The sequence below is a fragment of the Leifsonia araucanica genome, from assembly GCF_051161895.1.
GTDB lineage: Bacteria > Actinomycetota > Actinomycetes > Actinomycetales > Microbacteriaceae > Leifsonia.
Map to the genome: position 1 here is coordinate 2,368,994 of NZ_JBMBTW010000002.1, position 224,122 is coordinate 2,593,115.

Consider the following 224,122-nt stretch of genomic DNA (forward strand, 5'->3'; position numbering starts at 1 on the left):
CGGAAGGTGCCGGCGGGGTCGAACGAGGCGGCGAGGTCGCGGAACGCGTCGAGGCGCGGGTAGAGCCCGGGCACGACGCCGTCGACGTCGAGGTAGAGCTTGCCCCAGTGCGGGCGCGCGCCCAGCGGCAGCAGCGCGGCTTCGAGCGCCGGCAGGATCGCCTCGACGCCCTCCTGATCGCGCAGCCAGGTGAAGTGCAGTCCGACCGCGTCCGTGCCGGACGCGCTCGACAGCCACAGGTCGTCGGCCGCGACCGTGCGGATCTCGCTGATCTGCAGCAGGGGCGCTATCAGCGGACCCAGCTCGCGCACGGCGGCGATCGCGGCGACGGCGTTGGCGCGCGGCACCAGGTACTCCGACTGGATCTCCGCACCGTTCGACGGCGTGAACTCGAACCGGAAGTGCGGCAGCCGCTCGCTCCACGGGCCGAAGACGCCGAGCTGCTCGGTGGTGTTGCGCACATCCATCGTCGCGATCATGTGGCGGGCCTCGGTGAGCGCCGTCGCTCCGAAGAAGTCGTCGCCGATGTCGGTCTGATCGTCCGCGCGCTCCTTGAGCCAGGCGAGGCTGACCGCGTCTTCCGCCCAGTCGGTGAAGAGGGAGACGCTGTATGCGGCCGAGGTGACCTCGTCGAACCGGTCGAGCACCGCATCCCAGGGCAGCCCGCCGAACAGCCGCTGCCGCACGTCGAACGTCGGCCGGATGTCGATGGTCACCTCCACGACGACGCCCAGGGCGCCGAGCGAGACCACGGCCCCATCGAATCCTGGGTCGCCTCGACGCAGCTCGACCAGTTCGCCGTCCGCCCGCAGAATGCTCAGGCCGCTGACGCCGGTGGCCAGGTTCCCGTTCCTGTCGCCCGAGCCGTGCGTCGCTGTCGCGATGGCGCCTGCGACGGAGATGTGTGGGAGGGACGCGAGGTTGTGCAGCGCCCATCCCGCGTTCTGCAGTTCGCGGGCGAGGTCGCCGTAGCGCACGCCGCCGCCGACCGTGACCGTGGAGGCCGCCTCGTCGATCCGGATCGCGGACGGCAGGCCCGCCGTGCTCACGAGCAGACGGTCGTCGTCGGCGAGGTCGTTGAAGGAGTGGCGGCTGCCGAGGGCGCGCACCGAGTCGGCGCCGAGCACCAGTTCGCGCAGTTCGTCCAGAGAACGTGGATGCGCGATGCGCTCCGCCCTGTACGTGTAGTTTCCTGCCCAGTTCTGTTCGGTCACCGTGGTCCTTCCTCGCACCGTCTCGTGTACAGCGTTGCCCAGTCTGACACCGATGCGAACGTCGCTTCTGCGAAAGATGCCGCTAGCCGAGAAGAAAAGTTTCCAATCCGGAGCGCACTACCCGCCTTCCGCGGAAAAGCCATCATTGTGCCGCTCTCACCCCCGCGAGTAGCGTGACGCCTGTCGGGATGATCCGGCACGGAGGGAGTACAACGTGACCGAGTTCGAGTACGGCCCCGCTGAGTTCATCGTGGCGCAGTTCGACGGCGATCGGCCGTCGCCCGGCGTCGTGCAGGCCATCGTCGACCTGATCGGTTCCGGAAGCGTCCGCATTCTCGACCTCGTCTTCGTCTCGCGCTCGCTGAGCGGCGAGGTCGACATCGTCGAATTCGAGGACGTCGGCGACGAGTACGGCCTCACCGAGATCACGCTCGAAGCGAGCGGGATCGCGGGCACGGAGGATGTCGACGACATCGCCGACCTGATCGAGCCAGGCACCTCCGGCGCGATCCTGGTCATCGAGCACACCTGGGCGAAAGACCTCGCCAGCAAGTTCTTCGCCGCGGGCGGCAGCGTCGTCCACGCCGAGCGCATCCCCGCTCCCGTGGTCAACGCCGTTCTCACCGAAGCGTCGGAAGAGTAGGAGACATCATGCCATTACGTCGAGTAGGCCGTCCGGGACTCCTCGGGCTGGCCGCACGCACCGCCGTCGTCGCAGGCACGGCCACCGCCGTCAGCGGCGGAATGCAGCGCCGCCAGCAGGACAGGGCGATGGAAGATCAGCAGGCCGCCGAGTACCAGGCCCAGCAGCAGCAGGCGCAGATGGATGCGGCCGCCCAGCAGGCCGTCGCGCAGCAGCAGGCTCAGCAGCAGGCCCAGTGGCAGGCGCAGCAGCAGGCAGCGCCCGCCGCACCAGCCGCGCCCGCCGGCGGTGGCGCCGGCGGCGACATGATGGCGCAGCTGCAGCAGCTCGCAGCACTGCACGCGCAGGGCATCCTGTCGGACGACGAGTTCTCGGCGGCGAAGGCCAAGCTGCTGGGCTGACCGAGCGCGGGATTCGGGCCAGCCCGTACGATGGACGCGTGACATCCTCCGCCTCCCTCGCCGACTGGTCGCACGTCTACTCCGGCAAGGTCCGCGACCTCTACGTCCCCGCCGGGCGCTCCGGCCTCGACGACACGGACGCGGTCCTCGTCGTCGCGAGCGACAGGGTCAGCGCGTTCGACCACGTGCTCGAGCCGGGCATCCCCGGCAAGGGCGAGTTGCTGACCACGCTCAGCCTGTGGTGGTTCGACCAGCTGACCGAGGTGCCGAACCACCTGATCCCGGACCATGTCCTCGACGGCGAGAAGGCGATCGAGCGCATCCCGGCCGAAGTTGTCGGGCGGGCGATGCTGGTGAAGCCGCTCGACATGTTCCCGGTGGAGTGCGTCGTGCGCGGCTACCTCACCGGCAGCGGCTGGCTGGAGTACCAGCAGACCCAGAGCGTGTGCGGTGTGCCGCTGCCCTCCGGTCTGACCGACGGCGACCGCCTGCCGGAGCCGATCTACACCCCGGCCTGGAAGGCGCCACTTGGGGAGCACGACGAGAACATCAGCTTCGAGCGCACGGTCGAGCTGGTCGGCGCCGAGGTCGCGGAGGAGCTCCGCAGGCTCTCCCTCCTCATCTATACGGGCGCGTCCGAGATCGCCGAGAAGCGCGGCGTGATCATCGCCGACACCAAGTTCGAGTTCGGCGCAGACCGCGACACCGGCGAGATCACGCTCGCCGACGAGGTGCTCACCAGCGACTCCAGCCGGTACTGGGATGCGGTGGCATACGCCTCCGGCACCACCCCGCGCGAGCGCATGGCCAGCTTCGACAAGCAGATCGTGCGCGACTGGCTCAGCGCCAACTGGGACAAGACGGGAACGCCGCCCGAGCTTCCCGCCGACATCGTCGAGCGCACGGCCGCCCGCTACCGCGAGCTCCTCGAGCGGCTCACGCGGGCGTAGCCGCCGCGCGCCTCGCGACGAGATGCCAGTATCTGTCGCGCATCCCGGGCGTTTCGCGACAGTTAGTGGCATCTCGCCGTGGGGTGGGTGTGGCGCGGGCGCAGCCCAGGGCCGCCCAGGACCAGGGCCAGGGCCCGGGCCGGCGCGTCAGCCCGCGGCGCGGACGGGGCGCGGGTCGGCCAGGGAGGCCGTGACGGGGGCCGCGCGCGCGTCCAGGCGGCCGCCGATCGCGCGGAGCGCGGCGAGGATGGTGGCGAGGTCGACCACCTCCTGGATGAGCGCGCCCGCGGTCGCCGGGATGAACCCGAACGCCGCGATCAGCATCAGCACCACGGAGACCGCGATGCCGAGCCAGATGCTCTGCAGCGCGATCCTGACCGTGTCCTTCCCGAACTGCACCGCGCGGGCGACGCCGGAGATGTCGTCCACCAGGATCACCGCGTCCGCCGACTCGCTCGCCGCTGTCGCCCCCTTCGCGCCCATCGCGACGCCCACATCCGCCGCCGCCAGCACCGGGGCGTCGTTCACGCCGTCTCCGACCATGATCACCGGGCGTTCCGCGATGGCGGCCACCTCCGCGACCTTGTCGGCGGGCAGGCACTCGGCGCGCACCCGGGTGACGCCGAGTTCTGCGGCGATGTGCGACGCCGTCTCCTGCGCGTCGCCGGTCAGGATCATCGTGCGGGTGACGCCCAGCTCGGCGAGCCGGGCGATCGTCGCCTTCGCGTTCGCGCGCAGCCGGTCGCGGGCGAGGATCGCGCCGGCGTATCGGCCGTCGATCGCCACGTACACGGCCAGCTCGCCCGGCGCGATGTCCGTGCGGCGCGCATCCGGGGCGTGGGCGGCGACGAACGCGAACTTGCCCACCACCACCTCTCGACCCTGGATGCGCGCGACCACCCCGTTCGTGGCCGCCTCCTCCGCCGACTCCGCCTCGTGCAGCGGCAGCCCTCTCTCCCTGGCGGCGTCGATCATCGCTGCTGCGAGGACGTGCGACGAGTACTGCTCGGCGCTCGCCACCGCGCCGAGCACCTCGGCGGAGGTGAACGGCGCCTCGACCCTGACCTCGGTGAGCGCGGGCGTCCCGTAGGTGAGCGTGCCCGTCTTGTCGAACACCGCCGTGCGCGCCCGCGACAGCGACTCCAGCACTCCGCCGCTCTTGACGATGATGCCGTTGCGCGCCGCCCTGCTCATCCCGCCGATGAACGCGACAGGAGCGGCGATCAGCAGCGGGCACGGCGTGGCGAGCACGAGCACCTCCGCGAACCGCACCGGATCCCCACTGACCGCCCAGGCGATGGCGCCGAGCGCGAGAGAGAACACGGTGAACGGCACGGCGTAGCGGTCGGCCAGCCGCACGACCGGCGCCTTGCTCTCCGCCGCCTGCGCCACGAGCGCGACGATCTGCTGGTACTGGCTGGCCGATGCGGTCTCCGTCGCACGCAGCTCGACCGCCGCGTTCCCGTTGACCACCCCGCTGAGGATGGTGTCGCCCTCGTGCTTCTCGACCGGGATGCTCTCCCCCGTGATCGACGACTCGTCCACCGTGGTCTCCGCCGAGAGCAGCACGCCGTCCACCGGCACGATCTCGGACGGACGCACGAGCAGCACGTCCCCGGCGCGCACCTCGTCGATGTGCACGTCCTCGTACCCGCCGCCCTGGACAGCGCGGTGGGCAACCTGCGGCGCCCTGGTGAGCAGCGCATCCAGTTCTCGCTTGGCCCGCTGGTTGGCGTAGTCCTCCAGGGCGTCGCCGCCGGTGAGCATGAGCACCACGACCAGGGCAGCGACGTACTCGCCGACGAGCACGGTGGACACGATGGCGGTCACGGCGAGGATGTCGAGCCCGAACTCGCGCCGCAGCATCGCGCGGACCATCCCCACCGCCTGCCACGCGGCGATCACGAGCGAGTACGCGCTGAACAGCCACTGCACGGTCCAGCCGGCGCCGGTCGCGGCCAGCACGATCCCGACCACGCCGATGACGACGGTGAGCGTGACCACCCAGTAGCGCCGGGCGAGACCGATGACGCGGGACATGCGGCCAGTCTTGCCCACGATCCGCCGCCGCGCCAGGGCCGGTGGTCGCACGCGTCCATGCCGCTGCCCGCATACGGACGGGACTAGGTTCTGACGCATGGACATGGACGAACTCAGCGAGCCGCTCCCCACCGCCGCCATCGCGGACGCCGCCGTGCGGCTCGGAATCCGGGTCTCCGCCGCCCCGGCGGCCCTGCTCCCGCTGCTGCCCGGCACGGCGTTCGCCGGACCGGCGGCCCCCGTCACGCACCTCGGCAGCGTGGACGTGCTGCTCGAGGCCATCGACGACGCCCCGCCCGGCGCTGTGCTCGTGGTCGACAACGGCGGCCGGCACGACGAGGCCTGCGTCGGCGACCTCATGCTCCTCGAAGCCCGGGAGGCCGGGATGCGCGGAGCGGTCATCTGGGGACGCCACCGCGACACCGCGCAACTTCGCGAGATCGGGCTGCCGGTGTTCAGCCTCGGTGCATACCCGTTCGGACCGCGGCGGGTGCCGCCCGCCGGCCGGGCGATGCGGAGCGCGTACCTCGACGGCGTGCCCGTCGGTGCAGGCGACTGGATCGTCGCGGACGACGACGGCGTGCTGGTGGTGGGGCGGGACCGGCGCGAGGAGCTGGTGGCGACGGCGGTGCGCATCCAGTCGGTGGAGGGCGAGCAGTCGCAGCGGATGCGCGCAGGGGCGTCGCTGCGCGACCAGCTGGACTTCGCCGAGTACCGCCGCAGGCAGGCGGCCGAGCCGGAACTGACGCTGCGGCGCTACCTGCAGGAGACCGGCGGCGCGATCGAGACCTGACGTCCGCCTGCGTCAGCGCGCAGGCTGGCCCGTGCGCTTCTGCTCATCCGCGCCCGGCCAGATGGTGTAGCTGATCGGCCAGATCGCCGCGATGCCGAGGATCAGCGTCAGCGTGCCCAGCCAGGCGCTGAGCGCGGCGGTGCGGGCCTCGTCGCCGACCACCAGGATCGCGGCGAGCAGCAGGGCGCAGGCGATCGCCCAGGCGATGACGGTCTGACCGAACACCTTCCACTCGTGCAGCACGCGCCGCCGGCCGCCTTTCGGGATGCGCTCCGGCGCCGGGGCGCCGTCGTAGCGGTGGGCGAACCGCGCATCCATGCGGCTGATGATGCCGTGCCCGAAGGCCACGGAGAAGCCGAGGTATGCGGCGGCGAGCCCGTGCGCCCACTCGGCGGTCGCGCCTCCGGCGAGGTCGGCGACGGTCGCGGCGAGCAGCACCAGGTCGGCGACGGGCACGAGCACCAGGAGCACGGAGCCGAGTCGGCGACGGCGCAGGGCGTAGCGGGCGAGCAGGCCGCCGAGCAGGAAGACCCAGAACAGGATCTCGCAGGCGATGATGACGAAGACGAGCATGGGTCCATGTCTAGCACATTTGTACTAGAGTGGGGTCATGCGGACCACAGAGACCCCGGACGAACGCCGCCGCGACATCGGTGAGGCCGTCTGGCGCATCATCCGGCGCGACGGCATCAACGCCGTGAGCACGCGCACCGTCGCCGCGGAGGCCGGGATGGCCCTCGGCTCGCTGCGGCACTACTTCCCGCGGCAGCCGGAGGCCGTCGCCTTCGCCATGCGACTCGTCATCGAGCGCGCCACCGGCCGCATCCAGAGCATCATCGCGGACGCCGGTGACGCCGGACCGGACGGGCTCGCCCTGCTGGAGCAGTTCCTGCCCCTCGACGACGACCGAGGGAGGAGATGGAGGTGTGGCTGGTCTTCGCCGGGGCGGCCATCGCCGACGACCAGCTCGCGCCGGTGAAGCGCGAGTCCGACGCCGCGATGCTCGACCTCATCCGGCAGGTGGTGGCGGCGAGCGCTCCGGACGACGTTGCCGCCGCGCGCATCCAGCGGGAGGCCGACCGGATGCGGGCATTGATCGACGGCCTGGCCGCTCACCTCGTCGGGCGGCACCCGGCGCTGACGCCGGAGTCGGCCCGCTCGATCCTGGCCGAGGACTACCGACGACTGTGGGAGCGACCGCGCCCCGGGGAGTGAAGTTCTGAAATATATTCAGGCCCGCCAGCGTTGTAGAACGCCATGACCGACCTCCTTCCCGCCGACTCCGCGATGGGTGCGGTGACGCTCCGCGTCGCCGACCTCGACGCCATGACCACCTACTACCGCGACGCCGTGACCCTGAGCGTGCTCGCACAGGAGGGCGGCAGGACCATCCTGGGACGCGGCAGCACCCCCGTCGTGATCCTGGAGCACGCCCCCGAGCTGCGCCACGCAGGGCCGCGCGACGCCGGGCTGTTCCACACGGCCATCCTGTTCGACACGGAGGAGACGCTCGCCGCCGCCGTGTACTCGGTCGCCCGCCGCGCGCCGGGCACGTTCACCGGCAGCGCCGACCACCTCGTCAGCAAGGCCTTCTACTTCACCGACCCGGAGGGCAACGGCGTCGAGCTGTACTGGGACCGCGACCGCAGCCAGTGGAGCTGGACCCACGGCCAGGTCGAGATGGCGACCCTCTACCTCGACCCCAACGGCTTCCTCGGCGAGCACCTCACCGAGCGTGCTGCGACTCTGGCCGACGCGGCAGGAGACGAGCGCATCGGCGACGCGGTCGTCGGCCACGTGCACCTCTCGGTCGGGGATGTGGCCTCCGCTCGCGCGTTCTACGTCGACCGCCTCGGCTTCGAGGCGACGGCGACGCTGGGCGACCAGGCGCTGTTCGTCAGCGCGGGCGGCTACCACCACCACATGGCCATGAACACCTGGAACAGCAGGGGCGCTGGCCCCCGACGCCTCGCACTCGGACTCGGCGAGGTCGAGATCCACGTGCCCACCGCCGACGACCTCGGCGAACTCACCGAGCGGATGCGGCACTACGGCGTGCAGACCCGCGACGACGGGCGCTCCGTGGCGTTCGACGACCCGTGGGCCAACGCCGTGCGCGTCGTCGCCTGACCCGTTAACGGCGCAACCGCCCGCCCCGGCGTGGGGCGAGCGGCTGCGGGATGCGCGGTCGGCGTCAGTCGACGACGGGCGCTGCGTGCGCTCCGTGCGGCGGTTCCTCGCCGGAGGCGAGGCCGGTCACGGGAGGGACGTCCGCGGCGTGCGAGCCGTGCTGGACGGCATCCACCGGCACCGGCGCGGCGTGCGAGCCGTGCGATGCAGCGCCGACAGGAGCAGGAGCCTCGCCGGCCGCGCCGGCCGCAGCAGCGGCTCCCGGACCCCACGCCGGCGGCTTGGGCCGCTCCCACCACACGACGATGAGCGCACCGAGGAATGCGACGATCGCCGGCAGCAGCAGCGCCTCCGACATGGCCTGGGTGAACCCGGCGTGCAGGAAGGTCGGAAGCTCGGTTCCCGCACCAGCCTCGGTCGGCGTTCCGCCCGGCGCCTTGGGCAGGTCGACGGCGAGGCGGCTCGAGATGAGGGCGGCGATGGATGCGCTGCCCAGCACCGCGCCGATCTGGCGGGTCGTGTTGTACACGCCGGAACCGGCGCCGGCCTGGTTCATCGGCAGGTTGCGGGTGACGGTCGTGGAGATCGGACCCCAGACCCCCGACATCGCGATGCCGAGCGTGGCGCTCGGTGCGAGCAGCCACCAGATCGACACATCCGGTGTCAGCAGGCGCGAATACCAGAACAGCGACAGCGCGAACAACACGAGTCCGGTGGTGGCGAAGTAGCGCGGGTTGATCCGGTCGATCAGCTTGCCGACGAACGGCGCGAGCACACCGGAGAAGACCGCCATCGGGGCGAGCATCAGAGCCGACTGGGTCGGGGTCAGACCGCGGACCGTCTGGAAGTAGAACACCAGGGGCAGCGCCATGCAGGTCACCGCGAAGCCGACGGTGGTGATCGCCGCATTCGAGAGCGAGAAGTTGCGGTCGCGGAACAGCTTCAGCGGCAGCAGCGGCTCCTTCTTGTTGAACGCCTGCCAGACGACGAACGCGATCAGCACGACGATGCCCGAGATAATCAGGCCCCAGACCGTGATCGGGCCGGTGATGGTGCCCCAGTCGTACGTGCCGCCCTCCTGGATGCCGAACACCAGCAGGAACATGCCGACGCCGCTCAGGACGACGCCGAGGATGTCGAAGCTGTGCGAGTGCGTCGGCAGCTTCGGCACGAGCCGGGCGGCCAGGATGAACGCGACGACGCCCACGGGCACGTTGATGAAGAAGATCCACTCCCAGCCGAGGCCGTCGACGAGCACGCCGCCGAGCAGCGGGCCGATCAGGGTGGCGACACCGGCGACGGCGCCCCACAGCCCCATCGCCGCACCGCGGCGGTCCGGCGGGAAGATGCGGGTGATGACGGCCATCGTCTGCGGCGTCATCAGCGCCGCGCCGAGACCCTGCACGACCCTGGCCGTGATGAGCATCCCGATGCCGCCGCCCGGCATGACACCGGAGAAGCCGCACCAGGCGGAGGCGAGCGTGAAGATCACGAGGCCGATGAGGTAGAGGTTCTTCGGGCCGAAGCGGTCACCGAGACGACCGGTAATGAGCAGAGGGACGGCGTATGCGAGGAGGTAGGCGCTGGTCACCCAGATGACCGCGTTGTAGTCGGTGCCGAGGTCGAGGCCCTTCATGATCGCCGGGTTGGCGACCGACACGATGGTCGTGTCGATGAGGATCATGAAGAAGCCGATGACCAGGGCCCACAGTGCGGGCCACGGCTTCAGTTCTTTTTCCATGGAAGTGTTCCTGTCAGTGATGCTTCTCCTCGGACCAGGACAGTTCGCCTGATACGAGGTCGTCGATGAGGGATTCCAGCCAGGTCGCTTCGACCTCGCTGATGGCCCTGCTGTACTGCACGTTGATCCAGTACTTGCGCGGCAGCCGCTTGGCCTCCAGGTCGGCGATCCCCGCATCCATCGCCGCCAGGTCGGCGCGGATGAGCGCGACCCTGTTGCGAAGGAGCTGGATGACGGACTCGACGGGAAGGTTGTGCGACTCGCCCAGGGCGAGCGGGAACTCCGGGTATTCGTTGATGGGCGTCGCGAGGATTTCCGCGACCCGTTCGGTGAGCACGAGATAGCCGTTCTCGGTGATCTCGTACGTGGTGCGCTCCGGCCTGTTGCCTTCGCGCTCTGTTCCGATCGCACGCACCAGCCCCTGCCCGGCGAGCCGGTCGACGGTGTGGTACAGCGAACCGGGCCGCACCTTGACCACGCGTTCCTCCGAGCGCTGCACCAGAGTCTGGTACATCTCGTACGGATGCATCGGTCGCTCGACGAGCAGCGCGAGGGCTGCGACGCCGAGCGGCGTGAGCGTGGTGGTGGGGGGCATGTGTGGTGGGATCCTTGGTATTCCTGGCTGATTATTCCTTGAGGAATATACGGCGTGGACTAAGGCAATGTCAACCCCCGCCGGCCGGACAGGCGAGCTAAGGTCATACGTATGGCGCTTGACTCACATTCGGCGGCCCGCCTCATCCCGCAGCGACTCCCCGCCGCCCGGCTCGGCGTGGCCGTGGTCGCCGAGCTGGTCGAGCTGATCGTCACAGGACAGCTCAACGAGGGCGACCTCCTGCCGCCCGAGGGACCGCTCAGCGAGCACTTCGGCGTGAGCCGCACGGTGCTGCGCGAATCGGTCAAGCGGCTGGAGGAGAAGGGCCTCGTGATCGTCTCCCAGGGGCGGGGCACGCAGGTGCTCGCTCCCGGGTACTGGAACATGCTCGATCCCGTGGTGCTGTCCGCGCTGATCGACAACGACGAGAGCGTCGGCGTGCTGGACGAGCTGACCGTGGTGCGGGCGAGCCTGGAATCCGCGATGGCCGGCGCCGTCGCGGAGACGCACACCTCCGAGGAGCTGCGCCGGCTGAACAACGCGCTCACGGCGATGCGCGAGAGCGAGTCCGAGACGGACTCGTTCCGTCAGGCCGACGTGGTCTTCCACTACGCGCTGATGGAGATCTCGGGGAACCGGCTGGCGGAGAACATCGCCAAGCACCTCTACAAGCGCGCCGTCGAGTCCAGCCGATACCAGGGCATCAACCCCCCGGATGCTGTGGCGCTGACCCTGGATGAGCACGCGGCCATCGTCGAGGCGATCGAGCGCAAAGACGTCCAGGGAGCGCAGAAGGCGATGCACGACCACATCCACATCTCGTGGGAGCGCCGCCGCCTTCCCGACCACGCACCGCGCAGCAGGGCGAGCCAGAAAGGGCAGCCGGGCAAAGGGCAGCCGGGCAAAGGGCAGCCGGGCCAGAAGGCGCAGCGCGCTCAGCCGAGCGAGTAGGCCTCCCGCGCCGTCCCACCGAACACGCGGTCGCGCTCCGCGGCGGAGAGACCGTCGAGGAGGGTCTCCACCGCGGCGATCCACGCCGGGGCTCCCCCGCCGAGCTCGGCGAGCGGCCAGTCGGAGCCATACATCAGCCGGGAAGGGCCGAAGGCGTCGAGCGCGACATCGACCACCGGAGCGAGGTCGCGCGCCGTCCAGGATCCTGCCACGAGCCCGGAACTGAGCCCGGACAGCTTCGCCGTCACGTTCGGACGCCGGGCCAGCTCGCGCAGCCCGGCGGCCCACTCGCCGAGGTCGCCTCCCGGAGCAGGAGGGCCGCCGAGGTGGTCGAGCACGAACCGCATCCCGTCGTGCCGCTCGGCCAGCCGGGCCGCCTGGCCCAGCTGCCAGTCGCGCACCACGAGGTCGAAGTTCAGCCGCTCGGATTCGAGGGCGGCCATCCCCCGGCCGACCTCCTCGCGCGACAGCCACTCCGGGTCCGGGTCGATGTGCGCGAGGTGCCTGATCCCGACCACGCGGGTTGCACCGCCCATCCGGATGCGGTCGAGCTGCTCCCGGACGTCGCCCGTCAGGTCCGCCCAGGCGACGAGTCCCGCGATGGCGGGCGAGGCGAGCCGTGCAAGCCGGACGCTCTCGTCCAGGCTGTTGCTCGCCTGCACGACGATCGCGCTCCGCACTCCCGTGCTCGCGAGCATGGCGGTCAGCTCGTCCGCACCGAAGTCGCGGTCGATGGCCTGCATCGTCTGCGGGTCGATCCAGTCCTGCGGGTCGGTCGCCCGATCCCACAGGTGCACGTGCGCGTCGATGCGACCGCTCACGCGAGGTGCCAGATCTCGTCGATGGGCTGCCACAGTGCGCCCTCGGTGCGCTCCTCCGCGATCCTCACCTGGCACGGGTCGGTGTGCGTCCACCACTCCTGCGAGACGGGATCGGCGGCGATGCGCTCCATATCGGCGTCGTGGTCGTCCCCGACGTACTCGTAGTACGCGAACAGCGTGTCTCCGAAGAGGAAGATGCTGTAGTTGCGGATGCCGCACTCCGTCAGTTTCGCCTCGACGCCCGGCCACACGGCGCGGTGCAGCTGGAGGTACTCCTCGCGCTTCTCCGGCCGAACCCCGACCACGAACGCCCTGCGCTCCGGCACGCCGCTCACGAGACCGGCCTCAGCGGGTTCACCGGCACGTCGATCACGTCCGGTTCGGCGACGAGCCGCAGCGCTGCCCGTTCGGGCCGGATGTGCGGACCGGACGCCGACGAGAGCACAGGGCTCGGAACGGAGGACGTCAGCAGCGCCTCGTCGACGATGATCCCGATGCCCGGCCGGTCGCCCAGCACGATCCCGCCGTCGTCGAACTCCTGATCGACGTCCAGGCCGACCGGGAAGTGCAGATCCTGCACCTCGTGGGTCAGCAGGTTCGGGATGGCCGCGGCGGCGTGCGCGGCCGGGTTCGCGTTGTACGCGACCGGGCTCACCGGCAGATCCCGTCCGTGCGCCAGCGTCGCGACGCGGAGCAGGTGCGTGATGCCCCACACGTTGCCCACCTGCACGATGTCGACGGCGTTCGCGTCGAGCAGCGGCCGGTACTGTTCCAGCCCGGTGAGGTTCTCGCCGCTGGCGATCGCCGCGCGGACTTTGCCGCGGAGCGCCGCCATCCCGGCCGCGTCCCAGCGCCGCAGCGGCTCCTCCACCCAGGTGAGGTCCATACGCTCCTCGATCGCCGACAGGAACCGCGCGGCCTGCGCGTGGTTCCACGACTCGTTCACGTCGAACATGATGGCCGGCCTACGGGAGTTGCGGCTGAGCGTGTCCCGCAGGATCTCCAGGCGGGGCAGGTCGCGGTCGAGGTCACGGCCGCCCTTGAGCTTGCCTGCCTTGAAGCCGCGGTCGGCGAACTGCTCGTAGAGAGCGGCGACCTCCTCGTCGGACAGGCCGTACTCCAGGCCGGAGGCGTAGCCGGGCACGAACCGCTCGCGCGCGCCGAGCATCCGCCAGAGCGGTTCGTCGGCCGCCTTCGCCTTGAGGTCCCAGAGGGCCATGTCGATGGCGCCGATCGTGCCGAAGGTCGAGCCAGAGTGACCGGCTTTGAACACCCAGTCGAGCATCCGGTCGTAGAGGGCGACCACCGAGCGGGGGTCCTCTCCCTCGACGGCGGGGAACACGCGGGCGATGTCGCTGTGCGCCCCGAGGCCGACACCCTCGATGCCCGCGTCCGTCTCGATGATGAGGACGGGGACGGGTGTGGTGTTCCCGCTCTGCACGCCGTTGACGTCGCCGGTGACCCTCCCCCAGTCGTGGACGGTCGAGAGGCTGCGATATCCGGTGATCTTCATCGGTGGTACTCCTTGATTTCTGGCGCGGTCATTCCTTGGTTCCTCCCGCCGTCATGCCAGAGACGAGGAATCGCTGGGAGAAGAGGAACACGATCAGGACGGGCAGGATCGACACGATGGTCGCGAGCGCCAGGGTCGGCAGCTGCACCGAGTCCGAGCCGGCCGAGCTCGGGTTGAAGGCCGGGGTGGCCGAGAGCAGCGAGGTGAGCCCGACCTGCACGGGGTATCCGTCACTCGACGGCAGCATCACGAACGGCAGGAAGAAGTTGTTCCAGTTCTGCACGAAGCTGAAGAACGCGACCAGCGCGACGATCGGCGCCGCCAGCGGCAGAGCCACCCTGGTGAACACCTGCAGCTCCGAGCATCCATCGATGCGGGCGGCGGCGAGCAGATCCCTCGGGATGCTCGTGGAGAAGTAGATGTACGTGAGGTAGACCCCGAACGGGAAGAACGACATCGGCAGGATCACGGACAGCGGGCTGCCGATCAGACCGACCGCGTTGAGTTCGAGGAAGATCGGGAGCACGAGCGCGGTGCTCGGGATGAGCATGACCACCAGGGTCAGCACGAGCATCGCCTTGCGCAGCCGGAACTCGGTGAGCGCGAGCGCGTATCCGGCCGGGACGCTGACGATGAGGGTGATGACCAGGGCGCCGATCGAGTACATGGCCGAGTTGCCGATCCACGTCGTCACCGCGCCGCCCTGGAAGGCGAACAGCTGGTTCCAGTTGGCGACGAAGTCCGACCACGAGCCGAGCGCGAACGGGTTGGACAGGATGAGCGCCTTCGACGACTTGGTCACGGCGAACAGCAGCCACACGATCGGGATGGCGAAGAACAGGACGAAGACGGCGAGGACGACGGCCGCGATGGAGCGCCCGCTCCAGCCGCGGAGGGCCGAGCCCAGTCCGCGGCGTTCGCTCGGGAGTGCTGTCATGGTCATTCCTTCTCGAAGAGGCCGCCGCGGGTGACGAACACCCACGAGAGGAGCAGCGCGACGACCAGCAGGATGAGCGAGATCGCGGCGGCGCCGTTGAAGTCGTTCTGCTGGAAGGCGTATTGGTACGCGAGCTGGTTGAGCGAGTAGTCGTTGGGGACGATCGCGTTGCTGGCCTGACTGAGCAGCTGCGGCTCGACGAAGAGCTGGGTGCCGGCGGCCAGCGACATGACGCCCATGTACGCGATCCACTTGCGGAGCATCGGCAACTGGATGCGCAGGGCGATCTGGAACGCGTTCGCTCCGTCGATCCTGGCCGCCTCGAGGATGTCGGTGCTGATGTTGTTCAGCGCGCCGTACATGATGACGATCCAGCCGCCTGCACCCGTCCAGAACGCGATGATCGCGAAGATCGCCGGCAGGTTTCCCGGCTGGATCACCTCGACGAAGCTGTTCAGCCCCAGGAAGCGGAGGATGCCGCTGACCGGGCTGGCGGTGGGGTCGAGCACGAAGAGCCAGAGCAGGACGCTCGACGCTCCGGCGAGCGCGCCGGGCAGGTAGTAGATGAAGCGCAGGGAGGTGGCGGCCCAGCGCGCGCGGAGCGAGTGGACGATCAGCGCGAGCACGACCACGAAGATCACGAGGCTGATCAGCCAGATCACGAGGTAGACCGTGACGTGGAGCACGGCGGGCCAGAACCGGAAGTCTGTGACCACCGTCACGAAGTTCTGGAACCCGGCGAATCCGCCGTCGGCCGTGGTGAAGGCCAGGAGCACCGCATAGAGCGCCGGGAGGACGCCGAAGGCGATCGTGAGCAGTGCGTAGAGCGAGATGAAGACGTAGCCGATCGGGGTGCGCCCAGGTGCCCGGCCGCCTGGCCGGGCTGACCGCCGGCGCCCGGAGGCGCCGACGGTCAGCTGGTCGCTCGGGGGAGCGAGTGTCATGTCAGTTCACCGTGTATCCGTCGACCTTGGCCTGGTTCTCGATGGCCGTCTGCCAGGTCGGCAGCAGGTCCACGATGGACTTGCCTCCGGTGATGGCCGGGGTCATGGTCTTCGCCCAGACGGCTTCCTGGCTGAAGACCGGGTAGCCCCAGCCGTCCCAGACCTGGGAGGCGGCGGTCACGATGGGCTTGAGCGGCGTCGCGAAGTACTTGCTCGACTCCTGCTTGGCGATCCACTTCTCCGCGGCCGGCGCGTACGCCGGGTATCCGGGGGCGAGGGCGACCTGGTAGTCGTCCGCCGTGGTGACGAACTCCGCGAACTTCGCGGCCGCCTTCAGGTTCTTCGAGTGGCTGGAGATGAACCAGGTGCCGCCTCCGACGTTTCCGGTGACCGCCTTGTCCTCACCCTTCCAGGTGGGCGGCTCTGCGACGCCGAGCTGTCCGGCCGGCACGTTCAGCGACTGTGCGTTGTTGAAGATGGCGCCCGCGTACCAGGCCGGGCCGGGCATCATCAGGACCTTGCCGCTGTAGTTCTTGACGAACTCCGGGGTGAAGACGCTCACGACGGGGACGGTCTTGTTCTCGCGGAGCGTGTCGAGCATCGATGCCGCCCGCTTGCACTCCTCGCTGTCCGTCTTGACCGTGACGGCTTTGGGACCGGTCACGTCGTTCGCCTGGCACTTGCTCGCCCACATGAAGACCTCGGGGGTCCAGGCGTCGCCCGCCGTGCCGACGATGTAGCCGGGGTGCTCCTTGGCCACCTTCTCGCCGAGGGCCTGGTACTCCTCCCAGGTGGTGGGGACCGTGTAGCCGAACTGGTCCATCAGGGACTTGTCGAACCACAGCACCGCCTGCGCGAGGTCGTTGCGGAGGCAGTAGACCTTGCCCTCGACGGTGCAGGGGTTCAGGGCCCCTCCGGTGAACTTGCTCAGCGTGTCGCTGGGGACGAGCCCCTTGTCGAGCACAGCGGCGAAGGCCTGTTTGCCTCCCGACTTCTGGCTGGCCCAGGATGCGTCGCTGTTCTGGCTGGAGAAGACGACGTCCGGCCAGCCGCTGCCCGCCCTGTCGAAGAGTTGCATCTTCGTGCGGAACGAGTTGGAGCCGTTCGCCGATCCGTCGTACGTGACGACCTTGATCTTCGTTTCGGGATTGGCCTTCTCGAAGGCCTTCGCAGCGGACTGGCGGTCCGCGTCCACCCAGACGGTGATCGTCGAGGAGGTGTCCTGCTTGGCTTCGGGAAAGCCGTATGAACCGTTCGTGGTGCTTCCGCCGGTGCTGCAACCGGTGAGGGCGATCAGTGCCGCTGCGGCTCCGATCGCTGCCACCGTCAGCGCGGGCCTTCGGCTCGAACGCACCACAGTGTGGATTCCGACCATGAGATGTCCTTGTCTTGTCGACTTCGTTGACGACGCCGAGGAGGCGTAGTGCGAGCATAGAGCATACGTATGATGTTTGCCAAGAGGCAATCGCCTACCGGCCGAGCCAGCCCCCGTCGACGGGCAGAATGGCGCCCGTGACGTACGCCGCAGCGTCGGAGGCGAGGAACACGGCGGCCCCCGCCACGTCCTCCGCAGCGCCCCAGCGACCCGCGGGGATGCGCTCGATGATCGAGCGCGACCGCTGCTCGTCGTCCTGCAGGGCCTGGGTGTTGTCCGTCGCGATGTAGCCGGGCGCGATGCCGTTGACGGTCACACCCCTCCCCGCCCACTCGTTGGAGAGTGCACGCACGAGCCCGGCGACACCGGACTTCGCCGCCGCATAGCCCGGCACGTTGATGCCGCCCTGGAACGAGAGCAGCGACGCGGTGAAGATGACGCGCCCCCGGCCGCCGTCGAGCATCCGGCGCCCGAGCACCTGGCTGAGCAGGAAGCCGCTCGTCAGGTCCACCTCCAGCACCTCGTCGAACCACTCCATCGGATGCTCGGCGGCGGGCGCGCGGCGGATGACGCCCGCGTTGTTGACCAGGATGTCCACCGTGCGATCCCCGGCGACCAGTCCGTCGGCGAACGCCGCGACCTGCGCCCTGTCCGCGAAGTCGACCCTGTGCCCGGTGAAGGAGCGCCCCATCCCGCGCACCCGGTCGGCGATCGCAGACGCCTCCGGGTCGAGCGTCGCAGAGACGCCGACGATGTCGGCCCCCGCCGCGGCGAGCGCCTCGGCCATGGCGAACCCGATCCCGCGCTTCGCGCCCGTGACGACGGCCAGCCTCCCGGTCAGATCGAACGGGTTCATGCTCCGACCTCCACCAGCAGCTTCATGGCCTGGCCAGCTTCAAGCGCTTCGAACGCTGCCGCGACCCCGGCCAGCGCGACCACGCGCGTGATGAGCTTCCCAGCCGGAATGGTGCCACCGGCCACCAGCTCGACCGCGCGCTCGAAGTCCTGCCGCTCGTAGACCCGTGCGCCCAGGATGGTGAGCTCGCGCCAGAACACGCGGTGCAGGTCGAGCGGCCTCGGCTGCGAGTGGATCGCGACCAGGACCACGGTGCCGCGCACCTTCGCCAGCCCGGTCGCGCCGAGCACGGCGGCCGCGGCGCCGGAGACCTCGAAAACCACGTCGGCGCCCGCATCCCCGGTCCACTCGTTGACCCACGCCACCTGGTCGACCCCGGACGGGTCGATGGTGCGCAGCCCCATGTCCTCGGCGGCCGCCCTGCGGTTCGCGTCGATCTCCGCGATCACCACCTCGGCCCCGGATGCGGTCGCCACCGTCGCGATGAGCACGCCGATGGGTCCTGCGCCGATCACGACGACCTTGTCCCCAGCGCCCGCGCCGGAGCGACGGACGTCGTGCACGGCCACCGCGACCGGCTCGACGAGCGCGGCATCCCGCAGCGACACGCCATCCGGGAGCCGGACGAGGGTGCGGGCCGGCACGTTCCAGTACTGCTGGAGCGCTCCGGGGCTGTCGATCCCGATGAAGTCGAGGTTCTGGCAGATGTGCTGGTTTCCGGCGAGGCAGGCCGGGCAGGTGCCGTCCCAGTCGAGTGGCATCACGGTGACGAGGTCGCCGACCGCCCAGCCGTCGACGCCAGGGCCGAGCTCGGCGATGGTGCCGGACATCTCGTGGCCGATGGTCGCCGGGGTGGTCACCCGCGCATCCATGTCGCCGTGGTAGACGTGCAGGTCTGTGCCGCAGATGCCGACGTACGCGACGGCGATCCTGACCTCCCCGTCGCGCAGAGCCGCCGGCTCGCGCTCCTCGACCGTGATCGTTCGTGCCCCTGTGTACTCTGCCGCCAACATCGCCGACTGCTCCTCTTCTCTGCGTTTACGCCTCGTCGCGCCGCTTCGACCCCTGGCGGGATGCGGCGACCACAGCTTAGATCAGAATGTCCGCAAACATAATACGTATGCTGAGTTATCATCACGGTCATGGAGAAGCGATGAATCCACGAACGAGCATCCCGGCGCGCACCCTGCGCACGGGAGCAGCGGTGACGGAACTCGGCCTCGGCGCCGCCCAGTTCGGCAACCTCTTCCGCGAGACCACGGACGAGGAGACCGAGAGTGCGGTCGCCACAGCGCTCGGCGCCGGCATCCGGTACTTCGACACGGCCCCGCACTACGGGCTCGGGCTGTCGGAGCGGCGGCTCGGTGCCGCGCTGCGCGCGAACGACGCGAGCCGTGACGAGCTCGTGCTCTCGTCGAAGGTGGGCAGGCTGCTCGTCGACAGCCCGGAGACCGCCGACCGGCTCGACGACGACGGGTTCGTCGTGCCCGCCGACCGCAGGCGCGTCTGGGACTTCAGCAGAGACGGCATCCTCCGCTCGGTCGAGTCGTCGCTCGAACGCCTCGGAACGGACCACCTCGACATTGCGTACCTGCACGACCCGGACGACCACTGGCCGGAGGCGTCGACCACCGGCATCGGGGCACTCGTCGAACTCCGCGACCAGGGCGTCGTGCGCGCCATCGGGGCCGGGATGAACCAGTCGGCGATGCTGACGGCGTTCGTCGAGCAGACCGACGTGGATGTGGTGATGGTCGCCGGCAGGTTCACCCTCCTCGACCAGTCTGCGCTGACCGACCTCCTTCCCGCGGCGCTGCGCCGCAGGGTGTCCGTGGTCGCTGCGGCGGTCTACAACTCCGGCCTGCTGAGCAGCCCGACCGTCGACAGGGCCGCGCACTTCGACTACGGAACGGCCCCGGCGGCCGTCGTCGAACGCGCGGAGGCGCTGGCGGAGGTGTGCGCGCGGCACGGCGTGAGCCTGCCGGAGGCGGCCGTCCAGTATCCCCTGCGGCACCCGGCCGTCGTCTCCGTGGTGACCGGGATGCGCACCGCGTCCCACGTGCGGAGCACGGCGGAGCGGTACGCGGCGACCATCCCGGATGCGCTCTGGGAGGAGCTGGACGCGAGCGGCCTCGCGGCCGATCCGGCGCGCATCCACTGATCGCGCTCCCCGCCGCCCTCTGCCGCCCCTCCGTCGCGCCCGCGCCGTTGTAGCATTCCAGGGGACCGCTCCGGGGTGGCTCGGGAAGGATTCGACTGTGGCCGTGACGCTCCGCGAGGTGGCTGCGGCGGCCGGCGTGTCCATCAAGACCGTCTCGAACGTGATCAACGGCTACGCGTACATCAGCGACGCAACGCGGGCGGCCGTCGACGCCGCCATCGCCGAGCTCGGCTACCAGCCCAACCTGTCGGCGCGCGGCCTGCGCTCCGGGCGCACGGGCGTGATCAGCCTCGTGATCCCCGACCTCAAGAACCCGTACTTCGCCGAGCTCGCCGACTCCGTGATGCGCGAAGCCGCCAAACACGAGGTCGCGGTGTTCATCCAGCAGAGCGGGGGCGACCGCGACAGGGAGCTCGCGATCTTGCGCGGCCCGCAGATGCGGATGGCGGACGGCATCCTGTTCAGCGTCGCCGGCCTCGGCCAGGAGGACGCCGCCCTCGTCGACGTGCCAACCCCGATCGTGCTGCTGGGCGAGCGAATCTTCCACGGTCCAGCCGACCACGTCACGATGATGAACGTCGCGGCATCCCGGGCGGCCACGGAGCACCTGCTGTCGCTCGGGCGTCGCCGGATCGTCGCGCTGGGCGCGCATCCCGGGGAGGTCGTGGGTTCGGCCGGGTTGCGGCTGGCCGGGTACCGGGAGGCGCTGGAGGCGGCCGGGGTGGAGTACCGCGACGAGCTGGTGCTCGAGGCCGGGGAGTGGCGCAGGGTCGACGGCGCGCGCGCCGTGCGGACGTTCCTCGAGACCGGCTTCGACGTGGACGGCGTCGTGGCCTTCAATGACTCGCTGGCGTTCGGCGCGATGCGCGCCATCGAGGACCGCGGGTTCCGCATCCCGGACGACGTGGCGGTGATCGGCTTCGACGACCTCGACGAGACGAGGTACTCCATCCCGACCCTGTCGTCGATCGAGCCCGGCCGCGACGACATCGCGGAGACGGCCGTGCGCCTGCTGCTGGCGCGGATCGGCGGCGACACCACTCCGTTCCAGGAGCACGAGGCGCCGTTCCGGCTGGTCGCCCGCGAGTCGACCGCCCGCTGACCGCGCGTCTCCGAGCCGGGGTTGACAGGGCGCCCCCGAATGTCGGATAGTCCTCCTACAACGTTATAGGTAAACGTTGTACTACGACGAAGGAAGCCAACGAATGTCTGACTCCACGATCATCCTCGACCGCGCGAACACCGTCGGCCCCGTGCGCCGCCGCACCTTCGGCGCCTTCGTCGAACACCTCGGCCGGTGCGTGTACGACGGCCTGTACGAGCCCGGCCACCCGACCGCCGACGCCGACGGCTTCCGGCGGGATGTGGTCGACCTCGTCAAGGAGCTCGGCACCAGCACCGTCCGCTACCCAGGAGGCAACTTCGTCTCCGGCTTCCGCTGGGAGGACTCCGTCGGCCCGCGCGAGAGCCGCCCGGTGCGCCGCGACCTCGCCTGGCACTCGCTGGAGACCAACCAGGTGGGACTCGACGAGTTCTCCCGCTGGCTCAAACTGACGAACTCCGAGCTGATGCTCGCCGTCAACCTCGGTACCCGCGGCATCGAGTCGGCGCTCGACCTGCTCGAATACGCCAACCACCCGTCCGGCACGGCGCTCAGCGACCAGCGCATCGCCAACGGAACGCCCGAACCGCACAACATCCGGATGTGGTGCCTCGGCAACGAGATGGACGGCCAGTGGCAGACCGGCTACCTCACGGCCGACGACTACGGCAAGCTCGCCGCCAGGACCGCCGCGGCGATGAAGATGGCGGACAAAGACCTCGAACTGGTCGCCTGCGGCTCCTCCGGCTCCGGGATGCCCACCTTCGGCGAGTGGGAGCGCGTCGTCCTGGAGCACGCGTACGACCACGTCGACTACATCTCCGCGCACGCCTACTACCAGGAGCGCGGAGGTGACCTCGGGTCGTTCCTCGCCTCGTCGGTGGACATGCAGTACTTCATCGACACGGTCGTCGCGACCGCCGACCACGTCGGATACCGCAAGAAGAGCACGAAGAAGATCAACATCTCGTTCGACGAGTGGAACATCTGGTACCTCGACGAGCACCAGGCCTCCGACGAGATCAACGACGAGTGGCGCATCGCCCCGCGCCAGCTCGAAGACGTCTATTCCGTCGCGGACGCGGTCGTGCTCGGCAACCTGCTGATCACCCTCCTCAAGAACAGCGACAGGGTGACCTCCGCCTCCCTCGCCCAGCTGGTTAACGTGATCGCCCCGATCATGACCGAGCCGGGCGGGGACGCCTGGCGCCAGACCACGTTCTTCCCGTTCTCGGTCACCAGCAGGCTGGCGCGCGGCACGGTGCTGCGCCCGGTCATCGACTCGCCGACCTACGCCACCGCCGTCCACGGCGATGCAGCGGTGGTGGATGCCGTCGCCACGTTCGACGACGAGACCGCGACCGGCGCGGTGTTCCTCGTGAACCGCGACCAGACCGCATCCCGGACCGTCACCATCGACGTGCGCGACCTCGGCGCATCCCGGATCGACGAAGCGGTCACGCTGGCCGACGACGACGTCTACGCGAAGAACACCCTCGAGAACCAGACGCGCGTCGGCCTCACGCCGAACACGTCGGCGGCGATCGAGGACGGCCGCCTCACGGTCGTGCTGCCGCCCGTGTCGTGGACAGCCGTGTCGTTCGGCTGACGCCGCTCACTTCGTCTTCGACAGCTTGTCGATCCAGGCCAGCGCCACGGCAGACAGGATGAAGACGCAGTGGATGACCACCTGCCAGAAGACGCCCTCGCTGGTGTACTTCTCGCTGCCGAGGACGCCGCCGTTGGCTGCTCCGATATCGGCGACGGCGATGAACGTCTTCAGCAGGTGGATGGAGGAGATGCCGATGATCGCCATCGCCAGCTTCACCTTGAGCACGTTGGCGTTGACGTGCGACAGCCACTCGGGCTGATCGGGGTGTCCCTCCACGTTCACGCGTGAGACGAACGTCTCGTAACCGCCGATGATCACCATGATGAGCAGGTTCGCGATCATCACCACGTCGATCAGCCCGAGGACGGCGAGCATGATGTCCGCTTCCTTGATGTGCGACGGGTCGGCGATGACGTCCTCGGCGATGTGCCACAGCTCCACCATGAAGACGTAGACGTAGATCAGCTGAGCGACGATCAGGCCGAGATAGAGCGGGGCCTGCAGCCACCGGCTGGCGAAGATCAGCGAGCTGATCCCGCGCTGCGGAGCGTTCGGACGGCGCGGCGACGGCTGCTCTGCCTGGGTGGGGGCGACGACGGGTGGGGCAGTCTCTGACACGGGGGCTTCCTCACGTATTCGGGAGGGAAAGCCTAAACGGGCATTTATGTGAGAACGCTCAGGATCGGGCATTCAATGCCAGCACCTGCTCGGTGAACGCCCGCGCGCCGCCCTGGGCCGGGTGGCGCACGGCGGGCGCATCCACCCCCTCCGCTGCGAGCGCGCCCTGCGCCTTCCTGCCGACGGCGACGATGGTCTGGATGCCGAACGCCCTGGCCAGTTCGAGGGCGACGGGTGTTCCGTCGCGCACCTCGGCGGGCCGCGGAGTGCGGTTGGTGCGCGGGTCGCCGGCGACGAACGGGTGGTGCGGGTAGATCGGCCAGGTGAGCGGCAGCGGCCCGTGCCAGTCCGCGAGTGCCGCCCAGACCACCCTGCTCGACGCCTCCCACAGGGCCTGTGGATGCTCGGGCAGCTCCAGCCCGGGAACGGCGCGCGCGGCGGGCCCGCCCTCTCCGGCCTCGCGCGCGGAGACGAACGGGACGCCGGTGACCGTCATGCCGCGCCAGCCCGGCGCCTCGGCGAGGAGCAGCACGGTGGTCCCGTGCACGGCGGCGAGGTAGCGGCGGAGGTTGCGCTCGCGCATCCGGCCGAGCTCGTCGTCGCCGTAGAGGTACTCGGCGTCCGGCGGCGCCGGCACAGCGCCGAGCAGGCGAAAGAAGGTGTCGAGCATCCCTTCATGGTCGCAGACAGGGCAGAATTGTCCCACCTCGCGCCGCGGGGCCGAGAGTCGGAGCGAAGGGTCCCGGATGCCGACCATCATCCTCGTGGGGTTCGCCGCGATCGTGCTGTGGTCACTGGTCGCTCATCGGTTCGAGCGCAGCGGGATCGCCGGGCCGCTGGCGCTGGCCCTGATCGGTTCGCTGGTGGTGCTCATCGACATCCCGGCGTTCGTCGAAGCCGTCGACAGCGATGTGGCCGAGCACGTGGTGGAGCTGATCCTGGCCGTGCTGCTGTTCGTCGATGCCTGCGAGGTGAAGGGCGGCGTCTTCGGCGGCGAGGGCAAGATGATCGCGCGGCTGGTGCTGATCGCGCTCCCGCTCTCGCTCGCGCTCGTGGTCGTCAGCGGGCTCTGGCTGCTGCCCGGCGTGAACCTGTTCGTGCTCATCGTCATCGCCTGCGTCGTGATGCCGACCGACTTCGCGCCGGCGACGGCGCTGCTCCGCTCTCCGAGGATCCCGGCCAGGGTGCGCCAGATCCTCAACGTGGAGAGCGGGTACAACGACGGCCTCATCTCGCCGATCTTCGGTATGTCGCTGGCTATCGCGGTGGTCCTGCCGACACTGATCAAGGTCGCGGACAGCGGCACGGAGCCGTCGCACAGCACCGAGACCGAGCTGGAGAAGAACGTCGAGGACTTCATCAACGCGTTCTTCGGCGCCGTGCCGGCGACCATCGTCGCCATCCTCGTCGGCGTGCTGCTCGGCGGCGCGATCGGTCTGCTCACCCGCTGGGCGTCCGGCCGCGGCTTCGCCAACCCGACCGGCGTGCGCATCGTCATGCTGGTCACCCCGCTCCTTACCTATGGGATCGCGACGATCCACGGCGTCGGCGCCAACGGTTTCGTCGCCGCCTTCGTCGCCGGGGTGATGTTCCGCTTCACCCGCACACGCAAGACCGAGCAGCTGTCGATCGCGCACGACGAACTCGTGCTGGTGGAGGAGGTCGGCGTCCTCGCGACCAACTTCGTCTGGTTCGTCCTCGGCGCCATGACCACCGACATGATCGTCAGAGGCGTCGACTGGATGCTCCTGCTGGTCGCGCTGCTCGCGCTCACCGTGTTCCGCGCCGTGCCGGTCTACCTGGCCACGCTCGGCTCATCCATCTCGTGGCGCGACCGCACGATCGTGGGGCTCGTCGGGCCGCGCGGAGCCGCATCCATCGTCTTCGGCCTGCTGGCGTTCAACAAGCTGCCCACCGGCGCCGGAGACGACGTCTGGGATGTCGCGGTGCTGACGGTGGTCTCGAGCATCATCCTGCACGGCCTGGTCGCGCCGTACATCGTGAAGCGGCTGCCCAGCCGGGTCTGATCCCGTCAGGCGAGCTCCACCAGGCGGGCGTGGGCGTACTCGCAGACGAGGGCGTGCAGGTAGACGGCCTGCGGCACATCCACGTTGGAGTCCATGCGCAGGCTGAGCGCGCCCGTCTTCCAGTGCCGGAACGTGTCGTCGCCGCAGACCACCGCGAGCAGTTCAAGGAGCGAGTCGTCGAACCGGATGGAGTGGATCGCCCTGCGGTACTCCTCCAGGGTGAGCGCCATCGAGAACGGGATGTTCATGAAGCAGAGGGCGGTCTGGATGTCCAGCCGCAGCAGCCGGCGGCGGCCGCGCTCCGGGTCGATGGCCGGGATGTCCAGCTGTTGCAGGTCGAGGGGTTCGCGCCGGGTGACCGGAACGCCGTCCAGCGCGATGAACACGTCGTAGACGTTCACGTCGTGCTCGACGACGGCGTGGTCGCCGAGCCCGGCGAGCGTCACCGGCCGCAGGGTCACCGGATCCATCGCGGCGGGCGTGTTGCGGATGAGGAAGTTCACGAGGTTCGTCTCGACCACGAAGTGCCGGATCAGCAGCTCCACCGCATCCGGATGGACGAACCGGCGCAGGAACCAGACGCAGAGCACATCCATCGTGCCGAGCGACATCCAGCGGAACGGCAGCACCCGCTTGACGACCGAGACCAGGGCGACGATCACCCGGGACAGCACCCGGGCGACCGGGTAGAGCCAGCGCCGGGACAGCCGTCGCTGATCGTCCAGGATCTTCCGCACCAGCGCGCGGTCGAGCGGGATGGACGGGTCAGCGGAGATCGCATCCCACATGCTCGGGTCGGACAGCCCTACCTCCGGCATGTCACTGATCCAGTTCCTCGAGCTGCAGCACGTACAGCCTGGCGACCACCTGCGCGCAGCGCACGATGTCGTCCGCCGCAGCGTCGTCGATGATGCCGGAGGTCAGGATCGCCTCCAGCGCCCCGGTGTGCTCGGCGTCCGCATCCTGGTGGTAGCGCATGAAGTGCACCTGATTGTCTGCCAGGCCGAGCACCTCCTGGAACCGCGCAGCCCAGCCGGCCGCCCGCTTCGCGCCGAGCCCCTCGATGATGAACATCGCACCGAGCAGGCCCACCGGGTTCGGTCGGTCGGCGTAGTGGAACATGTAGCCGGACAGCGCCTCGGAGCCGAGGTTCTTCCTGCCGGCGCGCAGCTCGTCCAGCGATCCGCCGATCGCCACGTAGTCGCGTTCCAGCATGAGGTAGTCGCGGTGCTCCTCCTCCGCGTGGCGGATCGCCGCCGACCGCAGGGTGAAGTGGTCGACGTCGAAGCTGGATGCCGCGCGGGAGATCCACGGCGACCCGTCGACCACCTGCTGCCGGAGGTTGAAGAGCAGCCTGCTGTAGTCGTCGATGGTGACCGTGCCCTCGGCGAGCCTGCTCAGGATGGGGACCCGGTCCAGCCGCTCCTCCAGGTCGGCCCACACCTCGGTCAGTCGGGTGAAGAGGGATTCGGCGACGGCGGTCGCGTCTGGCGTGGCTGTGGCTGTCGTCATGTCACTGCTCCTTGGTGGTGTTCTGCGTGCTGGTGTTCTGCGGGGCTCCCGGCCCCACGACGGTGAGGTGGGCGAAGGCGAAAGAGAACCGGCCGGACTCCGGCACGGCGAGAAGCACGGTGTCCCCGACGGCGAACCGTCCGGTGCTCCACGCCTCCTCCAGCGCGATGAAGATGCTGGCGGAGCCGGTGTTGCCGCGGGTCTCCAGGTTGGAGAACCATCGGTCGGTGTCCAGGGTGGGCAGGCGGCGGCGCAGGGAGTCGAAGGCGAGGTCCCTGAACGCGTTGGTGCTGTAGTGGCAGATCACGTGATCGAGGTGCTTCACATCCACCAGGCCGATATCGACCAGCTCCTCGAACTGCTTCAGCCCGGCCTCCGCCAGCTCGTCGAGCACGCTCACGTCCTGCCGCAGCAGGAACATCCCCGCCGCATCCGCCTCGGGGACGCTGACGTCCTGCCAGGTGCTCCCGACGCTCGCCTCCGTGCCGTCCATCCCCGCCCGCATGCACACCGGATGCTCGTGGGCGAGCGACACCTGCCGCACCCAGTCGAGCCGCAGCGACGGCCTGCTCGGGTGCGGCTGGAACTCCAGCACCACCGCCCCGGCGCCGTCGGAGAGCATCCAGCGCAGGAAGTGCGAGTCGAGCCCTGCGCGCTTGCCGTCGAACCGGCGCTGCCGGAGGCTGCGACTCGGCAGCTCCGAACCGACGACGGCGGCCCGTGGATGGTCGCCCAGCCGGATCTTGCTCGCCGCAGCATCCAGGGCGGCGAGGCTCGACGCGCAGACGCCGGAGGCGGACAGCACCTGCATGGGTCCCCCGCCGAGCCTGCCGTGCACCATCGACGCGAAGCCGGGCACGAGTACGTCGCCCATCGTTGTCGCCGTCGCGAGCATCCGGAGGTCGGAGGCGGCGATCCCGCGGTCGTCCAGGGCAGCCTGCAGCGCCTTGACGGCGAGCTCTTCGTTGAGCTCTGTCGGCTCGCCGTGCTCGTCGAGCGCGTAGTGCCGCTTCCGGATGCCGTTCGCGGCCAGCACCCGACGGCGGATGCGCTCGGTGACCGGGTCGTCGCCGCCGAGCCTCGCAGCGATGCCGTCGTTGTCGACGGGCTCCCCGGGGAGGTAGCTGCCGAAGCCGGTCAGGTATGCGCTCGCCGTCATGGCGCGATTCGTGTCATCGGAGGGCGTCCTTTCGGTCACGCAAACATACCTGACACCAGTTTTCGGCCACGCGACGATCGAGGCTACCCCCCTTTCAGTCGTCGACGGCCACTCCGGCGCACACGCGTCGTCGAACGTATATCGGATATTTCCTTTTGAATATAAATCCCGGTAGCCCCACAGGTGTGAAGCTGGCGCCCTAGGGCTGGCCCTCCGTGGCACGTCACACGACGTGTCCAGTGAGAACAGAGAAAGGAATCGCATCCCCCATGCGAATCAAGAGATCACATTCACGCGCAGCAGCCACGAGGCTCTGCGCTCTCGCAGCGTTCGGCGCATTGACCGTCGGGTCCGTCGGGCTCGCCGCGCCAGCGAGCGCGACGACGGTCCCGGAGACGGGTTCGGCGCCGACCACCATGCTCGGATGGTCGGAGCGGACCGTCGCCAGCCACGACGAGTGGCGCGGCGACTTCACCGTGCGGGTGAAGGCCGGCACGGTCCCGTCGAAGATCGAGTGGAACCGCACTCACAGCGCGCCGACCACGTGGACCGCTCTGACCAAGGTCGCCTCCATTCAGGCCTCCGTTGCCAGCGTGTACTCGATCGTGCAGACCGTCCAGGACGGCGATGAAGACGTGCTCTCCATCAGCGCCCGCGGCGACTCAATCGTGTCGACGGTCGCGCAGTCGACCACGTACCAGGTCGGCATCCGCATCACGATGGCGGACGGAACCACCACCACGCGGCACGCCGTAGAGAACGTCAGCAGGAACACATCCACCGGTCGTCCGGTGCCGATCCAGGCGTGGGGCACGACCACCTCGCCCCTCCCCGGCTACTACGGCCCGAACTCGGAGACCGGCTGGGGCAACGTCGTCGCCGCCGACAGCTCCGAGTCCCTGCTCGGCGTGAAGTTCCACGTCGATGCGATCAATTCCGGTCGCTCCGCCACCAACGGCTGTGACGTGACGGACTCCCTCTACTACCAGTTCGTCCGCGGCGACGACGGGACCCCGGCGTCGATCACTCCGATCCCGCAGCTGATGAGCATCGCGAACCACCCGTCCGGCGTCAAGGGCGCTGTGCTCGTCAACGAAGGCCGCTTCTCTCTCGACGCTCCGGGCTACTACAAGCTGGTGATCTGGCCGCAGGCCTCCAGCTCGAAGGCCACCGCCCCGCAGGACTGCACCGGCGTCTCGTACGACCCGGCCGTGCCGAGCGAGAGCACCCAGGTCGGCAGCGTGTTCTGGAAGATGCCGACCACGTTCGCGCAACCGGAGCCCGTCACCCCGGTGACGGTCGCGACGCCGGCAGGCAGCGAGGTCGTCTCGACCCCGAAGCCGGTCTTCTCCGGCACGGGACACCCCGGCGCCACCGTCGAGGTGAAGGCCGAGGACGGCACGCTGCACGGCAGCGCACTGGTGGATGCTGACGGCCAGTGGTCGGTCGAAGCTGCGAACGACCACGCTGACGGCGATTACTCCGCCACCGTGACGCAGACCGCGGGATCCGACGTCAGCTCGGCGTCGGTGGCGTACAGCGTCAGCACCGTCAAGCCGGTCGCCGCCGTCAGCCTCGCCTCCCCTGCCGACGGCGAGACCGTCACGGTCGCGCGACCGGTGTTCTCCGGCACGGGGCACCCGGGGGCGAGTGTCGTCGTCCGCGGAAGCAGCGGCAAGGTCCTCGCGATCGCCACGGTCGACGCCACCGGCGCCTGGTCGGCGACGTCGACCCTCGATCTCGGAACCGGCAGCTATGTCGGCGTGGTCGAGCACACCTTCGGCGAATCCTCGTCGACCGCTCCGCTCCGCTACTCCGTCGCGCTCACGCCGGATGTTCCGGCCATGCCATTCGCGGTCACCAGCCCGGCGGTCGATGGCACGCTCGCCAGCACCATGCCCATCTTCCGCGGCACCGGCACCCCCGGCGCCACCGTCGAGGTGCGCGGCAACAGCGGTCGCGTGATCGCCAGCGCGGTCGTGGATGCGAGCGGAAACTGGTTGGCACAGTCGACCGTCGAGCTCGCCTCCGGCCAGTACCTCGGCTCCGTCCACCACTCGATCGGCGGCGCGCTCACGGTCAACCCGATCAGCTACCGCATCGCGTACGGCCTCACGATGACGAGCCCGGTCGCCGGCGGCACCGTGTCCGGTCCGATTCCGACGTTCCGGGGCACGGGAGAGGCCGGTGCCACGGTGCTGGTCCGCGGGTCCTCCGGCCGCACGGTCGCGACAACGACGGTCGGCGCTGACGGCACCTGGTCGGCCGATGCGCTGTTCGAGCTGAGCACCGGCGGCTACGTCGGCTCCGTCGTCCAGATCATCGACCGGGTCGAGACCCACACCGCTCCCATCTCGTACACGGTTTCGTAACGACCGTCTGCACGACGCAGGGACACCAGGCGTGACCCGCTCATCGCGGGCGGGTCACGCCTGGCTGGTCTCTACGGCCGGAGCCCCACCCGCGGGTGCTGTCCCGCCGCGGCGAGCGCCGCATCCACATCGGCCAGCCGGAAGGTCTCTCCCACCTGCGCCGCGAACGGGTAGCGCTGCCACGCGCCGGCGAGATACCGAACAGCCTCGGCCAGGTGGCGAGGGGCGTAGTTGTGGACGCCGCGGATGGTGAGCAGGCGGCGGACCAGCTGCTCGGGGTCGATGGCGAGGTCGGGCCCGGGGGAGACCGAGCCGACCAGCACGAGCACGCCGCCGACGTCCACGGCGTGGAACAGCGAGCGCACGGCCGCCGGTGCGCCGGAGAGTTCCAGCGCGATCGTCGGCGCAGCACCGCGGCCGCCCGCTGCGGCGAGAGCGGCATTGAGTCCGCCGGGAGCGTCGATGGCGACCCGGGGGTCGGTGACGGCCGCCGCGCCGAACGCGAGCGCAGCATCCCGGCGTTCGGCGATCGGGTCGCTGACCACGACGCGCGCGCCGGCGTCGGAGGCCATCGCGGTCGCCGTGAGGCCGAGCATGCCCGCCCCGGCGACGAGCACGAGCGCGCCCTCCAGCGGCGTGATCCCGGCTGCGGCCTCCAGCGCAGCCGCGACCGTCGCGGTGGCGCACGATGCCGGCGCCAGCACCTCGGCGGGCACGTCCTCGGGGACCGCGACCATCGGGGTGCCGTCGAGGATGTGGCCGTGTGTGGCGAAACCGCCGGACAGCTCCCAGCCCCTGCGCATGCGCTCGTGACCGTACTTCTGCAGGTTCGCGCATTTCTGCGGCAGGCCGCGACGGCACCGGCTGCACCGTCCGCACGGCACCGCGACCGACCAGACGATCCTCTCGCCGAGGCTCACCCGGTGACCGTCGATCGTCTTCGCTCCGCCGCGGCCGAGCGCGACCACCCTGCCCACCTGCTCGTGCCCGAGGATGAGCGGCGTCGGCGCCGACCGGTGCCCGAGGACCGTGTGCACGTCCGAGCCGCACACCGTGGCCAGCTCGATCTCGACCAGAGCGTCCCCCGGCGACAGCCGCACCCCCGGCACAGCCACCGCCTCGTGCAGATGACCCTCCCCCGGCCACACCATCGCCGTCGCCGACGGATAGACGCTGACCCCTTTCCCCAGGCGCGCTGGTGGTTCCACCACGCGCGGGGTCACCGCCCGCACGGTCATCGTCCGGCGGTGTCGTCGAGGCCGAGCAGCTCAGCGAGGTCGGCGATGCTCGGGATGACCGCGTCGGCCCCCGCTTCGGTCAGTGTCTCCTCGTCGTGGGCGCCGGTGAGCACGCCGACCACGAGGCCGGCCCCTGCGGCGATCCCGGATGCGATGTCGCTCGCCGTGTCTCCGACCACGACCATGCCCTCCACGCTCGTGCCGCCCGTGCGCAGCAGTGCCGTCAGCGGGAGGTCGGGGAACGGACGGCCGCGACCGGCCTCCGCCGGGCTCAGGGTGAGGTCTGCGAGGTCGCGCCAGCCGAGCGCGTCCAGCACGGCATCCTGGGTCGGACGGGAGAAGCCGGTGGTCAGCGCGACCTTCACGCCCAGCTGCCGCAGGTGCCGGATGAGGTCTTCCGCACCAGGCACGGCGCGCAGCCCTTCGCTCGCCGCGAGCTCGCCGTACGCGGACTCGAACAGGGCGTTGGCGTGCTGCGCCTGGTCTTCGTCGTCGGTGAGGGCGCGGAACACGGCGATCTTGGACTGGCCCATCGTCTCGCGCACGTAGTCGAGCGCCTGCTCACGCTCCTCCGGGGTGCTGCCGATGCCCGCCGCGTCGGCGGCGCGCTCGAAGGCGCGCTCGACCAGGCCGTCATCGACGACGGTGGTGCCCGCCATGTCGAGCACGACGAGTTCGAGGTCTGCGTCGAGGTCGTCGGCGTCGTCGAGGTCGTCGTCGCTGAACTCCTCGTCGTCCTCCCAGTCCTCGTCGGTCGCGTCGTCGGCGGCGTGCTCGTCGACCGCCGTCCCGGTGGATGCGCGGCCGAAGTCGTCGAACTCGCTGGTGATGATTCCGTCGTCAGTGCTCATGGTCGGTGCCCTTCTGTGGTGGTTCAGGTGAAACGGGTGGAGGTGGGGTCTCAGCCCACGCGCGCCGCGCCGGGTGCGCCGGCTGCGCCCGCGGTGGCGAGAACACCGGACGCCGAGGAGAACAGCTCGTCGACCACCCGCTCCGCGAGGCCGAGGCCGGTCGTCATCCCGATGCCGGTGGTCACCGAGACCACGCGCACTTCGGGGGCCGGCGCGGCGACGAGGAACTCGTCCGGTGCGGAGGCATAGACGCCCTGCCACCGCTCCCTGACCCGGATGCGGTCGGTGCCGAACAGCAGCCGCGCCTGTTCGAGCAGCAGGTCGTACGCCGCCTCCGACTGGAACGGAGGCACATCGGCCCCTCGGTAGTGCGTGTCGCCGACGATCAGCCCGCCATCCGGCCGCTGCGTGTACATCTGGTTCAGGTCGAGTGCCGACAGCTCCGGATGCTCCTCCGCCAGCCGCTCGCGCAACGCCGCTGCGCTCGGCGTGTGCGCGAATCCGGCGTACCGCACCAGGGACCAGCCCGTCAGCAGCGGTGCGCTGAGCGGCCGGTCGAGTTCCGCATCCACCAGCATCATGTCGAGTCCGCAGCGTTGGATGCCGTGCGCCTCGGCGAGGCCGGGGAAGAGGTGGTCGACGTCGTGATTGACGGCGACGACGACCGCGTCGGCGGACAGCGTGCCGCGCGTGGTGTGCACGGCCCCGGTCTGCACGCCGAGGACGGTGGTCTGCCAGAAGAAGTCCACGCCGTGTGCATCCAGCCAGCGCACGATCGCCGGGGCGGCCTCGCGCGGGTCCACCTGCAGGTCCCGCGGCAGCCACGCGCCTCCGATGGCCACACCGTCCGCGACCGGGATGCGCTCCCGCACTTCCGCCGGCGTGAGCAGCCGCACGTCGGAGCCGCCCCTCCTCTGCCGGAACTCATCGAGCACGGCCAGCTCGTCCTGCGCCTGCGCCACCACGACGGTCCCGCTCTCCCGCAGCCAGAACCCCGCCTCGGGGGCGAGCGTCAGCCAGAGCTCCCTGGCCAGCTCGGCGTACGCGCGCGCCTCGCCTTCCTGCCCGGTGATGCAGAGGTGCCCGAAGTTGCGCACGGACGCCCCGACGACGCTCGACGCCCTGTCGACGACGGCGACGGTGAGGCCGCGCCGCAACGCGGCGACCGCGTGCCCGAGTCCAACGATGCCGCCGCCGACGATGGCGAGGTCGTAGTGTCTGCCCATCCCAGTGCCCTTCCTGCCCGAGGCGCCGCTCATCGCAGCGCCTTCCTCATCCAGACCGCGATCCCCTCCACGATGAAGACGGTCGCCATGATCACGAGCACGAACGCGAAGACCTCGTTCCAGGCCGACACGCGTGCCGCGTTGTTCAGGTAGAAGCCGATGCCGCCGCTGCCGACCACGCCGAGCACGGTCGCCGCACGGATGTTGCTGTCGAACAGGTAGAAGCTGTGGCCGACGAACGCGGGAACGCTCGGAGGAACGGTGGCCGACGTGTACACCTGCAGGCGGCGAGCGCCGACCGCGGTGAGCGCACGCTGAGGCCCGCCCGGCACCTCCTCGATCGAGTCGGCGAACAGCTTGCCGAGCAGCCCGACGCCTCCGAACGCCAGAGCGAACACCGCAGCGGTCGGACCGAGCCCGGTGATGATGATGAGCACGATCGCGAGCACCAGCTCCGGGACGCCGCGCACGGCGACGAGGATCACGCGGAAGATGTTGCGCGTTGCAGCGTTCGGCGCGACGTTCCTCGCGGCGAGCGAGCCGACCACGAGCGAGAACAGCAGACTGACCACGGTCGCGGCGAGCGCGATCAGCACGGTGTCCCGCATGGCGACCGCGATCTGCTCCACCGAGTACGGCTCGAAGGTCGGCGGCCAGAACTTGATCAGCGGCAGGTTGCGCCAGAACGTGAGGAAGTCGCCCCAGTGCACCTGGGCGATCAGCAGGGCGCCGACGATCACCACGCCGGTGAGCACCCAGGTGACTGTGTTCCGCAGGCGGCGGGCACCGAGGCTGCGGGCGGCGCCGCCTCCGAGCATCCCGCGCCGGACGGTCGAGGAGACGACCTCCATCAGCACGCACAGCGCGAACATGACGAGCGCGAGCGCCATGGCGGTGCGGTAGTCGAGGGTGGCGAGTGCCTTCCACATCTCGTAGCCGAGCCCGGCTACGCCGACGTAGCCCAGGATGATCGACCCGCGCAGGTTGATGTCGTTGCGGTGCAGGACGGTCGCCACCCAGCTGGGTGCGACCTGCGGCACGATGCCGGAGAAGAACTCCTGCGCCTTGCTGCCGCCGGCAGCGCGGATGGCGAGCCTCGGCCCTTCGTCGATCTGCTCGATGGCGTCGGCGAACAGCTTCGAGATCATGCCGACCGAGTGGATGCCGATGGCCAGGATGCCCGGAAGCGTGCCGAGCGTGAACAGCACGGCGAAGACCATCGCGAGGACGACATCCGGGATGGACCTGGTCATGACGGTGATGAACCGGCCGGCCCACTGCGCCGCCCTGCTCGGACTCGTGTTGGCGGCGGCGAGGTAGGCGACGGGCACCGAGATGATCGCGGCGAGCAGGGTGCCGAGCACGACCATCCCGAGCGTCTGGCCGATCGCGGGCCACAGCACGTCGGGCGCAGGAAGACGGAGCGGAACGATCCGGCCGAAGAACGCCTCGGCCTTCGGGATGCTGCGAACGACGGTGTCGAAGCTGACGCCGAGCACGGGGAACGCGATGATGCCGGTGGCGAGCAGCGCGATCAGGACGACGACGGCGGCGACCCTGGACGCGGGCGGCCGTGGGCGGCGGAGCGCAGCAGTGGATGCGCGCGCGTCGGCGAGCGGGACGGTGGCCATCAGGCGCGCGGGGCGGCGAGGTCGGACGCGGGTACCGCTTCTGCTGCGGCGACGGGTGCGCCGGGGCCGCGGACGGCGGCGGCGAGTTCGAGCTCGGCAGCCGCATCCACGTCGGCGGCGAGCTCGTCGTCGATGACGGTGAGCTCGCGGGTGGTGGCGGCGACCCTGCCGTAGATCTCCATGACCTGCGCCTTGTCGAGTCCTGCGGTGGGGGTGTCGAGGACGACCTTGCCGTGGCGGAGGCCGACGATGCGGTCGCCCCAGCTGAGGGCGAGGTCGACCTGGTGCAGGCTGCAGATCACGGTGAGGCCGTTGTCGGCGGCGATCTCGCGGATGAGGGCCATCACCTGCTCGCTGGACTCGGGGTCGAGTGAGGCGACCGGCTCGTCGGCGAGCAGGACCTCCGGGTCCTGCATGAGCGCGCGGGCGATGGCGACGCGCTGCTGCTGGCCGCCGGAGAGCGTGTCCGCGCGCTGGTACGCCTTGTCGGCGAGCCCGACGCGGTCGAGGTGGGCGATGGCCTTGCGGCGCAGGGCGGCGGGGTAGCTGAATGTGCCGAGGCGCGGTCCGCGGAGGGTGGCGAGCGCCCCGGTGAGGACGTTCTCGAGCACCGTCAGCGGCCCGACCAGCTCGAACTGCTGGAAGATGAAGCCGATGCGGCTGCGCAGGGCCCGCAGCGGTCGCGCGCCGAGCTGCGGCACCGACTGGCCGAGCACCCTGACCTCACCGCTCGTCGGCCGCTCCAGCCCGTCGATGTGGCGGAGGAGCGTCGACTTGCCGGAGCCGGACAGGCCGAGGAGTACGACGACCTCGCCCCGCGCGACGCTCATCGTCACGCCATCCAGCGCCGTCGTCTCCGCGAATCTCTTGGTGACCCCGGCCACCTCGACGATGCGTGCTGCCTCGCTCATGTTCCTCAACCTGTCCCTGCCATCCGAAACCTGCGGCAACAGTAGGAGCCGGGTGCGTCCGACGCCGCAACGCCCGGTTACCGCCGGGTGAACGGCGGGCGGCGTCGAGGGGCGGCAGCGGCATCCACTGGCCGGATATGCGAGACCGCCGCCCGCCCGGTGAGGGCGAGCGGCGGCCGTGGTGCGCGTTAGTGCTGGTGCGCCAGCTCGTGCGTTACTTGACCTCGCACTGCGCGGCCTTGGTGACCTTGCAGATGTCGCGGATCTGGTCGTAGTACTTGTCGTCGACCGGGCTGAAGGCGAAGAAGGTCGCCTTGAAGCCGCCCGAGTCCGCGTTCTTGATCCCGGCCTTCTGGATGTCGGCGATCGTCACGGACGAGAGCTTGTCGCTGAGGTCCTTCTTGATCTCGTCCGGGAGGGTGTTGGAGAACACCATCGGAGCGCCGGGGACCATCGTCTTGGCGACGACCTTGAGGCCGGGCTGCGCTTCGACGGCGGAGTCCTCAGCGAAGCCGGCGTCGCACTCAGCACCCTGCGAGACCTTCAGCGCGGACGCGTCGTGCTTGCCCGCGAACACCGGCGTGATGTCCTTGGCCGGGTCGATTCCGGCCTTCAGCAGGTTGTAGGTCGGGAAGAGGTAGCCGGAGGTCGAGCTCGGGTCGACGAAGCAGACCTTCTTGCCTTTGAACTCTTCGAGCTTGGTGATCGACGACTTCTCCGGCACGACGGCCTCGGAGTAGTAGCCGGGCTTCTGCCCTTCCTTGGTGATGATCGACGCGAACGGCGTGATCTTGGCGCCGCCGTTGGTCGCGGTGACGTAGGTGAACCCGGAGAAGCTGGCCACGTCGATCTGCCCGGCGATGGCCGCCTGGATCAGCGCGGTGTAGTCGCTCGACTCGCGGTACTCGACCTTCTTGCCGGTGATCTTCGCGATGTAGTCGGCGATCGGCTGGTAGTTGGACTGCGTGTTCACGGTGTCGGGAACGACACCGAAGACGAGCGTGCTCGAGTCCTTCGCGAAGGTCGCGGCCGACGCGCCGGACGATGCGCCGTCGGTCGAGCTGGCGTTCGCGGACCCGGTGCAGGCGGCGAGGCCGAGGGAGAGGACGAGCGCTGCGCCGACGGCGAGCGTCTTGGAGATGGACAGTTTCATCGAAGACCTTCCTGGTGTGGTGCGTGGTCTGAGGCATCTGCGCCGGACGGCGCTGCTGTGGGACGTTGGAACGGTACGGTCGCCATGCGACGCGCCCGGCAACCTCCGGTTACGGCTCGATGAACGCGCGGAGGCGGATCGGCGGGCCCGGCACGCTCGACCCTCTCGCCGATATCGGCGGGCCCGGCGCATCCACCTGTTGCAGTTTCGTGACGACCGGTGCAATATTGCAGCATGACCGTCGACGACAACACGCGCGCGTTCGATCCGGGGATCGTCACCGACTTCCGAAAGCGGATGTCGTACGGCTCCTATCTCGACCTGGAAACCCTGCTCAGCGCCCAGAAACCGGTGAGCATGCCTGAGCATCACGACGAGCTGCTGTTCATCATCCAGCACCAGACGACGGAGCTCTGGCTGAAGCTCGTCCTCCACGAACTCGAGTCGGCCCGCGACCTCCTCCGCGCCGACCAGCTCGCCCCCGCGCTGAAGCGCATCGCCCGCGTCAAGCACATCCAGAGGACCCTCACCGAGCAGTGGTCGGTGCTCGCCACACTGACGCCGACCGAGTACGCGGAATTCCGCGGCTTCCTCGGCAACTCGTCCGGCTTCCAGTCGTACCAGTACCGCGCCGTCGAATTCGTGCTCGGCAACAAGAACCGCCGGATGCTCAGCGTCTTCGAGAACGACCCCGTCGCGCACGCCCTCCTCGCCCAGCTGCTGGAAGCGCCCAGCATCTACGACGAGTTCCTGCGCTACCTGGCCAGGGCAGGGTTCGGCGTGCCCCAATCCGTGCTCGACCGCGACGTGACGGAGGCATACGTCTTCACTCCCGAACTCGTCCCTGTCTTCCGCGGCATCTACGAGAACGCCTCGGACAACTGGGCGGAGTACGAGGCTTGCGAAGAACTCGTCGACCTGGAGGACAACTTCCAGCTCTGGCGCTTCCGCCACCTCAAGACCGTGCAGCGCACGATCGGCATGAAGACAGGCACAGGAGGCTCGACCGGCGTCGGCTTCCTGCAGAAAGCCCTCGAACTCACCTTCTTCCCCGAACTGTTCGCCGTGCGCACCGAGATCGGCGCCCCGCAGTGAGCGCGTCCGCGCAGCGGTACACGTTCGACGCGGTCTGGGACGGCCACGCCTTCCGCGGCCACGCCACCTACGAGGTCGACGGCAACCTGCTCCGCGCCGTCACGCCCACGCCCACCGCCACCGCCACCGCCACCCCGGCGGCACCAACCACGGTCGCGGCACCTGCCCCAACCACGCCCGCCACCTCCACCCCCATCCACCTCGGCGGCGCCCTCATCCCGCACCTCACCGACCACCACACGCACCTCGGCCTCACCGACCAGCGCGCGCTCTTCGCCGCTGGCATCACCGACGCCGTCGATCTCGGCTGGATCCCCGAGGTCGCATCCACCTGGCTGGAGGGCGATCTCGACCGGCCGGCGGTGGCGATCGCCGGGGCCCTGCTCACCTCTCCGGGCGGATATCCGGTCAACGCGGGCTGGGGACCTCCCGGGTCGAGCGCCGAGCTGACGGGGCCGAGTGCTGCACGGGATGCGGTTCGTAAACAGGTCATGCTGGGAGCCTCTCGCATCAAGGTCGCCCTCAACACCGACGCGGGAACAACGGTGGATAACTCCACGCTCGCCGCGATTGTGGAGGAGGCAGCGGCCGCCGGAGTCCCCGTCACGGTCCACGCGCAGGGCGAGGGTCAGGTGGCCCGCACCATCGCAGCCGGCGCCGATCAGCTCGCGCACGCGCCCTTCTCCGAACGCGTCGACGACGCCGACCTCGTGCGCGCCGTCGACGCCGGGATGTCCTGGGTGTCGACCATCGACATCCACGGCTGGGGAACGCCGACGGCCGACTTCGCGGTGGCGCAGGACAACATCCGGCGCTTCGTCGCTCTGGGCGGCCGGATGCTCTACGGCACCGACCTCGGAAACGGCCCGCTGCCGGTGGGCGTCAACCAGCGCGAGCTCGAGGCGCTCTCCGACTGCGGGCTGGACGACGCAGCACTGCTGACGTCGATCGCCACAGCCCCTGCGGGCACAGCGCCCGCACCGTCGGCCGCCGAAGCGCACACCCCCACCTCTCCCACCGACCTCATCGGCCCACGCTTCGCGTGGCTCCCGACCGTCCTCCCGCCGCTCACCGCATCCACTCCCGGCACTCCCTCCCGCGTCCCCGCGTGGCTCGCCACCGCTCGCGGCTGCACCGTCGCATCCCTCCGCACCCACACCCAGGAGCCCGCATGACCGACCAGACCGCACCCACCCCGGGCTCCCCCGCCACACCCACCCCGCCCCCGTTCACCGCCGCCGACCTCCCCACCCCATCCACCCCGTCCGACTTCGCCGACCCGAGCGCCATCCCCGACCCGCTCGCCACGGCACGCGCCCTCGACGCCGCCGACCCGCTCGCCGCATACCGCACCCGGTTCGCGGGCATCGACGACGACACCAGCAGCGTGGTCGCCTACCTCGACGGCAACTCGCTTGGACGTCCGACGCGGGCGAGCGTCGAGCGCATCCATCGTTTCCTGCTCGACGGCTGGGGCGGGCGGCTGATCCGCGGCTGGGATGAAGAGTGGCTCGAACTGCCGTTCACCATCGGCGACGCCATCGGCCGTTCCGTGGTCGGGGCGGCGCCCGGGCAGACGTTCGTCGGCGACTCGACCACCGTCATCCTCTACAAGCTGGCCCGCGCGGCAGTGGATGCGCAACCAGAGCGCACCGAGATCGTGCTCGACACCGACAACTTCCCCACCGACCGCTACGTGCTCGACGGGATCGCGCGCGAGCGCGGCCTCACCCTGGTCTGGATCGAGGCGGACACGCACGCGGGCGTCACCCCCGAGCAGGTCGCCGCCGTCGTCGGGCCGCAGACCGCGCTCGTGGTGCTGAGCCAGGTCGCGTACCGCTCCGGATTCCTCGCCGACGTGCCGACGATCACGCGCATCGCCCACGACGCCGGCGCTCTGGTGCTCTGGGACCTCTGCCACTCGGCGGGCTCCGTGCCGGTCGAACTCGACGCCTGGGGCGTCGACCTGGCGGCCGGCTGCACGTACAAGTATCTGAACGGCGGCCCAGGCGCTCCGGCCTTCGGCTACGTGCGCGCCGGGTTGCAGGACAGCCTCGTCCAGCCGATCCAGGGCTGGATGGGCACCGCCGACATGTTCGCGATGGGTCCGGAGTATCAGCCGGCCCCGAGCATCCGGCGGTTCATCAGCGGGACGCCTCCGATCGTCGGGATGCTCGCCATGCAGGACACCATCGCGATGATCGCCGAGTGCGGGATCGACGCCGTGCGCACCAAGTCGGTCGCGCTGACCGAGTTCGCGATCGCCCTGGCCGACGAGTGGCTCGCGCCGCTCGGCGTCACCGTGGTCAGCCCGCGCGACGCCGAGCGGAGGGGCGGGCACGTGACCCTCGACCATCCGGCGATGCGTCAGGTGACCGCGATGCTGTGGGAGCGCGACGTGATCCCCGACTACCGCGACCCGGACGGCCTCCGCCTCGGCCTGTCCCCGCTGAGCACGAGCTTCGAGGAGACGTACCGCGGAATCGTCGCCGTGCGGGATGCGCTCGGCGAGCTCACGCATGACTGACCTGCCGACGGCGGCAGTGAGAGCGACAGCAGGCACACCACCGCCAGACATCCCGCGCGAAGACCTCGAGGCGAGCACCGGCAGTTCCACTGCGCTCCTCCGCACCATCGTCGGCAGCGTGCTGCGCCCGATCGGCGGCTGGATGAGCGCATCCGGGGCCGTCGAACTGCTCGGCGCCCTGGGCATACCGGCCAGCACTGCCCGGTCCAGCCTCGCCAGGCTGTGCGCGCGAGGTGTGCTGGAGCGCCGGTCGCTCGGCGACGCGGCCGGCTACGCGCTCGACCCGGGCGCGCTCCCCATGCTTGAGCGCGGGGACGCCCGCATCTTCACCGCAGTGGATGCCGACGCTCCGGCCGCCTGGTGCCTCGTCTCGTTCTCCCTCCCCGAACACCAGCGCGCACGCCGCCACCAGCTGCGCCGCCGCCTCTCCGCGCTCGGCTGCGGCACCGTCGCCGACGGCCTCTGGATCGCGCCCGCCAGACTCCAGGCCGAACTCTCCGAGACCATCGACGAGCTCGGGATGCGCGACCAGGCCGTCCTGTTCACTCAGGCCATCGCACTCGGCGACCTCTCGGATGCGCTGCCACGCTGGTACGACCTGGCGGCCATCCGCGCGGCGTACGACGGATTTCTGGCGCGCCACGCGCATCCGGTGGCCGACCTGGACACGACCCCCCGCAATGCGTTCGCCCGCTGGGTGCGCGCCCTCGACGAGTGGCGCGTGATCCCCTACCTCGACCCCGGGCTGCCGCTCGCCGCCCTACCGTCCGACTGGCCGGGCGCAGCCGCCTCATCGGCGTTCTCCACCATCCGCGCACGACTCGAACCGGTCGCCATCTCCTACGCGTCCGCCGTCGCGGCGCCCGACTAGCCGCGCCTCCTCCCGCCCGCGCGAATGAGCGCGCCGCAGCACGGTAGAATCGTCGCATCCCCCGGACCACGCGAGCGGAGTGAAGCCTTGCCAACGATCGTTGTAGAAGTCATGCCGAAAGCCGAACTGCTCGACCCGCAGGGCAAGGCCGTCGCCGGCGCTCTCGCGCGCACCGGCAAGGGCCAGTTCACCGGCGTCCGCGTCGGCAAGCGGTTCGAGCTGACCGTCGACGGACCGATCGACGACGCTACGCGCGCCGCGGTCGAGGAGATCGCGGGCGAGATCCTGTCGAACTCCGTGATCGAAGACGTCGTCGGCATCCACTACCCCGCAGAGGTCGACGCCTGATGCGCATCGGCGTCGTCACCTTCCCCGGCTCCCTCGACGACCGCGACGCCCTGCGTGCGATCCGTCTGGCCGGTGCAGAGCCGGTCGCCCTCTGGCACGGCGAGCACGACCTGCACGGCGTCGACGCACTCGTCCTTCCCGGCGGTTTCAGCTACGGCGACTACCTGCGCTGCGGCGCCATCGCCAGCCTGTCGCCGATCATGACCGAGGTCGTGGATGCCGCAGGCAAGGGCATGCCCGTGCTCGGCATCTGCAACGGCTTCCAGATGCTCGCGGAGGCGCACCTCGTCTCCGGCGGCCTGATCCGCAACGACCACGGCAACTTCATCCGCCGCGACCAGCACCTCACGGTCGAGAACGCTGACACCCCGTGGACGAGCGGGTTCGAGGCCGGCCAGGAGATCGTCATCCCGCTGAAGAACGGCGAGGGCGGCTTCATCGCGTCCGCCGAGGAGCTGAAGCGCCTCGAGGGCGAAGGCCTGGTCGTGTTCCGCTACAAGGGCGTCAACCCGAACGGTTCGCTCGACGACATCGCGGGCGTCCGCAACGAGCGCGGCAACGTGGTCGGCCTCATGCCGCACCCCGAGCACGCGGTCGAGCCCGGTTTCGGCCCGGACACCGACGCGGCGATGCGTTCCGGCATCGACGGTCTCACCTTCTTCACCTCGGTCATCCGCTCCACCCTCGTCGAGGCGTAGGCAGCACCAGGGGGGTTTCCAACTTTCGGACGATTCGGGATGCACGCCGAACCGTCAGGCTGGAAGCATGACCCCTCGTGTGCTGTACCGGACGCTCGCGATCGCTGAGGCGATCACCTGGACCCTGCTGATCGCCGGGATGCTGCTCAAGTACGTGGCGAAGGTCGGCGACTGGCCGGTGCTCGTCGCCGGGTCCGTCCACGGTCTGGTGTTCATCAGCTACGCCGTCGCCTCCGTGCTGGTCGGTGTGAACCAGCGGTGGCGCGTCCCGGTGGTCGTCGTGGCGGTGGCATCGGCGATCGTGCCGTACGCGACCATCCCGTTCGACGTCTGGGCCGACCGCACCGGCCGCCTCGACGGCCGCTGGCGCACCACCCCCACCGACGACCCGCGCGACCACACCGCCATCGGCCGCCTGTTCCGGTGGATGCTCAACCACGTCCCGGTGCTCGCCGTCACCCTGGTCGTCCTCATCGCCGCGATCATGGGCACGCTGCTGATGATCGGCCCGCCGAAGCTGAGCTGAGCTGGTGCAGGCCACCCGGCGGGCCACTCCGTGCGTCGATTGCTTTCGCCGCACCGAGGTGGAACGCTGAGTCCATGCATCGTGCCGGCTGGTCGTCTCTCGCTTTCCTGGTCGGCGCGCTGACCCTCCTGATCGGGGCATTCACCACGCACCTGCCGATCGAGCTCCTCGTGCTGAGCGGTGCCGCGACGCTCGCCGGACTCAACAACCTGCTGCGTGCGACGGTCAGCCGCGACGGCGAGGAATCGAAAAGTGCCGCAGCCGCCGCAGAGACCGGCTCCCGCAGCTAACGCCTCGTCGACGGAAAGAGCGACGGCCCCACATACTCGTCCAGCCACTCCCCGAGCACCCGGGATGCGCGCAGCGCGTCCGCGACGTGCGCCACGACCGCTCTCGACCTGATCCAGTCCGTGTCAGCGGGCCACTCGCGCCAAGTGGCGAGGTTTTTGCGGCGGAGGAGTTCGATCCGCGGGTGCTCCTTCGGGTATCCGCGCGGCGCGGTCTTCAGCGTGTCGTGACTGACCACCGTCAGGTCGCGCGCCTCGACGGCAGCGATCGCCTCCTCCAGGGCCGGACCGCTGTCGTCGTTCGCGACGGCCGCGCGGAAACGGTCGAGCTGGTCCGGCGCCATCGTGTGATATCCCGCCGCCACCCCGAGCCCTGAGGCGGAGAACTGCACGTAGCCGCGTTCGAGCAGCGCGCCGATGTGCGCCTTGTACGGGGACTTGTCCTGGCTGAACCGCACATCCCGGTACGGCCGGAACACCTTGCCGTCGCCGAACTCGTCGGCCAGCTCGGCGATCAGGGCCAGCATCGGAGCGAGCACCTGCGTCTCGTACAGCTCTTTGTGCGACGTCCAGTACGCCTTCGAGTTGTCGGCCTCGAGGCCGAGGTAGAAGTCGGCCGCTGCGGGCGACCAGCCGGTGAACTCCTCCCCGGTCATCGCTTCGCCCATTCCCTCGAAATCTGCATCCCGGGTCCTTTCGACACGACCATCCTGGCACCGCCGCGACGGCGCAGGCCACCCCGCCCTCCGCACCCCTCCACCCCCGGTAGACTGGTCGCATCCCCGCCACCGTCTCCCCTCTTTGGAGTGCCAGCGTGACCGACACCACCACTACGCACGTCGTCGACACCGTCGAGAATGCGATCGCCACTCCCGAGCGCGAGCAGCCGTATGCGGCGCTCGGCCTGAAGGAGGACGAGTACGCGCGCATCCGGGAGATCCTGGGCCGGCGTCCGACGAGCGGCGAGCTCGCCATGTACTCCGTCATGTGGTCGGAGCACTGCTCGTACAAGTCGTCGAAGATGTACCTGCGCCAGTTCGGGCAGAAGGTCACCCCTGCCATGAAGAAGAACCTCATGGTCGGCATGGGCGAGAACGCGGGCGTCGTGGATGTCGGCGAGGGCTGGGCGGTCACCTTCAAGGTCGAGTCGCACAACCACCCCTCGTACATCGAGCCGTTCCAGGGCGCTGCGACCGGCGTCGGCGGCATCGTCCGCGACATCATCTCGATGGGCGCGCGTCCGGTCGCGGTCATGGACCAGCTGCGGTTCGGCGCCATCGACAACCCGGACACCGCGCGCGTCGTGCACGGCGTCGTCTCCGGCATCTCGTTCTACGGCAACTGCCTCGGCCTGCCGAACATCGGCGGCGAGACCTACTTCGACCCGGTATACCAGGGCAACCCGCTGGTGAACGCCCTCTCCGTCGGCGTCCTCCGCCACGAAGACCTGCACCTCGCCAACGCGTCCGGCCTCGGCAACAAGGTCGTCCTGTTCGGTGCCCGCACGGGCGGCGACGGCATCGGCGGTGCGAGCATCCTGGCGTCAGACACGTTCTCGGCCGGCGGCCCCACCAAGCGCCCTGCCGTGCAGGTCGGCGACCCGTTCGCCGAGAAGGTGCTCATCGAGTGCTGCCTGGAGCTGTTCCGCGACAAGCTGGTCGAGGGCATCCAGGACCTGGGCGCTGCCGGCATCTCCTGCGCGACGAGCGAGCTGGCGTCGAACGGCGACGGCGGCATGTTCATCGAGCTCGAGAAGGTGCTGCTGCGCGACCCGACGCTCACCGCTGAGGAGATCCTCATGTCGGAGAGCCAGGAGCGCATGATGGCCGTCGTCAAGCCGGAGCTGCTGGACGCGTTCCTCGCCGTCACCGCGAAGTGGGACGTCGAGACCAGCGTGCTCGGAGAGGTCACCGACACCGGCCGCCTCGTGATCAACTGGCACGGCGAGGAGATCGTCAACGTCGAGCCGCGCACCGTCGCCGTCGACGGCCCGGTCTACGAGCGTCCCGTCGCATACCCGGCGTGGATCGACGCCCTGCAGGCCGACAGCGCCACCCGCCTGGCCCGCCCGGCCGGCGGCGACGAGCTGCGCGACCAGTTCCTCGCCCTGCTCGGCAGCGCGAACCTGGCCGACAAGGGCTGGATCACCGACCAGTACGACTACTTCGTCGGCGGCAACACCGCCCTCGCCTTCCCGGACGACGCCGGCATGATCCGCGTCGACGAGGAGAGCGGACTCGGCTTCGCCATCGCCACCGACGCGAACGGCCGATACTGCCAGCTCGACCCGAAGCAGGGCGCCGTGCTGGCGCTGGCGGAGGCGTACCGCAACGTCGCGTCGTCCGGTGCAGTGCCCGCCGCCGTCACCGACTGCCTCAACTTCGGCAGCCCGGAGAACCCCGAGGTCATGTGGCAGTTCTCGCAGGCCGTCGAGGGCCTGTCCGACGCCTGCCTCGAACTCGAGATCCCGGTCACCGGCGGCAACGTGTCGTTCTACAACCAGACCGGCACCAAGCCGATCTTCCCGACCCCGGTGGTCGGTGTGCTCGGCGTCATCGACGATGTGGCCCGCCGCATCCCGAGCGGGTGGCAGGACGAGGGCGACAACATCTACCTGCTCGGCGTCACCCGCGAAGAGCTCGACGGCTCGGCCTGGGCCGGCACCGTGCACGGGCACCTCGGCGGCCGCCCGCCGGTGGTCGACCTCGCCGGTGAGCGCAACCTGGCGGAGCTGCTGCACGCCGCCTCGCTGGAGAGCCTGGTCGCCTCCGCGCACGACCTCTCCGACGGCGGCCTCGCGCAGGCTCTCGCCGAGTCGGTCATGCGTTTCGGCGTCGGCGCCCGCGTGTGGCTCACCGAGATCATGGAGCGCGACGGCGTGGATGCGGCGACCGCACTGTTCAGCGAGTCCACCGGACGCGTTCTCGTCTCCGTCCCGCGCGAAGACGACGTGAAGTTCCGTGGCCTCTGCGACGGACGCGGCATCCCCGCACTGCGCATCGGCGTCACCGACGCCGAGGTCGGGGCGCAGCCGGTGCTCGAAGTGCAGGACCTGTTCACCGTCGGCCTCGAGGAGCTGCGCGGCACCCACCGCTCGACCCTCCCCGAGCACTTCGGCCCGGTCGTCGCGTAGTTCGAACGGAGTTCTGGCGCGACTCGCCGCTCGTTTCTCCGTCTGAACGGAGCTGCGGGAGGCGAGGCGCCGCGTTTTCCGCGTGAGCGGAGCGGAGCGGAGCGCGCCGGCTAGGCCGGCTCGTCCACGAGTTCGGCCTGCCTGCGCGTGAACAACCGCACGCGCTGCTGCGTCAGCAGGATGCCCGCGAGCACCACCACGGCGCCCACCGGCTCGTTCCAGCTGAGCGTCTCGCCGAGCACCAGGATGCCCAGCGCCACCCCGACCACCGGCGTCACGTACGTCACCCCGGAGGTCGCGGTCGGACCCCACGCGCGCAGCACGTTCATGTTCCAGATGTAGACGACGCCCGTGCCAAGCGCGCCGAGCGCGAGCAGACTGAGCAGCACTGGCCAGCTGAACGTGATCGGGCCCCAGGCGATCACTGGCGTCAGCACGAGCATGATGGCCGCCGCGACCCCGATGTTCATCACGGCGATGGTCGTCGCCGGCATCGCCCTGTGGCTGATGAACCGGCGGATGTAGCCGAAGCTGAATCCGTAGCAGGTGACGGCGCCGAGGCAGGCGAGCTGCCCCCAGACGCTGCCGGAGAGGGCAGCGATCTGCCACGGACCGACCACGATCACCACGCCGAGCACGCCGATCAGCACCCCGAGCACCTGGTCGCGGTTCAGCTTCTCCACGCGGAACGCCGCCGTGACCAGGATGGCCGTGGTGATCGGCGTGACCGCGTTGTAGATGCTCGCCAGGCTCGACGACACGTACTGCTCCGCCCAGGCGAACAGCAGATACGGGATGACGCAGTACGTGATCGCCACCACCAGGAAGTGCAGCCACACGATCGGCTCGCGCGGGAGCCTGCTCCTGGTGATGATCGCGATCACCGCCAGCGTCACCGCGCCGAAGACCAGGCGCGCCCACACCACCTGTCCGAAGCTCACACCCTCGAGCCCCACCTTCATGAACAGGAAGCTGGCTCCCCAGACGAGACCCATGGCGATGAACTGCAGTGCGACCTTCACGGTCTGACGTTATCGGTCCCCACTGACGTCCGCTCGCACGAATCGGACATGGCGCAGCATCCCGCCGCATCCCGCAGCCTCCCGCATCCCGACCGGTCTGTCTCCTGTTGGTATCGTTGGCCGTCGAAGGGGAGGCATTCATGGACGTGGTGGCTGTATTGCAATCGATCGGCGTCTGGGTCTGCCTGATCCTGGCGTTGACCGGCCTCATCCCGGTCATCGCAGCAGCGGCGACGTTCATCGTCATCCCGTTCCACGCCTTCATCAACCACTACGGCAAGGCCAAGCCGTACCTCCCGCGCGTCGCCATCGTGGTGCCGGCCTGGAACGAGGGCGCGGTGATCGGCGCATCCATCGACCGGCTGATGAAGCTCGACTACCCGCGCGAGGCGCTCCGCATCTTCGTCGTCGACGACGCGAGCACCGACCTGACGCCGGATGTGGTGCGCGAGAAGGAGGCCCTCTACCCGGGCAACGTGGTGCTGCTGCGCCGCGACAAGGGCGGCGAGGGCAAGGCGCACACGCTCAACCACGGCATCCGGGAGATCCTCAAGGACGACTGGATGGAGGCCCTCCTGATCATGGACGCCGACGTCATCTACCTCCCGGACTCGCTGCGCAAGATGACCCGCCACTTCGCCGACCCGGAGGTGGGCGCCGTCTCCGCGTACATCCGCGAGGGCAGCAGCGACCGCAACTATCTGACCAAGTTCATCGGCGTCGAATACGTGCTGTCGCAGCCGGCAGCGCGCCGCGCCCAGAACGTGCTCGGCGCGCAGGCCTGCCTGGCGGGCGGCGCGCAGCTGCACACGCGCGAGAACCTGCTCGCCATCGGCGGTCAGATCGACACGTCATCGCTCGCGGAGGACACGATCACCACGTTCGAGACGCAGCTCAAGGGTCGCACGGTGGTGTTCGAGCCGCACGCGCACGTCCTCGCGGAGGAGCCGCGGTCGGTCGACGCCCTGTGGAAGCAGCGGCTGCGCTGGGCGCGCGGCAACGTGACGGTGACGGCGCGCTACAAGAACATCTGGTTCCGCCCGAGCGGCAACCACCACCTGGGCGCGTGGACGTTCGGCATCGTCTGGTTCAGCCTGTGGCTGCTGCCGCTCATCATGATCGTGTCGTCGATCGGCCTGGCCGGACTGCTGTTCCTGCAGGCCGAGTTCGCCACGAACGTCTTCCGCGTGCTCTGGATCTCCGCGGCCCTCGCCTACCTGTTCATCCTGATCCTGGGCTCGCTGACGGATGCGAAGACCAGCAAACGCGAGCTGGGCCAGATCCTGCTGTTCCCGGGCATCGTCAACATCCTGGTGATGCTGACGGCCCTGTTCCCGAAGGTGATGCTGGTCTGGCTGCCCGGCCTGTTCGGCGCGACCCTGGACGGGCCGGCGCTGTTCTGGCTGACGCTCGCCATCTACATCTGGATCCCGTTCTCGATGGTCGTCGCGTGGCTCGCCCGCAAGGCGGACCGCACCCGCGCGGGCGCCTGGCTCGCGCCCGCGCTGATCTACCTGGCCGGGTACGGTTCGCTGCTGTGCGCGATCACGTTCGACTCCTACCTCAAGGAGCTCGCCCACGTCGAGGCGCGCTGGGACAAGACCGAGAAGGTCGGCAGGGTCGCGACGAACTGAGGCGGCGCGCGTCGCCTAGTCGACGATCGTGACCTTGACCGGGATGTTCCCGCGGGTGGCGTTCGAGTACGGGCAGAGCTGGTGCGCCTTCTCGGCGAGCAGGTCGGCCTGCTCGCGACCGACGCGCGGGATGTAGACGTCGAGCTCGACCGCGAGCCCGAACCCGCCGTCCCCGTTCGCCCCGATGCCGACGCTCGACGACACGGACGCGTCCATGGTGTCCAGCTTCTCGCTGCGCCCGGCGGCATGGATGGCGCTGAGGAAGCACGCCGCGTACCCGGCGGCGAACAGCTGCTCCGGGTTGGTCCCCTCGCCGGAGCCGCCCAGCTCCTTCGGCGGACGCGTGTCGAAGTCGAGGAGGTCGTCCTCGCTGCGGACGTGGCCGTCACGTCCCCCACCAGTGGCGTGCGCGATTGCGGTGTAAGCGATATCCATGCCTTCAGCACACAGCAGCGCTCTGAACGGGCGCTGGGAGGGGTGCGGGAGGGGTGGGTGTATGGGTGGCTACCGCCCTAGCGGGAACCGCTGCCCCGAGTACTCCTCCAGCAGCGCCCACACCCGCTCGCCGACCGCCCGGTCGCGCGTGGTCGGCGTCGCGAGCGCGCGCGTCGGCACGCCCTTGGTCACCCAGCGCGGGCCGAGGAAGTCGCCGCCGCGCACTTCCGGGTCCAACGCTGCGCGCACCGGAACCCAGGCGCCGTGATCTTTGCCCTGCGTCCAGGCCGCCTGCAGGTTGTCCGCGAAGCGCTTCACCTTCGACGGCTGGTTGACGCCCCGGATGCCCGGGGTGCGGCCAGAGGTCGAGTATCCGGGGTGCACGACGACACTCGCGATGTCCGCGCCGGCGGCGCGCAGCCGGCGGTCGAGTTCGAAGCCGAACACCTGCGCGGCGATCTTCGATTGCGCGTAGGCCTTCCACGACGTGTACGTGCCGTCGAGCTGCAGGTCGTCGAGCGGGAAGCCGGCGAGCAGCGTTGCCAGGGAGCCGAGGGTCACGATCCTCGCTCCCGGGGTGCGTTCGAGCACTGGCAGGGCGAGCGCCGTCAGTTGGAAGTGGCCGAGCACGTTGGTGGAGAGGACGAGTTCGTTGCCCCGCGCATCCACTGCCCGGTCGGCGGGTGCGTGCACGATGCCGGCGTTGAGGAGCAGCACGTCCAGCCGCTCCCGTTCCAGCAGCGCGGCGGCGGCCTCGGCGACCGAGGCGTGGTCGGAGACGTCGAGCGGTGTCGCCTCGACGCTCGCGCCCGGCACGCGGCGACGGATCGCGGACACGGCCGCCTCCGCCCGTTCCTGGCTGCGGCAGGCGAGCACGACATGCGCCCCAGCTGCCGCGAGCTGTTCGCTCGCGAAGTAGCCGACTCCGGCGTTCGCGCCGGTGACCACGACCGTCTTGCCGTGCGCGTCAGGCACGGCCTCCGGGTGCCAGGTCACTTGGCGCTCTCGGTGGCGATCCGTTCGTGGTGGTGGATGACTTCGGCGACGATGAAGTTGAGGAACTTCTCGGCGAACGCCGGGTCGAGGTGGCTCTCCTCGGCGAGCGCGCGCAAGCGCTGGATCTGCTCGCGCTCACGCTCCGGATCGGCGGCGGGGAGCCCGTGCTCCGCTTTCAGCGCGCCGACCTGCTGCGTGAACTTGAACCGTTCGGCGAGCATGTGCACCACCGCCGCGTCGATGTTGTCGATGCTCTGCCGGATGCTGTGCAGCCGCTCGATCGCTGCGGCGGCGTCCTCGTTCTGACCCATCCTCCGACTTTATCCGACAGGGCTGTATACCACTGGCCCACGCCGGCACGCGCGGCTACAGCGACGGCGACGGGTCGGCCAGCACCCGCGTCAGCACCGGCCGCGTCGCCCGCAGGCCGAGCCACACCAGCAGGATCCCGGCGGCCAGGCAGCCTGCGATCATCAGGATGCTGGCGGGCGCCACGATCAGACTGATCCCCGCGAGCGGGAAGATCACGACCGCCGCCGTCACCGCAGAGCCGATCGTCGTGATGCGGAGCGGGGAGAGCACGGCGCGGGAGCGGGCGGCGTTCATCGTCTCCACGGGCATCCCGAGCCTGTCGAGGCTGACGTACACGGCCCTGCGGTCGAGCACCGCCGACGCCTGGTTCACGCCGACCGAGCAGGCCACCATGAGGAACGACGCGACCACCGTGATGATGACGCCGGTGCGGATGTCCGCGAACAGCTGCAGGGATGCGGCGTCCGCCTTCCCGCTGTCGGCCGCGACGCCGAGCAGGGCGACCCCGACCCCCGCGAAGACGGCCATGAAGCTCGTCATCGCGACACCGGACACCTGCCGCCAGGCCGCCTTGGGCGACTCCAGGATGCTGCGGGCGGCGAGCAGTTTCGTCACCGTTCCCGCCCGCTTGGCCTGACCGGAGGCGACCAGCCTGATCACCCACGGTCCCACCAGGTTGAGCACGGCGATGGTGCCGCCGAACCCGACGGCCAGGATCGTCAGGATCACGCCGAAGCCGGAGACCAGCTGCACGATGTACATCGCCACGAACGTCACGGCGACCACCGCCAGGCCGACCACCACGCGCACCCAGTGCATCCTGGGCGCCGTCTGCCTGGTGCGGACTCCGAGCGGCGACAGGATGACGCCGCGCAGCCCGACGACGGCACTGACCGCGGCGAGCGCCCCGACGGCGACCACCACGAGCACGACGAGCAGTGGATGCAGGAACACCGCAGCAGCGCCGAGCGGCTCCCCCCGGAACGGGATGAGGCCCACGAGCGGCACGGCGCCGAGCGAGATCACCACCCCGACGAGTGCGCCGACCAGCGCGAGCACGGTCGACTCGATGACGGTCAGGGCGGTGACGGTGCCCGGCGTCGCGCCCAGGAGGCGCAGGCTGGCGAGCCTGTCGTCCCTGCGGCGGGCGGACAGCCGCGCCGCGGAGCCACCGAGCGCCACCAGGGGCACGATCAGCAGTGCGAGGGCGACCACGGCGAGCAGCTGGTAGAGGAAGGCCGTCTCGTCCGCCCAGGAGAAGAACGCCTGGGCGCCGCCCGCGACGACGAGCAGCAGGGCGGTGACCACGGCGAAGGCGACGACGGGGAGCACGATGGTCGCCCGGTCTGTGGCGGAGCGACGGCCGAGCAGCCAGGCCAGTCTGAGGGTGTTCATCGGGTGACCGCCTCGTCGACGATTCGGCCGTCGGCGAGCCGCAGCACCCGGGAGCAACGGGCCGCGACCTCCTCGTCGTGGGTGACGACCACGAGGGACCGTCCGCGGCCGGTGGTCGAGCCGATCAGCGCATCCATCACCTCGACGGACGTGTGCGAGTCGAGCGCCCCGGTCGGCTCGTCGGCGAAGACCACGGATGCTCCGGTCACCTGGGCGCGCGCGATCGCCACCCGCTGCGCCTGGCCACCGGAGAGCTGGCCGATGCGACGTGTCTCGAAGCCGGCGAGACCGAGGGCTGCAAGCCAGCCTGCGGCGTTCTGCTCGGCCACCGAGCGAGCGGCGCCGCCGAGCATCAGCGGGAGGGCGACGTTCTCGATCACGGTCAGCTCGGGCAGCAGGAAGCCCTGCTGGAAGACGAACCCGAACGCCTCCCTCCGCAGCCGCGATCGCTCCTTCTCGCCGAGCGCCGTCACGTCGAGCGGGCCGTGCGGGGTGGCGAAGGTCACGCTCCCCTCGTCGGGCCGCACGATGCCGGCGAGCACGTGCAGGAGTGTGGTCTTGCCCGAGCCGGATGCGCCCATGATCGCCACGGAGTCACCCACGTTGAGCCGGAAGTCGACCCCGGCGAGCGCGACGGCCGTGCCGTACGCCTTCGTGAGTCCGATGGCGGAGAGGGCGGGATGCCGCTGGACGCTGGGATGCTGCTGGGCGCTGGGAAGGGAGGTCATGCATCCATCGTCTCCGTGTGCCGCGCCAGGCACATCGGCCGCGGGCCTCATCCTGGGCGGCGGTGCGTCATCCTCCGGATGGAGAGGAGGTGCGCCCCGGGTCTTGCGCAGGTCGCCCGTCAGGCATATTCTCTACGCATAGATCATCTACACCTAGACAGAAAGGCACGACCATGTGGAGCACCGAGCACACCGCGGAGACCACGCTCTCCCGCGACGCCGTCTGGGCCGCACTGCGCGACCTGCACACCGGAGACCTCACCTACGAGGGTGCCGACGCGTTCGAGCTCGACGGCCCGTTCGCCGTCGGAACCGGGCTCACCATCACCCCCGCCGGCCAGGACCCGTTCCGTTCGACCATCGTCGACCTGGTCGAGACGGAGACCTACGCCGACCGCACCGAGTTCGGCGACATCGTCCTCACCTTCCGCCATACGCTCGTCGACACCCCGACCGGCACGCGCGTCACACACCGCCTCGACATCACCGGCCCGGGCGCCGACGACGTCGGTCCCGAGCTCGGCCCGCAGATCAGCGACGACTTCCCCGAGTCGATGGCCGCCCTGTTCGAGCAGGCGGCGCGCCGAGCATGACCGACTTCCCCGAAGGTCCGACAACGAGCCCCGGCTTCCTGCTCTGGCACGCCACCCTGCGCTGGCAGCGCGCGATGGCCGACGCGCTCACGCCGCTCGACCTGACGCACGCGCAGTTCGTCATCCTCGCATCCACGTGGTGGCTGAACGGCACGGACGAGCGGCCCAATCAGGCGCGGCTGTCCGAGTTCACCGGGTCGGATGCGCGGATGACCTCCGAGGTGGTCCGCCGCCTGATCGCGAAAGGACTCATCGACCGCGAGCAGGACCCGGCGGACTCACGCGCCAAAGTGCTGAACGTGACAGAGGCGGGACGAGCCGTGGCGGCCTCGGCGATCCAGGCAGTCGAGTCGGCGGACACCGAGTTCTTCACGCCGGCGACGGCAGCGGCACCGGATGCGCTGCTCCCACTGCTGCACGCGCTCAGCGGTCGCTGAGCACGCCTCCGTCAGTCGACCAGGTCGTGCCGCACGACGATCTCGTCGCGCGCCGGCCCGACGCCGATCGCCGAGATGCGGGCGCCGGACAGCTTCTCCAGCGCGATGACGTAGTCCTGGGCGTTCTTCGGCAGGTCGTCGAAGGTGCGCGCTCCGCTGATGTCCTCGGTCCAGCCGGGGAACTCCTCGTAAATCGGCACCGCGTGGTGGAAGTCGCTCTGCGAAGCAGGCACCTCGTCGTGGCGCACGCCGTCGACGTCGTATGCGACGCAGACCGGGATGCGCTCGATGCCGGTGAGCGTGTCCAGCTTGGTGAGCACAAAATCGGTGACGCCGTTGATGCGCGCCGTGTACCGGGCGACGGGAGCGTCGTACCAGCCGGTGCGGCGAGGTCGCCCGGTGGTGGTGCCGAACTCGAAGCCGCGCTCACGGAGGAACTCGCCCCACTCGTCGAACAGCTCGGTCGGGAACGGCCCTGCGCCGACGCGGGTGGTGTACGCCTTCACGATGGCGATGACGCGGTCGATGCGGTTCGGGCCGATGCCGGATCCCGTCGCCGCTCCTCCGGCAGTGGAGTTCGAGGAGGTTACGAACGGGTACGTGCCGTGGTCGACATCCAGCATCGTGGCCTGACCGCCCTCGAACAGGACGTACTTGCCGTCTTCGAGGGCCTGGTGCAGCAGCAGGGAGCTGTCGACGACCATCGGGCGCAGGCGCTCCGCGTAGCCGAGCAGCTGCTCGACCACCTCGTCCACGCTGATGGCCCGGCGGTTGTAGACCTTGACCAGCAGGTGGTTCTTCTGGTCGAGGGCGCCCTCCACCTTCTGGCGCAGGATGTTCTCGTCGAACAGATCCTGGATGCGGATTCCCACGCGATTGATCTTGTCGGCGTACGTCGGGCCGATGCCGCGGCCGGTCGTGCCGATCTGGCGCTTGCCGAGGAAGCGCTCCGTGACCTTGTCGATCGTGCGGTGGTAGGACGTGATGACGTGCGCGTTCGAGCTGACCTTGAGGCGGGAGACGTCGACGCCGCGGGCGATCAGCCCGTCCAGCTCCTCGAACAGCACCTCGATGTCGACGACGACGCCGTTGGAGATGACGGGCGTGACGCCTTCGGTCAGGATGCCGGAGGGAAGCAGGTGCAGCGCGTACTTCTCGCTGCCGACGACGACCGTGTGGCCGGCGTTGTTGCCCCCGTTGAACTTGACGACGTAGTCGATGCGGCTGCCGAGGAGGTCGGTCGCTTTGCCTTTGCCTTCGTCGCCCCACTGGGCGCCGATGATCACGATCGCGGGCACTTTTCGGTCCTCTCGATGGGATGTGCGCGCCGGTGCCCATCGGGCTGACCGTCGCACTCGATCCTATCGCGCCATTATCTTGCACAGTCGTGTGCAAGAAGAGTAGTATTCAATGCATGCCCTCCTCCACGACCCGTGCCCCTCGGCGCGACGCAGCAGCGAACAGGGAGGCGATCATCGCGGCAGCGGCCGCCGCGCTCAACGAGGACATCGACGCCTCGCTCGAGACCATCGCCGCCCGCGCCGGCCTCAGCCGCCGGGCCATCTACGGCCACTTCGCCACCAGGGACGACCTGCTCGTCGACGTCTTCACCCGCGGAGCCGCCCGGCTCGCCGCGCTGCTCGACCCCGTCTCCCATCCGGATGCCCGGGTTGAGATCGCACTGTTCGGCGCCACCCTCTGGGCGGAGGTCGAGCACGTGCGCGTCAGCGCAGCCCTCGCCGTTCGCGGCCCGCACCGCGAGATCGTCGGCGCAGCGCTCGACCCGGCTCGCGAGCGGCTGCGCGACACCGTGCGCCGAGGCATGGCAGCGGAGCAGCTGCGCACAGACCTCGACCTCGAGACCGTCACCAGGCTCATCGAGAACGCCGCCGTCTCCGTGCTCGACGAGGCGATGCGCGCCAAGCTCACCAACAGCGAAGGACACAGGCTCGTGATGCTCGCCGGACTCAGCGCAGCCGGTCTGAGCTGGCGCGAAGCCGGCGCCCTCATCGCCGAAACCCCCGAACTCGCCTTCCAGGAGGTCACAGCATGAAGATCGTGCTCGATCGCGTCGCCAAGGGCGCGCACAACGCCGCCGTGCCCCCGACCTCGGCGACGTTCCAGACCGGAGAGGTGACGCTCGCCAGGGCGGAGACCGAGCAGCGGCCGACCGTGCTCGGACTGATCGCATCCGGCCGGATGCGCCCGGACGCCGGAACCGTCACCATCGACGGCGCCACGGACTACTCCGTGATGCGCAAGCGCATCGCCCTCATCGACGCACCGGATGTGTGCGAGCCCGCCGCCGACGTGACGGTCGCCGGGATCGTGGCGGAGGAGCTGATGTTCGCCGGGCGCGCATCCAACCCCATCGCCGTCAACAGGAGACTGAACGAGCTGGGCGCGTCCGAGTGGGCGCGGTTCGCGATCGGCACCGTGCCGCCGACCGTGCGCATCCGGTTGCTGGCCGAGCTCGCGCTGATGCGTAAGGGTGTGGATGGGCTCGTCATCACGTCGCCGGACCGGCACGGCGGCGATCCGAACGAGTGGTGGGAGCTCGCGCGCCGGATCGCGGCCCGCGATATCGCTGTGCTCGTGGTGGCCGGCGACGCCTCCGCGGCCGCCATCGCGGCGTCCGGCATGATCTCCCGGATGGGCGAGACGGCCACGCAGGGCCCCGCCAGCACCTTCGACGAAGACCCTGGACGCGACGACACCGACGAGCTGCCCGACCTCATCGTCGCCCCAGCACTCGAACAGCGCGGCACCGACCGCGCGGAGGAAGCCGAATGAAGATCCCCCAGATGATCGCGGCGGAGTTCCGTCGCCTCACCGCCAGCCCGATGTCGATCGTGGCGCTCATCGCGCTCATGTGCGTCCCCGTGCTCTACGGCGGGCTGTACCTGTGGGCCAACCAGAACCCGTACGCGAATCTGAACAAGATCCCCGCGGCCATCGTGATGGACGACAGCGGAACGACGGTCGACGGCAAGACGGTCAACTACGGGAGCGACGTGGCCGACGAGCTCATCAGGGACGGCTCGTTCGACTGGCACAGGGTCGAATCCGGCTCCGCGGCGAGCGGCGTCGACGACTCGAAGTACGACTTCAGCATCACCTTCCCCGCCAACTTCTCCGAAGCGCTTGCCTCCGCCTCCACGAAGACGCCGCACCGCGCGACGGTGACGCTCACCACCAACGACACGAACAGCTATCTGGCGTCCACGATCGGCACGCAGGCCGCGGAGAAGATCCGCACCTCCATCGTCAAGAAGGTCAACCAGCAGGCAGCGGAGCAGTTCCTCCTCGGTCTCGCCGACATCCGCTCCAACCTGGTCACGGCCGTGGATGGGGCGAACCAGCTGGTCGACGGCAGCGAGACGGCGCGCTCCGGCGCATCCACTCTCGCCGACGGCACCAGCCAGCTGGCGACGGGCTCGCAACAGCTGTCGGATGCACTGGCCCAGCTCTCCGGAGGAGCAGCGCAGGTGAGCGACGGCGCCGCCCAGGTGGCGGCTGGAAACGACCAGCTCGCCGCGAAGGCGACCCAGGCGGGAACGGCGGCGGCCCAGCTCGCGGCCGACGCGCCGGCGGTCGGGCAGCAGTTGCTCGACCAGCTGAAGCAGGCCGGAGCGACGCAGGAGCAGCTCGACCAGGTGTCCGCCGCTCTCGGGAAGATCGACGCCAAGGTGCAGGACGGCAACACCCAGGTGCAGACGCTCGTCGGGCAGGTCAACCAGCTCGCGGCGGGCGCCGACCAGGTCGCATCCGGAGCGTCGCAGGTGGCGTCCGGCTCGACGCAGGCCGCCGGTGGCGCCGCCCAGCTCGCGGACGGCAGCAAGCAGGCTGCATCCGGCGCATCCCAGTTGCGCGACGGCCTCACCACGCTGCACGACGGCACGGCGAAGCTGCGCGACGGCCTCACCGACGGCGTCGGCCAGATCCCGGACAATTCCCCCGCCCTGCAGAAGAAGCAGGCGACGACCATCGCCGACCCGGTCAACCTGAAGAACGACTCGATCACCTCCGCGGGAACCTACGGAGCCGGTCTCGCACCGTTCTTCGTCGCCCTGGCGGGCTGGATCGGCATCTACGCACTGTTCCTCATCGTGAAGCCGGTGTCCCGGCGCGCCATCACGGCGCTCCACTCGCCGGTGAAGATCACGCTCGCCGGCTGGCTCACCCCCGGCCTGCTCGGCGCGGTGCAGATGATCGGCCTGTTCGCCATCGTGTCCGGCGCGCTCGGCTTCCGCATCGACAACCCGCTCGGGATGTACGGGCTGATGGCGCTGGCCTCCCTCACGTTCGCCGCGATCATCCTGGCTCTGAACGTCTGGCTGGGCAGCGTCGGCCAGTTCCTCGGGCTGGTGCTGATGGTGCTGCAACTCGTGACGGCGGGAGGCACGTTCCCCTGGCAGACCTTGCCTGGACCGCTCGCAGCGCTGCACCATGTTCTGCCGATGTCGTACGCCGTGGACGGCATCCGGCAGCTGATGTACGGAGGCAACCCCGCCACCGCACTGGCGGACGCCGGGGTGCTCGGACTGTGGCTGCTCATCGCGCTGCTGGTCTCCGCCATCGGCGTGACCCGGATGACGCACTTCCGCACCCTGCGCGATCTGAGGCCGAGCCTGATCGGGTGACGGTGCCAGGCGGTATGGTGTCCGCGTGAGCGAGACCCTGCGCATCCTGCACCTGAGCGACACGCACCTGTACGGCGACGGCCGCCTGCACTACGGGCTGGTGGACACGCTGGCGGCGCTCGACCGGGTGCTGGCGCGCGCGGCGACCATCGAGGCGATCGACCTGGTGGTCGCCTCGGGTGACCTGTCCGACGACGGGAGTGCAGAGTCGTACCGGCTGCTGGCCGGGCGGCTCGAGCCGTGGGCGTCCGAGCGGGACGCGCGGGTGGTCTACGCGATGGGCAACCACGATCTGGCCGGGCCGTTCGAGCAGGTGCTCGGGCCTCGCGAGGCGGTCACCGTCGTCGACGGCTTCCGGGTCGTGACCGTGGACACCGTGGTGGCCGGAGCCGGGTACGGCCGCATCGACGCCGCCCGGTTCGACCGGCTGCGGGCTGCGCTCGCCGAGCCGGCGGAGCACGGAACCGTGGTGGTGCTGCACCACCCGCCCGTGCCGCCGACCACCGGCCTGTTCGAGACGCTGCGCCTGGTCGACCCGGAGGCGCTGATCGACCTCTGCACGGCCGCCGACGTGCGCCTCGTGCTCGCCGGGCACTACCACCACTCGCTCGTCACGGAGGTGGGTCCTCGGCGCATCCCGGTCGTGGTCGCGCCGGCGGTGGCGAACACGACGGATGTGCTGTGGGCGCCGGAACGCGAGCGGGCCGTGCGCGGTTCCGGCTTCGCGGTGGTGCAGCTGCCGGTCGCCGGGCCGGTGCGTGCTCACCTGGTCTCCGCCCCCGCGCCGGACGACGGCGAGACGGTCTACGACCTCGACCCAGCGGCCATCCAGCGGATCGCCGACAGCGCGGGATGGTCGGTGCGCGCATGAGCGACGCCGCAGGATACTCCGGCACCCCACTGTGGAAGAAGCTCGGCCTCAAACCGGGCATGACGGCACAGGTGCTGCACGCCGACGACGGGTGGCGCTTCCCGCTCGGCGGCGCGCCGGACGGCATCGTCTGGCTCCCGGAGGACGACGATGGCCCGGCCGGGCTGGTGCTCGCCTTCTACCGCGGCGCCGGCGAGTTCCTGGCCGAGCTCGACGACATCGGTGCGCGCATCCGCCCCGACGGGATGCTCTGGGCGGCCTGGCCGCGCAAGGCGGCCGGGCACGTGAGCGACCTCAACGAGAACCTCATCAGGAACGCCGCGATCGAACGCGGGCTCGTGGATGTGAAGGTCGCGGCCGTCGACACGGACTGGTCGGGGCTCAAGCTGGTGTGGCGGCGCGAGAACCGCTGAACGACACGTGCTGCAACACCCAGGCGTGCATCGCGACCGCGGCGGCAGCAGACGCGTTGATCGACCGCGTCGAGCCGAACTGCGAGATCTCCACCACCGCATCCGCGGCGTCGATGGCCTCGGGTGAGAGCCCGGGCCCCTCCTGACCGAACAGCAGCACGCACTCCTTCGGGAACGCGAACGTCTCGATGATGACCGACCCGGGAACGTTGTCGATGGCGATGATCGGGAGGGACGCATCCCGGGCCCAGGCGACGAACGCGGCGACATCCTCGTGGTGCAGCACGTGCTGGTAGCGGTCGGTGACCATCGCGCCGCGCTTGTTCCAGCGGCGGCGCCCGATGATGTGCACGGTGTCCGCGGCGAACGCGTTCGCGCTGCGCACGATCGACCCGATGTTCATGTCGTGCTGCCAGTTCTCGATGGCGACATGGAACGGGTGGCGGTGCTGGTCGAGGTCGGCGACGATGGCTTCCATACGCCAGTACCGGTAGCGGTCGATCACGTTGCGGGTGTCGCCGTGCTGCAGCAGGTCGCGGTCGTAATGCTCGTCCACGGGCCACTCGCCCTGCCAGGGACCGACGCCGTACGTCGTCTGCTCGGCTGTCCCATCCACCCGTCGAGCGTACCGCGCGCCACCGAGCGAATAAGCTGTACCCGTCGAAAGGGGATTGCGTGGCGCGACGCGACGAGATCGAATGCTGGCTCACCGACATGGACGGCGTGCTGGTGCACGAGAACCACGCCCTGCCAGGAGCTTCCGCCCTGATCCAGCAGTGGCGGGATGACGGCACGCCCTTCCTGGTGCTCACCAACAACTCCATTTTCACGCCGCGCGACCTCGCGGCCCGCCTGCGTGCATCCGGACTGGATGTGCCGGAGGAGTCCATCTGGACCTCCGCGCTGGCCACGGCGGACTTCCTCAAGTCGCAGATCCCCGGCGGCAGCGCATACGTGATCGGCGAGGCCGGCATCACGACGGCGCTGCACGAGGCGGGCTTCATCATGACCGACACGAACCCGGACTACGTGGTCGTCGGCGAGACCCGCTCGTACTCCTTCGACGCGATCACCAAGGCGATCCGGCTCATCGGCAAGGGCGCGCGCTTCATCTCGACCAACCCGGATGCGACCGGCCCGAGCGCGGACGGCCCCCTGCCCGCGACGGGCGCTGTGACCGCGATGATCACCAAGGCGACCGGTATGGAGCCGTACGTGGTCGGCAAGCCCAACCCGATGATGTTTCGCTCGGCGATGAACCGCATCGGCGCGCACTCGGAGAACACGGCGATGATCGGCGACCGGATGGACACCGACATCGTCGCGGGCATCGAGGCAGGACTGCACACGATCCTGGTGCTCACCGGCATCAGCGACCAGAGCGAGATCGACCGTTACCCGTTCCGGCCGGACGAGATCCTGACCGGGGTGAGCGAGCTGGTGGCGGAGCCACACGAGACCGACCTGTAAGGGGTCGGGCCCGGGGCTGCATCCTGGTGGGTGCGGCGCCGGTTGCGCTTAGGCGGCCGGGCCCGGTCCGGCGACGGACGACGTGAGCGGCTCCCCGCCCGACCGGCTGGCGAAGCAGTAGAACGAGCGCTGCCCGTCCTTCCACTGCTGCTCCGTGGCGGGGAAGGTGCCCTGCAACTGCAGGTCGGGATAGGCGGCGGCCGCAGCCAGGTCGACGATCCCCGGCTGCGTGCAGACCGCGTTGATCTGCCCGGCGAGAGCGTCGGCACCCGGATACGGCGCGGCGATGTCGGCCGAGAACAGGTTCGTGTACACCAGCTGCGCGGTATGCGGCGCCGCACAGTCGACCACGGTGAACGTCTCCACCCACGGCGACGTGTACGGCTGGATGCACTCCCCGCCGCCCAGCGTGTTCCAGGCGTGCGTGCCCGGCGCGACGGGCCCGGCCGGCTTGGCCTGCACGGTCGGCGTTGGGGTCGGCGTCGGAGTCGCGCTCGGTGTCTTGCTCGCGGTCGCGGAGGGGGACGGTTTGGCGTCGGCGCCGAACATCTGCGGGATGCGCGTACCGAGCGCGAACAGGCCGATCAGCACGAGGATCACGGCGAGACCGCCCGCCACCCAGTACAGGATGCGGTTGACACGGTGCGAGCCGCCGCGTCCGGTGGGCGGCGGTGCGGTGGGGCCGGTGGGGCCGGTTGGGCCGGTTGGGCCGGTTGGGCCGCCGGAGTGTGGGGGTGTGGGGCCGGAGGGTGTGGGGGTCTGGACGGTGGGCACCGGCGCGGGGGCGGCTGGCGCTACCGGCGGCACGAGGGCGATCGTCTCCGCCGTCGCCGGGGAGGCGAGCTCAGGGAAGAGGATGGTCGCCGCCGTGGGTGCAGGGTCCTCCTCGTCGGTGTCGCGGGTGTCGTCGTCCTGCTCGCCGTCGTGGTCGTCGGAGGCTCCCGCATCCACTGCCGCGGTCGATCCGGTGAACGGTGCAGGCTCGCTGGCCCCGCCGATGCTCTCGGCGTCGAGGGGCTGGGTGGCCGGGGAGGGCAGAGCGCCGAGCAGCAGCGTCGCCTCCTCGATCGGCGGGACCGTGGCCGTGGGAACATCCGGGATCGAGCTGGTGTCGGTGGGCTCTGGCTCGCTGGGCTCGGGCTCGCCCGGTTCAGGGTCGCCCGGCCGGGCGCGGAGGAGAGCGGCGATCTCCGCGGTGTCGAGCTTGGCGGTGGGGACGTCGGCCTGGCTGGGCTCGGGGGTGGCGGTCGGCTCGAAGAGGCGCGACGCATCCGGGGGCGGGAGCACGGGCGGCGTGGGTGGGACGGGAGCCGCAGGAGGCGTGAAGGCGGCGGGTGCTGCGGGCGCAGCGGGCGCGGCGGGCACGGCTTCCGGAGGCGTCAGCGCACCGGGCGGGATCGGGATGATGCCAGTGGTGTCGCCGATCACCGAGCGGCTGGTGGAGGTGGGCTCTTCGTCGTCCTCCCCGAAGAAGCCGAGCAGCGCGGCGAGGCCGTGGCTCTCCTCCTCGGGCTCGCCCGCTGGTGTCGGTTCGGGTGCGGGCTCCGGCTCTGGCTCAGGTTCTGGCTCAGGTTCTGGCTCAGCCTCCTGCGCTGGTGCTGGCTGCGCGAGCACTGGCTCGGGCGTCACGGGGACAGCAATGGATGGACGGAACAGCGGCGGCTCTGCTGGTTCGTCCGGCGCGGAGGAAGCGGGCACGGCGGGTGCAGCAGGCTCGGCGGCGGTGGGCTCGGGTGCGACCGCGGGCTCGACGGGGGCAGCAGGCTCCGCATCGGCGGGCACGGGTGCCGCCTCGGGCTCGGCGTCGATGTTCCACACGGGGGGCTGCGGGAGGCGGAGGGATTCGTAGAAGCTGGGCGGCTCGAAGGTGGTGGTGTCCGGCGGGGTCGGCTCGCGGCGCTCCGGCTCGGCTGCCTCCGGTTCCGCGGATTCCGTGTGGGACGACGACTCGTAGGAATCGAACGACGGCACCGGGATCACCGGCGGCACCGCCGGCGCCGCGGGAGCGACCGGCTCCGCCACGGGCTCTGCGACGGGCGCGGACTCGTCGGGGGTCCCCGCCTGCTCGGTGGTCGTGTCGTCGAGGTGCCAGACGGTGCTGGAGGTGGGCTGGGCGGGCTCGTCCACGAGAGGGTCTGTCCCGACGCCGGGCGTGAGGTGCCAGCTGAAGCCGGAACCCTGCTCGGGCTCCTCGACCAGTTCGCCTGCCTCTGGCTGCATCGGCTCCTCGGCCGGGGGCTCAGGCTCGACCGCCGGGTTCAGGAACAGCTCGAACGTGTCCTGGGCGCTCGGCGCCTCGTCGGAGGGGTGCTGTTCGGCCTCGGGAACCACGGGCAACGCGACCGTCGGGTCCGCGGCCTCTGGTTCGAGGCTGGGTGCTGGAGTGGTCTCCGCCGCATCCACCTGCTCCGCCGGGCGCGCAACGCGCCGCCCGCCGGTGAGCTGCTGCAGCAGCCATTCCGAACTGCCGAACTCGGGTTCGTGCGTGTCGGGGCGCTCGTCGCCCTCGGCGTCGTCCGATCCCGGGTGGCGTTCGTCGGTCACTACTCGAGCCCCAGGTCCTTCAGGCCGATGGCGGCGAAGTACGGGTATCCGGCCTCTTCGATGACCTCGCGCGCGCCCGTGTTGCGGTCGACCACGACGGCGACGCCGACGATCTCAGCGCCGACCTTCTTCAGCGCTTCGATGGCTTTCAGCGGCGAACCGCCCGTGGTGGACGTGTCTTCGAGGACGATCACGCGCTTGCCGGCGAGGTCCGGGCCCTCGACCTGCTTGCCGCGGCCGTGGTCCTTCGGCTCCTTGCGCACGACGAACGCGTCATAAGCGAGGCCGCGGGCGGCGCCTTGGTGCAGGATCGCGGCGGCGACAGGGTCAGCGCCCATCGTCATCCCACCGACCGCGAACACGTCGGGGACCTCGGAGATGAGGTCGATCATCACCTGGCCGATGAGGGGCGCGACACGGTGGTCGAGGCTGACCTTGCGCAGGTCGACGTAGTAGCTCGCCTTCTTGCCGCTCGTGAGGGTGAAGTCCCCGTGGAACACGGCTTCGGCCGAGATGTAGTCGATGAGCTGCTGTCTTGCGTCGGTCACGTCCCCGATTCTAGGGGGGAACACCGCGAAAACGCCTCCCCACCAGGCCGTGACCCGTGGCTGTCTGCGGTGGCCGATACGATCGAGGCATGCGCGTTGCGACCTGGAATGTGAACTCGATCCGCACCCGAGTGGGCCGTACCGTCGACTGGATGGTCCGCGAAGACGTGGATGTGCTGGCCATGCAGGAGATCAAGTGCAAGCCGGAGCAGTTCCCGATGCAGCAGTTCGAGGACGCCGGATACGAGGTGGTGCTGCACGGGCTCAACCAGTGGAACGGCGTCGCCATCGCCAGCCGTCTGCCGATCGAGGACGTCGAGATCGGCTTCCCAGACATGCCCGGCTTCCTCAAAGGACACGAAGGCCCCGACCTGCCCAAGGAGGCACGGGCGATCGGTGCGACCATCGGCGGCATCCGGGTGTGGAGCCTGTACGTGCCGAACGGCAGAGCGCTCGACGACCCGCACTTCCACTACAAGCTCGACTGGCTGGCCACCCTCGCCGCTGACACCCAGCGCTGGCTCGCCGAGCAGCCGGACCTGCCGCTCGCGCTGATGGGCGACTGGAACGTGGCCCCCCTCGACTCCGACGTCGGCGACCCCAGCCTCATTCCGGGCGTCTCGACCCACATCTCCCCGCCGGAGCGCAGCGCGTTCAGCGCGTTCGAGGCGATCGGGCTGACGGACGTCGTTCGCCCGCTCGTGCCGGAGGGCTACACCTACTGGGACTACAAGCAGCTGCGTTTCCCGCGCAACGAAGGCCTGCGCATCGACTTCATCCTCGGCTCCAAGCCGTTCGCGGACCTGGTCACGTCGGCCAGCATCCACCGCAACGAGCGCAAGGGCGAAGCTCCGAGCGACCACGTGCCGGTGCTGGTCGAACTCGACCTCGGGGCAGAAGAGGACGACGACGATCGGCCGATGATCTTCGGATAAGGGTCGGCGGTAGCGGCTGCGGTCGGATATTATCCTGACATTCTGCGTTTTTAACGGTTACCTGATCGTGATTCCCCGACGAAGGGGACTTCACGAATGGACGTAAATGCGGAGAATCGTTCACCATGACGCTCGCCGGAACACCTGACGCTGTGGCCGATGTCGAGCAGCTCGAGGCAGCCTTTCCCGCGCTCGATGGCGCGACCGACAGGTCGACCGTGCGCCCGGTGTTCGACTTCGCCGCAGCACTGTCAGCCGGCGCGCCACTGGACCTTGCACGCGAATGGTCGGTGGGAATCCAGGTGATCGGAGGCGAGATCCTGAACGCGCCGCCCGGCATCGTCGAACCGATGGCACCAACACTGCTGCCTCGGGCGTGCAGTGGCCAGTCGCGCTGGTGGGTCGACGCTTGGGGCACGCATGTGCGCCTCGACTCGTGCGCAACACGGACAGCCATCAGTGTTTTGCAGGGAAGCAGCAGCGCCGCCGCTCTCGCCGCGGCCCTCGGCGGGTTTGCACCTCTTGTCGGCATGCCGTTCGGCATCTACGCAGGCATGGCAGGATACTCGGCCTGGTCCATCGAGCAATGCTCGCGCAACGGCACCGGGGTCGAACTCGCCCTGGCCGGTTTCGTGTGCTGGGCGCAATAGGACACCGCGATGCACGTGAAAGCTGACGACTTCCGGCCCAACGCCGCCAGCATCACCATCCTCTGCGTCGGAGCAGCCCTCCTCGTGGCCGGCGTGATCCTCGCCGTCACGGGGACTCCGGGTGCCGACGGCGGCGCCAGGACACTGTTCCTCCTCGCGACGGTGGCGGCGCTCGTGGCTGCGGTCGTGGGGTTTCTCGTCAACCTTCGGCGGGACGGGCGACCGTTCGACCCGCGGCTGCTCCGTCCCAATCGGGCCAGCGTGAGCATCCTGAGCGTGGGCCTGCTCCTGTTTGCGCTGGGCACCGCTCTCACCATCCTCGGCGTCGAACACACGGGGGCGACCCTCCTCAGCACGGGGATCCCCATCGCCGCCCTGGCGTGCGCCGTTGGAGTCGTGGTCAACATCCGGCGACAGCGAGCGCAGCCCGCCGACCCTCAGCGCAACGCCCGCAGATAGCGCCGCTTCGCGACGCGCTGCGCGACCAGCAGCACTGGGAACAGCGCGCGCCACGGCTGCTGCGGCGCCGCCCTGGTCAGCGAGCGCACCACGATGCGCACCTCGCCGCCGTCGCGCTCGACGATGAACGCCTCCTCGCCGGCAACCGGATGCCCGGGGAGCGTGCGGTAGGAGAATCCGACCCGATCCGGGTCGTCCACCACGCGCACCACCTCCACCGGCTCCGTCACGGTGACGCCGAGGATGCGCGCGGTGATCACCTGCCGCTGACCCTGGATCACGCGCGGCGGGTCCGCCGTGCCGCCGACCAGGAAGCCGCTCGCCGTCTTCACCCGCCAGCGCAGGATGTCCGTGGCCGCGCGCATCCACTGCTCGGCTCCGTGGCCGATCGAGGCGGACACCTCGGAGGGCCGGTATCCCGGGACGTCGGGCACCCAGTGGCGGAGTGCGGGGGCGGTCCAGCCCGGGTCCTCAGCGTCGTCCACGAAGCGAGCGTAACAAACGTCCATATCGTCTGGAATTGATATTGGTATTCCGGACACTTTTGGGTCAGTATTTAGGGCATGGCAAACGACCCCAATCGCATCACGTCGCCGAGCCGCACCGATCAGGTCGGGCTCGGGATTCCGCATCTTCGGACCGGTGAGGCGATCACTCTCATCTCCTGGCGGCGCACCAAGCAGGGCTGGGCATTCGACGTGCGCGCCGGCCACTACGTGGCGCACAACACCACGCACTGGCTGCTGCAAATCGGGACCGACCGCGTCGTGCTGCCGATCTCGGAGTGGTCGCTCTTCAGTTCCTGACGCCGACCACCTCATCTGAAACTGACATTAAGCATGCATTGCGTAACCATGACAGCCGGATGAGAATGAGCGCCTGAGGGCAGCGCGGCGGCTCGACCGGAGCTCCGCGCATCACCGACAGCGTGCCCGCAGCAAGGAGATCAGCATGACAATCGAGAATGCGCAGCCTCGGCGACGCTCCAGCCGGAAGCGGGCGTTCCTCGCCCTCGGCGCAGTGGTCGCGGTGGGCGCAGGCATCACCGCAGCGGCGTTCACCGACTTCGCGAACCTGAACCTCGGGGCGAACGGCATCGGCGCCGACCAGTACAACATCCAGGTCGTCGACACCGACCCGGTCACCGGCGTTCAGAACCCGGGATAGTTGAGCTCGGCGATCTTCTGCTGCTCGGGGGTCAGCGCATCCCAGGCTCCCTTGAGCGCGGACGCCTGCTTGACGGCGAGGTTGGATGCGCGCGGCGGGAACAGGTTGTGCACCAGCATCTTCTGCTCTGCGTCGACGGCGGAGATCCACTCCGTGGCGATCTCGGCGCCGCCCTTGTCCGCAAGCACGGCACGGATCTTGAGGTCGTAGTCGCCGTTGATCGGCTCCGGCGCGAACACACTCCAGCTCTGGCCGAGCCACGGGATCATGTACTGGGTCAGGAGGTTGCCTGGCACGACCTGGCGGAGCGGGGTGGGCGGCCCGATCCAGAGGAAGCTCGCGAAGATGTGCCACGCGGTGACCAGGGCGACGACGGCGAGCGCGATGCGGGCTCCGCGGGTTCTGCGCTTGCCGCGCTCCGGCGGAGTGGCGTCGTCGATCCCGCCCTCCGCGTCTCGTTCGGGTGAAAGCACGCTCATATCTCTGTCTTCTCCGGGTGGTGTGCGAAATGTTCACGCTGTTAGAGCCGAGAGGGCGGCCGCGATAACGTTGCATTCCTTTTCGGGCGGGAACGAACGGAACGCACGGTTTCGTTACGCCGCGTTTCAGCGGGCGCTGCGGGGAGAAGGGCCGAGCGATAGCGTCGAACCACCATGCCCGCCACCCCGTCCGCATACCCCGTCGAATTCGTCGACGTGGGGCGCACGTTCGTCGCGCCGCGGGCCAAGGGCGAGCGGGGCACCACCCAGCGGGTCGTGCTGCGCGACGTGTCGCTGACCGTCGCGGCCGGCGAGGTCGTCGCCATCCTCGGCGCGAGTGGATGCGGCAAGTCGACGCTGCTGCGCATCGCGGGCGGCCTCGACAGCCCGAGCGCTGGGGCAGCGCTCATCGACGGGACCGCGGTGGCCGGAATCGACGGCCGGTGCGCCGTCGGATTCCAGGAACCCCGCCTCCTCCCCTGGCGCTCGATCACCGACAACGTCTCCCTCGGGCTCCCCCGCGGGATCGACAGGACGGCAGGGCGCGAACGCGTCGCCCAGCTCCTCGACCTGGTGGGCCTGTCCGCCTCGGCCGGGCTGCGGCCCCGTGAGGTGTCCGGCGGGATGGCGCAGCGCGCATCCCTGGCCAGGGCGCTCGCCCGCAACCCGGGCGTCCTGCTGCTCGACGAGCCCTTCGGCGCCCTGGATGCGCTCACCCGCCTGAAGATGCAGGACCTGCTCCTCGACGTGCACGGAGCAGCCCCCACCACGATCCTCCTCGTCACCCACGACGTCGACGAGGCCCTCCAACTCGCCGACCGCATCATCCTGCTGGGCGCCGAGGAAGGACGACAGGGCGCGACCATCCGCCGCGTCGTCACCGTGCCGGGCAGCCGCCCGCGCGACCGGGGTTCAGCGGAGCTCGCCGAGCTCCGCGCCGAACTGCTCGACGGCCTCGGCATCGACCGTCACGGTCACGCGCGCGGCATCCCGGCGACCAGCACGATCCCGGCTTTCCCGTACTGATCCGGCTGCGCGGGCGCTGGCGCGCTCGCGTTCCACCACCTGCACCGATCGTCCACAGCACCGAGTCATCCACAGTTTTGGCACCCGGCCCCCGCAGGCCGCACAGGTCCGGGATGCTCGACCCACGCACGTCCACAGCACAGCACGACTGACAACCTGAGAGGCATCATGCGCCGCACATCCACCATCGTCACCGCCGTCGCCGCCATCGCGGCCGCCGCCAGCCTGATGCTCACCGGCTGCGTCGCCGGAGAGGGCCAGGCAGCGGCCGACCCCGCGAAGTCGACAGGCACCACGGGCGGAACGCTCAACATCGACTTCGCGACGTACAACCCGCTCAGCCTCGTCATCAAGAAGGAGGGCTGGCTCGAGAAGGCGCTGAAGAAGCAGGACATCACCGTCAACTGGGTGCAGTCCGCCGGGTCGAACAAGGCCAACGAGGCGCTCCGCTCGAACGCGATCGACGTGGGCTCCACCGCCGGCTCCGCCGCGCTGCTGGCCCGCTCCAACGGTTCGGCGATCAAGACGATCGACATCTTCTCGCAGCCGGAATGGTCGGCCATCGTGGTCGGGCAGAACTCGACGATCACGTCGGTCAAAGACCTGAAGGGCAAGCAGGTCGCCGCCACCAAAGGCACGGACCCCTACTTCTTCCTGCTCCAGTCGCTCGAGGCGAACGGCCTGTCCGCCAGCGACGTCACCATCCAGAACCTGCAGCACGCCGACGGCTGGGCGGCGCTGCAGAACGGTTCGGTCGACGCCTGGGCCGGTCTCGACCCGATCATGGCCAACGCGGAGAAGTCCGGCGCGAAGCTGATCTACCGCAACGTCGGGTTCAACACCTACGGCTTCCTCAACGCCACCGAGTCGTTCATCAAGAACAAGCCGGATGTGGCGCAGACCGTCGTCAACACGTACGAGTACGCCCGCGCCTGGGCGCTCAAGCACCCGGACGAGACGGCGAGCATCCTGTCCGATGTCGCGTCGATCGACCCCGCTGTCGCCACCACCGTCATCACGGAGCGCACCAACCTCGACGTGTCGAACATCCCCGGCGACGCCCAGCTCAAGGTCCTGAAGAAGGTCGGCCCGATCTTCGTGACGACCGGTGACGTGCGCAGCCAGTCCGACATCGACAAGGCGCTCGACACGCTGCTCGACCCGACCTTCGCCAAGAAGGCGGACCCGAGCGCCATCGGAGGCTAGTGAGCGCATGAGCTACCAGAACTCACCGGAGGGCGACGGGGCGCTCGTCGCGACGTCGATGTACGGCACCTCGGTGGCGCGCGACGGCGAGCCGCGCGAGCAGGAGCCGGAGCGCCGGGTGCCCGGCGGGCGCGGCGGCGTGCAGGCGCGGGATGCGCGCATCCCGTTCCTGTCGCGGCGCTCGACCAGGATCGTGGGAGGCTTCGTCCTCCCGCTGATCCTGCTCGTGGCGTGGCAGCTCGCCTCGACCTCCGGTGCGTTCACCTCCGCGCAGCTCCCGTCGCCCGCGATGGTGTGGGACGCGGCGGTCGACCTGGCGCAGCGCGGACTGCTCGGGCTCTACATCGCGATCTCCACCCAGCGCGTGCTGATCGGCTTCGCCTGCGGTGCGCTGCTCGGACTGGTGCTCGGCGCCCTGGTCGGCCTGTCCCGGCTGTGGGACATCTTCTTCAGCGGAACGCTCAGCGCCATCCGGGCCGTGCCGTCGCTCGCCTGGGTGCCGCTGCTGATCCTCTGGTTCAAGATCGGCGAGGAGTCCAAGGTCATCCTGATCGCCATCGGGGCGTTCTTCCCCGTCTACACGACGGTCGCCGCGGCGCTCAAGCACGTCGACCGGCATCTGGTGGAGGCGGGCAGGGCGTTCGGGCTGGGCGGGGTGCGGCTGTTCACCACGGTGCAGCTGCCGTTCGTGTTGCCGACGGTCATCTCCGGGCTGCGTCTCGCGCTCGCGCAGTCGTGGCTGTTCCTGGTGGCTGCTGAGCTCATCGCGTCGTCGATGGGTCTCGGCTTCATGCTGAACGACTCCGCGAGCAACGGACGCACCGACCGCCTGTTCCTGGCGATCATCCTGCTCGCCATCCTGGGCAAGCTGAGCGACTCGCTGGTGGGGCTGTTCGAACGGTGGTCGGCGAAGCGCTGGGGCTGACGCGCGCTGCGGTCGGACGGTCAGGACCGGGGCGCCGCGTGGCGGGACCGCTCAGCGGGAGCGGCGCTCCGCGGCGGCGGTGAAGGCGCGGGCGATGGCCCACAGGATCACGCCGATCGCCAGGAGGGCAAGCGCGATGCCGTACTGGCCGACCGGGCGGCCGGAGGTCCACGGGAAGACCAGGTACAGGCAGGTGATCGCGCCGATGATCGGCAGGACCCGCGCCGTGCGGAAATGCTTGTGGTCGACCGGCTGGCGGCGCAGCACGAGCACTGCGATGTTGACGACCGCGAACACCGCGAGCAGCAGGAGTGAGGTCGTCCCGCCGAGGAGGGCGACGATCGAGCCCTTCGGGTCGAGCGACACGTAGACGATCAGGCCGAGGGCGAGCGCGCTGGTGAACAGGATCGCGGCCCACGGCGTGCGGCGCTTCTTCTGCACCTTGGACAGGAAGCCGGGCAGCACCTTCTGCTTGCTCATGCCGTAGAGCAGGCGGCTCGCCATCATCATGTTGATCAGCGCCGTGTTCGCCACCGCGAACATCGAGATGAACGGCAGCAGGTCGGCGATCGGGAAGTCCGGTGCCGCGGCGTTGACCGCGGTGACCAGCGGGGTCTCGCTGCCGGCCAGCTCACCGATCGGCACGAGGGCGACCACGCAGATCGAGACCAGCACGTAGATGACCGCCGCGATCCCGAGGCCCGTCAGCATCATCTTGGGGAAGATCCTGCTCGGTTCCTTCGTCTCCTCCGCCATGTTGACCGAGTCCTCGAAGCCGACCATCGCGAAGAACGCCAGCGACGTCGCCGTGCTCACCGCGAGCAGGATGCCCTTGTCCTCCGGCGTCTCGAACGCCACCACCCGGGAGAGGTCCGCGTTGCCGCCGCCGATCGCCCACAGGCCGATCATGATGACCAGCAGCAGACCGGACAGCTCCACCAGGGTGAGCACCACGTTCAGCCAGACGCTCTCCGTCACGCCGCGCAGATTCACGAGCATGATCAGCACGATGAACGCGAGCGCGACCATCATCGTGAAGAAGTTGTCCGACGGCAGCCCGAACCCGACGGACAGGTTCACCGCGAACGCCCGGGATGCCGTGGCCGCCGACGTGATGCCAGACGTCATCACGATGAAGCAGACGATGAACGTGAAGAAGTGGATGCCGAACGCTTTGTGCGTGTACAGAGCTGCGCCGGCGGCCTGCGGGTACTTGGTCACGAGCTCCAGATAGGAGAACGCAGTGACCGTCGCCACCGCGAACGCGAGCAGGAACGGCAGCCAGGCCGCGCCTCCCACCTCGGCGGCCACCTGGCCGGTGAGCGCGTAGACGCCCGTGCCGAGGATGTCCCCGACGATGAAGAGCAGCAGCAGGCCGGGGCCGAGTGCGCGCTTCAGTTCAGGCTGCTCGCTGTCTGCGGTCTTGATGACCTGGGTCCAGGAAGGATTGCTCACGATGGCTCCGTTGTCGGTCGACGGTGGGAGCTACTTTATGTGAAAGTTCTCAGGAATGTCACCCGAAGGGGGCGCGACATGCCGGTATACCCTCGCGGCGTCCGGTCGACGCGGAAGCCGAGCAGCCTTCGCGGGGCGTAGTCAGCGCTTGCGGCCCGCGAGCATCGCCTTCCACACCCCGTCGGCCATGCGCTCGGGGGTGAGCACCCGCGCGAGCAGCGGGTCGACGGCTCCGTCGAGCATCCAGGGCCGGACCACCGCGGTGACCCTGACGTGCCCGAAACCCTGTTGCCGCAGTTCGGCGCGCAGGCTGTCGCTCCACGCGACGACCGCTGCCACGGACGCGCTGTGCACAGCACCGACATCGCCCGCCCCAGCGCCGGTGCCGCCCGCGATGGTGACGATGCGGGCCTCCCTGGCACTCGAGATCATGGCGGGAAGGAACTCGCGCGCGATGTGCATCGGGGCGAGCGCGTTGATCAGCATGGTGCGCCGGGTGTCGTCGCCGTTGTCGTGCTCCCAGAACGGGGAGCTGCGCACGATTCCCGCGGCGTTGACGATCACATCCACGCCGTCCAGCTCCTTGCGGACCGCCTGCGCCGTCTGCGCGATGGCGCCCAGCTCCGCCAGGTCGAGCACGAACGGATGCACGGTCGTGCCCGGACGTCCCTCCGACGAACTCGGCGACCGGGTGGGGCCGCCCCACGGCGACGCCGAGCGCTGCTCCATCACCTGTGCGCGCAGGCGGGCGGTCAACGCGGACAGCGCAGCCTCATCCCGATCCCAGAGCACGACGGCCGCCGCGCCCTCGCGCACGGCGCGCTCCGCGAACAGGTATCCCATCCCGGAGGCGGCGCCCGTGATCAGCACGCGTGCACCCCGAACCGTTCTCGTCATAGGTACATCATCCCAAGTCGCGGGAGGCCCCGTGCTGCGTCACCGTCGGGCGCGGTACTCCGCCCGCACCTCCGGCGTCAGGTGCTCGGTGGCGTAGCTCAGCATGGTGCGCGGCATCCGGGGCGCGTACTCGTCCAGGAACGCGAGCAGCACATCCCGGTCGACGCGCTTCCCGACCTCGCGGAGCATCCAGCCGACCGCCTTGTGCATGAGGTCCTCCCGGTCGTCGAGGAGCCTGGCCGCGAGGTCGACGGTGGTGGATGCGTCCCCGCGTTTGATGAACGCGAAGGTGCTGAGCACGGCGACGCGACGCTCCCAGAGCACCTCGCTGGCCGCCAGTTCGTCGAGCACGTCGCGGGGGCGATCCCAGAGGAACGCGCCAAGGACGTACTCGGCGGACGAGTCGACCAGATCCCAGTTGTTCACGCGGCCGCGACCCACCGCATCCAGATAGAACGCCGCCAGTTCCTCGCGCCGCACGTCGTCGCGGGCCGCGGGACGGCTGGCGAGCTCGAACTCGCGATTGAGGAGGATGAGCGCGGCGAGGCGGTGCTCGTGCACCTCACTGTCCAGCAGCTCGCGGAGCTGGTCGAGAGGCAGCCCGCCGAAGCGCTTGGCGACGGCGCGGGTCTGCGGTACGCGCACGCCGATGAAGACGTCGCCCTCCCCGTACTCCCCTTTCCCCGCCTTGAAGAAGCGCTGCAGGAACACCGCGTCCTCGGGGCTGGCCACCTCCGCGAGCGCATCCCGCACCTCTGCTGCCGTCACCCGGCGAGCATAGCGAGGCGTCCTGGCGCTGGAAAAGTGCGTCGGCGAGCCGCGGGGCGCAAGGGACGACACCGGATGGGCAATAAAAGTTCGAAGACGAGTGGATAGGCTCGAATGCGGGCGCGCTCTGCGTCCGGACCAAGCGCCGCAGCCGCGGACGACCAACGACGGGAGGTTCGTCATGTCACAATTCGTTTCCCAGTTCAGTGCAAACGCCATTGTCGGAGAGCCCGAGGTCGTCGAGGACGTCCGTTCCGTGCGGTCGCTGGCGACGCATCCCGCGTGGCTGGCCCTCAAAGAGGCCGCCGTCGCTCTGCAGCAGGTGCAGGTCAAGGACGGCTCCGTGCCGGAGGAGGCCGACAAGGCCGGCGCAGCACAGCAGGTGGATGCGGTCATCGCGTCGATCGCCGAGCTCGCTCCGCACTTCCCACACGACGCCGCCTACCTGGATGCGCTGCAGGCCGACTTCCGCCGCTGGGCGGACGAGGGTCTCGGCGTCCCGGACTTCCTGGACTCTCTGAACGCGTTCCAGCCGCAGCAGCACCGCGTCGACGGGCTCGGCCACCTGGTCGTGTTCCCGATGTACACGCAGAACGGTTCGACCAACCGCCTCGTCGAGGCCGTGCTGGTCGAGGTGATCTGGCCGGAGTTCATCGCGGAGCTCGAAGCGGGCGACTACGGCAACAAGCTGTTCGTGCCGCTCCGGTTCGTGGACTTCACCCCCGGATACGACACCAACTCCGCCGTGCTGTTCCCCGAGACGGTCGCGATGCGCGAGATCCCGCAGTTCACCTGGGGCGCGATCTTCCAGGACCGCGAAGCCGCCAGGTACCGCAGGGTGGTGCGCGCGGCCTCGGAGATCACGAAGCTGCAGCTGCCGGAGGATGCGGCGGCGATGCTGGATGACCAGAAGCTCGCGGAGGAGACCTTCGTGATGTGGGACCTCATCCACGACCGCAGTCACATGCGCGGGGATCTGCCGTTCGATCCGTTCATGATCAAGCAGCGGATGCCGTTCTTCCTGTACTCGCTGGAGGAGCTGCGCTGCGACCTGACGGCGTTCCGCGAGTCCGTGCGGCAGGAGCGCGAGCTGAAGGCGCTGCCGGATGCGGAGCTCTCCGACGCGCAGCGGGAGATCCGTGACCACGCGAAGCTGGTGCAGTATGCGGTGATCTTCGACCGGATCTTCCGGTTCGCGATCACCGGCAGCCGCATCCGGAACTACGACGGCCTCGGCGGGCAGCTGCTGTTCGCGTGGATGCACCAGCACGACGTGCTGCACTGGACGGACACGCAGCTCACCATCGACTGGGACGGTGTTCCCGAGGTCGTCGTCGCACTCAGCGACCGGATCAACGACCTGTACAGGCGGTCCATCGACCGGCCTAAGGTGGCGCACTGGCTGGCTGCGTACGAGATGCTCACCGAGACGCTCACCCCGAACCCCGCATCCAACTGGGCTCGTGGGCTTCCGGATGAGATCCTCGCCGGAGTGCCGAAGGGTTACACCGACGCGGTGCTGGACGACGAGTTCCCGCTCTCCATGTTCTACGAGGCGCTGAACAAGAAGATGGCCACCGTCATCGAATCCACAGCAGGCATCACCGGCCACTCGGACGACAAGTGACGGAAAGCCTGCCCCTCTCCGGGCGGCTGGTGCTGGTCGCGGGTGCGACCAGCGCCAGCGGCGAGGCCGTGTCGCGCTCGCTCGTCGAGGCGGGCGCGACGGTCCTCGCCGTCGGCACGCGGCCGGAGGCGCTCGACGCCCTGGCCGCTGCCGTGCCCGGCGTCGACACCCGGGTCTGCGACCTGGCCGACCGGGATGCTGTGGCCGAGCTGGCGATGCGCATCCACCTGAAGTTCGGCGCGATCGACGGGCTGATCCACCTGGTCGGCGGCTGGCGAGGCGGCGGCGGGATCGCGGGGCAGTCCGACGACGACTGGGACTTCCTGGAGCGCGGTTTCCGCACGCTGCGCAACACGACACGGGTGTTCTACGACGACCTCGTCGCGTCGCCCGCCGGGCGCCTCGCCATCGTTTCGTCCACCGCGGTCGAGCGGCCGTACGCCGGTGGCGCGAACTACGCCGCGGCGAAGGCGGCCGCCGACGCGTGGACCAGGTCGGTCGCGCAGGGGTTCGCGAAAGAGGCGCCGAACGCGGCCGCCGTCGTCTTCGTGGTGACGTCGTTGTCCGGGCTCGAGGACACGCTCGGCGCAGCCGTCGTGCAGCTCTGGGAGGGCGATCCCTCCACAATCAACGGCACGCGCGAGTTGCTCACAACTTCCGCCAACGCCGCGAACTGACTCTCTCACTCCTGCAAGGATGGATACGTGACGCTACAACTCCATGACCTCAACCTGCGCGGATTCGCCTCCGACAACTACGCGGGTGTCCACCCCGAGATCCTCGACGCCATCGCGGCCGCCAACGAAGGCCACCAGATCGCCTACGGCGAAGACGTCTACACGGCACGCCTGCACGACGTGTTCGCCGAGCACTTCGGCGAGGGCGTCCAGGTCTTCCCCGTGTTCAACGGCACGGGAGCGAACGTCGTCGGGCTGCAGTCGATGCTCCCCCGCTGGGGCGCGGTGGTGTGCGCGAAGACGGCGCACATCAACACCGACGAGGCAGGGGCTCCCGAGCGGGTCGCCGGCATCAAGCTGCTGCAGATCGAGACCCCGGATGGCAAGCTCACCCCCGACCTGATCGACAAGGAGGCGTGGGGCTGGGGCGACGAGCACCGGGCCCAGCCGCTCGTCGTGTCCATCACCCAGACCACCGAGCTCGGCACGGCATACAGCGTCGACGAGGTCAGGGCCATCGCCGACCACGTCCACTCGCTCGGCATGAAGCTGCACATGGACGGCGCGCGCATCGCGAACGCCGCAGCATCGCTCGGCGTCCCGCTGCGCGCATTCACCACCGACGCCGGCGTCGACGTGCTCAGCTTCGGCGGCACCAAGAACGGGATGCTCTACGGCGAGGCCGTCGTCGTGCTCAACCCCGAGGCGTCCGAGGGGCTGATCTACCTGCGCAAGCTGAACATGCAGCTCGCGTCGAAGATGCGCTTCATCTCGGCCCAGCTGATCGCGCTGCTCACGGACGACCTCTACCTGCGCTCCGCATCGCACGCGAACGCGATGGCGCACCGTCTCCGCACGGCGCTCGAATCCGGCATCGCCGACGGGAGCATCGAGGGTGTCGCGTTCAGCCAGGCGACGCAGTCGAACGGCGTGTTCGCCACGCTGCCCGCCGGCGTCGCCGACCGCCTGCGCGAGCACTTCCGCTTCTACGACTGGGATGCGGCACGCCATGAGGTGCGCTGGATGTGCTCGTTCGACACCACCGAGCACGACATCGACGCGTTCGTGGAGGCTCTGAAGCAGGAGCTCGCCGCCTAAGCAGTGCCGTTTTTGCGCTACAGCGTCGGATTTCTGACGTCAAGAGGTGCGAACACCCCAAGTGAGGGCCAGAATGACACTCCTACTGGGGTACAAAACGTGTCCTCCATATGACCCACACGAGCACTTTTTTCGCTAGTCTGTAATAGCCGGCGGAGGAACCCGAATATCCTCCGAAGGTAACCCCGAACGTATGCCGGGCTGCGTGGATTCCCTAGGTCCCCGCACCCGGCATCGTGGGTTTAACGGGTGGGTTCGGTGGCGGGTTCGGTCCAGTACGCATAGCGGGATGCCTCGACGAAACCGAGCCGCTCGTAGAGAGCGCGGGCCGAGGAGTTGGCAGCGGTGACCTGCAACCACAGGTGCCGGATCCCGTGCCGTTCGGCGTCGGCGGCGAGAGCTCGGATGATCGCCGCTGCGTGCCCGCGGCGGCGCTGGTCCGGCCTGGTCGCCACGGCGAAGACACCACCCCACTCGCCCACGATGGCGAGGCGCGCGACGGCGTCCGGATGCTCGGGGTCGCCCGCCGAGGCGTAGAGCGCCGGGCCGCCGGTGAGGATGCGCTCGGCGACGGCCTCTGCGTCGGCGTCGCCGCGGCCGTCGACCGACCACCAGAGATCCATCCAGGCGCGGGATGGGGTGGTGGTGATGAAGAGCGGTGTGGCAGGGGTGGAGGCACCGGCTGACGCCACAGCCGCTCGGTCGGCGACGAGGACGAGGGTGTCGGAGTGTTCGCGATAGCCCCTCGCGGCGAGCGCGGAGACGAGGGCGGGGTCGGTGGCCGGGCTGACCTGGAACACCGTGGGGAGGCCGCGGTCGCGGTATGCGCGCTCGGCCGCGGCGAGCGTGGCGGGCAGGCTCTCCGCATCCACTCGGCCGGTGGGGAGGACCGAGTTGGCGCGGTTGGTGACGCCGGAGGCGAAGCGGAGGGTCCAGGGGCCGAGGGGTTCGCGCTGGACGGAGGGCCAGCCGCGGTCGGCGAGCACGTCCAGCTCGGCGGGCGACGGGAGGGACTGCATGACGGCAACGCTATCCCGATAGCTGCGGCATCGCCGGTTGACTCCGCCGGGGAGGCGAGTAGCGTCGGTGAGCGGCTGATGCCGCACCCGAAAGGACCGAAATGACCGAGACGCTGACCGAATCCGTCGTCGCCGGACTGGGCGCGAAGACTGTCGCGCACGTGGTCCACTACCGACGCAAGACCTACGTGACCAAGCCGTCCGAAGGGTATGCGCTGCTGAAGCGCATCCGGACGCTGCTCAAAGACGGCACGACCGACCTCGTTCCCCTGGTGCACAGAGACGGTTTCGTGTGGCTGGCGATCGGGCCGGGCATCCCGGTCTCCGTCGACGAGATCGAGTCCGACCCCGGACACAGCGACCACCACACGCTCAAGCGGCTCGGGCTGGATTAGCCCGAGCCAGCTCGATGCGTGGGTCGGAGGTTACGCTCCGGCGACCGGGACGAGGTCGCGCTTGCGCGGCGACCGGTCAGGGGCCGGAGCAGCGGCCGGCGCGGTGGCGACGGCCGGTTCGGCGGGCGCTGCCGGCTTGACAGGAACGGCGGGCTTGGCGGGGGCGGCCGGCGCCTGCGCTTCCGCGGCAGGAGCATCCTGGGCGCCCTCCGCCGCCGTGAACTCGCGCAGCCACGGCACGAGGTCTTTGCCGAGGTCGTCGCGGGCGGCGGCCAGCTGGACGATCGCCTTGATGTAGTCGAGACGGTCGCCCGTGTCGTAGCGGCGGCCGGAGAAGACCACGCCGTGCACGCCGCCTGTCCAGTCGGGAGCCGTCGCGAGGCCCTGCAGCGCATCCGTCAGCTGGATCTCGCCGCCCTTGCCCGGCTCCGTCTTCTCCAGGATGTCGAAGATCTCCGGGCGGAGGACGTAGCGGCCGATCACCGCGTAGTTCGACGGAGCGCTCGCGCGGTCGGGCTTCTCGACCAGTCCGGTGATGCGCACCACGTCGTCCTCGTCCGTCTCCACCACAGCGGCGGCGCCGTAGAGGTGGATCTGGCTGGGGTCCACCTCGAGGAGTGCCACGACCGTCGTGTTCAGCTGCTGCTGCACCTCCAGCATCCTGGACAGCAGCGGGTCGCGGGCGTCGATGATGTCGTCGCCGAGGAGCACGGCGAACGGCTCGTGGCCGATGTGCATCTTGGCGCGCAGCACGGCGTGGCCGAGGCCCTTCGGGTCGCCCTGGCGCACGTAGTGCATGTCGGCGAGCGCCGTGGACTGGTTCACCTTCTCCAGGCGGTCGAGATCGCCCTTCCTGGCGAGGGTGTCCTCGAGTTCGGTGTTGCGGTCGAAGTGGTTCTCCAGTGCGTTCTTGTTGCGGCCGGTGACGAGCAGCACGTCGTGGAGTCCCGCGCCGACCGCCTCCTCGACCACGTACTGGATGGCCGGCTTGTCGACCACGGGAAGCATCTCTTTCGGCATGGCCTTGGTGGCGGGCAGGAAGCGGGTGCCGAGCCCGGCGGCGGGGATGACGGCCTTGGTGACGTAACTGGACATGATGGTTTCCTCTCGTTCAGCGCACGCCGGCAAGGGCGGCGAGGTCGTCGGCGATGGGGGCGCCCTCCGGCACCCTGCCCATGACGTGCACGGCCCAGCCGGCACGCGACCAGGCGGTGGCGTCGAGGCAGTTGCGGGCGTCGATCACGGTCTTGCCGTGCACGATGGCGGCGAGCGCCGCCGGGTCGGCCTCCACGAACTCGGGCCACTCGGTGAGCACGACCGTGACGTCTGCCCCGTTCACCGCCTCCTCGACGGAGTCGGCGTAGCCGAGCGTCGGGAACATGCGCTGGGCGGTGGCACGCGCCTCCGGGTCGTAGACGACGACCTGCGCACCGCGGAGGTGCAGGGCCGCAGCCACGTTGAGGGCCGGCGAGTCGCGCACGTCGTCGGTGTGCGGCTTGAACGCGGCGCCGAGCACGCCGATCCTGCGGTTGAGCACGGAGCCCCCGCAGGCTTCGAGGGCGAGGTCGATGACCCGCTGGCGGCGGCCCATGTTGATCTCGTCGACCTGCTGCAGGAGTCCGACGGCCGCGTGGGCGCCGAGCTCGCTCGACCGGTGCATCAGGGCACGGATGTCCTTGGGCAGGCACCCTCCGCCGAAGCCGAGCCCCGCATTGAGGAACTGGCGGCCGATGCGCACGTCGTGACCGAGCGCATCCGCCAGCAGGGAGACGTCGGCGCCCGCCGCGTCGCACACCTCCGCGATGGCGTTGATGAACGAGATCTTGGTGGCGAGGAACGCGTTCGCGCTCACCTTCACCAGCTCGGCGGTCGGCAGATCGGCGACGAGCACCGGTGTCCCCGCCTCGATCGGCGTCGCGTAGATGCGGCGCAGCACCGCCTCCGAGCGCTCCGACGTTCCGCCGAAGACCAGGCGGTCGGGAGAGAGGGTGTCCTCCACCGCCTTGCCCTCGCGCAGGAACTCGGGGTTCCAGACGAGTTCGGCGGAGACCCCATCCGGGAGCTCGGCGGCGACAATAGCCCGGAGGCGCGCCGCGGTGCCCACCGGCACCGTCGACTTGCCGACGATGACGCCGTCGTGGGTCATGTTCTGCGCGATCGACCGGGCGGCGGCCTCGACGTAACTGAGGTTCGCGGCGAAGCTGCCGGACTGCTGCGGCGTTCCGACGCAGATGAAGTGCACGTCGGCGAGCGCGGTGGCCTCGGCGATGTCGGTGGTGAAGTTCAGCCGACCGGATGCGACGTGCTCGGTGATGAGCTCGGGCAGCCCGGGCTCGAAGAACGGCACGCGGCCGTCGCGGAGGGCGTCGACCTTGCTCTGGTCGGTGTCGACGCCGATCACGTCGAAGCCGAGTTCGGCCATCGCCGCCGCGTGGGTCGCGCCGAGGTATCCGGTGCCGATCACGCTGATGCGCGGGGCGGGCTGTTCCTTCTTCTTGGTCGTCATTCGCGTTGTCCTTTCGCGGGGATGGCTAGGAGGCCGGGGTGAGGGTGAAGCGGTCTTCTGGTCGCGTGAGCCCGGCGATGAACGCCGAGAGCGTGTCCGCCCGGGAGTCGATGCGCCAGTCGTTCGTGGCTCTGACCCCCTCGACGTAGCTGGTGACCGCGAGGTTGAACCAGGAGAAGCCGACGATGTCGTCGTTCTCCGGTTTGCCGAGGGCGTTGAAGAAGTCGGTGACCCAGGCCGTCTTGTGTCCTTCGGTCTCCGATGCCCCGACCTCGGCGAGGACGATCGGTTTCTTCGTGATGGCACGGAGCTGGTCGAGGCTCGGCGTGAAGGTGTAATCGAAGGTGAAGCTCTGGTCGGCCTTGTACGGAGGACGCAGGTAGCCGGAGAGCCCGACCCAGTCGACGTAGTCGTCGCCGGGGTAGAGCGACGGGAGGTAGCCGTCGACCTTGTGCTGGGAAGGCAGGTTGTTGACGATGTTCGGCGCCCAGACCCAGATGACCAGGTCGTTCGCACCCTCCGCCTGGAAGACGTCGTGGACGTGCTTCCACATCTTCACGTAGTCGCCCTGGCTGTTGCCGTTGATCGAGTTGCCCTTGCCGTCGGTCTCCGACCACGGGTACCAGACGCCGTTCATCTCGTGGTCGAGACGGATGGCGAGCGGCAGTCCGGTGGCGACGATGTCCTTGGCGTACTGGTGCAGGTAGGCGTCGAAGTCGCCTCCGATGATCTTCGGGAGCGAGTACTCCGGCGCATTCACCGAGTCGTTGCCCGCCGAGATGGGCCGGGACTCCCAGGTCATCATCGGCAGCCTGCCCTGCTGCCAGGCGCGCGTGACCGCGTTGGCGCGGAAGGTCTCGTCCCAGCCGCTGAAGTAGCCGACGAGGTTCGGCTGCACGCCGACCTTCGCGCTGGTCGCGTCGAAGGTGGCCCAGTTGAACGGAGCCTGCTCGGTGTACATGCCGTAGTAGCGACTGGCCGGCTGCAGCAGTTCCGCCTTGGTCGGCGCGGTGATGGGGGTGGGCTCCGGCGCGATGTTGCCACCGCCGTTGCCGCCGCCGCCGGTGCCGCTGTTGCCGCCGGTTCCGCTCTTGGTTCCGGCTGCTCCACTGCCCTTCGCACCTGCCGCCGTGTTCGCGGCGAGTGCGCCCTTCGCGCTGGCGAGCTGCAGCTTCGCCTGGGCGAGCGCCTTCTCCGCACTCACCGCGCGCTGCTGCGCCGTGGCGAGCTGCTTCGCGGTCGACGCCTGCGCGGCGAGCGCCTGCTGCTGCAGCGAGGTGAGCTTGCCGCTCTGGGTGGCGATGGTCTTCTTGGCGGTGCTGAGGTTCTTCTGCAGGCTGGCGTTCTGCGCGGCCAGCGGGTTGACGGCGGTCGCAGCCGCGTCGACCACGGTGCGGACCGCGCTCGTCGGGGACGACCAGACGTAGTAGGAGATGCCGCCGAGCACGAGGCTGAGGACGACGAAGGCTGCGGTGGTCATCAGGGAGCGCGACTTGGTCGCCGCCCACCAGTGAACTGCTTTGCTAGACAAGGAACAGGGCCTCCAGGGTCAGGATCGCGATACCGATCAGGTACGGGATGGCGGCGAGCGGGTTGAGCCGACGCCGCTCGGCGCGAGCGGTCTTGGTCTTGGGTGTGGATGCGGACGCCGGCGCTGCGGCCGTCGCCCTGCGGGTCTCTGCGCGGGTGGCCAGAGCCGTGGTGGTGGTCAGCCCGCCGACGGAGTCGGGGAGCTGCGGAAGCGCATCCGGAGCGGTGGGCGCATCCTTCGCCGAGGCCGCCAGGGCGATCTCGTCGTCGCTGCTGATCTCGTTCGGACCGCCGTTGTACGCGCCGGCGCGGGTGCCCCAGCCGCTGGCGTGCGCCATGCGGAAGAAGCCGAGCAGCCGGATCGGCATGAGGAAGAACGTCGAGACGATGATGAAGACCGGCAGGCGGAAGAAGTCGGACGGCTTCTCGGAGAGGTGCCTGATCTGGCGGATCGACATGCTGATCACGGAGGACGCGACCATCAGGGCCACGACGGTGAGCACACCGCCCTGCACGCCGTAGGCCTGCAGGAAGCCGGCGTAGAAGTTGTAGCCCTCGCCGGTGATCGAGCGGTAGACCCAGCCGCCGAGCACGCCCGCGAGGACGAACGGCAGGATGATGTCCGAGATGAAGAAGAACGCCAGCAGCGGGGCGTGGCCGAGCATCCAGGGCAGCATGCGCAGGGTGTTGTACTGGCTGCCGCGCGCCCAGCGGAGCTGCTGCTTGAACAGCTTCTTCACCTTGAGCGGCGCATCCGTGTAGACCAGGCTGGTGTGCTGGTAGACGGTGCGGTAGCCCTCCTTGAGGGTGAGGTTGGTGAGCGTGCGGTCGTCGGAGACCTCGAGGAAGACGCCGAGGAACTTCTCGTTCATGAACTTGTCCATGACGCGCATCAGGATCGAGCGGCGGAACGCGATGGTGCGGCCGGGAAGGCAGCCGATCTGCCCGACGACGCTCTGCGCGGGCATCGAGTACAGCGCCCGGGAGTTCTCCAGCCAGTCCGCCCAGCGGGTGATCCAGCTGCGCTCCGGCTCCAGGATGCGCTGCTTGGTCGTGACGCCGCCGACGCGCTCGTCCTTGAACGGCTTGACGAGCTCGGAGAGGGTGTCCTCCGTCCAGACGGTGTCGGAGTCGACCAGCACGGTGATGTCGCCCGTGGACATCCTCGTGCCGATCATCACGGCGTTGCGCTTGCCGGGGATCGGGGTGTGCACCCAGCGCACCAGAGGGGCGAACTCCTCGCAGACCTCGACGAGGCCGGGGTTGGGTGCTCCGTTGATGACGACGATGATCTCGCCGGGCTTCTGCTCCACCATGCGGCCGATGACGTCGCGGAACAGGTCGAGCGGTTCGTCGACGACGGGGACGACCACGCTCGTGGAGACCGCGAAGTCCTCGGTGTATGCGCGGTATCGCCGGGAGACGGCCACCTTGATGATCCAGATGACCCAGATGAAGGCGGAGTAGACGGCGAACAGATAGAACTCTGGATGGCCCTCCAGCATGTGCCGGATCTGCAAAATGAAAATGAACACGGGACGAGACCTCTCAGGGGGGACAGGGGTTGCATCCACGTCTCTGGGGATCTGGGCGGTCGGGTTGATCAAGTTGTAGCTGTGGGCTCTCTCACGGCGCAAGCGAGGTTTTCTCGGTGGTCACGGCGGGAAACGGCGGCCTCGGATGTGCCCCTGTCCGCCGACACGCGGACACCTGGAGGCTGTCGGCAGAATGGCGGACACACCCCCGTTCGGGGGAGGCGGAACGGCAGGTCAGGAATGGAATCGCTCGGACGGTCGATCGGGCGACCGGGGGACGATCGCCGGGGGACGACGGGGCCGTTTTGTACCCCGGATGCGGGTAGAAAAACTATGACGCCAAACGCCTGAGAATTAACACAGCCGTAACAATCGATTCACTCCCGAGAGTAGGAATACTCGCCAGCAAAATGTGTTTGCATGGATATAGCTTGGCAATGGAGACAAGCGCATCCATGTCGTCAAGCACCAGGAGAGTCATGTCCATCGCCGAGCTGAATTCGCGCGCCGCCGTCACCGCAGCACCCCTCATCCCCGCCCTCGCCGAGCGCTGGAGCCCCCGCGCCTTCGACCCGACCGCCGTCGTTCCGGAGACCGCTCTGACCGCGGCTCTCGAGGCAGCGCGCTGGTCGCCGTCCGCCAGCAACACGCAGCCGTGGCGCTTCATCGTCGCCCGTCGCGGAAGCGCCGAGTTCGACATCATCGCCTCCGCCCTGATGGGCTTCAACCAGGCGTGGGCAGGGTCGGCGAGCGCCCTGATCGTCGCCATCGCCGAACTGGAGGACGCGGAGGGCAACCCGCGCCGCTGGGCGACGTACGACCTGGGTCAGGCCGTCGCGCACCTCAGCGTCCAGGCCCACCACGACGGGCTGCACGTGCACCAGATGGGCGGATTCGACGTGGATGCGCTCCGCTCGGCGTTCGACATCGAGGAGCGTTTCCTGCCCACCTCCGTCAGCGCCATCGGCATCCTCGGCGACCCGGACGCCCTCCCCGACCCGCTGCGCGAGCGCGAGCTCGCACCCCGCTCGCGTGCCGCGCTGGACGAGATCGTGATCGTCAACGCCTGAGAGCAGCCGGTCAGCAGTACCCGAGGAGGGCGTCGTCAGCGACGCCCTCCCTTTTTTCGGCGTTCGTCGAATTTGCCGGCCGCCCGATCTGTGGGAATATGGCCGAACTCAGACGGCCAAGCAGTGTCGCGGGTCGCTGCAGGGACGCAGCGTCGCCCGCTTAAGGAGAGACGATGACGACTCCCATCGCCCCGGCGATCGCCACCGGCGGGAAGCTCAAGCGCAACCTCGGCCTGTGGGCCATCGTCGGCCTCGGGCTCGGCTACATGACCCCGACCGTCGTCTTCGACACGTTCGGCATGGTGGCACGCGACACGAACAACGTCGTGCCGTCCGCCTACCTGGTCGCTCTCGTCGTGATGATGTTCACGGCCGTCAGCTACGGCAAGATGGCTGGGGCCATCCCGAGCGCCGGATCGGCGTACACCTACGTGCGCGAGTCCATCCACCCGAACGTCGGGTTCCTGGTGGGCTGGACGTCGCTGATCGACTACGTGCTCCTGCCGATGGTCAACTGCCTCATCATCCGGAGCTACCTGGAGGCGCTGTTCCCCAGTGTGCCCGGCTGGATCTGGGTGGTCATCTACTGCGCGGTCGTCACCTCGATCATCTACCTGACGATGCGCGGCACGTCGAACATCAACATGCTGCTGCTCGTGTTCGCCGTGGTGGTGATGGCGGTGTTCGTGATCATGGTCATCGCGCAGCTGGTGCAGGGCGAGGGAGCTGGAACGATCGCCTCCGCCCAGCCGTTCTTCCACGACGCCGTGACGCTCGGCGCCGTGCTCACCGGGGCCACGATCGTCTGCTTCTCGTTCATCGGCTTCGACGCCGTGACGATGTACGCCGAGGAGGCGAAGTCGCCGAAGATCATGCCGAGGGCGATCCTGTTCACGGTGATCATCGGCGGCGCGATCTTCCTGATCACGTCGTACTTCACCCAGCTCAGGTTCCCGTCGTCCGACGAGTTCCCCCGCGCAGCCATCGAGGACAGCACGCTGCCGGAGATCGGCAAGCAGGTCGGCGGCCAGACGCTGCAGGCGGTGCTGACCGCCGCCGGGTTCGCCGCGACGCTGGCCTCCGGGCTGGCCTCGCACGCCTCGGTGTCCAGGATGCTGCTGGTGATGGGTCGCAACAACGTGCTGCCCAACCGGTTCTTCGGCCACATCAACGCCAAGACGTCCACGCCGACCTTCAACATCGTGCTCGTCGGCGCGATCAGCCTGCTGGCCGCCGCGTTCACGCTGGAGACGATCGCCGCGTTCATCAACTTCGGCGCGCTCATCGCGTTCACCTTCGTGAACATCTCGGTGATCGCCTGGTTCGCGATCCGCAAGGGGCGCAGGCGCACGCCGCGCGACATCGTTACCTTCATCGTCCTGCCCGCGATCGGGATGCTGCTGACGGGCATCCTGTGGGCCAACCTGCACGTCGACGCACTGATCGGCGGGAGCATCTGGATGGCGCTCGGGTTCGTCTATCTGCTGGTGCTGACGCGCGGATTCCGCCGCAGCGTCCCCGGCTTCGACGAGAGCCAGCCGGTCACCGGGTTCAACAAAGCCGTCAAGTAGCGCGCGCTCGGAGGCCCTTCCGAGGCCTCGAATCGGTCGTTTCGAAATCGTTATCGAAGTTTGGCCATTTCGATGGACAAACAACATATTCGGATGCGAAGCTCGGCAGGCGACGGCGCGACCGTCGCACGTCGTGAACCGTTATCAAGGAGTTTCCACAATGAAGAGGAATATTCGCGTCGCGGGCGTTCTCGCACTTGTCGCGGGCACTGCGCTGCTCGCCACAGGCTGCAGCGGCTCAGGCACAACCCCCAGCAACGGCAAGGTCACCATGTCCTTCTGGGACAACTCGACGACCGGCCCGGGCAAGGCGTTCTGGGTCAAGACGATCGCGGACTTCGAGAAGGCCAACCCGAACGTCACCATCAAGCTTCAGACGGTCCAGAACGAGGACCTCGACGGCAAGCTTCAGACCGCGCTCAACTCGGCGTCCGCACCCGACATCTTCCTGCAGCGCGGCGGCGGCAAGATGAACGCCATGGTCGACGCCGGCCAGCTGATGGACATCACCGACTCGATCGACGCGACCACCAAGGCGTCCGTGAACGCCGGCGTGCTCAAGAGCAACGAGTACAAGGGCAAGATCTACGCGATGCCCGTCAACGTGAACCCCGAGGGCATCTTCTACAGCAAGGACCTGTTCAAGGCGGCGGGGATCGACACTCCCCCGACCACCATGGACGAGCTGAACGCCGCCATCGTCAAGCTCAAGGCGACCGGCGTCGCCCCCGTCGCCGTCGGCGCGAAGGACGCCTGGCCTGCTGCGCACTGGTACTACAACTTCGCTCTGCGCGAGTGCAGCGAGAGCGCGCTCAACAAGTCGGCGGCATCCCTCGACTTCAGCGACAAGTGCTGGACGAAGGCCGGAGAGGACCTCAAGGCGTTCAACGACACCAACCCGTTCAACAACGGCTTCCTCACCACCCCCGCCCAGCAGGGCGCAGGCAGCTCCGCCGGCCTCCTGGCCAACCACAAGGCGGCGATGGAGCTCATGGGCGGATGGGACCCGGGAGTGATCGCGTCGCTCACCCCCGACCAGAAGCCGCTGCCCGATCTCGGCTGGTTCCCCTTCCCCTCCGTCCCGGGCGGAGCTGGAGACCCCAGCGCAATGATGGGCGGCGTCGGCGGGTACTCGTGCTCGGCGAAGGCCCCGAAGAAGGAGTGCACCGCGTTCCTCAACTACATGACGACGAAGTCCGTGCAGGAGGAGAACTACACGGCCTTCAACGCGATCCCGGTCAATAAGGACGCGCAGAGCGGCATCACCGACTCCGTGACGAAGTCGGAACTGGATGCGTACAACAACACCAAGTTCATGGCTCAGTTCCTCGACACCCTGCTCGGGCAGAACGTCGGCAACGCGATGAACACCGGAGTGGTCAACCTGCTCGCAGGCAAGGGCTCGGCGGCGGACATCATCGACACCGTCAACCAGGCAGCCTCCAAGGGGTAGCCGGATACCCGCGATAACCGATCGGGGGCGACGCGCAGTGTGCGCGTCGCCCCCGATTTCTCGTTGGTGGCCGGCTCAGGGACGGAGGAGCACCTTGATGGCGCGGCGCTCATCCATTGCCGCGTACGCCTCGGCCGCCTCGGAGAGCGGGAGCTCCAGGTCGAAGACGCGGCCGGGGTCGATGGCGCCGGACCAGACATCCTGCAGCAGCTCCTCGACGTAGTTGCGCACGGGAGCGACACCGCCGTTCACACCGACGTTGTTGTTGAACAGCGGGCGCACGGGCAGCTCAGGGCCGCCGTTGGGGACGCCGACGTATCCGACCATGCCGCCGGGGCGCGCCGAACGGATCGCCTGGTCCATCGACTCCTTGGTGCCGACCGCCTCGAGCACACAGTCCGCCCCGATGCCGCCGAGCAGCTCCTTGACCGCCGCGACGCCGTCGTCGCCGCGCTCGGCGACGATGTCGGTCGCGCCGAACGCGCGTGCCAGTTCCTGACGCGACTCGTGCCGCGACATCGCGATGATGCGCGAAGCGCCCAGGCGCGCGGAGGCGAGCACCGCGCACAGCCCGACCGCTCCGTCGCCCACGACGACGACCGTGCTGCCCTCGGTGACCCCGGCGGAGACGGCGGCGTGGTGGCCCGTGCCCATCACATCCGACAGCGTCAGCAGGCTCGGGATGAGGTCGTCGCTCGGGTATTCCGGCGTCGCCACGAGCGAACCGTCCGCGTGCGGGACACGCACCTTCTGGCCCTGGCCGCCGTCGGCGAAGCCGCCGAGCTTGTCGTCCGACCCCCACCATCCTCCGTTGAGGCAGGAGGTGCTGACGCCGTTCTTGCAGTTGACGCACGTCATGTCGCAGTCGTAGAACGGCGCGATGACGAAGTCGCCGGGGGCGATCGTCTTCACGTCCGGCCCCACCTCCTCGACGACGCCGACGAACTCGTGACCGATGCGGTGCGCGTGGTGCGTCGGCGTGACCCCGCGGTACGGCCACAGGTCGGAGCCGCAGACGCAGGCTGCGACGACGCGCACGATGGCGTCGCCTCCGGTGGACAGGACGGGATCGGGAACCACTTCGACGCGGATGTCTTTTTCACCGTGGATGACCGTTGCAAGCATGGTCAGAAGCCTACGCCGCACGGTGGGGGTGCGAGCGCCGCTCGTCCCCCGTCCGGGGGACGGCCGGTGACGGCCTGGTGAACAGCGTGTGAAGCCGCGACCACCGGATGCGCGCGGCTCGTAGCATCGCCTCATGCCGAAGCGCTCCCGACTCGCAGCGGTCTTCGCTGCCATCGGCGCGCTGATCGCGGTGGCGGTCGTGGTGACGATCGCGGTGCGGCCGTCCGCCGTGCAGGCGGGGGCGCAGGCGCATCCAGGGTCGTATGCGGTGGCGGCCGACCTGGATGCGTGCGGGGCGGGGTGGGGCGAGGCCGGCGCTGGTGGGGGCGGCGCTGGTGGCGCCGGCGGCGCTGTCTCGGGTGGCGAGCAGAGCTTCACCGTGACCAATCACACCGTCGCGGGCATCGAAGTCTACCTGCAGGCGGTCGACTCGAAGAAGGTGTACCTCGACCTGGAGTCGCTGGGCGCCGGGGCGCACGCGACGGCGCGGGTCTCGCTCGGCGCCGGGCGCTACCGCTTCGTCTGCCTGCCCGCCGATGCCGACCCGGTCACCGGGCCGAGCGTCGCTGTCGGGCCCGCGCCGCCCTCCGCACAGCTCACCCCCGGGATCGTGCCGGTCACCAGGAACGACCTCATCCCGGTGGCGAAGGCGTACACGACCTGGGTGGCGTCGCGCATCCCGGTTCTGCAGAAACAGGTGGCCGACCTCGGCGCCGACACCGCGGAGGGCGACTTAGCGGCCTCCCGCCGCGACTGGCTCGATGCCCACCAGACCTACGAGACGCTCGGCGCCGCGTACGACGCGTTCGGCGACGCCGGAGAGACCATCGACGGCCTGCCGGCCCCCGGCACGACCGCACTGACCGATCAGGGGCTCACCGGGTTCCACCGCATCGAGGCACTGCTCTGGTCGGGCGCACCGGCCAGCCAGGCGGTGGATGCGGTGGCCGCCTTGCAGGCGTCCGTCGCCTCGCTCGCGACCACGCTCGCCGACGCGGAGGTCGACCCGGGCGCCATCGGGCTGCGGGCGCACGAGATCGTCGAGAACGCTCTGCAGTTCGAGCTGACCGGGGACGCCGACGCGCTGTCCGGCACCGAGCTGGCGACGGTCGACGCCAACCTCTCCGGGGCGACGGCGGCGCTCACGCCGCTGACGAGCATCCTGAGCAGTCGGTACGACCGGCTGGCGGCGACGACGGCGTCGATCGCGACTGCGCAGCGGCTGGTGGAGTCGTTCCGCGGGGCGGACGGGAGCTGGCGCCCGCTCTCGTCGCTGAGCCGCGCCGAGAGGGAACGCGTGGATGCGGCCATCGACGGCGCGCTGGAACGGCTGGCGCCGGTGGCGGCGATCTGCGACATCAGGAGGGAACCGTGACGGGGATCGGGCGGAGGGGCTTCCTGCAGGCGACGGCGGGCGCGGCAGTCGGTGCCGGGGCGGCGGTGGGCATCGGCGCGGGCGTGGGTGGCACAGTCCGACCCAAAGACGCGACACCCGCCGCCGCCGCCGCGTACGCGTTCCACGGCACACACCAGCAGGGCATCCTCACGCCCCCGCAAGGCACCGCCGCGTTCGTCGCGCTCGACGCCACTGCCGCCAACCGCGCCGAGCTGGCCGACCTGTTCAAGACGATCACCGAGCGTGCCAGGTTCCTGACGACGGGCGGCACCCCGCCCGATCCCGGTCTCACTGCCCCGCCGCGCGACTCCGGCATCCTCGGCCCCACCGTCGTGCCGGACGGGGTCACTGTGACCCTGTCCGTCGGCGCATCCCTCTTCGACGAGCGTTACGGGCTGGCAGCCGCCAAGCCGGCGCGCCTCCGGACGATGGAGGACTTCGCCAACGACGCGCTCCGCCGGGAGGTCTGCGACGGCGACCTGCTCCTCCAGGTCTGCGCGGACGACCGGGATGCGGTCACCCACGCCGTGCGCGAGATCGCGCGCGCAACCCGGGGCGGGATGCAGGTGCGCTGGCGGCAGGACGGCTTCACGTCACCGCCCCGCCCATCCGGAACCCCGCGCAACCTCATGGGGTTCAAGGACGGCACGAGCAACCCGTCCACGACGGACGCGAAGAGCATGGGCGACCTCGTCTGGGCCAGGGCAGGCGGCGCGGAGCCCGGCTGGGTGGCGGGCGGCAGCTACCACGTGGTGCGCATCATCCGGATGCTCGTGGAGTTCTGGGACAGGGTCAATCTGCACGAGCAGGAGAACATGATCGGCAGGAGGCGGGACACGGGCGCCCCGCTCACCGGGTCGCACGAGCACGACGATCCGCACTACGAACTCGATCCGACCGGCGACGTGATCCAGCTGGATGCGCACATCCGGCTGGCCAATCCGCACACCTCGGCCACCGCCGACCAGCGCATGCTCCGCAAGGCATACAACTACGACGCGGGGCTCGACAGCAACGGCGACCTCGACATGGGGCTCATCTTCACCGCCTTCAACCAAGACCTGGAACGGCAGTTCGCCACCGTGCAGCGACGGCTCGCGAACGAACCGCTCACCGACTACATCTCGCCGTTCGGCGGCGGCTACTTCTTCGCGTTACCCGGCGCGCGGGACTCCGGAGACTGGCTGGGCAGCAGGATGCTCGCCTGACTCCGGCGACAGAGCTCGGCGCATCCCGCGCCGACGATCAACACACACAGGAAGAAGGAATCGTGTTCAGACCACCTCGTCTGCACCGCTCCGCGACGGTCACCCGCGCCGGTCTCGCCGTCGTCGGCGCCGCCGCTCTCATCGGCGCCGGGCTCCTCACGGTCGCCCCGGCCTCCGCGGAGAGCTCACACTCCTCATTCACCCTCACCCCGATCAAGCACCTGGTCGTCATCTTCGACGAGAACGTGTCGTTCGATCACTACTTCGGCACGTACCCGTCCGCGACCAACACCGACGGAACCCCGTTCACCGCGGCGAAGAGCACACCGAAGGCGAACACCCTGGTCACCTCAGGGGCGCTCACCAGCAACCCGAACCTCTACCCGCCGAAACGGCTCGCCTCGACGCAGGCCGTCACCTGCGACCAGAACCACAGCTACGCCGCGGAGCAGCAGGCCGTCGACGGAGGCAAGATGGACCTGTTCGTGCAGAAGACCTCGACGGACACCTGCACGGGCCAGTTCGGCGCACCGGGTCTCGCGATGGACTACTACGACGGGAACACCGTCACCGGCCTGTGGAACTACGCCCAGAACTACGCGATGAGCGACAACAGCTGGGACACCACGTTCGGCCCGTCCACGCCGGGAGCGCTCAACCTCATCTCCGGCCAGACGCACGGAGGCACGGCGTACGACCCGAAGACCGGGGCGACGCTGACCGCATCCACTGCCGTGCAGTCGCCGAACGCCTCCGGCGTCGGAACGGTGATCGGAGACCCCGACCCCGCATACGACGACTGCTCGGACAACGACCACGTGTCGACGTCGGCCGTCGTCGGGATGGCGGGGAAGAACATCGGCGACCTGCTCAACAACCGCGGGGTCACCTGGGGCTGGTTCCAGGGCGGCTTCACGCCGACCACCGCGTGGGACGGCACGAGCGGCCACTACGCCAAGTGCGACGCCACCACGGCCAACATCGCGGGCGCGACGCCGAAGGACTACTCGCCGCACCACTCGCCGTTCCAGTACTACAAGTCCACGTCCAACCCGCACCACCTTCCGCCGACCTCGACGAAGGCGATCGGGCACACCGACCAGGCCAACCACCAGTACGACCTCTCGTCGTTCTCGGCGGCCCTGTCGTCGAACAACCTGCCGTCCGTGTCGTTCCTCAAGGCACCGGAGGCGCAGGACGGTCACGCGTCGTACTCCGACCCGATCGACGAGCAGAAGTTCCTCGTCAACCAGATCAACGCCATCCAGAAGTCGAGCTCCTGGTCGAGCACGGCGGTCGTCGTCGCGTACGACGACTCGGACGGCTGGTACGACCACGTGGCCCCGAAGGTCACCAACGGTTCGGCCGACCCGGCCGTCGACTCCTCGGTCTGCACCTCCGTCTCGCACACCGCGGGCGGATACGCCGACCGCTGCGGCCCGAGCCAGCGCCTCCCGCTCCTGGTGATCTCGCCGTACGCGGCGCAGAACAAGGTGGACCACACGCCCACCGACCAGACATCGGTGCTGCGCTTCATCGAGAACAACTGGCTCACCGGCCGCATCGGCGACGCCAGCTTCGACGCACGGGCAGGATCCCTCGGCGGGATGTTCGACTGGTTCCGGCCGCAACAGCGCGAGGTTCTGCTCTCGCCGACGACCGGCGCCGTGACGGCGGTCGTCCCGACGCGCCCGCACTGGCCGACGCCGCCGCGCAACGGGTGGTCGACGCAGCCGTAGGGCGCTGCGCTGGGCCGAGTGGTCCCGGGTCGCTGCGGCGATCCGGGACCACTCGTTTGTGTGAGGGAAATCGGGCGGAGTGAGACGCAACATTTTCCACGTCAGATTTCTGTTATCGTTGGCGGACTCGCGACGGAGCGGGTGAGATCGGAGTGACCAATGAAACTGTCCAACGCAACCATCGGGGCGATTGTCGGGTGCATCGTGGCGGTCGCTGCGCTGACGCCGGCGCACGCCGCGGTCTCAGCCGACGACGGCATCGACGTATCCGGCATGCACGTGGAGCACGGGGTCGACCTCACGGGGCCGGTCTTCATCGCGGACGAGCACGGCGGCCTCACCTCAGCGAACATCGACGAATCGAGGCACACCGCCGTCGCGAACCCGAGAGGCGCACGGGCGAGCGGCTGCAACTGGTACCGGATGACCATTCCGGTCGGCGGGGCCTGGTACACCTCCGTGGACGGATGCTCGCTCATCGGAATCAACGATTCGGCCGCCCACATCTACGGATGGGAAGTCGATCCGAACTCGCACGGAAATCCCTGCATGCAAGGGCGTGGGTACAACAAGGTCGGTTCGACCTGGACGGCGCAGTACGTCGCGATCGGTTGCGGGAGCTATGGTGCGAAGTCGGTCCGCATCGGCAACGTGATAACCACGGCGAAGGTCAAGGGCCAGTCCATCGGGGCCACCGGAACCTCGCTCGTCTTCTACTGAGATGATCGCTCGCACCCGGTCGAGAGGTGGGCGATCGGTCGCCCTCCTCTCCCTCCTTCTCGCCACGCCTGCCCTTGCCGGATGCGCAGGATCGGACGGTGCCTCGTCGACGACCCCGACCACGGAAGGGCGCGTGTCCACCGGGCGCATCGAGCCGAGTGAAGCGCCGGCGATCGCCTCGGCTCTGGGCTGCGACCGGGCCGACCTTCTGGTAGACGACATGTACTCCTACGACACGATGTCCGGAGTCGATTGCTTCTATCCAGGCGGTGAGACCATCGCGCTCAGGATCTACCGCCATGACAGCTCCGTCGATCGGGCGCTGGACGACCTCACCCCGACCTTCAACGCCACCAACCGCGTGACGGTCGGCGCAAACTGGTATGCGACAGGCACACCGGGTCGACTCGTCCAACTGGCCGCAACGGTGGGCGTCACCGCGACGCCCACCGACAGCTACGTGCCACATCCTCAGGCCGTCTCCGACGAACTCGAGAGCATCGGCACGTGCTCCGGCTTCGTCACCAGCCTCATCTTCGACGCGCTCTTCGACCAGAGCGCCTATCACGAGCTGCTTCCCGGAACGGTGGAGGTCTACCCGGGACTGGAAGCCATCGTCCAGGCGATCGCGAACGAAGCCGGTGCCGACCAGCACCTGACGGCCGACACATTCCATACGCGGATCACCGCATACGGCAAGACGGTGAAGGCGTACTGCGCCGGCCTCTGGACCAGCACCGAAGGGACACCCGAATGAGTCACCGCAGTTCCGCTCGGCGGTATCTGAGCACCGGCATCATCCTTGCCGCGGTCGGCACTCTGCTGCTCTTCAGCGGCGACGTTCTGACTGTGGTGGGCGTCACGCTCGAACAGGCCGGACTCATCTCGTTCGTCGTCGCCCTGACCAAGATCTGGACAGCGTTCGCCATGCCGCTCGCGGCCGGACTGATCTGCCTGGCCCTGTACCTGCGCACCGTCGACGACCGGTGACGTTCGGCGCGGCTTCGCGTCGCGCTATGGCCGCTGCGGGCGGCGGCGGAAGGCGACGAGCGCGCCTGCTGCCAGAAGCAGGACCGCGAGCGCCGCGAGCCCGGACGCGTCGAGGCCGGTCGCGGCCAGGCCGGAGCCGCCGGACGCGGTCGGCGCGCTGGGCGCACCCGGTGTGGCGGGCGTCCCTGGCGTGCCCGGCGTCCCTGGCGTCCCCGGCGTCCCCGGGTCGACCGGGGCGGTCGGCAGCGCGATGTCGGTGCGCACGAAGCGAGGCGTGCCGTCCGGGCCGATGCCAGTCGCGACCAGCGAGTGCGCGCCCGTCAGTCCCGCGGGGATCGTCACTGTCGCCGTCGCCGAGCCGGTGGCGTCGGCCGTGACCGTCGCTAGGACGACCGGGCTGGAGTAGATGCCGAAGGTGACGGGCGCCGCTGGGGCGAAGCCGCTGGCGGTCAGGGTGAGCTGCTGGCCCGTTGTCACCGTCGTCGGCACGCCGGAGAGCGGTCCTGCCGCCGTGGGCGGGAGGGGCGGCAGCGGCACGGCGGCGGCGTCGACGACCGCGATGGTCACGACCTGCACGAGGTCGGGCTGTCCCGGCGTCGTCGCGGTGACGGTGACAGTGGATGCGCCGGCCTGGTCGGTCGTGACGCCCCGGATGCTCGCGGTCCCGTCGCCGTTGTCCGTGAAGGTCAGCCCAGCGGGGAGGGGCGTCGCCGACAGCGCGCCGATCGCCGGGTAGGCGTGGCCGGTGGTCACGGTGGCCGCGAACGTGACACCGCGCGTGGCCGTCAGGGCGGCCGGGCTGGTGAACGTCGGCGCCTCGATCACGGTGAGCGTGAGCGTCTGCGTCGCCGAGGCTGCGCGTCCGTTCGTCGCCGTCAGGGTGACCGCGTACGCGCCGCCCTCACCAGGTGCCGGGGTCCCGGACAGTGTCGCCGTGCCGTCCCCGTTGTCGGTGAACGCCAGTCCGGACGGCAGTGTCCCGCTCGCCGTGACGGTCGTCGCCACGGGGAATCCCGGCGCCGTCGTGACGGTGAACGATCCGGCGCTGCCAACGCTCATCCCGGCGGTGGCCGCGGAGGTGAACCCCGGGGACTGCAGCACGGTGAGCACGAAGGCTTGGCTGGCGTTCGGCGTGAATCCGTTGTTCGCGGTGATCGTGAACGGGTACAGGCCACCGGATGCGGCGGGTGGGTCGACCGAGATGGTCGCCGTTCCGTCGTGGTGGTCGGTGAAGGTCGCCCAGGCGGGGAGCGCGCCGGTCGCCGCGAGCGTCGCAGACGGGAAGCCCGCCGTGGTGACGGCGATGTCCTGGACGCCGGCGCCCGCCGTGACCTCGGCGGCGGCCGGGCTCGAGATGGTGGGAGCGTCGCCGACGATCAGACGTGCGTCGGTGTGCGTGCTGCCCGCCACGTTGGTGAAAACGGCACGGAAGATGCGGCCGTCGTCGATGGTGCGCGCGGTGAGCGACACCGTGGTCGAGGTCGCGCCGGGGATCTGGACGAACGTCGCTCCGTTGTCCGAGGAGACCCACCACTGAACCGCCGGGGCGGGGAAGCCGCTCGCGGCGGCCGTGAAGCTCACCGTGGCTCCGGAGTTCGCGGTCTGGTCTGCCGCGGCGAGAGTCACCACGGGGGCCGCGTGCACGAGCAGCTGGAACGACTGGGTCGCGTCCTGGCCCTCCCCGTTGGCGGCGGTGATCGTGACGACCGTGCTCCCGCCGGGACCGGTCGGGGTGCCGGAGATGGTGCCCGTGCCGTCGCCGTTGTCGACGAAGCCGAGGCCGGCGGGCAGCGTCCCCGTGACGGTGAGCGCCGAGACGGCGGGGTACGCGTGCCCGGTGGTGACGGTGAACGTCGCCGCGGTGCCGAGCGTGGTCGTCACGCTCGGCACGCTGGTGATGCGCGGCGCCTCGTTCACGGTCAGCGTGAACGACTGGACGGCGGCGGCCCCGACGCCGTTCGAGGTCTGGAGGGTCACTGGGTACACCCCGCCAGACCCTGCCGACGGCGTCCCGGCGATGGAGGCGGTTCCGTCGTGGTGGTCGGTGAACGTCACACCGGGCGGCAGCGTGCCGGTCACGGTGATCGGCGTGGGTGTCGGGCGGCCGGACGCCGTCACGGTGAAGCTCCCGCTCGATCCAACCGCGAACGTGCTCGCTGCCGCGCTCGTGAAGGCGGCGGCCTGCTGCACCACAATGGTCAACGTCTGAGCGACGCTGGACGGCGATGCGGCGTTCCTGGCCGTGACGGTGACCGGATAGTCGCCCGCGCTGCCCGCTGCCGGGACCCCGCTGATGGTCGCGGTGCCGTTGCCGTTGATCGTGGCGGTCAGTCCGGGCGGCAGGGAGCCGACGAAAGTGAGCGCAGGAGCGGGATAGCCGGTGGCGACCACCGTGAACGATGCCGGGGTGCCGACGACGGCGCCGAACGTGGACGGCGACGTGAACGACGCGAGCGTGTAGACCGAGACGGGGGCGGACACCGTGCCCCCGTCGAGCTGAGCGGTCGCGGAACCCACCCCGCCCGTCGCGCCCGCCGTGAAGGTGGAGGAGGCGACACCGGCAGCGATGGCCGACGACGCACCGATCGACGACCCGGCCGGCAGCGCGTTCGACCAGGCAACGGGGAGGCCGTCGAACGCCGTGAGTGACGACGGCGCGACCGCCGCGCCCGCCGAGTCGAGGAGGAGGCTCGCGGTGAAGGTCGACGTTGTCGCCGGACGCACGATCGGCGAGGGGTTCGCGGTGGCCGTCAAGCGCAGGTACGGCGTGTACGCCGCGGCCGTGGTTCCGCTCACCGTGTCACATCCGGAGCTTGCCGGGCCGGTCGAGCATCCCCACCAGTTCTGGGTCGCGAGCGCCGAGCCCCCGGCGACGGCGAGCGCCGGAGCGGTGTTCCCGGTGATCCTGTTGTAGTGGGCGGTGAGCGAACCGGCCGTCACGGCGACGGCGGAACCGCCCGTTCCGGTGTTGCCGGTGAACGTCGAGCCGGTGATCGAGAGCGTGCCGCCGTTCAGCCAGACGGCCGATCCGGTGGACGGTCCACCGCTCGACACTCCTGCATTGTTCGCGAAGGTGCTTCCCGTGATGCTCATCGGCGTCGACCCGGCGACGTCGCTGATCGCGAGCGCTCCTCCGCCGTTGCCGACCGGGCTCGTCGCCGTCGTGGTGTTGCCGGTGAACCGGCTGCCGGTGATCGAGAGCTTCTCGCCGGACGCCGTGCCCTGCGCCTGGTATGCGATGGCACCACCCGCGCTGCTGCCGGCGTCGTTGCCGGTGAAGGTCGAGTCGACGACGGTGAGCGCACCGCCGATGAACTGGATGGCGCCGCCGGGGTTCGCGGTGCTCTGGCCCGTCGCCGTGTTGGCCTTGTTGCCGGAGAACGTCGAGTTGCGGATGGTGAGGGAGTCGAGCGTCGCTGCGCTGCCGGAGCCGCCGATCAGTGCCCCGCCTCCCATGACGTTGTCGACACCGCCGAGCACCGAGAGTCCGTCCAGCGTCACGGAGACACCGCCGACACCGCTCGGGTCGAGCACGAACACCTGCTTCGCTCCGGCGCCCACCACCTTCGGGGACGCACCGGATGCCGCTGCCAGGGTGGTGTCCGCTCCGGATGCGGTGCCCACCGTCAGCGGGCCGAGCGTGTCGTCGAGCGCGTACGTTCCCGCACCGACCGTGATGTCCCACGCGCCGCCCACGTTGTTCGCGACGCAGAGCGCGTTGCGGAGGGTGACCGGGTTCGCCAGTGTCGTGCCGCCCGAGCATGCGCCGGTCGCATCCGTGTCGGCCGTGCTGGTGACCACGATGGTGGAGCCTGCCGCCAGCGCTGGTGCGGGAGCGGTGAGCATCCCGGCCGTCGCGAGAAGGAGGACGGCGACGACCGAGAGGGCGCGCACGGGCAGGGACGGCATGGGCGGTCGGGCTCCCTCTGCCAACCCGGGTCGCTGGCCTAGTAATGAGTGCATTGCGATGCTATCGGCACCGACGCGTCCGCGAATGCCCCCTCTGTGAGTGTCAGAACGCCAGGCGGCGATGCCCTAGGCTCGCAGTCGAACTCCCGCGGCGACCCGACCCGCGCGGTGCCCGCAGGAAGGACTCTCGTGCCCGAGGTGTCACGTCGAACCGTCATGGTCTCTGCGCTGAGCGGGCTGGGTGTCGCCGCCGTCGCCGCGGCAGCTCCCGCCGTTCCCGCGTTCGCGGGGGCCGCATCCCGAGCAGCCGCCGCGACCCCAGCGACCGCTGCGGCCGCCGTCGAGCCGACGCGCTCGCTCTACCTCCCCGCCGTCGGGCACGCCTTCACCGCCGTCTCGGACGAGCGCACGATCCACCTCACCCTCGCGAGCGTCGACGACGTCGCCGGAGGGGCGGACGCGGGCCACGAGCACCGTTTCGGTCTGCACTTCACCGCCGCCGCCGGATACGAGGCGGCGGACGGCATCTACACGCTCTCCGCCGACGGCGTGCCGGCGACGACGCTGTTCCTCGTCGCGATCGGGCCGAGGCGCATGACGCGCTCGCTGCAGGCCATCGTCATCCGGAACCTGTGATGCTGACCGACACGATCGGGTTCCGTGCCGCCAGCCCGGACGACGCCGCCCTGGAGCGCGCGATCTTCGACGACGCAAAGCGGAGCGAGTTCCCCGGCATCGACGGCCCCGTGCTCGACCAACTGCTCGACCTGCAGTTCCGTGCAGCATGGGCGGAGCGGGCATCGCGGCACCCCGGCGCCATCACCTCGCTCGTCCTCCTCGACAGCGAGGTGGTCGGCTCGATCACGGTCGACCGCACCGGCAGCGATGCGCACCTCGTCGATCTCACGATCCTCTCGCAGCACAGGGGTGGCGGCCTCGGCTCGCGCGCGCTGTCCTGGCTCGCGGCCTCGGCCGACCGGGTGACCCTCACCGTCTGGGCGCTGAACGCCGGCGCGATCCGGCTGTATCGGCGGCACGGTTTCACGACCGTGTCCGAACAGGGAGGCTACCTGGCCATGAGCACGGAGGCCGCCCGATGAGCCTTACGGCATACGAGCGCTGGAGTGCGGTGAGCGGCGCCGACCTGGAGGCCGTGGACGGGGCAGGAACGCGGTACCGCATCCACCTGACGTCGGTCAGCGACCAGCAGACCGACGGCGCCTGGACGACGTTCTCACTCGAGTTCCGCGCAGGGACGGACTTCCCCGCCGAGCAGAACAGCTACGACATCGTCGGCGCCGGGATCGCCGAACCCGTCTTCGTCGTGCCGCTCGCACGCGACGCAGACGGGCTCCGCCTCGAAGCCATCTTCACCCAGGACAAGGAGCAGGCATGAGTCAGCCGTACGTCGGAGAGATCCGGATGTTCGCGGGCACCTTCGCGCCGGTGGGATGGGCGCTCTGCACCGGCGGTCTGCTGCCGATCTCGGACAATGATGTGCTGTTCCAGGTCATCGGGACGACATACGGCGGCGACGGCATCGAGACCTTCGGCCTGCCGGACCTGAGCGGGCGCCTTCCCGTGCACCAGGGCACCGGGCCCTCGCTGGGTCGCACCTTCACGATGGGCGAAGCCGCTGGGGCGGAGACGGTCCAGCTCGGTGTGCAGCAGCTCCCCCGGCACGGGCACCCGATCGCCGCGGCGGCGACGGCCACAACGCCGTCCGCCTCCGGCAACTACCTGGCCGGCTGGGCCGACGTCCCGTTCAGCACGGACACGCCCACCGCCCAGCTCGGAACGGCACTCAACCCGGCCGGCGGCGATCAGGCGCACGACAACATGCCGCCGTACCTCGCCATCAACTACATCATCTCGCTGTACGGCCTGTTTCCGTCCCAGACTTGAACACATTGAGGAGACCAGCGTGAGCACACCGTACCTGGGCGAAATCCGCCTGGCCTCGTTCTCATTCGCGCCGAAGAACTGGGCGATGTGCGACGGGCAATTCCTTCCGATCAACCAGAATCAAGCACTGTTCTCGCTGCTCGGCACGACATACGGCGGAAACGGTCAGACCAACTTCCGCCTCCCCGACCTGCGCGGGCGGGTGCCCGTCGGGTTCGCGAACGACTTCCCGCAGGGCCAGGCAGGCGGGGAGTACGACCACACGCTGACAGCGAGCGAGCTCGGCGCGCACACGCATCAAGCGGCCGTCGCCGTCGTGCCGAACACGACGACGCCGACCGGATCGCAACTCGCCCAGCCGGGAAAGGCGGCATACGCGTCCGCCCCGACGGCGACGATGGCGCCCATCGCCGTGTCGCAGGCCGGCGGCGACCAGCCGCACACCAACACAGCGCCGTACCTCACCGTCAACTTCCTGATCGCCCTGGTGGGCATCTTCCCCACCCCGAACTGAGGAACCGATGTCTGACCAATTCGTCGGCGAGATCCGCCTCGTCGCCTTCGCCTTCGCCCCTCAGGGGTGGGCGTTCTGCCTGGGACAGCTCCTGCCGCTCTCGCAGAACACGGCGCTCTTCTCCCTGCTCGGCACCACGTACGGCGGAGACGGAAGGTCGACGTTCGCGCTGCCGAATCTGCAAGGGCGGACCGCGCTCGGCTGGACGCCGAACGGGCCACGCGGCGGACTCTCGTCGTACGACCTCGGCCAGAGCGGCGGCGAACAGGCCGTCTCGCTCAACCAGAGCACGATCCCATCGCACACGCACAACGTGCTCGCCGTCAACGCGCCGGGCACGACGAGCGTCGTGTCCTCGGACGCCGCGCTCGCCATCCCACGCTACGGCAGGGTGACCGAGCGGGCGTACTCCACCGGCCAGGCCACCGTGCCGCTCGCGGCCGGCGCGTTCGCCGTCGCGGGCAGCAGCCAGCCGCACAACAACCTGCAGCCGTACCTCTCGCTCAACTACATCATCGCCCTCCAGGGCGTCTTCCCGCCGCGTCCGTAGGACGGCAGCGCGGCTAGTACGGCAGAGCGGCCGCCGCGCTACTCCCGCACCGGCGCCACCGTGAGGTGCTCGCCGTCCTCCGCGAGGTCGACCCTCACCACGTCGCCGTCCCGGATCTCTCCGGCCAGCAGCTCCGTGGCGAGCCTGTCGTCGATCTCGCGCTGCATCAGACGGCGAAGAGGGCGGGCGCCGTAGATCGGGTCGTAGCCGCGTTCGGCCAGCCAGCGCCGCGCATCCGGGGTCACCGCCAGTTCGAGGCGGCGCTCCTGCAGGCGGCGCATCAGCCGGTCGATGTTGAGCTCGACGATCTCGCCCAGCTCCTCCTTGTCGAGGGCGGAGAACACCACGATGTCGTCGAGGCGGTTCACGAACTCCGGCTTGAAGGCCTGGCGGACCATCTGCATCACCGCCTCCTCCTTCTCGGTCTCGTTCAGGCTCGGGTCGACCAGGAACTGGCTTCCGAGGTTGGAGGTGAGGATCAGGATGGCGTTGCGGAAGTCGACCGTCCGGCCCTGGCCGTCGGTGAGGCGCCCGTCGTCGAGCACCTGCAACAGCACGTCGAAGACCTCGGGATGCGCCTTCTCCACCTCGTCGAGGAGGATCACCGAGTACGGCCGGCGACGGACAGCCTCGGTCAGCTGACCGCCCTGCTCGTAACCGACATAGCCGGGAGGGGCGCCGACGAGTCTGGACACCGAGAACTTCTCGCCGTACTCGCTCATGTCGATGCGCACCATCGACTTCTCGTCGTCGAACAGGAAGGCCGCGAGCGCCTTCGCCAGCTCCGTCTTGCCGACACCGGTCGGCCCGAGGAACAGGAAGGAGCCGGTCGGCCGGTCGGGGTCGGAGATTCCGGCGCGCGTGCGACGGACGGCGTCCGCCACCGCGGCGACGGCCTTCTTCTGCCCGATGATGCGGCGGCCGAGCTCGGCCTCCAGGTGCAGCAGCTTCTCCGTCTCGCCCTGCGTCAGCCGGTCGACGGGGATGCCCGTCCACGCGGCGACGACGGCGGCGATGTCGTCGGCGGTCACCTGCTCGTTGACCATGCGCGGCTGATCCGGGTGCTTCTCGGCGTTCTCCGCCTCCGCGAGCTCCCGCTCGATGGCCGGGATGGTCTCGTACTCGATGCGCGACGCCTCCTGGTAACGGCCGTCCCGCAGCGCGAGGTCGCGCTTGGTCTTGGCCTCATCCAGCTGGGAGCGGAGTTCTCCCACGCGGTTCAGCGACGCCTTCTCCGCACGCCATCGCTCCTGCAGCTCGGCCAGTTGGGCCTCCTGCTCGTGCAGCCGGGTGCGCAACTGCTCCAGGCGCTCCTTGCTCGCCTCGTCCTTCTCCTTCTTGAGCGCGAACTCTTCGAGCTTCATGCGCTCGACGACGCGTTGCAGCGTGTCGATCTCGACGGGGGCGGAGTCGATCTCCATCTTGAGCCTGCTCGCGGCCTCGTCGATGAGGTCGATCGCCTTGTCCGGCAGCTGCCTGGCGGTGATGTACCTGTTCGACAGGGATGCGGCTGCGACCAGGGCGGAGTCCTCGATCGTGACTCCGTGGTGCGCCTCGTACCTGCCTTTGAGGCCGCGGAGGATCGCGACGGTGTCCTCGACACTCGGCTCACCCACGTAGACCTGCTGGAAGCGGCGTTCGAGGGCGGCGTCCTTCTCGATGAACTCGCGGTACTCGTTGAGCGTGGTCGCGCCGATGAGGCGCAGCTCGCCGCGGGCGAGCATCGGCTTCAGCATGTTGGAGGCGGCGACAGAGCCCTCTCCGCCACCGGCGCCCATCAGGATGTGCAGCTCGTCGACGAAGGTGATGATCTCACCCTCCGCGTCGTTGATCTCCTTGAGGACGGCCTTCAGCCGCTCCTCGAACTGGCCGCGGTACATCGCGCCGGCCACGAGGGCGGAGAGGTCGAGGGAGACCAGCTGCTTCCCCTTCAGGGAGTCTGCGACGTCGCCGGCGACGATGCGCTGGGCCAGACCTTCGACGACGGCGGTCTTTCCGACGCCCGGCTCCCCGATGAGCACGGGGTTGTTCTTGGTGCGGCGCGTGAGCACCTGGCTGACGCGGCGGATCTCGGCGTCCCGGCCGATGACCGGGTCGAGCTTGCCGCTCTTGGCGATCTCCGTGAGGTTGACGCCGTACTGTTCGAGCGCGCTTTTCTGCTCCTCTTGAGTGGAGGGCGCGCCTTGCATGTTCGCCATTGGTGTCCTTTCCTCGGTCGGGCAAACTTGAGTCTACTAGGCTCAACTTTCTTTCGCACCCCCCTATTTCCTCCCGTGCGGAGAAAGTTGCACGTTGAGGGTCTTGGGCTGAAGGTCGGCCTTGTAGCGCCCGGGCGTGGTCCCGATGAGTTCACTGAACGCCGTGATGAAGCCGCTCGGGTTGGCCCACCCGCATGCATACGCGGTCTGTGTGATGTCCCAGCCATCGGCGAGGAGAGTCAGCGCGTGATAGATCCGCAGCTGTGTGCGCCACTGGTAGAACGTCATCCCCAATTCGCTGGCGAACAAGCGACTGAGCGTGCGGCCGCTCGCACCAACCCGCCTTCCCAGAGCTTCGAGCGTGCTGTTGTCGCCAGGGGCGTCATACAGCGCCTGGGTGACGGCGCGGAGCCGGTCGTCGCTCGGCTCCGGTAGGTGAAGCGGCTGATCTGCCGCGTCGTGAAGCTCGTCGACGAGAACACGGAGGAGACGACCGCGAGCGGAGCTGCTGTAGTCGGGGTGACCGTCACCAGCTTGGCCGTGACCAGTGATCGCCAGGAGGAGTTCGCGCGCCAGGCTCGAGACCAGAAACACCGCGGGACGCGCAGGCAAGAGGGATGCGAGGGCGGGGGTCAGGAACACGATGCGCATATCGGAGTCTCCGTGGGCGCGATGGAAATGCGCGAAGCCCGCCGGAATCCAACCGACGCGGTTGGCGGGGACGATCGAGGTTCCGTCCTCGGTGTATGCGGCCAACACACCGCTCGCCGCGTATACGAGGTGTCCGCGCTCGTGAGTCTGCAGTCGACTCGTGCCTCCCGACGGCCACAGATGCCTCCCGCCGGACGCCCACACACGGGAGACGAGAGACGTGCGAGCGGGCTGGCGGCGAGAGGGCATCGGTTGGCATTCTATCGGTTGGAAGCCAGGCGATGGGGGTGTGAGGCTGATTGTCGCGACGGGCTCCCGGCCGGGGAGCCCTGCACACTGCCCGAAAGGATCGCTCCACTCATGACGAACGACACCCTCCTCGAACAACGCAGGCTCCTCGACCAGGCGATGGGCGCACGGCCGGTACCCGACGGGACACGGCAATCCATCAGCAGGCTTGCCGGGAGGCGAGTTCTCGATGTCACGATCGACGGTATCGAGCCGCGAGGAACGCTGCTGTGGTTCCACGGTGGTGGCTTCATCGCGGGCACACCGGAGGTCACGATCGGGAAGGCGGCAGCGACCGCGCGGGCAGGGGGCATGCGCGTTCGCAGTGTCGACTACCGCCTTGCACCCGAGCACCCCTTCCCGGCAGCTCCCGACGATGCACTGGCGGCGTACCGCGCGGTGCTGGCCGAGACCGCACCCGAAGATGTGATCGTCGGCGGCGAGTCGGCCGGCGCGACCCTCGCCCTCGGGCTGGCGATCAATGCACGAGACGAGGGGCTGCCACTTCCGCGAGGCGTTGTGGTCTATTCACCCGCAACGGACCTTTCGATGGCGGGCGCGAGTCACCGAACCAAGGCCGATGTCGATGACGCACTCACGCCGAGCCTTCTCCAGGAGGTGTTCGCCGCCTACGCAGAGGGGACGCCGCTCACGCACCCGGGAGTGAGTCCGCTCTACGCCGACCTGCGTGGGTTGCCACCGCTGCTTGTCGTCGTGGGCACGCACGAGCTCCTTCTCGACGACGCTCTCGCCTTCGTGACCCGTGCGGCCGCGGCGGATGTCGACGTCGAGCTCGTCGTCGGAGCAGGGATGCCGCATGTGTTTCCCGGGAGGGGCGCCCACGTACCCCGCGCGGCGGAAGCGCTCGAGATCGTCGGGGCATTCGTTCGACGGCACCTCGGCGTGCGCTCGGGCTCCTTCTGAGCCGATCGATGGGAACACGCGCGTCTCGCCGTTCACAGTTCACAATCGCCCGATCGGGCCTTACAATTACCATCCAATACTGTATTGAATTATTAGTGATGAGGTACGCAGTGGAAAACGAACCAAGCGTCTACGAATGGATAGGCGGTCGGGCCGCGTTGGAACGAATGGCGCAGATCTTCTATGAAAAGTACGTCCCACACGACCCGCTTCTTGGCCCCCTGTTTGCTCAGGCGGCCCCGGATCATGCCCAGCGTGTGGCGCTGTGGCTCGGCGAAGTCTTCGGTGGTCCGAAGGCTTACAGCGACGATTTCGGCGGTTACTCGTCGATGCTGTCCCGGCACCTGGGGAGGGCGCTCACGGAGGAGAAGCGCGCCAGGTGGGTCGAGCTATTGGTCGCGTCCGCCAATGACGCCGGGCTGCCCAACGACGCCGAGTTCCGATCTGTTCTCAGCGGCTACATCGAGTGGGGCTCCCGGATCGCGGTCGAGAACTCTCAGGCGGGCGCCACCCCGCCACCGGCGATGCCGATGCCCCATTGGGAGTGGCACACCTCACCGGGCGCCCCCGGATCGCGAACGCCAGCCGGTCCTTCGCACGCCCCCGTCGCGTCAGAAGGGATGAACCCTGAAGGAGAGGACGATCCCGCGCCCGAAGGCGGTGGCGGCGTATCGTTTCGTTCGGACATCAAGCCGCTGATCAGAGAAGCCGATCGCGACGGGATGAAATGGGCGTTCGATCTCTGGTCGTACGACGAGGTACGCGAACACGCGGACACGATCCTCGCGCGCCTGAGCGCCGGCACGATGCCACCGGACGGCCCCTGGTCTGCCAGTCGGGTCGCGCTCTTCGAACGATGGATCGATGAGGGCAAAGCTCCCTAAGCCGACCACTCCCGATGCGCGATGTGCGCAGGAATTGGTGTCGAACGGAGCTCCCGCTCCTGCAGGCGTTCGGCCAACCACTGAAACCACTCCCAGACAGTTTCCCGCCCCAGGCCCTCCCGGTCTTCCTCGACGAAGAGGTGCAGCTTTCGCCACGAAATCGTTACGGCGCCGCTGAAGAAATCATCGATGGTTTCCATGTCGATTTCACGCCGGAACGTTAGCGCACCCAGGGTTTCCCAGGTAAGACCCACAAGAAAAATCTGATCCCACCCATCTGGCCCGAGCGCGTGCTCGATCGCCGCGCGATCCGATCCGTCAGGCAGAGAGTTCACGCGCCGCAGGGCTGCGGCGAAGTCGCCGCTCTGGAAGGAACGGACGAGCCCGAGCACCGCGTCACGCCGATGCTGTCGTCGAAGCTCGATCAATTGATATGCGGCGAAAATGACTCCGGCCAGCAAGGCGAAGGCGTTGACGAGGTTGAGGATGTCGGGCCAGTCCATATTCAAGCCTTCCGTGCGTCGTATGATCCAATACTGTATTGGATGGCAAACGAGGGCAGCGGCGATGGTCAATCAGGCGGGTAGAGCACGCGATGCGAGTATCGATCGGCGGGTCCTGGCCGCTGCAGCACGCCACCTTTCGGCGTACGGCTATGAGGGCATGTCGCTGAGCGCCGTAGCGGAGGAAGCGGGCACCACGCGCCAAGCCCTTTATCGCAGGTGGCCCGCGAAGTCCGATCTGGCCACGGCGGTCATCGCCGAGATGTCCGACACTGCCGTCTTGCCCGACTCGAGCGACCCATTTTCGGATCTTGTCGCAGAACTGCTGGACTTCCAGCAGGGCGTCTCCGGGAAGGGCCGCCTTTCGCTGGTGGGCACAATGCTGCAAGACACAACCGACATCAGCATTCGAGAGCGCTATCGCGCTCAGGTTATTGCACCCAGGCGCCGACGACTGAGGGCAACTCTTGAGCGCGCCATCGAGCGCGGTCTTATCGATGCGGATGCCGACCTCGAGGTCGCTCTGACAATGTGCACGGGCGCCTGGTACGGGAGAGCCCTCGCAGGTGCGCCCATCCCTCACGACTGGGCGCTCCGGACAGCAGCCCTCGTTTGGCGGGCGCTCGGTGGCCAGGTGCACCAGGTGCAGGTGCAGGAGCAGGGGAAGGCCGAGCCAGGGAAGGGCCAAAGCGCCAAGTGATGGCGCCCCCTCCGTCGCCCGCACCGGGGTCGCCGGGCCGGGCGCGACGCTGAGCGCGGGCGAGCAGCCACCAGGGCGCCCGATCGTCGTGCCCATTGCGCTCGGAAAAAGGTTCACTATTCAGTCTTGCTAACTACCGGTACTCGGCGTTACTATCTAGTAGTACCAAGCAACACTGAGTAGTTAGGAGAGCGTCATGAGCAAGCAAGCGACAGAGATGCTCAAAGGAACACTCGAGGGCATCGTCCTCGCCATCCTCGCCGGCCGTGCAGCATACGGCTACGAGATCACCTCCTGGTTGAGGGACCAGGGCTTCTCCGACATCGCAGAGGGCACCATCTACGCCCTGCTCGTCCGCATCGAGCAGCGCGGCCTCGTGGATGTGGAGAAGGTCCCGTCCGAGAAGGGTCCACCCCGCAAGGTGTACTCCCTCAACAGCCAGGGCCAGGAATACCTCGACGAATTCTGGACCACCTGGAGCTTCCTCTCCGAGCGACTGGAACAGCTCCGCCACACCGAACAGACCGACACGCAGACCCAGGAAGAGGAACAGTAATCATGGTCGCGAAATGGATCGAAGCCCTCACCGGCTCCCTCGAACAGAAGAAGCAGTACCGGCAGGCCGTCGCCCGCGTCCAGGCTCTCCCCGAGCCGTACCGCACCGCGGCCAAGGCGCTCAACCGGTACTTCATGTACTACGGCGGCATCACAGACGGCGACACGATGGTCACGATGATCGGCGACCACACCGACCTGTGGGAGCGCGCATCCATCGACGGCACCCCGGTCCGCGACATCGTCGGCGACGACCCGGTGGAGTTCGCAGAGGCGTTCGCGGCCTCGTACACGGGCAGCCAGTGGATCGACAAGGAGCGGGCACGCCTCACGAAGGCGATCGACGCGGCGGTCAGCGGAAAGGCCGCCCCCGACAACAAGGAGACGGACGAATGACCACCACCACCATGCCGGCACCGGCCATCCGGGTGCACGGCGTCGAGAAGTCCTTCAAGGAGCTGAGCGTGCTCCGCGGCGTCGACTTCGACGTCGCCCCCGGCAGCATCTTCGCCCTGCTCGGCTCGAACGGCGCTGGCAAGACCACCCTGGTGCGCATCCTGTCGACGCTGCTGAAGTCGGATGCGGGGACCGCGACGGTCGCAGGGTTCGACGTGGCGGCCGAGCCGGGCAGCGTGCGCGAGTCGATCAGCCTGACCGGCCAGTTCGCCGCAGTGGATGAGGTGCTCACCGGCAGGGAGAACCTCATCCTGGTGGCCAAGCTGCGCCACCTGAAGAACCCGGGCGGGATAGCGGACGACCTGCTCGCCCGGTTCTCGCTCACCGACGCCGGCAACCGCAAGGCCGCCACGTACTCCGGAGGGATGCGCCGCCGCCTCGACATCGCGATGAGCCTGATCGGCAATCCGCCCGTCATCTTCCTCGACGAGCCGACGACGGGCCTCGACCCCCAGGCGCGCATCGAGGTGTGGCAGACGGTCAAGCAGCTGGCCGGCCAGGGCACGACGGTGCTGCTCACGACGCAGTACCTCGACGAGGCCGAGCAGCTCGCCGACCGGATCGCGATCCTGCACAAGGGCACGATCATCCAGAACGGCACGCTCGCCGAGCTGAAGCAGCTCCTCCCCGCGGCGAAAGTCGAGTACGTGGAGAAGCAGCCGTCGCTCGAGGACGTGTTCCTCGCCCTCGTCGGCGAGACCGGCGAGACAGCCGAAGAGACCGCAACCGAAACCACACGAAAGGCAGACCGATGACCACGCACGTCATCAGCGACACCGGCGTTCTGACCGGTCGGTCGCTGCGCCACATTCTCCGCAGTCCTGACACCATCATCACCACCGTGATCACCCCGATCGCGCTGATGCTGCTCTTCGTCTACGTGCTCGGCGGGGCCATCCACACCGGCTCGGACGAGTCGTACGTCAACTACATGCTCCCCGGCATCCTGCTCATCACGATCGCATCCGGCGTGGCGTACACCGCGTACCGGCTGTTCCTCGATCTGCAGGGCGGCATCTTCGAGCGATTCCAGTCCATGCCGATCTCCCGGTCGAGTGTGCTTTGGGGCCACGTGCTCACCTCGCTGGCCGCGAACCTGGTCTCCGTGGCCGTCGTCATCGGCGTCGCGCTGATCATGGGGTTCCGCACCGGGGCATCGGTCGGCGCCTGGCTGGCCGTCGCGGGCATCCTGATCCTGTTCACCCTCGCGCTGACCTGGATCGCCGTGATCGCCGGACTCTCGGCCAAGACCGTGGACGGGGCGAGCGGCTTCAGCTACCCGCTGATCTTCCTCCCGTTCATCAGCTCCGCATTCGTGCCCACCGAGTCGATGCCGGCCCCGGTCGCCTGGTTCGCCGAGAACCAGCCTGTGACCTCGATCGTCAACACCATCCGCGCGCTCTTCGCCGAGCAGCCGGTGGGCGGGGACATCTGGATCGCCCTCGCCTGGCTCGTCGGCATCCTGGTGGTGGCCTACGGCTTCGCCATCGCGATCTACCGGCGGAAGATCAGCTGACCGCAGGATGAGCGCGATCATCGAGTTCGAACACACTCACGCGGCACCCGTCTCGGGTGTCGCGTGGATGTGTTGGGGCCCGATGGTCAGTCGGCGGCCGGCGACGGGTCCGGGATCTCGTGGGAGCGGTAGCGCGGGAGACGCGCGGCGGGGATGATGGCGAGCGCACTCACAGCGCCGAGCATCAGCAGTCCCAGACGGAGGGCGTCGAGGCGCGCCTGCTCGTTGATCTGCACGGCCGCATCCACCTGGGCGGGTGAGGCGTCCGTCTGGGCGAGCACGTCGCGGAGGCGGTCGTTGCTGACGAAGTTGACGTTGTCGAGATCCACCTGCGAGGTCAGCGACTCCGGCAGCTTGGGATGCGCGATCACCGCCTGCCCGACGTTCAGCCCGAGGATGGTGACGAGCAGGGCGCCGGCGATCGCCGTGCCGACCGCGGAAGCCAGGTTCTGCGTGGTCCCGCGCACCGAGCCGACGTCTCCGGCGAGTTCCTTCGGCGACGCCGTGACCAGCACGTTGAACACCAAGGTCACGAGGGCGCCCTGCCCGATGCCGAACACGATCAGCCCCAGGATGGTCGGGAGCGTCTCCCAGTTGTTGGTCACCACGAGCGACAGCCAGGCCAGCGCCGCCGTGGTCAGGATGAAGGAGAAGACGCCGATCGTGCGCGGGCTGAACCTGCGGTAGAACCGCACCACCAGCATCGCAGTGACGAACACCGTCAGGTTGAACGGGATCATGGCGAGCGACGTGTCGAACGGCGTGCGGCCCTGCACGATCTGCGTGTAGAGCGGGATGGTGAAGTTGATGGCGGCTTCCAGCAGCACGATGATGAACATCGCGTACACCGCCGAGCGCTCCCGCGACGAGCGCAGCACGCTCAGCGCGATCAGCGGCACCCGGCCCGTCTTGGTGCGGCGGCGGGTCCAGAGGAAGAACGCCTGCCCGAGCACGACGCCGACCACGATGAACACGATCGCGGGAGAGAGCCCCAGGATGTCGAACGGCGCATCCGGCCTGGCCTCGATGATGCCCCACGCGTTCAGATTGTTGAAGCCGAGCGTCAGCAGCACGATGCCGAGACCGATCAGGATGGCGCCGACCACGTCGATCTTGACGCTGCTGTCCCCACGGTCGGAGCGCAGCGAGAAGCTCAGGATGAACACCACGACCGCGAGCACCACCAGGATCGCGAACACCGGCCGCCAGCCCACCAGGGTGCCGAGCGCGCCGCCGATGAAGAACGCGCTGAACCCGGAGATGGCGCGGGCGGAGCCGAGCGATCCGATGGCCGTCGCCTGCTGCGTCCCCCGGTAGTTCTCCGCGATCAGCGCGACGAGCGCCGGGACGATGATGGCCGCGGACGCTCCGGCGAGCGCCTGGGCGCCGATCACCCAGCCGACGGTCGGCGCGAAGATCATCATCACCTCGGCGACCGCGAACAGGGCGATCACAATGCGGAAGATCAGCACCCAGCCGATGCGCTGACCGAGCTTTGCACCCACCATCACGAGCGCCGCGACCGCGATGCCGTACATGACGATGGCGGTGCTGACGGTGGTCGGGGGGACCCCGAAGTCGTCGACCATACCTCCGAGCGACACCGGCAGGGCCGCGACATTGAACGACATCAGGATCTGCGCGCAGAACAGCGCGATCATCGGTCGCCACGACGCCTTCTCGATCACCGGTGCGACGGCTTCTGTTGCACTCATCGTTCCTGCCCTTCTGTCGACGTGTCATGGAGCTGCGCGTCCGGCCTGCCGTGCACGCCGGACGCGAAGACGTTCAGCCCGAGGCTGCGTGAGAGGAACGCCGTGGCCCGCTGGCCGCGCACGCTGTTGCCCGCCGCATCCAGCGGGGGAGAGAACGTGCCGATCCCCACCTTGCCCGGCGCGATGGCGACGAGGCCGCCCGCGACCCCGGACTTGCCGGGGATACCTATCTCGAACAGCCACTCCCCCGACTGCTCGTAGAGCCCGCTGGCCGCCATCACGGCGAGCGTGTCCCTGCAGACGTGCTGCGAGACGACGCGTTCGCCGGTGACCGGGTTCACGCCGCCGTCGGCGAGGGTGGCGCCCATCACGGCGAGGTCGCGTGCCGTGACGAGGAGCGAGCACTGGCGCGTGTAGACGTCGACGACCTCGACAGGATCCGCGGTGATCCTGCCGTAGCTCTCCAGCAGCCGGGCGATGGCCTGGTTGCGCTGGTTGGTCGCCGTCTCCGACTCGTACACGCCGGTGTCGAGTCCGAGCCGCCTCCCGGCGAACCGAGACAGGCCGTCCTGGATGAACGCCCACCGTTCGTCGGCGGTCGCTCCCGGAACGAGCGCCGTGGTGGCGAGGGCTCCCGCGTTGACCATCGGGTTCATCGGGTGCCCGTCGTTCAGCTCGATGGCCATCACCGAGTTGAAGGCGAGGCCGGTGTTGTTCACCCCGACGCGTTCGAGGGCGAGCTCGTGGCCGAGTTCCTCGCAGACCAGGGCGTAGACGAACGCCTTCGAGATCGACTGGATGGAGAACGCGTGCCCGACGTCGCCCGCGCTGTGCACGGCGCCGTTCACCTCGGCGACGCTGACACCGAACAGGGCGGGGTCGGCGACGGCCAGCGCCGGGATGTAGTCGGCGACCGTTCCCGCGGTCACACCCCTGTTGCGTTCGAACGCATCCTGGACGAGGTGCTCGACGTCGTCCCAGGACGGGAGCGCGCCGGTCGAGACCCGTTCGGCTACTCCATCGACATCCAACTCCATGTGTGGGCTCCCCTCCACGCGTCGCCGCACGACGGTCGGTGTGCGGCGCTGTAGGCCCGTTTGGCTCATCATTTCGCTGTTCGGTGCCGCGCGCAACAAATGTTTCCCCCGCCGTGACGAGCGGGGTGGCGCGGGGCGCCCCGGCGGTGAAGGATGGGGACGTGGTTGACCCGATGGATGTGCGGATCGTGCTCATGGACAGCGCGACCGCCGCCGCACTCGCCCAGATCCTTCCGCTGCTGCTGCTGACCCTGATGGTGGAGCTGCGCAGGCTCGAACTGCACAGGCGCGGACGCTCGGTGCGGAGGACGAGGGCGCTGCTCGCCGCGTTCTTCCTGGTCTTCGGTTTCATCGAGTCAGCGCTGGTGCTGTCGATCGACGGCGAGCTCGTGCCGTTCACCTGGAGCGACCTCGCGTCCTCGCTGGTGATCTTCGGCCTGCTGGCGATCCTGTTCTGGCTCTCGCTGCAGGAGGCCCCGTCCCGGTCGAAGCGCTCACACGGAGACGACGCGCTCTGAGACACTGGTAGTGACGCTACCGGTAGTGCTACTATCAGCGCATGCTCATCACCGAACTCGCCGAGACCACCGGAACTCCGTCCGCCACGATCAAGTACTACGTGCGCGAGGGACTCCTGCCGGCCGGTGAGCGCCTGAACGGCAACCGCACGGAATACGGCGATGCGCACATCCACCGGCTGCGGCTCATCCGGTCGATGCTCGAAGTCGGGCACCTGTCCGTCAGCTCGGTGGCGCAGGTGCTGGCGGCGCTCGACGATCCGGATGCGCCGATCGCGCACACGTTCGACGTGGCGCAGCAGGCGTTGTCCCGCGCCGCGGTCCCCGACGTGTCGGAGCCGACGGACGCATCCATCGCCCGCATCGACGCGCTGATCGGGCGCGCGGGATGGTCGGACTGCGAAGGCAACATCGGCCAGCAGATCGCCGCGCGCGTGCTCGACGCGTTCGCGAACGCCGGCTTCCCGCTGCCGGACAGTTATCTGGACGCATACGCGTCAGCGGCCCGTGCGGCCGCCGACGCCGACCTCGACGCCGTCGCGGCCCTGCCGGACGCGTCGCGGATGGCCGAGCTCATGGTGGTCGGCACCGTGCTCGGCGACTCGCTCGCCCTCGGTCTGCGGCGCATCGCCCAGGCCGCCGTCACCTCGGAGAGAAGGCTCTCATGAAGTCCGTCTTCGCCTGGCACCGTCCGCTCATGACGGTCGCCGCCCTCATGGTCGTCAGCACCATCGTCTGCCTGATCGGCCTGCTGGTCGACCAGAGGCAGGTCCTCGGCGTCGACACCTGGCTCAAGCCGCTCAAGTTCTCCCTGTCGATCCTGCTCTACAGCGTGACCTGGGCCTGGCTGATCGCGCACCTCCCCCGGTTCCGCCGCGTGGCGCACACCGCGGGAACCGTCATCGCGGTCGCCCTGATCGTCGAACAGGTCGCGATCGTCGGCGCCGCCGCGGCCGGCACCACCAGCCACTTCAACGTCTCCACCGGACTCGCGGCCGCGGTGTGGGGCATCATGGCCGTGTCCATCACGGTGCTTTACGTCGGAACGTTCGTGACGACGATCGCGGTGTTCTTCCTGCGGCTGCCGACCGCATCCACCACCATCGCCGTGCGGGCGGGCGCTCTGATCGCGCTCGTCGGGATGGGCCTCGCCTACCTGATGACCGGCCCGACCGCGGCGCAGCTCCACGACTTCCAGGGCATCGCCGGCGCCCACACGGTCGGGCTGGCGGACGGCGGACCCGGGCTGCCGCTGCTCGGCTGGAGCACGGTGGGCGGCGATCTACGCATCCCGCACTTCATCGGGATGCACGCGCTGCAGCTGCTGCCGCTCTTCGCCATCGCGCTCGGTTGGCTCGGCCGCCACTGGCACGCCGTCGCCGACGACAGGGTGCGGCTGCGGCTCGTCGTGGTGGCGACCGCGGTGTACGCGGCCGTGCTTGTCCTGGTGACGTTCCAGGCGCTCGCCGGGCAGTCGATCGTGCGGCCGGACGGGCTCTTCCTGGCCGGAGGGTGGATCATCGCCGTCGGCGGAGTGCTCGCCGCCATCGCTGTCGTCGCGGTCGGAACGCACTCCGGCTCGCGGCCGAAGATGCACGCGGGGGCGACGGCATGACCGGGCCGCGCTGGAACGGCAGGGCGGTCTTCTTCCTCGTCGTCGCCGTCCTCGGGCTCGCCGGCACCTGGGCGTTCAACATCGCCGCCATCGTGCAGCACCGCGACTACGTGGGCGACTGGCTGCAGAGCGGCCCGGCGGTGTCGTCGCTCACGGTCGACGTGCTGATCGCCGCCGTGGCCGCAATCGCGTTCATGGTCTTCGAGAGCAGGCGACTCGGGATGCGGCGGGTGTGGGTCTACGTCGTCCTCATCCCGCTGGTGGCGCTCGCGTTCGCGCTTCCGCTGTTCCTGGCGATGCGGGAGCGGGCGCTGGCGGGGCGCGCGGCGGCGGATGCGGCGGCGGCACCGGACGCTGAGGCCGCCCCGTGATCGCGGCGGGCTCCGCGGACGACCGCGAGGCGTGCATCCGGCTGTGGCTGGACGCACTCCATTCCCGCGACGGGCACGCCGCACCGGACGGGACGACGGAGCGCTGCGCGGCCAAGTTCGCGAAGGACACCGTCTCGTTCCGCGTCGCGCGCGACGGGGACGCGCTGACAGGCTTCGTCCTGGCGACTGCGCCCGGCACCGGCGCTCCCGCCGATCCGCCCGACGCCGTCTACCTCGCCCTGCTCGCCGTCGCCCCGGCCCACCAGGGCGCCGGGCTCGGCGCTCAGCTGCTCGACGCCGCGACCAGGGATGCGCGCGACGCGGGCCACACCGCTCTCGTCCTGCACGTGCTCACGTCCAACGCCGCGGCCGTGCGACTGTACACGTCGCGGGGGTGGGTGGCGCGCGGGGCGGCGCACGCGCATCCGCTGAGCGGGGAGGCGTCGCAGACCTATACCCTCGCGCTCTGACCGGCCCTAGGATCATCGCATGTCGCTGCTCACGATCCTCGCCTTCTCCGGGCTCTGCCTGGTGCTCGCGCTGACCCCTGGACCTGACACGTTCCTGGTGCTCCGCTACAGCATGGCCAGGGCGCGCGACGGTTTCGCGGCGGCGGTCGGCTGCTCGCTCGGCTCGCTCGTCTGGGCCGGGCTGGTCGCGGTCGGCCTCGCGACGCTGATGGAGCAGTCTGCCGAGGTGTTCCGCATCGTGAAGATCGTGGGAGGGCTGTACCTCATCTACCTCGGCGTGATGGCGTTCGTCGCGACGCGGAGGAGCGCGCGCGCTGCGGCTGCCGCCGCCTCCTCTGCCGACGCCTCGACGGAGGGTGGCGCGGAGTCCCCCGCGGCTCCGGCGACCGGCGGCTGGTCGCTCCGCAGCCTCCTGGCCGGGATGCTCTCCACCCTGCTCAACCCGAAGGTCGGGCTGTTCTTCCTCGCGGTCGTGCCGCAGTTCGTGCCGGCGAACGCCGGTCTGGGCGAGACCATGCTGCTCGGCGCGGTGGACGCGCTCGTCTCCGTCGCCTACCTCGGCGTCGTGGTACTGCTCGCCTCCCGCATGGTCGCCTGGCTGAAGCGCCCGCGGGTCACCCGCGCGCTCGAACGCGTGTCCGCCGGCATCCTCGCGGCCCTCGGCATCGGCACCGTGGTCGCCGGCGCGGAAAGCTGACGTTTCCCTCGCTTTCGCGCTCTTATACGCTCGGACGGTGACGATTCGAGCGGCACGGACCACGGACATCCCGGCCATCCAGGAGATCGAACGGGCAGCGGGAGAGCCGTTCCGCGGGATCGGGCTCGCGGAGATCGCCGACGACGAGCCTCCGGGCGCGGACGAGCTGGCGGCGTGCATCCGGAGCGGCGGAGCGCTGGTGGCGGTCGACGGGACGGACACCCCCGTCGCGTATCTGCTGGTCGAGACGCTCGGCAGCCGGGCGCACATCGAGCAGGTGTCCGTGCATCCATCGCACGCCAGGCAGGGGCTCGGCGCGCGGTTGATCGAGGCTGCGGACGCCTGGGCGCTGGAGCGCGGACTGACCGAGGTGACGCTGACGACGTTCGCCGACGTTCCGTGGAACGCGCCGTACTACGCCCGTCTCGGATTCTCGCTACTTCCCGACGAGCAGTGGGACGACGCGCTCCGCGAGCGGGTGCGCGAGGAGGCCGCTGCCGGGCTCGCGCTCAGCGACTGGCCCCGGGTGGCGATGGCGCGGGATGCGCGGCGCCGGTCGGCGGTCTGACCCACCGCGCAGACGATCCGGACGGATGGTCGCCTGTCCCGGACGGAGGGTCAGGTGCGCCCCTCCGCGATCCGCCAGGGTGGAACAGTGACGACAGACACCTCTCCCATCCGGGCCACCTCCCCCGCCGCCCCCACGCACCAGCGCACGCGCTGGGCCGCCCTCATCGTCATGCTCCTGACGAGCTTCGTGCTGGTGACGGCCGAGTTCCTGCCATCCGGCGTGCTGACCGCGATGGCCGCCGAGCTGGGGGTGACACCCGGACAGGCCGGGCAGACCGTCACCGTCACGGCGTTCGTCGGGTTCCTGGCGGCGCCGACGCTCGGCATCCTGATCCCCCGGATGGACAGGCGCACCTTCCTGGTGCTCGTCGCGATCCTCGCCGCGGTGTCCAACCTGGCGGTGGCGGTGGCGCCATCGCTGTGGCTGCTGCTGGTGGCGCGGCTGCTCATCGGCGTGGCGATCAGCGGCTTCTGGTCGATGTCGCTCACGGTGGCGGCGCAGCTGGCCAGCCCGGAACGGCTCGGGCGGGCGATGACCATCGTCAGCGCCGGCATGACCCTGGCCGTCGTGGCCGGTGTGCCGATCGGGGTGTACCTCACCGAGCTGGTCGACTGGCGCGGCGTGTTCCTCGGCGCGGCCGTGCTCACCGCCGTCGTCGCGGTCGCCCTGCGCCTGACGCTGCCACGGATCGCACCGGCAGAGGCATCGAGCCTGAGCATCCTGGTCGACACGCTCAAGCGGCCTGGAGTGCGGCAGGGCCTCGCCGGCCACATTCTGATCGTGTTCGGGCACTTCATGGCGTACACGTTCATCCGGCTCGCGCTCGACCAGGTGCCCGGACTCGACACGGCCTTCGCGGCCGGCCTGCTCGTGGTGTTCGGCGTGGGCGGCGTGGTCGGGAACCTCGTGGTCGGCGCACTGGCCGACCGGTACCTCGGACTGCTGCGCTACCTGCAGCCGGCGCTCATCGCCGGGGCGATCCTGCTCTCGGTGCTCGGGCAGGGCTCGGTGATCGTGGTGGCAGCGGCCATCGTGGTGTGGGGCTTCGGCTTCGGGGCGTGGCCGGCAGTCATCAACACCTGGGCAGGACGCTACATCCCGGACAGGCTCGAAGCGGCGGGCGGCCTCGTCGTCGCCGGGTTCCAGCTGGCGATCACCCTCGGCGCCGGTCTCGGCGGCATCCTGGTCGACAGTGTGGATGTGCGGTTCACGTACCTGGTGGCGGTGGCCGTGGTCGCGGTGGGGGTGGTGCTGTTCGGCAGCGCGGGGAGGCGCCGGGCGCTGCAGGGGTGAGGGCGGCTGGGGGCGCGCGCGGCTAGCTTGCGCGCTGCCGCCAGACGGACGGGGCGAAGCCGGTGTGGCGGCGGAAGGCGCGGCTGAAACCGGCGTCCGACTCGTAGCCGAGCATCCGGGCGGTCTCGCTGACCGTGAGACCGTCCTGCGAGAGATAGGTCATGGCCGCATCCATCCGCACCTGGGCGAGATAGCTGGCGGGCGACTGCCCCACCTGTTCGCGGAAACGCTCGGCGAAGATCGTGCGCGACATGGCGCCGACCGCTGCGAGGTCGCCGACGGTCCACGGGCGACCGGGGTTCGCGTGCATCGCGTCGAGCACGCGCGACACGAACGGGTCCTCGACCACCGACGGCCAGTTCTCGGGAGCGCAATCGCCCTCGGCCCAGGCCCGGATCGCCACCGAGACGATGGTGGTGGCCATCCGGCCGCAGATTACGTCGTCGCCGGCGCGGCGCGGCTTCACCGATCCGCCCATCTGCGCGGCGAGGAGGGCGATGGCCGGGTCGAGCTCCGCCAGCTGGTTCACGCCGACCACGTCGGGCAGCGCGTCGAGCGCGCGGGTGCCGCCCACCGGCCGCAGCTCGCTGACGATCACCTCGCCGACGCCGTCCGCCAGCATGTCGACCGCGTTACGGCCGGTCGTGAAGACCACGTCGCCGGCGCGAAAGGCGAGCTGAACGCCCTGCGGGCCGCGCGAACGCACCCGGATGGACCCCGCAAGCAGATAGACGAACGTCGCACCGGGGAAGGTCGCCCGGTCGCCGGGCTCGAGTGCGACGCGACGCGACGCATCCACTCGCCACTCGAGCGTGGACAGCAGCTCGTCGAGCGTGGCGGGGGAGGTCATCGCGGTGATCGTCACGTTCGCGAAAACAGCGCGAGGGGGTGCGCTATTCCTCGGGTGCGGGCGTGCGGCGCGGTCGTGCTCTACGGCCGGTAGTCACGATTCGGCTGCTCGTAGCCTTTTCTCGCCTCCGGATCACCCGCACCACGCGCCGGCCCGAACGACGAGCCGACGACCATCAACGCATCCACGACCCGCTTGAACGCGCGGCCGACAACCGGCCGACGCGGACGACGACCGGATCTGTTTTCTCCGAAACCATTGGACCCCCCTGCCTCATCGTGGCACACGCGCCCCATTCGTTAGCCTGATCGCAGACACAAGCGGAGGAGCGGCATGTCGGGACCGGGGCGACGCGACGTCTTCAGGATTCGCGGATTCTTCGCGTACTGGGCGTCGTACACCGTCTCGGGATTCGGCACGTACGTCACGACGCTGGCCCTCCAGGTGCTCGTACTGGTGTCGCTGCACGGGACCGCAGCGGACATCGGGCTACTCAACGCGGCCAGGTGGCTCCCGTATCTGGTGCTCGGCGTCGTGGTCGGGGCGCTGGTCGACCGGCGGAGGAGGCGCCCGGTGCTGATCGGGAGCGACCTCGGGCGGGCCGTGCTACTGGCGTTGATCCCGCTGTTCTTCGTTCTCGGCGTGCTGAACATCCCGGTGCTGCTCGCGATCGTCTGCGCCTTGGGCCTGCTGTCGCTGTTCGGGGACGCCGCCTCCCAGTCGCTGGTGCCGCGGATCGTGCCCCGCAGCGCCCTGCTGGCCGCCCACGCCCGCACCGATCAGAGCGACGCCGTCGCGCAGACCTCTGGGCCGCTCGTCGCCGGTGCGCTGGTGTCGCTCGTCGGCGCGGCGTCGGCGATCGTCGTGGATGCGGTGTCGTACCTCTTCTCCGCGGTCGCGATCTGGCGGGTCAGAGTGGACGAACCACCGGCGGCGGCGACCCCGGCCCGCAGCCTTCGCCGCGAGATCGCGGAGGGGCTGCGGTGGGTCTACCGCCATCCCGTGCTCGGTCCGATGGCGATCGGCTCGCACGGCTGGTTCTTCTTCAACAGCATCCTGGGCACGGTCTTCGTGCCGTTCGCCCTGCTCGCGCTCGACCTGAGCGCGTTCCAGCTCGGGATCGCCCTGGCCGGCGCCGGGGTCGCCGGGCTGATCGGCAGCTCGGTGTCGATCCGCGTCGGACGCCGCTGGGGAGCGGGCGTCGCGGTCGTCGCGAGCAACCTGCTGATGGTCGTCGGCTGGGGCCTCATCGCGATCGTGCCCGGCGACGCGGCCACCTGGCTGGTGGTGACGATCCTCACGGTCGGCCAGGGGTTCTACGGCCTCGGGCTGGGCCTCAGCAATGCCAACGAGATGGGGTACCGGCAAGCGGTCACCCCGGACGAGCTGCAGGCCCGCACGAACACCACGATGCGGTCGGCGAACCGCGCCATGATCGTCGTCGGGGCGCCCATCGGCGGCCTCGCCGCGACGGTCATCGGCTACCGGCCGACGCTCTGGATCGCGATAGCCGGGATCGTCGCGGTCACCGTCTTCCTCGCGCTCTCGCCGTTCGGCCGCGCCCGCCACGCGAGCGACGACGTGGTCGGCTGAGGGCACCACCCGCGCGGCGCGGCCACTCGCCCACCACGCTCACTCGCGACGGGACGCCGTGACCGTGAACTTGGCGTTGCGCGCCACCTGCCTGGTCGGTCCCACCGCGCGTTCCAGCGCCGAGCGGTAGCCGAGGTGGGAGTTCCACACGGTCCACAGTTCGCCGCCGGGGGCGAGGACGCGTCCGGCATCGGCGAACATCCGGTGGGCGATCCCGGTGTGCACGGCGCTGCCGATGTGGAAGGGCGGGTTGAGGACGATCAGGTCGGCGGTCGCATCCGGCTGCCCGGCGAGACCGTCGTCGCGCACGACGGTGACGCGGTCGGCGACGCCGTTCGCCGCTGCGGTGGCCGTTGCCGAGGCGACGGCCGCGGCGGACTGGTCGGTCGCGATGACGCGCAGGCCCGGCCTGCGCAGGGCGAGCGTCGTGGCGAGCACGCCGGTTCCGCAGCCGAGGTCGATGGCGGTGCGCGCATCCGGAGCGGCGGCGTCGATCACGCTGAGCAGGAAGCGGGTGCCGATATCGACCGAGGTGCCCGCGAACGCGGCGCCGTGCGCGCACACCGTGATCCCGAGTTTGTCGTCGTGCGACCGCCGCGGCCACCGGTCGTCCGTGCCCGCGACCGGCTGCGGATGCTCGGCGGTGAGCACGCGCGCCTTCTGCCGGGCGAGCGACGCCGCAACGGAGCCGAAGGCCGTACCGAGCACGTCGTTCATCGCCAGGCTCATGTGTTTCAGCATTCCGCCCGCGTAGACGACCGCATCCGGATGAGCGTGCGCCGCCACCAGCGTCGCGATCTCGTCCAGCGCATCCAGGCTCCGCGGCAGGCGCAGCAGGACCACCCGCGCGTCGCGGACGAGTTCGGCGTCGAGCGGGAGCCCGCGGTATGCGTCGGAGTAGCCGAGCTCGGCGGCGTTGGCGGCGAGCGCCTGTTCTCCGGTGAGCGGATCCTGGTGCACGCGGATACCGGTGGTGCCCTCTGCGGCCGCCGCCAGGGTGAGCGCACCGTACGCGTCGCCGATGACGACGACCTCGCCGTCCGCAGCCGCGGCGACCGCATCCCGTGCCAGGTCGGCGATCAGGCGGTCGGCCGCATCCGAGGCGAACAGGTTCTCGCCTTCCACATCCGGCCACCGCCGCAACCGCGCATACTCGAACACGGGATCAATTCTCGCAGCCCCGGGATGCCACCCAGCCTCGCGGGATGCCCGCCGACCTCGCGGGATGCCCGACGGCCCGCGCATCCGGCGTCAGAGCCAGTTGTTCCGCTTGAACGCGTAGTACAGCCCGATGCCGGTCGCGAGCATCAGCGCGAGCGCGAACGGGTAGCCGAGTGCCCAGTGCAGCTCAGGCATGTGGTCGAAGTTCATCCCGTAGATCGTGCCGACCAGCGTCGGGGTGAACAGGATGGCCGCCCAGGACGAGATCTTCTTGACCTCGTCGTTCTGCGCCTGGCCGACGAGCGTGGTGTGCACCAGCAGCGCGTTCTGCAGGATCTGCCGGAACCCGTCCGCCCGCTCCACGATCCGGATGACGTGGTCGTGCACATCCCGGAACCGGTCGCGCAACGACTCGTCCGCACCGGATGCGGCGAGCGCGTCCCTGAGACTCTGCAGCACCCCGCCGAGCGGGTTGACCGCCCGCTGGAACGTCATCACCTCGGAGGAGAGCTCGTAGATGCGGCGCGACACCGTGCGGTCGCCGTTGAAGAGCTGGTCCTCGATCTCGTCGATGTCGTTCTCGAGGCCGGCGATCACGGGGGCGTAGTCGTCGACGATCTGGTCCAGGATGCCGTACAGCACCCCGATCGGACCGGGTGCGAGCAGCCGCGCGTCGTGCTCCATCCTGTGCCGGACGACCGAGAGGTCCGGCCATTCGAAGTGCCGCACGGTGATGACGAACTGCTCGCCGAGGAAGACGTGCACCTCACCGAACTCGACCTTCTCGGTCTCGTCGATGTAGTGCGCGGGCCGCAGCGCCACGAACGTCGTGGTGCCGTACTTCTCCAGCTTTGCGCGCTGGTGCCCGCTCAGGGCGTCTTCCACGGCGAGCTCCGGCAGCTCGAACTCGGTCGCGACGGCGGCCAGCTCCTTCTCGGTCGGCCGGTACAGGCCGATCCAGGCGAACCCGTTGCGTTCCCGCACCGTCTCGAACGTCTGCTCCAGGGATGTCGGGTCAGCGGTGCGCCGACCGTCGACGTAGACGGCGTTGTCGACGATCATGGGGTCTCCTTCCGGGAGGGCTCCCCCACGCTACCCGGTCACACGGTGAACTCGACCCCCTCGGACAGCGCGGCGACCGATGCGCCGACGCGCACCGCGTACGTGCCGCTCTCGGTCAGCCAGGCGTGGTCGTCGACCGACCAGTGCTGCAGTGAGCGCGGTTCGATGGCGACGGTCGCGACCGCCGACTCTCCCGCCTCCGCGCGCACCACCGCGTAGCCTGCGAGCCAGAGCACCGGCCGCTCGATGTCGGAGTCCGACACCCGGCTCAGGTACACCTGCACCACCTGCTTGCCTGCACGGTCGCCGACGTTGGTCACGGGAACGCTGACTTCGAGGCCGGCACCGCCGGCACCATTGCCCTCGACGCTCGGCTCCCCGAAGTCCCAGCTCGTGTAGCCGAGGCCGTGCCCGAACGGGATGGCCGGGGCCGGGCCGCCCGCCGCCTGCCTGCGCATCCACTCGCGGTAGCCGACGTTGAGCTTCTCGTCGTAGTAGAGCTGGCCGTCGACGGGCTCGACCTGCCAGACCGGCACGTCGTCCTCCGTCGCCGCCCAGGTGGTCGGGATTCGTCCGCCCGGTTCGACGGCGCCTGTCAGCACGTCGGCGAGTGCGTGGCCCATCTCCTGGCCGGGGAACCAGGTGAGGAGCACGGCGGGGGCGTCGTCGAGCCAGGGGAGGATCACCGGGCCGCCCGAGTTGACGACGACGACGGTGCGCGGGTTCGCGGCGACGACGCGGCGCACGAGCTCGTCCTGTCCGTCCGGCAGGCGCAGGCCGTCGCGGTCGAAGCCCTCCGATTCGAGCTGCTCCGTCGTGCCGACGACCACGACGGCCACGTCGGACGCCGCAGCGAGCGACACGGCGCGCTCCAGCTCGTCGTCCGCACTGCCGAAGGGCTCCTCGTAGCCGAGCGTGAACATCACGGCCGCGAGGCCGAGCTGCTGCTGGGGGCGGTGTTCGAGCCGCAGCGCGACCGTCTGCCCGGCCGCGAGCGTGATCGGGAACGACTGCTTGGGCGGGTTGAGGAACGCCATGAACGGGTCGGTGCCGTCGGGAAAGAACAGGCCGTCGCTCTTCAGCTCGCCGTCGACCTCGAAGCGGAACAGCCCGAGACCGGCGAACCCGACGGCGTACTCGCCGTCCTCCGGCGCGGTGAACGTGGTGGTCGCCTCGACCACCGCCGTGTCGGCGAGCACGGGGTCTCCGAGCCAGGTGAGGCGGCCGCTCCCGCGGTGCTCGTCCAGCACCACGCCGCCGTCCGCGCCGAGGAAGCGGACGTGCACCCCGGATTCGCCGGTCGCCGGATCGGTGGCGACCGTCGCATCCACGGGGAGCAGCGATTCGGAGGCCCGCACCCCCGGCGCGAACGACACGCGCTCTGCGCCGAACGCCTCCTCCAGACCGTCGAGCGGGGTGACGACGTGATCGGGGAACACCGTCGCCGATCCACCGCCCTGGCTGCGGGCGATGCGGGCGTGCTGACCGATCACCGCGATGCTGCCGGGGGTCGCGCCGAGCGGCAGGACAGGGGATGCGCCTGCCGCCTCGTTCTTCACCAGCACCATGCCGTCCGCCGCGGCCTCGCGGAGCAGCGCGTCGATGCGCTCGGCCGGCCACGGCTCGGCCAGCGGGGTCGCCGCTTCGACACCGTCGAGCGCGCCGAGACGCCCGGCCAGTCTCAGGATGCGCAGCACCTTCTCGTCGATGTCGGTCTCCGACACCTGACCGGCGCGCACGGCTTCGACCAGCGCATCGCCCCAGACGCCGTCTGGACCCGGCATCGCGAGGTCCTGCGCCGAGACACCGGCCGCGACCGTGTCGCGCACACCCATCCAGTCGGAGACGACCACGCCGTCGAAGCCCCACTCGTCTTTGAGCGGGGAGCGCAGCAGCTGGTTCTCGGTCATCGTCACGCCGTTGACCGAGTTGTACGACGACATCACCAGCCAGGCTCCGCCCTCGGTGACCATGCGCTCGAACGGCGCGAGGTAGACCTCGCGCAGCGTGCGCTCATCCACGTTGACGTTGACCGTCATGCGGTCGGTCTCGCTGTCGTTGGCGACGAAGTGCTTCGGGGTCGCGCCGACGCCGCAGGACTGCACGCCCTTGACGAACGCCGTGCCGACGACGCCGGACAGCCACGGGTCCTCGCTGTACGCCTCGAAGTGGCGGCCACCGCGCGGCGACCGCTGGATGTTGACCGTCGGGCCGAGTGCGACACCGACGCCCTTGCGACGCGCCTCCGCAGCGATCAGCTGGCCGAGTGCGTACACCCGGTCGACGTCCCAGGATGCGGCGAGCGCGGTCGGCGACGGGAGGTTGGCCGAGCTGTCCCTCTCGTCCCAGAGCTGACCACGCACACCGGCAGGTCCGTCGGAGACGACGATCGTGTCGAGCCCGATCTGCGGTTCGCTGTGCAGCGTCCAGAACGAGGCGCCGGTGAGCAGGCGCACCTTCTGTTCGAGGGTGAGGGAGGAGACGAGGCCGGCGAGGACGGAGTCGGTGTCGATGTCGGTGCTGAGGTCGGTCATGGTTGGTGCGTCTTTCGGTTCGATGGATGCGCTGGTCAGCGCACGGACTTGATCGGGAGGACCGCGAAGGCTCCGACGAGGGCGAGCACGATGCCGACGGGGAACAGCGGCGTGTACGAGCTGAAGGCGAAGACGAGCAGTCCGGCGAGTCCGGGGGCGAGCGTCTGCGGCAGGGTGGCGGCGATGTTGAGCACGCCGAGGTCTTTGGCGAAGTCGTCCTTCGACGGGAGCACCTCGCTCATCAGGGCGGTGTCGACGGCCTGGTATGCGCCGAAGCCGAGCCCGGAGACGAAGGCGAACAGCATCATCCCGGTGACGGTCGGCAGGATCAGCGGGAACACCAGCGAGATGGCCATGACGGAGCCCGCGATGATGACGACGATCTTCCTGCGGCCGATCCTGTCGGAGATCGGGCCGCCGATGAGGGTGGTGATGATGATGCCGACGAGGCTGATCAGACTGAGGACCGGCACCATGCCGACCGCGTTGGCGCCGAGGCCGATGTACTTCTGCAGGATGAACAGCTGGAAGCCGGTGACCATGAAGTAGCCGGCGTAGAGCAGCAGGCGGCCGGTGAAGCCCCAGAAGAAGTCCGGGTGCTTGCGCGGGCTGACCCAGAAGGTCTGCAGGAAGGCGACGAAGCTGAACGGCGGCTTCGGCTCCCCCTTGTTCGAGCTGTCCGGGTTGAAGAGCACGAACAGCACGATGACGATGAGCGCGATTCCGGCGAAGGTGAGGTAGCCGGCCGGGATCGACTTCGCGAACTGGGCGCCGGCGATGGAGCCGCCGAGCGAGCCGAGCATGAGGCCGAGTCCGGACAGCGACGAGAACGTTCCGCGCGCTCCGCTCGGGACACGGTCCGGCAGGATCGCGCTCAGCGGCCCCTGGGCGAAGTTGAAGGTGATCTGCACCATCACCCAGCCGACGGTGAGCTGCACGATGCCGTTGGCCGCGCCCATGAAGAGGAGGGACAGGCCGCCGAGCAGCACGCCGAGCACCATCCACGGGGCGCGGCGGCCGAACCTGCTGCGCGTGCGGTCGGAGACGAGGCCGGCTACTGGCTGCGCGATCATCGCGGCGAACGCGCCGATGGTCGCCACGAGCCCGAAGATCGGTCCGCTGTTCTGCTCGCCGACGATGCCCTGCACCTGCAGGGGGAGCAGCACACCCGGCACCGCGCCCCAGATGGCGAAGATGGCGATGTTGCCCACCATCATCGAGAGCATCAGCTTGAGCAGCCGGCCCCGGATGCGCACCTTCTCCGGGCGCTGCGCGCTGACGGCGGAGGTCGGGGCCGCGCTGAACGGGCTGCCGGCGGTGGTGATCGTCGACGCGAGCGCCGAGCTTTCTGGCACTCCGGAGAGGTTGGAGGGGATGGTGGGCTGAACCGGACGCTGGGGGGTGGTGCCGGTTTCTTCCGACGGCGTTGTCACAGGGGTTGTCCTTTCGAGCAGGCGACGTTGCGTGCTAACACGCGTAACCATAGGACACCGTCCGGCTTAATACAAGTCATTGGTCGGTTTTTCGCTTACTCGCGTAACCACCGGGGTCGGTCCGGCCTAGACTGAGACCAGGATGTTCACCCCTCACGTCGTCAAAGCCCCGACGAGCGCAGACGTCGCCCTCGCGGCAGGAGTCTCGCGCGCGACGGTCTCCTTCGTGCTCAACGACAAGCCCAACTCCCGGGTCTCCGACGACACCAGGCACCGCGTGCTCGAAGCCGCCAGGCTGCTCGGATACACGCCCAACACGGCGGCGCGGTCGCTCGCCAGCGGGGAGGCGGTCTCCGGGCTGCTGTTCACCGCATCCGGACGCGACAGCGGGGCAACGCTGGAACGCGCGTTCGCCGCACTCCTCGCCCGCACCGTCGACGACGGGGTGGATGCGCTCAGCCACATCGAGACCGACCTCACCGGTGCGGAGGCCGCCCAGCTCTGGGCGAGACTGCGCCCGGAAGCCGTGCTCGCCGAGGCGGCCCGCTGCGACGCGGAGGCGACAGAGCTGCTGCGCCTCGCCGGGGTCCGCGCGCTGATCGTGCACGGCCAGGAGCCGGTCGGCTACGCCCCCACCCTCGTCGTGCCGCAGGAGCCGTTCGGCGACGCAGCCGTCTCCGAGCTCACGCGGCTCGGGCACGACCGGATCGTGTTCATCGCCCCCACAGACCCCACGGCCGCCGCGACCGCCGCCGCCCGTCTCGCCGGGGCGCGCGCCGCAGCAGCACGCGCCGGTGCCACCCTCACCGTCTCCCACGCCGGCACGTCGGCGGCCTCCCTCCGCGACTGGGCGCGCGGCTGGCGCTTCGACGCGGAGCGCCCCACCGCCGTCGCCGCATACGACGACCGCCTCGCGATGGCGGCCGTGCGCGCGCTGGCCGACGCGGGCATCCACGTGCCGCACGATGTGTCGGTGATCGGCGCAGACGACCACGCGGGCTCCGCCGAGTTCATCCCGCGCCTCAGCACGGTCGCCTTCGACGCGGACGCCCTCGCGGCGACCCTGCACGACGCGTACACGAGAATGCGCGCGGGCGAGCGCGTCGAACGCGTCGACGCACCGCCCGTGCGCGTCATCGCGCGCGAGTCCACTGCCGCCCCCAGCAGTGGCGGGGCTGGCAGGGAGCGCTAGGCCACCGCTTCCCTGGCAGCGCTGAACGCCTCCACACAGCGCCGGATCTCGTCCTCCGTGTGCGCCGCGGACAGCTGCACCCGGATGCGCGCCTTCCCGCGCGGCACCACCGGGAACGAGAACGCCGTCACGTACACGCCATGGCGCTGCATCTCGTCCGCAATGCGCGCGGTGAGTGCTGCATCCCCGAACATGACCGGCACGATGGGGTGCTCGCCCGGCAGCAGGTCGAAGCCGGCCTCGGTCATCAGCGAGCGGAACAGTGCAGCGTTGGCGACGAGCTGCGCCCGCAGCTGGTCGGACTGCTCCAGCAGGTCGAGTGCCGCGATGGTGCCGGCGACGATCGACGGCGCGAGCGTGTTCGAGAACAGGTAGGGCCGTGCGCGCTGGCGCAGCAGGTCCACGATCTCGCGGTGCGACGACACGTAGCCGCCGGATGCGCCGCCCAGCGCCTTGCCGAACGTGCCGGTGTAGATGTCCACCCGGTCCGCCACGCCGCAGAACTCCGGCGTCCCCCTCCCGTGCTCCCCGACGAACCCGACGGCGTGGGAGTCGTCCACGAACACCAGGGCGCAGAATTCGTCGGCCAGGTCGCAGATCTCGCGCAGCGGGGCGATGTACCCGTCCATCGAGAACACGCCGTCTGTGACGATCACCGTGTGGCGGGCGCCCGCATCCCGTGCCGCGGTGAGCTGGGCGCGCAGGTCGGCCAGGTCGCGGTTCTTGTAGCGGAACCGCTGCGCCTTGGAGAGGCGGATGCCGTCGATGATGGATGCGTGGTTGAGCTCGTCGGAGACGATCGCGTCGTCCGCGGTGAACAGGGTCTCGAACACGCCGCCGTTCGCGTCGAAGCACGACGAGAACAGGATGGTCGCCTCGGTGCCGAGGAACTGCGACACCCGCCGCTCCAGCTCCAGGTGCTGCTCCTGCGTTCCGCAGATGAAGCGCACGCTGGCGAGGCCGTAACCCCAGTCGTCGAGGGCGAGTTTGGCCGCATCCCGCAGCGCAGGATGGTCGGCGAGGCCCAGGTAGTTGTTGGCGCAGAAGTTGAGCACCTCCGCGCCGTCCGCCACGATCTGCGACGACTGCGGACCGTGGATGCTGCGCTCGTGCTTGGTGAGCCCGGCCTCCTCGATCTCGCTCAGCTGCGTCGCGACCGTCTCCCGAAACGTTCCGTACATCAGAGCTCCGTCCAATCCAGGATCACTTTGCCTCCGCCTGCCGACGCCGCGGCGGCGAACCCCTTCTCCCAGTCGCGCGCGGCGAACCGGTCGGAGACGATGGATGCGATGGCGTCGCGCAGCGTCGCCGACGTCTGCAGCATCGCGCCCATCGCGTTCCAGGTCTCGAACATCTCGCGGCCGTAGATGCCCTTGAGGGTGAGCATGTGGGTGACCACGTTGCCCCAGTCGATCGCGATCGGCGCGGCGGGGAGGCCGAGCATCGCGATCCGGCCGCCGTGGTTCATGTTCTCGATCATCTGCGGCAGCGCGCTGGGCGCCCCGCTCATCTCGAACCCGACGTCGAAGCCTTCGCGCATCCCGAGCGCCTGTTGCGCCGAGCGGATGGGGGCCTGCGAGACGTCGACCGTGTAGTCGGCGCCCATGCCCTCGGCGAGGGCGAGCCGGGATGCGCTGATGTCCGTCCCGACGATGAACCGCGCTCCGACGTGCCTCGCGACGGCGATGGCCATCAGGCCGATGGGGCCGCATCCGGTGACCAGCACGTCCTCGCCGACCACGGGGAACGCGAGCGCCGTGTGCACCGCGTTGCCGAGCGGGTCGAACAGCGCGCCGACCTCCGGCTCGATGGTGCTGTGGTGCACCCACACATTGGTGGCGGGGAGGGTGAGGTATTCGGCGAACGCACCGTTGCGCTGCACGCCGAGGCCCTGGGTGCGGATGCACATCTGGCGGCGGCCGGCCCGGCAGTTGCGGCAGGTTCCGCAGACGATGTGCCCTTCGCCGGACACCTGATCGCCCACGGCGACGTCGTGCACGAGCGGCCCGACCTCGACCACCTCGCCGAAGAACTCGTGCCCAGGGATCAGCGGGGCGGCGACGGCGGAGGCCGCCCAGTCGTCCCAGCGCTGGATGTGCAGATCGGTTCCGCAGATGCCCGTCCGCAGCACGCGGATCTTGACGTCCTCCTGCCCGATCACGGGCTCCGGTACGTCGACCAGTTCGAGACCGGGTCCGGCCTCGCTCTTGAAGAGAGCCTTCATCGCCACCTTCCTTGTGGACGGCCCCTCGTGGGGGTGCTGAAGCTGTTCGGGATGCGCCGCCCTCGTGAGGCGGGACGTATCGCCGCTGACAGCCTAGACGCTGCCGCGCCCCGTTCGGCGATTGTGTCCGGGCCCGAGTGGATGCGTGACATGGGGGATGTTAGGTTTCACTATCGGCAACCGAAGGAGACACCGTGCCAGGGACGGGAACACCGACAGCGCACCGCGAGCGGCTGCTCGCCCAGCTCGACCGCGGTGGCCGGCTGACGGTGCTCACGGCGCCGGCGGGAGCCGGGAAGTCGACGCTGCTCGCCCAGTGGACGCAGCGCCTGCTCGACCACGGGCGCCTCGTGCTGTCCACCAGCGTCGACGACTCGCACCCGTCCGAGCACCTGGTTTGGGAGCAGGCGATCCACGGCCTCGCCGCCGCGGGAGCCGTGCGCGACCCGGAGCGCCTGCGCCGCGACGCCCGCGGTTTCTGGAGCATGCGCGACCTCGCCGCCGCGATGGCGCGCGTGTTCGGCAACCTCACCTCCCCGTGCATCCTGATCGTCGACCGCGCGGAACGCATCGACTCCGACGCGCTCATCGACCGGATGCCCACCCTGCTCGACGCCGCGCCGCTGCTGCGCGTCGTGGTCTCCACCCGGCGCCCGATCCGCCCGTCGCAGCTGCCCATCTTCCTGAGCGGGGAGGCGAGCTTCCTCGACGCGTCGGAGCTGGCGCTCACTCCGGCGGAGAGCGCGGAGATCCTCGGAGGCATGACGACGCATCCGGTCGCCGATTCCGTGGCCGCCGCGGCCACCACCCCGACCTCTGCGCGCATCCTGGGCATGGCCATGCGCCTCGGCCACCTGAGCCCGACCGACGGGCGGCATGCCAGGGGACTGGTGGCTGACGCGACGATCGACACTTTCGCGTTCGCGGACTCGCCCGCCGCACAACGGCGGTTCCTCCTCGAGACCGCCGTGCCGAGCACGGCCAACCTGGACATCGCCGAACGGCTCGGCTGGGGCACGGACGCACGAACGTTCTTCGACAGGGCAGAGGAGGCGGGGCTCGGCCGGTGGGAGCGCCGGCGGGGCGCGGAGTGGTTCAGCTACACCCCGCTGTTCCGCCAGGCGCTGCTGAGCAGGCTGGCCGAGCGTCCGGTCGAGGAGGTCAGGCGCATCCGGCGCACGGTCGCGCTCTGGGCGGCCGAACACCGGATGCCGACGGAGGCCGTCGAGAACGCGCTCGGCAGCCACGACTTCGATCTCGCGTCGCGGCTGGGCAGGCGGTTCTGGTTCCCGATCGCGCAGAAGTCGCCCGAGGCGATGCTCCGCGTGATCAGGGACGTCCCCGCCGCCGAGCTGAGCAGGCACCCGACGCTCTCCGTGTTCACGGCGCTCATGCTCACGGTGGTCGGCGAGCGCATCCGGGCACTTCCGCACTTCCGCAGGGGCATGGCCATCGCGAAGTCGACCAGGAGCGAGCCGGACGACCGGGCGGAGCTGGTCTGGGTGCTCGCGACCCAGACCGTGTCCGAGCGGTTCACGTTCTCGTTCTCGGACTCGGCGGCCACGGCGCGCAGGGTCGTCGCCCTCATCGGCCGGCTCTCCGAACAGGAGCTCGCCGAGGTGGAGAACTCGGTCTCGCTGTTCCTCTCCGACGCGGGCTGGAGCCTGTTCTACGACGCCGCGTTCAGTGAGGCCGCGCAGGCGCTCACCCTCGGGATGCAGTTCCGAGTCGACGACGACAACGCCGGCTGGTATCACTGCGCCGCGCTTCTCGCGTCGCTCCGCGCTCTGCAGGGCAGGATCGCGGACGCGCGCGCTGTGCTCGCGCTGATCGACGCCGCCGATGCGCCGGAGCACTGGCGGGTCAACATCTTCGGCGTGCCGGAGCAGATCGCGCAGGCCGTCGTCGCCTGCGCCGAACTCGACTTCGAGCGCGCCCAGAGCCACCTCGACTCCATCGCGTTCTACACCTCCGGCACCGAGCACTGGGCGTTCCTCTGCGGAATCCAGGCGGCGATCCTCGCGGTGACCGGACGACGAGGGGAGGCGCTCGCCCACGTCGAAGCCGCTCTGCAGCCGGGGGCGCACCAGACCACCTCCGCGTTCGCCGAGCAGTTCATCAGGACGCTCGGCGCGATCATCCGGGTCAGCAACGGCCAGCCGCTGCCGAAGTCGACGCTGTCGCGGGAGTACGGGGTGTCTCCGCGGCTGCTCGGGGCGATGCAGGCGCATCTGCGCGGCGCGCACGACGAGGTGCTGGTGATCGCCGGCGCGATCGCCGAGCTGCACTCCCCCGACGACAACCGGTTCGCCCGCGTCACCACCAAGCTGCTCTGCGCGGTCGCCGCCGCCACGCTCGAACGCACCGAGCTCGCCGTGCGGACCGCGTCGGAGGCGTGCTCGGCCCTCGCGGCCGACGAGTCTTTCCTGTCGTTCCTGCTGCTGTCCCGCGTGGATGTGGAACTCATCCGGGAGCTCGTCTCCGGCGCGAACGCGGCGTTCGTCGACGGCTACCTGGAGCGCACGGCCGGCTGGCCGGACCTGTTCCACCCTCTGGATGCGCTCGTGGTGTTGACGCCGAGAGAGCAGGCGGTGCTCGGTGCGGTGGCCGCGCATCCACGGGTCAGCGACGCTGCCGCACAGTTGCACGTCTCACCGAGCACGGTGAAGAACCAGCTCCGGTCGGCGTACAGAAAACTCGGCGTGAGCACGAGGGCGGACGCCCTCCTCCGGGCGAGCGAACTCGGCCTGCTGGGGAAGGGGTGAGGGCGCGTCCGTCGAATGCCAGAACCCGACTCTGATTTCGACAGGCCGCGCCCCCGGTGATCGATCCGGCCCTCGCTCTCCGTGTGGCTCCGGCCGTGTCGATGTCTTCACTCTACGGGCGGCGAACGACCGGAACCCGCGGAATCCGGGGGGACAACGCGCTTTTAGTCCTCGGTTTGGTCCTGCTGCCTCAGTCTCTGTCGAGCGGGCGCCAGACGACCACCTGGGTGCTGCGCCTGGTGCGGGTGCCCGCTCGCAGCGAGACGACCTCGCCCGCGGGACCGGCGGCGAACACGCGGTGGCCAGGGCGGTTCAGGAGCTCGTCGGCCAGCGCCGTCTCCAGTTCGCGCACCCGGGTGGTCAGCGCTCCCACCTGATCCTCCAGGTCCAGGATGCGCCTGATCCCTTCCAGGCTGACGCCCTCCGCACCGAGCCGCGCGATCTCCTGCAGCTTCGCCACATCCCGCATCGAGTACCTGCGGGACTTGCCCGCCGTCCTGCTCGGGCTGACGAGACCGAGCCTGTCGTACTGGCGGAGGGTCTGTGGATGCATCCCCGCCAGTTCGGCCGCGATCGAGATCACGAAGACCTGGCTGTTCTCATCCATGATCAGGTGCGGGCCTTGGCGAGCAGTTCTTCGCGCGGGTTCTCGTCCGGAAGCTTCGCGGCGAACTCCTTGAGCGCCTCCTGGGCCTCGGCGGACAGGTGCGACGGCACGGCCACCTGAACGACGGCGAGCAGGTCGCCGGTGCCCTTCGAGGTCTGCACCCCGCGGCCCTTGACGCGCAGCACGCGGCCGCTCGGCGTTCCGGGGGCGACGCGCAGCTTGACGGGGTCGCCGCCCAGCGTCGGCACCTCGATGGTCGCGCCGAGGGCCGCCTCCGCGAACGTCACGGGAACCGTGACGCGCAGGTTGAGGCCGTCGCGCTCGAACACCGGGTGTTTGCGCACGGTGACGGTGAGGACGATGTCGCCAGGCTCCCCGCCATCGGGGCTGGGCTGGCCTTTGCCGCGCAGCTTGATCTTCTGCCCGTCGGCGACGCCGGCCGGGATCTTGACCTTGATCGGCTTGCCGTCGGACGCCTGCAGGGTGATGGTCTCGCCCTTGGTCGCCGTGATGAAGTCGATGGTGGTGTGCGCTGTCACGTCGCGGCCGCGGGTCGGTCCGCCGTAGCCGCGGAATCCGCCGCTCGCCGAACCGAAGCCACCGCCGCTGTTGCCGAACAGCCCTCCGAACACGTCGTCGAAGTTGCCGCCCTGCTGGTAGCTGTAACCGCGGTTGCCACCGCCGCCGAACATCCCGCCGAACACGTCGTCGAAGCCGCCCTGGCCTGCAGAGCCCGGCGCGGTGAAGCGGGCGCCGGAGCCCATCGCGCGGATCTGGTCGTACTCCTTGCGCTGCTCGGGATCACCGAGCACGGAGTGCGCTTCGCTGATCTCCTTGAACTTGGCCTCTGCCGCCGGGTCGCCCGGGTTGGAGTCCGGGTGATACTTGCGCGCGAGCTTGCGGTAGACCTTCTTGAGCTCCGCGGGGGTGACGTCCTTGGAGACGCCAAGAACCTTGTAGAAGTCCTTGTCGAACCAGTCCTGGCTTGCCACGGCGCCTCCTTTCTCAGCCTGAGTGTGCCTGTAGGTTTGAAGTCTGTTGGTGTGAAGTCTGTGTGTATGAAGTCTGCATCTATCGCGAGCGCGCACCACGGAAGCGGCGGGATGAGTATCCCGCCGCTTCGCGTGGCGTGCGCATCCGGAGCCTAGGCCGGAACCGCGACGACGACCTTGGCCACCCGCACCGTGGTGGAGCCGAGCTTGTAGCCCGTCTCGACCACGTCCGCGACGGTGTCGACCGTCACGCCGGGGGTCGGCTGCTGGAAGATCGCCTCGTGGATCTGCGGGTCGAACGGGTCGCCCTTCTCGCCGTACGGCGTGAGGCCGAGTCGCTCAGCGGTGGTCCGGAGCTTGGCCGCGATGGTCGAGAAGGCGCTGCCCTCTTCGAGGTCGCCGTGCTTCTCGGCACGGTCGAGGTCGTCGAGCACGGGAAGAAGGCTCTTCACCGTGTCGCCGACCGCGCGCTCGCGCTCGATCTCGCGGTTGGACTCCGTCCGCTTGCGGTAGTTCGCGTACTCCGCGGTGACCCGCTGGAGGTCGGCGAGCCGTTCGGCCGCGAGCTGGTCCGCCGTCGACTGGCCGCTCAGCACGTCCAGGTCTTCGTCGGAGAGGAAGGACCCGAGGCCCTCGCCGTCGGCCGGGCCGACATCGACGAGTTCCTCGTGGGCGAGGTCGGGGGCGTCGTTTCCGGCGTCCCCGCCCTCCTGGCCGTCCTGACCATCCTGGCCCGCCGGCTGCCGAACCTTGCCGGTCTCGGGGTCGATCCTCCGCTTGTCGCGGACTACCGGCTCCTCGCGCTCAGGGTCTTCGCCCTGCCCGTTGGGGTTCTGGTCCGACATGCTTACTTCTTCTCCTCGTCTTCGACGACCTCTGCGTCGATGACATCCTCGTCCGAGTTCTCCTCGGCGGGCTGGTCACCTGCAGGAGCCTGCTCACCGGCGCCCGCGTCGGCCTGAGCGGACGAGTAGATCGCCTCTCCGAGCTTCTGCTGGCTCGCGTTGAGCTTGTCGTACGCGGTCTTGACAGCGTCCTCGTCGTCGCCCGCGAGTGCGGTCTTCAACGCGTCGACGTCGCCCTGGACCTCGTTCTTGACGTCTTCGGGGAGCTTGTCCTCGTTGTCCTTGATCAGCTTCTCGATCGAGTATGCGAGCTGCTCGGCCGTGTTGCGGGTCTCGGCGGTCTCCCGACGCTTCTTGTCCTCGGCCGCGTGCTCCTCCGCCTCGCGCACCATGCGCTCGATGTCGTCCTTCGGCAGCGAGGATCCACCGGTGATCGTCATCGACTGCTCCTTGCCGGTGCCCTTGTCCTTGGCGGACACGTGCACGATGCCGTTGGCGTCGATGTCGAAGGTCACCTCGACCTGCGGGATGCCACGGGGTGCCGGGGCGATGCCGGTGAGCTCGAAGGTGCCGAGCGGCTTGTTGTCGCGGGTGAACTCGCGCTCGCCCTGGAAGACCTGGATGGCGACGGACGGCTGGTTGTCGTCCGCGGTCGTGAAGGTCTCGCTGCGCTTGGTCGGGATCGCGGTGTTGCGGTCGATCAGCTTCGTCATGATGCCGCCCTTGGTCTCGATACCGAGACTCAGGGGGGTCACGTCGATGAGCAGGACGTCCTTGCGCTCGCCCTTCAGGACACCGGCCTGGAGTGCGGCGCCGACGGCGACGACCTCATCCGGGTTCACGCCCTTGTTGGGCTCCTTGCCACCGGTCTCCTGCTTCACGAGCTCGCTCACGGCGGGCATGCGGGTCGAACCACCGACGAGCACGACGTGCGAGATGTCGGACACCTTGATGCCGGCCTCACGGATGACGTCCTGGAACGGCTTCTTGGTGCGGTCGAGGAGGTCGCTGGTCATCTGCTCGAACTGGGCGCGGGTGAGCGTCTCGTCGAGGTTGGCCGGGCCGTTCTCCGTCAGCGACAGGTACGGCAGCTGGATGCTCGTCGACATGCTCGACGAGAGCTCCTTCTTGGCCTGCTCAGCGGCTTCCTTCAGACGCTGCAGGGCGATCTTGTCCTTCGAGACGTCGACACCGGTCGAGTCCTTGAAGCGCTTGATCAGCCACTCGACGATGCGCTGGTCCCAGTCGTCTCCACCGAGGCGGTTGTCACCGGCGGTCGCGCGGACCTGGATGGTCGAGAAGTCGTCGTCCTTGCCCACCTCGAGGAGGGAGACGTCGAAGGTTCCACCACCGAGGTCGAAGACCAGGATGAGCTCGTCTTCCTTGCCCTTGTCGAGGCCGTACGCGAGTGCGGCTGCGGTGGGCTCGTTGATGATGCGGAGCACGTTGAGGCCCGCGATCTCACCGGCCTCCTTGGTGGCCTGACGCTCGGCGTCGTTGAAGTACGCGGGGACGGTGATGACGGCGTCCGTCACGGTGTCTCCGAGGTACTGCTCCGCGTCCCTCTTGAGCTTGGCGAGGATGCGGGCCGAGATCTCCTGCGGCGTGTACTTCTTGCCGTCGATCTCGACCGTCCAGTCGGTGCCCATGTGGCGCTTGACCGACGCGATGGTGCGGTCGACATTGGTGACGGCCTGGCGCTTGGCGGTCTCGCCGACGAGCACCTCGCCGTCCTTCGTGAACGCGACGACCGACGGGGTGGTGCGGAAGCCCTCCGCGTTGGCGATGACGGTGGGCTCGCCACCCTCGAGGACGGCGACGACCGAGTTCGTGGTTCCGAGGTCGATTCCTACTGCACGTGACATATGTGCTGTTCTCCTTTTGTTGCTGAATGTTCGGTTGTAAAAGCTGGGGGTCGAGAGTTGAGTCCCGACGGCTCAAGTGTGGCATCCACTCGGGAGGCTGTCAAGCTGCGAGCTCGAAACTTGAGCACACTAGACTCAACTTTGGGGAGAGGGGTTTCATTCCCGGAATCGGCGGGAAAACGGCGCGACCAGCCGTGATCGCTCAGTCGCGGAGGAGCATCCCTCGGCCGGCGTAGAAGCGCTCGAACTCGTCGACGGGGAGGGATGCGTCTGCCGCCGTCGCTCCGATGCCGGACGGGTTGTGGAACGACACCGTCTCCCCGTCGAAGCCGTGCACGAGAACGAGGTGGCCGCCGACCCGCTCGTTGGGACGGTTCGGGTAGCGGATCTCCGGCGTGACCGATGCGATGGCCACGACGCCGGGCGCCACCGCCGAGAAGTGCTCGCGCGCGGTCGACCCCTCGACGACCTCGCCGTCCAGGCCGAACTCGTCGGCGATCCAGGAGAGGAACGGACGGTAGTAAAGGCCGCGGACGGTGTGCTCCTCCGGGACGAGCGCTCCCGCATCCATCGCCCCGTCGATCAGCTCGCGCATCGTCGCGTCGGCGGCGGACGGCCGCCACACCCGCACCACCGAACGGAGGCAGGCCAGGCCGCAGACGTTGCGCGCCCAGTAGCGGTACTCGTCGGCGGTCGCGTACCCGTCCAGCATCCAGTCGTGGAAGGCCGCCGGGTCCTCGCCGCGGACGATCAGCGCCTCGTTGCAGCGCGGGTCGCCCCACTGCGACTCGTACGGGAAGGACGAACCCCGCGGATTCACACCGCCTCCACAAGGACCGTCGATAGCGTGCTGTACATGGTTCCGGAGTCCTTTCACGTCGATCACAACGGCCCGCTGCTGTCGTCCAGGGCCATCGAGGCTCTGCAGAACATCGACCCGGCGACTCTGGATGAGGTGCAGGCGTTCAACACGGACTTCGCGCGGTTCATCATGCCCTACAAGTTCGGCATCGACGAGATCTCCACCAAGGTGTCGATCCTCCGCGAAGAGTTCGCCGAGCTGCACGACTACAACCCGATCGAGCACATCAACAGCAGGCTCAAGTCGGCGGAGAGCATCGAGCAGAAGATCGTCCGCAAAGAGTGCGAGCCGTCATTCGACGCGATCAGGGAGGCGATCACCGACATCGCGGGCATCCGGATCGTCTGCAGCTTCGTCTCCGACGTCTACCACGTGTTCGAGCTGCTCTCCGCGCAGGCGGACGTGAACGTGCTGCGGGTGAAGGACTACATCGCGCACCCGAAGCCCAACGGCTACAAGAGCCTGCACGCGATCGTCGAGGTCCCGGTGTTCCTGTCCGGCGGGCCGATTGCCGTGCCCGTCGAGGTGCAGATCCGCACGGTCGCGATGGACTTCTGGGCGAGCCTCGAGCACAAGATCTACTACAAGTACGACGGCGAGGTGCCGGATGAGCTGCTGCGCGACCTCACGGACGCCGCCGTGAAGGCGAACCAGCTCGACATCACGATGGAGAGCCTGCACCGCCAGGTGCGCAACCACGGCGGCAACCAGTACACGCTGCCGATCGCGATCTAGGCCTCCCGCGGGTCAGTATCCGACGACGCCGGTGAAGTCCGGGGAGCCGTCGGCGCGAGCCGGGAGTGGCTGGCCGCTGATGTAGCGCGGCCACTCCAGCCGCAGCCCGGCGGCGGCGTCGAGCCGCGGGTATGCAGCGGTCGGCGGCACCGGGGCCGGAGGGGTGGATGCGGCGGGTGCTGCTGGTGCAGCCAGTGCGCCGGGTGCGGCCTGGGCGGGGAATGCAGGCGCAGCAGGCGCGACAGGCGGCGTGAACGCCATGGGCGGGGTGGATGCGGCGGGTGGCGCCGACGGGAACGCCTGCTGGGCGAACGCCTGCGCGAGCGCCGGCGCCTGCCCCTGCCACTGTGCGAACGCAGGCTGCTGCGGCTGTTGCGCCGCCGCCTTCGGCCCGAACAGCGAGTAGGTGAGCGGGATCAGGATCGTGCCCAGCGCATCCAGGATCGCCACCACCGCCAGCAGGCGCCAGTACGTCTCGCCGAAGTCCACCGTCGGCAGTGCAAGCGGCAGCGAGAGGCCGAGCGTCAGCGCACCCACGAGCAGCAGGGTCACCACGGTCACGTTGCTCATCACCGGGCCCGTGAACCGGCGCTGCGTGTTCAGCACCAGATGGATGTGCAGCAGGCCGAGCCTGGTCACCGCCACCAGTGCGAACCAGGCGAACGGCTCCCACCACGGGCGGTAGGCGAACGGATCGTATGGTCCGCCCGCGACCGGCACCCAGATCTTCGCCAGCCCGGCCATCAGTAGGTAGGCGGACGTGATCACGCTGACCACCCCGAACCAGGGAGCGCGCCGGGCGGAGACGTCCGCGTCGTACCAGGACACCAGCGAGAAGAAGACGAGCAGCGCGATGGTGCCGATGAGCCGCCAGCACGTCTCGTCGAACCGGCCGATGACGACCGCGTACACACCGACAAGCGCGGCGGCGATGAGCGCGCCGATCACGATGCGGGGCAGCAGATGCCGCACCCAGCCGTACTGTCGAACCTCGTGCGCCGTAGCGGTCATTCCAGCCTCCCGTGCCTCGTATGCCGCTCCGGACATATTGCGCATCCGGAGCACCTTCGGCCGCGAGCCTACCGGCGTCCGGACGACAGCGGGAACCGTGCGCGCACGGATCATCGGCACCGGGCGCGCCACGGCGTCCCGGTTCACCCTCCGGCAACCGCGAACCCATACGCTGTGCACATGAGCACTCCCCCGAGCGCGAACGGCAGCGACGCCGAGCGCGGCAAGCAGCCGGCGCCCGCGAACACCGACGCCCTGGTCACCTCGACCTCTCCGCTGTTCGTGGACAGTTCGGCCGAGCGGCGCATCCCGCGTCGTCAGGTGGTGTCGTGGGCGCTGTGGGACTGGGGCGGCGCGGCGTTCAACGCGGTCATCACCACGTTCGTGTTCACCGTCTATCTGACCGGCAGCCTGTTCGTCGACCCCGCCCTCGTCGCCGCCCGGGATGCGGAGACCGACCTCAAAGGACCGGCCCACGCCGCCGTCACCGCGGCAGAGGCTCCGCTGTCGAGCGGGCTCGGCTGGGGGCTCGCCATCGCGGGCATCGTGGTCGCCCTGATCGCGCCGGTGCTCGGGCAGCGCACCGACGGGTCCGGCAGGCGCAAGCTGTGGCTCGGCATCAACACCGGCGTGGTCGTGGTGATGACCGCGCTGATGTTCTTCGTGGTCGGCGAGCCGAGCTACTTCCTGTTCGGAGTGGTCCTGGTGGCCGTCGGAACGATCTTCTACGAGATCGCGACGGTCAACTACAACGCGATGCTGGTGCAGGTCTCCACGCCGAAGACCGTTGGCCGGGTCAGCGGGTTCGGCTGGGGCGCGGGATACCTGGGCGGCATCGTCCTGCTCCTCATCGTCTACTTCGGTCTCGTCACCGGCAACGACGACGGCACGGGCGGGATGCTCCACGTCACCGAGGACGCCGGCCTCAACATCCGGATCATCGCGCTGATCGCCGCCGCCTGGACGCTGATCTTCTCGCTGCCGGTGCTCATCGCCGTGCCGGAGATGCCGATCGGCTCCCGCCGCCCGCGCGTCGGGTTCTTCCAGTCGTACGGCGTGCTGGTGCGCGACATCGGGACGCTGTGGAAGGAGAGCAGGAACACGGTGCTCTTCCTGATCGCGTCCGCGTTGTTCCGCGATGGGCTGGTCGGCGTGTTCACGTTCGGCGGCATCCTCGCCCAGGGCACGTTCGGGTTCAGCAGCGGCGACGTCATCATCTTCGCGATCGCGGCCAACGTGGTCGCGGGCATCAGCACCTTCATCTCCGGCCGGTTCGACGACCGGTTCGGCGCGAAACCGGTGATCGTCACCTCCCTGGTCGGCCTCGTGATCGCCGGGCTCGCGGTGTTCTTCGCGCACGACCTCGGCGCGACGGCGTTCTGGATCGGCGGCCTCGTGCTCTGCCTGTTCGTCGGGCCGGCGCAGTCGGCGAGCAGGACGTTCCTCGCCAGGGTTACGCCCGCCGGCCGAGAGGGCGAGGTGTTCGGGCTGTACGCGACCACCGGGCGCGCCGTCTCGTTCCTCGCACCGCTGCTGTTCGCGACGTTCGTCGCGGTCGGCGGCGCGCAGTACTGGGGCATCCTCGGGATCGTGCTGGTGCTGGCCGCGGGCCTCGCCCTCCTCATCCCGGTGCGCGCCACGAAGTAATCGAGTGGACGCGGAGGCGGGACATCGGCGCGGGATGCTGCCGGGATACGCTCGAGGCATGCCGCACCCCGTGATCACCGTGTCCGCCGTCGCGTTCGTCAGGGAGGACGGGCACGTGCTCACGGTGCGCAAGCGGGGAACATCCCGGTTCATGCTGCCCGGCGGCAAGCCGGAGCCCGGCGAGTCCGCCGCCGAGGCCGCGGTGCGGGAGGTGCGCGAGGAGGTGGGCATCGGGCTCGCCATCGACGAACTCCGGCTGCTTGGCGCGTGGGAGGCCGACGCCGCGAACGAACCCGGGCATACGCTCGACGCGACGGTGTACGCGGCCGACCTCACCGGCGTGCCGGTGGCCGCTGCGGAGATCGCCGAGCTGCGCTGGTCGGACCCGGCCGACCCGCTGGGCGACCTCGCCCCGCTGCTCCGCGACCGCGTCATCCCTGCGCTCGCGCTGCTCCCCGACGATCGAGTCTGAAGTTATGCACGCTCGGCGCGGCGTGTCGCGTGCATAAGTTCGGACTCGATGGCTTGGGGGCCGGGCGGGAGCAGGGCGGGGGCCGGTCAGGGGGCGCGGAGGGCGGCGAGCTTGCGGGAGAGGGCGGCGCGCTCGGGGGGTGACGGGCAGGAGGCGTGCGCCTCTTCGAGGGCGGCGATGGCCGCATCCCGTCGGCCGAGGCGCGTCAGCAGCTCGCCTCTGGTGGCCGGAAGCAGGTAGGAGCCCGCAAGGTCGCCGCGCGCGATCATCGCGTCGACGAGCGCGAGGCCCGCTGCCGGGCCGTCGGACATGGCCACCGCGACCGCATGGTTCAGCTCGATGACCGGCGACGGGGCCAGCCGGCCGAGCGCCTCGTAGAGCAGCACGATGCGTTTCCAGTCGGTATCCGCCACCGACGGCGCCACCGCGTGACACTCGGCGATCGATGCCTGCAGACCGTACGCCCCGAGTCCGCGACCGGCGGAGGCGGCGTGCGCGAGCGCTGCGCGACCCCGCAGGATCGCCGCCTGATCCCACAGGCCCCTGTCCTGGTCTTCGAGCAGGATCGGCTCGCCCCGCGCATCCATCCTGGCCGGGAAGCGCGCGGCGGTCAGCTCCATCAGCGCCAGCAGGCCGAACACCTCCGGCTCGGGGGCGAGGCGCACCAGCACTCGGGCCAGCCGCCTGGCCTCGTCGGCGAGGTCGGTGCGCATCCACGTCTGGCCGGTGGATGCGAACGAGCCCTCCGAAAACACCAGATAGACCACCTGCAGCACCGAGCCGAGGCGTTCGGCGCGCTCGTCGGGTTCCGGGATCGCGAACGGGATGCGCGCGGCGGCGATGGTCTTCTTCGCGCGAGTGATCCTGGCCTGGATGGTCGGAACCGGCACGAGGAACGCCCGCGCTATCTCCTCGCTCGTGAGACCGCCGACGACCCGCAGCGTCAGCGCGATCCTCGCCTCCCGGGAGAGGACGGGGTGACAGCTGACGAACATGAGCGCGAGCACGTCGTCGTCGATGGCATCCGGAGCGAACAGGGCGTCTGCGCCCGGCAACTCCTCCTCCAGGTCGCGGGCGAGGAGCGCATACCGCTCATCGCGGGCCGCCCTCCTGCGGAACGAGTCGATCGCCCGGCGCCGCCCGACGGTCAGCAGCCAGCCGGTCGGCTGCGCAGGGACGCCGTCGACCGCCCAGGAGACGAGCGCCTCGGCGAGCGCCTCCTGGGCGAGGTCTTCGGCGAGCCCGAAGTCGCCGGTGTACCGCGCGAGGGCGCCGACGATGCGGGCTGACTCCATCCGCCACACCGCCTCGACCGCCGCGCGCGCCGGGGTGGGCGCCGGATTGGGTGAGCCAGGCGTGCTCAGAGCTGCCCGGTCTGCTCGCGCCAGGCGCGTTCCTTCTGGATCCACTCGTTGTCCTGGGGGAACTCGTCGATCGACGGCACACGGCGGATCTCGATGATGCTGCCAGACGTCATCGGCGCCCGCTTCGCCCACTCGACGGCCTCCTGCACAGAGGCGACGTCGAGGATGTAGTAGCCGTTGAACAGCTCGCGCGTCTCCCCGTACGGACCGTCGGTGACCACCGGCGCCTCCCCCGTGAAGTCGACGACCACGCCCTCGCTCGGGTCGGCGAGACCCTCGGCGGCCAGCAGCACGCCGGCCCGGATGAGCTCGTCGTTGAACCGGCCCATCGCATCCAGGACCTCGGTGAAGTCGACGTTCGCGAAAGCCGCCGCAGCAGCCTCGGTGGGCCGCAGGATGAGCATGTACTTGGACATTGGGTTTTCTCCTTGATCTGAGGTCGCTCTTCGACCTTTGCACCCAGAGGTCGAACGGCGCGAGCCCCGATCGACATGAATGCGGGGAGATTTCAGAAATTCTTTTGGGCGCTGGGGTGGGATGCGGGTGTCGGCGGTCAGTCGCGCGGCCACGCCCGCACGAACCGGGCGAACAGGTCGGCGAATTCCCGCGCCTCCTGCGGCGTGAACGTCGCGAGTGCCTGCTCCACCGCCGAGCGCCGGTGGGTGCGCACCTCGCCGATCTGCTTGCGTCCCGCGGCGGTCAACTGGATGAGGGTGCGCCGCGCATCCGCCGGATCGGTGACCCTGCTGACGAGGCCGCGATCGACCGCCTCTTGCACGAGCCTGCTCGCCCGCGGCTGGTCGACGCCGATGGCGGGCGCGAGGGTGCTGATCGAGTACGTCGTGCCGTCGCGCTCGGCCGCTTCGAGCACGTCGAGCATCCGGAAGCGGGCGGCGCGTCCGAGTGAGCCGTCGGGGCGGCCGCGGCGTCCGGGGCCGGATCGGCCGGAGTCGCCGAACGCGGGGAAGCCGGGGAAGGGGCCCGCGCCAGTACCCGGCTCCTGATCGCCACCACCGTGTTCGCCATGCTCGCCGTGGTCGTGCGTGCGCGGGTCGTGGTGGTCGCCGTGACCACCCCAGCCCGGGCCGCCGTGGGCGGTGCGGCCGAAGCTGTCCTGCCACGGCGGGCGTCCGGGCATCCCGTGGCTGGGCGGGCCTCCGTGCATCCGGCGCCGCGACTGGTCGTGACGCACGGCCATCAGCGACTGCTCGACGAGCGCGACGATGTCCGCATCCTGCGAATCGGATTCGGGGGCTTGACCATCCATTTCCATGTATGTAATCATACAACTGCTTGTAACAGTACATGCAATAGGAAAGGGTTCGACAATGAACACCCACACGAATTCACACACCACCCCGCCGGCCTACTGGTTCGGCGTCATCGAGCACGAGCTCCGCCACCGGATGCGCGACGAGCTCTCCGACTTCGACCTCCGCCGCGGAAGCTGGCGCATCCTCAGCACGATCGCCGACGGCGCCGCCACCGTCGACGAGGTCGCCGCTGCCCTCCCGCCCCGCCGTGGACGGGCAGGCCGAGACAACCGAGGCGGCAGAGGCCGCATGCCGTTCGGCGGCGCGCGCGGATGGTACGGCCGCGGTGAGTCCCGGCGCGACGGCGACGGGCACGGTCGCTTCGGCGACCACCCCCGATTCGCCTCCGACAGCGAGCGCGCCGCCTTCTGGGAGGAACGCCGTCAGCGCTTCGAGGAGCTGCGCGCACAGCGCCACGGGGAGCACCCGCACCGCCCCGGCCCGTTCGCCGATGGCCACCAGCACCCCCACGACCACCACGGCGAGCACCCGCACGGTGACCACCACCACGGGGAGCACCCGCACGCTCACGGCGAGCACCCCCACCACCACGACCACCCTCGCGGGCACCACTCCCCCTCCTCCCGCGTCGAGTCGACCGTCGCCGACTTCGCGGAGCGCGGATGGGTCACCCTGTCCGGCGAGCGCAACGAGCGCGTCGAGCTGACCGAGGTCGGGCGTGCGGCGTACGAGTCGGCGCTGGCGCGCATCCAGGGAGTCCGGGATGCGGTGACCGCCGGCATCGCGGACGAGGACTACACGACCACGCTCGAAACGCTCGAGGCGATGGCCCGCAACCTCGGCTGGCGTGAGCGCCCCGCCCAGGACGGTCAGCCGTCCGACGCGACGGAGTGAGCACCGTGACCACGCAGGCGCGCCCCGGTTCCCCAGGGACCGGGGCGCGTTCGCGTTCCGCCGTGCGGCGGGGGCAAGCGCCCGCGTCCTGATCGGCGAGAATGGATGCATGACCGCATCCCGCGAAGAGGTCGTCCTGCTCGCCGACGACGGCACCCCGATCGGGGTCGCCGACAAAGCGACCGTCCACACCACGGACACGCCCCTGCACCTGGCGTTCTCGTGTCACCTGTTCGACGGCGATGGACGCATCCTGGTCACCAGGCGGGCGCTGAGCAAACTGACCTGGCCCGGCGTGTGGACGAACTCGTTCTGCGGGCATCCGGCCCCCGGCGAAGACTTCGAGGACGCCATCGCGCGCCGTGCTGGTCAGGAGCTGGGCGCCGCGATCGACAACCTGGTGGTCGCTCTCCCCGATTTCCGCTACCGGGCAGTGGATGCGGCTGGCATCGTCGAGTACGAGGTGTGCCCGGTGTACACGGCCACGATCTCCGGCGAGCTTGCTCCGGAGCCGAGCGAGGTGGCGGAGTGGCGCTGGGTGGACCCGCGCGTGCTGCTCGACACCGTCGAGGCGACGCCGTGGGCGTTCAGCCCGTGGCTCACGCTGCAGCTGCCCGCACTGTATGCCGACACGAGTCTCGAGGCGTCCGACCTGATCTGAGTCGGCCGAACAATGAAATGAACTCATTATTTCCACCTGTGTAATTCACTGTGGATAACTAGCTCGCCGTATTCCGCGCGGGACATGCATCTCACCCCCGGCGGCGCCCGCAAACGGTGGCGGGAATCGGCTACCGTTCGGGCGCGAATCGTCTCGTGGCGAGCCCCGCGCATCCCCTAGCGTCGTGTCCACGACAGCATCGAGCGGGCCGGGGGTAGCAGTGATGGCGGACGACGACGAGCGCAATTCCGTCTCGTTCTATCTGCGATCGTCCGTGCGCCAGCGCTCGCGCGCGGCCTTCGAGGCGACCAAGCAGCACGAATCCGACCAGAGCTGGTCCGACCTGATGGAGAAGGCGCTCGTCGCGGAACTGGAACGCCGCGAAGCGCTCTACAACGACGGGCGACCATACCTCGGCGGACCTGAGCGGCTGACTCCCGGCCGCCGCCCACGCAGCGAGATCGCGTCAGCCGGCGAGCACGGCGAGGCAGGTACCGCCGTCGCCCAGTAGGTCACGTACGCCGGTCGGCTAGCGCGCGTTCGCGTACCCCATGTCCATGTGATCGCGGACTTCCGCGAGTGTGCTGTCTGCGATGACGTTCGCCCGCTCGTTGCCGCCTCGGAGAACATCGCTCACGACGGCGGGGTCTGACTCCAGCTCGGCACGTCGACGCCGATGGGCGGCGAGGAAGTCGTTGACCGCATCGGTCGTGAGCTGCTTGAGCATCACGCTTCCGCGGTCGCCGATCTGCTGGGCGATCTGTTCGGGCGTGGTGCCGCGGCAGAGCGCTGCGGTCGACAGCAGTCCGGAGACGCCGGGGCGCCGCTCCGGGTCGTACGTGATGACGCGTTCGCCATCGGTGCGCGTGCGCCGGATCGCGTCCGCGGTCTCGTCTGTGGTCATCGACAGTGCGATCGCATTGCCATAGCTCTTCGACATCTTCCGGCCGTCGAGTCCCGGGATTTCCGGCGCATCCGTGACCATCGCTTCCGGTTCGGGAAAGACCTGGCCGTAGCGGTCGTTGAAGCGGCGGGCGATCGTGCGCGTCAGCTCGATATGGGGCAGGTTGTCTTTGCCGACCGGGACCAGGTTGCCTTTGCAGAACAGGATGTCGGCCGCTTGATGCACCGGGTAGGTGAGCAGCAGGCCGCTCAGCGCGCGTCCGGATGCGGCACGTTCCGCCTTCACCGTCGGGTTGCGGCGCAACTCCGCCTCGGTGACGAGGCTGAGGAACGGCAGCATCAGCTGGTTCAGCGCTGGGACGGCCGAGTGAGTGAAGATCGTCGTCGTGGTCGGGTCGAGCCCGGCCGCGAGGTAGTCGAGGACGGCGGACCTGACGCTGTCGGCGACATGGGCAGAGGTGTCGCGGTCGGTGATGACCTGGTAGTCCGCGAGGATCACGAACGTCTCAACGCCGAGAGCCTGGAGCCGCACGCGTTCTCGAATGGTTCCGAAGTAGTATCCGAGGTGCAGCTTTCCCGTCGGTCGCTCCCCGGTGAGAACCCGGAACCCACCCGGATCTGCAGCGATCCGGTCCTCCAGATCGGGCATGCGTGAGCGAGTGGCGGCGAACGAGTCCATGGCGATTCCCTTCCGATGAGGGGCCGCACGGGGAAGAGTTTCCGCGGATCTCGCGGGCTGCCGTGCAGCCCGCGAACATGCGTCAAGCGGCTGCTAGTGCAGCCACCACCACGAAGAGTGCATTGAGCGCATGCCACAAGCCTACGACCATTCGCGCGCACGCCGGTCAACGTGCCGCCGTCCGGATCCGAGGTGGTGAGTGTGAACGCTCTCGGTCTACAGTGAAGCGAATGCTCATTCGTCGTGTTGCCTAACTCGCATCCACTCTCGCCGCAGTAGTCCGCTACGCCGTCCAGGGATGGCGATTTTGTGCGCCTTCGAGGGGGAGCCCGCCTTCGGGTTCCCGCTTGATCCGACCCACACAGAATCCCTCGACTGGAGTACGTAATGACTGTTTTTCTTGTGACCGGAGTGACCGGCAACCTCGGGAGCGCTGCGCTGCGCAGCCTGCTCGAACGCGTCCCCAGGTCAGACGTGCGCGTCCTCGTGCGCACCGACCGGGCCGCAGCTGATTTCGCGGCTCGCGGCCTCGCTGCCCACATCGGGGACTACTCGGATCCTGCCTCCCTGGACGCCGCCTTCACGGGGGTCGACCGTGCCATCGTCGTTTCGAGCCCGGTTCTGGACCCGTCAGTGCGGGCCGTGCAGCACCGCACTGTCGTCGAGTCGGCTGTGGCCGCCGGGGTGCGTCACGTGGTCTACACGAGCGGGATCGGAGCGCGGCACGATCCCGGCCACTCCGCCGCCGAGGACGCGCTCACCGAGAGCGGTGTCCATCACGCGACTCTCCGAAATGCGCTGTACACGGATGCGTTCGTCGAGCGCGCCATCGCCCAGGCCACTGCCGATGGATCGATCACGTCGGCGAGCAACGGGCAGAGCCTGACAACCGCAGCGATCGCCGACCTCGGCGAAGCTGCCGCGACTGCCTCCTTCACCATGCCGAAGAAGACACTGTGGGAGCTTCGCGGCCCCCGGTGGGATTTCAGCGACCTGGCAGCGGCATTGACGGTGACTCTCGGGCGACCGATCAGCCACGAGGACGTCGATGACGCAGACACCGGACCCTTCGCCGTCCTCTTTCCGCTCATCCGACGCGGCGTTTTCGGGGTCGAGAGCCCTGACCTCGCCGAGCTCTTGGGCCGGGCACCGGCCGACATCCGCGTCGTCGTGGGAGAGCTTGCGGGCTCGCTCGACCAGCACCGGTCCGAGGACGGAGGTTCCATCCCACACGAAGGGTAGGCCGCTACCGGTGTTCAGCCACGGCATTCTCCAATCGGTTGTTCGCCTGTCAACGGTGGATGCGCAGCTCCTGCTCGGTCTGCTCGTACACGCGATCCTGAGCGGCACGGTCGCGAGACTTCTTCGATGACTTCTTGAGTTGCGCGGAGCTGTAGTAGCCGCCGGTGGCGGTCGCGAGTTCGGGGTCCGCCAGCAGACGCACGCAGCCGCGCGACCCCTTCTCCGGCGGCCCGATGAACGGATTGGTCACTGCCTGGATGAATTTGAATGGACCACCGGCTTTGCTGCCGAGCGTGGTCTTGACCGCGCCGGGGCTGACCGCGTTGAAGGTCAGACCGTCGCCCTCATACCGACGGGCCAGGGCGTAGGTGTACATCAGGGCCAGCAATTTGGCGTCGCCGTATGCCTGGATCTGTTTGAACGTGCCCGGGTAACTCCAATCGGTGATCAGGTTGCCTCGCGACTCGATCACCGCCGTCATGTTCACGACTCTCGACGGCGTCGCGAACTCCTCAGCACCCTTGCGGAGAAGGTCGAGCAGGCCGCCCGTCAACGCCGCCAGCGCGACGTGATTGATGGCGATCGTCCGCTCGTATCCGTCGGGTGACAGTTCCTTGCGGGAGAACGCGGCACCCGCGTTGTTGACCAGCCCGTTCAACCCCTGTGGGCTGGCGTGCTGCACGGCATCGACCAGCTCCCGGACGCCGGCAAGCGATCCGAGGTCGCCAGCGAGGGCGATGTACTCACCGTTGCCGTTGCCGGTGCTGGCCAGCCGCTCGACCGCTTGCTGCGCATTGTCGGCGCCTCGTGCGTGAACCAGCACGGTGGCGCCACTGTTGCCGGCGCCGCGGGCGGTCTCGTAGCCGATGCCGCCCTTGGCGCCGGTGATCAAGACGGTCTGACCGTCGAGCCGTCCAGCGAATTGGTCAGAGAACGTGCTCATCAGGCGGTCTGATCCGGCATGCCATCGATCAGGCGGAATCGGGCATCCATAGCGACGCCGCGGACCTCGATCAGCTCCTGATATTCGGGTGAGTTGTACCAGCTGAGGGCCGCTTCACGGTCGGGGAACCGCATGATCGCTCCCGAGGACAGCGTGGGCTCGCCGTCCAGGATCTGCCACGCGCCGGCGGCGGCAGGCTCGGCCCCGTACTTCTTCGCGGTCTTCCCAGCGTTGGCGCTGTATTCGTCGCGATAAACGTCCGGATCCTTGACCGTGAATTCGACGACTAGGTATGCGCTCATGGGGATACTCCTCAGCTCGGTTGTCGTTTGTCGTTGGTGGTCGACTTCGGGGTGAGGCCTCAAAAATGGGTCACGCAACTCAGTATGGGCATGGGCGAATGGGTTGTCAAACCCAGAAAGTGCTAACATCGGTGCATGATTGATGCGCCAACCGACCGACCGAGGCTCACCGCCAAGGGTGCCCGCACTCGAGCACGGATCGTGCGGGAGGCGGCCGCGCTGATCCATGAGCGTGGTGTGGCGGGGGCCACCTTGGACGATGTAAAAGTGGCGGCGGACGTCAGCGGCTCGCAGATGTACCACTACTTCCCCGACAAGAACGAGCTCGTCCAGGCGGTCATCGACTACCAGGCGGAAACCATCGTCGAGAATCACCGGCAGGCCCTGAGCAGCGAGAACGGAGTCGAGGCCTGGCGGAACATGGTAATCACCGGAGTGAGCCAGGACCAGGGCAAGGGAGGGTGCCCACTCGGCTCGCTCGTCGGTCAACTAGCCGAGAGTGACCCCGAGGCCCGCGCGCACATCGCGACAGGATTCGATCAGTGGGCCACCACTCTCAGCGAAGGACTCAGGTCTCTCCATGCCGACGGGAAGCTCCCGTCTGGCATCGACCCCGATGACCTTGCGACCACCTTTCTCGCGGCTCTTGAAGGAGGGCTGTTGCTCGCCCAGGCGGAGCGCAATCCCCGCCCGTACGAGACGGCGATCAACACCCTCCTCGCCCTCACCATCGGCACCAATGTCAGCGGCGACCGTGCGCCAGGCCCTGTCTCCAGCTAGAGCGCGGCGTCGATGCGCGGTGAGGCGGCGCGCATCCATTGCCCACGCTCGCTCGATGGGCACGCTCAGCGGACGCGAGTCACGCAAGTCACGGGATGCCCGCGAGGTCTGCGATAACGCCCACCAGCCCGTAGCTCTCCGGGAGGCCGAGGCCGGAGAATCCGAGCGTGGAGGGTCCGCGGCGTTCCATGCCCGGGATGAGCAGAGCACGCTCGGTCATCTCGGGCCGGCGCACATCCACCTCCAGGTCGACGGGCCCGGCGAATCGTGGAGGCCGCACGGATGCGCGGGCTGCGAGAGCCTCCGGCACGGCCTGCTCGATGCGCTCGCTGGCGACGGCCGGGTGAAGGTTCTCGGCGGCGTGACCTCCGCGAGCCCACTTGACGACCACCGCCCGGATGCCCGGAGCGACATCCTCGGCTTCAGCGGCCACCGTGTCGTCGCCGCTGACCAGCACCGGAACGGCCCCGTAGTGTGCTGCCAGGGCTGCGCTCAGGCCGATCTCGCCCAGGGTCGTCCCGTCGATGCGCACGGACGAGATGACCGCGCCGCTGATCGTGTGCGCCAGGACCGACTCGGCGGTTCCGGCCCGGCCGTGGTAGCCGATCAGGCACACCGCATCCACTGCGCTGTCGATGCCGGTCAGCATGTCCTGGGGGCGGGGAGTGCCGCGAACCAGTCGCGCTCGTCTGTCGAGCCGTTGCGGCAGGATGTTCCGGTACTTCGCGTGGGCGTCGCACACCAGCACTTCAGCGTCCTGGTCGAAGGCGAGCACCCCGCGGACGGCCGCGCTGGCTTCGTCGGTCATCCACTCCCTGGCCAGCGCCCACTCCGGGGAGCCCGGTGCGATGTCGGCGCGGTCGACCACCCCGGCGATGCCTTCCATGTCCACAGAGATCAGAACTCGCATCACCGCATCATAAGACGGACGTCGTCACGGTTCGGTGTCTGAGTCTGTTCTCAGTCCGTCGGCGAGCGTGTTCTCCCACTCACGTTCACTCACACCCCGTCGGTAGCGCCGGGAGCATTCATGATTATGCATGCTTTTGACGCTCAGTGAGTCTTCGACCCCTCCAGCTCGACGCTGGCACCCTCGGCCCCGGATGCTTTGACCCGGTCCAAAAACACGATGGTCGACTGCAGGGCTGAGCGCGCCTTCGCGAAGTCGAGGTGGAACTGGTACTCGTGGGGCAGGGCGGGCGACTCGTCGGCCGGGTAGAAGACGCTCGTCACATCCACTCCGAGGCCTTCGAGCTTCTTCGCGAGCGGCTTCGACTGGCTGTCGGTGAGCGGGTCGGCGTTGCCGCCGGAGATCCACGTGGTCGGGAAGTCGGCGGTCACGTCCTCGATCGTGGACATGTCCCGGCCGCCCGGGGTCTTCGACCAGTCCTTCGCGCCGAGGTACGACCAGAGCGCGATGCGGAAGCCCCAGCCGCCGATGCCGGGGGCGTCCGGGATGCCGCGCACGTCGTAGATCCCGCAGTTGAGGATGACGGCCTTGAGCTGCTTCGCGGTCAGCGTCGGGGTGACGCCGACGCGCTCGGCGTATGCCGGGTTGGTGACGATGGTGGCGAGCTGCGCCGTGTACTGGGAACCGGCGGAGTCGCCGGCGATCACGATGCTGTTCGGGTCGATGTTGTACTCGGCTGCGTGCTCGACGAGGAAGCCGAGGGCGTCGTTGAGCTGGTTCAGCGCGGTGGGGTACGTGGTCTCCGGCGAGATCGTGTAGTTGAGGGAGACCGTGGTGTAGCCGTGCGAGGCGAGGATCTGGACGTACGGGTCCACGTTGGACTTGTCGCCGGAGATCCAGGCACCGCCGTGGATCCAGACCACCGTGGTCAACGGGGTGGATTCGCCGGTGGGCGTGAACACGTCCAGCGAGGTGTCGGATCCGGCGTCCCCGTACGCGATGTCGCGGTGCGCATCCACCCCGGATTTCGGGACGTACGGTTCCATCTCCGCGACGGTGTCGGCGGCGCCGCGCTCGAACAGCGCCCGGATGAGCAGCGCGGACGGCCACGGGTTGAAGAACGCCACCACCAGGACGGTGACCACCGCGAGCCCCAGCGCCATGAACACGACCGAGACGACGCTGTCATACCAGCGTTTATGTATACGAGTCCCCACGGGATGACCCTATTGGATGCGCCGGATGCGCGGGATGCGCCCCGCTCAGCCCGTGCGGGTGGCGTCGATGTGCTGCTCCAGCCACCAGGTGCTGCCCTCGTCGTCGGACACCCAGCCGTCCCAGGAGAACGAGTCAGCGGTGATCGCGCTGAAGTTCCAGCGGATCGGCCTGCCGTCGGTCTGGGTGCCGTCCTGGCGGATCCCGTCGCGGTGGTGGGCGCTCGCGACGAGCGTGCAGAAGTCGCCGGCGACCGCGCCGAACCAGCTCACCCTCCACAGCCCGAGCACCGCGTCGTAGACCCGGATCGTGGTGCCCTTCGCCTCCGTCATCGACGGGTCGGACGCTGCCGGGGCGACCAGCACATCCTGAACGGCTCGGCCACCGAGCGTGTACGCGAACAGCCAGTCGGTCGTGAACTCCGACCACGCGCCCGACTCCTCGTCGAGGAACCGGCACTCCGCCCGCCAGCTGCCGACCAGCTGGCCGAACAACTGCATCCGTTGCGGCCGCACGGGCGTCGGGCCCGCCGCCACGAGTGCCCGCGCGAACGCTGCGTCTGTCGTCTCGCTCATGGTTCTGCCCTCCGGGAGGATGGGACGGACGCGATCAACCGGCGGTGCGACCCGCCTCTGTCGTGGACACGTCCGTGCGGTGGAAGTTGAGGAACGAACGCGACGCCGTCGGGCCGCGCTGGCCCTGGTATCGCGAGCTGTACTCGCTCGACCCGTACGGCTTCTCGGCCGCGGAGGTGAGCCGGAAGAAGCACATCTGCCCGATCTTCATGCCGGGCCAGAGCTTGATCGGCAGGGTGGCCACGTTGCTCAGTTCGAGCGTGACGTGCCCGGAGAATCCCGGGTCGATGAAGCCCGCGGTGGAGTGCGTGAGCAGACCGAGGCGACCGAGCGAGCTCTTGCCCTCGAGCCGGGCGGCGACATCGTCCGGAAGCGAGACCAGCTCGAAGGTGGAGCCGAGAACGAACTCACCGGGGTGCAGGATGAACGGCTGGTCAGCATCCACTTCGACCAGCCTGGTCAGCTCGGGCTGGTCCTCCGCTGGATCGATGAAGGGGTACTTGTGGTTGTCGAACAGCCGGAAGAAGCGGTCGAGGCGCACATCGACGCTCGACGGCTGCACCATCGACACGTCGAACGGTTCGAGAGCGATACGGCCGGAGCCGAGCTCGGCCTTGATGTCGCGGTCTGAGAGAAGCACGGGATCAGCCTACCGGGATGCGCGTGGCGCGCCGAGGGAAACCGGGCGCGGGGTCAGCGCGCGACGCCCGCGTGCTCGGCGGCCCACGAGGCGAGCAGCCGCAGCCGTTCGGCCGAGGGAGAGCCGGGCTCCGCCGTGTAGACGAGGAGCACATGGCCCGGCTCCGCCGTCACCGCGAACTCCTCGAAGGCGAGGGTCAGCTCGCCGACGACCGGATGGTGGAAGCGTTTCGTGCCCGCACCGTGTGTGCGGACGTTGTGCGCACCCCACAGCCGACGGAACGTCTCGCTCCGCGTCGAGAGCTCGCCGACGAGATCCTGCATGGCCCTGTTGTGCGGATCCCTGCCCGCCTCTGCGCGCATCATGGCGACGCACATGTCGGCGAACAGGTCCCAGTCCGGATAGAAGTCGCGGGACACGGGATCGAGGAACTGGAACCTGGCGAGGTTCGGCGTGCGCCCTCCGTCGCCGATCAGCGGCGAGTAGAACGCCCGCCCCAGAGCGTTGACCGCGATCACGTCCGACTGTGCGTTGCGCACGACCGCGACACCGTCGGTGAACGCCTCCAGCGCCCAGTGCAGGCTCGGACGCGCAGCCGGGCTCGTGCCCGCCCGCCTCCGCTGGCGCCCGGAGACCGGGATGCCGTCTGCCGCACGAGCGAGGTCGAACAGGTGCGCCCGCTCGGTGTCGTCGAGCTGCAACGCCCGCGCCACGGCGTCGAGGACCGCGGCCGACGCGCCCGCGATGGCACCGCGCTCCAGTTTGGCGTAGTACTCCACGCTCACATCGGCGAGCATCGCCACTTCCGAGCGACGCAGCCCGGCGACCCTGCGCCCGGTCCCGGCAGGGAGCCCTGCCTGTTCCGGCACGAGCTTCGCCCTGCGCGACATGAGGAACTCACGCACCTCTGCTCGATTGTCCATGCAGTCGAGGGTAGGTCAGGATTCGGCCGGGAGGGGTGCCCTGCCAGTACACCTCTCGTCAGAGACTCCCTCGCGCGGCACGACAGGGGTGTGCTTGATGTCGTGACAGCTTCTCTCCCGACCACCGCCCTGGTTCCCGCCGGACGCGGACTCGCCACGCTTCTGCTGGTGCTGACCGTCTTCGGCCCGATCTCGATGGACCTCTACCTTCCCGCTCTCCCTGCTCTCACCACCGAGCTGGCGGCGGCGACCTCCACGGCGCAGCTCACCGTCACGGCCTGCCTGATCGGGCTGGCCGCCGGGCAGCTGATCGCCGGGCCGCTGTCCGACCGGTTCGGGCGGCGGCGCCCCGCACTGATCGGCGTCGCGGCCTACGTAATCGTGTCTGTCCTCTGCGCGGTGAGCCCCACCGTCGACACCCTCATCGCCGCCAGGCTGGTGCAGGGCATCGCCGGGGGCGTCGGCATCGTGATCGCGCAGGCAGCCGGGCGCGACGTGTACGACGGCGGCAGGCTCATCCGGTTCTACGGGCGGCTGACGGTGGTCGGCGGGTTCGCCGCGATCGTCGGGCCGCTGCTCGGCGGGGCGCTGACCGCGGTGCTCGACTGGCGCGGGCTCTTCCTGGTGCTCGCCGCGATCGGCGCCGTCATCCTCGGCTGGGTCGCCCTCCGGCTGCCGGAGACACTGCACCCGGATGCGCGCACGGCGGCGGGGTTCTCCGTCATCGGCCGCGACCTGCGGCTGCTGTTCGCCGACCGCCGTTTCGTCGGCGCCGTGATCGCGCAAGGCTTCGTCTACGCAGCTCTGTTCGCGTACCTCAGCGGAGCGACCTACGTGCTGCAGGGCGTCTACGGCCTGTCCCCGCAGGGCTACGCGGCCGCCTTCGGGCTGAACTCGGCCGGATTCATGGTCTTCGGGTATCTGGCCGGACGCGCCAGCGAGACGTGGAGCGTGCTGGGCACGTTGGTCACCGGCCTCGCGGTGGCCGGGCTCGGGGCCGCAGGGCTGCTGGTCGCCGGCCTGGCGCATGTCCCGCTGATCGTGGTCGTCGTCTCGCTCTTCCTCCTGGCGGCGGGCACCGCGATCACCAGCCCGCCGTCGACGACCATCGCACTGGCGGACTACCCGCAGATGGCAGGGACCGCATCCTCTGTCCTGGGCGCTGCACGCTTCGCGTTCGGAGGGGTGGCCGCTCCGCTGGTCGGCGTCGCCGGCGCCCTGAGCATCCTGCCTCTCGGCCTGGTCACCTCGGTGTCGATCGTCCTGGCGGTGGCCGCCGTGCTCGTCTTCCTCCACCGTCCGGCGCGAGCGAGCGCCGGCATCACCCACCCCGCAACGGAAGGAACCCCAACGTGCGTGGAGTAGTCATGTACGCACCCCGGGATGTGCGCGTCGAAGAGCGCGCGGACCCCACCATCCAGGAGCCGACGGATGCGATCATCCGCGTCGCCGCCGCCTGCATCTGCGGCTCGGATCTGTGGCCGTACCGCGGCACGGATGCCCTCACCGGCCCGACCCCGATGGGGCACGAATACGTCGGAGTGGTCGAGCAGCTCGGCGACGACGTGAAGAACGTGAAGGTCGGGGACTTCGTGGTCGGGTCGTTCTTCGCCTCCGACAACACCTGCGAACTCTGCCAGGCCGGATACCAGTCCCACTGCATCCATCGGGTGCCGATGGGCGCGCTCGGCACGCAAGCGGAACTCCTCCGGGTGCCGCTGGCGGACGGCACGCTCGTCGCCACCGCGACGGCTCCAACCCCGCGGCAGGTCCGCGGGCTGCTCGCCGCCTCCGACGTGCTCGGCACCGGATGGTTCGCGGCCGTCGCCGCCGAGGCCGGTCCTGGGAAGACGATCGCGGTCGTCGGGGACGGAGCGGTCGGCCTCCTCGCCGTGCTCACGGCGAAGCAGCTCGGTGCCGACCGCATCATCGCGATGAGCCGTCACGCCGACCGGCAGGCGCTCGCTCGCCGCTTCGGCGCGACGGACATCGTCGAGGAGCGCGGGGACGACGGCGTGGTGAAGATCAAGGAGCTCACCGGCGGGCTCGGCGCGCACTCGGTCATCGAGGCGGTCGGCACCCAGGAGTCGATGATGCAGGCCATCCGGGCCACCCGGCCGGGCGGACACGTCGGCTACGTCGGCGTCTCGCACGGGGTGGAACTGCCCGGCGATGAGCTGTTCTTCTCCGGCGTGCACCTGCACGGCGGTCCCGCCCCGGTCCGCCGCTTCCTTCCCGAGCTGATCGGGTTGATCATGAATGACGACATCGACGCAGGAGCGGTCTTCGACCTCACCCTGCCGCTCGAGGAGGCGGCAGAGGGGTACCGGGCGATGGATGAGCGCCGCGCCACCAAAGTGCTGCTGGAAACGGAGAACGCATGAACATCGAACCGACCGCTCCCACCGTCAAGAATCCGCCGGAGCAGTTCGCCGGCGACGTCTGGGTCGACCCGATCGCCGCGCCGCACGAGGCGGACCAGCGGATGACCGCAGCCCTCGTGCGCTTCGCGCCGGGCGCCCGCACGGCCTGGCACTCGCACGCGAGAGGCCAGTACTTGCGGGTCACGGCGGGCGTCGCCCGGTTCGGCGACCGCGACGGCACCATCATCGAGGTGCATCCCGGCCAGACGCTCTACACCCCGCCCGGCCAGGACCACTGGCACGCCGCCGCCCCCGGATGCTTCATGGAGCACATCGCGCTGCTGGAGTCCGCGGACGACCCTGCAGACACTACCACTTGGAAAGAGCACATCACCGACGACGAGTACGAAGGACGGCGACCGTGAACGACGAGACGACCGGCTGGACCGGCGGCCAGCGCGCCTTCGGGGACTTCGCCCCCGGCATCGCCCACTACACCGACCGCGTGCTGTTCGACGAGGTGTGGGAGCGACAGGATCTCAGCAAGCGCGACCGCAGCCTGATCACCGTCGCCGCACTCGTGGCGGGCGGCAACGTCGACCAGCTGCGCTTCCACCTGCCGTTCGCCCGCGACAACGGGGTGACCCGGGATGAACTGGTCGAGGCGATCACCCACCTCGCGTTCTACTGCGGCTGGCCGAAGGCGATGTCGGCCATGACGGTCGCGAAGGAGGTCTTCGGCGGCGACGAGGCCACGGCGGGGTGACGGCGGGCGGGTGACGGCGGCTGTGTGACGGCGGCTGGGCGCTAGCGTCAGCGCCCGACCGCGGTCCTCAGGATGGCGGCGATGCGCTCCTTGTCCGCGTCGTCCATGCTGGTGACGGCGAAGCCGACCGGCCACAGGTTGCCGTCGTCCAGCTTCGCCGCCTGCTGGAACTCGATCGTCGCGTAGCGGATCTTGAACTTCGAGCCCGGCTTGAACGCGACGACCGTCTTGCCGTCGGCGTCCGCGTACGCGGGCATCCCGTACCAGGTCTTGGCGGCGAGCGACGTGTTCTCGGCGACGAGCGCGTGGAACGCCTCGGCGAGCTCCTTGTCCGTGCCGGTCATGGCGGCGATGGCGGCATCGCACGCCGCTGCGGCGTCTGCACCCTCCTGCGCGGCCTTCTTCTCTGCGACGGCGGCCTTGATCGCGGCCTTCTCTTCCTTGCTGAACGTGGTGGTTGCCATGGTGTCTCCTCTGCCAGGGTTCCGGTGAACTGCCGCCAATCTACGACGGGGCCGGATGCGGCCGCTTCTCGAAACCTGCTCGATCCGTTCGGCGGCGGTGCGGTCATGTGGCGCGCATCCCGTGTCGTCGGAGGATGCGCCGAGGTCACACCGCGGCGGGCTGCCGCACGCGCGTCGCCGCTCCCGCGGCCCAGGTGCGGTAGCCGCCGTCGAGGTTGACGACGTCGAACCCGTGCTGGGCGAGGATGCGGGCGGCGGTGTGACCGCGCTGGCCCACCTGGCAGTGCACGACGAGCGGCCCATCCGGAAGTTCCGCGAGCCGTGACCGCAGCTCGTCGACCGGGATGTTGAGCGCATCCGGGATCGCGCCGGCCGCGTGCTCACTGGCCGTGCGGACGTCGATGAGCGTTGCTCCCGCCGCCACGGCATCCTCGAGTTCGTGCCACTGGATCGCGGCCGTGGCGCCAGTGCGCAGGTTGTCAGCGACGTAGCCGAGCTGGTTCACCGGGTCTTTGGCGGAGCCGAATTGCGGTGCGTACGCGAGTTCGAGCCGGGCGAGTCCGGAGGCGGTGATGCCGCCCGCCATCGCCACCGCCAGAACGTCGATGCGCTTGTCGACGCCATCGCCGCCGACGATCTGGGCGCCGAGGATCGCGTCGCTCTCCGGATCGACCAGCAGCTTCATCGACATCGACTGCGCGCCGGGATAGTAGGTTGCGTGCGACGCGGGATGCGTGTGAATGACCCGATGCGCGCGCCCGGCGGACACCAGCTGCCGCTCGCTCCAGCCGACCTTCGCGGCGACCGTGTCGAACACCTTCACGATGGCGGTGCCGAGCGCAGGGGTGTTCCGCTCCGCACGTCCGGCGATCACGTCGGCGACCGAGCGGCCGTGCCGGTTGGCGAGGCCGGCCATCGTGACCAGCGCCTCCCCGCCCGACAGCGCGTCGACCTTCTCGACGCCGTCGCCCACCGCGTAGATGTGCCGGTCGCTTGTACGGTTGCTCTCGTCCACGGCAATCCCGCCGGTCGGGCCGAGCGTCAGCCCGGCCGTGCGCGCCAGGTCCACGCTCGGCACCACTCCGGACGCGTCGACGATGAAGTCTGGCCGCAGCACGCTGCCGTCGTCGAGCACGACGACGCTATCCTGCACCGTATCGATGGTGACCTGAGTGCGCACGTCGACGCCGTGGCTGCGCAACTCGGCTTCCAGGTGCACCACCATCTCGGCGTCCAGCGGAGTCAGGATGTGCGGGCCGCGCTGGATGAGCGTGACGTGGATTCCGCGCCGCACCAGGTTCTCGACGGCCTCCAGACCGATGAACCCGCCGCCGACGACCAGCGCGGACGGGTCGCCTGCGCCGTCCGCCGCTGTTTCCAGCAGCGCGCCGATCGCGTCCACGTCCTCCACGGTGCGCAGCGTGTGGGTGGGGATTCCGGGATGCCCCGCCGCCTCGCGCGCGGTCGCTCCGACGGCCAAAACCAGCTCGTCGTACGCCTCGGTCGAGGTCTCCCCCGACGCGTGATCGAGGATCGTCACCGTGCGGGCTGCGGCGTCGATGGCCAGGACTTCGTGGCCGGTCCGCACATCCAGCCGGAACCGGGATGCGAGCGACTGCGGCGTCTGCAGCAGCAGCGCCGACCGGTCACTGATCACGCCGCCGACGTAGTACGGGAGGCCGCAGTTCGCGTACGAGACGTACGGGCCGCGCTCGAAGACCACGATCTCGCGCTTCTCATCGAGCCGACGCAGCCGGGTCGCTGCCGACATGCCTCCGGCGACGCCGCCGACGATGACCGTTCTCATTCCTGTCTGCCTCCTCGGGCGGTTTGGTATACCCTCCCCGGTATCGTACGATACGGAGGGGGGTATACGAAATCGCCCCTCAAACCCGAGAAAGAGGATCCACCCCGTGTGTTACCCCGTCACCTGCACCACCTGCGGCAAGACCACCTGGAACGGCTGCGGCCAGCACGTCGCCGAGGTCCGCAAGCGCGTCCCGGCGAACGAGTGGTGCAACGGCACCCACACCGACGCGGAGAAGGCGGCGGCGGCACCCACCGGTGGCTTCTTCGCGCGCCTGTTCGGCAAAAGCTGAGCGCCCCCTCCCTACTGCAGAAAGAAGGAACCGTGGCCGATAACCCCACCCCCGCCGACATCAAGCCCGTCCTCAACCGGCTGCGCCGCGCCCAGGGCCAGCTCAACGCGGTGATCGCCGCCGTCGAGAACGGCGGCAAATGCCGCGACGTCGTCATCCAGCTCGCCGCGGTCTCCAGCGCCCTCGACAAGGCCGGCTTCCAGATCATCTCCACCGCCATGCAGAAATGCCTGAACGACCCGGACGACACCACGGACCCGATCACGGTCGAAGAGCTGGAGAAGCTGTTTCTGACGCTGGCCTGACGCAGGTCGGGGTGGGTTTGGCCAAAGACCGCTGACCGGGTAGTCTGGGCGGCAGCCTGACTTCCCAGTGTTTTACTGGGATTCCGGGCAACGCGAGTGTAGTTCAATGGTAGAACTTCAGCTTCCCAAGCTGATAGCGCGGGTTCGATTCCCGTCACTCGCTCTGTCTTTCACTTCTTGAGCACTGTGGGCCTTCGTTGCCGAGCGCGGAGCTGGTGCTCAGTGTTCGGTGTCTGCCGTGTGGCGCCCAGCTTCGGTGAGATAAGCCTCCAATTCCCCAATGGTAGGCGGATTCGCGCCCGTCCGGCTCACCGTGATGGCTGCGGCTGCCATTGCCTCCGTCGCCAGATCGGTCGCCTCTCCTCGGCCGAGTCTTGCCTCGCGAAGCGTGTCGACGAGGTCGCGGCGGATGATCCCAGCCAGCAACGCGGAGGTGAAGGAGTCGCCCGCGCCGACGGTGTCGGCCACGACCGCGGAGAATGCAGGGAGCCGCAGCGCGAAGTCGGGGGTGTGAACGATGCTGCCGTCCGCGCCCAAGGTGACGATCGCGAGCCGTGCGCCGGCGGCGATGAGTGCGCGGCAGACGACGTCAGCGCCAGCGCCGGGGTAGAGCCACTCGGCGTCCTCTTCGCTCATCTTGACGACGTGGGCGACGGCGCTCGTCGCCTCGACCATCCGGCGGACCTTGTCGGGGGTTCCCATGATGCCGGGGCGGATGTTCGGGTCGAAGCTGATGAGAGCCTGGGGCTGGCTCTCGATGATCCGATGGACGCGGTGTGCACCGGGCTCCAGGATGGCGCCGATCGAGCCGGTGTGGATGACGCGCTGCGGTCGCAGGCTGGTCTCCGGCAGCCGCCAGACGATGTCGAAGTCGTAGGTGGCGGAGCCGTCGGTTGCGAGGGTGGCGCGGGCGTGGGAGGTGGGATCGGCGGTGTACGAAGCGTCCAGAACACGGACACCGGCCAGTTCGAGGTGCCGCGTGATGGCGTGACCGGCGGGGTCAGCTCCGAGGTTGGTGAGGAGTTCGACACGGTTTCCGAGCTTGGCGAGACCGACGGCGACATTCATCGGGCTGCCGCCGGGACGATGAAGCTCCTCGTCCCGGGTCAGGATGATGTCCATGACGCTTTCGCCGATGACGAGGACGTCCGCAGCGGCGGACGCGGACGCGGCGGTCACCGCCCTCCCTCGAGCGGCCGGTGCCGGTCCTGCCGAGCCCAGCCACTGTACGGGTACTCGTCGAACCGCGGCGCGCTGACGCGGTCGAGTTCTTCCCGTTCGGTGTCGCTGAGCTCGATTTCGGATGCCGGGAGGTTCTGCGTCAGCTGGTCGAGAGTGCGGGCACCGAGGATGACGGAGGTAACGATGGGCCTGCTGAGAAGCCAGCAGAGTGCGATCTGCCCCTGGGTGGCTGAATGTGAGTCAGCGACGCGCGCGAGGACGTCGAGGATCTCCCACACCCGGTCGTCGCGGTCACGTTCCTCGCGGGCCGCCTGGTCCTGCGGCTTGGCGTACCGGTTGCCGGTCGTGGGGAGGACGCCGCGCTGGTACTTGCCGGTGAGCCAGCCTCCGGCAAGCGGCGACCAGGGGAGGATTCCGAGGCCGGTTTCCGAGGCCGCGTCCACGATCTCCAGCTCGATGCCGCGCGAGAGGAGGTTGTACTGAGGTTGGAGGGTGACAGGTGGTGCCCAGCCGTGGCGGGCCGCCACTCCCGCGGCTGTGGCGATCTGCCAGCCGGTGTAGTTGGAGAACCCGTAGTACCCGATCTTCCCGGCACGGATGGCGTCGTCGAGAAAGCGCAGGCTCTCCTCGACGGGGGTGACCTGTTCCCAGGCGTGGAGCTGGTAGAGGTCGATGTGATCGACGCCAAGGCGTCGGAGCGAGGCATCGAGTGCGCGCGCGAGGTGTCGTCGCGACACTCCGACGTCGTTCGGGTCATCGCTGGTGGGGAATCGTGCCTTGGAGGTGAGGACGATCCGGTCTGCCCGTCCCGGGTCCGCCTTCATCCAGCGGCCGATGATCTCCTCGCTACGGCCGCCGGCGTACACATCGGCGGTGTCGACGAACGTGCCACCCCCATCGACGTAGCGATCCAGGATGGCGCAAGACTCGTTTTCGTCGGTTTCGGCACCGAAAGTCATCGTGCCGAGTGCGAGTTCGGAGACAACGGTTCCGGAGGTGCCGAGTGTGCGATAGCGCATGGCTTCTCGTTTCAGCGTTCGGTGGTGAGGGAGAGGGAGGCGGCGCTGTGGGAGGCGGCTGGCGCCATCTCCCAGAAGTCGAACCGCCGGACGAGCGTGTCACCCCGGACGCCGGCGAGCCGGATCCCGGTGGCATCGTGGCGAGTGGGGTACACCCGAGCGGCGAGGGGGGTGCCGTTGGCGAAGATCTCCAGGGCGGACCGGTCGATCAGGATGCGCAGGTGAAGCGCGCCGTCTTCGATCTCGATCTCTCCGCCGAGAGGCGTGCTGTCCGTCGGGGTGAGTGAACTCCGGCTGCGGTCCAGGGCGATCGTCCGGCGGTCGACGTCGATGGTGAGGCTGGTGACCTCGGCGCCATCGGGGCTACGGAGCAGGTCGACCTGCACGATGGTCCCGGGCTCGACGGCGAGTTCCAGCTCCAGGTCGGCGGCTCCGGCGGCATCCAGCACCATGTCCTGACCGGCGGTCAGAGACTGTGCGGCGACGCTCGTGTGCGCAGCTCGGATCCCGGTGAGCTCGGGGACCGGAGCGTGGTGCAGCCTCCCGGAGGGGGTCACGCTGAGCACGCGGGCGACGCTGAGGACTCCGGACCATCCGGCCTCGCCGGTCTGCCGGTCGTCGCGGCCCTCCTGCATCCAGCCCATGATGATGCGGCGGCCGCTCTCGTCGCGGAAGCTCTGAGGTGCATAGAAGTGGCGCAGCCCGAGGTCGAGGGGGCGCACCTCCTGCGGAGTGAACACGCCGTCGGCGTAGCTGCCGGTGAAGTAGATGGGATAGTGGGTGTCGCCTTCGTCCCAGACGGACACGACGAGGATGTGGGTGCCGTCGAGCTCGAACAGGTCGACGCACTCCCACATGGTGCCGGTCCACAGCGGCTCGGCGTCGGAGGCGCTGCCGACCAGGATCGGGCCGCGATAGGTCCAGCTGCGCAGATCCGGCGATTCGTAGAGCAGCGCCGCACCACCGATGCCGCGGAATCCGCTGCCGATCAACTGGAACCACGTGTCTCCCTCCCGCCACACGCAGTGATCCCGGAAGGCGGTGACGTCGGTCCCGATAGGGGGGCCGGAGAGCACCGGATTGGCCGGGTCCTTCGTCCACGTGTCGAGGGTGCTGTCGCCGATGGCGAGGCAGGGCAGCTGGACGTCGTCGGCGTGACCGGAGTAGACGATGGTTGGCACGCCGTCGTCGTCGACCAGGACGCCGGACCAGCATCCGTCACGGTCGGGGCCGTCGGCGTCGGGGGTCAGCGCGATCGGCCGGTCCTGCCAGTTCACCAAGTCTGTGCTGGTGGCGTGCCCCCACAGGATGTTCGCGTGGCGAGGCGCATCGGGATTGAACTGATAGAAGAGGTGGTAGGTGCCGTCCCACTGGGAGAGCCCATTCGGGTCGTTCAGCCAGCCGGTCGGCGCGCCGAAGTGGAAGCGCGGTCGGGCGGGGTCGTTATCGTATGCGAGGCGGCGGGGCACGAGGGCGCTGTCGGTCACGTGGTTGCTCCTGATGTGGTCTGGGTGGCCGGAAGGTCGCTGGTGGCAACCCAGTGGTCGGCGCTGATTCGGGTGCGGTCGAGGTCGGGGCTGGTCTTCACGGCCTTCACCCACGCCGTGGGCGTGCGGTTGGCGATGAGCTCAGCGATGGTCGCGCGCGTCTGCGCGCGCTCGTCCTTCTCGTACCGGGTGGTGCGTTCGGGGTCAGGGGCCGCGGAGACCAGAAGCTGGGTGTACGGGTGGATGGGGTTGTCCATCACGACGCCGCTCGCGCCTCCTTCGACGAAGGATCCGCGCAGCATGACGATCGTGGTGTCGGCGATGAAGCGGGCCGATGCGAGGTCGTGGGTGATGTAGAGGATGGAGATGCCGCGCTCGTCGCGGAGCTTCTTCATCAGCTGCAGCACCCCCATCCGCACGGAGACATCGAGCATCGAGGTGGGCTCGTCGGCGAGGATCACCTGCGGTTCCGCGGCCAGGGCACGGGCGAGCGAGACGCGCTGTCGCTGGCCGCCGGAGAGTTCGTGCGGGTAGCGGTCGAGGAACGCGGGATCCAGTTCGACGGACGTCATCAGGTCGGCCAGTAAGGCGTCCATGTCCTTGCGCGGCTTCCGTCCGGAGTGGATCAGGACGGCCCTCTCGAGGAAGTGGCGGATGCGATGGGAGGGATTGAGGGAGCCGAAAGGGTCCTGGAACACCATCTGGACGGCGCCACGGTAGCGGCGGGACGCGCGTTTGGGCTCGGACTGCAGGATGTCGGTCCCGTCGAGCAGGATCGAGCCGGCGCTCGGGGATTCCAGCCGTGCCAGCATTCGGGCGACTGTGCTCTTGCCGCTGCCCGATTCGCCGACGAGGGCGAGGATCTCTCCCGTGTGGAGGTCGAAGTTGACGTCGTTCACGGCGACGTTCTCGCTGCGCGAGAACAGGCCGCCCTGGTGGAAGCTCTTGGAGAGCCCACGCACGGAGATCACGACATCGCGATCGTCTCCGCTCTCTGGCCGCCGCGCCGGATTGCGCTCGGCGGTGCCGCGGCTGACGGGAGGGAAGGCGGCGATGAGTTGCTGCGTGTACGGGTGCTGCGGGTCGCGGTACACCGTCCGCGATGGGCCGATCTCCAACAGTCGGCCTGTGCGCATCACGCCCAGGTTCTTGGTTACTTCGACCATGAGGGAAAGGTCATGCGTGATGAACAGGATGGCGAATCCGAGCTTCTCCTGGAGATCCTGGATCTCCTGGATGATCTCCTGCTGGACCACGACATCGAGCGCGGTCGTTGGCTCGTCCATGATCAGCAGCGCTGGGTTGAGCGCCAGCGCGGTGGCGATGACGGCGCGCTGTCTCATGCCGCCGGAGAGCTGGTGCGGGAATGCGTTGATCCGGCTCTGGTCGATCCCGACCAGCGTCAGCAGCTCGCGGGCTTTGGCTTTGGCCTGGCTGCGGGAGAGGTCGGTGTGGGTGGTGAACACGTCGACGATCTGGTCGCCGATGGTCATGACCGGGTTGAGAGCATTCATGGCGCTCTGGAACACCATCGACACACTCTTCCAGCGGAAGTTGCGCAGGTTCTCACCGGTCAGCGTGGACACGTCGGTGCCCTCGAACAGGATGCGGCCGGAGGTGACCCTGCCTCCGGCGAGCAGCCCGAGGATGGCATTGGCGATGGTGGACTTGCCGCTGCCGGACTCGCCTGCGAGGCCGAAGGTCTCACCGCGTCCGATGGTGAACGAGACGTCGTCGACAGCGAGGAATTGGCCGTCGTCGGTGTCGTAGGCGATGGAGAGGTTCTGGACGTCGAGGATGACGCCGTCGTGTTGGGTGGTCATGCCTTCTTCGCCTTCTTGTGTCGCGCGAGGCGGGGGTTGGTGATCTGGTCGACGGCGTAGTTCATCATCGCCAGCGCGAACGCCACGAGGGCGATGCATGTACCGGCCGGGACGAAGGTCCACCAGGCGCCGGTGATGAGAGCGCCTTCGTTGTTCGCCCAGTAGAGGTCGGTGCCCCAGCTGACGGAGGCGAGGTCGCCGAGCCCGAGGAACTCGAGGCCAGCCTGGGCGCCGATGCCGAAGATGACGCAGGCGAGGAAGGTGCTCATCACAACGGAGGCCATGTTGGGGAGGATCTCTCGGAACATGACGTAGCCGGGTCGTTCGCCGGTGACGATGGCGGCGTCGATGAAGTCCTTACCGCGGAGGGACAAGGCCTGGGACCGGATGACGCGGGCGGAGCCTGCCCAGCCGGTGACGACCAGGACCAGGACGATCGTCCCGGGGCCGGGTGGGAGGAACGCGGCGAGGATGATCAGGAGAGGCAGGCCGGGGATCAGCAGGAAGATGTTGGTGACCACCGAGAGGACGTCGTCGACGGCCTTGCCGAAGTAGGCAGAAGCGAGACCGACGATCAGGCCGACCAGGGTCGCCACGAGTCCGACTGCGAATCCGATCGCCAGGGAGCTGCGAGATCCCCACAAGGTCAGTGCCAGGACGTCTTCGCCTTTGGCCGTGGTCCCGAGCAGGTACTGGGGTGACGGCGGGTTGGACCCGCTCGCGACAGGGTTGGTCGGATCGCCGGGGAAGAGCACCGGTGCGAGCAGGGCGAGGAGGACGAAGATCAGGATGACGACGGCGCCGAAGATCGCCTTTTTGTCCCGCAGGAGCCGGTGCACCAGGCTGCCGCGACGACGCTGGGCCGCCGGGGCGTCCCGGCTGGTCTCGGACTCCGAAATCTCCTCGTCGATGAGGGGTTGGAGCTGGTCAGGGATGGTCATGATCTCACCTCACTCGCACGCGCGGGTCGAGCCGGACGTACACGATGTCGACTAGGAAGTTGGCCACGAGGACGGCGGCCGTGATGCTGAGGAAGATGCCTTGCATGAGCGGGTAGTCCAGCGCCTGGACGGCGGTGAGCAACTGGTAGCCGATGCCGGGGTAGGCGAAGACGACCTCGGTGAGAAGGGCGCCGCCGACGACGAAGCCGATCGACATGCCGAAGGAGGTGACCGAGGGGAGCATCGCGTTGCGGGCCGCGTACCGGAACATGATCCGGCCTTCCTTGAGGCCCTTGGCACGGGCCATGGTGATGTAGTCCTCGGCGGCGGTCGCGATCATGGTGTTGCGCATGCCGAGCATCCACCCGCCGATGGTGACGATGACGATGGTCGCCGCCGGCAGCACGAGGTGGTAGAGGACGTCTCCGATGAAGTCCCACGAGAAGCTGGGGGTGGTGCCGAGGGTGAACGCCTGCCCGATCGGGAACCAGCCGAGGGCCGCGCCGAAGATGTAGAGCGCCGCCATGGCGACGAAGAAGTACGGGAACGAGCCGACGAAGACCAGGATCGGCGGCAGCAGCGAGTCGAGGGCGCCACCGCGTCGCCACGCGGCGAACACGCCGAGCAGGTTGCCGAGGACCACCGCGATGATCAGCGCTGTGCCGCCCAGGAGGATGGTCCAGCCGATCTGCGATCCGATGACAGTGCTCACCGGGGTGGGAAACTTGGAGATCGAGATGCCCATGTTGCCGGTGAAGACGTCGCCGATGTAGCGGAAGTACTGCTGCCAGACCGGTGTGTTGTCGAGGCCGAACAGGTGCCGGTAGCCGGCGACCTGGGAGTCGTCGAGGGTGCCATTCATGGAGGAGAGCATCCGGCCGACCGGGTCGCCCGGCATCAGTCGGGGCAACAGGAAGTTCAGCGTCAGAGACGCCCAGAAAGCGATCAGGTAGTAGCCCAATCGGCGGAGCACGAAGATCATCGCGGCCTCCTCAGTTCTCTCGAGGCGATGGGGGTGCGGTCGGTGGCGAGCGGCGTCTGATACCAATAGGCGACGGCCGCGACGTCATCGGAGCGCTCGACGATGTCCGGGCCGACCTGGCCGATCTGCTGGACGGTCACACGGAGGTTCTCGCTGAACAGGATCGGGTCCTGCACGTGCCACCGGTACATCCCGTGCACGGGCGCCATCGCGGTGGAGTAGACCGCCTGCTGCGAGGTGTCGTTGGTCGAATAGGTGGGGTAGCCGCAGTACGGAGCCGAGAATGTCAGGACCTCGGGCTCCGTCTCGGAGGAGAGCCGGTCCTGGAACGCCCAGGCGCCGCCGAAGTAGTCCTCGGTGCCGGTGCCACAGATGGTCGGGTACTCAGCGTCTCCGTCGATGAAGAACTTCACCTCACCCTCGCCGTACCAGTACCGCTCGAGGGCGACGATGTTCAGATAGGTGCCGAGGAAGGCGCCGCGGCCGTGGACGGTGTCGAGGATGGTGAAGTCCTCACCGATCGTGGTGGGGTTCTCGCGGCGCCAGGTGGCGTGGAAGCGCAGGTCGGCGACCGTTTCGGGGTCCGGGCTGCTGAGGTAGTCGATCTGGTAGAACAGGCCGCCCACATCCACCGGGTGCTGGTTCTCGATCGTGATCCTGGCGCCATCGCGGAAGGGCATGGTGAAGTACGCGTTCATGCCGCCGGTCGGTGCGACGACGACCAGGTCGGACGTGACCAGGGCACGCTCGCCGTTGCCGTTGCAGAAGAAGTCGCCGAGCGGGACTTCGACGGAGGGGGTCTCCGATCCGTCCCAGTACATCCGCAGCACGAGGTCCCGGAGGACGAATCCGACGGCCTCTGTGTGGGTGGCGACGGTCATCCAGATGTGGCGGATGGTGCCTGCTCCGTCGATGTTCGCGAGCTCGGTGGTCTCCCCGGCGGGAAGGGTGATGCACGGACGTCCTTTACGACCGGGACCAAGCGGGGAGGATGTCTGCCCACCGGCGCCACGTGCGCCGGTGGGGTTCTCGGCGGTGATCGACGCGGACTGCTCGCCACGCTTGATCCGCTCCTGGATGTCATTGACCCAGTCGTTGTTCATCGCTGGACCTCCTCGTCCTGCTGAATGACGGTCAGCTCCGCGTCGGAGACGGCCACTTCGCCTTCGGTGGCGAAGACACCGAACTCGGTTCCGGTGCGGTCGTAGCCGCGGAGCGTGATCGCCTGCTCGTCGTTGATGTAGATGACGTAGAGCTCGCCCTGCGTCTCGATGCGCAGCTGCACTTTCGAGCCGCCGGTGTATGGGCGGACGTCGTATGGGCGGTCGGCGCCGAAACGGTCGAGGCGGTCGACCAGGACTCGGGAGAGCGTCGGTTCGAAAGTGACGGAGTAGCCGTGGTCTCGTTCCGGTGTAGTGCGCAACTCGATGCCGAAGGCCTTCGTCTCGGGCTCGGCGGTGAGGGTGATGTCGATCATCCCGGCGTGAGGCAGCCAGGCGATCGTGCTGGTCGCGAACCCGTTCGCCGAACCGACCTGCTTCGCAGGCAGCGGGGTCCGTGACTGCGCCCGGCTCTCGAGCACGGCGCGGCTGATCTCTGGCTGCTTCACGAGGAGCCGTCCGTCGTCCTGCTGGACGAGTTCGTGGACGACGAGGTTGCCGCCCCAGAGCCACCCGGCTCCGTCTTGACCGGCGGTGTTATTGGTCGCCCACCCGACGAGGTAGCGGTTGGCTCCGTCGGAGATCGTCTTGGCCGCGTAGAGCCCGAGTCCATCGAGCTCGTCGTCTGCGGGGCTGATCCACGGGCCGTCGAGTGTGCGGCTCATGCGGTAGCGGGTGACGGTGCGGTCGGTGAGTGTGGAGTAGACGAGATACCACCAGTCGCCCATGCGGAACAGGTCGGGGCACTCGTGCATGGAGTAGATGCCCGGAGCCCAGAACGGCTCAGGGCTGATGGTCCATTCGTCGGTGGACTCGGATTCTGCGAGCACAGTGGCGCCGCGGCGCAGGACAGGCCCGGTGAGGGTCTGACCGGCGACCAGCATTTGGTAGCGCTGCCGTTCGGTGTTGAAGAACACGAACGGGTCGCGCCATTCGTCAGCGTTGTAGTGGCCCTCATCGGACACCAACGCGAACTCCGTGTCCTTGGTCCAGGTGATCAGGTCGGTGCTGCGGGCGCGAAGAACCGTCTGGTGCCGTCCAGCGCTCGTGCCGTCCCACTTTCGGAACCCGGTGTAGTAGGCGTGAAATTCGTCGCCGACGCGGATGACGCTGCCCGTGGCGGCGGAGAAGTCGGGGTCACTGACGCCGCCCTTCGGGATGGCGACCCCGTGGTCGACGAAGTCGACGAAGTCGGTGGTGGAGATGTGGCACCAGTCCGTTTCTACCCGGTCGTGGGTGTCGTCGGCGAGGCGCTTGAGGAAGAAGACGTGGTACACGCCGTCCCAGTAGAAGGGGATGGTGTCTCCGAGTCGGGCGCCGACGGGCTTGTAGAAGCGGGTCATCGTTGTCTCTCTGTTTCGATATGGGCGAAGAGGGGAGGGTGCCGCGGCCGGGGGGGCGACCGCGGCACCCCGGGTGTTCAGCCGCGCGGCTTCACGGTGGTCAGCACGAGAACGGTGCTCGACTCACCCGGGGAGAGCGTCGCGTACGGGTTCTTCTCGCTGGGCCAGCCGGTGAAGTTCTTGCTGTTGTAGATCCCCCAGTCGGGGCCCGGGAACAGCGGAACGGTCGGGGCCAGCTGGTTGTAGAGGGCCTGCAGCTTGTTCATGATCGAGTGCTGCTCGCTCTCCGAGGTGGCGGCCGCGAACTGGTTGAGCAGCTCGTCGGCTTCCTTGCTGCAGTAGCGCTGGAAGTTCTGCGAGGTCTGCTCGCCGACCGGCTTGACCGTCTGGCAGGACATGGCGCTGCGGTAGTACTCGAACGGCGTCACGCCCGCCTGGCTCCAGGCGATATTGCCGGTGAACGTTCCGCCGAACAGTGCGGTGTTGATCTGCGACCAGTCCTTGACGTTCAGCTTGGCGTCCACGCCGATCTGCTTCAGGTTGCGGGAGATGACCTGGGCAACCGAGATCCAGTCGGTCGAGGCCGAACCGACGCCGATGGTGAAGCTGATCGGCTTGCCGGCCTTGTCGGTGCGGATACCATCCGAGCCCTTGGGGTAGCCGGAGTCGTCGAGCAGCGTGTTGGCGGCCTCGACGTCCTTCTTGGTCCAGGTGCAGTTGTCGGCGATGCTTGCATCGCGCCAGGACTTGTATGCGTCGCTGAGGCCGGTACAGTCGGCGGGGTGGGCGTAACCGCTCATACCGGTCTTGACGACCTCGTTGCGGTCGATGGCCATACTGATCGCCTTGCGCACGTTGGCATCGTCGAACGGGGCCACGGTGGTGTTCAGGGTGAGGGCGATGGTTGAGCCGACCGGCGGGAACCAGTAGCCACGGTACTTGGGGTCCTTGTCCACGTAGGTCTTCTGGACGTCCTGGATGTAGCCAAGACCCCAGTCGAGCTGGCCGTTGATGCCGGCGATGTTCGCCGCGTCGTTGCCCGAGTATGCGATCAGCCGGATGCCGGAGTACTTCGCCTTGTCCTTCTGCCAGTAGTGCGGGTTGCGCAGCAGGTCGAACGACTGTGCTGAGAAGTTCGTCACCTGGGTGAATGGGCCGGAGCCGACCGGGTCCGGGTTCTGCCAGGTCGACGGGTTCTTCTGCGATTCCCAGACGTGCTTGGGAACGATCACCTGCTGCCCGAGCTCGTAGAGCCCCGGCGTGTACTTCCGGTTCAGAGTGAAGACGACCGTCGCGGGGTCCTTGGCCTGAACATTCGACACGTAGTCGAACGTGGTCGGGCCGAGCACCTTGCGCGCCAGCCCGAAGGTGTAGACGACATCCTCCGCGGTGAGCTTCTGGCCGTCCGACCAGGTCGCGTCCGGCTGGAGGTGGAAGGTCAGACTGAGCCCGTCGGAACTCCAGTCGTACGACTTCGCCAGCCACGGCACGACGTTGCCCTTGGCCAGGTTGGTGACGATCATCGACTCGTAGACGGCGTGTGTGGTCATGCCGAGCGCGGTGGGCGAAAACGGGTTGAAGTTGCGGACGAACGACGCGTTGCCGATCGCCGCGATCCGGAGGGTCTGCGAGGACCCCTTGTTCGCCGTGGACGAGCACGCGGCGAGTGCGCCGGAGACTCCTACGGCGAGGGCCACGCCGAGAACTAACGCGCGCCAGAAGCGGCGCGTGCGAGTGGGTTTCATTGCTTGCCTTTCGTCTTTGAAGGGGGGATGTGTTGCGGTGTTAGATGGACTCTCGGATCACGGTCGGGCAGTTGACCACGACGGTTTCGCGAGGGCCTTCCTCGCCGCGCTCCATCTGCATGAGGAGCTCGGCGCCGATCCGGCCCATCTCCCGGAACGGGAGGGAGATGGTGGTCAGCGCGGGGCGAAGGAAGCTAGAGATGAGTTCTTGGTTGTCGAAGCCGACGACCCCGATGTCTTCGGGGATGCGCAGCCCGGCCTCGCGAATGGCGTCGTAGGCGCCCATCGCGAGGCGGTCGTTCGCACAGAAGATCCCGTCGGGGATGAGCGGCTGCTGCAGTAGGTGCTTAGCAGCCCGGTAGCCGTCGGTCGCGTCGGCGCCGCCGGTGACGATCAGTGCGGGGTCGACGGCGAGGCCGGCGTCTTTCAGTGCTCGTTCGAAGCCGACGCGTCGGCCCTCCGCTGCCGTGAGGCCCTCGGGAAGATTGATCATGGCGATCCTCTTCCGGCCACTGTCGGCAAGCAGAGAGCCGGCTTCGTATCCGCCGGCGACCTCGTCGGGGAGGACGGAGGGATAGTGCCCGTCGATGTCCGAGCAGTGCACCAGCGCCATGGGGACGCCGCTCAGCACACTGGGGACCTTGATCGTGCGGTTCCACGTCGTCGCGAAGAGGACTCCGCCCACGCGGTGCTCGAGCATCATCTCGACGGAACGCCGGTCGGGATGATCCGGCGTGTTCGTCCCGGCGATGATCAGGGACTTGCCGTGCCGCCAGAAGGTCTCTTGGGCACCGGCGATCAAGTCACCGGCGAACGGGGTGGTGACGATGTCCGTGACCAGTCCGTAGAGACCGGTCGTCTGCGAGGCCAGGGCGCGGGCGCCGGCGTTCGGTCGGTAGCCGAGCTCCGCCGCCTTTTCGACGACGCGGCGGCGAGTCTCCTCGGACACCTGGTTCTCGTTGTTCAACGCAAACGAGACAGCGGATCGCGAAACACCCAACGCTCGAGCGAGGTCGCTCATGGTCACGGGGCGCGTCATCGCGGTGGTCCTTTCCGGAAACTAACCCGCGTTAGCTGCGGGCGTGATGGGACACTAACACGCGTTAGTGAGTTTGGTCAACACCCACCGACCGCCGCGTCGAAGTCCTCCTCCACCAGCGCGCCATTCACCGCGCCGCCCGCGAGGGCTCCGGCGCCGACGGCCATCGGGACGGTGGCCATCGGGTTGGTGACGTTGCCTGCTGCCCAGATGCGGGAGTGGCTGGTTTTGCCCGCCTGGTCGACGGTGAGGAAGGAGCCGAGGTCGGCGGGGAAGTCCGTGCGTGCCAGGGCGAGGCCGGTCAGGAAGGTGTCGTGCGGGCGGGGTGCTCCGGCGGTGAAGAGGGCGTCGAGGGGGGTCAGCGTTCCGTCTGCGGTGCGGACTCCGGTGACCTGGGGGCCGTCGCCGAGCACCTCCGTGACCGGGGAGGTGACGACGGTCACGCCTCTCGCGCGCAGGCGGCCCTCGTCGGCCGGGGCGAGTTCGCCTGCGGCGGCGGAGAAGAAGGTGACGTGGTCGCTCCACTGGCGCACCAGCTTGGCCTGGTGCAGGGCCATCGGCGACGTCGCCAGCACGCCGAAGCGGCGATCCCGGACCTCCCAGCCGTGGCAGTACGGACAGTGCAGCACTGTCGTGCCCCAGCGTTCCGCCAGGCCCGGGATGGCGGGCAGCTCGTCGGTGATGCCCGTCGCCACCACGAGGGCGCGCGTCGGCAGTTCGCGGCCGTCGGTGAGCGTCACCGTGACCGTGGGGCCGCCGTCAGTCACGCTGGCGACCGTGGCATCCAGGAGTTCGACGCCGTATGCGGCGGCCTCCGCGCGGCCCGTGCGTACGAACTCCGAGGGCGGCGTCCCGTCGTTGCCGAGGACGCCGTGCATGTGATCGGCGAAACGGTTGCGCGGGAGGCCGGCGTCGATGACGAGCACACGGCGGCGCGCCCTGCCCAGCATGAGTGCGGCGGAGAGGCCGGCCGCGCTGCCGCCGATGATGATCGCATCCCGAACGGTGGGGGTGTCTGCAGTGTTCATCTCGACAGTCCAGACCACAGATGTGAGAATAGCAATGATGTTTGCGGAAACAGCAAGATGGGAGACAGTGGATGCGCGACGAGCTGGCGCAGGTGGGCGCGCGGCTGAGAATCGTGCGGCGCTCGCGCGGCTGGACGCTGGATGAGCTCGCGTCCCGCGCCGGCATGTCGGCGAGCACGCTGTCCCGGCTGGAGTCCGGCAAGCGGCAGGCGAGCCTCGAGCTGCTGCTGCCGCTGACCAGGCAGCTCGGCATCCGGGTCGACGACCTGATCAGTGTCGACGCGGGGGATCCGCGCATCCATCGTCCGGTGATCCGCCGCGACGGGCTCGTGATCGCTCCGCTCGCGCCGGAGAGCTCGCCCGTGCACACGTACAAGATCACGTATCCACCGGTTGCCGTGCTTCCCGAGCTGCGGGTGCACGACGGGTACGAGTGGATCTACGTGCTCGCCGGCCGACTGCGTCTGCGGCTCGGGGATCAGGACCTCACCCTCACGCGCGGCGAGGCCGCCGAGTTCGACACGCGCACACCGCACGCCATCTCCGCAGCGGGCGGCAAGCCGGCGCAGGTGATCAGCATCTTCAACGACGACGGGGTCAGGATGCACACCCACGCCCCCGAGCCGCAAGGCCCCTGAGCAGCGGCGCGCATCCACCCCGCCACGCTGCGATAGCGTCGTCCCATGCCCGCCGCCCTCGCGATCATCCGCGCCGACTTCGCCTCACCGTCCCTGCTCGCGTTCCTGCAGGCGCACCTCGACGACCTCGAGCCGACCGCGCCGCCGGAGAGCAGGCACGCGCTCGACCTCGCCGGGCTACAGTTGCCGCGAGTGCGGATGTGGACGGCGGTCGACGGCGACGACGTGGTGGGGACGGTCGCGCTCGCCACGCTCGACGAGCCGGGGCACGAAGAACTGAAATCCATGCGCACCGACCCGGAGCGGCGGGGGCAGGGGATCGCCGCCGCACTGCTCGCCCACGCGCTCGACGACGCGCGGGCACGGGATGTGCGGAGAGTGTCGCTGGAGACCGGATCGATGGACTTCTTCGTGCCGGCGCGGCGGCTGTACGCCAAGGCGGGGTTCGTGGAGTGCGGGCCGTACGGGTCGTACACGGACGACCCGAACAGCGCCTTCATGACCCTGGACATCGACGCCCGACGAGAGGACCGAGCATGATCACCGTTCACCTGCGCTACGAAATCGACGCCGACAAACTCGAGGACTTCACCGAGTACGGCAGGCGGTGGATCCGGCTGGTCGAGAAGCTGGGCGGACAGCACCACGGCTACTTCATGCCGAGCGAAGGGGACAGCGACGAGGCGTTCGCGCTGTTCACGTTCCCCTCGCTGGCCGAGTACGAGAAGTACCGCACAGCCGCAGCGTCGGACCCCGAGTGCATCGCAGCCTTCCAGTACGCGCGCGACACCGGATGCATCCGCCGTTACGAGCGCCGCTTCACGACGCCGGTCTTCGAGTAGCGAGGCGCGGGGTCACCCGAGCCGCGCATCCAGCCAGTCGAACATGCGCTGGTCGACCAGCGAGCGGGCGAGCGGCTCGCAGTGGAAGTTGGCGCCCTCGTCCGCGGTGAACGGGACGACGGTGGAGACGCCGGGCGTCAGCTCGGCGAGGCGGCGGGACTGGCCGGGCCAGAACTGCTCGTCCTCCGGTTCGGTGATCAGCAGCGGCGTGGTGATGGAGGACGCGACGTTGTCCAGGCGGTAGTTGAGGACCGCCTTGACCGTCTCGAAATAGCTGTCCTTCATGTACGGCCTGGCCCGGAACTCCCAGGTGCGGGCGAGATCCGGGGAGAACTTCATCGCGAGCTCCATGTCGCGGTCGAACTTCTCGCTCTCGCCGTCGGCCAGGAGCTTCAGCATGCTCTTGGGGAGGTGGCCGGTCCACGAGGTCGACACATCCACGACGCCGGGGTCGACGACGGCGGCCGCGATGCGGTGCTCGAACGCGAGCGCCCTGGGCACCCAGTAACCGCCCTGGCTGATGCCGCAGATCGCCAGCTTGTCTCGGTCGACGTCGTCGCGGCCGAGGAGGTAGTCGACCACCGGGGTGACCACCGCCTCCCAGTCGTGACGGAACGGCATCCCGCGCTCGAACAGCATCGACTGCTGCCCCGGACCGTCGAACATCAGCACGTTGTACCCGCGCTGCAACGCTCCAGCGCCTCCGCTCGCCCACATGGAACTGATCGCGCCGTCGCTGCCGTTGTTCATGATGAGCGTCCGGCCCGACCCTGCCGTGCCCCACGGCCGGAAGAAGTAGCCAGGAAGCGACGTGCCCTCATACGGGATGTTCACCCGGTGGATCGAGACGGGAGTCGTGTCGACGAAACGGTCCCAGGCCGCACGGTGCTCGCGGAACGTCGGCAGCAGCGCATCCGACGACGGCAGGGAGGCGACCGCGTTCAGCGCCGCACCCAGATACGTGGATGCGCGGAGGTACGACCGCGAGGCACTGATGTCGTTCCCGGCAGCCGCCTGGTCGTCCCCGGCGGCGCGCAGCCGCGAGCCCAGCGCCAGCCACGCGGCGAGCCAGGCCTCATGGTCCCGCTCCCCGACGGACTCCACCGCGGCGAGCACCTCACCGGTGTCCGCTGCCCCGGAGAACGCGTGACCGAGCACGACGCGGAGGTCGTAGTCGAAGTCGTGGTTGTGGAAAAACCCGTCGGTGAACGGGCCGTGCGGGTGGTGCAGAGGTGAGCCGAGAGCCATGTCCGGCCTCCTTCGACGAAGCGGCTGACATTTCGGAGCCTAATCCTGCCGTGCGCTCTGCGCCAGGAGGTCCCTTCCCGGCCGCAGACGCCGACCCCTATGCTGTGCGCATGAGCACCAAGAGCAGGCAGGGACCCCACAAGGAAGAGACGCTCGACATCAGTGCCGGTGTCGGTCGGGGCGCGTGGGGCGCCTTCGCCGGGCTGATCGTCGCCGTGCTGATCGCATACCCGCTGTCCGCGTGCATCGCGTTCGCCACGCATCCCGCGACGCAGAAGCTGTTCGGCGGACGCCTCGAATCGGCGTCGCAGTTCGGCTTTCAGGCGTTCTGGTGGATCCTCGCCCTCGGCTGCCTCGCCCTGCCGTTCCTTGTCGGGTTCGGCATCGCCAAGCTGTCGAAGCGCACCCTGGGCGTGATCGGCGGGATCGTGGGCGTGTTCCTCATCCTGGTGATCGTGTTCGGCCAGGTGTTCGCGTTCTGAGGTCGGCCGGGAGCCGGACGGTGACGATTGCGCCGCCGTCCTTCCCGTCGTTCGCCACCGCGACGGTGCCGCCGTGCCTGGCAACGACGTCGGCGACGAGGGCGAGACCCAGGCCGTAGTGCCTGCCGGCCTGGTCGGCGGCGCGCGTCGACGCGAACCGCTCGAACACGCGGCGGTCGGCGCCGTCAGCGAATCCGGGGCCGTCGTCGCTGACGGTGAGCACCACGTCCCCTCCTGCGCGCCCGACGTCGACGACCACTCGGGATGCGGCGTGATCGACGGCGTTGTCGACCAGCGCCACCACCATCCGCCTCAGCGACACCGGGGTCCCGGAGACCTCGGCGGGCTCCCCCGCGTCGCCGACCTCGATCACCACGCCGCGTTCTGCGGCCCGCGCCTCCGCCGCCCGCGCCACCGCCGCCGCGACGGCCGCGAGGTCCACCCGTTCCGCCTCCGCCGCCTGCCGGGGGTCCGCCGCGATCAGCAGGTCTTCGACGATCTCGGTGAGAGCTTTACTGTCGTCGACGATCTCGTCGATGCCGGACCTGACCTCCTGGTCGACGGCGGGGGACGCATCCCGTGCCCGCCGGCGCACCAGCTGGGCGCGCGTGCTGAGCAGGGTGAGCGGGGTGCGCAGTTCGTGGCTCGCGTCGGCGACGAACCGGCGTTGCAGGGCGAGGGCGTCGGCGAGCGGCCGCATGGCGCGGCGCGCGAAGAAGACGGCGAGGAACGCGCCGGCCACCACGGCGACGACGCCCGAGATGACGAGCGCCCCGAGGAGCCGGCCCAGCTCCTCCGCCTGTTCGCCCAGCCCGTACGACACCTGCACCACCTTCCCGCGGCGGATGTCGGTGACGGTGAGGTAGCTCTGCCCTCCGGCCTCGACGGTGGAGGTCTCTGCCGGGCGGCCCGCCTGCACGCGCGCGAGCGCCGCTTCGTCCGGCAGCCCGTCCGGCAGGCCGGGCGAACTCTCCCTGCCCTGCGGCGAGATGACCGTGACGAGGAGGTTGCGCGGTGCGTCGTGCACCGAGTCGACTTGGGAGGCGTCGGCCAGCGTGCGCTTGGCTGCCTCGGTCTGCCCCGCCGACACGACCAGCAGGACAACGGCACCGAGCACCACGAACAGCACCAGGATGGTCGCCGTGAACTGGAGCGCGAGCCTGGTCGCCGCCGAGCGGGCCTCCGTGCGTTCGGGCGAGGTCACGACACTGCACCCGTCACGACAGCGAGCCCATCCGGTAGCCGAGGCCGCGCACCGTCTCGATGAGGTCGCGGCCGAACTTCTTGCGCAGGTGGTGCACGTAGGTGTCGACCACTCCCGGGTCGTCCGCATCGGCGAACACGGTGTCCAGCAGCACGGCGCGCGAGAACACTTGGGTCGGCCGCCGCGCCAGCTGTTCGAGCAGCGCGGACTCGCGTTCAGAGAGCACGACGCGGTCGCCCCGGGAGGTGACGACCGTGCGGTTGCCGACCTCGAGCATCCCGCCCGGGAACCGCACAGCGGGGGTGGTGGATGCGCCCCTCCGCCTGAGCACCCGCAGCCGCGCGAGCAGTTCGTCGATGTCGAACGGCTTGGCCAGGTAGTCCTCCGCTCCGCCGTCCAGCCCCTCGACCCGGTGCGCGGCGTTGCCGAGGGCGGAGAGGATGAGCACGGGGACGGTGACGCCGTTGTCGCGCAGGCGGCCGAGCACATCCAGTCCGTCCAGGATGGGCAGCCCGCGGTCGAGGATGAGGACGTCGACCTCCTCGGTGAGGCCGAGGTGGAGGGCGCGCTGGCCGTCCGTGGCGACGACGACCTCGTAGCCCTCCGAGGTGAGGAGTTCGGTCAGCATCCCGGCGAGGCGCGCGTCGTCCTCGGCTACCAGCACCCGGGGCATCCCGCTCACTGTCGCAGTATAGGTCGCGGGCCCGGTCATGCCGACGGCCGCGCGAAGTCGATGGTGCCGGAGACGAGGAGCTGCCCGCTGTCGGTGAGTGCGAGCACGCCGGTGGCGCCGTGCCCGATCGCCCAGTCGACGCCGGGGCGGCCGAGGGCGAAGACCGCGGTGGCGAGGATGTCGGCGGTGGTGAGGTCGTCCGCGACGACGGTGGCGCTGAGCAGTCCCGCGGCGGGCGCGCCCGTGCGGCCGTCGACGATGTGGGCTCCGCGCTCGTACGCACCGGACGTGGCGACGGCGGCGTTCTCCGCAGCGAGCACGGCCAGGATCGCGTCGGGATCGCTGGGCTCGCGCACGCCGACGTTCCAGGCCGGCGCAGCATCCGGAGCGTCGCCGACCACCACGTCGCCGCCCGCGTTCAGACAGAAGCGGCGCATCCCGTGGTCGCGCAACGCCTCGGCCGCGCGCTCCGCCGCCCACCCCTTGACGACGCCGTCGAGGTCGAGCGTCCCATCCGGCTTCCGGATGCGGAACGCACCGCCCGACGCCCGCGCGGCCTCCTCGCCCAGCGCGATCACGGCGGCCAGCTCGTCGCTGAACGCGGACGATGGATGCTCGCCACGGTTGGCCGCGCTCACCTCGGAGTCCGGACGGTAGACGCTGAACCGCTCGTCCGCCTCCCTCAGCACCGCGAAGGCCGCGGTGGCAGCGTCCGCCGCCGCGTTGTCCTCCGCATCCCGGATGTCGATGGACATCGGGATGCCCATCACCGTCTCGACGTATCTCACCGCTGGTCGATCGCCGACTGCAGGGACCGCATGTAGCCCTCGGAGGTGTACGTGGCGCCGGAGACGGTGTCGATCGACGCCGACTGCGAGGCCAGCGCCTCCTGGGTGAGGATCGGCACCGCCTGCTCGTTGATGGAGACGCTGCGGCCATCCTGATCGGGGGTCTGCAGGGCGGTGATCGCGGTGATCGTCGTGCCGGAGAAGGTGACCTGCAACTGGATGAGGCCGTAGCGGGTGTCGACGGTGCTGCCGGTGACGACCGTGCTGGCGGAGGCGGGCGCGGTCGCGGGGGTGGAGGTCGCGGACGGGGTCGGGGTGGTGGAGGTGCCGGTGCTGCCGGTGCCGGTAGTTCCCGACGAGCCCGTGCCCGTGCTCGCTCCCGCGCTCGTCCGCCCCGCCACCGCCGCCGTCGTCGCGGTCTGCGTCTCCCCCAGCCCGTACAGCTTGAGGCCGATCGTCCCGCCCATCACCACCACGATGATCGTGAACAGGATGGTTCCTCGCCACTTCTTCTGGCTCATGACATGCTCAGTTCTTCTCGGTGGATGAAGCGCCCGGGCATCCCGAGCTCTCGGAGGGTCTGCTCTGCGCGGTCGGCCATCCCCTGCGGTCCGCAGATGAACGCCTCCCAGTCGCGCAGCGCAGGGATGAACCGCTGCATCGGCTCGACGTCGAGCGGGTCGTACCCGAGTTCGCTGCGGCGGCCGGGCACCGGCACGACCGTGACGCCCGGCATGGCCTGCAGCTCGGCGGCCAGCGCCAGGTGCGCCGTCGAGTGCGCCCGGTAGAGCACCACCGGCTGCGCCCCGCGGGCCACGAGTTCTTCGGCGAGCGCCCTGATCGGCCCGATGCCCACTCCTCCGGCGATCAGCAGGATGCGCGGCCTGGTCGCCCTGTCCGCGGTGAAGTGCCCGAACGGGCCTTCGGCGAACACCAGCGTGCCTTTCTTCAGCCCGGACAGGCGCGTCGAGTGGTCGCCGAGCGCGCCGACGGTGATCCGCAGGTACCCGTCCGTGGGCAGGCGCGACACCGAGTACGGGTGCGCCGTGAGGAGGTGGCCCCAGGCGAGGAAGCGGAAGTTCAGGAAGGTGCCTCCGCGCGCGCCGAGTTCGTGCATCCGGTTGCCGGTGAGCCAGACGCTCGACATGCCCTCGGCCTCCTGGACCACGGCGGCGACGCGCATCCTGTGCCGCCACGCATCCATTGTCGGCAGGACGAAACGCCAGGTGAGCACGGCGGCGGCGGCCCCCAGGTACAGCGCGATCCACAGGATGCGCGCGAACGGCTGCCCGACGAAGTGCGTGCCTCCGCTCAGCTGGTGCAGGAAGGTGAGGAAGATCGCGACATAGGTGGTCAGGTGCAGCCAGTACCAGACCTCGTACGACAGCTTCGCGCGCACCAGCCGGGCGCTGCTCAGTCCAACGGCGAGGAACGCGATGGTGCCGACGAGGGCGGTGAGCATGTCCGGGTAGTCCTGCAGCATCGCGACGAACGCATCCCACGGCATCGTCTTCGACAGGATCTCCGCGCCCAGCACTATGAACACGACATGCGTGATCACGAGCAGGACGACGGATGCGCCGAGCGACCGGTGCCAGGAGACCAGCCGGTCGAGCCCGACCGCCCGCTCGAACCACGGCACTCGCGCGATCAGGAGCACCTGGGCGCAGACCAGGTATGCGCCGAGCAGCCCGCTCAGCTCGCCGACGGTGGTGGCGAGGCTGGCGGGCGTTGCGGGCGCGATGGGCGCAGTGCCCGCCGGGACGCCGACCCACCACAGCCAGAGCACGCCGACGAGGCCCGCCGCCAGCACGACGCGCACGGTCACCGAACCGTGGCGCCTGGCCGGACGGCTCGTCTCCGCAGCGGCCGCCGGGGGCGGTGTCGCGATCGCGGTCATGGTCTGATCTCCATGCTTCCAACGATCGCGGCTGATTCTTGCCGGATTCTTAGTTCTCCTGGGGAGGGGCTGCGGGGTTGCTATGGGTTAGCCCAGTGACGCGCATCCGGCTGCGGCCGCTGCTGATGCCGACCACCACGATGATGGCGACGAACAGCGTCAGACTCACCTGGCCGGTGCCGAGGCCCAGCCCGTGGCGCGCGTGCGACACCGCCAGCCAGTCCGAGATGGATGCGCCGAACGGCCTGGTCAGCACATACGACGCCCAGAACGCGGCCGTGGCGCCGAGCCCCCACCAGCGGTACGCGGCGCCCGGCAGTGCGAACAGCACCAGGAAGACGACCCCGGATGCGAGGTAGCCGAGCCCGAAGGTGACGGCGGTGAGGTCGCCGACCGCGGTGCCGAGCGCGAACGTCGTGAGCACGGCGCACCAGTAGAAGAACTCCCGCGGCCGCGTATTGATGCTGTGCACTGAGAGGGTCCGCTGGGTCGCGTACCAGAGCGCGAACACCACGGCGAGGACCACCAGGAACACCGTCGCCGACACCAGGTACGGCACCCCGAACTGCACGTGGATGACGTCGGCGACCATCGTCCCGAACACCGCCACCATCAGCACCGCGAACCAGTACACCCACGAGATGTACCTGCGCACCGCGAACTGCAGCACCAGGGCGACGGCCAGCACGACGGCGGCCCCGGCGACCGCCACGGGAGGGTCGATCCGGTGCACGAGGAAATCGGAGGTCGTCTCGCCCATCGCGGTGGTCAGCACTTTGGCCACCCAGAACAGGGCGGTCACCTCGGGGACTTTGTTGCGCAGCACCAGGACACTCTGGCGCTGCGGTTCCCAGAAATCGCTAAGAGGCGGGGATCACACGCGTCGCGGCGCCACTCCCGATCAATGGATGCTCTGCACCTGCACGTGCGGCGTGCCCCGCGTCACCGCCCACACGGTTCCCGCGCCGGCCGCGCGCAGCGGACCGGACCCGACAGACAGCACCGTGTGCTCGTCGATGGCGACGCCGCCGTCGACGAGTTGCGCATCCACTGCCGCGATCAGCCGCGAGAGGTTGCCCCACTGCACCGCGTGCACGTCGACGGTCACGTCCACGAGCCCGAGTCCGGGGACGACGGTGACCTCGTCCAGCTCCTCGGAGCCGTCCTCCGGGGAGACCTCGACGCCGCCGATGCGCCAGCCTCCGATGAGGGCGCGATCGGGCGCGATCATCGCGCCGGCGGAGAAGCCGAGGTACGGCATCCCGTCGACGACGGCCGCCTGGATGGTCTGGGCCGAGGGGAGCAGGGCGTCGAGGTAGGCAGGGGTGAGGCCTCCGCCGACCACCAGCGCGTCGATGCCCTCCAGCGCGCTCGGGTCGACCAGCTGGCCCTCCGCGAAGGCGCCGATCACCGGCTCGATGCTGACGCCACCGGCCGCTTCCGACGCCGCGGCGGTGGTCAGCGCCTCCGCGAGCCGGGCGGCGTGGTCGGCCTCGCCGCCCTCGCGGACCGTGATCACGGCGATCCTGGCCGTCGCATCCGGTTCGCGCCTCGCGGCACGCTGCGCCGCCTCGATCACGAAGCCTGTGTACACGTCGATGTCGTAGCGCGGGTCATTGCCGCCGCCGACCAAGTGGATGCCCATCCCATCACGCTACCGTCGATCGCCCTTCACGCCGTGGGAGCGCGACCGGACGATGGACATGTAGATTCGCTGCATGATCGAAGCCGTGCGGGGGAACAAGGGCATCACTGCGCTGCTGGTGGTGGGCGCGCTGGCGACCATCGGCGGCCTGATCGTGACCTGGATGGCGAGACCGGTGGACACGATCGTGGTGATCTCGAAGGGCCCGATCCCGACGCTCCCCGTGAACACGTACACCCAGTACACCGACGCCGGGACCTCGATGCCGGTCATCCCCGTTGCCGACTACTCCGGCATGTGGATCGGCATCGTGATCGGCGTCATCGGGGTCGCACTGCTGCTGACCGGAGTCGTCCTCGCCGTGAGGAGGGCGCGGAGCGCTCATGGAGCGTGAACGGCAGCGCGTGCTGCTGGTCGAGGACGACCAGCGCCTCGGCCCGCTGATCGAACAAGTGCTCGCGGAGACCTATGAGGTGACGCTGATCGCCGACGGCGACGCCGGGCTGCGCGCCGGGCTCGACGGGACGTTCGACGCCATCGTGGTGGACCGCCGGCTGCCCGGCACGGACGGGGTGACCATCGTGGAGACGCTGCGGGCGCGCCGCGTCGTCACGCCCATCCTGATGCTGACGGCGCTCGGGGGTCTCGCCGACCGCGTCGGCGGGCTGGATGCGGGGGCGAACGACTACCTCGTGAAGCCGTTCGAGTTCGACGAACTGCTCGCGCGGCTGCGCGCCATCACGCGCACGTTCACGGGCGAGGGGCCGGTGATCGCGGTGGGCGATTGGCAGTTCTACCCGGAGAGCCGCTGCATCTACTCGCCGTACGACGGGCGCATCCAGTTGACCGCGCGGGAGACCGCCCTGCTGCGCCTGTTGGCGGAGAACCCGCTGCGCACGTTCAGCCGTCGCCAGATCCTGAGCGAGGTGTTCGAGAACGACGAGCAGCCCGGGACTGTGGACACCTACGTGCACTACGTGCGGCGCAAGACCGACAAAGACCTCATCAGCACGGTGCGTGGCGAGGGATACCGGCTGGGGGCGCTGTGAGGCGCGGAGCGCGCGGCGCGTCCGGAGTGCGCGGCGGTCGGGCCGGGGTCGAGGCGACGGACGTCGACGCGACGGCCGTGCGGCGCGCATCCCGTGTGGTCGGGGTGCAGCTGACCATCGCATCCGGGGCCCTCGTGGTCGCGGCGATCGGGGTGGCGTTCTTCTTCGTGCTCGATCAGCTGCGGCCCGCCGAGCTGGCGGAGAAACCGCGGCCCGGTGAGCACAAGATCTACATCGACACCACGGAGGCGATGATCGCTTTCGTCGTGGTCGGCGTGCTCGCTGTCGCGGTGGCCGGGGCGGCCAGCCTGATCATCACCCGCCGGGCCGTGCGCCCGCTCGGGCGTGCACTGCAGATGCAGCGGACGTTCGTGCAGGATGCGAGCCACGAACTGCGCACTCCGCTCGCCGTGCTCGACGCACGGTTGCAGATCCTGCAGCGCACGCTGCCGCCCGACGACCCGTCGTCGCCGGTCGTCGCCGAGCTGCGCACCGATGCGCGCGCCCTCATCGACATCGTCGACGACCTGCTGCTCGCCGCGGAGCCTGTCCAGGATGCGCACGGAGACCCCACACCGGTGCTCGCGGCCGTCGACCGCGCGGCCGACGCGATGCGGGTGCTCGCCGAGCCGCGCGGCATCGACGTGCGACTGGATGCTCCTGCCGGGCACGACGCGCTCGTCGCGATGCCCGCCGCGAGCCTGCAACGCTGCGTGACGGCGCTGGTCGACAACGCGCTGGCTCACTCGCCGGACGGGTCGACGATCACCGTCGCCGTGCGGGTGCAAGTGCGGACGGTGACGTTGACGGTGGCCGACCAGGGAACGGGCATCCGGGGCATCGACCCCCGGCGGATCTTCGACCGGTTCGCTCGGGCGCCGCAGGCGTCGGCGGGCGCGGCGGGCGCGGGCGCGGGCGCGTCGGAGACCAGCCCCACCCCCGTCCGTCCCAGCTTCGGCATCGGCCTCGCCCTCGTGCGCGACATCGCGGCGCGGTCCGGCGGCAGCGTCGATGTCGCCGCCACCAGCGACGCGGGCACGGTGCTCAGATTGACACTGCCGACGCTGCAACCCTGAACACCCTGCCGATCCGCTCAGGTTCGTAGCGCATTCCTCCGTCTTGGAGGATTCTGGGACTCAACAGGATGAGCTGAGGGGAAGAGTTCGCCTGTGAGGGTTCGCCTGTGAGAGGGGAGGTCGCCCCGTGTCACTCGTCGCGACGCGCCAAGCGCCTGTCCGAGCGCGGCCGCTCACCGGCTCACTGTGGTTCGTCGCCACCGTCGCCGGGCTCCTGTCGACGCTGCTCGCCGCTGCGGGGTCGTGGATCCCGTCGCTGTGGGGAGACGAGGCGGCGAGCCTCCTCTCGGCGGAGCGTTCCCTGCCGTCGCTTGCCACGATGCTCGGTCATGTGGACGCCGTGCACGGCGCTTACTATCTGGGCCTGCACTGGTGGATCAGCGTGTTCGGAACGTCGCCGTTCGCCCTCCGCTTCCCGAGCGCCGTCGCGGTCGGGCTGACGACCGCCGCGGTCGTGGTGCTCGTCTGGCGCCTCGACGGCCGCCGACTGGCCGTGCTGGCCGGTGCGGTGTGCATGATCCTCCCGCGCGTGACCTACATGGGAGAGGAAGCACGGTCGTACGCGTTCAGCGCGGCCGTCGTCACCTGGCTGACCGTGCTGCTGGTGGAGATCCTGCACCGCAGAGAGGTCGGGACGGGCTGGTGGGTCGGCTACGCGGCGCTCCTCGCGGTCGGCACGTACGTTTTCCTCTACGTGGCGCTCTTCGTCGCGGTGCACGCGGTGATCCTCGCCGCCCTCCGCGTCCGACGCGCGACCCTGATCGGCTGGGCGGCGGCTGTCGCCTGCGCGATGCTCGCCGCCGTTCCCCTCGGCGTCGTCGGCCTGCTGGAACGCAACCAGATCTCCTACCTGGCGACCACCGACCAGTCCTCGTTCGAGACGATGTTCCGCTCGCTCTGGTTCGGGTCGTGGTGGGTGGCCGCTGTTGCGTGGGCCCTCATGCTCGCGGCGGTGTGCATCCCGTGGCTGCTGCGCGTGCGGTCCGGCGTCCGCAACACGTGGATGCTCACCCGCAGCACCCCGACGCCGCTCGCCCTGGCCGTGGCCTGGCTGGTCGTGCCGACCGTCATCCTCGTCTCCGCGCAGGCGGTGATCCCCGGATTCACGGCCAGGTACGTCTCGTTCTGCGCGCCGGCGGCGGCGATCCTGATCGCTTGCGGGGTGCGCTCGCTGTTCCGTCTGCGGGCGTGGGCCGGGATCACGGCGGGGGCGCTGCTGCTCGCCCTGATCGTGCCGGTCTATGTCGGCCAGCGGACGGCCTACGCGAAGAACGACAGCGACTGGGCCGAGCTGAGCGCGGTGGTCGGCGCCCACGCGCATCCGGGAGACGGTGTGGTCTTCGACGAATCGGTCCGCCCCTCCCGCCGCCCCCGGCTCGCGATGCACACGTACCCGGCCGGGTTCGCCGGGCTAGTCGACGTGACCCTCCAGACCCCGTACCAGCAGAACGACACCTGGCACGACGCCGCGTACTCGGTCGACCAGGCGGATGCGCGCGACCACCTGGAGGGCGTCGAACGCATCTGGCTGATCGAATACGTCGACGCCGAGACCCCGAAGCAGCCGGACAGCTGGGGGCTGCTGCCGCTGGAGCGCGAAGGGTTCGTGCAGACCGGACTGCGGGTGGCGACGCACCGGGAGCTGGTGATCGAGCTCACGCGGTGAGGGGTGGGGGCGGCGCACCGGTAGATTGCAGTGCAGAGACGAACGGGGGACGTGGATGCGCGCGGTCGTGCTGGGCGGGACGGGAGCCATCGGAGGCGCGACGGCGGAGAGGCTCGCGCTGAGCGGCTGGACGGTCGACGTCACCGGTCGCGACGCTGCGGCGATGCCGGCCGAACTCGCCGAGGCCGGGGTGCGGTTCCATGCGCTGCCGCGGACCGACGCATCCGGGATCGGACGGCTGGTCGGCGACGACACCGACCTGCTGGTCGACCTGGTGGCCTACTCGGCACGGGATGTGCGCAGCCTGCTCCCCGTGATGGGCTCGGTCGCGCACACGGTCGTCATCTCGACCAGGGCCGTCTACGTCGACGCGGACGGGCGACACATCAACGGCGACGAGCCGCCGCGGTTCGCCGTTCCGCTGCGCGAAGACAATCCGACGCTTCCCCCTGCCGGCGACGACGTCGACCCGTACACGCGCGACGGGTACGCGCCGTCGAAGGTCGCCGTGGAGCTGGCGGCGCTCAGCGGCGGACTGCCCGTCACGGTGATCCGGCCGTCGAAGGTGCACGGGCGCTGGGCGCGCAATGCACGCAGCCGGCACTTCGTCGAGCGGATGCTGCGCGGAGACGAACGGATCGACCTGGCCGAGGGTGGGCGGTCCGTCGACCACCTGACCGCTGCGGCGAACACGGCCGCGCTCATCGAGGCCATCGCGGGCACGCCGGGGACGCGCATCCTGAACAGTGCCGACCCGGACACGCCGACGGCGGAAGAGATCGCGCGGGCGATCGGCGAGCGGGTGGGCTGGCAGGGAGCGCTCGACCTCGTGGATGCGCCGGACGACGGCGAGCGCGGACACCACCCGTGGCGCACGGTGCACCCGATCGTGCTCGACACGACCGCATCCACGTCGCTCGGCTACACGCCGGCCGGACGCGGGATCGACCTGCTGATGGACGAAGTGGACTGGGTGCGCCGTGGCTGACCGCGTCATCAGTTCGCTCCGCTCGCCCGGGAAGCTGCGGCCCGGCGACAGGATCGCGGTGCTGTCCCCGTCGTTCGCCGCGCCGGGATTCGCGCCGGAGGTGCACGATCAGGCCATGCGACGGCTCGCCGAGGCGACCGGACTGGTGCCGGTCGAATACCCGACCACCCGGATGCTCGGCGCGACACCGGAGGCGCGCGCCGCCGACCTGAACGCCGCGTTCGGCGACCCGGACATCCGGGCGATCATCGCGACGATCGGCGGCGACGACCAGATCACGGTCGTCCCGCATCTCGACGCCGCCCTCGCCACCGCGAACCCCACGATCTTCCTCGGCTACAGCGACAACACGAACATCCTGAACTGGATGTGGCACCTCGGGATCGAGGCGTACTACGGCGGTTCCACCCAGGTGCACCTCGGCCCAGGACCCGGCATCGACCCCATCCACCTGGCGTCGCTGCGGGCTGCACTGCTCGACGGAGGCCGCCTCGACGTGACCGACCCAGGCGACTCCGAAGACTTCGGGATCGACTGGCGTTCGCCGCGCGCGCTGACCGACCACGGCGACCGCGAGACCACAGAACCGTGGGTGTGGGCCGGACCCGCAGCGCGCGTCACCGGACGCACCTGGGGCGGATGCATCGAGGTGGTCGACCAGCTGGCGGTCGCCGACCGGCTCCCCGCACTCGACGCGCTGCGCGGCGCGGTGCTCATCCTCGAGACGAGCGAAGAGGTGCCTCCTGCTCGACTGATCCGGCGATGGATGCGCGCCCTCGGCGAGCGCGGCATCCTCGGCGCGGTGGCGGGCGTGATCGTCGCGCGGCCGCCCGCGAGCACGTTCGGCGACGTGCCGCCCGCGGCGGACAGGGCCGCATACCGGGCCGAGCAGAGCGCGACCGTCATCGAGGAGGTCGCGCGGTACAACCCGGATGCGGTGGTCTGCACGGGCGTGCCATTCGGGCACACGCGGCCGCAGTGGATACTGCCGTACGGCGGCGTCGTGGAGCTGGACGGCGCGGCGCGGACGCTGGTGGCGGATTACGGGACTGCGGGCGACGGTGTTGTGGACGGGGTGACGCTGTGACGCCGGAGGAGGCAGCATCCGTGCTCGGGGTGCCGCTCACGGCGACGGCCGACGACGTCGATCGGGTGTACACCTGGCGTGTCGGCTCCCTCGGGCCGGGCGACACGGCGCGGCGCGAAGCACTGACGCAGGCCAGGGCGGTGCTGCTGCGGGGGCCGTCGCGGCCGCGGACGGGCGCGATCGTCGCGTGGTCGCTCGGCGGCGTGCTGGGGGTGATGGCGCTCCTCGCCGTCGTGGCTGTCGTCACGACCTCGGTATTCGGGCTGGGGCCGGGTGGTGCGGCGGCCCCGCAGCGCAGCGGGGAGCCCGCCCCGCTCAACAGCTCCGCCTACGACGGTGTCAGCGTGCAGTATGCGGGCGACGGGTGGTCCTTCATCCTCACCTCCCCGCGCGACTGCCCGGCGGCGAAGGTGGTCGTCGGCTTCGCCGACGCACCCGGCCAGGACACGATCGACCAGCTCACCGACACCGCGCCCCTGCAGGCCGGCGTCCCGTACACCTACACCGCCCCCGACGGCGCGTCCGTGCACCAGTACGCGCACATCGACGAGATCGTCTGCCACGCCATGTAGCTGGCCGCGAGATGCCAGCAACTGTCGCGCATCCCGGGCGTTTCGCGACAGTTACTGGTGTCTCGCGTGGGGAGGAGTTAGGAAGGCTGCGAGGAGGGCGGAGGCGCGGTATCCGCAAGTCCCGCCGATGTCCGGGCCCTCCTGCCGGATGAAGCCGGCTTGGTCCCAGCGGAGGATGTGAGCCTCGGGGATGCCTGCGACCGCGGCGAAATCTTCGGCGGTTATGAGACCGTCGACGGTGCTTCGGAGACGAATCGAGTTGGAGCTGGCGCCGAGGGAGGCGGCGATCGCCGCGTTCGTGTGCCCGAGCTGCACCGCTCCGCCGAGCAGGTGCCTGGTGGTTCGATACGCCACCCGTCGCCCCGGACCCTGCGCGAGGTTCTCCGCAGTGGCGGCAGCGTGGAGCAGCTCGACGATCAGCTCGAGGTTTTCGGCCAGGGAGCGTACCCCCACGCTCATGTCTAGTTCTGCGTCCCGCGTCGCGGGCGCGTGCGGTTGCGCACGGTGAGAACGATCGCGGCAGCGGCGATGATGACCAGGAGGATGCCGCCGCCGATGATCCACGGGAGCACGGTCGGGGCGCTGCGGGTGGCGGCTGCTCGGGCCGGCTTCTGGTGGGGCGTGTCCTTCACGCCCTGGATGAAGCTGGCGTCGGCCGTGCGGACGACGGGCTTCTTGCCGTCTCCGACGTAGACGCTGGCCACCGCGGTGACGCGCCGCTCGGTCGATGGGATCTTTCCGATCGTGGCGCTGATGGTGAAGGAGTTGTCCGCTCCTGGTGCGATGGTCGGCGTCCAGGTCGCCGTGTTCTTGTCCACAGTCGCGCCGGTGGTCGCGCCGAGCTCGAGGTAGCCGGGCGCCTCGAGGGCGATCGTGACGGCTGCTTCCGCGGCGCCCAGGTTCTTCACGTGCCCCGTGTATGTGACCTTGTCGCCCGTCGTGACCGTCTTCTCACTGTTCGTCAGCGTGACGGAGAGCTGCGCGGCGGGCTCCTCCGCGCGCGCGGGCGAGGTGGGTATGACGGCTGTGGGGAGCAGCGCGACCGCGATCGCAGTTGCGAGAAGAGTTCGGGAGATGGTGCGCATCGGGTTTCCTTTGCATGCGACAGACGGGTCGGGTCCTCCTGGCATGCGCGGAGGAGGGCGCATGGTCCTGGGTGAGCCCCGCCCGAGGGGCCCACCCAGGACTGTGTTTCGGCTACTGCTTGGTGGAAGCAGTACGGCGGCGGCGGCTGAAGAACACCAGCGCAGCTCCACCGAGCGCCAGGAACGCGCCGACGATGATCGCCGGGACGGCGAGCGTCGAACCGGTGTGCGCGAGGCCCGCGACCGGCGGGTCGCCGATCGTGGTCTTCACCGAGCATCCCGTGCCGTCCGATCCGGCGATGCAGTTGCCGCCGTTCGGTGTGACGACCGCGTTGGCGAGCACCTTGTCACCGGTGTCCGGCGTGTTGACGTTCACCGAGTATGTGACCGCCGTCGTCGATCCGACCGTGAGCGCACCGGACCAGGAGAGCACCGGCTTGACGTAGGTCGCGCCGCCGGTTGCGTCGCCGTTGTATGTGGCGTCGTCCAGCACCTTGGACAGATCGTCGGTGAAGGAGGCCGGGTTGGCGGTCGTGTAGTCGACCTTGCCGGTGTTGCTCACCGTGATCGTGTACGTCACGGTCGCGCCGGGCATGGCGTTGGCCTTGTCGACCGTCTTCTTCACGGTGAATCCGGCGACCGGATCGTTGGTGGTGCAGGACGCGGCCGGGTCGCATTCGCCACCCGTCCCGGGGACGACCGTGTTCTTCAGCTCGTGGTCGCCCGTGTCCGGGCTGTTCACGGTGACCGAGTATGTCGCCGTGACCGTGCCACCGACGGGGATCGCAACCCCCCAGGCAAGCGTCGGTGCGCTGTAGGTGGCACCGTTGCTGGCGTCGCCGTTGTATGTGGCGTCATCCAGCACCGAGGACAGGTCGTCGGTGAAGACGGCCGGCTTGGCGGCGGTGAAGGCCGCGCTTCCGGTGTTGGTGACGGTGATCGTGTACGTGATCACGTCACCAGGGGCAGCGCTGGTCGAACTCGACGCCTTGGCCACGGTGAAGGACTGGACGTTCGTCGTCGTGGTGCACTCTCCTGCCGGATCGCAGGCGCCTCCACCGCCGGTGGGTCGCACCGCGTTGGTGAGCGTCTTATCGCCGGCATCCGGGTTGTTGACGGTCACCGAATACGTGACTGTGACCGTCTGGCCGACCGCGAGCGGACCCGACCAGGTCAGGTTCGGCGTTGCGAACACGGCTCCGCTGCTGGCATCACCGTTGTAGGTGGCGTCATCGAGCACCGAGGACAGGTCGTCAGTGAAGGAGGCCGGCTTCGCCGCGGTGTATGCGACGCTTCCGGTGTTCTTCACAGTGACCGTGTACGTCACGACGCCACCGGGCGCGGCCGTGGTGGAGCTGGCCGTCTTGGCCACCGTGTACGAGCCTGACGGGATGTCGACCGAGCACGCCGGGTCGGTGGAACCGACGGCACAGCCGCCGTCCGGCGGGGTGACCACTGCGTTGTGCAGCTTCTGGTCACCGGTCACCGGGTCGTTCACCGTCACGCTGTACGTGAACGTCTCCGACGCCCCGACCGCAAGGGGGCCCGACCAAGACAGCGTCGGGGCCGCGTACGTGGCGCCGTTGGTGGCGTCGCCGTTGTATGTGGCGTCATCCAGCACCTGGGTCAGGTCGTCCGTCCACGAGGCCGGCCCGGTGGCCGTGTAGTCGGCCTTGCCGGTGTTGGTCACGGTGATCGTGTACGTGATCACGCCGCCCGGGACCACCGTGCTGGTGTTCGCGGACTTGGTCACGCTGTAGGACTGCACCGGAGTTTCCGTGGTGCAGTCGCCCGGGGCGCAGCTGCCGTCCGGCCCGGTGGGCACGACAGCGTTGCTGAGCGTGTGGTCACCGGTGTCCGGGTCGTTCACCGTCACCGAGTATGTGACCGTGACGCTTCCGCCGACGGGGATCGCGAGAGCCCAGGCCAGGGTCGGCGCCGTGTATGTGGCGCCGTTGGTGGCGTCGCCGTTGTACGTGGCGTCATCCAGCACGGCCGTCAGGTTGTCGGTGAACGACGCCGGGGCCGCCGCCGTGTACGCCGTCTGACCGGTGTTGGTGACCGTGATCGTGTAGCTGACCACGTCGCCGGGGTGGACGGTCGTGGAGCTGGCCGCCTTGGACAGGCTGAACGCCTTCAGCAGGGTCGTGGTCGTGCACTCGCCCGCTGGGTCGCACCCGCCGCCGGTGCCCGGGGTGGGGGTGACGGCATTCGTCAGCCTGCCGTCACCGGATCCTGCGGCTCCCACGGTCACCGAGTACGTGACGGTGGTCGTCGCACCGACGCCGAGGGGGCCGGACCAGCTCAGGACCGGAGCGGCGTATGTCGCCCCGTTGTTCGCGTCGTTGTTGTACGTCGCGTCATCCAGCACCGCCGACAGGTCGTCGGTGAACGACGCCGGGGCCGCGGCGGTGTATGCGACAGCACCCGTGTTGGTCACCGTCACCGTGTATGTGACCTTGCCAGCCGGGGAGACGGATCCCGTCGGACTGGCGGTCTTCGAGACCGTGAACGACGCAACGTCGTTCGTGGTCGCGCAGCTGCCGGTCGTGGCACAGCTGCCGCCGTCGCCGGGCACGACCGCGTTGGTCAGCACCTTGTTGCCGGTGTCCGGGTCCTTCACGGTCACCGAGTATGTGATCGTCGCCGTTGCACCGGCCGCCAATGCGCCCGACCAGGTGAGTGTGCTGCCGGTCACGGTGGCACCGTTGCTGGCGTCGCCGTTGTACGCGGCGTCATCGAGGACCTTCGACAGGTCGTCGGTGAACGAGGCCGGGTCCGCGGCGGTGAAGTCGCCGGTGCCCGTGTTCGTGACCGTCACCGTGTAGGTGACCGTGTCGCCCGGATGCACGTTCCCGGCCGGGCTCGAGGACTTGGCGACCGTGAAGGTGCGGACCGGTGTGGTCGTGGTGCACTCTCCAGCCGGATCGCAGCTGCCGCCGCCGGTGGTGGGACGCACGGTGTTCTTCACCGACTTGTCGCCCGTGTCCGGGTCGTCGATGGTGACGGAGTACGTCACCGTGATCGTCTGCCCGATGGCGAGGGGGCCCGACCAGGTCAGGTCCGTGCCGGTCACGGTGGCGCCGTTGCTGGCGTCGCCGTTGTATGCGGCATCGTCGAGCACACCCGAGAGGTCATCGGTGAACGATGCAGGCTCGGCTGCGGTGTAGTCGCTGTCGCCGGTGTTGGTGACCGTCACCGTGTACGTGATCGTGTCGCCGGGCAGCACCGAGGTGGTGCTGGCCGACTTGGCGACGGTGTACGAGCCGGAGGGGATGTCGACGAAACAGGCCGGGTCGGTGGAACCGGCCGGGCAGGTGCCCCCGTTGGTGGTGACCACCGCGTTGTGCAGCTTCTGGTCGCCCGTGTCCGGGGAGTTGACGGTGACGGAGTACGTGAACGTCGCCGTCGCGCCGATCGCCAGCGGTCCAGACCACGACAGGGTGGGAGCTGCGTATGTCGCACCGCCGGTGACGTCACCGTTGTATGTCGCGTCGTCGAGCACCGCGGTCAGATCGTCGGACCACGACGCCGGGTTGGCGGCGGTGTAGTCGGCCTGTCCGGTGTTGGTGACCGTGATCGTGTACGTGATGGCGTCACCAGGGATGACCTGGTTGGTGTCGGCCGTCTTGGTCACGCTGAAGGACTGGACCGGGGTCGTCGTCGCACAGTCACCCGGAGTGACACAGCTGCCGCCCGTGCCGGGGACCACCGCGTTGCTCAGGATGTGGTTGCCGTTGTCGGGGTTGCGGACTGTCACCGAATAGGTGATCGTCTGGGTGGCCCCGACCGCGAGTGGACCGGACCAGGACAGGGTGTTCCCGGTGACCGTGGCGCCTGCGGTCGCATCGCCGTTGTATGCGGCGTCATCGAGCACGCCGGAGAGGTTGTCGGTGAAGGACGCCGGGTTCGCCGCCGTGTATGCGACGTTTCCGGTGTTCGTGACGTTCACGGTGTACGTGATGGTCCCACCCGGCTGCACGGACGTGGCCGAAGCGGACTTCGACACCGTGTACGACGGGTCAGGGCAGAGCGCGGTCGAGCGCACCTCAGCGTTGAAGCCCTCGGCGACGTAGTAGCTCTTGATCTGCACCAGGATCGTGTTCAGCCCCGTCTGCCAGTTGCCCTGCAGGGACGTGGTCGCGGCAGCACCGGCAAGGAAGCCGCCACCCGTGTACGGGTTGTTCGGGCTCTGCGGCAGGTTCGCGCCGGTCTGCGCGACATTGTTCACCCAGACGCCGGCGACACTGTTGTCCGCCAGCCAGGACATGTCGAGCTGGAACGAGGAGGGGTCGACCGCAGGATCGAGATTGAACTGGTACCGGTAGTACCAGTCGCCGTATCCGGTCGACTGGTTGACGCCGTTCGCCGGAGGAACGTAGTCAGCGGTGATCCACTGCGACTTTCCGGATTGGCTCGACGCCCACAGATTGTTGACCTTGCCCGCATACGCCGGAGCGAAGGTCGTGCCCGCTGGGGGAAGAGCCGCAGCCGACGGACCGGTCGGGGCGGTCGTCGTGGTCACGTGATTCAGGCCGTCGAAGCCACCCGCGACGGTCCATCGCTGGTCCGCGGCGCCGTCCGCCATCTGGCTGCCGGTCGCTGCGTTGTACCCGGTGTTGAAGATGACGGGGTCGGTCGTACATCCGACCGTCGGCGCGGTGATCGTCAGCGTCGTGTCGCCCGGCGGGTTCAGCCCGGTCTCGGTGACGTTGCCCGGTCCGTTGGTGTAGCTGCCCGCGTCGACGCCCGTGACCTTCACCGTGAACGTGCACGAGGTCTGGCCTGCGTTGAGGTTGCCGCCGGCGGTGATGGCGGTGCCGCCCGCCGCTGCCGTGATCGTGCCGGCGGCGCAGGTGGTCGTGGTGCCTGCCGGGTTCGCGACGGTCAGGCCGGACGGCAGGCTGTCGGTGAACGACCAGCCGTTCTTCGCCGCGAGCTCGGAGGTGTTGGTGACGGTGAAGGTCAGCGTGCTCGACTGACCGATCTCGATATTGGTGGGGCTGAACGCCTTGTCCAGCTGCGGGGTGACATCGAGGATGCGGATGTTGTCGAACGCGGCGTCATTGCCGGCGCCGGAGCCGTTGGCGTTCTGCATGCGGATGCCGAGGCTGGAGCCGGTGAACAGCAGCGACCCGTTCGAGGTGTACGTGCCGACGTTGACCGACTTCGCGGCGACAGAGCCACTCGCGGGGACCGCGACGGTCGTGCCGGACGAGCATGCGTTGAGCTGGCCGCCGACGTTGGTGGCGGCGCCTGCCTGGTTGAGGAAGGCGAACTGATAGAGCGGCGCGGACGCGACCGGCGGGCAGTTCACGGCGGCGGTGTCGACGCTGAAGGTGAGGAACCGGCCCGAGGACGAAGCAAGGGGGATGTTCGTCGCGGTCTGGAACTCGGTGGCGTTCGCTCCCGGGGTGTTCTCGGTGTACGCGGTGACGGCGTGGTTGGCGCCCGGAGTCGCGGAGCCGCCGTGGACGCCCAGGGCGTATGCCAGCTGGTTGAGGTTGGCGGAGTCGTTCTCGATCTGACAGTTGCCCAGGGTCGTCGAGGGCGTGTTGTAGTTGCGGACCTGACCGTTGCAGTTCGCCAGCCACACGGCGTCGGCGGTGTACTTCTGCCCGGTCGCCCCGGTGTACGCGGCCAGGCCGACAGGCGTGTTGCCGACGCCGTTCTCGAAGTTCTCCTGGAACGCGACTGTCGGCGCCTGCGCGGTGCCTGGTGTGCCGGGTACGGCCTGTGCCGTTTCGGCAGAGCCGACGGAGACCCAGCCCGCGCTGATCGTCGCCGCCACGACAGCGAGCACGACAGTGGTCGCTGCTGTGCGCCCCGGCCACTTCATCGTCAGCGTGTTACCGCCTCCACCTCGGAAGGCTTTCTTCAACCAGCGCACGCTTGTTCCCCTATCGATCAGCGGCATGAGACCATTCGGCCAGCTCACAGCTAATCGGTGCCGACACGCCGTTGTCTGCCACCGTGAACGAATCCCACCCCGAGCGCCCGAAACTCACTCCCTTGTGACCCCCGAATGGGGCACAGGAATAGTGCGGAGTGCCGTCGCCTTTGCAGGTGTGAAGGGCCGTCCGGTGCACGCTGGGGCAGCGTATCCCCGGGCCACCGGTCCCTCGGCGATGGCAATACTGGCAATGGTGAGATTCTGATCGGGTGAATGCCGAATGACCGACGAAAACGTCGAAACCGATCCGTTGATAGTGGATGCCAGAAAAAAACCCCGTCGCCTGGAAGCGCTGGTCCGCGAGGTCGCCGCTCGTGAAGGGTGGCAGAAAGCGGCGGCGGTCATCGAGAAGAACTGGGATCAGTTCGCCAGCATTGCGCCGGAACAGTTGTTGACCGCGATCAAGCGGCTTCCCGGCGAAGCGTTCGTCGAGAATCCCGGGCTCCTGGTGGCCGCGAACTATCTGCAGAACGTCAGCATCGGCGGGGACCCACGGCGGTTCTTCTACGAAGGCAGGCTGATCCCGTCGGTCGAACGGGAAGACGACCCGGACCTCGCAACCCTGATCCTCCTCACCGGGCAGGCCGCCGGCGCCCGGACCAACGGCCGGCTCGACGAGGCCCGCGAGGCGGCCGAAGCAGCACAGGCGAAACTGCGCAGCCTCTCGGACGCGGCGCGCAGCCCCATGACCCACTCCCTCCCGCATCTGCGCTTCCAGTGGGGCCGCTCGCTCGATGCAGCGGATGCTCCTGGCGCCCTTTCCGAGTACGAAGAGGCGTACGACCTGGCCCTGTTCACCAAGCAGTCGGTCATCACCCGCCGAGCGGCCGGACACATCGCCTGGCATCACGCCGAAAAGGGCCGCCTGCAACTCGCCGAGTTGTGGCTTGCGCGCGCGCACGCCGAACCATCCACAGACGGACGCTACGAGGTCATCGTCTTCCTTGCTTCCGCTCTTCTCCGTCACGACCGTGCCGACCCGGCCGCGGGAAACGACCTGGCTCGCGCGCTCGCGCTCCCCTTGGGCGAGCAGTGGGCTGCCGCCCTCTGGGTGTCCGCCATCCTGGCCCGCACGGCCGCAGCGGCCGCAGCGGTTGGCGCCCGACTGGAGAACGAAGTTCACCGCCATCCGGAAATCGCCGATCGGCGCGGGGCGAACGGACGCTACCTCCTCGCTGCGCAGAACCGTCTGGCCCGGGTCCGGCCCGGACTGCGCATCGAGCGGACGCTGCCGAGCTCGCCGACCGGACTGGATCTCGTCCTTGCCGCGTCCGACGCATACGGGAAAGGCGAATACGCTGCTGCCCTCGACCTGACCCACCGAGCCACTGCACACAGCAGCGCGCCGCGCGTGGAAGCCTCGACCCAGCTCATTACCGCGGCCGCCCATCTGGCTGTCGGGCACCCGACCGCTGCAGCGGAAGCGTTCCGGCACGCGAACGCCATCATCGAACGCGAACGCATGTTCTCCGCATACAGCTTCCTCCGCCCCGCGGATGCGACCAAGCTCGCCCGCATCTCCGGCGAACCGATCCTCGACCCCCGCCACCCGACACACGACGATCCCGCCCTCCCCAAGCTCAGCAAGGGGGAACAAGACGTCCTCCACCTGCTCGAGGCCGGCCACACGATGGGCCAGATCGCCGCGGAACTCTATGTCAGTCCGAACACCCTCAAAGGCACCGTCCGAAACCTCTACCGCAAACTCGGCGTCAACTCCCGCGACGCCGCCGTAGCGGCAGCCCGCAACGCCCGCGGCCCGCACGCGTCGTAAGGTGCGGCGGCGCTGAAGGGCGTCAGCCGCGCAGGTGCTCGTAGAGGGCGCGGGCTGCGGCGCCGAGGGCGGCCTCGGCGGCCGGCTGCACCGATGCGGGGACCGTGGATGCGCTCAGCGCGACGATCGCGAAGCGGGAGCCGTCCGCGTTCTCGAGCACACCGGCCTCGTGCCGCAGGTTGAGGAGCGTGCCGGTCTTGGAGGCCCAGCGGGCATCGTCGGCGGCCAGATCGGGGGCGAGGCGGTGACGGGTCGTGTTGCCGTGCAGGTGTTCGCGCAGCCGTGACGCGACCACGGGCGGGATGCCGCGCTCGCGCCAGATCGCTTCGAGCAGGTCGGCGAAACCGGCGGCGGTGACCGTGTTGGTGCGCGCGACGTCGAGCTGCCGCACCGGGTGGCCGTGCGCGGGGGTGCTGCCCCGGATGGCGAGGGTGTGGGCGAGGTGCGCGTCGTCGGGCGCGAACCGTTCGAGCGGAGTGTCGGAAAGGTCGGCGAACGGGTGCCGGACGGCGATGCCGCGGATGCCGAGCGCATCCAGGTCGGCCATGACCTCGGCGGCGGGCACCAGGGCGAGGAGGGCGTCGGCGGCTCCGTTGTCGCTGATGCTGATGGCGAGCGAGACGAGATCGTCGACGGCGATGGTCGACGGATGGCGGAACCGGCCTGTGCCGGGGGTGCCCTCCGCCGGATCTCCGGGCGGGACGGTCACGGGCGAAGCGCCGTCGATCCTTCCGTCGGCGATGCGGAGGAGGACGGACAGCGCGATCGGCACCTTCGCGAGCGACGCGGCCGGGGTGGGGATGTCGGCGTCGATGGCGACCTCGCGGCCGGCGTCGATGTCCCGGACGACGATGGATGCGCGCAGGCCCGCCGCGGCGAGGTCGGCACGGACGGCGGAGAGGAGGCGGTGGTCAGGCACGGGGCGCCTCCGCCCCGAGCGCTGCCGCCAGCTCGTCGGCGACCGCCGCGCGCACCGCATCCACGTCGTGGGCGCTGTCGCCGCCCAGTGCGAAACCGCGCGCGAGCGGCAGGCCGGTGAACGGCCGCCAGTGCAGGCCGAGGTCGTGGGCTTCCGCACGGGTGCACAGCAGCAGGTCGCCGTCGGCGAGCACCGCGGCGAGCGCGGACGTGACCGACGCATCCACCGGCAGCTGTCCGGGGAGGAGGCCCGCCGCGTACGCCGCCCTGGTGAGGGGGTCGCGGAGGTGCGGCAGGTCGTCCTCGGGGGCGATCCGGATGCGGGCACCGGCGTCCGCATCCCTGGTGCCGCGCCCGCGGCGGCTCGGCCGGAGCGCTTCGAGGCGGAGGGCGCGGTCGGAAGGGCGGCGTCCGGCTGCTCCGAGTTCGGCGACCCACTCCGCCTCGTCGACCGGGACGGCGAGCACGGCGACGCGGACCGCGAGGGTGCTGGCGAGCTCCGCTCTGCGCGGCGGCGGCTCGGCGCGGAACTCGAGGCGCAGGCCGGCCGCGCGCCCGGCCGCGACGGTGACGGCGAGGTCGCGTGTCGAGCATCCGGTGGGTACGGCGACCGTCACCGGCCGCAGTCTGGCGCGCTCGGCATCCAGTTCGACCTCGTCGGCGAGCCGCACCAGGCGACGGGCAGACGGCACGAGGTCGCGCCCGAACGCGGTGAGCACCGCGTGGCGGGCGTTGCGTTCGAGCAGCGGGGCGCCGAGCTGCCGTTCGAGGGCCAGGATGCGGCGGCTCGCGACCGACTGGGCAACATCCAGGGCCGCGGCGGCACGCGTCACCGACCCGCGCTCGTCGATCTCGACGAGCACCCGGTACGCCGCGATCAGGTCCACGCCAGCAGCCTAACCTCATGCTCTTTGCGCATTGGTCCGCTCGATCCGGTCTTGGACAGGATGGATGGCGGCGGGTGAGGCTGGAGGCATGAACGCTCGAACACGAATCGTCCTCCGCGCGGCCGCCGCCACCGTCGCCGCCACCGTGCTGCTGTCCGGGTGCCAGGCGGCGCTCGCCGCGACAGGGGTGGGGGTGCCCGCGGCAGTGTCCGGGATGCAGGGCGCGGCCGGGGCGCCTTCCGCATCCGGCGCCCCCGCTGCATCCGGCGCCCCCGATGCATCCGGGGTGCCTGCCGCTGCCGACGCATCCACCGCCACCAGCCGCGCATTCGCGGACCTCGAACGCACGCACGGCGCCACCCTCGGCGTGACCGCCGTCGACACCGGCAACGGCCGTGCGGTGGGCTACCGGTCGGGTGAGCGTTTCCCGTTCGCGTCGTCCAACAAGACGTTCATCGCCGCCGCCACCCTGCAGCGCACGACCACCGCCGACCTCGGCACGGTCATCCACTACACGCGCGCGGACCTGCTCGACTACGCGCCGATCACGAGCCGCTTCGTCGACACCGGCATGACGGTGCGCGAACTCCTCGACGCGATGCTCCGCTTCAGCGACAACACCGCGGCCAACCTGCTGGTCGCCCGACTCGGCGGCCCGGACGCGGTCGAACAGTGGATGCGCGGCATCGGCGACCGCATCACCAGCGTCGACCGCGTCGAACCCGACCTCAACGAGGCCACCCCCGGCGACCCCCGCGACACGACCACCCCCGCCCAGTTCGCCGCCGACCTGCGCACGGTGGTGCTCGGGAAGACGCTGGAGACGGCCGACCGGACGCTGCTCCGCAACACGATGCTCGACAACACGACAGGCGACGAGACGATCCGCGCCGGGGTGGACCCCGCGTGGCCGGTCGCCGACAAGACGGGCACAGGCGAATACGGCGTGCGCGACGACATCGCGGTGGTGTACCCGGCAGGCAGGGCGCCGGTGATCGTGGTGGTGCTGACGCGGAAGGACACGCCGGATGCCACGCCGGACAACGCGCTGGTGGCGGAGGCGGCGAAGGTGGCGGTGCGGGCGCTGGGGCGGTAGGGGCGCTACCGCAGCCGATCGCGGAGGCGTCGCAGGCTGGCGGTCTCGGCGGTGTTGCCCGCCAGGTCGATCGCCCTGTCGTACGCTGCGCGGGCATCCTGAGTGCGGCCCAGCCTGCGCAGCACGTCCGCGCGGGTTGCGTGGAACGCGTGATAGTCGCTCAGGCTCTTCTCGAGCCGGTCGACGGTCGCGAGAGCTGCTTCCGGCCCGTCGAGTTCCGCGACTGCGACGGACCTGTTCAGCTCGACGATGGGCGACGGGTCGAGCGTGACGAGCTGGTCGTAGAGGGCGAGGACCTGTGACCAATCGGTGTCGCGCATGTCCCGCGCGGAGGTGTGAACGGCGCCGATCGCCGCAAGGATCTGGTAACGCCCCGGGGCAACCCCTGCCGCGGCTGCAGCCAGTCGCTCGCGCACGATCCGGTGACCCTCGGCGATGAGCACGGCGTCCCACGCTCCCCGGTCCTGCTCAGCGAGAGGAACCAGTTCGCCGTCAACCGAGATCCGGGAGGCGCGGCGGGCCTCCGTGAGGAGCATCAGCGCCAGCAGCCCGGCCACTTCGCCATCGTCCGGCATGAGGTCACGGAGCAGGCGCGTGAGCCGGATCGCCTCGGCGGTCAGGTCGGCGCGCACCGGGTCGGCGTGGGGGCCGGTCGCCAGATAGCCCTCGTTGAAGACCAGGAAGAGCACGGCGAGGACACCGGACACCCGGTCGGGGAGGTCCGCGTCAGAGGGCACCCGATAGGGGATGCGAGCCGCCTTGATCTTCGCTTTCGCGCGGGTGATCCTCTGCCCCATCGTGCTCTCGGTCACCAGGAAGGCGCGAGCGATCTCTGCCACGGTCAGACCGCCGACCATGCGCAGGGTCAGTGCCACCCGTGCGTTCATCGCCAACGCCGGATGACAGCAGACGAAGATCAGCCGGAGCCGGTCGTCGTCGATGGCGCCGACCGGCTCGGCTGGTACGTTCTCGTACACCAGCTGAGCGTGCTTGTGCTTATCGTCTCGTTTGTTCTCGCGTCGCATCCGGTCGACGGCCTTGCGGCTGGCGGTGAGGTGGATCCAGGCGCCGGGATTGGGCGGCACGCCGTCGCGCGACCACCGCTCGACGGCGATCGCGAATGCTTCGGCCGCGGCATCTTCGGCGATGTCGAGGTCGTCGAAGCGCCTGGTCAGGCCGGCGACCACCCTGGCCCACTCGTCCTGGTGTGCCCGAGTGATCGCTCGCTCGACGTCGTTCACGCGAACGGCCGCACCTCGATCTTCCGGTCGCAGACCTTCGACGCCTCCGCGGCGAGGGCGAGTGCCACATCCAGATCGGGCGCCTCCCACACCCAGACACCGGCGAGGTATTCCTTCGACTCGACGAACGGCCCGTCGCTGAAGATCGGCTGCTCGCCCCGGTTGTCGATGACCGTGGCCGTGTCGGTGTCCGCGAGTCCCCCCGCGAAGACCCAATAGCCCTCGCTGATCAGCCGTTCGTTGAACGCGCTGATTTCAGGCCGCCTGTCCGTGCTGCCGGGATCGTTCTTGTCGTCGATCACGGATACGAGGTACTGCATCTGCCGATCCTCTCCTTGGTTCCTCTATTCGATCAGAAGGTCGCGTAGCTGGGGCGGCCGACGGGGCGGAAGGTCTGAATCATGACCCCCTTCGAATCGGAACGCGCATCCACGAGGTCGAACGCGATGTCGGGGCCCGGCCGAGCGAAGAGCCGGTCACCCTGACCGAGGACCACGGGGACGGTGATGAGTTCCATCTCGTCGACGAGGTCGTGCTCCAGCAGCCACTGGATGAGACGGCTGCTTCCGTGCACCTGCAGTTCGCCGTCCCTGCTGGCCTTCAATTCCGTGACGGCGGCGAACAGATCGTTCCCGAGGACCGCCGTGTTCGCCCAGTCCGGCTCGGTCAGCGTCCTGGATGCCACGTACTTCGGCTTCGCGTTCAGGGCCACTCCGATGGGATGCCGTTTCAGGTCCTCCATCGTCCCCCAGAATTCGAGGAAGACGTCGTACGTTCGGCGGCCGAACAGGAACGCGTCGGCGCGCTGGAACGTCGCGGCGATGTGATCCCGGGTCGTGTCGTCGCCCGCTCCCCGCGCCCAGCCGCCGCGCTCGAAACCGCTGGCGCGGTCCTCCTCGGTCGAGCCGCCGTTCCCCTGAGTCACTCCGTCGAGTGTGAGCTGCGTGATCGTCGTGAGCTTCATTCTTCCGTTCGTCTCCCTGAGTCTGGGTGCCCGCTCGTGCGGCACCTTCTACCCAGACAACGAACGAGTCCGCTCGGATCCGACAACAGCCGAAAGAAATTCTCCATCACCGCCGCGACAGCATCGTCTCCTCGCCCACGCGGGTCAGTTTCTGCGGGTTGCGGACGAAGTAGAGGCCGACGATGCGGCCGTCGGCGACCTGGGCGGCGAGGACGCCGTCCATCTCGCCGTCGACGCTGAGGACCAGGGCTGGGTTGCCGTTGACGGTCGTCGCCGCTCCGGTGACGGATGCGCCCGTCTTGCGGATGCCTCCCGCGATGAAGCGGGCGACCTTGTCGGCGCCGACGATCGGGCGGAGGGCTGCCTGTTTCACTCCGCCGCCGTCGCTGACGAGCACCACATCCGGGGCCAGCACGGCGAGGACGCCCTGCGTGTCCCCGGTCTCGACCGCGACCCGGAAGGCTTCGAGGGCCGCTCTGGCCTCGCCGGCCGTGACGGTGACGCGGGGGCGCCGCGCCTCCACGTGGCCGCGGGCGCGGTGGGCGATCTGGCGCACGGCGGCCGGGGTCCTGTCGACGGCGGCGGCGATCTCGTCGAAGCCGAAACCGAACACCTCGCGCAGCACGAACACGACCCGCTCGGTGGGGCCGAGGGTTTCCAACACCACCATGAGCGCCATCGAGACGGACTCGGCGAGTTCGGCGTCGTCGGCCACATCCGGGGCGGTCAGAAGCGGCTCCGGCAGCCACGGGCCCACGTACGCCTCGCGACGGCGCTGCACGGAACGCAGGCGGTTGAGGGCGAGCCTGGTCGCGATCCTGACCAGGTACGCACGCTCGTTGCGCACCTCCGCCCTGTCGACTCTCACCCAGCGCAGCCAGGTCTCCTGCAGCACGTCCTCCGCGTCCGCGGCCGAGCCGAGCATCTCGTACGCCACGGTGAACAGCAGGTTCCGGTGGGCGACGAAGAACTCGGTGGCGTCACCGGATGCGTCGCCCGGTTCGTCGCCGGATGCGTCGCTCCACTCATCACCGGATGCGTCGCCCTCCGGGCCGTCCTCCCGGTCCGCGTCCTCCACCTCGTCGTCGCTCACGCCAGCTCCCCTCCACCCGAAACCGCACCAGCACCCACACCCGACACGGCTCCCGCATCCGCATCCGACTCTGCGAGCATACGGCGACGCTCCCGATCTCCGAAGGCCGCCGGGAGTCGCGTCGCCCCGGGATGCCGCGCCTCGATGACCAGCGACTCGACCGTTCCCCAGCACACCACCTCTTTCACTTTCGCTCCCGCGCGCCCGGAGATGTACACCCCCGTCGCGGTGTCGTTCCTGTGCTCGAACTGGAAGATGCCGCTGCGCCGTCCGAGGCTGATGCACAGTCCGACGAAGCCGAGCACGAACGGCGCCGGCTGCTCTCCGGCGATGCGGCGCAGTACCGTGTCCGCCGCCGAACCGCCGAGCGGGCCGGCTGCCTGGCAGCTCATCCGCACCGCGAGCCCCGACGGGGCGGCCGAGTCTCCCGCCGCCACGATGCGGTCGTCGTCCACGCTGGTCAGCGTCTCGTCGGTGACGAGGCGGCCGATGGCGTCCGTGGTCAGCCCGCTGCTCCGCGCCAGTTGCGGCACGCCGAAACCGGTCGCCCACACGGTCACCACGCTCGGGATGCTGCGTCCGTCCGCCAGCTGGACCGCATCCGGTGTCACAGCGGTCACCCGCGAGCCCTGGCCGTCCTCGATGCGGACGCCGAGCGCCGTCAGCCGTCGCTCGACCGTCCGGCGGGCGCGCTGGTGCAGCGTCGGACCGAGCGGACCGGCGCAGAACAGCACGACGTCGCGGCCCTGCTCGGCGAGCTCCGCCGCGGTCTCGATGCCCGCCGGGCCACCGCCCACGACGGCGACGGGAGCCGCCTGGCCTGCCGCCGCGAGCGCATCCCGCAGCCGTTCGGCGTCGGCCAAATCGGCGATCGGATGCGCGTGCTCGGCCGCACCGGGCACCTCCAGCACCGCGCGCCCGCTGCCGAGGGCGTAGACGAGGTAGTCGTAGCCGAGCACGGCACCGGATGCGAGCTGCACGGTCCGCGCATCCCGGTCGATGCGGTCGGCGGTGTCGACCACGAGCCGGATGCCGTCGGCGAGCACTTTCGCGTATTCGACCACGGCGTCGTCCGAGCCACCGGCCAGCTGGTGCAGCCGGATGCGCTCGACGAAGACGGGCCGCGCGTTGACGAGGGTCACGGCGATGTCGCCGCGCGTGGTCAGGCGGTTTGCTGCTGTCACTCCTGCGTATCCTCCGCCGATGACGACGACCTGGATCGGGGTGGTCATGAGATCTCCTTCGTTCGACTCTCTGCCCTTGAGACACCGGTGGATGCGGACGTGTGACACGCGCGGCGGAACAATTCCTGGTTGCCGAGTTAGGTAAGGCTGCCCTAAGCTCTTGCATCGTGACCTCCCGCCGCCCGACGCATCCCGAGCATCACGCCGGGCTTCGGGCCACCGCCGTCACGGTCGCGTACGACGGTGTGGATGTGGTCCACGGCGCCGACCTCGACCTCCCGGCCGGGCGCGTCACGGCGCTGATCGGCCCGAACGGGAGCGGGAAATCCACCCTGCTGCGCGCCATCGCCCGGCTGCACGCCGCCCGCGCCGGACGTGTGACGCTGCACGGCGACGGCGACCCGACCGACGCCCTCACCCTCTCCCGCACCGCCTTCGCCCGCCGCATCACCCTCCTCGCCCAGAGCCGCCCCACCCCCGCCGGCCTGAGCGTGCGCGACGTCGTCGGCTTCGGCCGCCACCCGCACCGGCAGCGGTTCCGCGGCACCGACCAGGACGGTCCGGCGACCGTCGAGCGCGCCATGTCGCTGACCGGCGTCTCCGAGTTCGCCGAGCGCGGCGTCGAGAGCCTGTCCGGCGGGCAGCTGCAGCGGGTGTGGCTGGCGTGCTGTCTCGCGCAGGACACCGACGTGCTGCTGCTCGACGAGCCGACCACCTATCTCGATCTGCGCTACCAGGTGGAGATCCTCGACCTCATCCGGGAGCTCGCCGACGTGCACGGCGTGACCATCGGCGTCGTCCTGCACGACCTCGACCAGGCGGCGGCCGTCGCGGATCAGGTCGTGCTGCTCTCGGCCGGTCGCGTCGTCGCATCCGGCACCGCCGAGCAGGTCTACGACCCCGCGCTCCTCACCGAGACGTACGGCATCCGGATCGACGTGGATGTGAACCCGTCGACCGGCATGCCACGAACACACCCGATGGGCAGCCATCACCTGAGAACCGAAAGGACCCCCACCCCCTCATGATCAGACACCGGATCGCAGCAGTGCTCGCCGTCGCCACCGTGCTCGCCCTCGCCGGATGCGGCACCACGGAGGCACCGGCGGCGAACGGCTCAGCAGCGGGCGCGCTCACCATCACCGACGCGCGCGGCGAGAAGGTGAAGCTCGACGGCCCCGCCAAGCGTGTCGTCGGGACGGAGTGGGGTGTCGTCGAGACGCTGGTGAGCCTGGGCGTCGACCCGGTCGGCGTCGCCGACGTGAAGGGGTACACCGCGTACGACACGGCCGCGCCGCTGCCCAAGGACGTGAAGGACATCGGCACCCGCGGAGAGCCCAGTCTCGACACGGTCGCCGCACTCAAGCCGGACCTGATCGTCGCCACCACCGACCTCACCGACTCGGCCATCGCGCAGCTCGAGAAGGTGGGACCGGTGATCGTCGTGCGGTCGGCGGACGCGTCGAAGCAGATCGACCAGATGATCGAGAACACCGAGCTGATCGCCGAGGCGACGGGCACCGAGTCCCAGGCGAAGACCGAGATCGCGGCCTTCAAGAAGACGGTAAGCGACGGCAAGGCGAAGCTGGAGGCGGCCGGTCTCGGCGGGACGCCGCTCGCGTTCGCCGACGGCTGGCAGGAGGGCAACCAGGTGTCGGTGCGCCCGTACGTCACCGGTTCGCTGATCGCCGACATCAACACCGAGCTCGGCCTCACCGACCCGTGGAAGCTCGAAGGCGACAAGGCGTACGGCCTCGCTGCCACCGATGTCGAGGGCCTCACGAAGCTCGGCGACGTGCGCTTCGCATACATCGCCAACGACTCCGACGGAGGAGACCCGTTCGCGGACGGCCTCAAGGACAACGCCGTCTGGAAGTCCCTGCCGTTCGTGCAGAAGGGCACCGTCTACCGCCTGCCGGACGGCATCTGGATGTTCGGCGGCACGGCCTCCGCGCAGCAGTACGTCGACGCCATCGTGAAGGCTCTGACGAACTGACCGTGAACGTCCGCTCCCAACGAAGCGGCCGCCTCCCCGTCCTCGCGGGCATCGCTGTGGTGGCGATCAGCGTCCTCGCCGTGATCCACCTGGGCCAGGGCACCGCATCCATCGACCCGTCGGCGCTCTGGAGGGCGCTGACGGGGTCGGGCGCAGGCACAGTGGATGCGCAGGCCGACGCCGTGCTCATCAGCTCGCGGCTGCCCCGGCTCGTGGTGGGCCTGGTCGTCGGCTGCGCGCTCGGCGCATCCGGTGCCGCCCTGCAGTCGGTCTCGCGCAACGTGCTCGCATCGCCGGACACGCTGGCGGTGAACGCGGGAGCGTACCTGGCGGTGGTCTCCGTCGCGGCGTTCGGCATCGCGCTGCCCGCCCTCCCCGCCGGCGGGGCGGCGTTCCTCGGCGGCCTGATCGCCGCCGGGATCGTGCTCGGCCTGTCGCGCGCCGGGGCGGGCCCGATCCGGCTGGTGCTCGCCGGGTCGGCGCTGACGCTTGCGTTCAGCGGGGTCAGCGGGATGCTGCTGCTCCTGCGCCAGCAGCAGACCACCGGACTGTTCGCCTGGGGCAACGGCTCGCTCGCCCAGATCGGGATGCAGGGCGTGCAGCAGCTGGCGCCGGTCGCGCTGGTCGCACTGGCCGGGCTCCTGGTGCTCGGGCGCCGGCTCGACATCCTCTCCATCGGCGACGACGGCGCTGCTGCGGTGGGCATCAGTCCGCGTCTCACGCGCAGCATCGCCGTCGTCCTGTCCGTGCTGCTCGCCGCGGTCGCTGTGACCCTCGCCGGTCCGATCGGGTTCGTGGGGCTGTGCGCTCCCGCGATCGTGCGGCTGGTCGCCACCCGCGTGCCCGGCCTGATGAAGCATTACGCGTTCATCCCGGCCTCCGCGGTGGCCGGCGTGATCGTGGTGCTCGGCTCCGACGTGCTGCTGCGCGCGGTGTTCGGGGCGCAGGCGAGCGTGGCCGTGCCGACGGGCATCGTCACCACGATCCTCGGCGCCGGCGTGCTGGTGTGGCTGGCGTACCGGTCGCGGGACACCAGCTCGAACACCGCATCCACCGCGTTCACCCGGCTGCGCAGCCGCAGGGCGTTCATCCTGACGCTGGTGATCTCGTCGGCCGCGCTGCTGGCCGCCATCGTCGCGGCGACACTGCTGGGGGATGCTCGGCTGCTGCTCGGCGACATCGCCAACTGGGCGACGGGTCAGGCCGGACGCGTGGTGACCTTCGTGCTCGACACCCGCCTGCCGCGCGTGGCCGCAGCGCTGCTGGCGGGGGCGGCGCTCGCGGTCGCCGGCGCCGTGGTGCAGGCGGTGTCGCGGAACCCGCTGGCCGAGCCCGGCATCCTGGGCGTGGTCGGCGGGGCGGGTGTCGGCGCCGTGGCAGTGGTGACCGCGATCCCGCTGGCGAGCTTCTGGCTGATCGGCTCGGCGGCGCTGGCCGGCGCGGTCGCGGCGGCGGCCGTCGTGTTCGGTCTCGCGGCCCGGCGCGGCCTCGAACAGAACAGGCTGGTGCTGATCGGCATCGGCGTCTCGGCGGGGACAACCTCGATCGTGAGCCTGCTCATCGTGCTCACCGATCCGTACAACGCGGCGAAGGCGCTGGTCTGGCTGTCCGGCTCGACATACGGGCGCACGTTCCCGCAGGTGCTCCCGGTGCTGATCGCGCTGGTCTGCGCACTGCCGATCCTCGCCGCGATGAGCCGCAGACTCGACCTGATAGGGCTGGATGCGGACACCCCGCGCCTGCTCGGCGTGCGCCTCGGCTCCACCCGGCTCGCCCTGCTGAGCATCGCGGTCGTGCTGACGGCCGCCTCCGTCGCCGCGGTCGGCGTGATCAGTTTCGTCGGGCTGGTCGCGCCGCACGCCGCCCGCGCCCTGGTCGGACAGCGACACGCGCGGGTGATCCCGGTCGCCGCGATCCTGGGGGCGCTGCTGGTGTGCGTGGCCGACACGGTCGGCCGCACGCTGATCGCGCCCGCGCAGATCCCAGTGGGGCTGGTGACGGCCGTGATCGGGGCGCCGTACTTCCTGTGGCTGCTGTGGCGGTCGCGGCGGGAAGCGTGAGGGGCGGGGGCCGCCTACTCTGTGGCCCTGAGGAGGTCGTCGGGCCAGCCGTTACCGGCGAAGTACGCGCATAAACGGGCGCGAACGTCTGCGTCGGTCACATCCGGGTCATTCAGCCATCGTCGCCGCGCCATAGCGATCAATGCGGCATCGGCAGCGGGTTGGAATGAGTCGATCGCATAGGCGAGGAACACCGGCAAGGCCTGCGCGTCCAGCAGGCCGCTCGCTAGCACTTCGTCGCGAAGGACAGCGTCCTCGGTGAGGAGCACATCCGCGTGTCCCCACAGCGCCGCGGCGACGACGTGCCGATCCTTTTCGTTCACTTGCAGTCGAATGTCGAGGTCGACTGCGCCCGGCCAGCTGATGGACGCCTCCGGAAATGCGCCGTCCATCGTCTCGAAAAGATGCTCGCGGTCTGCCGCGCTCATCGTCTCGGGGAGATGGCGCCCCACCTCTTCGAGCACAAGCGGACTCCAGAGAACGTCGTACAGACCGGTGGACGCGAGAGTGAGAACGATGTCGCGCCAACGCCCCCGGACCAGGACGTTGGCGTCAACGAAGACGCGGAACGGCACGCTAGAACGGGTCGCCGTCGTATCCGCCCGTGCGGGCAGTGAGTGCAGCGATCGCGTCCAGTTTCGTCTCTCGCTCCCGCTTGGCATCGTCTGCGTAGCGAGCAGCATCCGCGAGCGGCACCCGGCGATGTGTTCCACGATATTCGACGCCGAGCTTGCCTGCGTCAATGAGCTGGATCACGAAGGTGCGCGACACACCGAGGAAGTCTGCGACCTGCGATGTCGTGAGGAGCGTGCTGACCGATCCGATCACGACACTCTCGCCGTTGGCGAAGCGCCCGAGGACATCGCGGAACGCATCCATCACTTCGGCCGGGAGCGAGACCGACTGACCTTCGGCGACGAGGCGGGGCGCCGAGGATGGTTCCGCGAACAACGCGATCGCATCGCGCAGCTGGGAACGCACGGTCGTGTCCTCGACCGCATCCACTGCGTGCGGACTCAGTAGTGTCATCGTCTCCTCCTTGCCATCGTCAGCCTAACCGGTGTAAACGACATAAGCAACATAAGTGACATAAGTGACACCCTTGGCGCGCGGAACCGCCACCGCTCACCCCTCTAGCAGCCCCCGGATGTCGTCGGCGCTGAAGCTGGCATCGAACGCGCCGCCCGGGTCGTCCATCAGCGCTTCGAACAGGCGCGCCTTGCGCTCCTTCAGCGCCATCACCTTGTCTTCGATCGTCTCGTCCGCGATCATCCGGTAGACCATCACGTTCGAGCGCTGGCCGATGCGGTGGGTGCGATCGATCGCCTGCGACTCCGCCGCCGGGTTCCACCACGGGTCGAGCAGGAAGACGTAGTCGGCCTCCGTCAGGTTGAGGCCGAAGCCGCCCGCTTTCAGGCTGATCAGGAAGGCGGGGGCGTCGCCGTGGCGGAAGCCGTCGATCACCTCGGCGCGACGGCGCGTCGACCCGTCGAGGTAGCTGTACGCGGTGCCGCGCTCGTCGAGCCGCTGCGCCACCTTCCGCAGCAGGCTGGTGAACTGGCTGAAGATCAGCGCGCGGTGCCCACCGGCCACCACGTCGTCCAGCTCCTCCAGCAGCACGTCGATCTTCGCCGACGGGATGCTCGCATACTGTTCGTCGACGATGGAGGCGTCGAGCGCCAGCATCCGCAGAAGCGTCAGCGAGCGGAACACGATGAACCGGTTGCGGTCGAGGTCGTCGACCAGGCCGAGGATCTTCTGGCGCTCGCGCTGCAGCACGAGGTCGTAGAGCTTGCGGTGGCGGGGCGCCAGCTCGACGCGCAGCACCTGCTCCTGCTTCGGCGGCAGCTCGGACGCGACCGCCTCCTTGGTGCGGCGCAGCATGAGCGGGCGCACCCGTTGCCGCAGCCGCAGCAGCAGGTCCGGCCGGTCTCCGGCGGCGAGCGGCTTGAGGTATCGGTCGGTGAACGCCGAGCGGGGAGGCAGCAGCCCGGGCGAGACCACCCGGAAGATCGACCACACGTCGAGCAGGTCGTTCTCCATCGGGGTGCCGGTGATCGCCAGCTTGAAGGGCACCCGCAGGTCTTTCGCGGCGTCGTGCGCCTTGGAGGTGCGGTTCTTGATGAGCTGCGCCTCGTCGAGCACGAGCCCCGCCCATCCGGTGGCGTGATAGCGGGCGATGTCGAGCCGGAACAGCGCGTACGAGGTGACGACCACGTCCGCCCCGTCTGCGATGTCGCTGAGCGGGCGGCGGCTCTTCGCCTGGGTGGCGGTGACGGCGCGCACGGTGAGCCCTGGCGTGAACCGGGCGGCCTCGCTCACCCAGTTGGGCACGACGGAGGTGGGCGCGACCACGAGGAAGGGCGGAGCATCCGGGCGCCTGCTGCGGGCGTGGGCGATCATGGCGAGCGTCTGCAGGGTCTTGCCGAGCCCCATGTCGTCGGCGAGGACACCGCCGAGCCCGTGCTCCCAGAGGAACGCCAGCCAGCGGAACCCGTCGACCTGATACGGCCGCAGGGTGGCGGTGACCGCATCCGGGACAGCCAGGTCGCCGGGCGACTCCCCGTCGCGGATGGCGCGCAGCCCGTCGGCGGTTCGGCGCCACGATTCGGCCTGGTGCGCCTCGTCGGCGAGCTCCACGAACTCGGACCAGAGGCTCGCCTGATACCGGCTGATCCTGAGTGAGCCCGGCTCCCACTCGTCCAGCGACTTCGCTTCGTCGATGAGCGCCCGGAGCCTGTCGAACACGGGCTGCTGCAACGACAGATAGGACTTGTCGACCAGCAGCAGCTTCGGTCGCCCCTGCGACAGGGCCGTGAAGAGCGGAGTGAACGGGATGGTGCGCCCCTCCACCGTGACGAGCACGCCCAGGTCGAACCAGTCGCGCTTGTCGGTCTCCACGGTGGTCACCACGAGTTTCGGCGTATCCACCAGCTCGCGGTAGTCCGGGCGCTCGCCGACGATGTCGACGCGCACATCCCTGCGCCGTTCGAGAGCCGGAAGGGTGGTGGCGGAGAACTCGGCAGCATCCAGGCCGGACAGCTCTGCCGGATGCGGCCGCCAGCCGAGCATGTCGGTGACCGCATCCGGCACGGGATGCGCGCCGAGCGGCTCCGCACCGGTTGCGGACACCCAGCCCCAGTCGAGTTCCAGCCTGTCGTTCGCGCCGAAGGTGGCCGTGAGCACGAGCACGGGCGGCAGCACCTGGGGGAACACGACGGAGGCGTCCGTGCTGGTCACGCTGACCAGGCTCTGCAACCGCGGGTAGTACTGCCCGAGGAATTCGTCGGTCTCATGCGCGGGCACGTCGATGGTGTCCCCGGCGGCGAGCAGGCGCCGCTGCTCGGCGGTGAGCGGGGCGGCAGCGCGCGCCAGGGTGAACCGCGGTTCCGGCTTCAGCGCCCACAGGTACACGCCGTGATCCCCGATGGCACCGACCGTCGATCCGGGATGCGCGGCGCCGTCCACCACGGCGACCGTTCGCAACCGCAGCCCGCCATCCGGAAGTTTCGTGGCGTCGACGGCCACGCGGGCGCCGTCGGTCACGAGCACCTCGGTCTCCCGCTTGCCGGTGACCAGGGCGACACCGACACGCTCCGCCTCGTCGAGCAGCGGCCAGAGCAGCGGACTGGCGAACTCGTCGACGAACAACCAGTCGGCCTCCCCCGGCACGTACACGTCGCGCCCGGCACGGTGCAGCGCGGCGAACTGCCCGAACCAGGCATGCTGCGCAGGATCGAGCGCGAGCCGGTTGAGCAGGTGCGGCAGGGCAGACCAGGTGAGCGACCCGCGCACCCAGTTGCCGGTGGCGCTGAGCATGACCGGGCGCACGCCGAGGCGGAGGAGGCGAGGGGTGGTTGTGGCGGTAGTGCCGGTAGTGGCTGTCGCGGCCGCCGCCGCCGCGGCCGCCGCCGCTGGGCGCGACTTGGGCGCATCCCATCGGCCGGTGGATGCGCGGGTCCGCTCCCGCAGCTCGAACTGCAGCCCCATGCGCGTCGCACCGGTGGCGGGTCGCGGGGCCGAGCGGGTGAGCCCGGAGACGCTCGCCTTCCACCCGGAGGAGGCAGGGGTGTCGGGCATGTCCTCAGCCTCTCACGGGCCGGTGACAGCTGCCGCCCCGCCCCCGTTCGCATCCAGCCACTCCAGCACGCGCGGAATCGCCTTGTCCGCCACCGTCCCGTGCGTCGCTCCGGGGATCCTGTCGTACGTGACCGCGGTGCCCTCCGCCTTCTCGCGCGCGACGAACGCATCCGTGGCCGACGGGCGCACCAGTTTGTCGGAGAGACCCTGCGCGACGAACAGCGGCACCGCGATCCGGGATGCGCCCGGCGTGTTCGCGGCGAGGAGACCGGACCACGGTTCCGTCGTCTCCGGGTCCGCAGAGAGGAACGCGCCGATCAGCGGCTTTGCGACCCTGTGGAGGGCCGAGTTCTGGGTGAGGAGGCAGAAGGTGTTCATGGTGGGCAGCGCATCCACTGCCGCCGGGGTCAGGATGCTCTGCAGCGGCTGGTCGTACACCGCCGCGTATGCCGCGAAGGCGTACGACGCGATGCTCACCCCGGAGACGTCGCCGATGTCTGCGCGCATGAGGCTGGCCAGGTCGGTGGCAGGGGCGGCGACCGCTGCCGCGCGCACGTCGAGGTCCGGCGCGTACGACGCGGCCAGCTGCGCGGCGAACAGCACGGCCTGGCCGCCCTGCGAATGGCCCCAGAGCACGACGCGGTCGCTCGCCTCGGGGCCGAGCACCGTCCGAGCCGCGCGGGCGGCGTCGAGCACGTTTCGTCCCTCGGTGTCGCCGACGAGATAGGAGTCGGGCCCCGGCACGCCCATCCCGGTGTAGTCGGTGTAGACCACGGCGTAGCCGCGGTCGAGGAGATCGGTGAGACCCTCGACGAAGACGTACGGGTCGAAGAAGCGGGACGGCGCGCACTTCTCCGCGCTGCCCGTGGTCGGGTGGCCCCAGGAGACGATCGAGCGTCCGCCCGCCGGCGCGGGCGTATCGGGAACGACGAGGAGGCCGCTGTTCACGACCGGTTTGCCGGCGAGGTCGGTGGAGCGGAACAGGATGCGCCAGGCCGCAGCACCGTCCGGCTGGCCGGGCGCCTGCTCGGTGGCGATCAGAGTGCCGGGGGCGCCACTCGGCAGCGGGGATGGGATCTTGTAGAAGTCGCCGACATAGGGCCTCGCGCCCAGGTCCTCCTCGATGCGCACGGGCTGGCTGGACGAGCATCCGGCCAGCACGGCCACCGCCGCCACCACCACGGCGACGGCCCCCAAGTGCAACGCTCGCCGGCTCACACCCCGACGCTACCGTTCCCTGCCGCCCCTCCCAAGCCATCGAGTCCGAACTTATGCACGCGACACGCCGAGGTGGGGCGTGAACAACTTCGGACTCGATTTTCGCGGGGTGGTGTCGGCGGTCGGTGGGAGGATGTGGGCGTGCTGGTTGATGAGCTGGTGAAGACGTCGGGTGCGGTTGCGGGCACGCGGTCGCGGCTGGCGAAAGTGGATGCGCTGGCCGCTCTGCTCGCGCAGCTCGCGCCGGAGGAGATCGCCCCGGCCGTCGGGCTGCTCGTCGGCAAGCCGCGCCAGGGAAGGGTCGGCGTCGGCTGGCGCGGGCTCTCGGCCGCCCTGGGCACCCCGGCCGCACAGCCCAGCCTCACCGTCGACGACCTGGATGCGCTGCTCGACCGCCTGGCCGCGCTGTCCGGTGCAGGATCGGCGGGCGACCGCACCCGCGAACTGCGCGAGTTCACCGAGCGCGCGACGGCGGAAGAACAGGACTTCATCGCCAGGGCGCTGCTCGGCGAGATGCGCACGGGCGCCCTGGAGGGCGTGCTCACCGACGCCATCGCGCGGGCGGCAGACCGGCCGGGCGACGCTGTGCGGCGCGCGGCGATGCTCACCGGCGATCTCGGCGAGACCGCCAGGCTCGCCATCACCGGCACGGCGGCCGAGCTCGACGAGGTCGGGCTGGTCCCCGGGCGTCCGGTGCAGCCGATGCTCGCCGCCACGGCCGCGAGCGCGTCGGCCGCGCTGGCGACGACGGGCGAGGCGTCGGTGGAGTTCAAGCTGGACGGTGCGCGCATCCAGGTGCACCGGGTGGGCGACGACGTGCGCGTCTTCACCAGGAACCTCGCCGACATCACCCGGCGCGTGCCCGAGGTCGTCGAGGTGGTGCGCGGGATGCCGGTGCACGACGTCATCCTCGACGGAGAGACGCTGTCGCTCGACGAGGACGGAGCGCCGCGGCCGTTCCAGGAGACGATGTCGCGCTTCGGGGCGGAGGCGGCGAGGGAGACGGTGCTGCACCCCTGGTTCTTCGACGTGCTCCACGTCGACGGCCGCGACCTGCTCGACGAGCCGCTCTCGACGCGCCTGGCCGAACTGCAGCGGATCGCGGGCAAGCACCGCATCCCGGGCGAGGTGACGGACGATCCGGCTGTCGCGGAGCGCGTGGCCCAGGATGCGCTGGCCGCCGGGCAGGAAGGCGTCGTCGTGAAGGCGATCGACTCTCCGTACGCGGCCGGGCGGCGCGGGTCGTCCTGGATCAAGGTCAAGCCGGTGCACACCTACGACCTGGTGGTGCTGGCCTGCGAGTGGGGCTCGGGACGCAGGCAGGGCTGGCTCTCGAACCTCCACCTCGGCGCGCTCGACCCGACCGGGGAGTTCGGCGAGCCGGGCGGGTTCGTGATGGTGGGCAAGACATTCAAGGGCCTCACCGACGAGCTGCTGCGCTGGCAGACGGAGCACTTCCAGCAGATCGAGACGCGCCGCACGGCGGGCACAGTGTGGGTGACGCCGACGACGGTGGTCGAGATCGCGATCGACGGCGTGCAGCGTTCGAGCCGCTACCCGGGCGGGATCGCTCTGCGGTTCGCGCGCGTGAAGCGGTATCGCAACGACAAGGACGCGGCGGAGGCCGACACGATCCAGACGCTGCGGGGGCTGCTGCGGGAGTAGGAGGTAGGTGTGCGGGCGCGGTGCGCCAATCGCTGCGCGCGATAGTCTGCGACGATGCTCCGCCTTCAGAACGTCACCTATCTCGTCCGCGACCACGAGGAGGCACTCGCGTTCTTCGTGGACGCACTCGGCTTCGCGGTGCGTCAGGATGAGACCTTCGACGGCGGCTGGCGAAGAGTCGTGGTCGGCCCGGCAGACGGAGGCACGGGATTCGTACTCGCCCTGCACCCGGATGCGTCCGCCCTCGGCAGCCAGGCGGACGGCGATGTCGCGTTCTTCCTGGAGACCGACGACTTCGCTGCGCAGCACGAACGGATGGTCGCGCACGGCGTGCGCTTCCGCGAAGAACCCCGGCACGAGAGCTACGGAACGGTCGCTGTATTCGAGGACCTGTACGGGATGCCGTGGGACCTCATCCAGCCGCCGAGGGCGCGAGCCTAGAAGTCCTCGCGGCCCTCCGCATCCACATCCAGTGTCTTCTCGTCCTCCGCCCAGGCGGCGAGCGCGAGGTCGAGTTGCCGCCGCAGCCAGTCCGGTGGCAGCGGGCCCTCCGCGTCGAGGGCGGCGAGGCGGCGTGCGCGCTCGACCGATGAACCGGTGAGGTCGTCCATGATCGTTCCCTTCCGTCACCGATCATCCTCCTCGGGATGCGCGACGGGAACAGGCGGATGCCGGATGAAAGAGCCCTCTTGCCACGGGTAGAGCCGCGAGTCTATCCTCAGTTGCGAAGAGGGGATGCCATGAGAGGCGACACCAGGTAGTCCGGCCATGAGTCGGAGCACGGGGAAGCTCGACTCGCCACGCCGCACACGCGGCGCGCTCTCACTGGTGCGTTCCGTCGCCATCGCCGGGGTCGCTCTCCTCGGACTGGGCGTCCTGGGCACCGGTCCAGCACTCGCCCTTCCGGGAAGTCCTGGCGTGCCGGAAGCGCCCGCGACCAACGTGTTCTTCGAGAACTTCCAGAACCAGGTCGCCACGAACGGCATCCGGATCGGGCAATACACCGGCGGGGCGGCGGCGAACACCTCCACCTACGTGGCGAGCCCGAACTGGGCGCCGGCCGGCGACCAGTGCAACGGCTGGGTGCTGCGGTCGAGCACGCCACGCAACGCCACCGTGACGGGCATCGACTCCGGATGCGACGTCACGGCCTGGGGGTACCTGCAGGGCATGGCGACTGCGATCGGCCTCTACCGGGGTGAGCCTCTCGCGACAGCGCAGACCAACCAGATCCTGTCCGCGTACACGAACGGCGGGTCGAATCCCGGGCCGGGCGTCCAGGTGCAGACGGCGAAGCCGATCACCGGGACCATCGTTCCCGGGCACTTCTACCTGATCAGTGCGATCTACGGTGCGGCGAACTGCGTGTCGGAGGGCCCCACCCTGAACAGGCAGGATCCGAGCCTCAGCTTCAACCTCATCCAGAATCAGACGGGGAGCGGCCCGCCACCGGGGACGGGCACCGGCACGGTGACCACTCTCGCGTCCGGCCTGAACCCGTGCACCGACGCCCACACGCGCGTCATCACGACCGGCGGCCGCACCTTCCACGTTGCGCAGCTGAACTCGGCGGGCTTCCGCATGCCTGCCGGTGTCACGTCGCTCGGCGTCCAGCTCTACAACGCCGCAGGCGCGTTCCGTGGCAATGACTCCGGGTTCGACGATCCGACGATCGTGGATGCGACCCCGCAGCTGGACAAGGTCTTCTCGCCATCGACACTGCCGGCCGGGCAGAGCAGCACGCTGACGTTCACGATCACGAACACCGACGAGCTCTCCGCGAAGAACGGCTGGTCGTTCACGGACACGCTGCCCGCCGGGCTCCGGTTCTCCGGGGCGCCGGCGACCGACTGCCCCGCCGGGGTGGCGACCGTGACGGGCACGTCGGTCAGCGGGAGCGGGAACCTCGACGCTGGGATGGCGTCCTGCACCGTCACCGTTCCCGTCACGTCGGACACGACGGGCACCTTCACCAACGGGCCGAGCAACATCGGGCCGCTCGACGGCCTCCTCGAGCCCGGGACCAGCACGGTCGTGTTCACCGAGCCCGATCAGCCGGCCATCTCGCTCATCAAGTCCACCGACCTCACCGCCCCGACGCAGTACGTCGTCGGACGCGTCGTCACGTATTCGTTCCTCGTGACGAACACGGGCAATGTCCCGCTGACCGCCGTCTCGGTGGCGGAGACCGCCTTCAGCGGGTCGGGGACGCCGCCCGTCGCCTCGTGTCCGGCCACCACGCTCGCGGCCGGGGACTCCGTCACCTGCACGGGCACGTACACGATCACCCAGGCGGACGTGAATGCGGGGAGCGTCACGAACACGGCCGTCGCGACGGGAACGCCGCCCACCGGGCCACCGGTGACCGCCACCTCCGACGCCCTCATCTCGGGAAGCGAGGCGCCGTCGCTCGACCTCGTCAAGACGGCGAACGCGAGCGGGGTGAGCTCCCCCGCCGCGGTGGGCGACTCCGTCTCGTACACGGTCACCGTCACGAACACCGGCAACGTGACGCTGCTCGGCGTCACCGTCACCGACACGCTCCTCGGCGCCGGTCTCGCCCTGGCGTGGCCGGGCACGCCCGGCACCCTGGCGCCCGGCGAATCGGTCGTCGGCACGGGCACGCACGCGGTGACGCAGGCCGAGATCGACGTCGGCCACGTCGACAACACGGCGACCGCCGCCGGCTCAACGGCAGGCGGCACCGACGTCACCGCCGGGCCGCAGAGCACGGTCACCCCGCTGCCGCCCGGCCCGCACCTGACGCTGCAGAAGAGCGCATCGGCGGCCCTCTCCACGCCGGCGGCCGTCGGGGACCTGATCACCTACAGTTTCACGATCACGAACGACGGCAACCTCACCCTGCACGCCGTCTCGTTCACCGACCGCCTGCCTGGCCTGTCGGTGCCGACGTACACCTGGCCCGGTCCAGCCGGTGAGCTCGCCCCCGGCGGCGTCGCCACCGCGACGGCGACGTACCCGATCACGCAGGCGGACATCGACGCCGGACAGGTGCTCAACTCCGCCATCGCCACAGGCACGACACCGGCGGGAGCGGAGACGCCGTCCGATCCGGCCGGCACCGTGACGCCCATCCCGAACGTGTCGCTACTCGGCCTGACGAAGTCGGCTGACGCATCCGGTATTCAGAACCCGACGCAGCCGGGCGACCCCATCGTCTACACGTTCGTGGTGACCAACACGGGCAACACGACGCTCGCAGGCGTCACGATCGCAGACCAACTCGCGGGCCTCGGACCGTTCACCTTCACCTGGCCTGGTGCTGACGGCGAGCTCGCCCCCGGGCAGCAGGCCACCGCCATCGCGACGTATGCGGTGACCAGTGCCGACATCGCAGCCGGGCAGGTCGTGAACAGTGCCGTCGCATCCGGGACGGCACCGGACAGCAGCACGGTCGACTCGCCACCGGCGGGCACGACCACCCCGCTCGGCGCTGTGGCCGCACTCTCGCTCGTGAAATCGGTGGCACCGAACGGTCCGGCCGAATTCGTGGTCGGCCAGGTCGTCACGTACACGTTCGTGGTGACAAACACCGGCAACGTTCCGGTTGGCGCTGTCTCCATCACGGAGACCGCCTTCTCGGGGAGCGGCACTCTGCCGCCCGCGGTCTGCCCGCCGACGGTGCTCGCCCCGGGGAGCCAGCTCGTCTGCACCACGAC

221 protein-coding genes and 1 tRNA gene (2 of these 222 cut by a window edge) are annotated in these 224,122 nt (G+C 69.4%); 110 read left to right on the plus strand and 112 right to left on the minus strand.

Features of this window, described 5'->3' with window-relative positions; genetic code table 11:
• A protein-coding gene (locus ACN6M5_RS11345; RefSeq protein ID WP_434949867.1) for an FAD-binding protein crosses the window boundary here: on the minus strand, window positions 1-1,214 show its 5' portion. Its footprint begins 31 nt before the window's first position; only the first 1,214 of its 1,245 coding nucleotides appear in the window; its start codon is at window positions 1,212-1,214; the stop codon falls past the left edge of the window.
• Between the two features lie 214 nt (window positions 1,215-1,428).
• Here ACN6M5_RS11345 and ACN6M5_RS11350 point away from each other — a divergent pair, with 214 nt between their 5' ends.
• Genes ACN6M5_RS11350 through ACN6M5_RS11360 form a run of 3 tightly spaced genes read left to right on the plus strand, consistent with a single transcriptional unit; the run spans window position 1,429 to window position 3,208 of the window.
• On the plus strand, window positions 1,429-1,857 hold the full coding sequence (locus tag ACN6M5_RS11350) for a DUF6325 family protein (RefSeq protein WP_085370896.1): 429 nt from the start codon (window positions 1,429-1,431) through the stop codon (window positions 1,855-1,857).
• Between the two features lie 8 nt (window positions 1,858-1,865).
• A complete protein-coding gene (locus ACN6M5_RS11355; RefSeq protein ID WP_434949870.1) occupies window positions 1,866-2,258 on the plus strand; it encodes an SHOCT domain-containing protein in 393 nt (130 codons plus the stop codon).
• 38 nt (window positions 2,259-2,296) lie between these two features.
• A complete protein-coding gene (locus tag ACN6M5_RS11360) occupies window positions 2,297-3,208 on the plus strand; it encodes a phosphoribosylaminoimidazolesuccinocarboxamide synthase (protein ID WP_434949872.1) in 912 nt (303 codons plus the stop codon).
• A gap of 147 nt (window positions 3,209-3,355) precedes the next feature.
• On the opposite strand, the gene ACN6M5_RS11365 is transcribed toward ACN6M5_RS11360, so the two are convergent.
• Window positions 3,356-5,248 (minus strand): heavy metal translocating P-type ATPase, encoded by a 1,893-nt coding sequence (locus tag ACN6M5_RS11365; RefSeq protein WP_434949874.1) that lies wholly within the window; start codon window positions 5,246-5,248, stop codon window positions 3,356-3,358.
• Window positions 5,249-5,345: 97 nt separating this feature from the next.
• On the opposite strand from ACN6M5_RS11365, the gene ACN6M5_RS11370 reads away from it, so the two are divergent.
• Window positions 5,346-6,041, plus strand: a complete 696-nt coding sequence (locus tag ACN6M5_RS11370; RefSeq protein WP_434949876.1) for an RraA family protein — start codon at window positions 5,346-5,348, stop codon at window positions 6,039-6,041.
• A gap of 12 nt (window positions 6,042-6,053) precedes the next feature.
• Here the strand turns inward: ACN6M5_RS11370 and ACN6M5_RS11375 are convergent, their stop codons facing one another.
• On the minus strand, window positions 6,054-6,614 hold the full coding sequence (locus ACN6M5_RS11375) for a hypothetical protein (RefSeq protein WP_434949878.1): 561 nt from the start codon (window positions 6,612-6,614) through the stop codon (window positions 6,054-6,056).
• 37 nt (window positions 6,615-6,651) lie between these two features.
• On the opposite strand from ACN6M5_RS11375, the gene ACN6M5_RS11380 reads away from it, so the two are divergent.
• The 3 genes from ACN6M5_RS11380 to ACN6M5_RS11390 are packed head-to-tail and all read left to right on the plus strand — an operon-like array spanning window position 6,652 to window position 8,171.
• Window positions 6,652-7,020, plus strand: a complete 369-nt coding sequence (locus ACN6M5_RS11380) for a TetR/AcrR family transcriptional regulator (protein WP_434949880.1) — start codon at window positions 6,652-6,654, stop codon at window positions 7,018-7,020.
• Window positions 6,966-7,256: a TetR family transcriptional regulator C-terminal domain-containing protein gene (locus ACN6M5_RS11385; protein WP_434949882.1), complete on the plus strand. Its 291-nt coding sequence runs from the start codon at window positions 6,966-6,968 to the stop codon at window positions 7,254-7,256. Before ACN6M5_RS11380 ends, ACN6M5_RS11385 begins: the two co-directional genes overlap by 55 nt.
• Before the next feature lie 42 nt (window positions 7,257-7,298).
• Window positions 7,299-8,171 (plus strand): VOC family protein, encoded by an 873-nt coding sequence (locus ACN6M5_RS11390; protein WP_085370890.1) that lies wholly within the window; start codon window positions 7,299-7,301, stop codon window positions 8,169-8,171.
• Window positions 8,172-8,235: 64 nt separating this feature from the next.
• Here the strand turns inward: ACN6M5_RS11390 and ACN6M5_RS11395 are convergent, their stop codons facing one another.
• Window positions 8,236-9,912, minus strand: coding sequence for a DHA2 family efflux MFS transporter permease subunit (locus ACN6M5_RS11395; protein ID WP_434949884.1), 1,677 nt, complete (start codon window positions 9,910-9,912; stop codon window positions 8,236-8,238).
• A gap of 13 nt (window positions 9,913-9,925) precedes the next feature.
• Entirely contained in the window at window positions 9,926-10,507 is a 582-nt protein-coding gene (locus ACN6M5_RS11400) for a PadR family transcriptional regulator (protein WP_434949886.1), read from the minus strand.
• Between the two features lie 111 nt (window positions 10,508-10,618).
• On the opposite strand from ACN6M5_RS11400, the gene ACN6M5_RS11405 reads away from it, so the two are divergent.
• Window positions 10,619-11,458, plus strand: coding sequence for a FadR/GntR family transcriptional regulator (locus ACN6M5_RS11405; RefSeq protein ID WP_434949888.1), 840 nt, complete (start codon window positions 10,619-10,621; stop codon window positions 11,456-11,458).
• Here the strand turns inward: ACN6M5_RS11405 and ACN6M5_RS11410 are convergent.
• The 8 genes from ACN6M5_RS11410 to ACN6M5_RS11445 all read right to left on the minus strand — a co-directional run bounded on the left by ACN6M5_RS11410 (window position 11,443) and on the right by ACN6M5_RS11445 (window position 18,917).
• On the minus strand, window positions 11,443-12,279 hold the full coding sequence (locus ACN6M5_RS11410; RefSeq protein WP_434949890.1) for an amidohydrolase family protein: 837 nt from the start codon (window positions 12,277-12,279) through the stop codon (window positions 11,443-11,445). The genes ACN6M5_RS11405 and ACN6M5_RS11410 overlap by 16 nt on opposite strands.
• Window positions 12,276-12,614: an L-rhamnose mutarotase gene (locus tag ACN6M5_RS11415; RefSeq protein WP_434949892.1), complete on the minus strand. Its 339-nt coding sequence runs from the start codon at window positions 12,612-12,614 to the stop codon at window positions 12,276-12,278. The genes ACN6M5_RS11410 and ACN6M5_RS11415 overlap by 4 nt, the downstream gene beginning before the upstream one ends.
• On the minus strand, window positions 12,611-13,792 hold the full coding sequence (locus ACN6M5_RS11420; protein WP_168690406.1) for a mandelate racemase/muconate lactonizing enzyme family protein: 1,182 nt from the start codon (window positions 13,790-13,792) through the stop codon (window positions 12,611-12,613). The genes ACN6M5_RS11415 and ACN6M5_RS11420 overlap by 4 nt, the downstream gene beginning before the upstream one ends.
• Before the next feature lie 28 nt (window positions 13,793-13,820).
• Complete coding sequence (locus ACN6M5_RS11425; protein WP_247597177.1) at window positions 13,821-14,729, minus strand: carbohydrate ABC transporter permease; 909 nt, start codon at window positions 14,727-14,729, stop codon at window positions 13,821-13,823.
• A gap of 2 nt (window positions 14,730-14,731) precedes the next feature.
• Window positions 14,732-15,673, minus strand: a complete 942-nt coding sequence (locus ACN6M5_RS11430) for a carbohydrate ABC transporter permease (RefSeq protein ID WP_085370884.1) — start codon at window positions 15,671-15,673, stop codon at window positions 14,732-14,734.
• Between the two features lies 1 nt (window position 15,674).
• Window positions 15,675-16,997: an ABC transporter substrate-binding protein gene (locus ACN6M5_RS11435; RefSeq protein WP_434949896.1), complete on the minus strand. Its 1,323-nt coding sequence runs from the start codon at window positions 16,995-16,997 to the stop codon at window positions 15,675-15,677.
• A gap of 145 nt (window positions 16,998-17,142) precedes the next feature.
• Window positions 17,143-17,904 (minus strand): SDR family oxidoreductase, encoded by a 762-nt coding sequence (locus tag ACN6M5_RS11440; RefSeq protein ID WP_434949898.1) that lies wholly within the window; start codon window positions 17,902-17,904, stop codon window positions 17,143-17,145.
• Window positions 17,901-18,917, minus strand: a complete 1,017-nt coding sequence (locus ACN6M5_RS11445) for a zinc-dependent alcohol dehydrogenase (protein WP_434949900.1) — start codon at window positions 18,915-18,917, stop codon at window positions 17,901-17,903. The genes ACN6M5_RS11440 and ACN6M5_RS11445 overlap by 4 nt, the downstream gene beginning before the upstream one ends.
• Window positions 18,918-19,057: 140 nt before the next feature.
• On the opposite strand from ACN6M5_RS11445, the gene ACN6M5_RS11450 reads away from it, so the two are divergent.
• From ACN6M5_RS11450 to arfA, 3 genes are all read left to right on the plus strand, one after another.
• Window positions 19,058-20,065, plus strand: coding sequence for an aldo/keto reductase (locus tag ACN6M5_RS11450; RefSeq protein ID WP_434949902.1), 1,008 nt, complete (start codon window positions 19,058-19,060; stop codon window positions 20,063-20,065).
• A 97-nt stretch (window positions 20,066-20,162) separates the two neighbouring features.
• Window positions 20,163-21,167 (plus strand): LacI family DNA-binding transcriptional regulator, encoded by a 1,005-nt coding sequence (locus ACN6M5_RS11455; protein WP_434949904.1) that lies wholly within the window; start codon window positions 20,163-20,165, stop codon window positions 21,165-21,167.
• A gap of 103 nt (window positions 21,168-21,270) precedes the next feature.
• On the plus strand, window positions 21,271-22,776 hold the full coding sequence (arfA, locus tag ACN6M5_RS11460; RefSeq protein ID WP_434949906.1) for an arabinosylfuranosidase ArfA: 1,506 nt from the start codon (window positions 21,271-21,273) through the stop codon (window positions 22,774-22,776).
• Between the two features lie 6 nt (window positions 22,777-22,782).
• Here arfA and ACN6M5_RS11465 read toward each other — a convergent pair whose 3' ends face one another.
• Together ACN6M5_RS11465 and ACN6M5_RS11470 are read right to left on the minus strand one after the other, a co-directional pair.
• On the minus strand, window positions 22,783-23,397 hold the full coding sequence (locus ACN6M5_RS11465) for a TIGR00645 family protein (RefSeq protein ID WP_434949908.1): 615 nt from the start codon (window positions 23,395-23,397) through the stop codon (window positions 22,783-22,785).
• Window positions 23,398-23,455: 58 nt separating this feature from the next.
• Entirely contained in the window at window positions 23,456-24,067 is a 612-nt protein-coding gene (locus ACN6M5_RS11470) for a uracil-DNA glycosylase (protein WP_434949910.1), read from the minus strand.
• 76 nt (window positions 24,068-24,143) lie between these two features.
• On the opposite strand from ACN6M5_RS11470, the gene ACN6M5_RS11475 reads away from it, so the two are divergent.
• Entirely contained in the window at window positions 24,144-25,424 is a 1,281-nt protein-coding gene (locus ACN6M5_RS11475; RefSeq protein ID WP_434949912.1) for a cation:proton antiporter, read from the plus strand.
• Between the two features lie 5 nt (window positions 25,425-25,429).
• Here ACN6M5_RS11475 and ACN6M5_RS11480 read toward each other — a convergent pair whose 3' ends face one another.
• From ACN6M5_RS11480 to ACN6M5_RS11490, 3 genes are read right to left on the minus strand one after another with little or no spacing between them, the layout of a single operon-like run.
• Window positions 25,430-26,242, minus strand: a complete 813-nt coding sequence (locus tag ACN6M5_RS11480) for a DUF6999 family protein (RefSeq protein WP_434949914.1) — start codon at window positions 26,240-26,242, stop codon at window positions 25,430-25,432.
• Window position 26,243: 1 nt separating this feature from the next.
• Window positions 26,244-26,936: an iron-containing redox enzyme family protein gene (locus ACN6M5_RS11485; RefSeq protein ID WP_168690416.1), complete on the minus strand. Its 693-nt coding sequence runs from the start codon at window positions 26,934-26,936 to the stop codon at window positions 26,244-26,246.
• Between the two features lies 1 nt (window position 26,937).
• Entirely contained in the window at window positions 26,938-28,095 is a 1,158-nt protein-coding gene (locus tag ACN6M5_RS11490; RefSeq protein WP_434949916.1) for a 3-oxoacyl-[acyl-carrier-protein] synthase III C-terminal domain-containing protein, read from the minus strand.
• Window positions 28,096-28,364: 269 nt separating this feature from the next.
• On the opposite strand from ACN6M5_RS11490, the gene ACN6M5_RS11495 reads away from it, so the two are divergent.
• Window positions 28,365-30,467, plus strand: a complete 2,103-nt coding sequence (locus ACN6M5_RS11495) for an Ig-like domain-containing protein (RefSeq protein WP_434949918.1) — start codon at window positions 28,365-28,367, stop codon at window positions 30,465-30,467.
• Between the two features lie 71 nt (window positions 30,468-30,538).
• Here ACN6M5_RS11495 and ACN6M5_RS11500 read toward each other — a convergent pair whose 3' ends face one another.
• From ACN6M5_RS11500 to ACN6M5_RS11525, 6 genes are all read right to left on the minus strand, one after another.
• Complete coding sequence (locus tag ACN6M5_RS11500; RefSeq protein ID WP_434949920.1) at window positions 30,539-31,690, minus strand: alcohol dehydrogenase catalytic domain-containing protein; 1,152 nt, start codon at window positions 31,688-31,690, stop codon at window positions 30,539-30,541.
• 11 nt (window positions 31,691-31,701) lie between these two features.
• Window positions 31,702-32,556: a phosphonatase-like hydrolase gene (locus ACN6M5_RS11505; RefSeq protein WP_168690419.1), complete on the minus strand. Its 855-nt coding sequence runs from the start codon at window positions 32,554-32,556 to the stop codon at window positions 31,702-31,704.
• A 50-nt stretch (window positions 32,557-32,606) separates the two neighbouring features.
• Entirely contained in the window at window positions 32,607-33,815 is a 1,209-nt protein-coding gene (locus ACN6M5_RS11510) for a TIGR03364 family FAD-dependent oxidoreductase (protein ID WP_434949922.1), read from the minus strand.
• Window positions 33,812-35,413 (minus strand): phosphonate ABC transporter, permease protein PhnE, encoded by a 1,602-nt coding sequence (phnE, locus tag ACN6M5_RS11515; protein WP_434949924.1) that lies wholly within the window; start codon window positions 35,411-35,413, stop codon window positions 33,812-33,814. Before phnE ends, ACN6M5_RS11510 begins: the two co-directional genes overlap by 4 nt.
• Window positions 35,413-36,324 carry a phosphonate ABC transporter ATP-binding protein gene (phnC, locus tag ACN6M5_RS11520; RefSeq protein WP_434949926.1) on the minus strand — a complete coding sequence of 304 codons (912 nt, stop codon included), beginning with the start codon at window positions 36,322-36,324 and terminating at the stop codon, window positions 35,413-35,415. Before phnC ends, phnE begins: the two co-directional genes overlap by 1 nt.
• Before the next feature lie 214 nt (window positions 36,325-36,538).
• Window positions 36,539-37,477: a phosphate/phosphite/phosphonate ABC transporter substrate-binding protein gene (locus tag ACN6M5_RS11525; RefSeq protein WP_434949928.1), complete on the minus strand. Its 939-nt coding sequence runs from the start codon at window positions 37,475-37,477 to the stop codon at window positions 36,539-36,541.
• A 234-nt stretch (window positions 37,478-37,711) separates the two neighbouring features.
• On the opposite strand from ACN6M5_RS11525, the gene kynA reads away from it, so the two are divergent.
• From kynA to ACN6M5_RS11565, 8 genes are all read left to right on the plus strand, one after another.
• A complete protein-coding gene (gene kynA, locus ACN6M5_RS11530) occupies window positions 37,712-38,572 on the plus strand; it encodes a tryptophan 2,3-dioxygenase (RefSeq protein WP_434949930.1) in 861 nt (286 codons plus the stop codon).
• Entirely contained in the window at window positions 38,569-39,747 is a 1,179-nt protein-coding gene (locus ACN6M5_RS11535) for an amidohydrolase family protein (protein ID WP_434949932.1), read from the plus strand. The genes kynA and ACN6M5_RS11535 overlap by 4 nt, the downstream gene beginning before the upstream one ends.
• Window positions 39,744-41,099 carry a kynureninase gene (locus tag ACN6M5_RS11540; RefSeq protein ID WP_434949934.1) on the plus strand — a complete coding sequence of 452 codons (1,356 nt, stop codon included), beginning with the start codon at window positions 39,744-39,746 and terminating at the stop codon, window positions 41,097-41,099. Before ACN6M5_RS11535 ends, ACN6M5_RS11540 begins: the two co-directional genes overlap by 4 nt.
• The gene (locus ACN6M5_RS11545) at window positions 41,092-41,970 is read left to right on the plus strand and encodes a PaaX family transcriptional regulator (protein ID WP_434949936.1); all 879 of its coding nucleotides are present in this window, start codon (window positions 41,092-41,094) and stop codon (window positions 41,968-41,970) included. Before ACN6M5_RS11540 ends, ACN6M5_RS11545 begins: the two co-directional genes overlap by 8 nt.
• An 87-nt stretch (window positions 41,971-42,057) precedes the next feature.
• Window positions 42,058-42,318 carry a phosphoribosylformylglycinamidine synthase subunit PurS gene (locus ACN6M5_RS11550; protein ID WP_055898292.1) on the plus strand — a complete coding sequence of 87 codons (261 nt, stop codon included), beginning with the start codon at window positions 42,058-42,060 and terminating at the stop codon, window positions 42,316-42,318.
• Window positions 42,318-43,016, plus strand: a complete 699-nt coding sequence (purQ, locus tag ACN6M5_RS11555) for a phosphoribosylformylglycinamidine synthase subunit PurQ (RefSeq protein WP_085371445.1) — start codon at window positions 42,318-42,320, stop codon at window positions 43,014-43,016. Before ACN6M5_RS11550 ends, purQ begins: the two co-directional genes overlap by 1 nt.
• Window positions 43,017-43,083: 67 nt before the next feature.
• Window positions 43,084-43,542 (plus strand): DUF3817 domain-containing protein, encoded by a 459-nt coding sequence (locus ACN6M5_RS11560; RefSeq protein WP_434949939.1) that lies wholly within the window; start codon window positions 43,084-43,086, stop codon window positions 43,540-43,542.
• Between the two features lie 74 nt (window positions 43,543-43,616).
• Window positions 43,617-43,832, plus strand: a complete 216-nt coding sequence (locus ACN6M5_RS11565) for a hypothetical protein (protein ID WP_434949941.1) — start codon at window positions 43,617-43,619, stop codon at window positions 43,830-43,832.
• On the opposite strand, the gene ACN6M5_RS11570 is transcribed toward ACN6M5_RS11565, so the two are convergent.
• Window positions 43,829-44,485, minus strand: a complete 657-nt coding sequence (locus tag ACN6M5_RS11570) for a DUF2461 domain-containing protein (RefSeq protein ID WP_434949943.1) — start codon at window positions 44,483-44,485, stop codon at window positions 43,829-43,831. The two genes, ACN6M5_RS11565 and ACN6M5_RS11570, sit on opposite strands and share 4 nt — an antisense overlap.
• A 158-nt stretch (window positions 44,486-44,643) precedes the next feature.
• Between ACN6M5_RS11570 and purL the strand changes: the two genes are divergently transcribed.
• A complete protein-coding gene (gene purL / locus ACN6M5_RS11575) occupies window positions 44,644-46,962 on the plus strand; it encodes a phosphoribosylformylglycinamidine synthase subunit PurL (protein WP_434949945.1) in 2,319 nt (772 codons plus the stop codon).
• 110 nt (window positions 46,963-47,072) lie between these two features.
• On the opposite strand, the gene ACN6M5_RS11580 is transcribed toward purL, so the two are convergent.
• A complete protein-coding gene (locus tag ACN6M5_RS11580) occupies window positions 47,073-47,984 on the minus strand; it encodes a DMT family transporter (protein WP_434949947.1) in 912 nt (303 codons plus the stop codon).
• A gap of 140 nt (window positions 47,985-48,124) precedes the next feature.
• Between ACN6M5_RS11580 and ACN6M5_RS11585 the strand changes: the two genes are divergently transcribed.
• A complete protein-coding gene (locus tag ACN6M5_RS11585; protein WP_434949949.1) occupies window positions 48,125-49,618 on the plus strand; it encodes a glycosyltransferase family 2 protein in 1,494 nt (497 codons plus the stop codon).
• A 15-nt stretch (window positions 49,619-49,633) separates the two neighbouring features.
• On the opposite strand, the gene ACN6M5_RS11590 is transcribed toward ACN6M5_RS11585, so the two are convergent.
• The 5 genes from ACN6M5_RS11590 to ACN6M5_RS11610 form a co-directional block, all read right to left on the minus strand.
• Entirely contained in the window at window positions 49,634-50,053 is a 420-nt protein-coding gene (locus ACN6M5_RS11590) for an organic hydroperoxide resistance protein (protein ID WP_434949951.1), read from the minus strand.
• Between the two features lie 69 nt (window positions 50,054-50,122).
• On the minus strand, window positions 50,123-51,049 hold the full coding sequence (locus ACN6M5_RS11595; RefSeq protein ID WP_434949953.1) for an SDR family NAD(P)-dependent oxidoreductase: 927 nt from the start codon (window positions 51,047-51,049) through the stop codon (window positions 50,123-50,125).
• The gene (locus ACN6M5_RS11600) at window positions 51,046-51,360 is read right to left on the minus strand and encodes a chorismate mutase (RefSeq protein ID WP_085371357.1); all 315 of its coding nucleotides are present in this window, start codon (window positions 51,358-51,360) and stop codon (window positions 51,046-51,048) included. The genes ACN6M5_RS11595 and ACN6M5_RS11600 overlap by 4 nt, the downstream gene beginning before the upstream one ends.
• A gap of 55 nt (window positions 51,361-51,415) precedes the next feature.
• A complete protein-coding gene (locus ACN6M5_RS11605) occupies window positions 51,416-52,756 on the minus strand; it encodes an FtsX-like permease family protein (RefSeq protein ID WP_434949956.1) in 1,341 nt (446 codons plus the stop codon).
• A complete protein-coding gene (locus ACN6M5_RS11610; protein WP_434949958.1) occupies window positions 52,753-53,484 on the minus strand; it encodes an ABC transporter ATP-binding protein in 732 nt (243 codons plus the stop codon). Before ACN6M5_RS11610 ends, ACN6M5_RS11605 begins: the two co-directional genes overlap by 4 nt.
• A 173-nt stretch (window positions 53,485-53,657) precedes the next feature.
• Between ACN6M5_RS11610 and ACN6M5_RS11615 the strand changes: the two genes are divergently transcribed.
• Together ACN6M5_RS11615 and ACN6M5_RS11620 are read left to right on the plus strand one after the other, a co-directional pair.
• A complete protein-coding gene (locus ACN6M5_RS11615; protein ID WP_434949960.1) occupies window positions 53,658-54,077 on the plus strand; it encodes an SRPBCC family protein in 420 nt (139 codons plus the stop codon).
• Window positions 54,074-54,514, plus strand: coding sequence for a MarR family winged helix-turn-helix transcriptional regulator (locus ACN6M5_RS11620; protein ID WP_434949962.1), 441 nt, complete (start codon window positions 54,074-54,076; stop codon window positions 54,512-54,514). The genes ACN6M5_RS11615 and ACN6M5_RS11620 overlap by 4 nt, the downstream gene beginning before the upstream one ends.
• 11 nt (window positions 54,515-54,525) lie before the next feature.
• Here the strand turns inward: ACN6M5_RS11620 and ACN6M5_RS11625 are convergent, their stop codons facing one another.
• Window positions 54,526-55,812, minus strand: coding sequence for an adenylosuccinate synthase (locus ACN6M5_RS11625; RefSeq protein WP_085371362.1), 1,287 nt, complete (start codon window positions 55,810-55,812; stop codon window positions 54,526-54,528).
• 116 nt (window positions 55,813-55,928) lie between these two features.
• On the opposite strand from ACN6M5_RS11625, the gene ACN6M5_RS11630 reads away from it, so the two are divergent.
• From ACN6M5_RS11630 to ACN6M5_RS11650, 5 genes are read left to right on the plus strand one after another with little or no spacing between them, the layout of a single operon-like run.
• Window positions 55,929-56,567, plus strand: a complete 639-nt coding sequence (locus ACN6M5_RS11630) for a TetR/AcrR family transcriptional regulator (protein ID WP_434949964.1) — start codon at window positions 55,929-55,931, stop codon at window positions 56,565-56,567.
• Window positions 56,564-57,307, plus strand: a complete 744-nt coding sequence (locus ACN6M5_RS11635; protein ID WP_434949966.1) for a hypothetical protein — start codon at window positions 56,564-56,566, stop codon at window positions 57,305-57,307. The genes ACN6M5_RS11630 and ACN6M5_RS11635 overlap by 4 nt, the downstream gene beginning before the upstream one ends.
• On the plus strand, window positions 57,304-59,157 hold the full coding sequence (locus tag ACN6M5_RS11640) for a YhgE/Pip family protein (protein ID WP_434949968.1): 1,854 nt from the start codon (window positions 57,304-57,306) through the stop codon (window positions 59,155-59,157). Before ACN6M5_RS11635 ends, ACN6M5_RS11640 begins: the two co-directional genes overlap by 4 nt.
• A 25-nt stretch (window positions 59,158-59,182) precedes the next feature.
• Window positions 59,183-60,028 (plus strand): metallophosphoesterase, encoded by an 846-nt coding sequence (locus tag ACN6M5_RS11645; protein ID WP_434949970.1) that lies wholly within the window; start codon window positions 59,183-59,185, stop codon window positions 60,026-60,028.
• On the plus strand, window positions 60,025-60,441 hold the full coding sequence (locus tag ACN6M5_RS11650) for a DUF3052 family protein (protein ID WP_434949972.1): 417 nt from the start codon (window positions 60,025-60,027) through the stop codon (window positions 60,439-60,441). Before ACN6M5_RS11645 ends, ACN6M5_RS11650 begins: the two co-directional genes overlap by 4 nt.
• On the opposite strand, the gene ACN6M5_RS11655 is transcribed toward ACN6M5_RS11650, so the two are convergent.
• Window positions 60,410-61,057, minus strand: coding sequence for a TrmH family RNA methyltransferase (locus tag ACN6M5_RS11655; RefSeq protein WP_434949974.1), 648 nt, complete (start codon window positions 61,055-61,057; stop codon window positions 60,410-60,412). The genes ACN6M5_RS11650 and ACN6M5_RS11655 overlap by 32 nt on opposite strands.
• Window positions 61,058-61,116: 59 nt before the next feature.
• Here ACN6M5_RS11655 and ACN6M5_RS11660 point away from each other — a divergent pair, with 59 nt between their 5' ends.
• Window positions 61,117-61,911 carry an HAD-IIA family hydrolase gene (locus tag ACN6M5_RS11660; RefSeq protein WP_143466093.1) on the plus strand — a complete coding sequence of 265 codons (795 nt, stop codon included), beginning with the start codon at window positions 61,117-61,119 and terminating at the stop codon, window positions 61,909-61,911.
• Window positions 61,912-61,959: 48 nt separating this feature from the next.
• Here the strand turns inward: ACN6M5_RS11660 and ACN6M5_RS11665 are convergent, their stop codons facing one another.
• On the minus strand, window positions 61,960-64,455 hold the full coding sequence (locus ACN6M5_RS11665; RefSeq protein ID WP_434949976.1) for a septum formation family protein: 2,496 nt from the start codon (window positions 64,453-64,455) through the stop codon (window positions 61,960-61,962).
• On the minus strand, window positions 64,455-65,003 hold the full coding sequence (gene pyrE, locus ACN6M5_RS11670) for an orotate phosphoribosyltransferase (RefSeq protein ID WP_434949978.1): 549 nt from the start codon (window positions 65,001-65,003) through the stop codon (window positions 64,455-64,457). The genes ACN6M5_RS11665 and pyrE overlap by 1 nt, the downstream gene beginning before the upstream one ends.
• A gap of 89 nt (window positions 65,004-65,092) precedes the next feature.
• Here pyrE and ACN6M5_RS11675 point away from each other — a divergent pair, with 89 nt between their 5' ends.
• The 3 genes from ACN6M5_RS11675 to ACN6M5_RS11685 all read left to right on the plus strand — a co-directional run bounded on the left by ACN6M5_RS11675 (window position 65,093) and on the right by ACN6M5_RS11685 (window position 67,047).
• Window positions 65,093-65,938 carry an exodeoxyribonuclease III gene (locus tag ACN6M5_RS11675; RefSeq protein WP_434949980.1) on the plus strand — a complete coding sequence of 282 codons (846 nt, stop codon included), beginning with the start codon at window positions 65,093-65,095 and terminating at the stop codon, window positions 65,936-65,938.
• A gap of 125 nt (window positions 65,939-66,063) precedes the next feature.
• A complete protein-coding gene (locus ACN6M5_RS11680) occupies window positions 66,064-66,588 on the plus strand; it encodes a hypothetical protein (RefSeq protein ID WP_434949982.1) in 525 nt (174 codons plus the stop codon).
• Between the two features lie 9 nt (window positions 66,589-66,597).
• The gene (locus tag ACN6M5_RS11685) at window positions 66,598-67,047 is read left to right on the plus strand and encodes a hypothetical protein (RefSeq protein ID WP_434949984.1); all 450 of its coding nucleotides are present in this window, start codon (window positions 66,598-66,600) and stop codon (window positions 67,045-67,047) included.
• Here ACN6M5_RS11685 and ACN6M5_RS11690 read toward each other — a convergent pair.
• Window positions 67,026-67,532 (minus strand): DUF1990 domain-containing protein, encoded by a 507-nt coding sequence (locus ACN6M5_RS11690; RefSeq protein WP_434949986.1) that lies wholly within the window; start codon window positions 67,530-67,532, stop codon window positions 67,026-67,028. The genes ACN6M5_RS11685 and ACN6M5_RS11690 overlap by 22 nt on opposite strands.
• A 78-nt stretch (window positions 67,533-67,610) precedes the next feature.
• Between ACN6M5_RS11690 and ACN6M5_RS11695 the strand changes: the two genes are divergently transcribed.
• Both ACN6M5_RS11695 and ACN6M5_RS11700 read left to right on the plus strand, forming a co-directional pair.
• Window positions 67,611-67,853: a hypothetical protein gene (locus tag ACN6M5_RS11695; protein WP_434949988.1), complete on the plus strand. Its 243-nt coding sequence runs from the start codon at window positions 67,611-67,613 to the stop codon at window positions 67,851-67,853.
• A gap of 145 nt (window positions 67,854-67,998) precedes the next feature.
• Window positions 67,999-68,214, plus strand: a complete 216-nt coding sequence (locus ACN6M5_RS11700) for a hypothetical protein (protein WP_434949990.1) — start codon at window positions 67,999-68,001, stop codon at window positions 68,212-68,214.
• On the opposite strand, the gene ACN6M5_RS11705 is transcribed toward ACN6M5_RS11700, so the two are convergent.
• Entirely contained in the window at window positions 68,199-68,693 is a 495-nt protein-coding gene (locus ACN6M5_RS11705; protein ID WP_434949992.1) for a DUF5819 family protein, read from the minus strand. The genes ACN6M5_RS11700 and ACN6M5_RS11705 overlap by 16 nt on opposite strands.
• A 174-nt stretch (window positions 68,694-68,867) precedes the next feature.
• Here ACN6M5_RS11705 and ACN6M5_RS11710 point away from each other — a divergent pair, with 174 nt between their 5' ends.
• The 3 genes from ACN6M5_RS11710 to ACN6M5_RS11720 all read left to right on the plus strand — a co-directional run bounded on the left by ACN6M5_RS11710 (window position 68,868) and on the right by ACN6M5_RS11720 (window position 71,850).
• The gene (locus ACN6M5_RS11710; protein WP_434949994.1) at window positions 68,868-69,719 is read left to right on the plus strand and encodes an ABC transporter ATP-binding protein; all 852 of its coding nucleotides are present in this window, start codon (window positions 68,868-68,870) and stop codon (window positions 69,717-69,719) included.
• Window positions 69,720-69,887: 168 nt separating this feature from the next.
• Window positions 69,888-70,925, plus strand: a complete 1,038-nt coding sequence (locus ACN6M5_RS11715; RefSeq protein WP_434949996.1) for an aliphatic sulfonate ABC transporter substrate-binding protein — start codon at window positions 69,888-69,890, stop codon at window positions 70,923-70,925.
• 7 nt (window positions 70,926-70,932) lie between these two features.
• Entirely contained in the window at window positions 70,933-71,850 is a 918-nt protein-coding gene (locus ACN6M5_RS11720) for an ABC transporter permease (protein ID WP_434949998.1), read from the plus strand.
• A 51-nt stretch (window positions 71,851-71,901) separates the two neighbouring features.
• On the opposite strand, the gene ACN6M5_RS11725 is transcribed toward ACN6M5_RS11720, so the two are convergent.
• From ACN6M5_RS11725 to ACN6M5_RS11735, 3 genes are all read right to left on the minus strand, one after another.
• Window positions 71,902-73,305 carry an APC family permease gene (locus tag ACN6M5_RS11725; RefSeq protein ID WP_434950000.1) on the minus strand — a complete coding sequence of 468 codons (1,404 nt, stop codon included), beginning with the start codon at window positions 73,303-73,305 and terminating at the stop codon, window positions 71,902-71,904.
• A 141-nt stretch (window positions 73,306-73,446) separates the two neighbouring features.
• A complete protein-coding gene (locus ACN6M5_RS11730) occupies window positions 73,447-74,202 on the minus strand; it encodes an SDR family NAD(P)-dependent oxidoreductase (protein ID WP_434950002.1) in 756 nt (251 codons plus the stop codon).
• A 39-nt stretch (window positions 74,203-74,241) separates the two neighbouring features.
• Window positions 74,242-74,970: a DNA alkylation repair protein gene (locus ACN6M5_RS11735; RefSeq protein ID WP_434950004.1), complete on the minus strand. Its 729-nt coding sequence runs from the start codon at window positions 74,968-74,970 to the stop codon at window positions 74,242-74,244.
• 181 nt (window positions 74,971-75,151) lie between these two features.
• On the opposite strand from ACN6M5_RS11735, the gene ACN6M5_RS11740 reads away from it, so the two are divergent.
• The 3 genes from ACN6M5_RS11740 to ACN6M5_RS11750 are packed head-to-tail and all read left to right on the plus strand — an operon-like array spanning window position 75,152 to window position 78,372.
• Window positions 75,152-76,597 carry a DUF6421 family protein gene (locus tag ACN6M5_RS11740; protein WP_434950006.1) on the plus strand — a complete coding sequence of 482 codons (1,446 nt, stop codon included), beginning with the start codon at window positions 75,152-75,154 and terminating at the stop codon, window positions 76,595-76,597.
• Window positions 76,594-77,274: an SDR family NAD(P)-dependent oxidoreductase gene (locus tag ACN6M5_RS11745; RefSeq protein ID WP_434950008.1), complete on the plus strand. Its 681-nt coding sequence runs from the start codon at window positions 76,594-76,596 to the stop codon at window positions 77,272-77,274. Before ACN6M5_RS11740 ends, ACN6M5_RS11745 begins: the two co-directional genes overlap by 4 nt.
• Window positions 77,275-77,301: 27 nt before the next feature.
• Window positions 77,302-78,372 carry a threonine aldolase family protein gene (locus ACN6M5_RS11750; protein WP_434950010.1) on the plus strand — a complete coding sequence of 357 codons (1,071 nt, stop codon included), beginning with the start codon at window positions 77,302-77,304 and terminating at the stop codon, window positions 78,370-78,372.
• Window positions 78,373-78,614: 242 nt separating this feature from the next.
• Here ACN6M5_RS11750 and ACN6M5_RS11755 read toward each other — a convergent pair whose 3' ends face one another.
• Window positions 78,615-79,391: a GNAT family N-acetyltransferase gene (locus tag ACN6M5_RS11755; protein WP_434950012.1), complete on the minus strand. Its 777-nt coding sequence runs from the start codon at window positions 79,389-79,391 to the stop codon at window positions 78,615-78,617.
• A 101-nt stretch (window positions 79,392-79,492) separates the two neighbouring features.
• On the opposite strand from ACN6M5_RS11755, the gene ACN6M5_RS11760 reads away from it, so the two are divergent.
• The gene (locus ACN6M5_RS11760; protein WP_085368174.1) at window positions 79,493-79,786 is read left to right on the plus strand and encodes a hypothetical protein; all 294 of its coding nucleotides are present in this window, start codon (window positions 79,493-79,495) and stop codon (window positions 79,784-79,786) included.
• 30 nt (window positions 79,787-79,816) lie between these two features.
• Here the strand turns inward: ACN6M5_RS11760 and galU are convergent, their stop codons facing one another.
• From galU to ACN6M5_RS11780, 4 genes are read right to left on the minus strand one after another with little or no spacing between them, the layout of a single operon-like run.
• Complete coding sequence (gene galU, locus ACN6M5_RS11765) at window positions 79,817-80,881, minus strand: UTP--glucose-1-phosphate uridylyltransferase GalU (RefSeq protein WP_434950015.1); 1,065 nt, start codon at window positions 80,879-80,881, stop codon at window positions 79,817-79,819.
• A gap of 16 nt (window positions 80,882-80,897) precedes the next feature.
• Window positions 80,898-82,292: a UDP-glucose dehydrogenase family protein gene (locus ACN6M5_RS11770; RefSeq protein WP_085368178.1), complete on the minus strand. Its 1,395-nt coding sequence runs from the start codon at window positions 82,290-82,292 to the stop codon at window positions 80,898-80,900.
• A gap of 25 nt (window positions 82,293-82,317) precedes the next feature.
• A complete protein-coding gene (locus ACN6M5_RS11775) occupies window positions 82,318-83,772 on the minus strand; it encodes a glycoside hydrolase family 26 protein (protein ID WP_434950017.1) in 1,455 nt (484 codons plus the stop codon).
• A 43-nt stretch (window positions 83,773-83,815) separates the two neighbouring features.
• Window positions 83,816-85,357: a glycosyltransferase gene (locus ACN6M5_RS11780; RefSeq protein ID WP_434950019.1), complete on the minus strand. Its 1,542-nt coding sequence runs from the start codon at window positions 85,355-85,357 to the stop codon at window positions 83,816-83,818.
• 479 nt (window positions 85,358-85,836) lie between these two features.
• On the opposite strand from ACN6M5_RS11780, the gene ACN6M5_RS11785 reads away from it, so the two are divergent.
• From ACN6M5_RS11785 to ACN6M5_RS11795, 3 genes are all read left to right on the plus strand, one after another.
• A complete protein-coding gene (locus tag ACN6M5_RS11785; protein ID WP_434950021.1) occupies window positions 85,837-86,427 on the plus strand; it encodes a nitroreductase family protein in 591 nt (196 codons plus the stop codon).
• A 173-nt stretch (window positions 86,428-86,600) separates the two neighbouring features.
• Window positions 86,601-87,998, plus strand: coding sequence for an APC family permease (locus tag ACN6M5_RS11790; protein ID WP_434950023.1), 1,398 nt, complete (start codon window positions 86,601-86,603; stop codon window positions 87,996-87,998).
• Between the two features lie 160 nt (window positions 87,999-88,158).
• Window positions 88,159-89,451: an ABC transporter substrate-binding protein gene (locus ACN6M5_RS11795; protein ID WP_085368187.1), complete on the plus strand. Its 1,293-nt coding sequence runs from the start codon at window positions 88,159-88,161 to the stop codon at window positions 89,449-89,451.
• Between the two features lie 75 nt (window positions 89,452-89,526).
• On the opposite strand, the gene ACN6M5_RS11800 is transcribed toward ACN6M5_RS11795, so the two are convergent.
• Entirely contained in the window at window positions 89,527-90,576 is a 1,050-nt protein-coding gene (locus ACN6M5_RS11800) for a zinc-dependent alcohol dehydrogenase family protein (RefSeq protein WP_434950026.1), read from the minus strand.
• A 133-nt stretch (window positions 90,577-90,709) separates the two neighbouring features.
• Between ACN6M5_RS11800 and ACN6M5_RS11805 the strand changes: the two genes are divergently transcribed.
• The 6 genes from ACN6M5_RS11805 (at window position 90,710) to ACN6M5_RS11830 (ending at window position 96,629) form a co-directional block, all read left to right on the plus strand.
• Complete coding sequence (locus ACN6M5_RS11805; RefSeq protein WP_434950028.1) at window positions 90,710-91,951, plus strand: imelysin family protein; 1,242 nt, start codon at window positions 90,710-90,712, stop codon at window positions 91,949-91,951.
• A complete protein-coding gene (efeB, locus tag ACN6M5_RS11810; protein ID WP_434950030.1) occupies window positions 91,948-93,180 on the plus strand; it encodes an iron uptake transporter deferrochelatase/peroxidase subunit in 1,233 nt (410 codons plus the stop codon). Before ACN6M5_RS11805 ends, efeB begins: the two co-directional genes overlap by 4 nt.
• Before the next feature lie 62 nt (window positions 93,181-93,242).
• Complete coding sequence (locus ACN6M5_RS11815; protein ID WP_434950032.1) at window positions 93,243-94,919, plus strand: phospholipase C; 1,677 nt, start codon at window positions 93,243-93,245, stop codon at window positions 94,917-94,919.
• A 159-nt stretch (window positions 94,920-95,078) separates the two neighbouring features.
• Window positions 95,079-95,639, plus strand: coding sequence for a hypothetical protein (locus ACN6M5_RS11820; protein WP_434950034.1), 561 nt, complete (start codon window positions 95,079-95,081; stop codon window positions 95,637-95,639).
• A 133-nt stretch (window positions 95,640-95,772) separates the two neighbouring features.
• On the plus strand, window positions 95,773-96,396 hold the full coding sequence (locus ACN6M5_RS11825) for a hypothetical protein (RefSeq protein WP_434950036.1): 624 nt from the start codon (window positions 95,773-95,775) through the stop codon (window positions 96,394-96,396).
• A complete protein-coding gene (locus ACN6M5_RS11830) occupies window positions 96,393-96,629 on the plus strand; it encodes a hypothetical protein (protein ID WP_434950038.1) in 237 nt (78 codons plus the stop codon). The genes ACN6M5_RS11825 and ACN6M5_RS11830 overlap by 4 nt, the downstream gene beginning before the upstream one ends.
• Window positions 96,630-96,653: 24 nt before the next feature.
• Here the strand turns inward: ACN6M5_RS11830 and ACN6M5_RS11835 are convergent, their stop codons facing one another.
• Window positions 96,654-100,538, minus strand: coding sequence for a beta strand repeat-containing protein (locus ACN6M5_RS11835; RefSeq protein ID WP_434950040.1), 3,885 nt, complete (start codon window positions 100,536-100,538; stop codon window positions 96,654-96,656).
• A gap of 198 nt (window positions 100,539-100,736) precedes the next feature.
• Between ACN6M5_RS11835 and ACN6M5_RS11840 the strand changes: the two genes are divergently transcribed.
• Genes ACN6M5_RS11840 through ACN6M5_RS11865 form a run of 6 tightly spaced genes read left to right on the plus strand, consistent with a single transcriptional unit; the run spans window position 100,737 to window position 103,507 of the window.
• Window positions 100,737-101,174, plus strand: coding sequence for a DUF6916 family protein (locus ACN6M5_RS11840; RefSeq protein WP_434950042.1), 438 nt, complete (start codon window positions 100,737-100,739; stop codon window positions 101,172-101,174).
• Entirely contained in the window at window positions 101,174-101,638 is a 465-nt protein-coding gene (locus ACN6M5_RS11845) for a GNAT family N-acetyltransferase (protein ID WP_434950044.1), read from the plus strand. Before ACN6M5_RS11840 ends, ACN6M5_RS11845 begins: the two co-directional genes overlap by 1 nt.
• Window positions 101,635-101,934, plus strand: coding sequence for a DUF6916 family protein (locus ACN6M5_RS11850; protein WP_434950046.1), 300 nt, complete (start codon window positions 101,635-101,637; stop codon window positions 101,932-101,934). The genes ACN6M5_RS11845 and ACN6M5_RS11850 overlap by 4 nt, the downstream gene beginning before the upstream one ends.
• Window positions 101,931-102,443 (plus strand): phage tail protein, encoded by a 513-nt coding sequence (locus tag ACN6M5_RS11855; protein ID WP_434950048.1) that lies wholly within the window; start codon window positions 101,931-101,933, stop codon window positions 102,441-102,443. Before ACN6M5_RS11850 ends, ACN6M5_RS11855 begins: the two co-directional genes overlap by 4 nt.
• Before the next feature lie 19 nt (window positions 102,444-102,462).
• Complete coding sequence (locus tag ACN6M5_RS11860) at window positions 102,463-102,957, plus strand: phage tail protein (protein ID WP_434950050.1); 495 nt, start codon at window positions 102,463-102,465, stop codon at window positions 102,955-102,957.
• A gap of 7 nt (window positions 102,958-102,964) precedes the next feature.
• Complete coding sequence (locus ACN6M5_RS11865; protein WP_434950052.1) at window positions 102,965-103,507, plus strand: phage tail protein; 543 nt, start codon at window positions 102,965-102,967, stop codon at window positions 103,505-103,507.
• Between the two features lie 38 nt (window positions 103,508-103,545).
• On the opposite strand, the gene ACN6M5_RS11870 is transcribed toward ACN6M5_RS11865, so the two are convergent.
• Both ACN6M5_RS11870 and ACN6M5_RS11875 read right to left on the minus strand, forming a co-directional pair.
• Window positions 103,546-105,705 (minus strand): ATP-dependent Clp protease ATP-binding subunit, encoded by a 2,160-nt coding sequence (locus ACN6M5_RS11870; RefSeq protein WP_434950054.1) that lies wholly within the window; start codon window positions 105,703-105,705, stop codon window positions 103,546-103,548.
• 63 nt (window positions 105,706-105,768) lie between these two features.
• The gene (locus ACN6M5_RS11875) at window positions 105,769-106,464 is read right to left on the minus strand and encodes a helix-turn-helix transcriptional regulator (RefSeq protein ID WP_434950056.1); all 696 of its coding nucleotides are present in this window, start codon (window positions 106,462-106,464) and stop codon (window positions 105,769-105,771) included.
• 252 nt (window positions 106,465-106,716) lie between these two features.
• Between ACN6M5_RS11875 and ACN6M5_RS11880 the strand changes: the two genes are divergently transcribed.
• Together ACN6M5_RS11880 and ACN6M5_RS11885 are read left to right on the plus strand one after the other, a co-directional pair.
• Complete coding sequence (locus ACN6M5_RS11880; protein WP_434950058.1) at window positions 106,717-107,568, plus strand: alpha/beta hydrolase; 852 nt, start codon at window positions 106,717-106,719, stop codon at window positions 107,566-107,568.
• 110 nt (window positions 107,569-107,678) lie between these two features.
• On the plus strand, window positions 107,679-108,452 hold the full coding sequence (locus ACN6M5_RS11885; protein WP_434950060.1) for a group II truncated hemoglobin: 774 nt from the start codon (window positions 107,679-107,681) through the stop codon (window positions 108,450-108,452).
• Here ACN6M5_RS11885 and ACN6M5_RS11890 read toward each other — a convergent pair.
• Window positions 108,449-108,955 carry a DUF4760 domain-containing protein gene (locus ACN6M5_RS11890; RefSeq protein WP_434950062.1) on the minus strand — a complete coding sequence of 169 codons (507 nt, stop codon included), beginning with the start codon at window positions 108,953-108,955 and terminating at the stop codon, window positions 108,449-108,451. The genes ACN6M5_RS11885 and ACN6M5_RS11890 overlap by 4 nt on opposite strands.
• Before the next feature lie 64 nt (window positions 108,956-109,019).
• Between ACN6M5_RS11890 and ACN6M5_RS11895 the strand changes: the two genes are divergently transcribed.
• The 5 genes from ACN6M5_RS11895 to ACN6M5_RS11915 all read left to right on the plus strand — a co-directional run bounded on the left by ACN6M5_RS11895 (window position 109,020) and on the right by ACN6M5_RS11915 (window position 112,182).
• The gene (locus tag ACN6M5_RS11895) at window positions 109,020-109,655 is read left to right on the plus strand and encodes a TetR/AcrR family transcriptional regulator (RefSeq protein ID WP_434950064.1); all 636 of its coding nucleotides are present in this window, start codon (window positions 109,020-109,022) and stop codon (window positions 109,653-109,655) included.
• Between the two features lie 196 nt (window positions 109,656-109,851).
• The gene (locus ACN6M5_RS11900; protein WP_434950066.1) at window positions 109,852-110,211 is read left to right on the plus strand and encodes a PadR family transcriptional regulator; all 360 of its coding nucleotides are present in this window, start codon (window positions 109,852-109,854) and stop codon (window positions 110,209-110,211) included.
• 2 nt (window positions 110,212-110,213) lie between these two features.
• A complete protein-coding gene (locus ACN6M5_RS11905) occupies window positions 110,214-110,606 on the plus strand; it encodes a DUF1048 domain-containing protein (RefSeq protein ID WP_434950068.1) in 393 nt (130 codons plus the stop codon).
• Between the two features lie 11 nt (window positions 110,607-110,617).
• A complete protein-coding gene (locus ACN6M5_RS11910; protein WP_434952383.1) occupies window positions 110,618-111,421 on the plus strand; it encodes an ABC transporter ATP-binding protein in 804 nt (267 codons plus the stop codon).
• On the plus strand, window positions 111,418-112,182 hold the full coding sequence (locus ACN6M5_RS11915) for an ABC transporter permease (RefSeq protein WP_434950070.1): 765 nt from the start codon (window positions 111,418-111,420) through the stop codon (window positions 112,180-112,182). The genes ACN6M5_RS11910 and ACN6M5_RS11915 overlap by 4 nt, the downstream gene beginning before the upstream one ends.
• A gap of 86 nt (window positions 112,183-112,268) precedes the next feature.
• Here ACN6M5_RS11915 and ACN6M5_RS11920 read toward each other — a convergent pair whose 3' ends face one another.
• Complete coding sequence (locus ACN6M5_RS11920; RefSeq protein ID WP_434950072.1) at window positions 112,269-113,897, minus strand: MFS transporter; 1,629 nt, start codon at window positions 113,895-113,897, stop codon at window positions 112,269-112,271.
• Window positions 113,894-114,934, minus strand: coding sequence for a glutaminase A (gene glsA / locus ACN6M5_RS11925; RefSeq protein ID WP_434950074.1), 1,041 nt, complete (start codon window positions 114,932-114,934; stop codon window positions 113,894-113,896). Before glsA ends, ACN6M5_RS11920 begins: the two co-directional genes overlap by 4 nt.
• 161 nt (window positions 114,935-115,095) lie before the next feature.
• On the opposite strand from glsA, the gene ACN6M5_RS11930 reads away from it, so the two are divergent.
• The 8 genes from ACN6M5_RS11930 (at window position 115,096) to ACN6M5_RS11965 (ending at window position 120,469) form a co-directional block, all read left to right on the plus strand.
• On the plus strand, window positions 115,096-115,452 hold the full coding sequence (locus tag ACN6M5_RS11930; protein ID WP_168690479.1) for a hypothetical protein: 357 nt from the start codon (window positions 115,096-115,098) through the stop codon (window positions 115,450-115,452).
• 41 nt (window positions 115,453-115,493) lie between these two features.
• Window positions 115,494-116,120, plus strand: coding sequence for a MerR family transcriptional regulator (locus tag ACN6M5_RS11935; RefSeq protein ID WP_085368216.1), 627 nt, complete (start codon window positions 115,494-115,496; stop codon window positions 116,118-116,120).
• Entirely contained in the window at window positions 116,117-117,067 is a 951-nt protein-coding gene (locus ACN6M5_RS11940) for a hypothetical protein (protein WP_434950077.1), read from the plus strand. Before ACN6M5_RS11935 ends, ACN6M5_RS11940 begins: the two co-directional genes overlap by 4 nt.
• A complete protein-coding gene (locus ACN6M5_RS11945) occupies window positions 117,064-117,438 on the plus strand; it encodes a DUF2834 domain-containing protein (RefSeq protein WP_434950079.1) in 375 nt (124 codons plus the stop codon). Before ACN6M5_RS11940 ends, ACN6M5_RS11945 begins: the two co-directional genes overlap by 4 nt.
• Window positions 117,435-117,908, plus strand: a complete 474-nt coding sequence (locus ACN6M5_RS11950) for a GNAT family N-acetyltransferase (protein ID WP_434950081.1) — start codon at window positions 117,435-117,437, stop codon at window positions 117,906-117,908. Before ACN6M5_RS11945 ends, ACN6M5_RS11950 begins: the two co-directional genes overlap by 4 nt.
• A gap of 19 nt (window positions 117,909-117,927) precedes the next feature.
• Window positions 117,928-118,605, plus strand: coding sequence for a LysE family translocator (locus ACN6M5_RS11955; protein WP_434950083.1), 678 nt, complete (start codon window positions 117,928-117,930; stop codon window positions 118,603-118,605).
• 37 nt (window positions 118,606-118,642) lie between these two features.
• A complete protein-coding gene (locus ACN6M5_RS11960) occupies window positions 118,643-119,173 on the plus strand; it encodes a GNAT family N-acetyltransferase (protein WP_434950085.1) in 531 nt (176 codons plus the stop codon).
• A gap of 87 nt (window positions 119,174-119,260) precedes the next feature.
• Window positions 119,261-120,469: an MFS transporter gene (locus tag ACN6M5_RS11965; RefSeq protein ID WP_168690484.1), complete on the plus strand. Its 1,209-nt coding sequence runs from the start codon at window positions 119,261-119,263 to the stop codon at window positions 120,467-120,469.
• Window positions 120,470-120,491: 22 nt separating this feature from the next.
• Here ACN6M5_RS11965 and ACN6M5_RS11970 read toward each other — a convergent pair whose 3' ends face one another.
• Window positions 120,492-121,319 (minus strand): AraC family transcriptional regulator, encoded by an 828-nt coding sequence (locus ACN6M5_RS11970; protein WP_434950088.1) that lies wholly within the window; start codon window positions 121,317-121,319, stop codon window positions 120,492-120,494.
• A gap of 333 nt (window positions 121,320-121,652) precedes the next feature.
• Here ACN6M5_RS11970 and ACN6M5_RS11975 point away from each other — a divergent pair, with 333 nt between their 5' ends.
• Window positions 121,653-122,912 carry an MFS transporter gene (locus ACN6M5_RS11975; protein ID WP_434950090.1) on the plus strand — a complete coding sequence of 420 codons (1,260 nt, stop codon included), beginning with the start codon at window positions 121,653-121,655 and terminating at the stop codon, window positions 122,910-122,912.
• 39 nt (window positions 122,913-122,951) lie between these two features.
• Here the strand turns inward: ACN6M5_RS11975 and ACN6M5_RS11980 are convergent, their stop codons facing one another.
• The 4 genes from ACN6M5_RS11980 to ACN6M5_RS11995 all read right to left on the minus strand — a co-directional run bounded on the left by ACN6M5_RS11980 (window position 122,952) and on the right by ACN6M5_RS11995 (window position 129,102).
• Window positions 122,952-124,073, minus strand: a complete 1,122-nt coding sequence (locus ACN6M5_RS11980; RefSeq protein WP_434950092.1) for a class I SAM-dependent methyltransferase — start codon at window positions 124,071-124,073, stop codon at window positions 122,952-122,954.
• A 90-nt stretch (window positions 124,074-124,163) separates the two neighbouring features.
• The gene (gene corA, locus ACN6M5_RS11985; protein WP_434950094.1) at window positions 124,164-125,135 is read right to left on the minus strand and encodes a magnesium/cobalt transporter CorA; all 972 of its coding nucleotides are present in this window, start codon (window positions 125,133-125,135) and stop codon (window positions 124,164-124,166) included.
• Between the two features lie 38 nt (window positions 125,136-125,173).
• Window positions 125,174-127,669 (minus strand): beta-glucosidase family protein, encoded by a 2,496-nt coding sequence (locus ACN6M5_RS11990; RefSeq protein ID WP_434950096.1) that lies wholly within the window; start codon window positions 127,667-127,669, stop codon window positions 125,174-125,176.
• 35 nt (window positions 127,670-127,704) lie between these two features.
• Window positions 127,705-129,102, minus strand: coding sequence for an MFS transporter (locus ACN6M5_RS11995; RefSeq protein WP_434950098.1), 1,398 nt, complete (start codon window positions 129,100-129,102; stop codon window positions 127,705-127,707).
• A gap of 142 nt (window positions 129,103-129,244) precedes the next feature.
• On the opposite strand from ACN6M5_RS11995, the gene ACN6M5_RS12000 reads away from it, so the two are divergent.
• Window positions 129,245-130,294, plus strand: coding sequence for a LacI family DNA-binding transcriptional regulator (locus ACN6M5_RS12000; protein ID WP_434950100.1), 1,050 nt, complete (start codon window positions 129,245-129,247; stop codon window positions 130,292-130,294).
• On the opposite strand, the gene ACN6M5_RS12005 is transcribed toward ACN6M5_RS12000, so the two are convergent.
• Together ACN6M5_RS12005 and tdh are read right to left on the minus strand one after the other, a co-directional pair.
• The gene (locus tag ACN6M5_RS12005; RefSeq protein WP_434950102.1) at window positions 130,291-131,475 is read right to left on the minus strand and encodes a glycine C-acetyltransferase; all 1,185 of its coding nucleotides are present in this window, start codon (window positions 131,473-131,475) and stop codon (window positions 130,291-130,293) included. The two genes, ACN6M5_RS12000 and ACN6M5_RS12005, sit on opposite strands and share 4 nt — an antisense overlap.
• On the minus strand, window positions 131,475-132,518 hold the full coding sequence (tdh, locus tag ACN6M5_RS12010; protein WP_434950104.1) for an L-threonine 3-dehydrogenase: 1,044 nt from the start codon (window positions 132,516-132,518) through the stop codon (window positions 131,475-131,477). Before tdh ends, ACN6M5_RS12005 begins: the two co-directional genes overlap by 1 nt.
• Window positions 132,519-132,712: 194 nt before the next feature.
• Between tdh and ACN6M5_RS12015 the strand changes: the two genes are divergently transcribed.
• Entirely contained in the window at window positions 132,713-135,283 is a 2,571-nt protein-coding gene (locus tag ACN6M5_RS12015; protein WP_434950106.1) for a helix-turn-helix transcriptional regulator, read from the plus strand.
• Window positions 135,284-135,473: 190 nt separating this feature from the next.
• Here ACN6M5_RS12015 and ACN6M5_RS12020 read toward each other — a convergent pair whose 3' ends face one another.
• From ACN6M5_RS12020 to ACN6M5_RS12040, 5 genes are all read right to left on the minus strand, one after another.
• The gene (locus tag ACN6M5_RS12020) at window positions 135,474-135,890 is read right to left on the minus strand and encodes a heat shock protein transcriptional repressor HspR (RefSeq protein WP_085368231.1); all 417 of its coding nucleotides are present in this window, start codon (window positions 135,888-135,890) and stop codon (window positions 135,474-135,476) included.
• Between the two features lie 2 nt (window positions 135,891-135,892).
• Window positions 135,893-136,882 (minus strand): DnaJ C-terminal domain-containing protein, encoded by a 990-nt coding sequence (locus ACN6M5_RS12025; RefSeq protein WP_085368232.1) that lies wholly within the window; start codon window positions 136,880-136,882, stop codon window positions 135,893-135,895.
• 152 nt (window positions 136,883-137,034) lie between these two features.
• Window positions 137,035-137,727: a nucleotide exchange factor GrpE gene (locus tag ACN6M5_RS12030; RefSeq protein WP_168690490.1), complete on the minus strand. Its 693-nt coding sequence runs from the start codon at window positions 137,725-137,727 to the stop codon at window positions 137,035-137,037.
• 2 nt (window positions 137,728-137,729) lie between these two features.
• Window positions 137,730-139,592, minus strand: a complete 1,863-nt coding sequence (gene dnaK / locus ACN6M5_RS12035; RefSeq protein ID WP_085368234.1) for a molecular chaperone DnaK — start codon at window positions 139,590-139,592, stop codon at window positions 137,730-137,732.
• Window positions 139,593-139,794: 202 nt separating this feature from the next.
• Complete coding sequence (locus tag ACN6M5_RS12040; protein ID WP_434950110.1) at window positions 139,795-140,412, minus strand: C39 family peptidase; 618 nt, start codon at window positions 140,410-140,412, stop codon at window positions 139,795-139,797.
• A 36-nt stretch (window positions 140,413-140,448) separates the two neighbouring features.
• Here ACN6M5_RS12040 and ACN6M5_RS12045 point away from each other — a divergent pair, with 36 nt between their 5' ends.
• Window positions 140,449-141,189, plus strand: coding sequence for a GTP pyrophosphokinase (locus ACN6M5_RS12045; RefSeq protein WP_085368394.1), 741 nt, complete (start codon window positions 140,449-140,451; stop codon window positions 141,187-141,189).
• A gap of 12 nt (window positions 141,190-141,201) precedes the next feature.
• On the opposite strand, the gene ACN6M5_RS12050 is transcribed toward ACN6M5_RS12045, so the two are convergent.
• Window positions 141,202-142,245 (minus strand): hypothetical protein, encoded by a 1,044-nt coding sequence (locus ACN6M5_RS12050; RefSeq protein WP_434950112.1) that lies wholly within the window; start codon window positions 142,243-142,245, stop codon window positions 141,202-141,204.
• Window positions 142,246-142,380: 135 nt separating this feature from the next.
• Between ACN6M5_RS12050 and ACN6M5_RS12055 the strand changes: the two genes are divergently transcribed.
• Both ACN6M5_RS12055 and ACN6M5_RS12060 read left to right on the plus strand, forming a co-directional pair.
• Complete coding sequence (locus ACN6M5_RS12055; RefSeq protein WP_434950114.1) at window positions 142,381-143,847, plus strand: MFS transporter; 1,467 nt, start codon at window positions 142,381-142,383, stop codon at window positions 143,845-143,847.
• 58 nt (window positions 143,848-143,905) lie between these two features.
• Window positions 143,906-144,319 (plus strand): NUDIX hydrolase, encoded by a 414-nt coding sequence (locus tag ACN6M5_RS12060; RefSeq protein ID WP_434950116.1) that lies wholly within the window; start codon window positions 143,906-143,908, stop codon window positions 144,317-144,319.
• Between the two features lie 86 nt (window positions 144,320-144,405).
• On the opposite strand, the gene ACN6M5_RS12065 is transcribed toward ACN6M5_RS12060, so the two are convergent.
• The 3 genes from ACN6M5_RS12065 to ACN6M5_RS12075 all read right to left on the minus strand — a co-directional run bounded on the left by ACN6M5_RS12065 (window position 144,406) and on the right by ACN6M5_RS12075 (window position 146,950).
• Entirely contained in the window at window positions 144,406-145,614 is a 1,209-nt protein-coding gene (locus tag ACN6M5_RS12065) for an RNA polymerase sigma factor (protein WP_434950118.1), read from the minus strand.
• A gap of 65 nt (window positions 145,615-145,679) precedes the next feature.
• Entirely contained in the window at window positions 145,680-146,099 is a 420-nt protein-coding gene (locus ACN6M5_RS12070; RefSeq protein WP_168690496.1) for a YciI family protein, read from the minus strand.
• Between the two features lie 137 nt (window positions 146,100-146,236).
• Window positions 146,237-146,950 (minus strand): MarR family winged helix-turn-helix transcriptional regulator, encoded by a 714-nt coding sequence (locus ACN6M5_RS12075; RefSeq protein WP_434950121.1) that lies wholly within the window; start codon window positions 146,948-146,950, stop codon window positions 146,237-146,239.
• A gap of 61 nt (window positions 146,951-147,011) precedes the next feature.
• On the opposite strand from ACN6M5_RS12075, the gene ACN6M5_RS12080 reads away from it, so the two are divergent.
• The 3 genes from ACN6M5_RS12080 (at window position 147,012) to ACN6M5_RS12090 (ending at window position 149,023) form a co-directional block, all read left to right on the plus strand.
• On the plus strand, window positions 147,012-147,851 hold the full coding sequence (locus ACN6M5_RS12080) for a winged helix DNA-binding protein (RefSeq protein WP_434950123.1): 840 nt from the start codon (window positions 147,012-147,014) through the stop codon (window positions 147,849-147,851).
• A gap of 109 nt (window positions 147,852-147,960) precedes the next feature.
• The gene (gene idi / locus ACN6M5_RS12085) at window positions 147,961-148,512 is read left to right on the plus strand and encodes an isopentenyl-diphosphate Delta-isomerase (RefSeq protein ID WP_434950125.1); all 552 of its coding nucleotides are present in this window, start codon (window positions 147,961-147,963) and stop codon (window positions 148,510-148,512) included.
• Window positions 148,513-148,696: 184 nt separating this feature from the next.
• Window positions 148,697-149,023: a ParB family protein gene (locus tag ACN6M5_RS12090; protein ID WP_434950127.1), complete on the plus strand. Its 327-nt coding sequence runs from the start codon at window positions 148,697-148,699 to the stop codon at window positions 149,021-149,023.
• An 18-nt stretch (window positions 149,024-149,041) separates the two neighbouring features.
• Here ACN6M5_RS12090 and trpS read toward each other — a convergent pair whose 3' ends face one another.
• On the minus strand, window positions 149,042-150,094 hold the full coding sequence (gene trpS / locus ACN6M5_RS12095) for a tryptophan--tRNA ligase (RefSeq protein ID WP_434950129.1): 1,053 nt from the start codon (window positions 150,092-150,094) through the stop codon (window positions 149,042-149,044).
• A gap of 387 nt (window positions 150,095-150,481) precedes the next feature.
• Here trpS and ACN6M5_RS12100 point away from each other — a divergent pair, with 387 nt between their 5' ends.
• A complete protein-coding gene (locus tag ACN6M5_RS12100; protein WP_434950131.1) occupies window positions 150,482-151,336 on the plus strand; it encodes an NAD(P)H-binding protein in 855 nt (284 codons plus the stop codon).
• Window positions 151,337-151,385: 49 nt separating this feature from the next.
• Here the strand turns inward: ACN6M5_RS12100 and ACN6M5_RS12105 are convergent, their stop codons facing one another.
• A complete protein-coding gene (locus ACN6M5_RS12105) occupies window positions 151,386-152,279 on the minus strand; it encodes an SDR family NAD(P)-dependent oxidoreductase (protein WP_434950133.1) in 894 nt (297 codons plus the stop codon).
• The gene (locus tag ACN6M5_RS12110) at window positions 152,279-152,581 is read right to left on the minus strand and encodes a DUF1330 domain-containing protein (RefSeq protein WP_434950135.1); all 303 of its coding nucleotides are present in this window, start codon (window positions 152,579-152,581) and stop codon (window positions 152,279-152,281) included. The genes ACN6M5_RS12105 and ACN6M5_RS12110 overlap by 1 nt, the downstream gene beginning before the upstream one ends.
• A 135-nt stretch (window positions 152,582-152,716) precedes the next feature.
• On the opposite strand from ACN6M5_RS12110, the gene ACN6M5_RS12115 reads away from it, so the two are divergent.
• Complete coding sequence (locus tag ACN6M5_RS12115) at window positions 152,717-153,361, plus strand: TetR/AcrR family transcriptional regulator (RefSeq protein WP_434950137.1); 645 nt, start codon at window positions 152,717-152,719, stop codon at window positions 153,359-153,361.
• 88 nt (window positions 153,362-153,449) lie between these two features.
• Here the strand turns inward: ACN6M5_RS12115 and ACN6M5_RS12120 are convergent, their stop codons facing one another.
• The 5 genes from ACN6M5_RS12120 to ACN6M5_RS12140 all read right to left on the minus strand — a co-directional run bounded on the left by ACN6M5_RS12120 (window position 153,450) and on the right by ACN6M5_RS12140 (window position 157,624).
• Complete coding sequence (locus ACN6M5_RS12120; RefSeq protein ID WP_434950139.1) at window positions 153,450-154,271, minus strand: M55 family metallopeptidase; 822 nt, start codon at window positions 154,269-154,271, stop codon at window positions 153,450-153,452.
• Between the two features lie 143 nt (window positions 154,272-154,414).
• A complete protein-coding gene (locus ACN6M5_RS12125) occupies window positions 154,415-155,488 on the minus strand; it encodes an alpha/beta hydrolase (protein ID WP_434950141.1) in 1,074 nt (357 codons plus the stop codon).
• Window positions 155,489-155,533: 45 nt separating this feature from the next.
• Window positions 155,534-156,061, minus strand: coding sequence for a hypothetical protein (locus tag ACN6M5_RS12130; protein WP_085368245.1), 528 nt, complete (start codon window positions 156,059-156,061; stop codon window positions 155,534-155,536).
• 34 nt (window positions 156,062-156,095) lie between these two features.
• On the minus strand, window positions 156,096-156,701 hold the full coding sequence (gene dcd, locus ACN6M5_RS12135) for a dCTP deaminase (RefSeq protein ID WP_085368246.1): 606 nt from the start codon (window positions 156,699-156,701) through the stop codon (window positions 156,096-156,098).
• Window positions 156,702-156,754: 53 nt separating this feature from the next.
• On the minus strand, window positions 156,755-157,624 hold the full coding sequence (locus ACN6M5_RS12140; protein ID WP_434950144.1) for a helix-turn-helix transcriptional regulator: 870 nt from the start codon (window positions 157,622-157,624) through the stop codon (window positions 156,755-156,757).
• A 102-nt stretch (window positions 157,625-157,726) separates the two neighbouring features.
• Between ACN6M5_RS12140 and ACN6M5_RS12145 the strand changes: the two genes are divergently transcribed.
• Genes ACN6M5_RS12145 through ACN6M5_RS12160 form a run of 4 tightly spaced genes read left to right on the plus strand, consistent with a single transcriptional unit; the run spans window position 157,727 to window position 160,753 of the window.
• Window positions 157,727-158,989, plus strand: coding sequence for a multidrug effflux MFS transporter (locus ACN6M5_RS12145; protein ID WP_434950146.1), 1,263 nt, complete (start codon window positions 157,727-157,729; stop codon window positions 158,987-158,989).
• Complete coding sequence (locus tag ACN6M5_RS12150) at window positions 158,977-160,008, plus strand: zinc-dependent alcohol dehydrogenase family protein (RefSeq protein WP_434950148.1); 1,032 nt, start codon at window positions 158,977-158,979, stop codon at window positions 160,006-160,008. The genes ACN6M5_RS12145 and ACN6M5_RS12150 overlap by 13 nt, the downstream gene beginning before the upstream one ends.
• The gene (locus tag ACN6M5_RS12155; RefSeq protein ID WP_434950150.1) at window positions 160,005-160,412 is read left to right on the plus strand and encodes a (R)-mandelonitrile lyase; all 408 of its coding nucleotides are present in this window, start codon (window positions 160,005-160,007) and stop codon (window positions 160,410-160,412) included. The genes ACN6M5_RS12150 and ACN6M5_RS12155 overlap by 4 nt, the downstream gene beginning before the upstream one ends.
• Complete coding sequence (locus ACN6M5_RS12160; protein WP_218775130.1) at window positions 160,409-160,753, plus strand: carboxymuconolactone decarboxylase family protein; 345 nt, start codon at window positions 160,409-160,411, stop codon at window positions 160,751-160,753. Before ACN6M5_RS12155 ends, ACN6M5_RS12160 begins: the two co-directional genes overlap by 4 nt.
• A gap of 47 nt (window positions 160,754-160,800) precedes the next feature.
• Here the strand turns inward: ACN6M5_RS12160 and ACN6M5_RS12165 are convergent, their stop codons facing one another.
• Window positions 160,801-161,217, minus strand: coding sequence for a hypothetical protein (locus ACN6M5_RS12165; protein WP_434950153.1), 417 nt, complete (start codon window positions 161,215-161,217; stop codon window positions 160,801-160,803).
• 145 nt (window positions 161,218-161,362) lie between these two features.
• A complete protein-coding gene (locus ACN6M5_RS12170) occupies window positions 161,363-163,024 on the minus strand; it encodes an FAD-dependent oxidoreductase (RefSeq protein ID WP_434950155.1) in 1,662 nt (553 codons plus the stop codon).
• Window positions 163,025-163,130: 106 nt separating this feature from the next.
• On the opposite strand from ACN6M5_RS12170, the gene ACN6M5_RS12175 reads away from it, so the two are divergent.
• From ACN6M5_RS12175 to ACN6M5_RS12185, 3 genes are all read left to right on the plus strand, one after another.
• Entirely contained in the window at window positions 163,131-163,316 is a 186-nt protein-coding gene (locus ACN6M5_RS12175; RefSeq protein ID WP_434950157.1) for a DUF8730 family Cys-rich protein, read from the plus strand.
• Window positions 163,317-163,348: 32 nt separating this feature from the next.
• The gene (locus ACN6M5_RS12180; protein WP_434950159.1) at window positions 163,349-163,621 is read left to right on the plus strand and encodes a metal-sensitive transcriptional regulator; all 273 of its coding nucleotides are present in this window, start codon (window positions 163,349-163,351) and stop codon (window positions 163,619-163,621) included.
• 92 nt (window positions 163,622-163,713) lie between these two features.
• Window positions 163,714-163,784: transfer RNA gene (locus ACN6M5_RS12185), tRNA-Gly, on the plus strand.
• A gap of 56 nt (window positions 163,785-163,840) precedes the next feature.
• Here the strand turns inward: ACN6M5_RS12185 and ACN6M5_RS12190 are convergent.
• The 11 genes from ACN6M5_RS12190 to ACN6M5_RS12240 form a co-directional block, all read right to left on the minus strand.
• The gene (locus tag ACN6M5_RS12190; protein ID WP_434950161.1) at window positions 163,841-164,800 is read right to left on the minus strand and encodes a PfkB family carbohydrate kinase; all 960 of its coding nucleotides are present in this window, start codon (window positions 164,798-164,800) and stop codon (window positions 163,841-163,843) included.
• Complete coding sequence (locus ACN6M5_RS12195; RefSeq protein ID WP_434950163.1) at window positions 164,797-165,822, minus strand: aldo/keto reductase; 1,026 nt, start codon at window positions 165,820-165,822, stop codon at window positions 164,797-164,799. Before ACN6M5_RS12195 ends, ACN6M5_RS12190 begins: the two co-directional genes overlap by 4 nt.
• Window positions 165,823-165,833: 11 nt before the next feature.
• A complete protein-coding gene (locus ACN6M5_RS12200) occupies window positions 165,834-167,309 on the minus strand; it encodes a glycoside hydrolase family 32 protein (protein ID WP_434950165.1) in 1,476 nt (491 codons plus the stop codon).
• Complete coding sequence (locus ACN6M5_RS12205; RefSeq protein WP_434950167.1) at window positions 167,306-169,132, minus strand: dipeptide ABC transporter ATP-binding protein; 1,827 nt, start codon at window positions 169,130-169,132, stop codon at window positions 167,306-167,308. The genes ACN6M5_RS12200 and ACN6M5_RS12205 overlap by 4 nt, the downstream gene beginning before the upstream one ends.
• On the minus strand, window positions 169,129-170,073 hold the full coding sequence (locus tag ACN6M5_RS12210) for an ABC transporter permease (protein ID WP_085368265.1): 945 nt from the start codon (window positions 170,071-170,073) through the stop codon (window positions 169,129-169,131). Before ACN6M5_RS12210 ends, ACN6M5_RS12205 begins: the two co-directional genes overlap by 4 nt.
• Window positions 170,074-170,077: 4 nt before the next feature.
• Window positions 170,078-171,055: an ABC transporter permease gene (locus ACN6M5_RS12215; protein ID WP_434950170.1), complete on the minus strand. Its 978-nt coding sequence runs from the start codon at window positions 171,053-171,055 to the stop codon at window positions 170,078-170,080.
• Window positions 171,052-172,158, minus strand: a complete 1,107-nt coding sequence (locus tag ACN6M5_RS12220; RefSeq protein ID WP_434950172.1) for a glycoside hydrolase family 172 protein — start codon at window positions 172,156-172,158, stop codon at window positions 171,052-171,054. The genes ACN6M5_RS12215 and ACN6M5_RS12220 overlap by 4 nt, the downstream gene beginning before the upstream one ends.
• Window positions 172,155-173,558 carry a GH32 C-terminal domain-containing protein gene (locus tag ACN6M5_RS12225; protein WP_434950175.1) on the minus strand — a complete coding sequence of 468 codons (1,404 nt, stop codon included), beginning with the start codon at window positions 173,556-173,558 and terminating at the stop codon, window positions 172,155-172,157. The genes ACN6M5_RS12220 and ACN6M5_RS12225 overlap by 4 nt, the downstream gene beginning before the upstream one ends.
• A 77-nt stretch (window positions 173,559-173,635) precedes the next feature.
• Window positions 173,636-175,303 (minus strand): ABC transporter substrate-binding protein, encoded by a 1,668-nt coding sequence (locus tag ACN6M5_RS12230; protein ID WP_434950177.1) that lies wholly within the window; start codon window positions 175,301-175,303, stop codon window positions 173,636-173,638.
• 40 nt (window positions 175,304-175,343) lie between these two features.
• Window positions 175,344-176,342, minus strand: a complete 999-nt coding sequence (locus tag ACN6M5_RS12235) for a LacI family DNA-binding transcriptional regulator (RefSeq protein ID WP_434950179.1) — start codon at window positions 176,340-176,342, stop codon at window positions 175,344-175,346.
• Window positions 176,343-176,419: 77 nt separating this feature from the next.
• Window positions 176,420-177,370, minus strand: coding sequence for an NAD(P)/FAD-dependent oxidoreductase (locus ACN6M5_RS12240; protein WP_434950181.1), 951 nt, complete (start codon window positions 177,368-177,370; stop codon window positions 176,420-176,422).
• A 71-nt stretch (window positions 177,371-177,441) separates the two neighbouring features.
• Here ACN6M5_RS12240 and ACN6M5_RS12245 point away from each other — a divergent pair, with 71 nt between their 5' ends.
• The 3 genes from ACN6M5_RS12245 to ACN6M5_RS12255 are packed head-to-tail and all read left to right on the plus strand — an operon-like array spanning window position 177,442 to window position 178,850.
• Window positions 177,442-178,008: a helix-turn-helix domain-containing protein gene (locus tag ACN6M5_RS12245; protein ID WP_434950183.1), complete on the plus strand. Its 567-nt coding sequence runs from the start codon at window positions 177,442-177,444 to the stop codon at window positions 178,006-178,008.
• 45 nt (window positions 178,009-178,053) lie between these two features.
• A complete protein-coding gene (locus ACN6M5_RS12250) occupies window positions 178,054-178,548 on the plus strand; it encodes a GNAT family N-acetyltransferase (RefSeq protein ID WP_434950185.1) in 495 nt (164 codons plus the stop codon).
• A complete protein-coding gene (locus tag ACN6M5_RS12255; RefSeq protein ID WP_434950187.1) occupies window positions 178,545-178,850 on the plus strand; it encodes an NIPSNAP family protein in 306 nt (101 codons plus the stop codon). The genes ACN6M5_RS12250 and ACN6M5_RS12255 overlap by 4 nt, the downstream gene beginning before the upstream one ends.
• A 12-nt stretch (window positions 178,851-178,862) precedes the next feature.
• Here ACN6M5_RS12255 and ACN6M5_RS12260 read toward each other — a convergent pair whose 3' ends face one another.
• Window positions 178,863-180,098 (minus strand): alpha/beta hydrolase family protein, encoded by a 1,236-nt coding sequence (locus ACN6M5_RS12260; RefSeq protein WP_434950189.1) that lies wholly within the window; start codon window positions 180,096-180,098, stop codon window positions 178,863-178,865.
• Window positions 180,099-180,208: 110 nt separating this feature from the next.
• Between ACN6M5_RS12260 and ACN6M5_RS12265 the strand changes: the two genes are divergently transcribed.
• Window positions 180,209-180,580, plus strand: coding sequence for a hypothetical protein (locus tag ACN6M5_RS12265; protein ID WP_085368402.1), 372 nt, complete (start codon window positions 180,209-180,211; stop codon window positions 180,578-180,580).
• Here ACN6M5_RS12265 and ACN6M5_RS12270 read toward each other — a convergent pair.
• The 7 genes from ACN6M5_RS12270 to ACN6M5_RS12300 form a co-directional block, all read right to left on the minus strand.
• Complete coding sequence (locus ACN6M5_RS12270; protein WP_434950192.1) at window positions 180,540-181,784, minus strand: sensor histidine kinase; 1,245 nt, start codon at window positions 181,782-181,784, stop codon at window positions 180,540-180,542. The genes ACN6M5_RS12265 and ACN6M5_RS12270 overlap by 41 nt on opposite strands.
• Before the next feature lie 13 nt (window positions 181,785-181,797).
• Window positions 181,798-182,457 (minus strand): response regulator transcription factor, encoded by a 660-nt coding sequence (locus tag ACN6M5_RS12275; RefSeq protein WP_434952385.1) that lies wholly within the window; start codon window positions 182,455-182,457, stop codon window positions 181,798-181,800.
• A gap of 35 nt (window positions 182,458-182,492) precedes the next feature.
• Window positions 182,493-183,245, minus strand: a complete 753-nt coding sequence (locus tag ACN6M5_RS12280; RefSeq protein ID WP_434950194.1) for an FAD:protein FMN transferase — start codon at window positions 183,243-183,245, stop codon at window positions 182,493-182,495.
• Window positions 183,242-183,766: an FMN-binding protein gene (locus tag ACN6M5_RS12285; protein WP_434950196.1), complete on the minus strand. Its 525-nt coding sequence runs from the start codon at window positions 183,764-183,766 to the stop codon at window positions 183,242-183,244. The genes ACN6M5_RS12280 and ACN6M5_RS12285 overlap by 4 nt, the downstream gene beginning before the upstream one ends.
• Complete coding sequence (locus ACN6M5_RS12290) at window positions 183,763-185,145, minus strand: ferredoxin reductase family protein (RefSeq protein WP_434950198.1); 1,383 nt, start codon at window positions 185,143-185,145, stop codon at window positions 183,763-183,765. The genes ACN6M5_RS12285 and ACN6M5_RS12290 overlap by 4 nt, the downstream gene beginning before the upstream one ends.
• A gap of 49 nt (window positions 185,146-185,194) precedes the next feature.
• Window positions 185,195-185,971: a COG4705 family protein gene (locus ACN6M5_RS12295; RefSeq protein WP_434950200.1), complete on the minus strand. Its 777-nt coding sequence runs from the start codon at window positions 185,969-185,971 to the stop codon at window positions 185,195-185,197.
• A 75-nt stretch (window positions 185,972-186,046) separates the two neighbouring features.
• Window positions 186,047-186,790, minus strand: coding sequence for a Type 1 glutamine amidotransferase-like domain-containing protein (locus ACN6M5_RS12300; protein WP_434950202.1), 744 nt, complete (start codon window positions 186,788-186,790; stop codon window positions 186,047-186,049).
• Window positions 186,791-186,863: 73 nt separating this feature from the next.
• Between ACN6M5_RS12300 and ACN6M5_RS12305 the strand changes: the two genes are divergently transcribed.
• The 7 genes from ACN6M5_RS12305 (at window position 186,864) to ACN6M5_RS12335 (ending at window position 193,228) form a co-directional block, all read left to right on the plus strand.
• A complete protein-coding gene (locus ACN6M5_RS12305; RefSeq protein ID WP_434950204.1) occupies window positions 186,864-187,184 on the plus strand; it encodes a hypothetical protein in 321 nt (106 codons plus the stop codon).
• Window positions 187,174-187,839: a response regulator transcription factor gene (locus tag ACN6M5_RS12310; protein WP_085368281.1), complete on the plus strand. Its 666-nt coding sequence runs from the start codon at window positions 187,174-187,176 to the stop codon at window positions 187,837-187,839. Before ACN6M5_RS12305 ends, ACN6M5_RS12310 begins: the two co-directional genes overlap by 11 nt.
• Complete coding sequence (locus tag ACN6M5_RS12315; RefSeq protein ID WP_434950207.1) at window positions 187,836-188,915, plus strand: sensor histidine kinase; 1,080 nt, start codon at window positions 187,836-187,838, stop codon at window positions 188,913-188,915. Before ACN6M5_RS12310 ends, ACN6M5_RS12315 begins: the two co-directional genes overlap by 4 nt.
• 127 nt (window positions 188,916-189,042) lie before the next feature.
• Window positions 189,043-190,581 (plus strand): glycosyltransferase family 39 protein, encoded by a 1,539-nt coding sequence (locus ACN6M5_RS12320; protein WP_434950209.1) that lies wholly within the window; start codon window positions 189,043-189,045, stop codon window positions 190,579-190,581.
• Window positions 190,582-190,636: 55 nt separating this feature from the next.
• Window positions 190,637-191,569: an NAD-dependent epimerase/dehydratase family protein gene (locus tag ACN6M5_RS12325; RefSeq protein WP_434950211.1), complete on the plus strand. Its 933-nt coding sequence runs from the start codon at window positions 190,637-190,639 to the stop codon at window positions 191,567-191,569.
• Complete coding sequence (locus ACN6M5_RS12330; protein ID WP_434950213.1) at window positions 191,562-192,656, plus strand: S66 family peptidase; 1,095 nt, start codon at window positions 191,562-191,564, stop codon at window positions 192,654-192,656. The genes ACN6M5_RS12325 and ACN6M5_RS12330 overlap by 8 nt, the downstream gene beginning before the upstream one ends.
• Entirely contained in the window at window positions 192,653-193,228 is a 576-nt protein-coding gene (locus tag ACN6M5_RS12335) for a hypothetical protein (RefSeq protein ID WP_434950215.1), read from the plus strand. The genes ACN6M5_RS12330 and ACN6M5_RS12335 overlap by 4 nt, the downstream gene beginning before the upstream one ends.
• A 51-nt stretch (window positions 193,229-193,279) precedes the next feature.
• Here ACN6M5_RS12335 and ACN6M5_RS12340 read toward each other — a convergent pair whose 3' ends face one another.
• The 3 genes from ACN6M5_RS12340 to ACN6M5_RS12350 all read right to left on the minus strand — a co-directional run bounded on the left by ACN6M5_RS12340 (window position 193,280) and on the right by ACN6M5_RS12350 (window position 200,194).
• A complete protein-coding gene (locus ACN6M5_RS12340; RefSeq protein ID WP_434950217.1) occupies window positions 193,280-193,687 on the minus strand; it encodes a hypothetical protein in 408 nt (135 codons plus the stop codon).
• A 2-nt stretch (window positions 193,688-193,689) separates the two neighbouring features.
• Entirely contained in the window at window positions 193,690-194,313 is a 624-nt protein-coding gene (locus ACN6M5_RS12345; RefSeq protein ID WP_434950218.1) for a hypothetical protein, read from the minus strand.
• A gap of 112 nt (window positions 194,314-194,425) precedes the next feature.
• Complete coding sequence (locus ACN6M5_RS12350) at window positions 194,426-200,194, minus strand: beta strand repeat-containing protein (protein WP_434950220.1); 5,769 nt, start codon at window positions 200,192-200,194, stop codon at window positions 194,426-194,428.
• Between the two features lie 292 nt (window positions 200,195-200,486).
• Here ACN6M5_RS12350 and ACN6M5_RS12355 point away from each other — a divergent pair, with 292 nt between their 5' ends.
• A complete protein-coding gene (locus tag ACN6M5_RS12355; RefSeq protein WP_434950222.1) occupies window positions 200,487-202,040 on the plus strand; it encodes a helix-turn-helix transcriptional regulator in 1,554 nt (517 codons plus the stop codon).
• A 22-nt stretch (window positions 202,041-202,062) separates the two neighbouring features.
• On the opposite strand, the gene ACN6M5_RS12360 is transcribed toward ACN6M5_RS12355, so the two are convergent.
• Both ACN6M5_RS12360 and ACN6M5_RS12365 read right to left on the minus strand, forming a co-directional pair.
• Complete coding sequence (locus ACN6M5_RS12360; protein ID WP_434950224.1) at window positions 202,063-202,959, minus strand: serine hydrolase; 897 nt, start codon at window positions 202,957-202,959, stop codon at window positions 202,063-202,065.
• Window positions 202,952-203,845: a LysR family transcriptional regulator gene (locus tag ACN6M5_RS12365; RefSeq protein ID WP_434950226.1), complete on the minus strand. Its 894-nt coding sequence runs from the start codon at window positions 203,843-203,845 to the stop codon at window positions 202,952-202,954. The genes ACN6M5_RS12360 and ACN6M5_RS12365 overlap by 8 nt, the downstream gene beginning before the upstream one ends.
• An 88-nt stretch (window positions 203,846-203,933) precedes the next feature.
• Between ACN6M5_RS12365 and bla the strand changes: the two genes are divergently transcribed.
• Entirely contained in the window at window positions 203,934-204,941 is a 1,008-nt protein-coding gene (gene bla, locus ACN6M5_RS12370) for a class A beta-lactamase (protein WP_434950228.1), read from the plus strand.
• Window positions 204,942-204,946: 5 nt separating this feature from the next.
• Here bla and ACN6M5_RS12375 read toward each other — a convergent pair whose 3' ends face one another.
• The 5 genes from ACN6M5_RS12375 to ACN6M5_RS12395 form a co-directional block, all read right to left on the minus strand.
• Entirely contained in the window at window positions 204,947-206,182 is a 1,236-nt protein-coding gene (locus tag ACN6M5_RS12375) for an RNA polymerase sigma factor (protein WP_434950230.1), read from the minus strand.
• Complete coding sequence (locus tag ACN6M5_RS12380) at window positions 206,179-206,502, minus strand: YciI family protein (protein WP_434950232.1); 324 nt, start codon at window positions 206,500-206,502, stop codon at window positions 206,179-206,181. The genes ACN6M5_RS12375 and ACN6M5_RS12380 overlap by 4 nt, the downstream gene beginning before the upstream one ends.
• 32 nt (window positions 206,503-206,534) lie before the next feature.
• A complete protein-coding gene (locus ACN6M5_RS12385; protein ID WP_434950234.1) occupies window positions 206,535-207,146 on the minus strand; it encodes a dihydrofolate reductase family protein in 612 nt (203 codons plus the stop codon).
• Between the two features lie 106 nt (window positions 207,147-207,252).
• Entirely contained in the window at window positions 207,253-208,239 is a 987-nt protein-coding gene (locus ACN6M5_RS12390) for an RNA polymerase sigma-70 factor (protein ID WP_434950236.1), read from the minus strand.
• Window positions 208,236-209,471 (minus strand): NAD(P)/FAD-dependent oxidoreductase, encoded by a 1,236-nt coding sequence (locus ACN6M5_RS12395; RefSeq protein WP_434950238.1) that lies wholly within the window; start codon window positions 209,469-209,471, stop codon window positions 208,236-208,238. Before ACN6M5_RS12395 ends, ACN6M5_RS12390 begins: the two co-directional genes overlap by 4 nt.
• Window positions 209,472-209,590: 119 nt before the next feature.
• Here ACN6M5_RS12395 and ACN6M5_RS12400 point away from each other — a divergent pair, with 119 nt between their 5' ends.
• Genes ACN6M5_RS12400 through ACN6M5_RS12410 form a run of 3 tightly spaced genes read left to right on the plus strand, consistent with a single transcriptional unit; the run spans window position 209,591 to window position 213,479 of the window.
• Complete coding sequence (locus ACN6M5_RS12400; protein ID WP_168690542.1) at window positions 209,591-210,451, plus strand: ABC transporter ATP-binding protein; 861 nt, start codon at window positions 209,591-209,593, stop codon at window positions 210,449-210,451.
• Window positions 210,448-211,419 (plus strand): ABC transporter substrate-binding protein, encoded by a 972-nt coding sequence (locus ACN6M5_RS12405; protein WP_434950241.1) that lies wholly within the window; start codon window positions 210,448-210,450, stop codon window positions 211,417-211,419. The genes ACN6M5_RS12400 and ACN6M5_RS12405 overlap by 4 nt, the downstream gene beginning before the upstream one ends.
• A 2-nt stretch (window positions 211,420-211,421) precedes the next feature.
• A complete protein-coding gene (locus ACN6M5_RS12410) occupies window positions 211,422-213,479 on the plus strand; it encodes an iron ABC transporter permease (RefSeq protein WP_434950243.1) in 2,058 nt (685 codons plus the stop codon).
• A gap of 14 nt (window positions 213,480-213,493) precedes the next feature.
• Here the strand turns inward: ACN6M5_RS12410 and ACN6M5_RS12415 are convergent, their stop codons facing one another.
• The 4 genes from ACN6M5_RS12415 to ACN6M5_RS12430 all read right to left on the minus strand — a co-directional run bounded on the left by ACN6M5_RS12415 (window position 213,494) and on the right by ACN6M5_RS12430 (window position 218,777).
• Window positions 213,494-214,054 carry a PIN domain-containing protein gene (locus tag ACN6M5_RS12415; RefSeq protein WP_434950245.1) on the minus strand — a complete coding sequence of 187 codons (561 nt, stop codon included), beginning with the start codon at window positions 214,052-214,054 and terminating at the stop codon, window positions 213,494-213,496.
• A 1-nt stretch (window position 214,055) separates the two neighbouring features.
• Window positions 214,056-214,508, minus strand: coding sequence for a helix-turn-helix domain-containing protein (locus ACN6M5_RS12420; RefSeq protein ID WP_434950247.1), 453 nt, complete (start codon window positions 214,506-214,508; stop codon window positions 214,056-214,058).
• Window positions 214,509-214,604: 96 nt separating this feature from the next.
• Complete coding sequence (locus ACN6M5_RS12425) at window positions 214,605-217,559, minus strand: DEAD/DEAH box helicase (RefSeq protein WP_434950249.1); 2,955 nt, start codon at window positions 217,557-217,559, stop codon at window positions 214,605-214,607.
• A gap of 12 nt (window positions 217,560-217,571) precedes the next feature.
• Entirely contained in the window at window positions 217,572-218,777 is a 1,206-nt protein-coding gene (locus ACN6M5_RS12430) for an alpha/beta fold hydrolase (protein WP_434950251.1), read from the minus strand.
• 141 nt (window positions 218,778-218,918) lie between these two features.
• Between ACN6M5_RS12430 and ACN6M5_RS12435 the strand changes: the two genes are divergently transcribed.
• Window positions 218,919-220,442 carry an ATP-dependent DNA ligase gene (locus ACN6M5_RS12435; RefSeq protein WP_434950253.1) on the plus strand — a complete coding sequence of 508 codons (1,524 nt, stop codon included), beginning with the start codon at window positions 218,919-218,921 and terminating at the stop codon, window positions 220,440-220,442.
• 54 nt (window positions 220,443-220,496) lie between these two features.
• Window positions 220,497-220,883, plus strand: a complete 387-nt coding sequence (locus ACN6M5_RS12440; RefSeq protein ID WP_434950256.1) for a VOC family protein — start codon at window positions 220,497-220,499, stop codon at window positions 220,881-220,883.
• On the opposite strand, the gene ACN6M5_RS12445 is transcribed toward ACN6M5_RS12440, so the two are convergent.
• A complete protein-coding gene (locus ACN6M5_RS12445; protein WP_168690547.1) occupies window positions 220,880-221,053 on the minus strand; it encodes a hypothetical protein in 174 nt (57 codons plus the stop codon). The two genes, ACN6M5_RS12440 and ACN6M5_RS12445, sit on opposite strands and share 4 nt — an antisense overlap.
• Before the next feature lie 157 nt (window positions 221,054-221,210).
• On the opposite strand from ACN6M5_RS12445, the gene ACN6M5_RS12450 reads away from it, so the two are divergent.
• On the plus strand, window positions 221,211-224,122 hold the 5' portion of the coding sequence (locus ACN6M5_RS12450) for a CLIPPER-2 domain-containing protein (RefSeq protein WP_434950259.1). It continues 667 nt past the right edge of the window; the window shows 2,912 of its 3,579 coding nt (coding positions 1-2,912); it begins with the start codon at window positions 221,211-221,213; its stop codon lies beyond the right edge, outside the window.

Coding starts and splice junctions, on each gene's coding strand:
- ACN6M5_RS11355 (WP_434949870.1), top strand. CDS start 1,866: ATGCCATTACGTCGAGTAGGCCGTCCGGGACTCCTCGGGCTGGCCGCA.
- ACN6M5_RS11365 (WP_434949874.1), bottom strand. CDS start 5,248: ATGTCCCGCGTCATCGGTCTCGCCCGGCGCTACTGGGTGGTCACGCTC.
- ACN6M5_RS11370 (WP_434949876.1), top strand. CDS start 5,346: ATGGACATGGACGAACTCAGCGAGCCGCTCCCCACCGCCGCCATCGCG.
- ACN6M5_RS11375 (WP_434949878.1), bottom strand. CDS start 6,614: ATGCTCGTCTTCGTCATCATCGCCTGCGAGATCCTGTTCTGGGTCTTC.
- ACN6M5_RS11380 (WP_434949880.1), top strand. CDS start 6,652: ATGCGGACCACAGAGACCCCGGACGAACGCCGCCGCGACATCGGTGAG.
- ACN6M5_RS11390 (WP_085370890.1), top strand. CDS start 7,299: ATGACCGACCTCCTTCCCGCCGACTCCGCGATGGGTGCGGTGACGCTC.
- ACN6M5_RS11395 (WP_434949884.1), bottom strand. CDS start 9,912: ATGGAAAAAGAACTGAAGCCGTGGCCCGCACTGTGGGCCCTGGTCATC.
- ACN6M5_RS11400 (WP_434949886.1), bottom strand. CDS start 10,507: ATGCCCCCCACCACCACGCTCACGCCGCTCGGCGTCGCAGCCCTCGCG.
- ACN6M5_RS11405 (WP_434949888.1), top strand. CDS start 10,619: ATGGCGCTTGACTCACATTCGGCGGCCCGCCTCATCCCGCAGCGACTC.
- ACN6M5_RS11420 (WP_168690406.1), bottom strand. CDS start 13,792: ATGAAGATCACCGGATATCGCAGCCTCTCGACCGTCCACGACTGGGGG.
- ACN6M5_RS11425 (WP_247597177.1), bottom strand. CDS start 14,729: ATGACAGCACTCCCGAGCGAACGCCGCGGACTGGGCTCGGCCCTCCGC.
- ACN6M5_RS11430 (WP_085370884.1), bottom strand. CDS start 15,673: ATGACACTCGCTCCCCCGAGCGACCAGCTGACCGTCGGCGCCTCCGGG.
- ACN6M5_RS11440 (WP_434949898.1), bottom strand. CDS start 17,904: ATGAACCCGTTCGATCTGACCGGGAGGCTGGCCGTCGTCACGGGCGCG.
- ACN6M5_RS11445 (WP_434949900.1), bottom strand. CDS start 18,917: ATGTTGGCGGCAGAGTACACAGGGGCACGAACGATCACGGTCGAGGAG.
- ACN6M5_RS11450 (WP_434949902.1), top strand. CDS start 19,058: ATGAATCCACGAACGAGCATCCCGGCGCGCACCCTGCGCACGGGAGCA.
- arfA (WP_434949906.1), top strand. CDS start 21,271: ATGTCTGACTCCACGATCATCCTCGACCGCGCGAACACCGTCGGCCCC.
- ACN6M5_RS11470 (WP_434949910.1), bottom strand. CDS start 24,067: ATGCTCGACACCTTCTTTCGCCTGCTCGGCGCTGTGCCGGCGCCGCCG.
- ACN6M5_RS11475 (WP_434949912.1), top strand. CDS start 24,144: ATGCCGACCATCATCCTCGTGGGGTTCGCCGCGATCGTGCTGTGGTCA.
- ACN6M5_RS11480 (WP_434949914.1), bottom strand. CDS start 26,242: ATGCCGGAGGTAGGGCTGTCCGACCCGAGCATGTGGGATGCGATCTCC.
- ACN6M5_RS11485 (WP_168690416.1), bottom strand. CDS start 26,936: ATGACGACAGCCACAGCCACGCCAGACGCGACCGCCGTCGCCGAATCC.
- ACN6M5_RS11490 (WP_434949916.1), bottom strand. CDS start 28,095: ATGACGGCGAGCGCATACCTGACCGGCTTCGGCAGCTACCTCCCCGGG.
- ACN6M5_RS11495 (WP_434949918.1), top strand. CDS start 28,365: ATGCGAATCAAGAGATCACATTCACGCGCAGCAGCCACGAGGCTCTGC.
- ACN6M5_RS11505 (WP_168690419.1), bottom strand. CDS start 32,556: ATGAGCACTGACGACGGAATCATCACCAGCGAGTTCGACGACTTCGGC.
- ACN6M5_RS11510 (WP_434949922.1), bottom strand. CDS start 33,815: ATGAGCGGCGCCTCGGGCAGGAAGGGCACTGGGATGGGCAGACACTAC.
- phnE (WP_434949924.1), bottom strand. CDS start 35,413: ATGGCCACCGTCCCGCTCGCCGACGCGCGCGCATCCACTGCTGCGCTC.
- phnC (WP_434949926.1), bottom strand. CDS start 36,324: ATGAGCGAGGCAGCACGCATCGTCGAGGTGGCCGGGGTCACCAAGAGA.
- ACN6M5_RS11525 (WP_434949928.1), bottom strand. CDS start 37,477: ATGAAACTGTCCATCTCCAAGACGCTCGCCGTCGGCGCAGCGCTCGTC.
- kynA (WP_434949930.1), top strand. CDS start 37,712: ATGACCGTCGACGACAACACGCGCGCGTTCGATCCGGGGATCGTCACC.
- ACN6M5_RS11540 (WP_434949934.1), top strand. CDS start 39,744: ATGACCGACCAGACCGCACCCACCCCGGGCTCCCCCGCCACACCCACC.
- ACN6M5_RS11545 (WP_434949936.1), top strand. CDS start 41,092: ATGACTGACCTGCCGACGGCGGCAGTGAGAGCGACAGCAGGCACACCA.
- purQ (WP_085371445.1), top strand. CDS start 42,318: ATGCGCATCGGCGTCGTCACCTTCCCCGGCTCCCTCGACGACCGCGAC.
- ACN6M5_RS11560 (WP_434949939.1), top strand. CDS start 43,084: ATGACCCCTCGTGTGCTGTACCGGACGCTCGCGATCGCTGAGGCGATC.
- ACN6M5_RS11565 (WP_434949941.1), top strand. CDS start 43,617: ATGCATCGTGCCGGCTGGTCGTCTCTCGCTTTCCTGGTCGGCGCGCTG.
- ACN6M5_RS11570 (WP_434949943.1), bottom strand. CDS start 44,485: ATGACCGGGGAGGAGTTCACCGGCTGGTCGCCCGCAGCGGCCGACTTC.
- ACN6M5_RS11585 (WP_434949949.1), top strand. CDS start 48,125: ATGGACGTGGTGGCTGTATTGCAATCGATCGGCGTCTGGGTCTGCCTG.
- ACN6M5_RS11590 (WP_434949951.1), bottom strand. CDS start 50,053: ATGGATATCGCTTACACCGCAATCGCGCACGCCACTGGTGGGGGACGT.
- ACN6M5_RS11600 (WP_085371357.1), bottom strand. CDS start 51,360: ATGGGTCAGAACGAGGACGCCGCCGCAGCGATCGAGCGGCTGCACAGC.
- ACN6M5_RS11605 (WP_434949956.1), bottom strand. CDS start 52,756: ATGAACACCCTCAGACTGGCCTGGCTGCTCGGCCGTCGCTCCGCCACA.
- ACN6M5_RS11610 (WP_434949958.1), bottom strand. CDS start 53,484: ATGACCTCCCTTCCCAGCGCCCAGCAGCATCCCAGCGTCCAGCGGCAT.
- ACN6M5_RS11615 (WP_434949960.1), top strand. CDS start 53,658: ATGTGGAGCACCGAGCACACCGCGGAGACCACGCTCTCCCGCGACGCC.
- ACN6M5_RS11620 (WP_434949962.1), top strand. CDS start 54,074: ATGACCGACTTCCCCGAAGGTCCGACAACGAGCCCCGGCTTCCTGCTC.
- ACN6M5_RS11630 (WP_434949964.1), top strand. CDS start 55,929: ATGCCCTCCTCCACGACCCGTGCCCCTCGGCGCGACGCAGCAGCGAAC.
- ACN6M5_RS11635 (WP_434949966.1), top strand. CDS start 56,564: ATGAAGATCGTGCTCGATCGCGTCGCCAAGGGCGCGCACAACGCCGCC.
- ACN6M5_RS11640 (WP_434949968.1), top strand. CDS start 57,304: ATGAAGATCCCCCAGATGATCGCGGCGGAGTTCCGTCGCCTCACCGCC.
- ACN6M5_RS11650 (WP_434949972.1), top strand. CDS start 60,025: ATGAGCGACGCCGCAGGATACTCCGGCACCCCACTGTGGAAGAAGCTC.
- ACN6M5_RS11675 (WP_434949980.1), top strand. CDS start 65,093: ATGCGCGTTGCGACCTGGAATGTGAACTCGATCCGCACCCGAGTGGGC.
- ACN6M5_RS11680 (WP_434949982.1), top strand. CDS start 66,064: ATGACGCTCGCCGGAACACCTGACGCTGTGGCCGATGTCGAGCAGCTC.
- ACN6M5_RS11685 (WP_434949984.1), top strand. CDS start 66,598: ATGCACGTGAAAGCTGACGACTTCCGGCCCAACGCCGCCAGCATCACC.
- ACN6M5_RS11695 (WP_434949988.1), top strand. CDS start 67,611: ATGGCAAACGACCCCAATCGCATCACGTCGCCGAGCCGCACCGATCAG.
- ACN6M5_RS11700 (WP_434949990.1), top strand. CDS start 67,999: ATGACAATCGAGAATGCGCAGCCTCGGCGACGCTCCAGCCGGAAGCGG.
- ACN6M5_RS11705 (WP_434949992.1), bottom strand. CDS start 68,693: ATGAGCGTGCTTTCACCCGAACGAGACGCGGAGGGCGGGATCGACGAC.
- ACN6M5_RS11710 (WP_434949994.1), top strand. CDS start 68,868: ATGCCCGCCACCCCGTCCGCATACCCCGTCGAATTCGTCGACGTGGGG.
- ACN6M5_RS11715 (WP_434949996.1), top strand. CDS start 69,888: ATGCGCCGCACATCCACCATCGTCACCGCCGTCGCCGCCATCGCGGCC.
- ACN6M5_RS11720 (WP_434949998.1), top strand. CDS start 70,933: ATGAGCTACCAGAACTCACCGGAGGGCGACGGGGCGCTCGTCGCGACG.
- ACN6M5_RS11730 (WP_434950002.1), bottom strand. CDS start 74,202: ATGACGAGAACGGTTCGGGGTGCACGCGTGCTGATCACGGGCGCCGCC.
- ACN6M5_RS11740 (WP_434950006.1), top strand. CDS start 75,152: ATGTCACAATTCGTTTCCCAGTTCAGTGCAAACGCCATTGTCGGAGAG.
- ACN6M5_RS11755 (WP_434950012.1), bottom strand. CDS start 79,391: ATGCAGTCCCTCCCGTCGCCCGCCGAGCTGGACGTGCTCGCCGACCGC.
- ACN6M5_RS11760 (WP_085368174.1), top strand. CDS start 79,493: ATGACCGAGACGCTGACCGAATCCGTCGTCGCCGGACTGGGCGCGAAG.
- galU (WP_434950015.1), bottom strand. CDS start 80,881: ATGTCCAGTTACGTCACCAAGGCCGTCATCCCCGCCGCCGGGCTCGGC.
- ACN6M5_RS11770 (WP_085368178.1), bottom strand. CDS start 82,292: ATGACGACCAAGAAGAAGGAACAGCCCGCCCCGCGCATCAGCGTGATC.
- ACN6M5_RS11775 (WP_434950017.1), bottom strand. CDS start 83,772: ATGACCACCGCAGCCTTCGTCGTCCTCAGCCTCGTGCTCGGCGGCATC.
- ACN6M5_RS11785 (WP_434950021.1), top strand. CDS start 85,837: ATGTCCATCGCCGAGCTGAATTCGCGCGCCGCCGTCACCGCAGCACCC.
- ACN6M5_RS11790 (WP_434950023.1), top strand. CDS start 86,601: ATGACGACTCCCATCGCCCCGGCGATCGCCACCGGCGGGAAGCTCAAG.
- ACN6M5_RS11795 (WP_085368187.1), top strand. CDS start 88,159: ATGAAGAGGAATATTCGCGTCGCGGGCGTTCTCGCACTTGTCGCGGGC.
- ACN6M5_RS11800 (WP_434950026.1), bottom strand. CDS start 90,576: ATGCTTGCAACGGTCATCCACGGTGAAAAAGACATCCGCGTCGAAGTG.
- ACN6M5_RS11805 (WP_434950028.1), top strand. CDS start 90,710: ATGCCGAAGCGCTCCCGACTCGCAGCGGTCTTCGCTGCCATCGGCGCG.
- ACN6M5_RS11820 (WP_434950034.1), top strand. CDS start 95,079: ATGAAACTGTCCAACGCAACCATCGGGGCGATTGTCGGGTGCATCGTG.
- ACN6M5_RS11830 (WP_434950038.1), top strand. CDS start 96,393: ATGAGTCACCGCAGTTCCGCTCGGCGGTATCTGAGCACCGGCATCATC.
- ACN6M5_RS11835 (WP_434950040.1), bottom strand. CDS start 100,538: ATGCCGTCCCTGCCCGTGCGCGCCCTCTCGGTCGTCGCCGTCCTCCTT.
- ACN6M5_RS11845 (WP_434950044.1), top strand. CDS start 101,174: ATGCTGACCGACACGATCGGGTTCCGTGCCGCCAGCCCGGACGACGCC.
- ACN6M5_RS11850 (WP_434950046.1), top strand. CDS start 101,635: ATGAGCCTTACGGCATACGAGCGCTGGAGTGCGGTGAGCGGCGCCGAC.
- ACN6M5_RS11855 (WP_434950048.1), top strand. CDS start 101,931: ATGAGTCAGCCGTACGTCGGAGAGATCCGGATGTTCGCGGGCACCTTC.
- ACN6M5_RS11865 (WP_434950052.1), top strand. CDS start 102,965: ATGTCTGACCAATTCGTCGGCGAGATCCGCCTCGTCGCCTTCGCCTTC.
- ACN6M5_RS11870 (WP_434950054.1), bottom strand. CDS start 105,705: ATGGCGAACATGCAAGGCGCGCCCTCCACTCAAGAGGAGCAGAAAAGC.
- ACN6M5_RS11880 (WP_434950058.1), top strand. CDS start 106,717: ATGACGAACGACACCCTCCTCGAACAACGCAGGCTCCTCGACCAGGCG.
- ACN6M5_RS11890 (WP_434950062.1), bottom strand. CDS start 108,955: ATGGACTGGCCCGACATCCTCAACCTCGTCAACGCCTTCGCCTTGCTG.
- ACN6M5_RS11895 (WP_434950064.1), top strand. CDS start 109,020: ATGGTCAATCAGGCGGGTAGAGCACGCGATGCGAGTATCGATCGGCGG.
- ACN6M5_RS11900 (WP_434950066.1), top strand. CDS start 109,852: ATGAGCAAGCAAGCGACAGAGATGCTCAAAGGAACACTCGAGGGCATC.
- ACN6M5_RS11905 (WP_434950068.1), top strand. CDS start 110,214: ATGGTCGCGAAATGGATCGAAGCCCTCACCGGCTCCCTCGAACAGAAG.
- ACN6M5_RS11910 (WP_434952383.1), top strand. CDS start 110,618: ATGCCGGCACCGGCCATCCGGGTGCACGGCGTCGAGAAGTCCTTCAAG.
- ACN6M5_RS11915 (WP_434950070.1), top strand. CDS start 111,418: ATGACCACGCACGTCATCAGCGACACCGGCGTTCTGACCGGTCGGTCG.
- ACN6M5_RS11920 (WP_434950072.1), bottom strand. CDS start 113,897: ATGAGTGCAACAGAAGCCGTCGCACCGGTGATCGAGAAGGCGTCGTGG.
- glsA (WP_434950074.1), bottom strand. CDS start 114,934: ATGGAGTTGGATGTCGATGGAGTAGCCGAACGGGTCTCGACCGGCGCG.
- ACN6M5_RS11935 (WP_085368216.1), top strand. CDS start 115,494: ATGCTCATCACCGAACTCGCCGAGACCACCGGAACTCCGTCCGCCACG.
- ACN6M5_RS11940 (WP_434950077.1), top strand. CDS start 116,117: ATGAAGTCCGTCTTCGCCTGGCACCGTCCGCTCATGACGGTCGCCGCC.
- ACN6M5_RS11945 (WP_434950079.1), top strand. CDS start 117,064: ATGACCGGGCCGCGCTGGAACGGCAGGGCGGTCTTCTTCCTCGTCGTC.
- ACN6M5_RS11955 (WP_434950083.1), top strand. CDS start 117,928: ATGTCGCTGCTCACGATCCTCGCCTTCTCCGGGCTCTGCCTGGTGCTC.
- ACN6M5_RS11970 (WP_434950088.1), bottom strand. CDS start 121,319: ATGACCTCCCCCGCCACGCTCGACGAGCTGCTGTCCACGCTCGAGTGG.
- ACN6M5_RS11975 (WP_434950090.1), top strand. CDS start 121,653: ATGTCGGGACCGGGGCGACGCGACGTCTTCAGGATTCGCGGATTCTTC.
- corA (WP_434950094.1), bottom strand. CDS start 125,135: ATGATCGTCGACAACGCCGTCTACGTCGACGGTCGGCGCACCGCTGAC.
- ACN6M5_RS11990 (WP_434950096.1), bottom strand. CDS start 127,669: ATGACCGACCTCAGCACCGACATCGACACCGACTCCGTCCTCGCCGGC.
- ACN6M5_RS12000 (WP_434950100.1), top strand. CDS start 129,245: ATGTTCACCCCTCACGTCGTCAAAGCCCCGACGAGCGCAGACGTCGCC.
- ACN6M5_RS12005 (WP_434950102.1), bottom strand. CDS start 131,475: ATGTACGGAACGTTTCGGGAGACGGTCGCGACGCAGCTGAGCGAGATC.
- tdh (WP_434950104.1), bottom strand. CDS start 132,518: ATGAAGGCTCTCTTCAAGAGCGAGGCCGGACCCGGTCTCGAACTGGTC.
- ACN6M5_RS12020 (WP_085368231.1), bottom strand. CDS start 135,890: ATGGATGAGAACAGCCAGGTCTTCGTGATCTCGATCGCGGCCGAACTG.
- ACN6M5_RS12030 (WP_168690490.1), bottom strand. CDS start 137,727: ATGTCGGACCAGAACCCCAACGGGCAGGGCGAAGACCCTGAGCGCGAG.
- dnaK (WP_085368234.1), bottom strand. CDS start 139,592: ATGTCACGTGCAGTAGGAATCGACCTCGGAACCACGAACTCGGTCGTC.
- ACN6M5_RS12045 (WP_085368394.1), top strand. CDS start 140,449: ATGGTTCCGGAGTCCTTTCACGTCGATCACAACGGCCCGCTGCTGTCG.
- ACN6M5_RS12050 (WP_434950112.1), bottom strand. CDS start 142,245: ATGCGCAATATGTCCGGAGCGGCATACGAGGCACGGGAGGCTGGAATG.
- ACN6M5_RS12055 (WP_434950114.1), top strand. CDS start 142,381: ATGAGCACTCCCCCGAGCGCGAACGGCAGCGACGCCGAGCGCGGCAAG.
- ACN6M5_RS12060 (WP_434950116.1), top strand. CDS start 143,906: ATGCCGCACCCCGTGATCACCGTGTCCGCCGTCGCGTTCGTCAGGGAG.
- ACN6M5_RS12065 (WP_434950118.1), bottom strand. CDS start 145,614: ATGGAGTCAGCCCGCATCGTCGGCGCCCTCGCGCGGTACACCGGCGAC.
- ACN6M5_RS12070 (WP_168690496.1), bottom strand. CDS start 146,099: ATGTCCAAGTACATGCTCATCCTGCGGCCCACCGAGGCTGCTGCGGCG.
- ACN6M5_RS12075 (WP_434950121.1), bottom strand. CDS start 146,950: ATGGATGGTCAAGCCCCCGAATCCGATTCGCAGGATGCGGACATCGTC.
- ACN6M5_RS12080 (WP_434950123.1), top strand. CDS start 147,012: ATGAACACCCACACGAATTCACACACCACCCCGCCGGCCTACTGGTTC.
- idi (WP_434950125.1), top strand. CDS start 147,961: ATGACCGCATCCCGCGAAGAGGTCGTCCTGCTCGCCGACGACGGCACC.
- trpS (WP_434950129.1), bottom strand. CDS start 150,094: ATGGACTCGTTCGCCGCCACTCGCTCACGCATGCCCGATCTGGAGGAC.
- ACN6M5_RS12100 (WP_434950131.1), top strand. CDS start 150,482: ATGACTGTTTTTCTTGTGACCGGAGTGACCGGCAACCTCGGGAGCGCT.
- ACN6M5_RS12105 (WP_434950133.1), bottom strand. CDS start 152,279: ATGAGCACGTTCTCTGACCAATTCGCTGGACGGCTCGACGGTCAGACC.
- ACN6M5_RS12110 (WP_434950135.1), bottom strand. CDS start 152,581: ATGAGCGCATACCTAGTCGTCGAATTCACGGTCAAGGATCCGGACGTT.
- ACN6M5_RS12115 (WP_434950137.1), top strand. CDS start 152,717: ATGATTGATGCGCCAACCGACCGACCGAGGCTCACCGCCAAGGGTGCC.
- ACN6M5_RS12120 (WP_434950139.1), bottom strand. CDS start 154,271: ATGCGAGTTCTGATCTCTGTGGACATGGAAGGCATCGCCGGGGTGGTC.
- ACN6M5_RS12130 (WP_085368245.1), bottom strand. CDS start 156,061: ATGAGCGAGACGACAGACGCAGCGTTCGCGCGGGCACTCGTGGCGGCG.
- ACN6M5_RS12140 (WP_434950144.1), bottom strand. CDS start 157,624: ATGGACAATCGAGCAGAGGTGCGTGAGTTCCTCATGTCGCGCAGGGCG.
- ACN6M5_RS12155 (WP_434950150.1), top strand. CDS start 160,005: ATGAACATCGAACCGACCGCTCCCACCGTCAAGAATCCGCCGGAGCAG.
- ACN6M5_RS12165 (WP_434950153.1), bottom strand. CDS start 161,217: ATGGCAACCACCACGTTCAGCAAGGAAGAGAAGGCCGCGATCAAGGCC.
- ACN6M5_RS12170 (WP_434950155.1), bottom strand. CDS start 163,024: ATGAGAACGGTCATCGTCGGCGGCGTCGCCGGAGGCATGTCGGCAGCG.
- ACN6M5_RS12195 (WP_434950163.1), bottom strand. CDS start 165,822: ATGCGCTATCGCACACTCGGCACCTCCGGAACCGTTGTCTCCGAACTC.
- ACN6M5_RS12205 (WP_434950167.1), bottom strand. CDS start 169,132: ATGACCACCCAACACGACGGCGTCATCCTCGACGTCCAGAACCTCTCC.
- ACN6M5_RS12210 (WP_085368265.1), bottom strand. CDS start 170,073: ATGACCATCCCTGACCAGCTCCAACCCCTCATCGACGAGGAGATTTCG.
- ACN6M5_RS12215 (WP_434950170.1), bottom strand. CDS start 171,055: ATGATCTTCGTGCTCCGCCGATTGGGCTACTACCTGATCGCTTTCTGG.
- ACN6M5_RS12220 (WP_434950172.1), bottom strand. CDS start 172,158: ATGAACAACGACTGGGTCAATGACATCCAGGAGCGGATCAAGCGTGGC.
- ACN6M5_RS12225 (WP_434950175.1), bottom strand. CDS start 173,558: ATGACCCGCTTCTACAAGCCCGTCGGCGCCCGACTCGGAGACACCATC.
- ACN6M5_RS12230 (WP_434950177.1), bottom strand. CDS start 175,303: ATGAAACCCACTCGCACGCGCCGCTTCTGGCGCGCGTTAGTTCTCGGC.
- ACN6M5_RS12235 (WP_434950179.1), bottom strand. CDS start 176,342: ATGACGCGCCCCGTGACCATGAGCGACCTCGCTCGAGCGTTGGGTGTT.
- ACN6M5_RS12240 (WP_434950181.1), bottom strand. CDS start 177,370: ATGAACACTGCAGACACCCCCACCGTTCGGGATGCGATCATCATCGGC.
- ACN6M5_RS12245 (WP_434950183.1), top strand. CDS start 177,442: ATGCGCGACGAGCTGGCGCAGGTGGGCGCGCGGCTGAGAATCGTGCGG.
- ACN6M5_RS12250 (WP_434950185.1), top strand. CDS start 178,054: ATGCCCGCCGCCCTCGCGATCATCCGCGCCGACTTCGCCTCACCGTCC.
- ACN6M5_RS12255 (WP_434950187.1), top strand. CDS start 178,545: ATGATCACCGTTCACCTGCGCTACGAAATCGACGCCGACAAACTCGAG.
- ACN6M5_RS12260 (WP_434950189.1), bottom strand. CDS start 180,098: ATGGCTCTCGGCTCACCTCTGCACCACCCGCACGGCCCGTTCACCGAC.
- ACN6M5_RS12265 (WP_085368402.1), top strand. CDS start 180,209: ATGAGCACCAAGAGCAGGCAGGGACCCCACAAGGAAGAGACGCTCGAC.
- ACN6M5_RS12275 (WP_434952385.1), bottom strand. CDS start 182,457: ATGCCCCGGGTGCTGGTAGCCGAGGACGACGCGCGCCTCGCCGGGATG.
- ACN6M5_RS12285 (WP_434950196.1), bottom strand. CDS start 183,766: ATGAGCCAGAAGAAGTGGCGAGGAACCATCCTGTTCACGATCATCGTG.
- ACN6M5_RS12290 (WP_434950198.1), bottom strand. CDS start 185,145: ATGACCGCGATCGCGACACCGCCCCCGGCGGCCGCTGCGGAGACGAGC.
- ACN6M5_RS12300 (WP_434950202.1), bottom strand. CDS start 186,790: ATGGGCATCCACTTGGTCGGCGGCGGCAATGACCCGCGCTACGACATC.
- ACN6M5_RS12305 (WP_434950204.1), top strand. CDS start 186,864: ATGATCGAAGCCGTGCGGGGGAACAAGGGCATCACTGCGCTGCTGGTG.
- ACN6M5_RS12310 (WP_085368281.1), top strand. CDS start 187,174: ATGGAGCGTGAACGGCAGCGCGTGCTGCTGGTCGAGGACGACCAGCGC.
- ACN6M5_RS12325 (WP_434950211.1), top strand. CDS start 190,637: ATGCGCGCGGTCGTGCTGGGCGGGACGGGAGCCATCGGAGGCGCGACG.
- ACN6M5_RS12340 (WP_434950217.1), bottom strand. CDS start 193,687: ATGAGCGTGGGGGTACGCTCCCTGGCCGAAAACCTCGAGCTGATCGTC.
- ACN6M5_RS12345 (WP_434950218.1), bottom strand. CDS start 194,313: ATGCGCACCATCTCCCGAACTCTTCTCGCAACTGCGATCGCGGTCGCG.
- ACN6M5_RS12355 (WP_434950222.1), top strand. CDS start 200,487: ATGACCGACGAAAACGTCGAAACCGATCCGTTGATAGTGGATGCCAGA.
- bla (WP_434950228.1), top strand. CDS start 203,934: ATGAACGCTCGAACACGAATCGTCCTCCGCGCGGCCGCCGCCACCGTC.
- ACN6M5_RS12380 (WP_434950232.1), bottom strand. CDS start 206,502: ATGCAGTACCTCGTATCCGTGATCGACGACAAGAACGATCCCGGCAGC.
- ACN6M5_RS12385 (WP_434950234.1), bottom strand. CDS start 207,146: ATGAAGCTCACGACGATCACGCAGCTCACACTCGACGGAGTGACTCAG.
- ACN6M5_RS12395 (WP_434950238.1), bottom strand. CDS start 209,471: ATGACCACCCCGATCCAGGTCGTCGTCATCGGCGGAGGATACGCAGGA.
- ACN6M5_RS12405 (WP_434950241.1), top strand. CDS start 210,448: ATGATCAGACACCGGATCGCAGCAGTGCTCGCCGTCGCCACCGTGCTC.
- ACN6M5_RS12420 (WP_434950247.1), bottom strand. CDS start 214,508: ATGACACTACTGAGTCCGCACGCAGTGGATGCGGTCGAGGACACGACC.
- ACN6M5_RS12425 (WP_434950249.1), bottom strand. CDS start 217,559: ATGCCCGACACCCCTGCCTCCTCCGGGTGGAAGGCGAGCGTCTCCGGG.
- ACN6M5_RS12440 (WP_434950256.1), top strand. CDS start 220,497: ATGCTCCGCCTTCAGAACGTCACCTATCTCGTCCGCGACCACGAGGAG.
- ACN6M5_RS12445 (WP_168690547.1), bottom strand. CDS start 221,053: ATGGACGACCTCACCGGTTCATCGGTCGAGCGCGCACGCCGCCTCGCC.